The 229,583-nt window shown below is 68.9% G+C and carries 214 protein-coding genes and 1 tRNA gene (1 of these 215 running past the window's edge); 142 read left to right on the forward strand and 73 right to left on the reverse strand.

All coding sequences use genetic code 11. The features are described 5' to 3' along the window. A partial coding sequence (locus tag VF632_RS12470; RefSeq protein ID WP_331023225.1) for a condensation domain-containing protein occupies positions 1-459 on the forward strand: 459 nt, incomplete at its 5' end. Positions 460-614: 155 nt separating this feature from the next. Here the strand turns inward: VF632_RS12470 and VF632_RS12475 are convergent. Further along, positions 615-2,165 (reverse strand): GH36-type glycosyl hydrolase domain-containing protein, encoded by a 1,551-nt coding sequence (locus VF632_RS12475; protein ID WP_331023226.1) that lies wholly within the window; start codon positions 2,163-2,165, stop codon positions 615-617. A 588-nt stretch (positions 2,166-2,753) separates the two neighbouring features. Between VF632_RS12475 and VF632_RS12480 the strand changes: the two genes are divergently transcribed. Continuing rightward, positions 2,754-4,523, forward strand: coding sequence for an ATP-binding protein (locus tag VF632_RS12480; protein ID WP_331023227.1), 1,770 nt, complete (start codon positions 2,754-2,756; stop codon positions 4,521-4,523). Between the two features lie 26 nt (positions 4,524-4,549). Here VF632_RS12480 and VF632_RS12485 read toward each other — a convergent pair whose 3' ends face one another. Then, complete coding sequence (locus tag VF632_RS12485; RefSeq protein WP_331023228.1) at positions 4,550-5,722, reverse strand: hypothetical protein; 1,173 nt, start codon at positions 5,720-5,722, stop codon at positions 4,550-4,552. A 351-nt stretch (positions 5,723-6,073) separates the two neighbouring features. Here VF632_RS12485 and VF632_RS12490 point away from each other — a divergent pair, with 351 nt between their 5' ends. Beyond that, positions 6,074-7,018, forward strand: coding sequence for a peptidoglycan DD-metalloendopeptidase family protein (locus VF632_RS12490; RefSeq protein WP_331023229.1), 945 nt, complete (start codon positions 6,074-6,076; stop codon positions 7,016-7,018). 332 nt (positions 7,019-7,350) lie between these two features. Here the strand turns inward: VF632_RS12490 and VF632_RS12495 are convergent. Next, positions 7,351-7,424: transfer RNA gene (locus VF632_RS12495), tRNA-Pro, on the reverse strand. Positions 7,425-7,931: 507 nt separating this feature from the next. Here VF632_RS12495 and VF632_RS12500 point away from each other — a divergent pair. Beyond that, on the forward strand, positions 7,932-8,168 hold the full coding sequence (locus VF632_RS12500) for a hypothetical protein (RefSeq protein ID WP_331023230.1): 237 nt from the start codon (positions 7,932-7,934) through the stop codon (positions 8,166-8,168). 16 nt (positions 8,169-8,184) lie between these two features. Here VF632_RS12500 and VF632_RS12505 read toward each other — a convergent pair whose 3' ends face one another. The 3 genes from VF632_RS12505 to VF632_RS12515 are packed head-to-tail and all read right to left on the reverse strand — an operon-like array spanning position 8,185 to position 11,478. Continuing rightward, a complete protein-coding gene (locus tag VF632_RS12505; RefSeq protein ID WP_331023231.1) occupies positions 8,185-10,044 on the reverse strand; it encodes a M61 family metallopeptidase in 1,860 nt (619 codons plus the stop codon). 2 nt (positions 10,045-10,046) lie between these two features. Next, positions 10,047-11,075: a proline dehydrogenase family protein gene (locus VF632_RS12510; RefSeq protein WP_331023232.1), complete on the reverse strand. Its 1,029-nt coding sequence runs from the start codon at positions 11,073-11,075 to the stop codon at positions 10,047-10,049. A 40-nt stretch (positions 11,076-11,115) separates the two neighbouring features. Continuing rightward, positions 11,116-11,478, reverse strand: a complete 363-nt coding sequence (locus VF632_RS12515; protein WP_331023233.1) for a hypothetical protein — start codon at positions 11,476-11,478, stop codon at positions 11,116-11,118. Between the two features lie 125 nt (positions 11,479-11,603). Between VF632_RS12515 and VF632_RS12520 the strand changes: the two genes are divergently transcribed. Then, positions 11,604-12,638 carry a zinc-binding dehydrogenase gene (locus VF632_RS12520; RefSeq protein WP_331023234.1) on the forward strand — a complete coding sequence of 345 codons (1,035 nt, stop codon included), beginning with the start codon at positions 11,604-11,606 and terminating at the stop codon, positions 12,636-12,638. A gap of 789 nt (positions 12,639-13,427) precedes the next feature. Here the strand turns inward: VF632_RS12520 and VF632_RS12525 are convergent. Both VF632_RS12525 and VF632_RS12530 read right to left on the reverse strand, forming a co-directional pair. Continuing rightward, positions 13,428-13,646: a cold shock domain-containing protein gene (locus VF632_RS12525; protein ID WP_331023235.1), complete on the reverse strand. Its 219-nt coding sequence runs from the start codon at positions 13,644-13,646 to the stop codon at positions 13,428-13,430. A 118-nt stretch (positions 13,647-13,764) separates the two neighbouring features. Further along, entirely contained in the window at positions 13,765-14,631 is an 867-nt protein-coding gene (locus VF632_RS12530) for a metallophosphoesterase (protein WP_331023236.1), read from the reverse strand. Positions 14,632-14,902: 271 nt separating this feature from the next. Between VF632_RS12530 and VF632_RS12535 the strand changes: the two genes are divergently transcribed. Then, positions 14,903-15,304 carry a hypothetical protein gene (locus tag VF632_RS12535; protein ID WP_331023237.1) on the forward strand — a complete coding sequence of 134 codons (402 nt, stop codon included), beginning with the start codon at positions 14,903-14,905 and terminating at the stop codon, positions 15,302-15,304. An 82-nt stretch (positions 15,305-15,386) separates the two neighbouring features. On the opposite strand, the gene VF632_RS12540 is transcribed toward VF632_RS12535, so the two are convergent. From VF632_RS12540 to thyX, 8 genes are all read right to left on the reverse strand, one after another. Then, entirely contained in the window at positions 15,387-16,184 is a 798-nt protein-coding gene (locus VF632_RS12540; RefSeq protein ID WP_331023238.1) for a hypothetical protein, read from the reverse strand. Further along, positions 16,181-17,593 carry a hypothetical protein gene (locus VF632_RS12545; RefSeq protein WP_331023239.1) on the reverse strand — a complete coding sequence of 471 codons (1,413 nt, stop codon included), beginning with the start codon at positions 17,591-17,593 and terminating at the stop codon, positions 16,181-16,183. Before VF632_RS12545 ends, VF632_RS12540 begins: the two co-directional genes overlap by 4 nt. Continuing rightward, the gene (locus tag VF632_RS12550) at positions 17,590-18,681 is read right to left on the reverse strand and encodes a DUF3419 family protein (RefSeq protein WP_331023240.1); all 1,092 of its coding nucleotides are present in this window, start codon (positions 18,679-18,681) and stop codon (positions 17,590-17,592) included. The genes VF632_RS12545 and VF632_RS12550 overlap by 4 nt, the downstream gene beginning before the upstream one ends. After that, positions 18,682-21,381 carry a PEP/pyruvate-binding domain-containing protein gene (locus tag VF632_RS12555; protein WP_331023241.1) on the reverse strand — a complete coding sequence of 900 codons (2,700 nt, stop codon included), beginning with the start codon at positions 21,379-21,381 and terminating at the stop codon, positions 18,682-18,684. Beyond that, positions 21,378-22,313, reverse strand: a complete 936-nt coding sequence (locus tag VF632_RS12560) for a hypothetical protein (RefSeq protein WP_331023242.1) — start codon at positions 22,311-22,313, stop codon at positions 21,378-21,380. The genes VF632_RS12555 and VF632_RS12560 overlap by 4 nt, the downstream gene beginning before the upstream one ends. Continuing rightward, on the reverse strand, positions 22,310-23,596 hold the full coding sequence (locus VF632_RS12565) for a hydroxymethylglutaryl-CoA reductase (protein ID WP_331023243.1): 1,287 nt from the start codon (positions 23,594-23,596) through the stop codon (positions 22,310-22,312). Before VF632_RS12565 ends, VF632_RS12560 begins: the two co-directional genes overlap by 4 nt. A 121-nt stretch (positions 23,597-23,717) precedes the next feature. Beyond that, the gene (locus tag VF632_RS12570) at positions 23,718-23,921 is read right to left on the reverse strand and encodes a type II toxin-antitoxin system HicB family antitoxin (protein WP_331023244.1); all 204 of its coding nucleotides are present in this window, start codon (positions 23,919-23,921) and stop codon (positions 23,718-23,720) included. Positions 23,922-23,939: 18 nt separating this feature from the next. Then, entirely contained in the window at positions 23,940-24,722 is a 783-nt protein-coding gene (gene thyX / locus VF632_RS12575) for an FAD-dependent thymidylate synthase (RefSeq protein WP_331023245.1), read from the reverse strand. Positions 24,723-24,850: 128 nt separating this feature from the next. Between thyX and VF632_RS12580 the strand changes: the two genes are divergently transcribed. The 6 genes from VF632_RS12580 to VF632_RS12605 all read left to right on the forward strand — a co-directional run bounded on the left by VF632_RS12580 (position 24,851) and on the right by VF632_RS12605 (position 32,039). After that, positions 24,851-25,759 (forward strand): ABC transporter substrate-binding protein, encoded by a 909-nt coding sequence (locus VF632_RS12580; protein WP_331023246.1) that lies wholly within the window; start codon positions 24,851-24,853, stop codon positions 25,757-25,759. Positions 25,760-25,852: 93 nt separating this feature from the next. Then, the gene (locus VF632_RS12585; RefSeq protein ID WP_331023247.1) at positions 25,853-26,221 is read left to right on the forward strand and encodes an SPW repeat domain-containing protein; all 369 of its coding nucleotides are present in this window, start codon (positions 25,853-25,855) and stop codon (positions 26,219-26,221) included. Beyond that, positions 26,196-27,260, forward strand: a complete 1,065-nt coding sequence (corA, locus tag VF632_RS12590) for a magnesium/cobalt transporter CorA (protein WP_331023248.1) — start codon at positions 26,196-26,198, stop codon at positions 27,258-27,260. The genes VF632_RS12585 and corA overlap by 26 nt, the downstream gene beginning before the upstream one ends. Before the next feature lie 873 nt (positions 27,261-28,133). After that, positions 28,134-28,619 (forward strand): hypothetical protein, encoded by a 486-nt coding sequence (locus VF632_RS12595; protein WP_331023249.1) that lies wholly within the window; start codon positions 28,134-28,136, stop codon positions 28,617-28,619. Between the two features lie 71 nt (positions 28,620-28,690). Further along, positions 28,691-29,470 (forward strand): hypothetical protein, encoded by a 780-nt coding sequence (locus VF632_RS12600; protein WP_331023250.1) that lies wholly within the window; start codon positions 28,691-28,693, stop codon positions 29,468-29,470. A 1-nt stretch (position 29,471) separates the two neighbouring features. Beyond that, entirely contained in the window at positions 29,472-32,039 is a 2,568-nt protein-coding gene (locus VF632_RS12605) for a carboxypeptidase regulatory-like domain-containing protein (RefSeq protein WP_331023251.1), read from the forward strand. Positions 32,040-32,523: 484 nt separating this feature from the next. On the opposite strand, the gene VF632_RS12610 is transcribed toward VF632_RS12605, so the two are convergent. The 3 genes from VF632_RS12610 to VF632_RS12620 form a co-directional block, all read right to left on the reverse strand. Continuing rightward, the gene (locus VF632_RS12610) at positions 32,524-32,979 is read right to left on the reverse strand and encodes a hypothetical protein (RefSeq protein ID WP_331023252.1); all 456 of its coding nucleotides are present in this window, start codon (positions 32,977-32,979) and stop codon (positions 32,524-32,526) included. Positions 32,980-33,155: 176 nt separating this feature from the next. Next, positions 33,156-33,425: a hypothetical protein gene (locus VF632_RS12615; RefSeq protein WP_331023253.1), complete on the reverse strand. Its 270-nt coding sequence runs from the start codon at positions 33,423-33,425 to the stop codon at positions 33,156-33,158. Between the two features lie 164 nt (positions 33,426-33,589). Next, the gene (locus VF632_RS12620; RefSeq protein ID WP_331023254.1) at positions 33,590-33,919 is read right to left on the reverse strand and encodes a hypothetical protein; all 330 of its coding nucleotides are present in this window, start codon (positions 33,917-33,919) and stop codon (positions 33,590-33,592) included. 291 nt (positions 33,920-34,210) lie between these two features. On the opposite strand from VF632_RS12620, the gene infA reads away from it, so the two are divergent. Further along, the gene (gene infA, locus VF632_RS12625) at positions 34,211-34,429 is read left to right on the forward strand and encodes a translation initiation factor IF-1 (RefSeq protein WP_331023255.1); all 219 of its coding nucleotides are present in this window, start codon (positions 34,211-34,213) and stop codon (positions 34,427-34,429) included. 49 nt (positions 34,430-34,478) lie between these two features. Beyond that, the gene (locus VF632_RS12630; protein ID WP_331023256.1) at positions 34,479-34,739 is read left to right on the forward strand and encodes a hypothetical protein; all 261 of its coding nucleotides are present in this window, start codon (positions 34,479-34,481) and stop codon (positions 34,737-34,739) included. A 261-nt stretch (positions 34,740-35,000) separates the two neighbouring features. Here the strand turns inward: VF632_RS12630 and cspE are convergent, their stop codons facing one another. Beyond that, on the reverse strand, positions 35,001-35,210 hold the full coding sequence (gene cspE, locus VF632_RS12635) for a transcription antiterminator/RNA stability regulator CspE (RefSeq protein ID WP_331023257.1): 210 nt from the start codon (positions 35,208-35,210) through the stop codon (positions 35,001-35,003). A 341-nt stretch (positions 35,211-35,551) separates the two neighbouring features. Between cspE and VF632_RS12640 the strand changes: the two genes are divergently transcribed. From VF632_RS12640 to VF632_RS12655, 4 genes are all read left to right on the forward strand, one after another. After that, the gene (locus VF632_RS12640) at positions 35,552-37,699 is read left to right on the forward strand and encodes a cation:proton antiporter (protein ID WP_331023258.1); all 2,148 of its coding nucleotides are present in this window, start codon (positions 35,552-35,554) and stop codon (positions 37,697-37,699) included. 463 nt (positions 37,700-38,162) lie between these two features. Then, positions 38,163-39,275, forward strand: coding sequence for a DUF4331 family protein (locus VF632_RS12645; protein WP_331023259.1), 1,113 nt, complete (start codon positions 38,163-38,165; stop codon positions 39,273-39,275). Then, on the forward strand, positions 39,272-40,546 hold the full coding sequence (locus VF632_RS12650; RefSeq protein WP_331023260.1) for a hypothetical protein: 1,275 nt from the start codon (positions 39,272-39,274) through the stop codon (positions 40,544-40,546). Before VF632_RS12645 ends, VF632_RS12650 begins: the two co-directional genes overlap by 4 nt. Positions 40,547-40,645: 99 nt before the next feature. Continuing rightward, complete coding sequence (locus VF632_RS12655; protein ID WP_331023261.1) at positions 40,646-42,007, forward strand: cation:proton antiporter; 1,362 nt, start codon at positions 40,646-40,648, stop codon at positions 42,005-42,007. A 237-nt stretch (positions 42,008-42,244) separates the two neighbouring features. On the opposite strand, the gene VF632_RS12660 is transcribed toward VF632_RS12655, so the two are convergent. The 8 genes from VF632_RS12660 to treS form a co-directional block, all read right to left on the reverse strand. Next, positions 42,245-42,550, reverse strand: a complete 306-nt coding sequence (locus VF632_RS12660; protein WP_331023262.1) for a hypothetical protein — start codon at positions 42,548-42,550, stop codon at positions 42,245-42,247. A 111-nt stretch (positions 42,551-42,661) separates the two neighbouring features. Continuing rightward, a complete protein-coding gene (locus tag VF632_RS12665; RefSeq protein ID WP_331023263.1) occupies positions 42,662-43,216 on the reverse strand; it encodes a Panacea domain-containing protein in 555 nt (184 codons plus the stop codon). Between the two features lie 243 nt (positions 43,217-43,459). Next, positions 43,460-44,332 carry a phosphodiester glycosidase family protein gene (locus VF632_RS12670; protein WP_331023264.1) on the reverse strand — a complete coding sequence of 291 codons (873 nt, stop codon included), beginning with the start codon at positions 44,330-44,332 and terminating at the stop codon, positions 43,460-43,462. 115 nt (positions 44,333-44,447) lie between these two features. Continuing rightward, on the reverse strand, positions 44,448-45,002 hold the full coding sequence (locus VF632_RS12675) for a hypothetical protein (protein ID WP_331023265.1): 555 nt from the start codon (positions 45,000-45,002) through the stop codon (positions 44,448-44,450). Positions 45,003-45,089: 87 nt separating this feature from the next. After that, a complete protein-coding gene (locus VF632_RS12680) occupies positions 45,090-45,785 on the reverse strand; it encodes an SDR family oxidoreductase (protein WP_331023266.1) in 696 nt (231 codons plus the stop codon). Continuing rightward, on the reverse strand, positions 45,782-47,338 hold the full coding sequence (gene malQ / locus VF632_RS12685) for a 4-alpha-glucanotransferase (RefSeq protein ID WP_331023267.1): 1,557 nt from the start codon (positions 47,336-47,338) through the stop codon (positions 45,782-45,784). The genes VF632_RS12680 and malQ overlap by 4 nt, the downstream gene beginning before the upstream one ends. Further along, positions 47,331-48,860 carry a hypothetical protein gene (locus tag VF632_RS12690; protein ID WP_331023268.1) on the reverse strand — a complete coding sequence of 510 codons (1,530 nt, stop codon included), beginning with the start codon at positions 48,858-48,860 and terminating at the stop codon, positions 47,331-47,333. The genes malQ and VF632_RS12690 overlap by 8 nt, the downstream gene beginning before the upstream one ends. After that, entirely contained in the window at positions 48,857-52,135 is a 3,279-nt protein-coding gene (gene treS / locus VF632_RS12695; protein ID WP_331023269.1) for a maltose alpha-D-glucosyltransferase, read from the reverse strand. Before treS ends, VF632_RS12690 begins: the two co-directional genes overlap by 4 nt. A 288-nt stretch (positions 52,136-52,423) precedes the next feature. Between treS and VF632_RS12700 the strand changes: the two genes are divergently transcribed. Further along, positions 52,424-52,909, forward strand: coding sequence for a hypothetical protein (locus VF632_RS12700; RefSeq protein ID WP_331023270.1), 486 nt, complete (start codon positions 52,424-52,426; stop codon positions 52,907-52,909). A gap of 114 nt (positions 52,910-53,023) precedes the next feature. Here the strand turns inward: VF632_RS12700 and VF632_RS12705 are convergent, their stop codons facing one another. Then, a complete protein-coding gene (locus VF632_RS12705) occupies positions 53,024-54,073 on the reverse strand; it encodes a hypothetical protein (RefSeq protein ID WP_331023271.1) in 1,050 nt (349 codons plus the stop codon). A gap of 556 nt (positions 54,074-54,629) precedes the next feature. Between VF632_RS12705 and VF632_RS12710 the strand changes: the two genes are divergently transcribed. From VF632_RS12710 to VF632_RS12725, 4 genes are all read left to right on the forward strand, one after another. Beyond that, complete coding sequence (locus tag VF632_RS12710) at positions 54,630-55,658, forward strand: hypothetical protein (RefSeq protein ID WP_331023272.1); 1,029 nt, start codon at positions 54,630-54,632, stop codon at positions 55,656-55,658. Continuing rightward, on the forward strand, positions 55,646-56,326 hold the full coding sequence (locus tag VF632_RS12715) for a DapH/DapD/GlmU-related protein (protein WP_331023273.1): 681 nt from the start codon (positions 55,646-55,648) through the stop codon (positions 56,324-56,326). Before VF632_RS12710 ends, VF632_RS12715 begins: the two co-directional genes overlap by 13 nt. Then, positions 56,323-57,513, forward strand: a complete 1,191-nt coding sequence (locus VF632_RS12720) for a hypothetical protein (protein ID WP_331023274.1) — start codon at positions 56,323-56,325, stop codon at positions 57,511-57,513. Before VF632_RS12715 ends, VF632_RS12720 begins: the two co-directional genes overlap by 4 nt. Before the next feature lie 1,832 nt (positions 57,514-59,345). Next, a complete protein-coding gene (locus VF632_RS12725; RefSeq protein ID WP_331023275.1) occupies positions 59,346-59,558 on the forward strand; it encodes a DUF4287 domain-containing protein in 213 nt (70 codons plus the stop codon). Between the two features lie 804 nt (positions 59,559-60,362). On the opposite strand, the gene VF632_RS12730 is transcribed toward VF632_RS12725, so the two are convergent. Further along, entirely contained in the window at positions 60,363-61,679 is a 1,317-nt protein-coding gene (locus tag VF632_RS12730) for a hypothetical protein (RefSeq protein ID WP_331023276.1), read from the reverse strand. A 323-nt stretch (positions 61,680-62,002) separates the two neighbouring features. On the opposite strand from VF632_RS12730, the gene VF632_RS12735 reads away from it, so the two are divergent. The 11 genes from VF632_RS12735 (at position 62,003) to VF632_RS12785 (ending at position 69,318) form a co-directional block, all read left to right on the forward strand. Then, the gene (locus tag VF632_RS12735) at positions 62,003-62,215 is read left to right on the forward strand and encodes a DUF4287 domain-containing protein (RefSeq protein ID WP_331023277.1); all 213 of its coding nucleotides are present in this window, start codon (positions 62,003-62,005) and stop codon (positions 62,213-62,215) included. Between the two features lie 470 nt (positions 62,216-62,685). Further along, complete coding sequence (locus tag VF632_RS12740; protein WP_331023278.1) at positions 62,686-63,117, forward strand: hypothetical protein; 432 nt, start codon at positions 62,686-62,688, stop codon at positions 63,115-63,117. A gap of 149 nt (positions 63,118-63,266) precedes the next feature. Then, positions 63,267-63,626 carry a DUF4377 domain-containing protein gene (locus VF632_RS12745; protein ID WP_331023279.1) on the forward strand — a complete coding sequence of 120 codons (360 nt, stop codon included), beginning with the start codon at positions 63,267-63,269 and terminating at the stop codon, positions 63,624-63,626. Between the two features lie 156 nt (positions 63,627-63,782). Further along, on the forward strand, positions 63,783-65,003 hold the full coding sequence (locus VF632_RS12750) for an erythromycin esterase family protein (RefSeq protein ID WP_331023280.1): 1,221 nt from the start codon (positions 63,783-63,785) through the stop codon (positions 65,001-65,003). Positions 65,004-65,089: 86 nt separating this feature from the next. Then, positions 65,090-65,584, forward strand: a complete 495-nt coding sequence (locus tag VF632_RS12755; RefSeq protein WP_331023281.1) for a hypothetical protein — start codon at positions 65,090-65,092, stop codon at positions 65,582-65,584. A gap of 34 nt (positions 65,585-65,618) precedes the next feature. Then, the gene (locus tag VF632_RS12760) at positions 65,619-65,828 is read left to right on the forward strand and encodes a DUF4287 domain-containing protein (protein WP_331023282.1); all 210 of its coding nucleotides are present in this window, start codon (positions 65,619-65,621) and stop codon (positions 65,826-65,828) included. A 449-nt stretch (positions 65,829-66,277) separates the two neighbouring features. After that, the gene (locus tag VF632_RS12765) at positions 66,278-67,096 is read left to right on the forward strand and encodes an alpha/beta hydrolase family protein (RefSeq protein ID WP_331023283.1); all 819 of its coding nucleotides are present in this window, start codon (positions 66,278-66,280) and stop codon (positions 67,094-67,096) included. Positions 67,097-67,104: 8 nt separating this feature from the next. Then, positions 67,105-67,620: a DUF1697 domain-containing protein gene (locus tag VF632_RS12770; RefSeq protein ID WP_331023284.1), complete on the forward strand. Its 516-nt coding sequence runs from the start codon at positions 67,105-67,107 to the stop codon at positions 67,618-67,620. Positions 67,621-67,732: 112 nt separating this feature from the next. After that, a complete protein-coding gene (locus VF632_RS12775) occupies positions 67,733-68,065 on the forward strand; it encodes a barstar family protein (RefSeq protein WP_331023285.1) in 333 nt (110 codons plus the stop codon). A 91-nt stretch (positions 68,066-68,156) separates the two neighbouring features. Continuing rightward, a complete protein-coding gene (locus VF632_RS12780; protein WP_331023286.1) occupies positions 68,157-68,891 on the forward strand; it encodes a hypothetical protein in 735 nt (244 codons plus the stop codon). Between the two features lie 31 nt (positions 68,892-68,922). Next, on the forward strand, positions 68,923-69,318 hold the full coding sequence (locus VF632_RS12785; protein ID WP_331023287.1) for a DUF7668 domain-containing protein: 396 nt from the start codon (positions 68,923-68,925) through the stop codon (positions 69,316-69,318). A 41-nt stretch (positions 69,319-69,359) separates the two neighbouring features. Here the strand turns inward: VF632_RS12785 and VF632_RS12790 are convergent, their stop codons facing one another. From VF632_RS12790 to VF632_RS12800, 3 genes are read right to left on the reverse strand one after another with little or no spacing between them, the layout of a single operon-like run. Then, positions 69,360-70,505 (reverse strand): PQQ-binding-like beta-propeller repeat protein, encoded by a 1,146-nt coding sequence (locus VF632_RS12790; RefSeq protein ID WP_331023288.1) that lies wholly within the window; start codon positions 70,503-70,505, stop codon positions 69,360-69,362. Continuing rightward, on the reverse strand, positions 70,499-71,974 hold the full coding sequence (locus tag VF632_RS12795; protein WP_331023289.1) for an alpha/beta hydrolase: 1,476 nt from the start codon (positions 71,972-71,974) through the stop codon (positions 70,499-70,501). Before VF632_RS12795 ends, VF632_RS12790 begins: the two co-directional genes overlap by 7 nt. Then, on the reverse strand, positions 71,964-72,530 hold the full coding sequence (locus tag VF632_RS12800) for a hypothetical protein (protein ID WP_331023290.1): 567 nt from the start codon (positions 72,528-72,530) through the stop codon (positions 71,964-71,966). The genes VF632_RS12795 and VF632_RS12800 overlap by 11 nt, the downstream gene beginning before the upstream one ends. Before the next feature lie 370 nt (positions 72,531-72,900). On the opposite strand from VF632_RS12800, the gene VF632_RS12805 reads away from it, so the two are divergent. The 14 genes from VF632_RS12805 (at position 72,901) to VF632_RS12870 (ending at position 81,862) form a co-directional block, all read left to right on the forward strand. Then, positions 72,901-73,443, forward strand: coding sequence for a hypothetical protein (locus VF632_RS12805; protein ID WP_331023291.1), 543 nt, complete (start codon positions 72,901-72,903; stop codon positions 73,441-73,443). Between the two features lie 111 nt (positions 73,444-73,554). Further along, positions 73,555-74,151, forward strand: coding sequence for an AAA family ATPase (locus tag VF632_RS12810; protein ID WP_331023292.1), 597 nt, complete (start codon positions 73,555-73,557; stop codon positions 74,149-74,151). Between the two features lie 118 nt (positions 74,152-74,269). Beyond that, positions 74,270-75,088 (forward strand): hypothetical protein, encoded by an 819-nt coding sequence (locus VF632_RS12815; RefSeq protein WP_331023293.1) that lies wholly within the window; start codon positions 74,270-74,272, stop codon positions 75,086-75,088. A 70-nt stretch (positions 75,089-75,158) separates the two neighbouring features. Then, positions 75,159-75,806 (forward strand): class I SAM-dependent methyltransferase, encoded by a 648-nt coding sequence (locus VF632_RS12820; RefSeq protein WP_349263997.1) that lies wholly within the window; start codon positions 75,159-75,161, stop codon positions 75,804-75,806. An 8-nt stretch (positions 75,807-75,814) separates the two neighbouring features. Then, complete coding sequence (locus tag VF632_RS12825) at positions 75,815-76,381, forward strand: hypothetical protein (RefSeq protein WP_331023295.1); 567 nt, start codon at positions 75,815-75,817, stop codon at positions 76,379-76,381. Between the two features lie 13 nt (positions 76,382-76,394). Continuing rightward, the gene (locus tag VF632_RS12830; RefSeq protein WP_331023296.1) at positions 76,395-76,742 is read left to right on the forward strand and encodes a hypothetical protein; all 348 of its coding nucleotides are present in this window, start codon (positions 76,395-76,397) and stop codon (positions 76,740-76,742) included. A gap of 252 nt (positions 76,743-76,994) precedes the next feature. Then, positions 76,995-77,564, forward strand: a complete 570-nt coding sequence (locus tag VF632_RS12835; RefSeq protein WP_331023297.1) for a hypothetical protein — start codon at positions 76,995-76,997, stop codon at positions 77,562-77,564. Further along, positions 77,564-78,142 carry an NAD(P)H-dependent oxidoreductase gene (locus VF632_RS12840; protein WP_331023298.1) on the forward strand — a complete coding sequence of 193 codons (579 nt, stop codon included), beginning with the start codon at positions 77,564-77,566 and terminating at the stop codon, positions 78,140-78,142. Before VF632_RS12835 ends, VF632_RS12840 begins: the two co-directional genes overlap by 1 nt. Before the next feature lie 73 nt (positions 78,143-78,215). Continuing rightward, on the forward strand, positions 78,216-78,755 hold the full coding sequence (locus VF632_RS12845) for a DUF6155 family protein (RefSeq protein ID WP_331023299.1): 540 nt from the start codon (positions 78,216-78,218) through the stop codon (positions 78,753-78,755). 225 nt (positions 78,756-78,980) lie between these two features. Beyond that, positions 78,981-79,685, forward strand: coding sequence for a hypothetical protein (locus VF632_RS12850; protein WP_331023300.1), 705 nt, complete (start codon positions 78,981-78,983; stop codon positions 79,683-79,685). 23 nt (positions 79,686-79,708) lie between these two features. Further along, a complete protein-coding gene (locus tag VF632_RS12855; protein WP_331023301.1) occupies positions 79,709-80,197 on the forward strand; it encodes a cupin domain-containing protein in 489 nt (162 codons plus the stop codon). Between the two features lie 60 nt (positions 80,198-80,257). Continuing rightward, entirely contained in the window at positions 80,258-80,731 is a 474-nt protein-coding gene (locus tag VF632_RS12860) for an SAM-dependent methyltransferase (protein WP_331023302.1), read from the forward strand. A 9-nt stretch (positions 80,732-80,740) separates the two neighbouring features. Continuing rightward, positions 80,741-81,343: a YdcF family protein gene (locus VF632_RS12865; protein ID WP_331023303.1), complete on the forward strand. Its 603-nt coding sequence runs from the start codon at positions 80,741-80,743 to the stop codon at positions 81,341-81,343. A 66-nt stretch (positions 81,344-81,409) separates the two neighbouring features. Further along, positions 81,410-81,862: a DUF1569 domain-containing protein gene (locus tag VF632_RS12870; protein WP_331023304.1), complete on the forward strand. Its 453-nt coding sequence runs from the start codon at positions 81,410-81,412 to the stop codon at positions 81,860-81,862. Between the two features lie 80 nt (positions 81,863-81,942). On the opposite strand, the gene VF632_RS12875 is transcribed toward VF632_RS12870, so the two are convergent. The 3 genes from VF632_RS12875 to VF632_RS12885 form a co-directional block, all read right to left on the reverse strand. Further along, positions 81,943-82,776 (reverse strand): hypothetical protein, encoded by an 834-nt coding sequence (locus VF632_RS12875; RefSeq protein WP_331023305.1) that lies wholly within the window; start codon positions 82,774-82,776, stop codon positions 81,943-81,945. Positions 82,777-82,779: 3 nt separating this feature from the next. Continuing rightward, positions 82,780-83,070 carry a hypothetical protein gene (locus VF632_RS12880; RefSeq protein WP_331023306.1) on the reverse strand — a complete coding sequence of 97 codons (291 nt, stop codon included), beginning with the start codon at positions 83,068-83,070 and terminating at the stop codon, positions 82,780-82,782. Positions 83,071-83,224: 154 nt separating this feature from the next. Further along, positions 83,225-84,217, reverse strand: coding sequence for a hypothetical protein (locus VF632_RS12885; protein ID WP_331023307.1), 993 nt, complete (start codon positions 84,215-84,217; stop codon positions 83,225-83,227). Between the two features lie 295 nt (positions 84,218-84,512). Here VF632_RS12885 and VF632_RS12890 point away from each other — a divergent pair, with 295 nt between their 5' ends. The 17 genes from VF632_RS12890 (at position 84,513) to VF632_RS12970 (ending at position 97,128) form a co-directional block, all read left to right on the forward strand. Continuing rightward, positions 84,513-85,073 carry an alpha-ketoglutarate-dependent dioxygenase AlkB gene (locus tag VF632_RS12890; protein ID WP_331023308.1) on the forward strand — a complete coding sequence of 187 codons (561 nt, stop codon included), beginning with the start codon at positions 84,513-84,515 and terminating at the stop codon, positions 85,071-85,073. Between the two features lie 13 nt (positions 85,074-85,086). Continuing rightward, a complete protein-coding gene (locus tag VF632_RS12895; RefSeq protein WP_331023309.1) occupies positions 85,087-85,557 on the forward strand; it encodes a hypothetical protein in 471 nt (156 codons plus the stop codon). Further along, on the forward strand, positions 85,554-85,934 hold the full coding sequence (locus tag VF632_RS12900; protein WP_331023310.1) for a VOC family protein: 381 nt from the start codon (positions 85,554-85,556) through the stop codon (positions 85,932-85,934). Before VF632_RS12895 ends, VF632_RS12900 begins: the two co-directional genes overlap by 4 nt. Positions 85,935-85,985: 51 nt before the next feature. Then, a complete protein-coding gene (locus VF632_RS12905; protein WP_331023311.1) occupies positions 85,986-86,852 on the forward strand; it encodes a hypothetical protein in 867 nt (288 codons plus the stop codon). Positions 86,853-87,195: 343 nt separating this feature from the next. After that, positions 87,196-88,308 (forward strand): serine hydrolase domain-containing protein, encoded by a 1,113-nt coding sequence (locus tag VF632_RS12910; RefSeq protein ID WP_331023312.1) that lies wholly within the window; start codon positions 87,196-87,198, stop codon positions 88,306-88,308. A 114-nt stretch (positions 88,309-88,422) separates the two neighbouring features. Next, positions 88,423-89,127, forward strand: coding sequence for a hypothetical protein (locus VF632_RS12915; protein WP_331023313.1), 705 nt, complete (start codon positions 88,423-88,425; stop codon positions 89,125-89,127). Positions 89,128-89,197: 70 nt separating this feature from the next. After that, positions 89,198-89,668, forward strand: coding sequence for a heme-binding protein (locus VF632_RS12920; RefSeq protein ID WP_331023314.1), 471 nt, complete (start codon positions 89,198-89,200; stop codon positions 89,666-89,668). Between the two features lie 51 nt (positions 89,669-89,719). Continuing rightward, positions 89,720-90,214, forward strand: coding sequence for a DUF6886 family protein (locus VF632_RS12925; RefSeq protein WP_331023315.1), 495 nt, complete (start codon positions 89,720-89,722; stop codon positions 90,212-90,214). Between the two features lie 122 nt (positions 90,215-90,336). Beyond that, positions 90,337-90,705: a YciI family protein gene (locus VF632_RS12930; RefSeq protein ID WP_331023316.1), complete on the forward strand. Its 369-nt coding sequence runs from the start codon at positions 90,337-90,339 to the stop codon at positions 90,703-90,705. A 50-nt stretch (positions 90,706-90,755) separates the two neighbouring features. Then, positions 90,756-91,259, forward strand: a complete 504-nt coding sequence (locus tag VF632_RS12935) for a VOC family protein (protein ID WP_331023317.1) — start codon at positions 90,756-90,758, stop codon at positions 91,257-91,259. A gap of 345 nt (positions 91,260-91,604) precedes the next feature. After that, positions 91,605-91,994, forward strand: a complete 390-nt coding sequence (locus VF632_RS12940) for a GntR family transcriptional regulator (RefSeq protein ID WP_349263998.1) — start codon at positions 91,605-91,607, stop codon at positions 91,992-91,994. Positions 91,995-91,998: 4 nt separating this feature from the next. Then, the gene (locus VF632_RS12945; RefSeq protein ID WP_331023319.1) at positions 91,999-92,874 is read left to right on the forward strand and encodes an ABC transporter ATP-binding protein; all 876 of its coding nucleotides are present in this window, start codon (positions 91,999-92,001) and stop codon (positions 92,872-92,874) included. Then, positions 92,871-93,791, forward strand: coding sequence for a hypothetical protein (locus tag VF632_RS12950; protein WP_331023320.1), 921 nt, complete (start codon positions 92,871-92,873; stop codon positions 93,789-93,791). The genes VF632_RS12945 and VF632_RS12950 overlap by 4 nt, the downstream gene beginning before the upstream one ends. A gap of 465 nt (positions 93,792-94,256) precedes the next feature. Then, positions 94,257-95,504 (forward strand): vanadium-dependent haloperoxidase, encoded by a 1,248-nt coding sequence (locus tag VF632_RS12955; RefSeq protein WP_331023321.1) that lies wholly within the window; start codon positions 94,257-94,259, stop codon positions 95,502-95,504. Positions 95,505-95,549: 45 nt separating this feature from the next. After that, positions 95,550-96,290: a hypothetical protein gene (locus VF632_RS12960; RefSeq protein WP_331023322.1), complete on the forward strand. Its 741-nt coding sequence runs from the start codon at positions 95,550-95,552 to the stop codon at positions 96,288-96,290. Positions 96,291-96,412: 122 nt separating this feature from the next. Next, a complete protein-coding gene (locus VF632_RS12965) occupies positions 96,413-96,688 on the forward strand; it encodes a VF530 family protein (protein ID WP_331023323.1) in 276 nt (91 codons plus the stop codon). Next, a complete protein-coding gene (locus VF632_RS12970; RefSeq protein ID WP_331023324.1) occupies positions 96,685-97,128 on the forward strand; it encodes a GNAT family N-acetyltransferase in 444 nt (147 codons plus the stop codon). The genes VF632_RS12965 and VF632_RS12970 overlap by 4 nt, the downstream gene beginning before the upstream one ends. A 55-nt stretch (positions 97,129-97,183) precedes the next feature. Here the strand turns inward: VF632_RS12970 and VF632_RS12975 are convergent, their stop codons facing one another. Continuing rightward, positions 97,184-98,467, reverse strand: coding sequence for a M12 family metallo-peptidase (locus VF632_RS12975; RefSeq protein ID WP_331023325.1), 1,284 nt, complete (start codon positions 98,465-98,467; stop codon positions 97,184-97,186). Positions 98,468-98,963: 496 nt separating this feature from the next. Here VF632_RS12975 and VF632_RS12980 point away from each other — a divergent pair, with 496 nt between their 5' ends. The 3 genes from VF632_RS12980 (at position 98,964) to VF632_RS12990 (ending at position 100,632) form a co-directional block, all read left to right on the forward strand. Then, on the forward strand, positions 98,964-99,443 hold the full coding sequence (locus VF632_RS12980) for a hypothetical protein (RefSeq protein ID WP_331023326.1): 480 nt from the start codon (positions 98,964-98,966) through the stop codon (positions 99,441-99,443). Positions 99,444-99,570: 127 nt separating this feature from the next. After that, the gene (locus tag VF632_RS12985) at positions 99,571-100,131 is read left to right on the forward strand and encodes a hypothetical protein (protein WP_331023327.1); all 561 of its coding nucleotides are present in this window, start codon (positions 99,571-99,573) and stop codon (positions 100,129-100,131) included. Between the two features lie 90 nt (positions 100,132-100,221). Further along, positions 100,222-100,632, forward strand: a complete 411-nt coding sequence (locus tag VF632_RS12990; protein WP_331023328.1) for a carboxypeptidase-like regulatory domain-containing protein — start codon at positions 100,222-100,224, stop codon at positions 100,630-100,632. 426 nt (positions 100,633-101,058) lie between these two features. Here the strand turns inward: VF632_RS12990 and VF632_RS12995 are convergent, their stop codons facing one another. Then, positions 101,059-102,753 carry a glycosyl hydrolase family 8 gene (locus VF632_RS12995; RefSeq protein ID WP_331023329.1) on the reverse strand — a complete coding sequence of 565 codons (1,695 nt, stop codon included), beginning with the start codon at positions 102,751-102,753 and terminating at the stop codon, positions 101,059-101,061. Between the two features lie 531 nt (positions 102,754-103,284). On the opposite strand from VF632_RS12995, the gene VF632_RS13000 reads away from it, so the two are divergent. The 8 genes from VF632_RS13000 to thrS all read left to right on the forward strand — a co-directional run bounded on the left by VF632_RS13000 (position 103,285) and on the right by thrS (position 112,913). Further along, positions 103,285-103,716: a nuclear transport factor 2 family protein gene (locus VF632_RS13000; protein ID WP_331023330.1), complete on the forward strand. Its 432-nt coding sequence runs from the start codon at positions 103,285-103,287 to the stop codon at positions 103,714-103,716. Positions 103,717-104,598: 882 nt separating this feature from the next. After that, a complete protein-coding gene (locus VF632_RS13005) occupies positions 104,599-105,042 on the forward strand; it encodes a DoxX family protein (protein ID WP_331023331.1) in 444 nt (147 codons plus the stop codon). 56 nt (positions 105,043-105,098) lie between these two features. Then, complete coding sequence (locus tag VF632_RS13010; protein WP_331023332.1) at positions 105,099-106,040, forward strand: lipid A deacylase LpxR family protein; 942 nt, start codon at positions 105,099-105,101, stop codon at positions 106,038-106,040. Between the two features lie 237 nt (positions 106,041-106,277). After that, the gene (locus tag VF632_RS13015) at positions 106,278-106,715 is read left to right on the forward strand and encodes a hypothetical protein (RefSeq protein ID WP_331023333.1); all 438 of its coding nucleotides are present in this window, start codon (positions 106,278-106,280) and stop codon (positions 106,713-106,715) included. Between the two features lie 125 nt (positions 106,716-106,840). Next, a complete protein-coding gene (locus tag VF632_RS13020) occupies positions 106,841-107,443 on the forward strand; it encodes an outer membrane beta-barrel protein (protein ID WP_331023334.1) in 603 nt (200 codons plus the stop codon). A gap of 59 nt (positions 107,444-107,502) precedes the next feature. After that, on the forward strand, positions 107,503-109,662 hold the full coding sequence (locus tag VF632_RS13025) for a molybdopterin oxidoreductase family protein (protein WP_331023335.1): 2,160 nt from the start codon (positions 107,503-107,505) through the stop codon (positions 109,660-109,662). Positions 109,663-109,699: 37 nt separating this feature from the next. Then, entirely contained in the window at positions 109,700-110,881 is a 1,182-nt protein-coding gene (locus VF632_RS13030; protein ID WP_331023336.1) for a glycosyltransferase family 4 protein, read from the forward strand. 166 nt (positions 110,882-111,047) lie between these two features. Beyond that, positions 111,048-112,913, forward strand: coding sequence for a threonine--tRNA ligase (gene thrS / locus VF632_RS13035; protein ID WP_331023337.1), 1,866 nt, complete (start codon positions 111,048-111,050; stop codon positions 112,911-112,913). Between the two features lie 80 nt (positions 112,914-112,993). On the opposite strand, the gene VF632_RS13040 is transcribed toward thrS, so the two are convergent. Further along, complete coding sequence (locus VF632_RS13040; protein ID WP_331023338.1) at positions 112,994-113,170, reverse strand: hypothetical protein; 177 nt, start codon at positions 113,168-113,170, stop codon at positions 112,994-112,996. Positions 113,171-113,849: 679 nt separating this feature from the next. Here VF632_RS13040 and VF632_RS13045 point away from each other — a divergent pair. Further along, complete coding sequence (locus VF632_RS13045) at positions 113,850-114,947, forward strand: hypothetical protein (protein WP_331023339.1); 1,098 nt, start codon at positions 113,850-113,852, stop codon at positions 114,945-114,947. A 26-nt stretch (positions 114,948-114,973) separates the two neighbouring features. Here VF632_RS13045 and VF632_RS13050 read toward each other — a convergent pair whose 3' ends face one another. Further along, entirely contained in the window at positions 114,974-115,186 is a 213-nt protein-coding gene (locus tag VF632_RS13050) for a hypothetical protein (protein ID WP_331023340.1), read from the reverse strand. Positions 115,187-115,491: 305 nt separating this feature from the next. On the opposite strand from VF632_RS13050, the gene VF632_RS13055 reads away from it, so the two are divergent. Both VF632_RS13055 and VF632_RS13060 read left to right on the forward strand, forming a co-directional pair. Then, the gene (locus VF632_RS13055; RefSeq protein WP_331023341.1) at positions 115,492-115,986 is read left to right on the forward strand and encodes a hypothetical protein; all 495 of its coding nucleotides are present in this window, start codon (positions 115,492-115,494) and stop codon (positions 115,984-115,986) included. Positions 115,987-116,210: 224 nt separating this feature from the next. Next, complete coding sequence (locus VF632_RS13060) at positions 116,211-118,391, forward strand: TonB family protein (RefSeq protein ID WP_331023342.1); 2,181 nt, start codon at positions 116,211-116,213, stop codon at positions 118,389-118,391. Between the two features lie 63 nt (positions 118,392-118,454). Here VF632_RS13060 and VF632_RS13065 read toward each other — a convergent pair whose 3' ends face one another. The 4 genes from VF632_RS13065 to VF632_RS13080 all read right to left on the reverse strand — a co-directional run bounded on the left by VF632_RS13065 (position 118,455) and on the right by VF632_RS13080 (position 123,125). Continuing rightward, a complete protein-coding gene (locus VF632_RS13065; RefSeq protein ID WP_331023343.1) occupies positions 118,455-119,864 on the reverse strand; it encodes a hypothetical protein in 1,410 nt (469 codons plus the stop codon). Then, positions 119,861-120,574, reverse strand: coding sequence for an ABC transporter ATP-binding protein (locus VF632_RS13070; protein WP_331023344.1), 714 nt, complete (start codon positions 120,572-120,574; stop codon positions 119,861-119,863). Before VF632_RS13070 ends, VF632_RS13065 begins: the two co-directional genes overlap by 4 nt. Positions 120,575-121,143: 569 nt before the next feature. Next, entirely contained in the window at positions 121,144-122,322 is a 1,179-nt protein-coding gene (locus VF632_RS13075; protein ID WP_331023345.1) for an ABC transporter permease, read from the reverse strand. After that, a complete protein-coding gene (locus VF632_RS13080; RefSeq protein ID WP_331023461.1) occupies positions 122,319-123,125 on the reverse strand; it encodes an ABC transporter permease in 807 nt (268 codons plus the stop codon). Before VF632_RS13080 ends, VF632_RS13075 begins: the two co-directional genes overlap by 4 nt. Positions 123,126-123,302: 177 nt before the next feature. On the opposite strand from VF632_RS13080, the gene VF632_RS13085 reads away from it, so the two are divergent. Continuing rightward, a complete protein-coding gene (locus VF632_RS13085) occupies positions 123,303-124,085 on the forward strand; it encodes a phage Gp37/Gp68 family protein (RefSeq protein WP_331023346.1) in 783 nt (260 codons plus the stop codon). Positions 124,086-124,090: 5 nt separating this feature from the next. On the opposite strand, the gene tcmP is transcribed toward VF632_RS13085, so the two are convergent. After that, positions 124,091-124,939, reverse strand: a complete 849-nt coding sequence (tcmP, locus tag VF632_RS13090) for a three-Cys-motif partner protein TcmP (RefSeq protein WP_331023347.1) — start codon at positions 124,937-124,939, stop codon at positions 124,091-124,093. Between the two features lie 215 nt (positions 124,940-125,154). Next, a complete protein-coding gene (locus VF632_RS13095) occupies positions 125,155-126,006 on the reverse strand; it encodes a class I SAM-dependent methyltransferase (protein ID WP_331023348.1) in 852 nt (283 codons plus the stop codon). Between the two features lie 1,123 nt (positions 126,007-127,129). Here VF632_RS13095 and VF632_RS13100 point away from each other — a divergent pair. The 13 genes from VF632_RS13100 to VF632_RS13160 all read left to right on the forward strand — a co-directional run bounded on the left by VF632_RS13100 (position 127,130) and on the right by VF632_RS13160 (position 140,848). Next, positions 127,130-127,621 (forward strand): GbsR/MarR family transcriptional regulator, encoded by a 492-nt coding sequence (locus tag VF632_RS13100; RefSeq protein ID WP_331023349.1) that lies wholly within the window; start codon positions 127,130-127,132, stop codon positions 127,619-127,621. A 66-nt stretch (positions 127,622-127,687) separates the two neighbouring features. Then, positions 127,688-128,305, forward strand: a complete 618-nt coding sequence (locus VF632_RS13105; protein WP_331023350.1) for a TetR/AcrR family transcriptional regulator — start codon at positions 127,688-127,690, stop codon at positions 128,303-128,305. 42 nt (positions 128,306-128,347) lie between these two features. Further along, entirely contained in the window at positions 128,348-129,976 is a 1,629-nt protein-coding gene (locus tag VF632_RS13110) for a TolC family protein (RefSeq protein WP_331023351.1), read from the forward strand. Continuing rightward, a complete protein-coding gene (locus VF632_RS13115) occupies positions 129,976-131,109 on the forward strand; it encodes an efflux RND transporter periplasmic adaptor subunit (RefSeq protein WP_331023352.1) in 1,134 nt (377 codons plus the stop codon). The genes VF632_RS13110 and VF632_RS13115 overlap by 1 nt, the downstream gene beginning before the upstream one ends. Positions 131,110-131,121: 12 nt before the next feature. Next, positions 131,122-134,475 (forward strand): efflux RND transporter permease subunit, encoded by a 3,354-nt coding sequence (locus VF632_RS13120; protein WP_331023353.1) that lies wholly within the window; start codon positions 131,122-131,124, stop codon positions 134,473-134,475. A gap of 226 nt (positions 134,476-134,701) precedes the next feature. Beyond that, the gene (locus tag VF632_RS13125) at positions 134,702-135,568 is read left to right on the forward strand and encodes an ABC transporter permease (RefSeq protein WP_331023354.1); all 867 of its coding nucleotides are present in this window, start codon (positions 134,702-134,704) and stop codon (positions 135,566-135,568) included. Positions 135,569-135,579: 11 nt separating this feature from the next. Further along, positions 135,580-136,350: an ABC transporter ATP-binding protein gene (locus VF632_RS13130; RefSeq protein ID WP_331023355.1), complete on the forward strand. Its 771-nt coding sequence runs from the start codon at positions 135,580-135,582 to the stop codon at positions 136,348-136,350. Continuing rightward, positions 136,347-137,306, forward strand: coding sequence for an MlaD family protein (locus tag VF632_RS13135; protein WP_331023356.1), 960 nt, complete (start codon positions 136,347-136,349; stop codon positions 137,304-137,306). Before VF632_RS13130 ends, VF632_RS13135 begins: the two co-directional genes overlap by 4 nt. A 26-nt stretch (positions 137,307-137,332) precedes the next feature. Further along, positions 137,333-137,752: a SufE family protein gene (locus tag VF632_RS13140; RefSeq protein ID WP_331023357.1), complete on the forward strand. Its 420-nt coding sequence runs from the start codon at positions 137,333-137,335 to the stop codon at positions 137,750-137,752. A gap of 112 nt (positions 137,753-137,864) precedes the next feature. Then, positions 137,865-138,380 carry a c-type cytochrome gene (locus tag VF632_RS13145; RefSeq protein ID WP_331023358.1) on the forward strand — a complete coding sequence of 172 codons (516 nt, stop codon included), beginning with the start codon at positions 137,865-137,867 and terminating at the stop codon, positions 138,378-138,380. Next, positions 138,377-138,736, forward strand: coding sequence for a hypothetical protein (locus VF632_RS13150; RefSeq protein ID WP_331023359.1), 360 nt, complete (start codon positions 138,377-138,379; stop codon positions 138,734-138,736). Before VF632_RS13145 ends, VF632_RS13150 begins: the two co-directional genes overlap by 4 nt. Before the next feature lie 183 nt (positions 138,737-138,919). Further along, entirely contained in the window at positions 138,920-139,150 is a 231-nt protein-coding gene (locus tag VF632_RS13155; RefSeq protein WP_331023360.1) for a hypothetical protein, read from the forward strand. Positions 139,151-139,252: 102 nt separating this feature from the next. Next, positions 139,253-140,848, forward strand: coding sequence for an HD domain-containing phosphohydrolase (locus VF632_RS13160; RefSeq protein ID WP_331023361.1), 1,596 nt, complete (start codon positions 139,253-139,255; stop codon positions 140,846-140,848). A gap of 28 nt (positions 140,849-140,876) precedes the next feature. On the opposite strand, the gene VF632_RS13165 is transcribed toward VF632_RS13160, so the two are convergent. Beyond that, the gene (locus VF632_RS13165; RefSeq protein ID WP_331023362.1) at positions 140,877-142,142 is read right to left on the reverse strand and encodes a 4-hydroxy-3-methylbut-2-enyl diphosphate reductase; all 1,266 of its coding nucleotides are present in this window, start codon (positions 142,140-142,142) and stop codon (positions 140,877-140,879) included. A gap of 209 nt (positions 142,143-142,351) precedes the next feature. Here VF632_RS13165 and VF632_RS13170 point away from each other — a divergent pair, with 209 nt between their 5' ends. Next, on the forward strand, positions 142,352-143,218 hold the full coding sequence (locus VF632_RS13170) for a transglycosylase domain-containing protein (protein ID WP_331023363.1): 867 nt from the start codon (positions 142,352-142,354) through the stop codon (positions 143,216-143,218). Here VF632_RS13170 and VF632_RS13175 read toward each other — a convergent pair. Further along, positions 143,154-143,750 carry a nuclear transport factor 2 family protein gene (locus VF632_RS13175; protein WP_331023364.1) on the reverse strand — a complete coding sequence of 199 codons (597 nt, stop codon included), beginning with the start codon at positions 143,748-143,750 and terminating at the stop codon, positions 143,154-143,156. The two genes, VF632_RS13170 and VF632_RS13175, sit on opposite strands and share 65 nt — an antisense overlap. A 155-nt stretch (positions 143,751-143,905) precedes the next feature. On the opposite strand from VF632_RS13175, the gene VF632_RS13180 reads away from it, so the two are divergent. Beyond that, positions 143,906-144,616: a hypothetical protein gene (locus VF632_RS13180; protein ID WP_331023365.1), complete on the forward strand. Its 711-nt coding sequence runs from the start codon at positions 143,906-143,908 to the stop codon at positions 144,614-144,616. A 78-nt stretch (positions 144,617-144,694) separates the two neighbouring features. On the opposite strand, the gene VF632_RS13185 is transcribed toward VF632_RS13180, so the two are convergent. The 5 genes from VF632_RS13185 to gyrA form a co-directional block, all read right to left on the reverse strand. Beyond that, positions 144,695-145,195, reverse strand: a complete 501-nt coding sequence (locus tag VF632_RS13185; RefSeq protein ID WP_331023366.1) for a hypothetical protein — start codon at positions 145,193-145,195, stop codon at positions 144,695-144,697. Next, positions 145,192-145,830 (reverse strand): RNA polymerase sigma factor, encoded by a 639-nt coding sequence (locus tag VF632_RS13190; protein WP_331023367.1) that lies wholly within the window; start codon positions 145,828-145,830, stop codon positions 145,192-145,194. The genes VF632_RS13185 and VF632_RS13190 overlap by 4 nt, the downstream gene beginning before the upstream one ends. A gap of 217 nt (positions 145,831-146,047) precedes the next feature. Then, positions 146,048-147,526 carry an aspartate aminotransferase family protein gene (locus VF632_RS13195; protein WP_331023368.1) on the reverse strand — a complete coding sequence of 493 codons (1,479 nt, stop codon included), beginning with the start codon at positions 147,524-147,526 and terminating at the stop codon, positions 146,048-146,050. Positions 147,527-147,925: 399 nt separating this feature from the next. Beyond that, positions 147,926-148,414, reverse strand: a complete 489-nt coding sequence (locus VF632_RS13200) for a hypothetical protein (protein ID WP_331023369.1) — start codon at positions 148,412-148,414, stop codon at positions 147,926-147,928. Positions 148,415-148,519: 105 nt separating this feature from the next. Then, positions 148,520-151,717, reverse strand: coding sequence for a DNA gyrase subunit A (gyrA, locus tag VF632_RS13205; RefSeq protein ID WP_331023370.1), 3,198 nt, complete (start codon positions 151,715-151,717; stop codon positions 148,520-148,522). An 846-nt stretch (positions 151,718-152,563) separates the two neighbouring features. On the opposite strand from gyrA, the gene VF632_RS13210 reads away from it, so the two are divergent. The 7 genes from VF632_RS13210 to VF632_RS13240 all read left to right on the forward strand — a co-directional run bounded on the left by VF632_RS13210 (position 152,564) and on the right by VF632_RS13240 (position 161,063). Next, on the forward strand, positions 152,564-153,010 hold the full coding sequence (locus VF632_RS13210) for a CoA-binding protein (RefSeq protein ID WP_331023371.1): 447 nt from the start codon (positions 152,564-152,566) through the stop codon (positions 153,008-153,010). Positions 153,011-153,256: 246 nt separating this feature from the next. Continuing rightward, positions 153,257-153,943 carry a cytochrome c3 family protein gene (locus VF632_RS13215; protein ID WP_331023372.1) on the forward strand — a complete coding sequence of 229 codons (687 nt, stop codon included), beginning with the start codon at positions 153,257-153,259 and terminating at the stop codon, positions 153,941-153,943. A gap of 48 nt (positions 153,944-153,991) precedes the next feature. After that, a complete protein-coding gene (locus VF632_RS13220) occupies positions 153,992-157,102 on the forward strand; it encodes a molybdopterin dinucleotide binding domain-containing protein (protein WP_331023373.1) in 3,111 nt (1,036 codons plus the stop codon). Position 157,103: 1 nt separating this feature from the next. Then, positions 157,104-158,519, forward strand: a complete 1,416-nt coding sequence (gene nrfD / locus VF632_RS13225; protein WP_331023374.1) for an NrfD/PsrC family molybdoenzyme membrane anchor subunit — start codon at positions 157,104-157,106, stop codon at positions 158,517-158,519. Next, complete coding sequence (locus VF632_RS13230) at positions 158,516-159,034, forward strand: DUF3341 domain-containing protein (protein WP_331023375.1); 519 nt, start codon at positions 158,516-158,518, stop codon at positions 159,032-159,034. The genes nrfD and VF632_RS13230 overlap by 4 nt, the downstream gene beginning before the upstream one ends. Further along, the gene (locus tag VF632_RS13235; protein ID WP_331023376.1) at positions 159,021-159,728 is read left to right on the forward strand and encodes a cytochrome c; all 708 of its coding nucleotides are present in this window, start codon (positions 159,021-159,023) and stop codon (positions 159,726-159,728) included. The genes VF632_RS13230 and VF632_RS13235 overlap by 14 nt, the downstream gene beginning before the upstream one ends. 12 nt (positions 159,729-159,740) lie before the next feature. After that, entirely contained in the window at positions 159,741-161,063 is a 1,323-nt protein-coding gene (locus VF632_RS13240; protein ID WP_331023377.1) for a hypothetical protein, read from the forward strand. Positions 161,064-161,637: 574 nt separating this feature from the next. Here VF632_RS13240 and VF632_RS13245 read toward each other — a convergent pair. Both VF632_RS13245 and VF632_RS28240 read right to left on the reverse strand, forming a co-directional pair. After that, entirely contained in the window at positions 161,638-162,942 is a 1,305-nt protein-coding gene (locus tag VF632_RS13245) for a 3-deoxy-D-manno-octulosonic acid transferase (protein WP_331023378.1), read from the reverse strand. 100 nt (positions 162,943-163,042) lie between these two features. Then, positions 163,043-164,047, reverse strand: coding sequence for a type 1 glutamine amidotransferase domain-containing protein (locus VF632_RS28240; protein ID WP_331023379.1), 1,005 nt, complete (start codon positions 164,045-164,047; stop codon positions 163,043-163,045). Positions 164,048-164,759: 712 nt separating this feature from the next. On the opposite strand from VF632_RS28240, the gene VF632_RS13255 reads away from it, so the two are divergent. Next, entirely contained in the window at positions 164,760-165,662 is a 903-nt protein-coding gene (locus VF632_RS13255) for a pseudouridine-5'-phosphate glycosidase (protein ID WP_331023380.1), read from the forward strand. Beyond that, complete coding sequence (locus VF632_RS13260; RefSeq protein ID WP_331023381.1) at positions 165,659-166,222, forward strand: 5-formyltetrahydrofolate cyclo-ligase; 564 nt, start codon at positions 165,659-165,661, stop codon at positions 166,220-166,222. The genes VF632_RS13255 and VF632_RS13260 overlap by 4 nt, the downstream gene beginning before the upstream one ends. Positions 166,223-166,245: 23 nt before the next feature. Here the strand turns inward: VF632_RS13260 and VF632_RS13265 are convergent, their stop codons facing one another. Together VF632_RS13265 and VF632_RS13270 are read right to left on the reverse strand one after the other, a co-directional pair. Then, positions 166,246-167,910 (reverse strand): EAL domain-containing protein, encoded by a 1,665-nt coding sequence (locus VF632_RS13265; protein WP_331023382.1) that lies wholly within the window; start codon positions 167,908-167,910, stop codon positions 166,246-166,248. Next, positions 167,907-168,305 carry a response regulator gene (locus tag VF632_RS13270; RefSeq protein ID WP_331023383.1) on the reverse strand — a complete coding sequence of 133 codons (399 nt, stop codon included), beginning with the start codon at positions 168,303-168,305 and terminating at the stop codon, positions 167,907-167,909. The genes VF632_RS13265 and VF632_RS13270 overlap by 4 nt, the downstream gene beginning before the upstream one ends. Before the next feature lie 216 nt (positions 168,306-168,521). On the opposite strand from VF632_RS13270, the gene VF632_RS13275 reads away from it, so the two are divergent. Further along, positions 168,522-169,688, forward strand: a complete 1,167-nt coding sequence (locus VF632_RS13275; protein WP_331023384.1) for a glycoside hydrolase family 172 protein — start codon at positions 168,522-168,524, stop codon at positions 169,686-169,688. Between the two features lie 12 nt (positions 169,689-169,700). Here VF632_RS13275 and VF632_RS13280 read toward each other — a convergent pair whose 3' ends face one another. The 3 genes from VF632_RS13280 to VF632_RS13290 all read right to left on the reverse strand — a co-directional run bounded on the left by VF632_RS13280 (position 169,701) and on the right by VF632_RS13290 (position 173,094). Then, positions 169,701-170,105, reverse strand: a complete 405-nt coding sequence (locus VF632_RS13280; RefSeq protein ID WP_331023385.1) for a hypothetical protein — start codon at positions 170,103-170,105, stop codon at positions 169,701-169,703. A gap of 321 nt (positions 170,106-170,426) precedes the next feature. Beyond that, a complete protein-coding gene (locus VF632_RS13285; protein WP_331023386.1) occupies positions 170,427-172,607 on the reverse strand; it encodes a M3 family metallopeptidase in 2,181 nt (726 codons plus the stop codon). Between the two features lie 172 nt (positions 172,608-172,779). Further along, positions 172,780-173,094, reverse strand: a complete 315-nt coding sequence (locus tag VF632_RS13290; protein ID WP_331023387.1) for a hypothetical protein — start codon at positions 173,092-173,094, stop codon at positions 172,780-172,782. Between the two features lie 422 nt (positions 173,095-173,516). Between VF632_RS13290 and metK the strand changes: the two genes are divergently transcribed. From metK to VF632_RS13375, 17 genes are all read left to right on the forward strand, one after another. Further along, on the forward strand, positions 173,517-174,662 hold the full coding sequence (gene metK, locus VF632_RS13295; protein ID WP_331023388.1) for a methionine adenosyltransferase: 1,146 nt from the start codon (positions 173,517-173,519) through the stop codon (positions 174,660-174,662). Positions 174,663-175,201: 539 nt separating this feature from the next. Next, the gene (locus tag VF632_RS13300) at positions 175,202-176,515 is read left to right on the forward strand and encodes an O-acetylhomoserine aminocarboxypropyltransferase/cysteine synthase family protein (protein ID WP_331023389.1); all 1,314 of its coding nucleotides are present in this window, start codon (positions 175,202-175,204) and stop codon (positions 176,513-176,515) included. Continuing rightward, complete coding sequence (locus VF632_RS13305) at positions 176,512-177,285, forward strand: hypothetical protein (RefSeq protein WP_331023390.1); 774 nt, start codon at positions 176,512-176,514, stop codon at positions 177,283-177,285. The genes VF632_RS13300 and VF632_RS13305 overlap by 4 nt, the downstream gene beginning before the upstream one ends. Next, the gene (locus VF632_RS13310) at positions 177,282-178,271 is read left to right on the forward strand and encodes a homoserine O-acetyltransferase family protein (protein WP_331023391.1); all 990 of its coding nucleotides are present in this window, start codon (positions 177,282-177,284) and stop codon (positions 178,269-178,271) included. The genes VF632_RS13305 and VF632_RS13310 overlap by 4 nt, the downstream gene beginning before the upstream one ends. A gap of 2 nt (positions 178,272-178,273) precedes the next feature. After that, positions 178,274-179,554: a homoserine dehydrogenase gene (locus VF632_RS13315; RefSeq protein ID WP_331023392.1), complete on the forward strand. Its 1,281-nt coding sequence runs from the start codon at positions 178,274-178,276 to the stop codon at positions 179,552-179,554. A gap of 740 nt (positions 179,555-180,294) precedes the next feature. Further along, positions 180,295-181,419 (forward strand): lipoyl synthase, encoded by a 1,125-nt coding sequence (gene lipA, locus VF632_RS13320; protein ID WP_331023393.1) that lies wholly within the window; start codon positions 180,295-180,297, stop codon positions 181,417-181,419. A 78-nt stretch (positions 181,420-181,497) separates the two neighbouring features. Further along, positions 181,498-181,692 (forward strand): hypothetical protein, encoded by a 195-nt coding sequence (locus VF632_RS13325; protein ID WP_331023394.1) that lies wholly within the window; start codon positions 181,498-181,500, stop codon positions 181,690-181,692. Between the two features lie 70 nt (positions 181,693-181,762). Then, a complete protein-coding gene (locus VF632_RS13330) occupies positions 181,763-182,359 on the forward strand; it encodes a Uma2 family endonuclease (protein ID WP_331023395.1) in 597 nt (198 codons plus the stop codon). Then, positions 182,359-183,498, forward strand: a complete 1,140-nt coding sequence (pdhA, locus tag VF632_RS13335; RefSeq protein WP_331023396.1) for a pyruvate dehydrogenase (acetyl-transferring) E1 component subunit alpha — start codon at positions 182,359-182,361, stop codon at positions 183,496-183,498. The genes VF632_RS13330 and pdhA overlap by 1 nt, the downstream gene beginning before the upstream one ends. 68 nt (positions 183,499-183,566) lie before the next feature. Then, complete coding sequence (locus tag VF632_RS13340) at positions 183,567-183,899, forward strand: four helix bundle protein (protein ID WP_331023397.1); 333 nt, start codon at positions 183,567-183,569, stop codon at positions 183,897-183,899. Positions 183,900-183,963: 64 nt separating this feature from the next. Beyond that, positions 183,964-184,944: a pyruvate dehydrogenase complex E1 component subunit beta gene (locus tag VF632_RS13345; protein ID WP_331023398.1), complete on the forward strand. Its 981-nt coding sequence runs from the start codon at positions 183,964-183,966 to the stop codon at positions 184,942-184,944. 90 nt (positions 184,945-185,034) lie between these two features. Beyond that, positions 185,035-186,426, forward strand: a complete 1,392-nt coding sequence (locus tag VF632_RS13350; protein WP_331023399.1) for a pyruvate dehydrogenase complex dihydrolipoamide acetyltransferase — start codon at positions 185,035-185,037, stop codon at positions 186,424-186,426. A 163-nt stretch (positions 186,427-186,589) separates the two neighbouring features. Further along, positions 186,590-188,911, forward strand: a complete 2,322-nt coding sequence (locus VF632_RS13355; RefSeq protein WP_331023400.1) for a S9 family peptidase — start codon at positions 186,590-186,592, stop codon at positions 188,909-188,911. Between the two features lie 172 nt (positions 188,912-189,083). Then, positions 189,084-190,469, forward strand: coding sequence for an ABA4-like family protein (locus tag VF632_RS13360; RefSeq protein WP_331023401.1), 1,386 nt, complete (start codon positions 189,084-189,086; stop codon positions 190,467-190,469). A 770-nt stretch (positions 190,470-191,239) separates the two neighbouring features. Further along, on the forward strand, positions 191,240-192,424 hold the full coding sequence (locus VF632_RS13365) for a PPC domain-containing protein (protein ID WP_331023402.1): 1,185 nt from the start codon (positions 191,240-191,242) through the stop codon (positions 192,422-192,424). 163 nt (positions 192,425-192,587) lie between these two features. Beyond that, on the forward strand, positions 192,588-193,139 hold the full coding sequence (locus VF632_RS13370) for an RNA 2'-phosphotransferase (protein WP_331023403.1): 552 nt from the start codon (positions 192,588-192,590) through the stop codon (positions 193,137-193,139). 191 nt (positions 193,140-193,330) lie between these two features. Beyond that, positions 193,331-194,617: a DEAD/DEAH box helicase gene (locus tag VF632_RS13375; protein WP_331023404.1), complete on the forward strand. Its 1,287-nt coding sequence runs from the start codon at positions 193,331-193,333 to the stop codon at positions 194,615-194,617. Between the two features lie 963 nt (positions 194,618-195,580). Here the strand turns inward: VF632_RS13375 and VF632_RS13380 are convergent. Together VF632_RS13380 and VF632_RS13385 are read right to left on the reverse strand one after the other, a co-directional pair. Further along, positions 195,581-197,305, reverse strand: coding sequence for a HAMP domain-containing methyl-accepting chemotaxis protein (locus VF632_RS13380; RefSeq protein WP_331023405.1), 1,725 nt, complete (start codon positions 197,303-197,305; stop codon positions 195,581-195,583). After that, positions 197,302-197,658, reverse strand: coding sequence for a hypothetical protein (locus VF632_RS13385; protein WP_331023406.1), 357 nt, complete (start codon positions 197,656-197,658; stop codon positions 197,302-197,304). Before VF632_RS13385 ends, VF632_RS13380 begins: the two co-directional genes overlap by 4 nt. A 173-nt stretch (positions 197,659-197,831) precedes the next feature. Between VF632_RS13385 and VF632_RS13390 the strand changes: the two genes are divergently transcribed. Continuing rightward, positions 197,832-199,613: an ABC transporter ATP-binding protein gene (locus VF632_RS13390; RefSeq protein WP_331023407.1), complete on the forward strand. Its 1,782-nt coding sequence runs from the start codon at positions 197,832-197,834 to the stop codon at positions 199,611-199,613. 351 nt (positions 199,614-199,964) lie between these two features. Here the strand turns inward: VF632_RS13390 and VF632_RS13395 are convergent, their stop codons facing one another. The 4 genes from VF632_RS13395 to VF632_RS13410 all read right to left on the reverse strand — a co-directional run bounded on the left by VF632_RS13395 (position 199,965) and on the right by VF632_RS13410 (position 205,880). Further along, positions 199,965-202,550: an RAD55 family ATPase gene (locus VF632_RS13395; protein WP_331023408.1), complete on the reverse strand. Its 2,586-nt coding sequence runs from the start codon at positions 202,548-202,550 to the stop codon at positions 199,965-199,967. Next, a complete protein-coding gene (locus VF632_RS13400) occupies positions 202,547-203,557 on the reverse strand; it encodes a hypothetical protein (RefSeq protein WP_331023409.1) in 1,011 nt (336 codons plus the stop codon). Before VF632_RS13400 ends, VF632_RS13395 begins: the two co-directional genes overlap by 4 nt. A gap of 123 nt (positions 203,558-203,680) precedes the next feature. Then, on the reverse strand, positions 203,681-205,135 hold the full coding sequence (locus VF632_RS13405) for a hypothetical protein (RefSeq protein ID WP_331023410.1): 1,455 nt from the start codon (positions 205,133-205,135) through the stop codon (positions 203,681-203,683). 400 nt (positions 205,136-205,535) lie between these two features. Beyond that, positions 205,536-205,880, reverse strand: coding sequence for a hypothetical protein (locus VF632_RS13410; protein ID WP_331023411.1), 345 nt, complete (start codon positions 205,878-205,880; stop codon positions 205,536-205,538). Positions 205,881-205,968: 88 nt separating this feature from the next. Between VF632_RS13410 and VF632_RS13415 the strand changes: the two genes are divergently transcribed. Next, positions 205,969-206,142, forward strand: a complete 174-nt coding sequence (locus tag VF632_RS13415) for a hypothetical protein (protein WP_331023412.1) — start codon at positions 205,969-205,971, stop codon at positions 206,140-206,142. A gap of 301 nt (positions 206,143-206,443) precedes the next feature. On the opposite strand, the gene VF632_RS13420 is transcribed toward VF632_RS13415, so the two are convergent. The 3 genes from VF632_RS13420 to VF632_RS13430 form a co-directional block, all read right to left on the reverse strand. After that, positions 206,444-207,007 carry a hypothetical protein gene (locus VF632_RS13420; protein WP_331023413.1) on the reverse strand — a complete coding sequence of 188 codons (564 nt, stop codon included), beginning with the start codon at positions 207,005-207,007 and terminating at the stop codon, positions 206,444-206,446. A 349-nt stretch (positions 207,008-207,356) separates the two neighbouring features. Continuing rightward, entirely contained in the window at positions 207,357-207,695 is a 339-nt protein-coding gene (locus VF632_RS13425; RefSeq protein ID WP_331023414.1) for a hypothetical protein, read from the reverse strand. A 103-nt stretch (positions 207,696-207,798) separates the two neighbouring features. Then, entirely contained in the window at positions 207,799-210,282 is a 2,484-nt protein-coding gene (locus VF632_RS13430; protein ID WP_331023415.1) for a TonB-dependent receptor, read from the reverse strand. Between the two features lie 205 nt (positions 210,283-210,487). Here VF632_RS13430 and VF632_RS13435 point away from each other — a divergent pair, with 205 nt between their 5' ends. The 8 genes from VF632_RS13435 (at position 210,488) to VF632_RS13470 (ending at position 216,373) form a co-directional block, all read left to right on the forward strand. Continuing rightward, the gene (locus VF632_RS13435) at positions 210,488-210,811 is read left to right on the forward strand and encodes a hypothetical protein (protein ID WP_331023416.1); all 324 of its coding nucleotides are present in this window, start codon (positions 210,488-210,490) and stop codon (positions 210,809-210,811) included. Then, a complete protein-coding gene (gene pyrE / locus VF632_RS13440; RefSeq protein ID WP_331023417.1) occupies positions 210,808-211,362 on the forward strand; it encodes an orotate phosphoribosyltransferase in 555 nt (184 codons plus the stop codon). The genes VF632_RS13435 and pyrE overlap by 4 nt, the downstream gene beginning before the upstream one ends. A 1,301-nt stretch (positions 211,363-212,663) precedes the next feature. Next, positions 212,664-214,448, forward strand: coding sequence for a M1 family metallopeptidase (locus tag VF632_RS13445; RefSeq protein ID WP_331023418.1), 1,785 nt, complete (start codon positions 212,664-212,666; stop codon positions 214,446-214,448). Between the two features lies 1 nt (position 214,449). Next, positions 214,450-214,815 carry a fluoride efflux transporter CrcB gene (gene crcB / locus VF632_RS13450; protein ID WP_331023419.1) on the forward strand — a complete coding sequence of 122 codons (366 nt, stop codon included), beginning with the start codon at positions 214,450-214,452 and terminating at the stop codon, positions 214,813-214,815. Positions 214,816-214,882: 67 nt separating this feature from the next. Continuing rightward, positions 214,883-215,119, forward strand: coding sequence for a hypothetical protein (locus tag VF632_RS13455; protein ID WP_331023420.1), 237 nt, complete (start codon positions 214,883-214,885; stop codon positions 215,117-215,119). Beyond that, the gene (locus VF632_RS13460; RefSeq protein ID WP_331023421.1) at positions 215,116-215,418 is read left to right on the forward strand and encodes a type II toxin-antitoxin system RelE/ParE family toxin; all 303 of its coding nucleotides are present in this window, start codon (positions 215,116-215,118) and stop codon (positions 215,416-215,418) included. Before VF632_RS13455 ends, VF632_RS13460 begins: the two co-directional genes overlap by 4 nt. Before the next feature lie 23 nt (positions 215,419-215,441). Next, positions 215,442-215,744, forward strand: coding sequence for a hypothetical protein (locus tag VF632_RS13465; RefSeq protein ID WP_331023422.1), 303 nt, complete (start codon positions 215,442-215,444; stop codon positions 215,742-215,744). A 143-nt stretch (positions 215,745-215,887) separates the two neighbouring features. Continuing rightward, positions 215,888-216,373, forward strand: a complete 486-nt coding sequence (locus VF632_RS13470) for a hypothetical protein (protein ID WP_331023423.1) — start codon at positions 215,888-215,890, stop codon at positions 216,371-216,373. 159 nt (positions 216,374-216,532) lie between these two features. Here the strand turns inward: VF632_RS13470 and VF632_RS13475 are convergent, their stop codons facing one another. Together VF632_RS13475 and VF632_RS13480 are read right to left on the reverse strand one after the other, a co-directional pair. Continuing rightward, positions 216,533-217,129, reverse strand: coding sequence for a hypothetical protein (locus tag VF632_RS13475; RefSeq protein WP_331023424.1), 597 nt, complete (start codon positions 217,127-217,129; stop codon positions 216,533-216,535). 67 nt (positions 217,130-217,196) lie between these two features. Then, positions 217,197-217,466, reverse strand: coding sequence for a hypothetical protein (locus VF632_RS13480; protein WP_331023425.1), 270 nt, complete (start codon positions 217,464-217,466; stop codon positions 217,197-217,199). Positions 217,467-217,588: 122 nt separating this feature from the next. On the opposite strand from VF632_RS13480, the gene VF632_RS13485 reads away from it, so the two are divergent. Then, a complete protein-coding gene (locus tag VF632_RS13485) occupies positions 217,589-218,350 on the forward strand; it encodes a nuclear transport factor 2 family protein (protein WP_331023426.1) in 762 nt (253 codons plus the stop codon). Between the two features lie 21 nt (positions 218,351-218,371). On the opposite strand, the gene VF632_RS13490 is transcribed toward VF632_RS13485, so the two are convergent. Then, complete coding sequence (locus VF632_RS13490) at positions 218,372-218,830, reverse strand: GNAT family N-acetyltransferase (RefSeq protein WP_331023427.1); 459 nt, start codon at positions 218,828-218,830, stop codon at positions 218,372-218,374. Positions 218,831-219,035: 205 nt separating this feature from the next. Here VF632_RS13490 and VF632_RS13495 point away from each other — a divergent pair, with 205 nt between their 5' ends. From VF632_RS13495 to VF632_RS13535, 9 genes are all read left to right on the forward strand, one after another. Beyond that, positions 219,036-219,929, forward strand: a complete 894-nt coding sequence (locus VF632_RS13495) for an SDR family oxidoreductase (RefSeq protein WP_331023428.1) — start codon at positions 219,036-219,038, stop codon at positions 219,927-219,929. A 36-nt stretch (positions 219,930-219,965) separates the two neighbouring features. After that, on the forward strand, positions 219,966-220,610 hold the full coding sequence (locus VF632_RS13500) for a hypothetical protein (RefSeq protein ID WP_331023429.1): 645 nt from the start codon (positions 219,966-219,968) through the stop codon (positions 220,608-220,610). 152 nt (positions 220,611-220,762) lie between these two features. After that, positions 220,763-223,438 (forward strand): ATP-binding protein, encoded by a 2,676-nt coding sequence (locus VF632_RS13505; RefSeq protein ID WP_331023430.1) that lies wholly within the window; start codon positions 220,763-220,765, stop codon positions 223,436-223,438. A 66-nt stretch (positions 223,439-223,504) separates the two neighbouring features. Further along, a complete protein-coding gene (locus tag VF632_RS13510) occupies positions 223,505-225,340 on the forward strand; it encodes an alpha-amylase family glycosyl hydrolase (protein ID WP_331023431.1) in 1,836 nt (611 codons plus the stop codon). 258 nt (positions 225,341-225,598) lie between these two features. Next, entirely contained in the window at positions 225,599-225,898 is a 300-nt protein-coding gene (locus VF632_RS13515; RefSeq protein WP_331023432.1) for a hypothetical protein, read from the forward strand. Between the two features lie 6 nt (positions 225,899-225,904). Further along, positions 225,905-226,504 (forward strand): hypothetical protein, encoded by a 600-nt coding sequence (locus VF632_RS13520; RefSeq protein WP_331023433.1) that lies wholly within the window; start codon positions 225,905-225,907, stop codon positions 226,502-226,504. Between the two features lie 456 nt (positions 226,505-226,960). After that, complete coding sequence (locus VF632_RS13525) at positions 226,961-227,395, forward strand: hypothetical protein (RefSeq protein ID WP_331023434.1); 435 nt, start codon at positions 226,961-226,963, stop codon at positions 227,393-227,395. After that, entirely contained in the window at positions 227,385-228,446 is a 1,062-nt protein-coding gene (locus VF632_RS13530; RefSeq protein WP_331023435.1) for a glycoside hydrolase family 6 protein, read from the forward strand. The genes VF632_RS13525 and VF632_RS13530 overlap by 11 nt, the downstream gene beginning before the upstream one ends. 60 nt (positions 228,447-228,506) lie before the next feature. After that, complete coding sequence (locus tag VF632_RS13535) at positions 228,507-229,058, forward strand: hypothetical protein (RefSeq protein WP_331023436.1); 552 nt, start codon at positions 228,507-228,509, stop codon at positions 229,056-229,058. A gap of 114 nt (positions 229,059-229,172) precedes the next feature. On the opposite strand, the gene VF632_RS13540 is transcribed toward VF632_RS13535, so the two are convergent. Continuing rightward, positions 229,173-229,583, reverse strand: the 3' portion of a protein-coding gene (locus tag VF632_RS13540; protein WP_331023437.1) for a LytTR family DNA-binding domain-containing protein. It continues 369 nt past the right edge of the window; the window shows 411 of its 780 coding nt (coding positions 370-780); the start codon falls outside the window, past its right edge; the stop codon is at positions 229,173-229,175.

The raw sequence follows: 229,583 nt of genomic DNA on the forward strand, positions 1-229,583 counted from the left end.
GCGTACGCGCACCAGGACCTCCCCTTCGCCCGGCTGGTGAGCGCGCTGCGGCCGGACTGCGGCCCGGGAGAGATGCCGCTCTTCCAGGTGGTGTTCGAGCTGGAGCACGCCCGCGCCAGGCAGGAGACGCTGCGGCTGCCGGCCGTGGCGCCGAGCCCGCTCGGGCGCTCGCCGAAGGACCGCCAGACGCTCCGCAGCGAGCTGCGCCTGACCATGAGCGACGACGGCACGAACGTCGGCGGCTCCCTCGTGTACCGGACGGAGCTGTTCGATTCCGCCACGATCGAGCGGATGATCGGCGACTACCTGGCCCTGCTCGAGGGCGCCGTGGCCGATCCGGACCGGCCCGTGGCGGAGCTCTTCTCGTCCGGAACCCGCGATTCGACGCCGCTTCCCGGGCCGGAGCCGACGGCGGCCGCGCTGGGGAGCGGGCCGGGCTCCACGTACACCGCGCCGTAGGCCGGCCCATCCTCCGCCGGCCGCCGAACGATGAGTCGCCCCGCCGCGGCGCGGGGCTGGTACGGCATCCGCCGCAAGGCCACGGCACTACGAGTCGGACGAGCGCGTTCTCAACCGTGCGAGCGACGGGGCACAGCCCAGTAACGAACGCACCATCAGGGGCGAGATTCGGCAGGGTGCGGCTCCCCGCGCGGCCGGACGACCACCTCGTGGCGCGCGCCGTCGTCGCGCAGGGGGATGGACCCGTCGTCCAGCAGCCGCCCGTCCATCCGCACCTCCGCCCCCGCGCGGCGCACGTCCGCCGGGCGCAGGACGGTGATGGCGTACGTCGCGGTGCCGAAGCGGTACTCGATCCCGATTTCCGGCCACGACTCCGGAACGCAGGGGTCCATGCGGAGCGTGTCGCCGCGCCGGGTGAAGCCCAGGATGCTCTCCAGCCCCACGCGGTACATCCAGCTGGCCGAGCCCGTGTACCAGGTCCATCCGCCTCGCCCCACCTGCCCCGCGGCCGTGTAGACGTCCGCCGCCACCACGTACGGCTCCACCCGGTAGCGCTCCACCGCTTCCGGCGTGCGCGCGTGGGTGAGGGGGTTCAGCATCTGGTAGAGCTCGAAGGCGCGGTCGCCCTGGCCGCGCAGCGCGGTGGCCAGCACGGCCCAGAGCGCGGCGTGCGTGTACTGCGCGCCGTTTTCCCGCACGCCGGGAAGGTAGCCCTTGATGTAGCCGGGATCGTGCGGTGTCCGGTCGAACGGCGGCGTCAGCAGCACCAGCATCCGCTCGTCCTCGCGGACCAGGTGCTCCTCCATCGACGCCATCGCCCGCGCCTGCCGCCCGGGCGCGCCGGCGCCGGAGATGACGCTCCAGCTCTGCGCGATGGAGTCGATGCGGCACTCATCGCTTTCGCGCGAGCCCAGGGGCGTGCCGTCGTCGAAGAAGGCGCGGCGGTACCAGTCCCCGTCCCACCCGTGCGCCTCGGCCGCCTGGACGTACCCGTCGGCGTGCGCGCGCAGCTCCGCCGCCGCGGCCCGGTCTCCCCGGCCGGCGGCGTGGAGGGCGAAGGCGCGCAGGGTGGCGGCGAGGAACCAGGCCAGCCACACGCTCTCTCCCCGCCCCTCCACCCCCACCCGGCTCATCCCGTCGTTCCAGTCCCCGATGCCGATCAGCGGCAGGCCGTGCGCGCCCGTGGTGCACGCACGCCGCAGCGCGCGCAGGCAGTGCTCGTACACGGAGGCGTGCTCGTCCGTCACCGCGGGAAGGTCGTACACCTCGTGCTCGTGCGGCTCCAGCGCGCGGAGCGTGAGAAACGGGACGTACTCGTCCAGCACCGCCCCGTCACCCGTCACCTTCACGTAGCCGTCCACCACGTAGGGAAGCCACGCCAGGTCGTCGGAAAAGCGGGTGCGGACGCCGCGGCCGGACTGGGGGTGCCACCAGTGCTGCACGTCGCCCTCCACGAACTGCCGTGCAGCGGCGCGCAGCAGGTGCTCCCGCGCCACCGCGGGCTCCGCGTACACGAAGGCCAGGACGTCCTGCAGCTGGTCGCGAAAGCCGTACGCCCCGCTGCTCTGGTACAGCGCGGAGCGCGCCCACATGCGGCAGGCGAGGGCCTGGTACAGCATCCAGCGGTTGACCATGGCGTCGAACGCCGGGTCCGGCGTGCGCACCGTGATCACGGACAGCCGCTCCGCCCACGCGGCCGCGGCCACGCTGGCCCGTGCGGCCGCCGCGGCCGCGGCCGGGTCGCGGTAGCGGTAGCGGAGGACGGCCTGCCGCGCCGCCGCTTCGCCCTCCGCCGCGCCGAGAAGGACGGCGATCTCGCGCGTTTCTCCCGGCGCCAGCTCCAGCAGGCACTGCAGGGCCGCGCACGGGTCATGGGCCGGAAAGAAGCTCGTCCCGCCCCGGCCGCGCCGGGCGGGCGAAGAGGGAGCGAATGCGGAGCGCGTTTATCGTCGAGCCATCATCGGACAAGAGCTTCCTTTGTATCGAGCCGCAGCGGCCGGTGCGACCTCCCGCACCGCAACCGGGCGTGCCGCGCGATCGTTGTTGACCATCTGTGCAACGTAGGATAGCCAACATTTACCACGCGGTCAACAAGAAGCTCAAATCGTTGCGTAGCAAAACGTTCGTGGCGGCCATGGTGGGGCAGACGTGGTGCCGGGAGGGCCCGCGGGCAAGACGTTCCCCGCGGTGCCGGCCGCTCGTGACCGGTGCGATACGTGCATCGCCCCGCGGTACGAGAATGCGCCTTTCACGAGCGAACTCCGCACGGGCGCTCGGCTTTCGATGATCTTTGGATGACCTCACCCGACCACCCGCCGTCGCCCACCCGGGAGCGGGACCTCTCCTTCCTGGTAGAGGCGACCCGGCTCCTGGCCGATTCGCTGGACGTGGAGACGACGCTTGCGACGGTGGCGCGCCTCTCCCTCCCGCATCTCGGCTCGTGGTGCATGGTGGACCTGATGGAGGCCGGCCACATGCGGCGGCTCGCCATCATCCACCCGGACGCTGACAAGCAGGCACTGGCGGAGCAGCTCCTGGAGGGGTGGCCGCCCCTGCGCGACGATCCGCTGGGCGTTCCGTCGGCCATGCGGACCCGGCGGAGCCAGGTCGTGTTTCCCGTGACCGACGAAATGCTCGTCGCCGCGGCGCGGTCGGCGAAGAACCTGGCCCTGCTGCGCGCGCTCGAGATCGGGTCGTTCATGACGATTCCGCTCGTGGCGCGGGGCGACGTGCTCGGCGCCATCACCTACGTCAGCCCCAATCACGGCGACTCGTTCACGCCCCGGGACCTGGTGCTCGGCGAAGACCTCGCCGCACGCGTCGCGATCGCCATCGACAACTCGCGGCTGATGCGGCACGCCGAGCGCGCCCTCGCGGCCGCCGAGCTTTCGGAAGAACGCTTCTCGCGGATCATCGGCATCGCCGCCGAAGCCATCATCTCGGTAGACGAGGCCCAGCGGGTCATCCTCTTCAACGAAGGGGCGGAGCACATCTTCGGGTACCGTGAGGGCGAGATCATGGGCCAGTCCCTCGCCGTGCTCCTGCCCGAGCGCGCCCGTGCCGTGCACGAGCAGCACGTCCGCGCGTTCGGCGAGTCACCCGAGGTCGCGCGGCGGATGGGACACCGGCACGAAATTGCCGGCCGCCGCAAGAACGGGGAGGAGTTTCCGGCCGAGGCCTCCATTTCCAAGCTGGAGGTGGGAGGTGAGCGGGTCTATACGGTGGTGCTGCGAGACACGACCGAAGCGAGGAACGCCGTGCTCGCCCAGGAGAAGCTCCTGCTCGCCGTTACACAGGCCACGGTGGCGCGGACCCGCCTGCTCCGTGGGGTGACCCACGACGTCAAGAACCCGCTGGGCGCGGCGGATGGATTCGCGCAGCTCCTGGAGCTGGAGCTGCGCGGCACGCTCCTCCCCGAGCAGGCGAAGCTCGTGGCCGGCGTCCGGCGTGGTATTCGCAGCGCCCTGGCGATCATCACCGACCTCCTGGACCTGTCGCTCGCGGAAAGCGGCGGCCTGCCGGTGCACCGGGCGCCGGTGGACCTTGCGGCGGTGGCCGGGGAGGCGCTGGACGACCATCGGGGCGTGGCCGAGGCCGCGGGGCACGTGCTTGTCTGGGAGGGTGGCGCACCGGTGCCCGTCTACACGGACCCGGTCCGGGTGCGCGAAGTGCTCGGCAACCTCCTCACCAACGCGATCAAGTACACGCCGGCTCCCGGCCGCATCACCCTCTGGATCGGAACGGATGCGGGCGGCACCCCGCCGGGCCCGGGCAGGTGGGTCGCGGCTCACGTGCGCGACACCGGCCCCGGGATTCCGCCCGAAGCGCGAGAAAGCATCTTCGGCGAATTCCACCGGCTGCATTCCGCCGCGCAGGCGAGCGGACACGGCCTGGGCCTCGCGATCAGCCGGCTGATCGCCCGCCTTCTGGACGGTGACCTCACGGTGTCGGGCGAGCCGGGTGAGGGTGCGACCTTCTCGCTCTGGCTCCCCGCCGACAACGAAAAGGGGCAGGTGGCGGCGTTCCCCGAGCCGTTGCACCCCGCAGGGGCGCCGTCCGCGTAGAGCACTTCAGCGAACGCTGCTCCGTTTCAGCAACGACTACTTGGGTAACGGTGGGTCAGCTCGATGTGCCACTCCCCAGGTGCGGTACGGAGGACAGCGAAGCCGATGTTGTATTCGCCGCCTGGGGCAACCACCCTGATAGAATCGAGGCCAGGGGCGTTTTCGGGGCCGTGCTGACTATAGAAGGAGGTCTGGTCTTCGATGTAAAGGAACTGCAGGCAGTAGGTGGTCTCCGGCGCGAGGGAGAATTTTCTGATCAGCCGCTCCCCGTCCACAGCCAACCAGGTGCCGTTAAGGCAGACCACTGGAATCCCCTTCGTCCAGCCGTTCCGGCCAAAGTTCCCCACCGCCTGCGTTTCATGCTGGCAGGCGGCGGGCATGTAGCGCTCGTAGCGGTAATAGATCCACTGCCCATCCGTGCGTACCCAATCGGAAAGCGTGCGGATCGGTGATCCGGGCGCGGGCAGTTGCCCGGCGCGGATGGGCGGCATGCGCACCGGCAAGTGGGATGGCTGCTTTCCCCGGATGACCAGAACGCCCAAGACAACCAGCAGGGCCGTCGCGATACCGGCCCAGGTCAGCCCAAACGTATGGGAAGGCTGGCCTCCGGGTACACTTCTGGGACTCGCCGCAGGCTCCGCGGCGGCCGGAATCCCGGCGACCTGCTCCTCCGCGACTTCCGGAGTGGGCGGCACCGGGCGCATCGCGTGGGCGGCAGTTTCGCGCCAGCGCTCTCCACCGCTCCAGCCGGGGCTCTTCCTCAATCCTGTTTTTGCTACCTCCAGCACCCTCCGCCAATCTCCGTGGCCCGCGGCCCACTCACACTCCGCTTCGCACAGCTGCCGGAATGCCTCCTCCACCCTCCCCCTCGTCCGCTCCACCCATCGGATGAATCCATCGGCACTGCCCCGGGCGTTGAAGCTCTCTAGGAAGGGGCCGCGGTACAGGACGATGGCGTCCGCGCGCGACTCCGGATCCGTCGTCGCGGCCAGAACCCGGAGCGCATCCATCTCTACGAGCGCGGGGTCCAGCGCGATCGTGCGGGCGCGTGGAGGGATCACTTCCAGACCGAATGCAGCGCGTAGCTCCGACAGAGCGGTGTCGATAGAGCCGGATGAGACCGAACTCCAAACCAGCCGGGTGAGCTGCTCGCGCCGGTACTCACCCGGCTCCATGATCAGATAGGCGAGCAGAGCCAAGTGCTTGCTGTTCGTGAAGATATGGGGCTCTCCACTAATCGTGAGCGCCGCTGGCGAGCCTAGGGTCACGAGCACGCAGTGTGGCCTAATCGAAGCGTTGGGTGTCCATGAGGTTTCCATGAAGGACACATGAGATCGGGTGATGTAAGGTACCTTCGGGGCCGACAAATTTAGCCGCCTCGTCCACGCTGACAATGTGGAGACAGGCCCCGCGACCACGCCGACCGCTACTCGCGGCGGCACATCTCACCCGTGACCGGAGGGATTCTCATGCGCTTCACCCCCCTGTTGAGCCGCCCACTCGCCCAGACACCCGCACGCGGCGGCGGCGCGCTTCATCGAAGGAACTCCATGCTACTGGCGCTCGCGCTGGTGGCCGTGTCCGGGTGCCGGGACACCGGGAGCCCCGCTGGCCCCGCCTCTGCCGCGGGCGCGGTCCCGCGTGCCCTGACGGCACCCGCAAAGTGCGGCCAGATGCTGCCCGGCGAGGGACTGCGCCCCGATCAGTGGGTTCGCTCGTGCAACGGCGAGGCAATGCTGGTTCTGCAGACGGACGGGAACGTGGTGGAGTACGACGGAGTGGGCGCGCTGTGGGTGGCGCCCAACACCTTGGGCCGCGGCACGAGCATCTTTCAGATGCAGCACGACGGCAACCTGGTGGCATACAACGGCGCCCTTCAACCGTTGTGGGCATCCAACACCGCAGGGAACCCCAGTGCGTGGCTCGCCATTCAGGATGACTGCGCCCTGGTCATCTATCGAGGTCCCTACCCGTATGGGAACGGCATCCTCTGGGAGATGCCCAAGCGTTGCAGGCCACCCGCGGTTTCTCCGGTCGTGGGACCCTACAGCCTGCAGTGCTCCTGGGCGACGTTCCCCACCTGGGATTTTTGCCAGCACAAGACGGGCTACCACCGCGCGGGCGGCGGCGTGGCGGGCGCCGATGACACGTACGCCTGGGACGCCAACCAGGCAAACGGAGCCGATGCGGGGAAGCCGGTGTATGCCACCGCGCCCGGCCGGGTGGTGAACTACGGCGGCAGCGTCGCGCCGGGCGGCGGATCCGGGGCGGTCCTCATCGAACACAACTCCGGCGGACGGATCTGGTGGAGCGGGTATCTGCACCTGACCGGAATCCAGGTGACCGTGAACCAGTCGGTGACCGCGGGCACCCACATCGGCTACGTTGGCAGCGTGGGCGCCACGACACCGCACCTGCACTACGTGATGTACAACGGCTCGAACACGTATGGCGGACTACGTTCCTACAACGGCCAATTCACCACCAGGCATTGAGCGGGCGCACTAGCAGCTCAGGTGCCGCCAACTGGCCGTCGTGGTCGATCAGGATGATTACCAGCAGCGCAATCGCGCACGGATCCGCGCGAAATCCGCCGTGACGCGCCCGGGTGCGGTCAGCTGCGGTCGGGCATGGGGGCGGAGGGGGGTGCGCCGGAGTCGGCTGGCGGCGTGAACTGGACGGCACCTGATTCGGCTTCAGGTGGGTCTCCCGTACGTGCTCTAAAGCCTCTTAGTTACACCACTACTTACACCATCGCGCACTTGCGCGGTGCAACACGCGAAAAGGCCCTGCAACGAAACCGTTGCAGGGCCTTTACTTACGCTAGTCGGGACGGCCGGATTTGAACCGGCGACCCCCTGAACCCCATTCAGGTGCGCTACCGGGCTGCGCCACGTCCCGAACTCCCGGCCCCGGCAGACCAAAGCCCGCCAGAGAGCAACAATCCTAACGTTTCGCCTCGGCCCCGTCAACCCCAGGCCGCCGGCATGCCCGCTCTCACCCCCGCTGCCCCTACGCCGTTCCCTGGCGCCACGACACATCAGAAACGTCAGATCCGCACCGGGCCGCGATTTGCGTCACGCGTACGAGGCCCTTGAGCGCTGTTCGAGTGTAACCCGCGCTCGTGTAGCGCTCCACGCCCGCGCACCGCCACAGCGTCCCCCGACCGGCGCAGAGCGGAAATCCACCCGAACCCTGAGTAGAGGCTACCCAATGCGAATGCCCCTTGCTCTATGCCTCGCCGCCGCGCTTTCGCTGGCAAGCGCGCCTGTCGCCGCGCAGACCGCGATCCTCCCGTCCGCAGACGCTGCGGCGGCCCCATCCGTCCCACCGGCGCCGGCCGACGCGGCTCGCGCGGCAGCTCCCGCGCCTGCGCCGCTGGGCGTGCTCCTCCGCCCGAACCCTGACTTGGCGCGGCCCAATCGCTATGAGCTCACGCGCCCGAGCGACCCGGACCGCTTGGTCTCGTTCGCCCGCCACGCCGCTCTGGGAATGGCCATCGGCGGGGTGGTGGGGTTCGCGTACGGAATGACCGAGCGCGACAACGACGCGTTCGGCCTCAGCCCGGTGATCGAGACAATCATCGGGGTGGGGGTGGGCGGGTTCGCGGGCACGGGGCTGTTCCTGGTAAAGGACCTCCGCTAGCCACACCGGCGAGTCGTCAACCCCGGCCCGGCTCGGGCACCGGGCCGAAGTTCGCGCGCGGCCCGTCCGGGCGGGCGGGGGCGGGCTGGCCGGCGCCCACCGCGTCCATCCGCAGCCAGTCGAACAACACCCGCTTCTGCTCGGGGGTGGCGGTGGGCGACGGGCGCAGCAGCAGCTGCTGTGGGGGCCCGATCACCACCGGAAGGGACAGCGTCAGCAGCTCGTCGCGCCGAAAGACGGTCAGCGGCAGTCGGGTGCCCTCGGGCGCCTCCAGCAGCCGTGCGGTCAGCGCATCCGGCGCGGCGATGCGAAATCCGTCCAGCGCCACCAGCTCGTCGCCGGCGTTCACCCCCGCGGACCACCCCGCGCTCCCCGCCTGCACGTTCGAGACGACCGTGCGGCCGCCCTCGGCCTTCAGCTGCAGCCCGGTCCGCGGCTCCCGCGGCACGGGGGCGGCACCCGGCGCGTCGGGGTGGCCGCCGGGCGCAATGCCCCGCTCCCGCGCCTCCCGCGGGCTCATCAGCACCAGCCCGGCGGTGTTCAGCAAACCCGTGTAGTCCAGCTCCTGCGTGCTCCGCAGCCACACGTCGAACCGTTCCGACAGGTCCGCCCCAGCCACCTCGGCCGCGACGGCCTCCACCGTGCCCTCGGGAAACCCCACGTCGCGCGCGCCCCAGCGCTCCCACAGCAGGCGCAGCACGTCGTCCAGCGAGCGTGCGTTGCCGGTGCGCGCCCGGATCTCCATGTCCAGCAGCAGGGCCACCAGCGCGCCCTTCTGGTAGTAGGAGATGGTGGCATTGGGCGTGTTGGCGTCCGGCCGGTAGAACTTGATCCAGGTGTCGAACGACGAATCTTCCAGCGACTGCACCGCGCGCCCGGGAAGCTGCGCGAAGCGGGTGATCTGCTCCGCCAGCTTGTCCAGGTACCGCAGGGGCGGGATCAGCCCCGCGCGGCGTAGCACCAGGTCGGTGTAGTAGGTGGTGAACCCCTCCACCACCCACAGCTCGCGCGTGTACGCCTCGCGGGTGTAGTCGAACGGCCCCAGCACCGCCGGGCGCAGCCGCTTGCCGTTCCACGCGTGAAAGAGCTCGTGCGCCACCAGCCCCAGCACGCCCTCGTACGCCTGTCCGCGAAAGCTCCAGCGGTCCACCAGCAGCGAGGTGCTGTTGCGGTGCTCCAGCCCGCCGCCGCCGCTGGCCAGGTGAAGGATGAAGGTGAAGTGCGGATACGGCACTCCGCCGCCGAAGAGCTCGCGCTCGGCCAGCACGATGCGCGTGGTGTCGGCCGCCAGGCGCCGCGGGTCGGCGTTGCCGCGGCCCCACACCGCGTACCGGTGCGGCACCCCGTCCACGCCCCACTCCACCAGCGCGTGCGTGCCGATCTCCATCGGCGAATCCACCAGCTCGTTGTAGCCAGCCGCGCGGAACACGTTCTCGCCCGCCTCCTCCAGGGCCGTCGTCACCCGCCACCCCGCGGGCGGCTCCACGGCCACCTCGACGGGCTCGTCCTGGCGCCCCTCGACGTACAAGAAGACGCTGGCGCCGTTCACGTACGCGTGGGAGGCGTCGACGTGGCTGGTGCGCACCGTCAGCTCGTCGGCGTTCACCACCCAGCGGGCGCGCAGCACGCCGTCCGGGGGAGCGTCCACCAGCCAGGTGTTCTTGTCGGTCTTGCGGAAGGGCAGGGGCCGCCACGCGCCGTCGGCGGCCTCCATCTGCATGACGTTGCGCGGAAACTCGCGCATCAGGTAGCTGCCGGGGGTCCACGAGGGCATCACCAGCCGCGCCGGGCCGTGCACCCCCTCGGCCGTCATCTCCACGCCCAGCAGGTGCGTGTGGGGCTCCGGAATGCGGAGCTTGTACCGGATGGGGCCCACGGCTACCGCCGGCCGCGGCGCCAGGCCAGCACGGCCGCGATCCCCGCCACCACGCCGGCGCCCAGCGCCACGGGCTTGGCCAGGCTCTTCCCGCCGGCGCGCGCCTCCTTCACCACGCTCCCCGCCATGAACAGCACGTTGGCGGGGCGCTCGGCCAGGCGGCGCATCAGGTACGGATACCACGAGTCGCCGAAGGGTACGTACACGCGCACGTTGTACCCCTCTTCGCGCAGCTGCGTCTGCAGGTCGCGGCGCACGCCGTACAGCATCTGGAACTCGAACGATTCCTTGGCGATGCCGCGCTCCCAGACGAAGCGGCGGGTGGCGTCGATGATGGCGTCGTCGTGGGTGGCGATGGCCGGGTAGTGCCCCGCCTCCAGCAGGCGCTTCATCTCCTCGACGTACATGCGGTCGGTGTCGGCCTTGTCGGGAAAGGCCACCGAGTCCGGCTCCTGGTAGGCGCCCTTCACCAGCCTCACCCGCGAGCCCAGTCTGATCAGCCGCTCCACGTCGTCGGCCGTGCGGCGCAGCATGGACTGCAGCACCGTGCCCACGTTGCGGAACCCGTCAGCCCACAAGCCTTCTACCAGGGCGATGGTGCGCTCGGTGTAGGCGCTGCTCTCCATGTCCATCCGCACGAAGATCTCGCCCTCTCCGTTGCCCAGCTCGCGGGCGCGGGAAAGGACGCGCTCCACGTTGCGGCGGCAGAACGCTTCGTCGATGTCCAGCCCCAGCTGCGTGGGCTTGATGGAGAGGTTGGCGTTCAGCCCCTCGCGCGTGATGGACTCCAGGATGTGGACAGCCATGTCGGCGGCCTTCTCCGCCTCGGCGCGGTCGGCCACGGACTCGCCCAGGAAGTCCAGCGACACGCTCAGCCCGGCCTGGTTCAGGGCGCGGGCGGCGTCCAGCGCCTCCTGCAGCGTGTCGCCGGCCACGAAGCGCGCGGCGAAGCCGCGGGACAGGGGGGCGCGGGTGATGATGCGCTTGGCCGTGGGGCTCTCGCTAAGGCGCAGCAGGCTCGTCTTGAGCATCGAAAACTCGGGGTGATGCGGATCGGTGTGGCGCCGGCCGTCAGGCGTGGTCGTCGGCGCGCTTGCGTGCGATGGTCTCATCCAGCACGGCCCGGGCCTGCGCGAGCGGCAGGGCCTCCAGCAGGCTTCGGGCCTCGTCCGCGGTGGCGGCGTGCACCAGGTCGCCCGTCTCCAGGTGGCCCATGATGGCGGTGCCGGTCTGCGCCCAGCGGATGAACACCAGGTAGCCCGCGAACCCGCCGTCCGCCGGCTCCGTTTCCAGCCCGACGGTGTAGGGCTCGCCGTCCATCCCCTCGAACGCGGCGGAGCGCCCGTAGATGGCCATGTAGCCGCCGAGGGTGCTTTCGTCCGCGTCCTCCGGCGGCAGCGGGTTCAGGCGGTCTTCCGCGTTGGCGTACTTCATGGGGGCGCAAACTAAGCGGGGGACGGATGGCGCGACAGGGCGGGGCGCCGCCGTCCGTTGCCGCCCTCCCAACGTGCTCCTACCTTCCGCGCCCCATCCAAGCACTCGTCCCCCGTCCCCCCCTGATGATGCAGATGCGCGCGGCCATCTTTCACGACAACGGCGGCCCCGAGGTGGTCCGCATCGAGAAGGTCGATCGCCCGTCCCCCGGCCCCGGCCAGGTGCTGGTGGAGGTGCGCGCGGCGGCGCTGAACCACCTGGACCTGTGGGTGCGGCGCGGCATTCCCATCGAAACCACCATGCCGCACGTGGGCGGTTCCGACGTCGCCGGGGTGATCGTCGAGGCTGGCGACGGGGTGGATGCGGGGCGGATGGGCGAGCGGGTGGTGATCAATCCCTCGCTCTGGTGCGGCCAGTGCCGCGACTGCGCGCGCGGGGAGCACTCCATGTGCGAACGATACCGCATCTGGGGCGAGCACACGGACGGGGGATTCACGGAATTCGTCGCCGTGGATGCGGACCACGCGTACCGCATTCCCGACGACCTCTCCTTCGAGGCGGCCGCCGCGCTCCCCATCTCGTACCAGACGGCGTGGCGCGCCCTCGTCTCCCGCGCGCGCCTGAAGCCGGGCGAGGACGTGCTGGTGATCGGCGCATCCGGCGGCACCGCTATAGCCGCCGTACAGGTCGCGCGGATGATGGGGGCGCGCGTTTTCGCGGTGACGAGTGGGGTGGATAAGGTGTCGCGCCTCCGGGAACTAGGGGCGGACTTCGTCTACGACCGGCTGGAGGTGGACTGGGCGAAGGCGGTGTACAAGGACACGGCCAAGCGCGGCGTGGACGTCGTGGTCGAGAACGTCGGCGCGGCCACCTGGGCCGGGTCGGTGCGTTCCCTGGCGCGCGGCGGGCGGCTGGTGACGTACGGGGGCACGGCGGGTCCGAAGGTGGAGCTGGACGTGCGGTCGGTGTTCTGGAAGCAGATCGAGGTGATCGGGACCACGATGGCGTCGCGCTCGGAGTTCGAGGACATGCTGCGCGCGGTGTTCGCCGGACGCATTCGCCCGGTGATCGACAGTGTGATGCCGCTGGATCAGGCACGCGAGGCGCACGAGCGCCTAGAAGCCGGCGGCCAGTTCGGAAAGATCATCCTCGTCCCATAGCCGCGCCGGGTGATCGCGGACGGGCGACGTCAAGGAGGGGAGCCATCCGATGACTCCGCGGATGTCATCCTGAAGGAGCGGCCAAGCGCAACCTGACGCTGCGCAACAACTTGCAGCGACTGAAGGATCCGCCACACACCACGCGTGACGCTCCAGCTTCGCGGATGCACGCAGACTGTTTCTTCTGTCCGTGGAACGAGCCCGGAACTGCCCGGCAATTCGAAGAGAGAGAACGGCGGCTCCTGTCGCTTTCCGCGTTTCCAGCGGCGGGTTCACCCGCTCACGAAGTTGCGGCGCAGGCTCAAGTTCGCGTGCGCTTCGAGGACTGTGTGGCGGATCCCTCAGTCGCTGCAAAGTGTGGTGTTGCCGCGATTTGCGCGTGGCCGCTCCATCGGGATGACAACGATAGGCACGACGCGTTTAATGACGTGTGTCCACGCGCCGAAAGGTGAAGTGTACCCCCTCTCCCACGCTGTTTGTGGGAGAGGGTGGCGCGCGTTTCAGCGCGGCCGGGTGAGGGCCCCCGCGGAGCCGAGGCCTCGGCGACAGTGCCCGCTGCCGCGCCCGGGCTGAAAGGCATCCGCGGCAAGATCCTTCGGCCCGCGAGGGATGGTGTGGAGGGTGAGTACGGCGCGCCTGGGCCTCAGGATGACAAGCTGTTGCGCGTCAAGGGTTTATAGGAGCACTCAACTGAAGTGACGCGTGTCAGCGCCGCCCGGTGAGGGCCCAACGAAGAGCGGCGCCGTCCGGGTGGACGGCGCCGCTCCTTGGTACGCGGACGATGGAGGCTCAGCCTTCGGCCACGCGCGTCACGTTGTTGGCGCGCGGACCCTTCGGATCCTCCTGGATGTCGTACTCCACCCGGTCGCCCCGCTTCAGGGATTTGAACCCCTCCATCTGGATCGACGAGTGGTGGACGAACACGTCCTTTCCGCCATCGTCTGGACGAATGAAGCCGAACCCCTTGTCGTCCTTGAAGAACTCGACCACCCCAGTCTGTCGCGACATCAGTCCCCTCTCCGCTACGACGGAATCCGGTCCCACGCCGGGCACGCCGCCTTCCGTCGCGCGCCGCCCCCGGACTGATTTCGCCACCTCTCGTGCAAGAGGCGGGCCGTTCGTGGATTCAAACGTTTGCCGAATCTCGGGCTGGACGCGGGGCCGCCGTGAGCTCCAGCACGGCCACCTCGGGGCGGCAGAGAAAGCGCAATGTAAGGCCCACCGTGCCCACCCCGCGCGAGGTGTACACCTGCGTCCACGGGCGGCGCCGCAGGCCCTCTTCGTACAATTCGTCGAATTCCGCCGGGTTCCTCACCGCGCCCACGAACGGAAGCCGCACCTGGCCGCCGTGCGTGTGCCCGCTCACGATCAGGTCCACCGCGTCGTACGCGCGGCGGGCGTGCTCCGCCTGGTCGGGGTTGTGCGCCAGCAGCAGGGTGAAGTCGCGGTCCTCCGGCGGGGGGAGCGTCCGCAGCGAGGGCTGCCCCTCGCGATAGTCGTCCACCCCGGCCACGCACAGGGTGGCCGAGCCCACCCGCCGCAACTCCGAGGCGTTGGTCAGGTTGCGGATCACCGGGTGCCCCTCCAGCTCCGCGTGCCAGCGGTCGATCCCCACCGTGTGGTCGTGGTTTCCGGGCACCGCCCACACCCCGTGCGGGGCCGAAAGCCCGGACATCGCGTCCAGCACGGGCCGAAAGCTCTTGGCCTTGTCGTGCGCGAAGTCGCCCGTGAGCGCCACCAGGTGCGGGCGCTCGGCCATGGCCAGCCGGCACGCGCGGCGGATCAGCCACAGGGGCGTTCCGCCGCCGGCGTGCATGTCCGTCAACAGGGCGATGCGAAACCCCTCCAGGTCCGGGTGCAGCCCGCGCACGTGAATCCGGGGCCGCGTCACCTGCAGCCACAGCGGCTCCACCGCCACGGCGTACGCCCCAACCGCCGCCCCCGCGCCCACCGCCGCCCCCATCCACCGCGCCACCGTGTTCTTGCTCGTCATTCGGCGGCGGGGAGGCAAGCAGCGGACCAGCGGGGGCGCGGGCGGCGGTGGCAGGGTGCCCGAGCGGGTAGCTCATGGCAAGGATGGCCTGCTTCCCACGAAAGTCGATGGCGCGCCTCGGCTTATGCTTCACGACGCCGGGCGCGCGGAAACACCGCCGATCGCACGGATGACACTTCGGGATGGCGCGGGCCGAGGGATACGACCACGTTACTGCACCATGGCCGATTTCCGCAGACGCAGGATCCCTCTCACCCCCCGGAGCGACATCATGCGCATTCCCGCGACATGCGTTCTCACCCTGGCATTCTGTGCCGCCGCATGTGGCCCCCGCGACGCCGGGGGCGGCGCCGCACGCGCGGACTCGGCCGGCGCAGGGGTGGACTCGGCCGGCGCAGGGGCGGACTCGGCCGGCGCAGGAGCGGACTCGGCTGTCGTCGTCCGCGAGCTGACGCTGGGCGACCGTGGGTGCTACCTGCAGGTGGAGGCGGGCGGGGTGCGCCGAGAGGAGATCGGGGCAATGGAGCTGTGCGAGCGCGCCGACCTCGTGGGCCGAACGGTGCGCCTGGGCCGGGCCCCGGCGGCGGTGCTCGCCATGTCGTGCCAGGGCGACCCGGAATGCGCCGAGAGCGACACGGTGATGCTGGTGCACCGGGTGGAGGTCGTGCCCTGACGGGGCGGCCACGCGCGCTCGGCCTGGCTCGGGAGGGCGGCACCGAGCATGCCTGCAGGTCGGTCATCCGGCGCGCCCCTGGTCAGGGATGCGGGTGCGGCGAATCGGCCGTGGGCGGGATGGGCGGGACGTCCTGGCAGATGATGGGGATGCCCTCCGCCTGCAGCGGCGCGGCGCGGCGGTCCAGCGTGGCGGCTTCGCCGAGCGTGGACAGGTGCAGGTTCAGCATCAGCTGCGACACGCCGCCGGGCGAACGGAGGCCGCGCTCCCGGGCCTGCGCCTCGTAGATCGGCGCCTGGTTGCTGATGCGCAGCGCCGATTCCAGCAGGTGGCGCGTCATGCAGTGGAACGCGGGCATGGTCTGCAGCAGCCGGATCTCGCGTTCGATCACGGTCGACGCCGCCGGGAAGCCGCCCGACCGGTGCGCGTCGCCGATCGTCCGTCGGATGCGCCGCGGGTCGCTGGGCGTGAAAGACGAAAGCGGCGGCGGATCGGCGATGCGTTCACGGAAGGCCGGCGTGTGCGCCATCGGCACGAAGTCGTCGCAGGTAACGCGGATGCCCGCGCGGAGGAAGTTCCTCGCACGCCAGTCCACGTACCAGGCGACGGGAATGGCCAGGCGCTCCGTCCAGATCAGCCGCCGCGAGATGCCGCGCGACCGTCCACCGGTGAGCCCGGAGTACCGCGGCATCCGTTCGCGATTCAGGTGCGCCGCCTCGCGCAGGTGGATTTCCATGCAGCGGGACGACGGCGTGTCGGCGGTGGCGGAATCCGTCGGCCCGACGCGCGACGAATCCGCGGACTGCGTCCATCCGGGCGCGGGGACGCACAGCGCGGCCGCGAGCAGCGCAAGGGAGAGGCACGCGCGAGACGACATCATCCGAACGCGCGGATGTGCCACAGGTGCAAGGGCAGCACCAGCGCCATCGCCACGGCGGCGCTCAGCGTCTGCAGCCGCGCGTCCCACGGCTGCACCTTGGGCCACGCGGGAAGGCGGCGCACGGACAGGTACAGCGCCTGGCTGACCGTGCAGATCACGCCAGCGGCGAGCAGTCCCTCCACCGTCAACCCCGTCGCGCCGACCGCCAGCCCCACGGGAACGACGGCGACGAACCCCAGGATGGCGCCGCTGGTGGCCAGGCTCACGGCCGCGCGTCGCCGCCGCATCCCCACGTCGATCACGTGGGCCAGGATCACGATCATCAGCTGGGCCGCCACCACGCCCACGAAGGGCACGTACAGCGGGTCTGGCGACGCGGGACGGAGCCGTTCCGGGGCCAGCTTCTCCAGCCCGCTGTTCAGAAAGAAGAGGCTGACGGGCACCAGCGCCACGTAGAACAGGCCACGGATGTGGTACGTCTGCGGCGCGTCCGGCGCCACGCGGCGCGAGGCGGCGAAGAAGCCGGCGAACCACAGTACCGCCAGCCCCGGCGCGATGGTCCACTCGCTGCCCCCCATGGCGTAGGCGCCGTACACGCCCAGCGCCAGCCCCATGGCGCTGCTCATGGCGACGAACCGATAGCGCCACGCCAGGAGTCCCACCAGGACGGTGATCACCAGCAGCGCCGCCAGCTGCCGGGCCACGAACCCCGCCGTCTGCGGCGTCATGATCGAGAGCAGGAAGTACGTCGTCAGCGGCACCACCAGGTTGTCGCTGCCCTGTACGCTGATCCCCTCGAAGATGGTGACGGTCAGCGCGATCTGCGCCGCGATCAGCACGCTTGCGCCGCGGTCGATGTCGGTCAGCAGCAGCAGCGGCAGGTGCACGGCCAGAAAGGTCGTCAAAAAGAACGCGGCCGATCCCTCCAGGCTGCGCCGGTCCGTCTCCACCGCGTAGAACTGCCGTCCGTACTCCGTCCCCAACAGCGCGGCGAGGGTGTCCGACACCATCAGCACCAGCAGCGAGATCAGGTAGAAGACGGGCTCGTCCGCGGCCAGGAGAAAGACCAGGTAGATGGCGATGGGATAGTAGATGCCACCCTGCGAACGCCGCTCGACGCCGTGGATGCTGCCCAGCATCCCCATCCGCCGGCTGGCGAAGATGATCGTCGCGAAGGCGAAGCCCAGGACGAGCACCGTCCAGTGCCAGGCGAAGACCCAGGGAAACCCCGCCGCCACCACGCCCCCGCCAAAGTGCACCAGCTTGCGCGTCCACTCCGGAGGGGGATTCCCGAGCCGCTTCCACACCTCCGCCCCGGCGAACAGCAGCAGCAGCACGGCCGAGACGATTGCCGCGCGGGCCACCTCTCCCGCCACCGTGCCGAACGGCGGAAGCAGCGCGTCCATCACGCCGCCACCTCGTCCACGTGCAGGGCGCCGTAGAACCAGGCCAGGTCGCGCGCGTGGAGCGCGTCCGCCATCTCGCGCAGCGGCTTCACCTCGCCCGCGAGCGCATCGGGCCGGGCGCGCGGGGCCAGCAGGTTCCAGTAGACCAGCCGGGCGCCGGGCGCGGCGCGGTCCACCAGGGCGGCGTAGCACCGCTCGTGCTCCGCCGGGCTCATGTACTCGAAGATGTCGGAAAGGTTGTAGCCGTCGACGGGGCCGTCCGTGGCGGATTCGATCGGCCCGCGAACCAGGCGCACGCGGTCCAGCCGCGAGCGGATGGCGTCGAACCACTGCGGCCGCAGGTAGCGGGGCAGGGCCTCGGGCGGGTAGTGGCCCGTCATGATGCGGGCGGCGTAGGGATTGGTGTGCACGGGGAGCGCGGTCAGCGCATGGCGGGTGCGCGCCAGGATCCGCGAGCCCACGGAGCCTTCCACGTGCGAAAAGAACGCGGGGTCGCGCCCCATCCGCCCCATCACCGCGCGGCTGAAGAACAGGCGGAACATCAGCCGCCACCGCCAGGTGTTCCACTCGCGGTCGTAGAACTCCTCGCGCTCCACCCGCGAGCGGGGCGTCATCAGCCGGTCGATGCGGTGGCGGGAATGGACCAGCGGCAGCACGCGGTCGCGAAACGTCCGCAGGTAGCGCTCGAACTTTCCCGCGTGGATCACCCCGCCCGCCACCGCGTCCGGCTGCGCGTCCCAGAACTGGCGGCTGGAGGACGAGAGGTCCGTCCGCAGCCGCCCGTACGTCCGCGGCCGCTCGTCCGAGGGCGTCACGCCCAGGAACGCCAGCAGCTGCACGTGCTCCAGCCGCCGGAAGGCGGCGATCCTCAACTCCACGCACGCCAGCTGCACCGGGCTCAGGTCTGCGGCGACGACCTCCGCCGGGTCCAGCGTCAGCAACGCCAGCGCGTTGTCGCCTGCGGAGGCGATCGAGAGCAGCCGGCCTCCGTGCGCGACGGGCGCCAGCGCCTCGCACAGCACGTCCGCATCTTCCCAGACGCTGGCGTAGCGGATGAACGAGAACGAGGCGTGGCTGTCGATGCCGCCCATCTACCCCTCCACCCCGTCCAGCCGCCGCAGCGTACCCGCGGTGCCGTCCATCTCCACCATCTCGCCGTCGCGCAGCGTATCCATCAGCCCCGGGATGCCCACGATGCACGGCAGCGCCAGCTCCCGGGCCACGATGGCCGAGTGGCTGAGCAGCGACCCGCGCTGCACGAGCACCCCTTCCACGGCGGGAAAGATGAGCGTCCACCCCGGGTCCGTGCGCTCCGCGACCAGGATGTGGCCGGCCAGCTCGCCCGCGTGGTGCGGGTCGCGGACGATGCGCACCGGCGCGCGCACCACGCCCGGCGAGCACCCGGTGCCGCGCAGCTCGCCCGAAGGCGCCACCGCGGGGACGAGCGCCGCGACGTAGTCCGCCGCCGGGCCGCGGGTCTCGAAGCGGTCCGGCGGGGCGGGGGCGCGCTCGTAGGCGGCAAACTCCGCGCGGCGCAGCCTGGACAGGGAGCGCAGGTCCGCCGTGACGCCCGTGCCGTCCAGGTGCGCGAAGATTTCGTCCACGCGCAGGTACAGGACGTCCCGCGCATCGTCCAGCCGCCCCGTTTCCGCTAGCCGCGCGCCGATGCCCAGGAAGATGCGCCGCACCGCGCCGAACACGCGCGTCCGCTCGAACCGCAGGTTCTCCCGGTCGCGAATGCGCGTCCGCGCCTGGTTGAGGACGGCGAAGAACACGCGCCGGCGGACCCCGCCCAGCCGCTGGCGGACCGTGCCCTCCGCGGAGGCGCGCACCTCTGCTTCATGGTGGCCGCCGTCCTGTCGCGTGCCAGCCTGGGCATAGGTGCGGATCAGGCGGACGATGAACGACGGGTCGTCGCCATGGGTCAGCGTTTCGAGCTTCAGCTCGTTTGCGCAGCGGTCGCCGAACTGGTCCAGGTACGCGCGCACCTCACCATGGAAGGGGGCGAACGCCGGCTCCGTTCCCAGCCGCGACCAGAGCCGCCCGTCATCCGTGTTGGACGCGAACACAGCGGAGAGCGCGGGATCGGCCGCCACACGTTCCGCCATCGCCAGCACGCGCTTGGCCGGCTCGGTGCTGATGATGCCGCCCTCGCCGACGAGCAGGTCGTTCGCCAGCGTGGGCGGCGAGCCGGGGAGCCACTGCTCCACCAGGCGCACCAGCACGCCGAAGAAGATCATCGCGAAGAAGTCGTTCACCAGCGGCGCACGCCAGTGGCGCAGCAGCTTGCCTTCCAGGTCGCGGTAGATGACGGCCAGCTCGTCCGCCGGGCGGGTGGAAAGGTCCACGCCCGCCAGCGGCTTCAGCGCGGCGTCCACCCTGGCGTGAAAGGCTGGCACCTCGCGCTTCAGCGAGCGCTGCGCCGCGATCAGGCGCCACGCCATCTTCACGGTGCGCCCCGTGTCTTCCCACTTTCCCGCCACCGTTGCAACGGCGGGCGGATCGGAAAGCTTCTCGCGCACGCCCATCATCCGCTCCATGAACTCGCGGTTGACGGTGTAGCCCGGAAGCAGCGCCAGCACGCGGTACCAGTTGAGCAGGTTGTAGTACACGCGCCCGCCGATCAGCCCCAGCATGTTGGCGAACACGTGCCGGTGCTCGTCGAGCAGGTGCTCGCTCACGCCCAGCAGGCGGCAGAACTGCAGGTACACCTGCTCGTAGACGGAGCGCGCAAAGCTGAACGTCAGCGGCGTCGTAACGCCGCTGTAGCTCTCGACGATGTTGCTGTTGTCCCACAGCCGCACCTCGCCATCCGCCACGGGTGTAACGGTCCGCGGCGGCTCCGGCGCGGGCTCGCCCAGCGTGGTGATGGGGCGCGTCTGCAGGATGCAGAGTGGCCGCTCGCCGCCGTCGCCCTTCGCGGGGAGCGCCCACTCCACGTCCTGCGGTGCGCCGAAGTGGTCCGCCAAGCGGCGCGCCGCCGTGGCGATCCGCCGCGCCTCGTCGTCCGTGAGCGCGGGGCGCGCACGCAGATCCCAGGCGACCTCCACCATCCTGCTGCCGCCGTCGGGCTCAAGGCGTACCGCGCGGTCCTTTTCCGCCACCTGCGTCTGCACCGGCCCCGGCTCGTCGCCCGTGAAGCGGACGCGGTAGGTGTCCGCATCCAGGTCGCCGCTCACCAGCCCCTCGCCCAGGCCGTAGACGGCGCTGACGACGGCCGTGGCCGGGTCGCCGTGCACCGGGTCCGCCGAAAACGCCACGCCGGCGGCTTCCGCGTCCACCATCGCTTGGATCAGCACGGCCATGCGCGGAGGCACGCCCCCGTGCCGGTTTCGATACGCCACCGCATGCGCGCTGAACGCGGACGCCCACACGCGCCGGATCGCATCCCACAGCGCGCCGTCTCCATCCGCGCGGACGCCCAGGACGGTGTCGAACTGCCCGGCGAACGACGCTTCCGCCCCGTCCTCATCCACCGCGGACGACCGCACCGCCAGCAGCGACTGACTGAGTCCCGCGGCCGTCAGCGCGCCCGCCACCTCCGCACGGAAGTCCGCGGGCAACTCCATCGACTGGATTCGCGTGCGGACGATGTCGGGATCGGTCTCCGTCAACGCGGCCGAGACGAGACGGTCGAACGCGGCCGCGGTGATCACGATCCACGGCGGTACGCCGATCCCGGCATCTGCGAGCAGGGCCAGGTTGCGAGCCTTGCCACCGATTGCCGTGGCGGGCGCCGGCTCGCTGCCGGGGACGAGGACGAACGAGGGGAGCACGGCCGCGTCCGTCACGGCACCAGCAGCGGCACGATGCCCAGCAGGATGTACGAGGCCAGGGTCCAAAGCCCGCTCGCTACCTCTACCTGCTTTCCGCCGGCACTGGTCGGCGTGCGGAGGAAGCGCAGCGCGGGCGCAGCGAACGCGGCGAGGAAAATCGACAGCGCGATCCCCGTGAGAAGCGCCGTGCTCACGGGATACGACGCGAACCAGACGAGTACGCCAGCCGTCACCAGCCAAATGAGCCACACCGCCGGCGCCGCGCGCACGCCCCACGCGGAGGTGTACGTGTCCACGCCTTCACGCTCGTCCGCGGGCGCGCGGATCTTCCGGCCAACTTCCACAAGGATGCCGTTCGCGAACGCCAGGGCCAGAAAGAGCGGAAGCTCGCGCGGCGGCGCACTGCCCGAGGCCAGCCAGTCCAGCCCGGTGAGGTAGGCGAACAGCAGCGGCATCACCACCATGTGGCTGAGCAGGTAGGCCGCGGGGCGCGCGCGCAGCCAGTCGGGCGCAAAGAACTCGCGAGCCATCAGCGCCGCCCAAGCGATGGCGGGAACCAGCGCCCACAGCAGGGCGGGGGCGACCAGCGCGTTGGCCGCGAGGACGGTGAGCGCGACGAACGCGCCGACCTTCCGCAACTCGGCGAGGGAGACGAGGCCGCGCGGGACGGGAAGCTCGGGGCGAAACCGGCGGTCGGCGTCGGCGTCCTTGTGCTCGTCGGCCACGCGGAGAAGGAAGAAGAAGGCGAGCGCGGTCGCGCAGCCTACGAGGAGAACGCCGGCGTCGGGCAGCCCCGGACGGCCCCGCGCCGCCCGCGAGAATCCGGCGGCGGAAACCGCGGAGATGCCGATCAGCGGAACGTATGCGGCGATGGGAAAGCGCTCGCGCTGGTAGGCCCACATCCGCGCGGCGAGCCCCGCGGGCACCGCAGCCGCCGCGACGTTCATCGGGCTGGGGAGCCGCGGCCTAGCGCGGCGTGGGCCCGCGCGAAGTCTCCCGAGCAGAGCGCGCCCACGATGGAAAGCTCGCCCGCCAGCGTGAGCGCCGCGCAGATCTCCGCCAGCTTCGACGCTCGGTCGTCGCCCAGGCAGTCCATGATGCGCAGGCACTCCTGCGCCGTGGGCAGCCGCGTGCCGCCACCGACTGAACCGACGATCAGGTTGGGCAGGCTGAGCGCCGCGTACAGATCCCCCTGGTCCGTCACCTCCAGCCGGGTGACGCCCACGCTCGCCTCGCTTACGCACGCCACGTCCTGTCCGCACGCCAGGAACAGCGCCGCGATGCCGTTGGCCACGTGCCCGTTCACGCCGATGGACCCCGTGCGCACCCCCGCGACGAAGCTCACCCGCCAGTAGTCGGACATCCGCTCGGGCGTGGTGTGGAGCACCTCCTCCACCAGCGCGCGCGGGATGGACGCCTCGGCCGTCACGCTGCGGCCCCGCCCCTGGATGAAGGAAAGCGCCGTGGCCTTCTTGTCGCCCGACATGTTGCTTTCCAGGAACCAGTAGCGCGGCTGCACGGGCGTGCGCGCCAGGATTTCCTCGCACAGCGCGGCGGTGCAGAACGTCACCATGTTCTGCCCCGCGGCGTCGCCCGTGTGGAACGCGAACACCAGGTAGACGTGATTTCCCTCGATGTGGGTGCCCACGTCCGTGAGCCGTCCGTGGCGCGTGGTGCGCGACACGGCCGCCTTCAGCGCCTCGTACTCGCCTACGACCCACGCCGCGAAGTGCGCCGCCTGGCCCATGCGCTCGAAGACGAAGGCCGGCGCGCGCTGCACCTGCTCTGTCGTCGTCAGGCACACGGCGCCGCCCGCGGCGGTCAGCAGGTGCGCCCCGCGGTCGTGGCTGGCCACCAGCGCGCCCTCGGACGTCGCGAGGGGAACGTAGAAGTCGCCGCGCGCGTGCATGCCGTTCACCCGCAGCGGCCCCACCAGCCCCACCGGCACCTGCGCCATGCCGATGTAGTTCTCGATGCTCCCGCGCATGGCCGATGCGTCCTCGCGCGGCGCAGTTCCCGTCAGGTGCGGGATCTCCACGCCCAGCCCCTCGACGAACTCCACGCGCCGCACGTGCGCGTCGGCGCTCCACTCGCGCAGGCCGGGCACGCGGGGCGGAACGGGGCGCTCTTCCTCGGACGTATCCGTCAGCAGGCCGACGACCTCGTCCACGGGGCGCCCGCGTACGAGCCGGTCGGTGACGTTGCGAGCGTGGTGCTGGGAAATGGGCATGCTTTGCGACAACCTTGCGATGCAGCGTGTAAGGCCGGAATACGCTGCAAGTTACATCGGACCGGCGGGGAGGGGGAAGAGTGTAGCGGGTGAACCTGCTCGACGGGCGCGTGGAAAGTGGCTACGGTGCTGCGCGTGGCGTGGACAGCCGTCGGGCAATCTCCGTCGAGTGCGCGGTTTCCAGGAACAACTCCACGGCCTCGATAAGGTTGCTGTGCGCCTCCTCGACCGTGTCTCCCTGGCTCGCGATGTCCAGCTCGGGGCACAGGCTGACGAACCCATCACCTTCGCGCTCGATCAAGCAGGTCAGCCGACTCGACCTCATCTCAATCTCCTTGGAACGTCACACTTTGGCGTGAAGGCTCTCGACCATGTCCACACCATCCGGGCTCGGCACCAGATGCATGTCCCCGAAGATGTGGCGCGCCTCCTGGTGCATGGCCCTCAGCACGTGCCCGGAAAGGCGGCGGATCTCCATGTCTGCCGAGCCGCTGCCGCGCATCTCCATGAAGTGCCGCCACGCGCGAGCGTTGCCGGTGACCACGATCTTGGTCTCGGCCGCGTTGGGGAGGACTGAGCGCGCCGCCTGCCGTGCGCGCTTCTTCCGCATGGTGGCGGGTCCGGAGTCGCCGACCTGCTCCGCAAGCTCCTCAAGCAGTTCGCGGTAGCCTTCGAGCGTCTGCTCGCATGCTGCCGACCAGATTCCGAATGCGCGGGATTCCTCGCGGATCTCTGGGGGCAAGACGAACGCGATATCGGATTCGTCAACATACCGTTGGCTGACCTGGCTGAATCCGAATCCGGCTCTGTGCCGGATCAACTCGTGAGTCAACGAGCGGCTGACCCCCTCAATCAGCAGGGTCCAGACGGCATGCTCCAGCACGCTGCCGTGCTTCACCTGGAGGATGTTGGCCAGGTACGCCTCGTTGCTCGTTCGTCCAGGAATGCTCTTGTGCCCACCCTCCAGCCCGGCGTTCTCCCCGAAGCTCAGGTAGCAGAGCCGTCCGGCGAACTCGGCCACCACCTCCCCCGGCACGTCGCTGTCGCTTTCCCAGTTGATGTGCTCGGGATACACGAACTCCTGCCGGGCAATCACGGTAACGCGCGGCTCGCGGATGATCTGCATCGGGGGCCTTCGGGATGGTCGGGCGGGTGGACGGGTCAGCGGCGTAAGCTAGGCTCTCCGCACGCGCGCGGGCAAGTCAGCCGGGCGCCACGGTTGCCAGCGGCGGGGGACGGCTTAGGTTTGCGGGCATGCGCATCGCCTCGCTGCTTTCCAGCGCCACCGAAATCGTCTACGCCCTGGGCCTGCAGGAGCACCTCGTCGCCATCTCGCACGAGTGCGACTGGCCGCCCCAGGCGCTGCACCTGCCACGGCTCAGCCGCTCGCGCTTCGACCCCGCGGGGCTCACCAGCGGCCAGATCGACGCCGAGGTGCGCCGCTGCATGCTGGAATACGGCAGCGTCTACGAGATCGACGTCGCCGCCCTGCGCGACGCCCGCCCCGACGTGATCCTCACCCAGGCCGTGTGCGAGGTGTGCGCCGTCCCCACCGGCTCGGTGAACGACGCCGTCGCCGCGCTTCCGTTCGCGCCCCGCGTGGTGTCGCTGGACGCGCACACGATGGAGGGGATCTTCCAAACCATGCAGCAGGTGGCGGATGCCGTGGGCCAGCCTGAACGTGGGGACGAGGCGGTGGCGCGCCTGCGCGGACGCCTGCGGCGCGTGGAGGAGGCCATCGCCAGCCGGCCGCGTCCCCGCGTGCTGGCGCTGGAGTGGCTGGACCCGCCCTTCGCCCCCGGGCACTGGATCCCCGAGATGGTGACGCTGGCGGGCGGCGACAACCTGCTCGGCGATGCCGGCTCGCGCTCGGTGCAGATCCCGTGGGAGCAGGCGGACGGGCTCGATCCAGATCGCCTCCTCCTGCTCCCCTGCGGCTACGACCTGCAGGCCTCGCGCATCGACGCCGACCGTGCCCGCGACTCGCTGGCGCGCATCGCGCCGGAGGCCATCGCGGCGGGACGGGCCGCCATCGGCCACAGCGCGTACTTCAGCCGCTCGGGCCCGCGGGTGGTGGACGGCACGGAGGCGCTGGCCGCCTGGCTGCACCCGGACGCGGGCCTCGCCGCACCCGCCGAGCCCGTCGTGGACCCCTGGCCGTAAGGTTGTACACAGCTTGATCCGCGGAGCAGGGCGCGCGGCTTGCACGCCCCGCGCGCAGTTCAACGGAGCGACGCACCACACACCGGCGAGGCCATGCGAATTCCCACCCGTGTTCACGGCATGCTCGACTACGCCCTCGGCGCGCTGCTGATGGGCCTGCCCTGGCTGCTGGGCTTTGCGGACGGCGGCCCCGAAACCTGGGCGCCCGTGGCCCTGGGCGCGGGCGTCATCCTGTACAGCCTGCTCACCGACTACGAGCTGGGCGTCGTCCGCAAGCTGCCGATGCCCGCCCACCTGTGGATGGACGCGCTGGGCGCCGTTCTGCTGATGGTGTCGCCCTGGGTGCTGGGGTTCGACGAGAGGGTGTGGATGCCGCACGTGGCGGTCGGCGCCTTCGAGCTGCTGACGGCCGCCCTCACCGACACCGTTCCCGGATATGACCGCAGGCGCGCAGCTCGATAGCGAGAGCGTCCTCGGCCCGGAGTACGAGGACCCCTCGGCCGTCGAGCCGCGGGCGCGCATCAGCGCGTACGCCGAAACGGTCACCGGCGTGCACGCCATCGCCCTGACCGACGCCGTGGCGGCCATCAAGCGCGGCCGGCAGGGCAAGCAGCCAGAAGACCCGCCGCTGCTGTGGATCGACATTGCGGCCCCCGGGGGCACGGAGGGCGAGTTCCTGCGGCACCAGCTGGGCTTCCACCCGCTGGCCGTCGAAGACACCGTCCGCGGCCGCCAGCGCCCCAAGATCGACCGCTATCCCGGGTACTACTTCCTGGTGGTGTATTCGGCGCGCATCAACCGCAAGCGCGACCGGATGGCGCTCAACGAGCTGCACGCCTTCATCGGCGACAACTACGTCATCACGGTACACGACCACAAGATCGAGGAATTGAAGGAGGTGCTGGCCCGCTGGCGCGCGGTGCCGGCCCGCTATCGCAGCGCGGGAACGCTGGCGCACGCCGTTCTGGACATGGTGGTGGATGGCTACTTTCCCGTGCTGGACCACTTTTCGGAACGTGTGGGGCGGCTGGAGGAAGGAACGGACGGCAAGACCAGGCACGAGGCGCTGCAGGAGATGCTCTCCATGCGGCGCGAACTGGTGCTGTTCCGTCGGATGGTGGGACCGGAGCGCGAGCTGATCGGGTCGCTCCTGAAGCGCGACATCCCGTTCCTGGAGCCGGAGATGCTGCCGTACTTCCAGGACGTGCACGACCACGCCATCCGCGTGGCCGAGGAGATCGACACCCTGCGCGACCTGTTGACGGGGGCCATGGAGGGACAGCTTTCGCTCGCCTCCAACCAGCTGAACGAGACGATGCGGGTGATGGCGGCCTGGTCCATCATCCTGATGGCGATGGCGTGGATCGCCGGCATCTACGGCATGAACTTCGAGCGGATGCCGGAGCTTCACTGGCCGTGGGGCTACGCCTGGGCGTTGGGGCTGATGTTCGCCGTGGGAGCGCTGCTGTTCGGGTATTTCCGGAGGAAGCAGTGGGTGTAAGGGAAGGGCGTGAGTGCGGAAGTGCGTGAGTGCGAAAGTAACGGCGATTCGGTGAGATGATTCAGCCCCGGCGTGCGATGCGCGCCGGGGTTTTTGGCGCCCATCGTCCACCGAGGAGCGCTGCGACGGGAGAACCGCGGGATTGTCATCCCGATGGAGCGGCCCCGGCGAGCCTGCATCCACACCGCCGACCGCAGCGACTGAGGGATCCACCACACAGTGCTCTGACCGCTTCCACGACTGCTCACGACGGGCCTCAGGCTTTTCGGCGTTCAGCGTCGAGGAACGGACAATAGGATCTGTAATTCCGCGAGGGTGAAGCGACCCCGGAGTGTGTGGCGGATCCCTCAGTCGCTGCCATCGATGGTGCGCGGGCGGGCCGGTCGTGGCCGCTCCATCGGGATGACATCGGGTGACTTCGGCAGGTGCGGTGCGGGTGCAGGTGAAGCCCCGGACGGGACGCGACAGCGGCCCGAGCTGGGGCTTTTCGCTTCCCAGCGGCAGGTTCACCCGGTCCAGGTGAGCTGTGTTTCCGCAATCCATCAGTCGGACTCGCTCCGCGCGACCCGTGTTCCCGTCTCGGACCGACGGAGATGTGTCCGAATTTCGGGCATGCATGCCTGCTGCGCCCATGTGACGCCGTTCTCAGCGACGCGTGCGATCCCGAGTGGCCGATTATCGTACGTTTATGCTCGACGCCGCACGATTGGAGAGTGCGGCGCAAGCGGTTGGAAAACAGCGACTTGCGGCGTCTGGCGCGATGCGGCACGAGTCTGGACTAAAGGGATGCCGTCCGCCGCCCGACTGGGTGGCGATCCGCCGGGGCACTTTCCCTCCCCGAGCAGTACTCATCCCCCATCAGGAAACACCACAATGACCACCATCCGCTTCGCCTCCCTGTTCGCCGTCGCCGCCGCCGCCCTGTCGGCCACCGACGCCCAGGCCCAGACCGCCACGCAGTCCGTCAGCTACGAAGTGTCGGCCATCAACGAGATCAGCGTCTCGGGCTCGCCGTCGCTGGTGATCAACGACGCCACCCCCGGCAGCGGGCTGACCTCCGCCTCGGCCGCCGGCACGTACGCCATCACCAGCAACCAGACCAACCGCAAGATCACCGCACGGATCGACACCAACATGCCCGCCAACGTCACCCTCTCGGTGCAGCTCGCCGCCCCCAGCGGTGCGTCGAGCTCGGGGTCGGTGAACCTGACCAGCGTGGACCAGGACGTGGTGACCGGCATCAGCAACGTCGACCAGTCGGGGCTGTCCATCTCGTACGGCCTGAGCGCGACGGTCGCGGCGGGCGTGGTGGCGGCGGGCAACAAGACGGTGACGTACACCATCACCGCAGGCGCCTGAGCCTTTTCGCGACACGGCGGGCGCCGCCCGGCGCCCGCCGTCCTTCCTCGGTTCTCCTCCTCCGCAGGATCATGAAGCTCATCTCCGCCATCGCCGCCGCGCTGCTGCTTCCCGCGGCCGCCACCGCCCAGGTCAGCGTCGTCAGCAGCACGCTCGAGGAGCGCGCCGCCACGCCCGGCGAGCAGTACACGGGCACCATCCGCGTCCGCAACACCAGCAGCGCGCCGCAGCTGGCGCGGGTGTACCAGACGGACTACCGCTTCCTGGCGGACGGCCAGACGTTCTACGACCAGGCCGGCTCCTCTGCCCGCAGCAACGCGGGATGGGTGACGTTCAGCCCGTCGCGGCTTACGCTGGCCCCGGGCGAAGAGGCCACCGTCAGCTACACGGTGAAGGTGCCCCAGGCAGATCCGCGCGGCTCGTACTGGAGCGTGATGATGGTGGAGACGGTGGACGAGGGGCGCGCGGCGGCGGTACGGGCCGGGCGCGTGGGCATCGAGCCCACCATCCGCTACGCCGTGCAGCTGGCGACGCACGTGGGGCAGGCCCAGCGGCGGATCGCGCTGGAAGGCGCCCGGGTGTCGCGCGAGCAGGGCGCGCCCGCGCTGGCGGTGAACGTCGTCAACACGGGCGAGCAGGCCGATCGGCTGGAGCTGCGCGTGGAATTGTTCGACGCCGAGGGCGCCCCCGCGGGCCGCCTGACGAGCACGCGCGGCCTGGTCTACCCCGGCAGCTCCATCCACCAGCGCTTCGACCTGGGCCAGCTGGCACCCGGCACCTATCGCGCGCTGCTGGTGGTGGACACGGGCTCGGATGACGTGTTCGGCGCGGAATACACCATCCGCATCTGACGTGCGGGTTCGCGGCTGGGTGATCGCCGGGCTGGGCCTTTGCGCGTTCGCGGAACGCGCGGAGGCCCAGTCTGCGCGCGTGGACCGCCGCGGGCCGCTGGAGCTGCCGGCGCGGGCGGGCGAGGCGGTCACTGTGCCCTTCCGCGTCACCAACACCTCCGGCGCCCCGGCGACCATCGAGCCTTCCCTTGCGCTTCCTGCCGGGTGGCGCGCGACGGGTGGCACCGCGCGCGAGCTGGCTCCCGGGGAAGCCGAGCTGCGGCTGGTGGCGGTCCGCGTGCCCTCCGGCGCGGCGGCGGGGCGCCACGTGGTGCGCTACTCGGCGTCGTCGTCGGCGGATTCCGCCGTGCTCGTGGTCCCCGAACGGCGGGGGATCGCCGTAGAGCCGGTGGAAACCTCGGCCATGTCCATCGCCGGCGACGAGTACGCCATCCGCTTTCGCCTGTCCAACCGCGGCAACGTGGCGGAGCGGCTGGTCCTTCGCGCGGCGGACGACCAGGGCGCCCGGCTGCGCGCGGACTCGTCCTCCATTCTGCTGCCGCCCGCGTCGGAACGGGTGATCGCCGTGCGCGGGACGACGGAGCGCGGGGCGCCCGCCACGGTGCGGCACCAGGTGACGCTCCACGCCTCGTCCCTCAGCGATTCCGCGTCGGGACGGGTGCTGCTGACCGTCGTGGCGCGGGGCGGGGGCGGCACCCGGCGCCGGCGCCTTCCCGCGGAGCTGGCGGTGCGCGCGGCGGATTCGCTGTCGGCCGCCGGCTTCTCATTTTCCGCGCGTGGTGCGCTGGACCGCGCGCAACGGGTGCGGCTGGACGTCCTCGCGCGCACGGCCGATCCCGCGGGGACGCCCTTCGCGCGCCAGGACGAGTATCGGGTGCGCCTGGACGCGCCCGGCCTTTCGCTCCGTGCGGGGGATGACGTCTACTGGCTTTCGCGACTCACCGGGCCCGGACGCTACGGCTTTGGCGTGGGCGCGACGGCACGGCGGGGGGTGCTGAGCGCGGGAGGCATCGTTTCCCGCGACCGCCGCGGGGACGGGATCGGTGGGATGACCGGCGGCTTCGTGCGCGTGGGCGGCAGGCGCGCGCGCGTGGGGCTTACGATGCTCGCCCCGGACTCCGCGCCCGGCCGGTGGACGGTGGAAGGCGCCTCCACGCTGTCGCCCCTTCTGTCCATCGAGGTGGAGGCGGCACCGGGTGAGCCCAACCTGCCGCGCGCCCTCCGTGCATCCGGCCACACCCGCGTCCTGACGTACGACGTGCAGCACCTTCGCGGCGCGGATGCGGGCGGCTACATCGGCTCGGCGGACCAGGACTTCGCAACGGTGGTGCTGCGCCCGGCGGGTCAACTTACGCTTTCCGCTTCGGCGCGGCGCGGCGGCGACCTGCGCCGGCCGGGCGACACGATTCAGACGTTCTCGAATTCACGCTCGGCCTCCATCGGGTGGGGAAGCTGCTTGAACGTGGAGTACCGCGAGACCGGCGGCGACACGGCGTCGCGCGGCGATCTGCGGTCCGTCCGCGGGCGGCTCGGCATCCCGGTGTTCCGGCGCGCGTGGCTGCATCCCGCGTACGAGGCCGGCACCGTCGTTCCGCTTCCGGGCGCCGCCCCCGCGGCCTTTCGCGTCGCGTCGCTGCAATCCACCGTATCCACGCGCGGCGGCGCTTCGGCGTGGATGGTGGTGCAGCGGCGGGAGGGCGCGTCGGCGTCGTCGCTCGCGGCGCGGGAGTGGTCGGGCGCGGCGTCGGTGCAGGTGCCGGTGCTCGCCGGAACGTGGGTGCGGGTGGCCGCCCACGCGCGGCGGCCGGGCGGAGCGCCGATGGACGCGCGGGTGGACCTTTCGCTGGAGCGCACCCTGGGCGCCGGGCACCGGGTGACGCTGCGGGGGCTGGCGAACGCGGGGATCGCCGGCGGATGGGACCGGCGCGGGACGATGGAATACGCGCTTCCCGTAGCGATTCCGCTTCCCGGGCGCGGAGAGGGGCAGGCGACCGTGCGCGTGTTCGACCCCGTGACGGGGCGCGGCATCCCCGACGTGCTGGTGCGCCTGGCGGACCGCATCGCCATCACCGACCGCCGCGGGATCGCGGGCTTCGCGGGGCTGGCGGTGGGATCGTACACCGTGCGGGTGGACGGGGGCGCCGGACCGGAGCGCGTGGCGAACCGCGACCTGCCGGTGCCCGTGACGGTGGATGAGGACGGTGGCGGACGCGTGGAGATCGGGCTGGAGCTGGCGGCACGGATGACGGGCCTGGTGGAGCGCGTGCCTGCGGCGGCCGGGGCGGATTCGGCGGCGGCGCCACTGGCCGGCGTGGAGGTGGAGCTGTCGGGCTCCGGCGGCGTGCGCCGCGCCGTCACCGATGCCGAGGGGCGGTTCGAGGCGACGGGGCTGCGGCCGGGGTGGTGGCGGGTGACCGTGGTGGCGGCATCACTGCCGCGGCATCACGAGGCGCCCGAGCACCAGATGATCTTTCTGGCACCCGGTGGGGCGGAGCGGGTCTACCTGCGGGTGATGGAAAAAGTGAGGCCGGTGCAGATGATCCAGTCTACCGAACTGACGCTCCAGTAGGTTTGGCGCGCTCGAGGGCTGCCGCGCAGGCCCCGGTCAACCCCCTCTCCCCGGCTTCGCAGGGGAGAGGCAGAGTTCGATCACGCTTCGGCCGAGTCACGCGCGAAACCCAGAGGGCGCGGGCCGAAGGATCTAACCGCGGATGCCTTTCAGCTTGGGCGCGGCAGCGGGCACCGCAACATTGGACGCGGACCCATGGCTCGGGATGAGCCCCGACACGGGCGGTTGAAACCGCTGCAACAAACACACGAAGTCCGCCTTCGCGGACTGGCTGGCACGGATGTGTGTTGGAGTGTGTCGCGCGACCGCGTAGAGGTGCCGACGCGGCTTCGGATCGAGCAGCGGGGGCGAGGTGCCGATGCTGGTGAAGCCCCGGGGGGTTCAGGCTGCCTGACGACGGTGCGGTGAAATGCTCAGCCCCGGCGTGCGATGCGCGCCGGGGCTTTTCGGTGGAGCTGGGGGCGGCCTGCCGGCCCGAGGTCGCTCAGCGCGACCGCAGGAGGATGGCACCGGAGCCGTGGTCCACTCCGAACTGCTGGGTCGCCGCGCTCCCGTCCAGGTACTGGATCTCGCGGATTTCGCTGGTCTGGATCTGCCGCAGCGCAGCGACAGTGCCCACCTTGGCCCCGTCCCGATACACCCACACCAGCTCGGGCTTGTTGAACGACGAAGCGCCGCGCGTGCGCAGCCACGCCCCGCGCCCGCGCTGGAGGAACGTGTACAGGTCCACGGGGGTGCCCGCGGAAAGCTCTTCGAGCGTCACACGGTTCCGGTCGCGACGGGGTGCGCGGGGCGCCCGCTCTGCCGCGGCCGCGTTTCCGGCGGACGCCGTGGCGGCAGGCGCCGTGGCGGGAGCCGCCTCCTGCGCCGAAACGGCACCGGCGGTGCTGAGGGAAAGGACGGCGGCCAGGGCCACGCTGCGCAAGCTAAGATGAGACATGGTGTCAACCAGGAGAGAAGGGTGGATGGGGTCGGAGCGGGGCGGGGGCCTGCGCGCCGGCACTCTCCATAAGACGTATGCAACCTCGAAAAAGTTGCATCTCCGCCCCAATCAGTTGCGGATCGCGAGCGCGCCGTTCCGGCCGAAATCCCGCTACCGCCTTCTCTCCCAACGGGTTACGGCGCGGTGGGCGTGCCCTGGGCGGTGTCGGCGGCGCCGGCCGTGTCCACCCCCTGGCCGCCAGCCGCGGGCGGGTTGGTGCCCATGCCGGCGGTATCGACGGGCTGGCCCGTGCTCAACCCGGTGGACGTTCCCGTGGTGGTGCCCACCGCGCCCGCCGTGTCGGGGCTGCCCTGCACATCGGTCTTGCTGCCCTCGTCTCCACCGCCGCCGCACGCGGCCAGCAGCAGCGCGGCCAGGGGTACCATGATCGTGCTGCGCTTCATCGCTGTTTCTCCGGGCTCAGGTTGTGTTCAGTCCATGGGGATCCCGGGCCGCCGCCCTGCAACAACCGGACGCGCGGGTGCGGGCACAAAAAGCGGGGCCGGCCGCCGGCGGGAGCGTGTCCCGTCCGGCAGCCGGCCCGTCGAGTAAGCGCACGCGCGCCGGATCAGGGCGTGGTGGTGCCGCCGGTCGTCCCGCCGGTGGTGCCGGTCGCGCCCCCGGTTGTACCCGTGGTGCCGCCCGCGGGCGCGGCGCCCACACCCAGGCCGGTGGTGTCGCCGGGCATGGCCGTGCCGGTGCCGGTCGTGGCGCCCGTGCCCATGTTCGGATCCATGGTGCCGGTGCCGGTGGTGCCCGTGCCGGCGCCCATGTCGGTGCTGGTGGTCGCGGCGCCGTCGGTGGTGCCCGTCTCGCCGCCGGCCGCGCCTTCTTCACCGCCGCCGCCGCAGGCAGCCATCAGCGCAATCGCCGGAACCATGATGAGCAGCTTCTTCATCCGTACTCTCCCTTGCTGGATCGTCCCCGGCGCCACGAAAGGCGCCGCTCGCATGCCACCCGCGGCACGCGGCGCCTGGGAGGGTGCACCCCGGATACCGGGAATGTCGCAGATGCCGTCCGGATGCCGCCGGTGTGTTCGCGCGCGTGGGAACCGAACGTGCGTCCGATGGTACAAGGGAGTCTGACCGGGAGCTGGGTGGCTCCCGCCTGGGGTTACGCCCGCGGTTCAATGCGCCGCTGACGTCCGCCGCGGGCGTTGCCGTTTCATCAGTGTACGAAGAGAGCGCGCTTGGCCAAGGAAGAGGGAATCGTCGTTGAGGGGCAGGTGACCGAAGTGCTTCCGGACCGCAAGTACCGGGTCGTGCTGGAGAACGGGCACATCGTTCTGGCCTACGGGGCGGGGAAGATGACCAAGTTCAAGATCCGCGTGATGGTGGGGGACCGCGTCACGGTTTCGCTGTCCCCGTACGACCTGACCCGGGGCCGGATCACGTACCGCCACAAGTGAGCCCGCGGGCCACACGCCCGCACCATCGCACGAACACGGAGGAAGTGGAATGGCGATCGGCAACAGCATTCGGCGCATTCGCGAAGAGGATCTCTTCGTGAACCATGAAGCGCGGCCGGATTGGATTTCGGCGACGGACCGTACGCCCGCGGTGGGCGAACACGTATTCTGCACGGCGGGCCAGGGCGTGGTCACCGCGCTGCTGGGCAAGACGGGTGACGGCAGCCGCCTGCTGCAGATTCAGCTCGACGACCCCACCACCAAGCCGTTCTTCGCGGCCGCCTCGAACGTGCTGGTAGCGCCGCGGTAAGCGCCGCTCCACTTTCAGGGCCCACGCGGAAGCCCGGACGACTCCACGAGTCCTCCGGGCTTCGTGCATTCCCCCGGTTCCGCCGACAGAGGATCACGCAGAGCCGCGGGAGACGCCGGGACGAGATGGAGCTTCCCGTCCCTCTCTTTCTTCCTCTCTCTGCGGCTCTGCGCCTCTGCGTGAGGCCTTCCCGTTCTGCCGTGAACGAAAAAAGGGCCGCCCCGTTGCCGGGGCGGCCCTTTCTGTCAGTACCGCTGAGCCTTAGCCCACGCGGGTGACGTTCTCGGCAGCGGGGCCCTTCTGGCCCTGCACCACGTCGAACTCCACGCGCTCACCCTCGGCGAGCGTGCGGAACCCCTGGCCCTGAATGGCCGAGTGGTGGACGAAGCAATCCTTCGCGCCATCTTCGGGGGTGATGAAGCCGAAGCCCTTGCTGTCGTTGAACCACTTGACGGTCCCAGTCGTACGCATCCCGTAACTCCGTGTTTGTTGACCGACTCTCGAGGTTGCGGGACTTCCGAACCTGATCGCCTGTGCTGCGCGCGGGTGTCATGGCCGCCGCGCCGACCCGCGATAGAGAGCTCCAGGAAACGAAATAGACCCGGGAAGCGAGCGCGCCCCAGGTCTTCTCAGTCCTCTGGCCTCTCTGTCGCAGGACCAAATGTAGCACGTGCAGCCCCGCCTGTCAACAGCCCTGCATCGCTGTTACGCGGATGCGCATCACGGGGCCGGGTCTTTGCACCAGCGCCCCGGCAATTCCCGCTCGCCACGTGAGGCGCGGGCGTACGCCACTCAGCTCGCAAACGGTTTCAATGCAGGCGTTTACGGCCGCTCCGCATCACGACGTCCTCGTTCTGCTCATCCAGATCGCCCTGCTCCTGGCGTGTGCCAGGCTGCTGGGCGAGCTGGCCCAGCGGTTCGGGCAGCCCACCGTGGTGGGCGAGATCCTGGCGGGCATCGTCCTGGGCCCGTCGCTGCTCAGCGGCTTCTTTCCCGCCGTGGGGCACTGGATCGTGCCGCAGACGCCGGAGAGCGGCCACCTGCTGGAGGTGGTGAGCCTGTTCGGCGCCATGTTCCTGCTGCTGCTCACCGGGTTGGAAACCGACCTGCGGCTGATCCGGCGCCATTCCAGGACGGCGCTGGCGGCGTCGGCGGGGGGCATCATCGTGCCGTTCGCCACCGGGTTCATGCTGGGGCAGTACCTGCCCGGCGCGCTGCTGGCCGATAACGGCGAGCGCCTGGTGTTCGCGCTCTTCCTGGCGACCGCCATGAGCATCTCGGCCATTCCCGTGATCGCCAAGGTGCTGCTGGACCTGAACCTGATGCGCCGCGACATCGGCCAGACCATCATCGCCGCCGGCATGGCCGACGACGCGGTGGGGTGGATGCTGCTGTCCGTGGTGGTGGGGCTGGCGCGCAGCGGCGAGCTGGAGGCGGGGGCGGTGGCCTGGTCCGTCGGCAAGGTGGTGCTGTTCATGGTCGTCAGCTTCACGGCGGCCAAGTGGCTGGTGGCGCGTACCATCGCGGTGGTGCAGGACCGCATGGGCAGCCACTTCCGCATGCTGTCGGCCGTGGTGGTGCTCACCTTTGCGTGGGGCTCGGTGGCGCAGGCGCTGGGGCTCGAGGCCATGCTGGGCGCCTTCGTGATGGGCATCCTGCTGGGGCAGCTGCCGCGCCTTCCGCACCGCATCCGCGAGCACATCGAGCAGATGGCCATCGGCATCTTCGCCCCCATCTTCTTCGCGGTGGCGGGGCTCAAGGTGAACGCGCGCAGCCTGCTGGAGCCGCGGCTGATCCTCATCACGCTGCTGGTGATCCTGGTGGCCAGCTTCGGCAAGGTGGTGGGCGGCTACTTCGCCACCCGCTTCTTTGCCCGGTGCGACCATTGGACGGCGCTCAGCTTTGGCGTGGGGCTGAACGCCCGCGGCGCCATGGAGATCATCATCGCCAGCATCGGCCTGAGCCTGGGCATCCTTTCGCAGGAGATGTTCTCCATCATCGTGGTGATGGCCATCACCACCTCGGTCATGGCGCCTCCGCTGCTGCGATGGACGCTTTCGCACATCACCCCCGGCGAAAACGAGATGCGGCGCCTTAAACGCGAGGAGGCGGCGGAAACCAGCCTGCTGGGCGCGGTGCGGCGGGTGCTGCTTCCCGTGCGCTGCGTGGTGAACGAGCGCCGGTCGATCATGACGCTCGAGGCGCAGCTCGTCACGCAGATGCACTCGCACGAGCCGCTGGCGCTCACGCTGCTCACCGTTCCCGACGGGTGCACGCGTGACGAGGCGGCGGCGTACCTGGACCGCATCGCGGAGCTGTTTCCCGGGATCGAGACCACGCGCAAGATCGTGGAGGGCCGCGTGGGCGACGTAATCCTGGACGAGGCGCAGAAGGACTACGACCTGCTGCTGCTGGGCGCCTCGCACGTGGACCCGAGCTCGCGCGAGCTGTTCAACCCGCTGGTGGACTACGTGATGCGCGTGTCGCCCTGCCCCACGCTGGTGGTGAAGGGGCGGCTGAGCGACTACCACTGGCCGCCGCAGCGCGTGCTGATCCCCACCAACGGCTCCATCGCGTCGCGGAACGCCGCGGACGTGGGCTTTACGCTGTCGGATTCCTCGGCCGAGGCGGTGGTGCTCCACGTGGTGCGCGAGCCCGAGGGCACGCGGGCGCACAACCGCGAAACGATGCTGGAGGTGGAGATGCCGGCGGCGCGCGCCATCGTCGACGAGCTGGTGAAGCGCGGCGAGGTGCAGGAGGTGCGCACCACGGGCGAGGTGCTGTGCTCGCGCGAGTCGGACCAGACGATCCTTCGCTACGCCGAGGAAGAGGGCGTGGACCTGATCGTCTTGGGCACGGACCTGCGCCCCGGCTCCGACCGCCTGTTCCTTGGGCCGCGCGTGGAGCGCATCCTGATGAACGCGCACTGTCCCGTGGCGATCGTGAACGCTCCCCAGTAAAAGAGCGTTTCACGCAGAGGTCGCAGAGATGAAAGAGAGGACGCAGAGGAGCCACGTTTCGGCTCTCTGCGTCCTCTCGGCTCACCCATGAGCACGCGCCGCCAATTTGTCATCCTGAGGCCCAGGCGCGCCTTTCCGGCCCGCAGCACATTCGTCGCGGGCCGAAGGATCTAGCCTGGGGCACGAACGAGCCAGGGCGCGGCAGCGGTCACGAACGCAGAGGCCTCGGCTCCGCTGGGGCGAATGAATTCGCGGCAACCACGGCCCGAAGTCCGCCTTCGCGGACTGCATCCGCGGCTGTGGATCGCCGCCCCACCGAACGCGCTGCGTCCGCACCTCCGCGGCCTGTCCCGCGCCATGGCGGGGCACAAAGGTGGAACAAACCGTGCACAAGCCTGGCCCGCTTTCTCGCCGCGCCGGGTATCCCATCCGTCAGGCCTCCGCATCCGCCGAAAGGCCAGTCGTGAAATCTCTTCCCAGAATCAGCTCGCGCCTGCGCGTGGCTGCCGCAGCCACCGTCGTCCTTGCCGTCGCCGCGGGCGGGCTGCTGGCGTCGGACCACAAGGACGGGCCCATCACCACCGACAATCCTGCCATCGACATCGCCGACGTGTACGCGTTCGTCAGCCCCACCAATCGCGAAAACCTGGTGCTGGTGATGAACGTCCACGGCTTCATCCCGCCGGCCGAGGCCGGGGCGGTGTCGTTCGACTCGCGGCTCCTGTACGAGTTCAAGATCGATACGAACGGCGACGCGGTGGAGGACCGGGTGATCCAGGCCCACGTCACGGGCGCCGGTACGGGCCAGACGATCCACTTCCGCGGGCCGGCGGCGCCTGCAATGGCAGGCACCACGAGCGAGATGCTCTCCGGCGGCGGGATGGTGTCGGTGCCTTTCACCTCCACAGGTGAGGCGCGCACGGCCCGCGGCGGCGGCATGACGGCGTTCGCCGGGGTGCGCGACGATCCGTTCTTCTTCGACTTCGCGCGCTACCAGCAGATCGTGGGCGGCACCGCGGACGCCTTCCGCGAGCCGGGGATGGACACCTTCGCCGGCACCAACGTGCTGGTGATGGCGGTGGAGGTTCCCGTGGCGTCCATCGGCGGGGGGCCGCGGCTGGGCGTGTGGGGCACGATCAGCCGGCCGGGCGGGGCGCGGGTCAGCAAGGACGCGGGCGGCGGCGGCGCGCGGTACCACCAGGTAGACCGGCACGGCGTGCCCGGCAACGCGGTGGTGTTCATCCCCAAGCCGCAGGTGCCGGACTACAACCGCGCCGCGCCGTCGGGTGACCGCCGCGACTACCGCGACGAAGTGGTCGCCAGGCTGATGGAGTTCGGCCAGACGCGCGAGGGCGCCAACCGCATCGCCGACATGGTGCTGCCCGACCTGCTGACGATCGACACGTCGCGCCCCACGGCCTACCCCAATGGACGGGCGCCGGCGGACGACGTGATCACGGCCAACCTGATGACCGTCTTCGGCACGAACGACAAGCTGAACGACGACCACGTGGATGCCAACGACAAGGCCTTCACGGGGGCCTTCCCCTTCCTCGCGGCGCCCCACACCCGGTGAGGTGGCGGCTTCTGCTGGCTGGCGGCGGCGCGGCCGCCGCCGCGCTGGCGTTCGGCGCGCTCACGATGCGGCGGGCGGATGCGCGCCCGGCGGACGCGGGCGCCGAGGTGGCCACGCTGTCGCGCAGCATCGCCTTCTTCGAGCAGCGGCTGGCGGCGGACCCGGAGAACTTCCTGGCCGCCGGGCACCTGGCCGACCGCTACCTGCTGCGCTACCAGCTGGCGGCCGGTGAGGGAGACGTGCGGCGCGCGGAGCAGGTGGCCCACGCCGCCCTGCGCGTGGCGCCCAACCGCGCCGGCGCGTTGGCCCGGCTTTCCAGCATTCACCTGACGCAGCACCAGTTCGCCGAGGCGCTTTCCGCTGCGGAGCAGGGCGTGGCCGCCGACAGCACCGACGCCGCGGCGCTCGCCGCATTGTACGACGCGGCGATGGCCTCGGGGCGGTACGGCCGCGCCATGTGGGCCGCGGGACGGCTGCCGGCGGCGTCCCCGGCGCGGGAGATCCGCACCGCGGGGTGGCTGGCGGCCCAGGGCGAGGTGCAGGCGGCCCACGCGATGCTGGAGCGCACCTGCCAGGGCTTTCGCGACGAGTCGCTGCGCCCGCAGATGATCGCGTGGTGCCTGACGGAGCTCGCCGGCCTGCGCAACGAGGCCCGGGGCCCCGCCGCCGCCCGCACGCTGCTGAACGAGGCGCTGCGGGTGCAGCCCGGCTACCGCGGCGCCGTCGAGGGGCTGGCGGCGCTGGCGCACGCGGAGGGCGACTGGAAGGAGTCCGCCCGCCTGTACGGCTCCATCGCCAGCGACGCGCACCCCGACATCCACCTTCGCCTGGCCGAGGCGCACCGTGAGCTGGGCGACCCCGGCGCCGCGGCCCGCCACGAGCAGGCGTTTCTGCGCGTGGCGTCGCGGTCGGAAGCCGAGCCGCTGCACGCGCACCCGCTGGCCCTGTTCTACGCCGCCACCCCGGCTACCCGCGACGCCGCCCTGGCTGTTGCGCTGCGCGACGTGCGGCGCCGCCCGGTGGTGGAAAGCTGGGACGTGCTGAGCTGGGTGAGGTTCCAGCGAGGCGAGCTGGGCCAGGCCCTGGCCGCCTCCGATTCGGCCGCGGCGTGGGGTGCGCCCAGTCCGACGATGCAGTACCACCGCGCGCGCATCCTGCGGGCGCTTGGCCGCGAGGGGGAGGCCGCGCCCCTTCTGCGCGAGGCGCTGCGCCGGCCGGACCTGCTGGAGCCGGAGGCCCGGCGCGAAGTGGCCGCGTCGCGCCGGGGCTGAGCCGGGCGCAACCCTTGCTCAACCAGCGCCGGCCTCGTCACCCGCGATGAGGGCGCCGGCGGTGCGTCGGCCGCGGTGGAATCTCCTTTTGCCGAGCGTATGACTGGGGCCCTCTGGTTCGTGGTGGTGGGTGTTCTGCTGGTGGCCATCGCGCTGTCCCGCTCGGTGCTCATCCGCCTGCCGCTTTCCACGGCCATGCTGTACCTGGCGGCCGGGTTCTTTCTCGGACCGCACGGCGTGGGGCTCCTGCGGGTGGACATCTACACGCAGTCCGCCATGTGGGAGCGCATCACCGAGGTGGCCGTGCTCATCTCGCTCTTCGGGGCCGGGCTCAAGCTGCGCGCGCCCCTGACCGACGGGAGCTGGTTGACTCCCCTGCGCCTCGCCACCGTATCGATGACCGTGACGGTGGGGCTGGTGACGCTCGTCGGCGTGTTCGGGATGGGGCTTCCCGTCGGCGCGGCGGTCCTGCTGGGGGCGATCCTGGCGCCCACCGACCCCGTGCTCGCTTCCGACGTGCAGGTCACGCACCCGACGGACCGCGACCGCCTGCGCTTTGGCCTGACGGGCGAGGCCGGGCTGAACGACGGGACGGCGTTTCCGTTCGTGATGCTGGGACTGGGGCTGCTGGGGCTTCACGAGATCGGCGAGATGGGGTGGCGCTGGTTCGCGGTAGACCTGCTCTGGGCCGTGGCGGCGGGGCTGGGCGTGGGTGCCCTGCTGGGAACGCTGGTGGGACGCCTGGTCATCTACCTTCGCCAGGTTCATCGCGAGGCGGTGGGGCTGGACGACTTCCTGGCGCTGGGCTTGATCGCGCTGTCCTACGGCGTGGCCCTGCTGGTCCTGGGCTACGGGTTTCTCGCGGTGTTCGCGGCGGGTCTGGCGTTGCGGCGGATCGAGCGGCAGTCCACGGGCGGTGAGGCGCCGCCCGAAGACGTGGCGCTCGCCGGCTCCGCGGCCGAGGCCGACGAGGTGGCCACCGACCCGGACAAGGCGCCCGCGTACATGGCCCAGGCGGCGCTGGGATTCGTGGAGCAGCTGGAGCGGATCGGCGTCGTGGCGGTGGTGCTGCTGCTGGGCGGAATGATCTCGTGGAACTTCCTTCCTGGTGTGGCCCTGTGGTTCATCCCCCTGCTGTTCCTGGTGATCCGCCCCGTGTCGGTGTACGTGGGGCTGCTGGGCTCCAGCACCACGCACGTACAGCGCGGGATGATCGCGTGGTTCGGCATCCGGGGCATTGGCTCCGTGTACTACCTGACGTATGCCATGCAGCACGGGCTGCCGGAGGAGTTCAGCCGCGCGGTGGCCGCGCTGGTGCTGGCCACCGTCGCCGTGTCGGCGGTGGTCCACGGGATGTCCGTCACGCCGCTGATGGGGCTGTACACTCGCGGGCGGGAAAAGGAGGAGGGCGAGTCTGGGTCGAGCGCATCAGGCCAGCCGAAGCGCGAGCTGTCATCCTGAGTCTTTCACCGTCCTCCGGCCGACCCTGAGGGATGAAAAGGGCTCGCGGGCGCCGTTTATGATTTGGACGAACTGGACTTTTTCTATTCAGGCCCAAGCGCACCCCGCCGTCCCGTACGACGAGCCACGCGGGGCAGAAGGCTCTGACCGCGCCCGCGTACAAGCCAGGGCGCGCCAAAGAACGGATGGGGGGCAAGAAAGCAAGGGGGCGGCCCTGGTGGGCCGCCTCCTCCGTCATCAGGTTTCGGGCAACTCTTTTGGTCTGACGGCTCCGAACTGGGTTTCAGCCATCTGCACGTACGCGTGCTGCGTATGGGCGGACGCAAAGAAGCCGGCCCGTATGCGCTCCAGCACGGCGCCGCTCACGGGTTGCCGCTGCCGTGCGGTGCCGTCCGCAGCTAGTTTCGAAAGCCGTTCACCCGTCCATCGGATCACCTCCCGGTACGACACCGATGTGGGGTGGCGGATGAACGGGTGATCCCCCACATCAAGAATGCACGTACGATCCGAGTGCGAACGCAGAGATGTGAGCATCACGGCCAAGTATGCATCCGCAGCGCCCGCCGGGCCCCAGAGAATGACCCACAAGTGCGGAGACGGAACCCTGCCGCCGGTCAGAAGGAAGGTATCTCCCGCGGTCGTGGGCATACATCGTCAGGCAAACAGGGATGCGGCATACGCGGCATGGTCCCACTCCGCCTTCATCTCCGCGACATCTTCGGTGGAGTAACCCTCGCTCAACAGGATTTCGTCGGGACTGATGGGCAAGGATGAGCCCTCGGGATCAGTCCACTCTGGCAGGGTGTGCGTAAACTTCACCAACTCCCACCTGTCCATGTGTCCATAGCGCCGGAAGATTTCGTCGATCAGGGTTTCTTCGGCGGGAGAGAGCTGGTCGTTCGGAACGGCAGCCCCGGGATTCTTCAGCGCTACCTCGTAGTTGCGCTTGGGCCCGATGTACTTGTCCCAATATCCGTCTTCGTACATCTCGGGCTCGTTGATCCGGTTCAGCGTAGCGCTCAGCACCGGTCCATAGGGCATGGAGACGTAGGAATCGGAGGTGAGGGGAGCACCAAAGCGCACCAGGGCTTCCCGCTCCGTCAGGTAGAGCAGTTTGATGAGCTTCATGTAGCTCATCCTGCCTCCACGGAGCTGGAGCAGCCGAGCAGCGGCCTGGGTGGCCTTTTCTTCACGGTAGCGTCTACGCATCGTGTCTCTCCTCTTTCTTGCTCCGCTTCGAACACCGGAGACGCCGATTCCGTTCCCCCGAAGGCACTGCCGAGGGAACACCAAGACGTTGTGGCGCAGCCTGTTGTGGGAGCATCGAGAGCATCGAGGGGAGACCCCGCTCCTTGTGCTGGACAAGATGCTGCGATCCCGCGAGTCCGGCAAGCTCATTGCTACGATACCGAAGATTTGCCGAAGAGTCAACTCTTTCGTCCAGAGGAATCGTCAGGGTGAGCCGGCCGCGCTCCGGGGCCGGCCCCCCGCGACGACCGCGATGAATCCCACGAAGCGGCCGGTTTCCATGGCGATCCCCTCCGCGGGCGCCACCAGGGCCTGCACGGCGCCCCCATCCAGGAACAGCGCGTCCGTGCACCCCAGCCGGTCCCTGAACAATGCGGCGAGATCGTTGAGCGACACCGGATCACGCGACACGGCGATGAACACGCGACGGGGAGACGCGACGCAGATCGCCGTGCGCCGCAGCGGCGTGTTGGAGAACCGCGACACGGGCTGCCCGCTTTCCAGCAGCCGCGGCCCCGACTGCGTCGCCTCGCGCATCCGCGGAACCAGCGCCGCCGCCGCCCCGCGCCGTACGAGGCGCGCCGTGCCGTCGTTCATCACCGCGAAGACGCCGTTCGGCCGCGGGCGGAAGAAGTTGCCCGACGTGCTGTCCGTCGTGTTGAGCGGGACGAGCGTCCGGCCGCGCTCCACGTGCAGCCCCTTGGGCGCGTCCTGCGGCGTGTAGATGCCGGAGTTCACGACCGCGATGACCCGCTCGCCCGCGGCGGATAGCGAATCGGCGAGCACCGACGCGCGGCGGTACGGCTCGCCGTTGACATCCTCCCAGTGCATCTGGATGCGTGCCCGGTCCAGGTCCACCGGGACCACGTAGTAGCGGGCTCCCCGAAACGCCATCTCCTGGACGCCTCCCGAGTCCGTTTCGATGGGCGGAGCGGGCGCGGTCGACGGCTCGGCTGCGAACGACGGCGATGTGTCGGCTGGGGTGGCGGCCTCGGCGCGCTCCGGCGGACTCGCGCGGCAGCTCCCGAGCGCAAGCGTGAGGGCCAGGATGGAGATTCGCGTAGAACTGCGTGGCATGCGTTGGTCGGGGCGATGGTCCGCGATCATGACCTACATCCCTCGATGGATGCAAGACGCGCCGCCTTGCATCTGAGCAGGGCGGCGCGTCCGGTCAGCGGTGGTGGACAACCGCTTACATCGCCTGCGTCGTCCCGCCGCCAGCCTGGGCGGGGATCTGGGCGCAGGCCACCGGCGCCATCGGGTTGTCACCCGCGCCGGCGTGGAAGTTCACCACGTGCTGGCCGTTCATCACCGTCGCGATCGGCACCTCGACGGTGCTCGTGGACGTGCCGTTGCCGTTGGCGCGCTCCACGGTCTGCAGCGGCGCCACCACGGCGCCCAGGTTGTCGCACGTTCCGGAGTGGATGTGCCCCGGGTGCGATCCGCTTCCCGTCCCGGTGAGGGTGACGGTGACCATCGTCTGGTTGGCACCGTGCTCCATCAGCTGCGCCGTCCCGGTGATCCCCGAATTGCCGAGCGCGGCCATCTGGAGGGTGGGGTTCGACGCGCTGCTGTGCGATGTGTCACCCGGAACGGCCATGCCGGCGCTGTCGGCCCCCGGCATCGGCGCTACGGTGGTGGAGGAGACGGTGTCGCTCGATGCGGGCGCCTGCCCCTCGTCGCCATCGCCGCCGCACGCGGCCAGCGCCACCAGCACGAACGGAATCGCAATCAGGCCTGTTTTCATCTTCGTTTCTCCTGGAAATGGATGGGCCCGCGCGAGGTGGCGCGCGCCGCACGGCACCCACACGCATTCGCCGTGCTCAACCTTTGTTCAGCTTTGGCCGTAGACCGGAACGGCCGCCCCGTTGACCGGCGCAGACTCCGGAGACGCCAGGAACAGCACCACGCGGGCGATCTCGTCCGGCGGCGTCCACCGGCTGAAATCGGCCCCGGGCATGGCGGCGCGGTTCGCGGGCGTGTCGATGGTGCCCGGCAGCACGGCGTTGGCGCGCACGCCGCCGCGGTTCTCCTCCGCGATGGCCTCGGTCAGCGTCAGCAGCGCCGCCTTGGACACCGCGTACGCCCCGTGGCCCTTGCGCCCGCTCACCGCCGCGCGCGAGGCGACGAACACCAGCGCGCCGCCCTCGCCCATCCGCGGGATCGCCGCACGGGCGAGCAGGAACGAGCTGCGCAGGTTCACGGACATCATCCGGTCCCACACCTCCACCGGCGTCTCGTGGATGGTGTGCCCGCCCGCGTAGCCGCCCATCGTGTGCACCGCCGCGTCGATGCGCCCGGCCCAATCCACCGTTCGCGCCACCGACTGCTCGGCCCCGTCCTCCGCTGACAGGTCCGCCCCGAACCACGTGACGCGCCCCTCGTGGCGCGACGCCAGCTCGGTCAGCCCGTCCCCTGGGCCGCCGTGGACGGGGACGGCCACGCGCCAGCCCGCCTCCAGGAACGCGGCGGTGACCGCCAGCCCCAGGTTTCCCGCACCGCCGGTAACCAGCGCCACGCGTTCCGTCATTCCTCCTCCACCGTTTCGTCCGTAGCGATGCCCACCGGCGCGCGCGGGTCCGGCGCCCGGCCGGCGGCGCTGACGAGCTCCGCCAGGCGCTGCGCCAGCTCCGCGGTCAGCGCGCCGTGGCGAAAGCGCCAGGCCCAGTTGCCCTCCGGCACGCCCGGCGTGTTCATCCGCGCCTGTCCACCGAGCCCGAGAACGTCCTGCAGCGGCATCACGGCCCACCCCGCATCGGAGTTCAGCACCGTCTCGATCATCCGCCAGTGCATGTCATCGTCTCCACCCGCCATCTTCTGCACGGCCCTGCGCGCGTCGCCGTCCGCGTCGGCGTACCAGCCCAGCGCGGTGTCGTTGTCGTGCGTGCCGGTGTAGGCGACGGCGTTGTGGACGTAGTTGCCGGGCAGGTGCGGGTTCTCGGGATCGTCCCCACCGAAGCCGAACTGCAGCACACGCATCCCCGGCAGCGCCAGTTCGTCACGCAGCGCCTCCACCTCTTCGGTGATGATCCCCAGGTCTTCGGCGATCAGCGGCAGCGCGCCCAGCTCGCGGCGCGCGGCGTCGAACAGGTCGCGCCCGGGGCCGGGCATCCACTCGCCGTGGATGGCCGTTTCCTCGTCCGCCGGGACGGACCAGTAGCTCTCGAAGCCGCGGAAATGGTCCACGCGGACAACGTCCACCATCTGCAGCGTACGGCGGAAGCGCTCGATCCACCAGCGGTAGCCGTCCTGCTTCAGCACGTCCCAGCGATACAGGGGGTTCCCCCAGCGCTGCCCGGTTTCGCTGAAGTAGTCCGGCGGCACCCCCGACACCTCCGTGGGCATGCCGCGGTCGTCCAGGTTGAACAGGCGCTGGTGGGCCCACACGTCGGCGCTGTCGTGCGCCACGAAGATGGGCACGTCGCCCACGATCTGGATGCCGTGCGCGTTGGCGTAGCGGCGCACGGCGGACCACTGCAGGTCGAACAGGTACTGTGCGTAGGCGTGGCGCTCCACCTCGGCCGCCAGTTCGCGGCGCGCCTCGGCCAGCGCGGCGGGCTCGCGGCGGCGCAGGGCATCGGGCCAGGCGACCCAGCCCTTGCCGCCGTGCCGCTCGCGAAGGGCGCGGAAGAGTGCGTAGTCCGGCAGCCACTCCGCGTTTTCGGCCTGGTAGCGCGCGAACTCCGCCCGCAGCTCCTCGTCTTCCGACTCCACCAGCACGCGGTAGGCGCGGCGGACCACCTCGTCCTTCCACGCGGCGACGGCGCCGAAGTCCACGCAGTCGTCGTCCATCTCCTCCGGAGGCGCGACGGAGCCGGCGGGGAGCAGCCCGTGCAGGTGAAGCTCCGCGGGGCTGATGAGCAGCGGGTTGCCGGCGAAGGCGGAGAGCGCGTTGTACGGCGACCCTCCTTCGTTTACCGCCACCAGCGGCAGCAGCTGCCAGAGCGACTGCCCGGCCTCCACCAGCCAGTCGACGAACCGGAATGCGTGCTCGCCCAGGTCGCCGATGCCGGGGCCGGGCAGGGAAGTGGGATGGAGCAGAATGCCGCTGGCGCGCCCCGCGATCGTGGGCGAATCAGGCATCGGCAGCCTTCCCGGACTTCGCGGACTTCGACGCCTCAGCGGATCGCGCCGGCTCGATTGACTTGGCCGACTCTGCCGACTCCGGCGCCTCGACGGACCTCGCCGCCGGCTCCGCGGACTTCACCGGCTCGGCAGACTTGGTCGGCTCAGCCGATTTTGCGGGCTCTGCGGTCTTCACCGGGTCGGAGGACTTCGCCGGCTCCGCGGCCCTCCTCGGCTCAGCGGATTTCGCGGGCTCCGCGACCGGCAGCACGTAGACGACTTCCGCTGGGTTCAGCTCCAGCGTTTCCGGGATGGGCTCGCCGCCTTCAGGCATGTCGTCGCGGCAGACGCGGAACATCCGGTGCGACTTCACGGAGCCGGCCAGCGGGCCCAGCGACATCTCTCGCCCCTCTTCCCACACCTTGTTGATGATGATCCACCCGCGCTGCGACCCGTCGTCGCTGCGCCGCTGAAGGAGCAGCCGGTCGCTGTCCAGCCCGAACTCTGCGCGCAGGTGCCCCTCGCCCTGCAGCAGCGGATGCGAGAGCTTCAGCCGGTTGACGCGGGTGATGAACGGGCGCAGGTCCCAGTGCCGCCGCTCCCAATCGGACGGCGCCGTCTGCACCACGTTCACCTGCTTGCGAAAGCCGAACTCGTAGCCGATGGGCATCATCACCCCGGCCGAGAATGCCGCCGCGACCGCGTATCGCTGGCGCTGCACCTCCTGCCGCCCGCCGCTTTCCTCCGCCATCCGCGGCGTGTCGTGCGACTCGGGAAAGGCGATGGAGGGCGCGATTTTGCCGAACTCCTCGTGCTGCTTGAGCGCCCACGCTTGGCTGAGGTCCCACCACTTGGACGAGTTGAAGAAGTAATCGAACCCGGCGGACTTCAGCGCCACCACTTCCTCCACCGGCGCGCCCAGCGTCTCGGCGAAAAAGACGACGTCTGGGTTCACCTTGCGCGCCTCGGCGATCAGGAAGCGCCACAGCTCGGCCGGCACCTTGTATGCCGCGTCGCAGCGGAATCCGCGGAAGCCCAGGTCGACGGCCTCCACCACGATCCCCGCCCAGTACCGCCACAGCTGTTCGCGGCCCTGGTGCGTGTTGTTGTCGATCTCCGCCAGGTCGCCCCAGACCGTGACCTTGGACGGGTCGTCCGGATCGACCACGAACGGGCTGCGCACCTGGCCGTGCTCGTCGCGCTCGTACCACTCCGGGTGTTGCTCGATCAGCGGCGAGTCCTTGCTGGTGTGGTTCACCACCAGGTCCATCACCGGCTTCATTCCCATCGCGCTGACCTGCTTGAGCGCGTACCGCAGCGGCTCCAGGCTCATGGGCTCGGCGCCCGCGGGAAGGAACGCGGGATTCAGCCGGCGGAAGTCCTTGACTGCGTACAGGCTGCCGCTGAACCCGGGGTAGTGCCACGGGTTGATGTACAGCCACTCGAACTCCATCTCCCGCGCGCGCCGCGCATGCTCCGCCCAGCGCGTGGTCGGGCCGACCAGGCGCGGAAAGAGGTTGTACATCAGCGGCGGCTTCACGCGCGGCCTCCCAGGATGGAGCGGATGCCTTCCACCGGCACCCACAGCCAGTCGGGGCGGTTGTTCATCTCGTATCCCAGCTCGTACACGGCCTTTTCCAGCTCGAAGACGGCCAGCACGCGGTCCATCGTCTCCGGGTCCTGCGGAACGATGGAGGAGCCCGCGACGGTGCGGCGGTAGGCGCCCAGGTACAGCTCGCGCGCCTGCGCCTCCCATGCGTTTGCCCAGCGCTCGATGGCCAGCTTCAGGCGCAGGTCGTCGGTCTTGAACTCCTGCATGGCCACGCGCACGGCGTAGTTGAACGAGCGCAGCATTCCCGCCACGTCGCGCAGCACCGACTTCTTGGCGCGGCGGTCGGCCAGCGGGCGGGCGGGCTCGCCCTCGAAGTCCAGCACGTACCACTCGCTGCCGTTGGGCGCGTCGTGCTGCGCGCGCAGCACCTGGCCCAGGTGGTAGTCGCCGTGGTAGCGCGCCTTGACCGTGTTGCCGGTGAGCGCGCGCAGGTCTTCGCCGCGATGGCGAAGGTCGGGCGCGGCGCGCACCACCTCCTGGAGCGACGCCTGCACGCCGTGCTTGAACGAGCCGGGGATGGCTTCCAGCTGCCGGCCCAGCTCGCCCAGCACCGTGTCGACCTGCTTGCGGAAGCCTTCGATGGCCCGCTGCACGCCGTCGTCCGTCACCGGCTCGGGGGCGAACGCCGGGTCGTCGCTTACCGACGCCAGCGCCAGGTGCATTTGCGCCGTGGTCTCGCCCAGCCGCTCGATGGCGGGGAAGATGTCTCCCGCCATCCGCCGCACCGCCTCCTGACCCGAGACCGTGTCCGGGTCGGCCGCGCTGCGCGAGGCGGCGGAGAGGTAGCGGTGAAGCGCCTTGAGCGTCACGCTCCACGCGTCGCCCTGGTTGGGGACGAACTCGAAGAGGCCCGCCACCGAGTGCACGTCGCCGTGCTGGTTACGGTAGTCGATCCACCCCGCCAGCGCCGGCACCGAGCGGAAGCCCGCCTTCTGGGTGAGGAAGCGTGTGACCTCCAGGTCGGGGTTGATCCCCGGCTCCAGCTTGCGGAACACCTTCATCACCAGGTTCTCGCCGAACACCAGCGACGTGTTGCTCTGCTCGGTGCCCACGGGCCGCACGGGGCCGGTAGATTCCACCTTGTCCACCGCGCCGGTCAGGTGGCCGCTGAACTGGCCGATGCGCGTCTTCAACTGCCGCTCGAACGCCATCACCTCCAGCAGCGATCCCGCCACGCGCCGGTCCGCCAGCGCCTCGTACAGCCTCACCTCGCCCGCCTCGCCCAGGTGCGAGACGATGGGCTCGGCCGCGGGCGCGCCGGGCTCGCCCGTGGGGCGCAGGGTGAAGGGGAGCAGGTACAGCTCCGGCATCCCCTCGCTGTAGCAGACGCGGGCGACGCCCAGCAGCAGCGTGGGCGCGCGCTCCGGGTGCACGACGGCATCGTCGGCGTGCTCGATGCTGGTGATGTCGCGCGCCTTGCTGCGGAACCAGCGCTGGACGCGCACCCACTCCGTCGGCACGCCGCGCATCAGGCCCACGACCAGGTCGCTGCCCTCCAGCATCGTCGCGTCCTGCTGCGCCCACTCGCGCGCCAGCTCCGGGTCGATCTCGCCCTGGTCCGCCGCGCGCGGGGTCCGCAGCCCGAACCAGAAGAAGCCGTACGGGCTGAGGGTCAGCGCGTACGGCGTTTCGTCGATGGGCAGGAACGCCGTGTCGCCCAGCAGCTCCACGGGAATGCGCCCGGCGTACTTTGTAAGGTCCAGCCGCACCGCCTGCGCCGCGCCCGACAGGTTGTTGACGACCAGGATCACGTCTTCGCCGTACTCGCGGATGTAGGCGAGCACGTGCGGGTTTTCGGGCTCCAAAAAGGTGATGGATCCCCGGCCGAACGCGCGGTGCTGCTTGCGGACGCGCACCAGCCGCTTGGTCCAGTTGAGCAGGGAGAAGGGCGAGCGCTCCTGCGCCTCGACGTTCACCGACTGGTAGCCGTAGACGGCGTCGGAGATGGCGGGCAGGTACAGCCGCTCGGGCTCGGTGCGGCTGAAGCCGGCGTTGCGGTCGGGCGACCACTGCATAGGCGTGCGCACGCCGTCGCGGTCGCCCAGCCACACGTTGTCGCCCATGCCGATCTCGTCGCCGTAGTAGATGATGGGCGAGCCGGGCATGGTGAAGAGAATGCTGTTCAGCAGCTCGATCTTGCGCCGGTCGTTCTCCATCAGCGGCGCCAGCCGGCGGCGGATGCCCAGGTTGATGCGCATCCGCGGGTCGGCCGCGTACTCGCGGTACATGTAGTCGCGCTCCTCGTCGGTCACCATCTCCAGGGTGAGCTCGTCGTGGTTGCGCAGGAACATGCACCACTGCGTGTTCTCGGGGATGGCCGGCGTGCGCTCGATGATCTCCACGATCGGCTTCCGGATCCCCTGCCGCACCGCCATGAAGATCCGCGGCATCAGGGGAAAGTGGAACGCCATGTGGAACTCGTCGTCATCGCCGAAATACGGGCGGACGTCCTCGGGCCACTGGTTGGCCTCGGCCAGCAGGATGCGTCCGGGATAGTTCTTTTCCAGCCGGACGCGGAACTCCTTGAGGATGTCGTGCGTCTCGGGCAGGTTCTCGCAGATGGTGCCTTCGCGCTCGATCAGGTACGGCACGGCGTCGGCGCGGAACCCGTCGAGCCCGCGCTCCAGCCAGTACTCCATCACCCGGAACATCGCCTCCTTGACCTCGGGGTTGTCCCAGTTGAGGTCTGGCTGGTGGCTGAAGAAGCGATGCCAGTAGTACTGCTGCGCCACCGGGTCCCACGTCCAGTTGCTGGGCTCGGTGTCGGTGAAGATGATGCGCGCTTCCTTGTACAGCGTGTCGTCGTCGCTCCACACGTAGAAGTTGCGCTCGGGGCTGCCCTTGGGGGCGCGGCGCGCGCGCTGGAACCAGGGGTGGTCGCTGCTGGTGTGGTTCAGCACCAGGTCGGCGATCACCTTCAGGCCGCGCTTGTGGGCCTCGTCGAGAAAGCGCTGGACGTCGTCGAGGGTGCCGTAGCTGGGATGCACGCCGTAGTAGTCGGCGATGTCGTAGCCGTCGTCGCGCAACGGAGACGGGTAGAAGGGCAGCAGCCAGATGGCGTCGACGCCCAGCCCGGCCACGTAGTCCAGCCGCTGCACCAGCCCGCCGAAGTCGCCGACTCCGTCCTGCGACGAGTCCTGGAAGGCCTTGACGTGAAGCTCGTAGAAAACGGCATCCTTGTACCACAGCGTGTCGGCGCTCAACGCGGGGCTCCCTTGTTCTGGCTCTCGTGTGTGCTTGGTCCGCGCCCTGGGGCGGAGCTCTTCTGCGGGCGCTCGACTGCATGGCAGGACCGGCCCGGCGGACCGCGCGGCTGCAGGAAGTGCGCCGGGGGTGGGGGCAGAAGGGAAGTGCGAGAGTGCGGACCGGGACGGAGCCGTTGCAGCCGACGGGTTGTCGGATGATGTTGTTCACCGGTGCGATTGCGAGCCTGGGTTGGCTCAGCCTGGCTGCAGGCGTTCAGCCCGTTCCCGGAGCCCTGGAGAGAAAGCGTGCCGGAATCGTACTCGCTGGACCAGTGGATCTGGACGCACGCTGATTGGGAGCGGATGGGGTGGCACGACGCCACCGTCCACGCGATGGGCTACGCGTCAGCCAGCGAGTGGGAGTTCGCGTTTGACATTGACTACATCCTGGCGTGGGTGCAGCCGGCTCCGGGCCAGAAGCACTTCACCTTCTGGGTTGCGCCAGCGACGCTGATCTTCGAGCACGTATCGGATCTACGGATCGACATGGAGCCCCGGGGCGAGATCTCAGTGCAGGACCTTCGATGCGATGACGAGCAGCCGCTGCGCCCAGGGTTCGACGGTCCTGCCTCGGACTGGCGTTGGACGCTGGACTGCAACGAGGGAGAGATCTCGATGCGCGCCACCGGCTTTCGCCAGATCTTCCGCCGCCCCCCGGTCCATCGCGACCATCAGAAACTCGCGCTTGATGACCGCGGAGGCATTTCATTCAGCGAAACCCCTCCTGTTTGAGCGTGTCCTTGGATTGAATTGAAACCCTCGGTGTCCTTCTACCTTGGTGGGCGCATCCAGTGCGGGGTTCGGTCTCCTGCTTCCATTCCAGGTCTTGGGGCGCTGACATCTGAGTTAAGGACGCTCGAATGCTAGAAGTGGGTCAGGAAAGGTTCGCGGAACCACGGTTGCGGCCCAACGGAATAGTTCCAATGCTGAGCGCTGCACCTCCCACAGAGCGGCAGGGTCACTGATTTCAGGCAGATTTCGGATTACGCTCGCATTCCCGTGCGCGAGAGCATTTCGTACTTCCTGCAATCGTTGCAGCCCTGCGATCATTCCTGAATGAGCGACCGGCTGCCCGTAGATTCTCCGAGTGACCTTTTCCACGATCCCAAGTGGCTGGGAGGGGACAGCCTTTCGCGCGTCAAGCTCAGATAGGCGATGGTCCGCCTCCTCACGAAGGAGCGCCTCGCACGCAATCGCAGTATCCAGGATCGCACGCTCCCGTTCACCGAACGCGGAGAAATAGAAAGAGTCGAGCAATGCTGTCGCCGAAAGCGGCGAGTCGCCCCCAAGCGACAAGGCAGCCCAGACCAGTTGAAAGTGCTCGTTAGTAAGTTTCGCTTCCGAGTGCAGCCGTGGTCGAATAACTGCTTCATCTTGCGAATCTAGCGAAGCTGGTTCGCCGGAAGGGTGCACCTCGAAACTAATTCGCCGAGTGCCGAACACGCCGTCGTGCCCTCGATTTATCCACCACTGTCGGAGCCAGAGGCGGCACAATCTCAGAAATCTGTCAACCGTCGCGCTCGCGGCGTGGCGAAACGCCTCCGTCGATCCGGCGCCGTAGACGTCGACGCGCATGGCAGTGGCAATCACGAGGTCCGCCTCGTCTGGAATAACACGCTGCACGGCGAGGCGAATGATCGACTGCGTTGCGGCCCGTGCTTCTGGTGCGCTGGGGATTCGCTCATAATCGACTGCCTCATCGAAATTCGCGTCAGCACGGTTCACATGTGGCGGCCAAAGGCGACACGTTAGATCACCAACGCGCACCAGCATCGGTGGGATTTCTGATGCTGCCCGCTCGATCCCGAATGGGAAGACAAACACGAATGCGCGCCCCGCCGTTGTTGGCAGTGGGGGAATAGGCAGGGTCAACTGTTTTTCGGACGAACCACTCATGTGTTCCAATTTCTGTATAAGTGTGGTAGCCCGGCGCCGGACAACCTCGTAGGCGAAAGCTGAGGCGGGATTGCGTCTCTCCCAGTACCGAGTGCACGGGTAGATATTCCTACGAGTATGGGATACCCTGCGTGTCGGCGCTCAACGCGGGGCTCCCTTGCTCTGGCTCTCGTGTGTGCTTAGTCCGCGCCCTAGAGCGGAGCTCTTCTGCGGGCGCTCGACTGCATGGCAGGACCGGCCCGGCGGGGCGCGCGGCTGCAGGAAGTGCGCCGGGGGTGGGGGCAGGGGAAGACAGCGAGATCATGCGACCGCGTGAAGAGAGGCTGTGCCGCCTCGGTGCGATGTCCAAGCGGCATCGTAAGCGCGCGACTCCCGAGATCCGTTGGCTAGACCCTCGCCAGCGAGCTGCAAGCGTCTATTCATGGTCTGCGTCTACGGAAACATTTTTGTTCCGTCTCCCGCGCATTCGAATTCAGAGGTCGAAAGCTGATACCTTGCGACTTCATTCCTCCAACCCTATGATCTTGCGTTTCGGTTGCCTTCAGTACAGGCATGGGTGCAAAACATCGATCACAAAGCTCCGATGATCTGCGTCAGCGCGGCGGGCACTGATCTTCTCGTAATTTTCACCAAGGATCGTCCTGACCGGCTACGGCGGATTTTACCTGGACTAGCGTTTCCCACTGAAAATGTGATTCTACTCGATGATTCTCATAGGAACGAGAATAGATTGGAAAACATCCAGTTAGCAGAGATGTTCAATTTGAACTATCATGGAAAATATGAGCAGCAGTCCGTACTTGGCAGACTGCTCTTACCGGACCTCCAGAACTTTGTAGGGGCGCTCGGATCAGTTCCGTGGGGCCTCGGATTCAATCGAAATTACGCGCTGGTCCTCGCATCTCTTCAGAAGGCAACTAAACTGATCATGATGGATGACGATGTCGATTTGGAGGGTTCTCCAGTTGCAACTGACGTACTCCGTTTACTTGATGCGAACAGATTTGTAGGCGCCAAGATCGAACAGATGCCAGACGACTCAATCGTCGGCCATATACATCGGGGGGCACACGTTGTGCAAAAACGGTATGCGTCGGGGACTTTCCTTGGCCTGCAAATCGATCGCCCACCCGTTAACTTTTTTGTAAATCATTACAACGAAGATTGGATTTGGTTGTTCCTAGAAAACTACGGTCGGCCTGTGTTTTCTCCTGTATCCGTGAAACAACTCGTATTCAACCCGTTCGTGAATTGGAAAGATAAGGTATTGTTCCAGGAGTATGGTGAGATCTTATGGGAAGGTGTCACCGCGGCTTCAGAACGGGGGCAGTTCTCACTACTCGAGAATTGTGATCACTGGCGAATCGTGATTTCAGATCGCAGGCAAGATATCGATGCTATTGGCAGCATGGAGCTTCCTGGACATATCCTACCTATAGCACACGGGGTCCGTTCTCACCTCCTGAATTATCTGGATAAAGCAACATGTGAGCCCTTTGTTCGGTTCTGGAAAGAGTATCTGGAGTTGCTGCCTATCTGGCATCGGGTGATGGAACACCTCTGCAGCCAAGGATGGTCCGAGTGAGTTTCCATTCTACCAGTGTGATCTACCGTAACTGTTTCCTGGGAGAAGAAAGCGTAGTTGGCGAATACTCAGTAATAGGAAAAGCCTCTCGCGTGAGGCACTCGTCATATAAAGGCCCGGTCAGGTTGGAGTACACGGGAAAACTTCTCAATACCTTGATCGGCATTGGCTGCTACATCGGATCCCACGTGATCATCGAAGAAGGGGTGTCGATAGGGGACGGTGCTGTGATCGATGATGGCGCCGTCATAGAAAGTGGGGTGAGGGTCGGCGCCGGCGCGTTCATCGTGCATGGAGCGCGTATTTGCGAAGGTGCGCAAATCGGTTGTGAATGCGTGATCGGTGGCTTCATAGCCGATTACAGCAAAGTCGGTGATAGGACGCGAGTACTAGGACAACTGCTCCATCGCCAAGAAGATCCAACAATCCCATGGGATGTCGGAGTAGAAGCGCCGCCCGAACTAGGTGCAGACGTGTTTGTCGGAGCATCGGCCCGAATCATTGGTGGAGTCGTAATACCTCCGCGCGTTTACGTCTGTGCCGGCGCGATCATAACGCAACCGGTTGCGAGTGACCATGTGGCCTTTGGAATAAATGAGTCAGTCCCGATCCAGAATTGGACGGGTGCTCTCCGGTATTCAACCTTTTGGCAGGAGTTGCGCTCATGATCAATCCCATGCATCTCCAAGTTTTTGTTGGTTATCAGATAAACTCCGTTTATCACGCTACCGCTGACTTGAAAGCCATGGGGGACGCGTTGGCTGCACACATGCGGCAGCTTAACAGGCCAGCTACGTTGGAAATCGAATATGGCGAGTTTCCTCCGGGTGTAAATCTGTGGGATCAGATCTCACAGAAAATCAAAGCTGCCGACATCACAATCTTCGATATCTCTGAGAATAACCCGAATGTACTGCTTGAGGCTGGAATTGCTGTTGGATCAGGTCGACATGTCATTCTCTTGAAGAGTAAAAAATCATTTCCTCACTTCCCTACGCCGACAGACTTGAATGCGTTCATATACTACACATATGATTCGTCAGCAGATCTAGAAGGCGAAGCCTACCTGTCCATGGCTGCTGGATCAATCCACCATTTTTTATCCGAAGCGCATGATCCGTTCTATTACCACAGATCCATATGGTCCTTACGTCCCCTTAGCCGCACAATTGTCGTTCCTGGTCGACTGCCGGAGCAGTATACGGGCAACAGATTCGAAGATTACGTTCATATTCGTTCGTACGGGGATTTAGATGCTGTTTTTATGGTCGTAGAGACCCTCCACCGCCTATACCCGGGAATGGAAATCGACATTGTTTCCGCAAGGGCGATTCAGGACCTGCCCCCGCGCTGGAATGACGCCAACATGATTCTGATCGGTGGACCGGACTTCAATCCGCTTGTACACGAGTTCGACGAGATCTTGCCGTTAGAGTACATGTATGAGAAAAGAGAGGATGCTGACGGTATCGAGGGGAATGACATCTGGTTGCGCCACAAGAGAACCGGCCAGGAGTACCGGCCTCGCTTTTTCAAGCGCCATGGTAAAGAACGTGCCGTAGATTACGGCTTTTTCTTGAAGTGCTCTCGTCTGCGCGATGGACCTGCAAAACTGGTCGTGTTGGGGGGCGCTAGGACTTGGGGGGTGTATGGCGCCGCCATGCTGGTTGGGTGCACAAGTGGCGACAAGAACTCCGATGGATATCGGAATGCTCGGAGGCTCGTAGAGGCGTTCGGAACCGACCCTTCGCTGATCATTCCCGTGGAGGTTCAAGGGACAGCTGATGGAATCCACCCGCCTAAGTGGAGTATTGAAGATGTGGAGGCCCTACCTAACGCTGGTGCGGCACTTTAGATGGGATTCGTGCGTGGGGTCGTTGGGATGGGACCCGGGTTCCAGCGCGGCGTGCACTGTCCTGCGTCTGGACGGGGGCTCTACACTCTGCGGGGCCGCCCCGGATGGCAGCGGTCCCAGTGCGTTTGAGCGGCCGTCGCGCGGTCCCGCCATAGTCCAGCCGCTGGATGGATGAGCCTGTGGGCACCCAATGCCAGCCCCTTTGTTCTGGCTGCCGTTCTCGCTGGCGTTGGGGCGAAACTCTTCTCCGGGCGCTCGACTGCATGGCATGACCGACCCGGCGCGGCGCGCGGCTGCAGGAACTGCGCTGGTTGTCGGGGAGGGGGAGGGACGTGCTCGCTGAGGGTGCGTGGACCATTCGGGCGCGCGCAGCGACGGAACGCTGGTGAGGCGTTGAAGAGTGCTCCGTGGGTGCGACTTTGTGAACCACATAGGTGAGGTCGTCTCGCGCTATCCTTGTATTTTCAGCGATCCGGTATAATATGCTTTCGGTGTCGTTCCGATCCTCCACACTGACAGGAAACCCACAATGGTTTGTCGAACCGCATTTCTCGTTTTCTGCGCCATTGCCATTGTCCCTTGCAGAACCTCCGCCCAAGATTTGGAGATCGGTGCGACCTGCCGATTCAATGGCACCTTAGTCCCGTATTTGGTCGGTGCCGGAGACGTTATTACAACCCGCGGCCAGGCATCTACGCTCAATCCCTTAATCACCTATGTGGGTGAGTTTTCACAAGGGGCGTCAGCAGTTAGACATGTAAAATTCCATTTCGTGCCTTATACCGACGCCGCGCTCAATGCGTATTGGGTAGGGGGCGTAGGCACAAAGAAAACATTCAGCGTCCCATTCAGCGAGATTGCTGGTCGGTGTGCGCGTGCTTACGCGACGGGATTCAAGCACGGTGATTTTGCGATAGGTGCACTCGCGCTACCGGCAAAGCTCCGAGCTGACCCCTTTAATTTCTCGGGGACAATTAGCCTTGGCCCTTCGCTCGCATATAGGTGGCGAATGTCACCCACGCGAGACTATCATCTGGGCGCCATAGCTAGTGTGGGCACAACCAGCGTTCAGCTTACTCCTGCAAACACCGACTCAGCCGTTGTCGAAACCACGGACAGAGCGGCGTACTATTTTGCTGCTGGACTGATGGCAGAGTTGGGCACAACTCAAATTGGGCTCTTTCTAGGTAAGGACCTCATCAACACCCCCAACCAGGAAGACTGGATCTACAACAATAGGTACTGGTTTGCTCTTGGTATTGGGGCTGCGCTCTTTGGCGCAGACGGTGATCGCAGCGCTCCGACTAAGCAAGGGAATTAGGGCAACGCCAGCAGGCGTTGCGGCATTGTAGCGCGCTGTTGAACCCGGGCGGCCGGATCTTTTCACACGAAACCATCCAGAAACAGCCGGCCCCCGGATAGAAATTCTCAAGCCCATGCTGAATTGGGTCACGACCATCGATTTCGGCCGTGTGACGCACGAAGATGATTTCAAGGCGCAGATTCATGCCGCCGGTCTGGAACTATTCACCGCCTTGGCACACCGAGGAGGCGGGGCCTCGTACATTGCCGTGGCGAGGCCGGTTCACGCATAGTAACAACAGAAACAACCACGGCCGGGCACGCTAACAACACAGACAACCACGGCCGGGCGGTTCGGACCTGCAGAGTCGGAGCCGCTATTGTGGCGCCGACCTCCTCAGAACCGTGCGGCAGGTAGACTGCGCCCAACCGCGTCCGAAGCGGAGCCGGCGCTCTCCTACGGCTCGCTCAATGCCCAGGTTGCCGGCCCAGCCCAGCCGCCGTCACACGCACCCACAAACGAGCATCGCATGCCGACAAACGAGAAGCCAAGCGGACCAGCGTCCTACTTCCCTTCGATCGAGAAGAAGTACGGAAAACCCATCGAGCACTGGCTGGAACTCGCGCGGAACCAGCAGGGGATGAAGCACATGGACATGGTGAAGTGGCTGAAGGCGGAGCACGGCCTGGGCCATGGTCACGCCAATGCGATCGTCGCCTTCGTCCTCGCCGGGCCGAAGTAGTGCGCGAGGGTACCGGGCCTTGCGGTGCCACGGTTTGACCGTGGATGCAGCGCGCCATGGCCCTCGGCCGGACGAGCGTCTCACGCGCAGCCCGGCAGTCTTGCGCACCGCCACTGAACCGCCTCTCCATCCGGCGGTCACCGGGCATCTCGCACCTCAAACTCGTTCGAAATCCGAGAACCCGGGGGTAGGGGGACTGCTTCTCCGGCACCCGTGGGAGGCCAGGAAGAATAGGCCCGGTACACCAGGCGGAAGCGACCCGCCAGCTGTGCGACCGTGAAACGGGGGTAGCCCCCGGGGTAATGTCGAAATCGAAGCGTGTCCGTTCTGGTTTCCCCCGGTCCGATGGAAGGCAGTTCGTTCCTGCGAACAGCAGGGCATTGTGACTCGAAGGCATCGATCCACTGCCCATCCACCTGCTTCTGCAGATCTACCCATAGGTCATCATCCTCGCACTCGGCCAGGAAGATCCGGCCGCGCGTAGGATTGGAATACCGCGCGATGATCGTCAGTTCGCCCGCCTGTGGTGGTTGCGCCCGCAGAATCGCGTACCTTGGACTGGTCGTCTGGATAGGTGGACGATCCTGGGTGTTCTTTTCCAGGGGTTGCCCACTCCCGGTCGCCGCGTTCGGTGAACCCGGTGGGCGCGCCCCACAGGCTGCGAGGGCAACGACCAGGAAACTCGCGAGCACGAAGAGAGAGTGTCCATCTCGTCGTCCGCACGTCGGGTAGTCAGTCATGGACAGAAAGATCTGAAGGGTCACAGGGCACTCTCCGCACCCGTTGCCGGAGAGTGCCCCTAAATCAGCAGTTCGGATACAGCGGGTTGTCAGCGGTACAGTCGAACGTGTCGAGAGCGCCGAGGTCATCCTCGATGTTGATCATCGAACTCATCGCCCCGTTGCTGCCCCACCGCAGGCCTCGCAGGTAAACCCAACCCTCGTACCCGCTCGGCGAGAAGACTGGGCCGCCGCTGTCACCCCCGGCCGCGAGCAGGCTGGCGCCATCCTGGCAAAGGAGCTGCTTTCCCGCTTCTGGATAACTCGAGAAACAGGTCTCGTTCACATTGCCTTTCTTGAACCCTGTTGTCGATCCGAGGGCCCACACCTCTTCACCGTAGTCGACCCACGGGACTTCCCCAATGATCCGATACTCAGGGCGACTGGCATCCACCGTCAGCGATCCGACGCCGGTCGTTCGCGCGATTCGTCCGTAGCCCCATCGGCTCGCTTGCCAGAGTCCAGCCATTGCATCTGCATAGCGGCACTTGTGAGCAGAGCCGCAGCTTGTGCCCGGCATTTCGACGAAGGGCGGATCGAGGTGCTCGGTGCCGATGAAGTCGTTCGAATTGGTGACAGAAATCTGATACCACCTCAGGTCCTCATCCACACCCCTTCGGCCACAGTGCATCGCCGTGATGAACAGCGACTCCCAGGCAGAACCTGACCACCTCCAACCGTTGAAGCCCAGGGTGCAGCCAGCCCCGCTATGCTGAATCAGGTAGCCCCCTGCTACACTCGAGGCGCGTTGTTGGAGCGTCAGGGCGGGCGCTTGCCGCGGCCGACGCTCGACGATCACCGCTCCAGACGGAATGGACAGGCGATCGAGTACTCGTCTTACGTGGGTGATCCCCTCATCGGTTTCTACGCCCACGACTACACGATTCGTGCGTTCCTGTATGTCCACATGGGTGATCGAAGGAATCTCCGAGGCGCTGGCTTCAATTTGCTGGCGCCAGTTCAAGAGGGAGGGAAAATCGTATTGTCCCTGGAGCACCTGTATGTTCGCGATGTCAGGCCGGTTGCGACCTCCCACGGTGATGGTGCGATCCCGCAAGAACGGAATGAGCGCAGTTACTGCTGCTCCGCGTTGGGCAGGCTCGAGCAGGTAGACGTTTGGGCGCCCCTGCGCGTCGAAGAACCAACCTCCAAACCCGCCGGGAACGACTGATGCAACGTGTTTGAACTCCTCATCGATAGAGCGGAACTGTCGCCCGGGCGGCCCCTGAGGGCGGATCCGTTCCGGTCCGTGCCGGGGGCCTTGCGTGTCTTGCGCTACCGCTGAACCGAGCGAAGCGGCGAGCGCGATCGTTACGCCTGCCGATAGGATTACACTGTTCATTCTAGCCCCCGCGTATCAAGGTTACGAGCTGAAAGTGATTCGCGCCTTTTGCGCTATATTCCGCATGCATCGCGTATGCCAAACGGTGGATTTCATCGTAGGTTGTGGGAGCAACGTGGCGCTGGGGGTTGACCATGCGCATGAGCATCGACCAACGTGAAACGCAGGCAGGTGCCCGCCGCCCTCGTGGCGAGATCAGCCCGTGCGGTACGCGGGCTGCGCTCAGCCGCGTGGGAAGCGAGCCGGCGCTCCCCACGGCTTCTCACTTGCCCGTGCCGGCCCAGCCCGGTTCCCGTCACTCACGCCCCACAAACAAGGATCGCATGCCCACAGACGAGAAGCCGAGCGGACCAGCCTCCTACTTCCCCTCGATCGAGAAGAAGTACGGACAACCCATCGAACACTGGCTGGAACTCGCGCGGAACCAGCAGGGAATGAAGCACATGGACATGGTGAAGTGGCTGAAGACGGAGCACGGCCTCGGCCATGGTCACGCCAACGCGATCGTCGCGTTTGTGCTCGCCGGGGCGAAGTAGTACCCCGGCACCGACGCTGGAGAGGTGCCAATCTACTCATCGAAGCACGACCAACTGATCCACAGCCGCCATGAGTCCCTTCACACGCGTAGTTGCCCTCGCCTGCCTGGCGATCGTAGTCTACGACACTGCGATGTCGGCGGCCTCGCGTACCTTCGGCTTTCCGTATACCTCCGGGATCGCGGGTTCGTATCTCATCTACGCCGCGGCCGGGTTCTTCGGAGCACGAGCGGGTGGCGGTCTATCGATGGGAGTTCTGGCGGGGGCAGCGGCAGGCTTGACCGATGCGACTCTCGGGTGGTTCATCTCGTGGGTCATTGGGCCGGGGCGCCCGCCCGACGAGATGCGCACCGCAGGAGCGGTAGCAGGCGTCGTCATATTCGTCACGTTTCTCGCAGCCGCCGTGGGTTTCATCGGCGCCTTGATTGCTCGTCTATTCGGGTCGTCATCAGCCCCCCCGGCCTGACACCGTGAAGCCGAAACAGATCCGCGGCGTCCACCGCGAGCAACTCTGGCAGCGGCTCGCGGACACTTGGGCCGTAGGAGCCGGGTACTGGCACCCTCTCGCCGAAGTGCCGCGGCGGGACGTGCTGGCATTCCAGGCACCCGACTTCCACCAGGCCCTCGTGGCTGGGCAGAAGCTGCACGCGATCCTTGCGGGTCGCGGGGTCGAACGTGTCTTTGAGGTTCGAGAAGGCGGGAGCGCCTACCAGATCGAGCTATCTGACCTCGATCCAACGTACACGGGAGACGAGGGGTTCTGGTGCTCAGACGCGATGGACTGGTTGCTGTACGCATCGCACGAGAGCTCGCTTACCGTTGGAGGAAAATGGCTGATCTCGCGGGTGAAGGCCGCCTGGCCAGAATGGGAGCGACACGTGTGGACGACCCCGATGCTCTAGTCCCGATCGCCGCACCATGGCATTCACATCGTGGGGAAGCACGCCTTTATTTGGCCGGCCTGCTGTGCATGAAGTTGCTTCCGCGGCGTTCTAGTGACCGGCGGGGCTCGCTTCCCCGTGCCGCGGATGCTCTCAAACACCGGATCCCCATGCGATCGATTTTTGGCTGCCTGCTCCTGCTCGCCCTCGTCCTGCCCTATCTGAGCGGGTGCGGAATCCTGGAGCCGGACTCCACACGGCTTCTCACTCTCCATGTGGGCCCGCAGACGGCCGAGTGCGTGGGGATGGAAGTTCAGCAGTGCCTCGTCGTGAAGGAACGCCCCAATGATGAGTGGAACTTCTTCTTCGCCTCCATTCAGGGTTTCACCTTTGAACCCGGGTACCTGTACGTCCTGCAGGTCCGCCGCCGGAGCATCCGCAATCCCCCGGCGGATGGGTCCAGTTACGAGTATCACCTGCTCCGGGTGGTCTCCAAGGAGCCAGTTCCTGCCGATTGGCGGGAGCGATGACTGAGCACGTGGCCGACGTCGAGGGACATGCTTCCTGACATAACCCTCCAACGGGTCCGGGGCCTGGCCCCCGCATCACGAGTTGCCGGTGCCCTGCTGCTCAGCGGCTTGTCGCTCGGCTGCGCGGGGGGCGGAGCGCAGCGGGTGGAGCCTGCCGTGGGTGGCCCAGCGAGCAGCCTGGGTGTGCACTCGGCCACGGACAGCTTGGAGGAACAGGCGGCCGCGCGTGTCGCCGCCGCCGTGTGCGGCAAGCGCGTCGTTCTCCTCGGCGAGTTGCCCGACCACGGCCATGCCCGTGGATTCGGCGTCAAGGCGCGAGTCGTGGAGCGCCTGGTGGCGAACTGCGGCTTCCGCGCGGTGCTGTTCGAGGCGGGGAGCTACGACTTCTTCGGCCTGGAGCAGGCGATCGCTACTCCGCGGGGCCCGGTCAGCGCAGCGGCGGGCGCGCCGCATCCGTGGACGTGGGCCGGCCGGGCCGATTCGCTCCAGCTCGTGCTCGACCGCGCGATCGGCGGCTTCTGGTGGACGCGGGAACTCACGGAATGGCGGCGATGGCTCTTGCACGGGGCGGTGACCGGCCGCGTGGCCGTTGGTGGGCTGGACGATCAGCCGAGCGCGACGGCGGCCTACGCCCGGGCGACGATGCCCCGCCTGGTGGGCGCCGCGGTGCCGCCCGCACGCGCGGCTGAGTGCCGGGAGGCCGTCGCGCGCTACTTCAGGTGGGGCTACACCGAGACCCTGCCGTACGACAGCACGGAGCAGGCACGGCTGGCCGACTGCTCCCGGCTGGCGGCCGACCGCACGCCGGCCGCACCGACCTCCGTCCAAGGGCGGACGCTGGACGAGATCATGCTCGGCGACTTGGCCACCTACTTCGCGCGCGAGGCCCGAGTCGCCGGGGCACCCGACCGTGACCTGTCCATGGCCCAGCGCCTCGCGTGGTGGTCTGCCCGGCTTCCGCGAGACACCAAGATCGTCGTCTGGACGGCGACGGTGCACGCGGCGCGCGGGCCCGGCTCGCCCCCCGTGCTCACCCTCGGGGTGCCGCCCCTGGGCGCGCGGCTGGCCGAGACGTGGGGCGACCAGCTGGCGGTCATCGGCTTCACGGCGCTCCGCGGGGAGTGGTCCCGGGCCGGGGGGCCGACGCAGCCGCTCGATCCGCTGCCGCCGCACTCGTTGGAGGCCCGGGCGCTCGCGGCCGGGACGGCTGGCGACGCGGCGGGATGGGCCTTCCTGGACCAGGCGGCGCTCCGTTCGCTCGGCCCGGTGCCGTCGAGGCTCTTCGGCGGCGTCAAGACAACCGATTGGTCCGCTGCGTTCGACGGCGTCGTGGTGATCCGCGACGAGGCTGCCCCAACCTTCGAGCCGCGGCGGTAACACCCGCGGGCCTCCACCTCCACCCGCCCGCCGCTGGGTGACACCCCGTCGCGCGCGCCGCACGCCGATCCCGAACCTTTGCGCCCATGTCCAACGCCGAGGATCCGCGCGTTCCGTTCGTCCGCACGTTGATGCCGGTGTGGCTGGTTACGGCCGTATGGGACTTCATCTGTGCGACCGGGCTTCACGTGTTCGCCTACCACGGCACCCCGGCCAGGCTCTGGCAGGGCGTCGCCTTTACGGTGCTCGGGCCGCGAGCGCTCGTCGGCGGCGCGACCGCCGTGGCGGCCGGGCTCATCCTTCATCTGGCCGTCGCGCTCGTCTGGTCTGCCCTCCTCGTTGGGGCGCTCCGGGCGTGGCCGGCGCTTCGCCGGGCGATTCGGAATCCCGGTGGCGCCTTCATGGTGGCGGTGGCCTACGGGCCCCTGATCTGGCTCGTCATGTCGCTTGTGGTCATCCCGCTGGCGACCGGCCAGCCAGCGAAGTTCGGGCACCGATGGTGGGTGCAGCTCGGCGTACACGTACCCTTCGTCGCGCTCCCGCTCGTGTTCACGGCTCGTCGTGTGCTCCGGAACCGCTGAGAGTCGTCACTCGCACACCACAAACGAGCATCGCATGCCGACAGACGAGAAGCTAAGCGGACCAGCGTCCTACTTCCCCTCGATCGAGAAGAAGTACGGAAAGCCCATCGAACACTGGCTGGAGCTCGCGCGGAACCAGCAGGGAATGAAGCACATGGACATGGTGAAGTGGCTGAAGGCGGAGCACGGCCTGGGCCATGGTCACGCCAATGCGATCGTCGCCTTCGTCCTCGCCCGTTCGTGATGCCGGAACACCGAAAATCCAGCAGCCGGGAAAGATGTGCCTGAGGCGCTTGGGGCTGATCCATGCGCCGTTCGCCCAATCGCGTCTGCTTGGAACGCGTTCGGCGTCAGAATCAGCCGTCATTCCGCGATGCATGTGCAGCCCCTCTCGTCGTCAGTCCCCTGACCGGTACCCGCATGCCCACGTCGCGCCCTTCCTGGCTGTCCTGTCCCCGCCCCCTGGCCCGGGGCTGTTTTTTCTCCGTGCTGATGGCACCGCTCGGGCTTGCGCTTGCTCCACAGCATGCTGACGCACAGACAGCAGGGGATTCTCTGCCGTTCGTTCCGGCCTATGCGCCGCCCCCCGGAGCGCCGTATCGCGCGGTCGAAGTGCGGGTGCCTTCCGCGGCCGCGGCACTTGGGGCTACGCTCACGATTCCCTGCGGAGCAACCGATCGCCTGCCAGCCGCCGTGCTGATCGCCGGAACGGGGGTGCAGGATCGCGACGGCGGCGTGATGCCCAACGACCCGTACCGGCCGTTGCGGCAGATCGCCGATACCCTCTCCAGGCGCGGAATCGCCGTGCTGCGCCTGGACGATCGCGGTTTTGCGGAAGGGAATCACTGGTCACCGCCGACCGCCGCGGAAGTTGCGGAGGATGTGCGTAACGCGATTTCGCTGCTCCGGGGAAGGGCGGACATAGACGCCCAGCGTATCCTTGTGATTGGGCACAGCGAGGGCGGGATCGTCGCGCCCATGATTGCTGCCGGGGATTCCGGGCTTGCCGGCATCATTCTGCTCAGCGCCCCGGCGAAATCCTGGCGCCAGACTCGGCAGGAACTGGCGAGAGCCGCGGCGGAGCGGGACCCCCGCCTGCGAACGGCCGAGGAACGCGACTCCGTGGCGAGCGCGCAGCTCGCCAGTGAAGAGGTCATGATCACTCGCGTTCGTGCCTTTGGATTTCTCGCGGATCATGATCCGCTGCCGGCCGCCCGACGGGTAAGCCGCCCGAGCGTGCTGATCCTCCATGGCGCGACGGATCAGCAGGTGCCGCCGGCCCACGTCGAGCTGCTTGCGGCGGCATTCCGCGCCGGAGGCAACCGGGACGTGAGCGTACGGCTCTTCCCGGAAACCAACCACCTGATGGTGCACGATCCCAATGGCGACCCGTCGGGGTACGACGCGCTCCCGTCACGAACGGTGACGGCCGAGGTGCTCGGGGCGCTTGCGGAGTGGGCCTCCACCCGGCTTGGTGCTCGTTCGGACCCGCAACAGTCTACCTGCCGCTGACAGGTTCCATGCCTCGATACGTCGCTCTCCTTCGCGGGGTCAGCCCCTCGAACTGCAAGATGCCGCAGCTGAAGGAGTGCTTTCAGTCGGCGGGGTTCGACGACGTGCGCACGCTCCTGTCCAGCGGCAATGTCGCGTTCACCACGCGCGACTCGTCCTGGACCGCGCTCGAACAGCAGGCCGAGCAGGCCATGCTCGCATCGTTGGGCCATGCCTTTCCCACGATCATCCGGCCGGCTGAGTATCTCCAGGACCTCGTCGCGAGCCACCCGTTCGCCGAGTTCACCCTGCCACCCGCGGCCAAGCGCGTGGTCACCTTCCTGCGGCGCCCGGAGAACCCGGGTGTGGAACTGCCGCTGGAGCGTGACGGAGCAAGGATTCTCAAACTTGCAGGCAGCGAGGTTTTCACGGCGTATGAGCCCAGTCCCAAGGGGCCCGTCTTCATGACGCTGCTCGAGCGCACGTTTGGAAAGGACATCACCACGCGGACGTTCGACACGGTGAAGAAGTGCGCTGTCGCATAGCTGGATGCACGAGAGGCTGCCCAGTTTCCCGTCCAGCAGCGGTATGCCGATGAAGGCGAATTGCTCCTACACAGGCGTCCGCGATGAAGCAAACCGGGATGATTGAGCAAAGATGATCGTTCAACTCGACACTCGTCAGATCACCAACTGGGAAACGTTCCACGACGTCTTCGCGCGCCAGTTCGGGTTTCCGGGCTTCTACGGGCGCAACATGGACGCGTGGATCGACTGCATGACGTCGCTCGATGCGCCCGAGGATGGCATGACTTCCATCCATGTCCCGGAAGGCCACGCGCTTGCTCTCCAGCTCGACCACGTCGACGACTTCGCCCGCCGCTGTCCGGAGCAGTACGACGCGCTCATCGAGTGCGCCGCGTTCGTCAACTGGCGCCGCATCGAGCAGGGTTTCCCCGCGGTGCTGGCGTTGTCATTCTTCAAGCAGTAGCCAGCCGCTCGCCGGGCAGCAGCAAGGGGCTATTCGTGCCGGTGGCCTGAGTGCACCGAAAGCACCACCAAACCTCAATCCAGGCACCCCGATGATGTCTGATCCGAACGGCGCCTGCACGCCCGTTCCTCCCCTCGCGGCGAAAGGCAGCCAGCGATGGCTGCAGCTTGCCGTGAATCGTCGTCCAGAGCTTCTGGACGAGCCGCTGAGGGCGTCTATGCGCCTCCCCGCGAATGTGGAGGTTGAATGGCTTTCGCCGCTGGCCGGGGAGAACTACGTGGAATATCGCGACGGTGCCACGTACGACCGTCTGGGCCTTCAGCTACGTCGCCCTTCGCTGGATTTCTGGCCGGCGAGCGGGCCGATGTGGGACGGATTGGCCCGGCTTAGTACCGGAGACGTGCTGCTGATCGAAGCCAAAGCGCACATCCAGGAAATGGTGTCGACTGGAACGCGAGCATCCGAACCCGCACGGACCAGGATCGTCGAGAGCCTCCGGGCGGTGCAGCGCGTTCTGGCGCCACGGGCGGATGTCGATTGGGCCGGCACCTTCTACCAGTATGCCAACCGCCTGGCGCACCTTCACTTCCTCCGGGAAGACAACGGCGTGCCCGCGCACCTGGTGTTCATCTACTTCCTGAACGCAGAAGATGTGGGTGGCCCTTCGGAACGTGCTGAGTGGATCGGCGCCATCAAGGTCGTCGAAGGCTACCTCGGACTCGGCCGGCACCGGCTTGGGAGATACGTGCACAAGATATTCGTCGATGCCCGGGAGCTCTCGGGAGGGCACCCGGCAAGTGCTTCGCCCAGCCCAATCCATAGCTGATTCCCCCCAAGCCAGGCCAGGCTGACGACCCGTGAGTGACGCAGCCTCTGACGATCCCGCGGCGGTAAAGGACCCGGATGCCGCGCATCCGATCGCCGGGGCGTGGCGGCCGATGCTGCGCGAGGTGGTGCAGCGCTTCGTTGAGGGAGACTATCACCTCGCGCAGGCCATTCCTGGCGTCGAGCCGGTCTCTGCCGCTACGGCTGAACAGGTTCGCGACTACCTCGCCGACTACGGCGCTACGCTTGTCGAGTTGCCGGATGACACCTGGCGGACGTCCGTCGCGCAGTGGATGGAGACACACTGGGACATTCTGGTCGACCTTTGGACCTCCGAGGAAGGCCGGAGCGACCTGGTGCTCGAGGGTGGCGTCGTGGAGACCATGGGCGGGCCTCGCCTGACGATCCACATGGTTTGCGTTCCCTAGCGTCGAGCCGAGGCGCTGCCCGGTTCTGACCACCGCAGCGCTCAGTTGCAGCGGTACGCGTACGCAGCCCTGTTGCCCAGCATGAACACGCGGTCGCCGTCCGCCACCAAACCGGACGTAGGGTACTCCGTAGACTCCTCATCGGCCTGGTAAAGCACCCGTCCGGTATTGCGGTCCAGCACGGACAGTCCTGGCCAGCTCACGAAGATGCGGCTGCCGCACACGGCAAACCCGTAGTTGCTCGCCGGCGTGCGGGTTTTCCAGCGTACTTGGCCCGTATGAACGTCCACGGCGTAAACGAAGTTGTCGGCGGATGCTACGTATGCGGTTCCATCCTCCACGACGGGGGAGTATTCGGGCCCGAATTTCCCAGGTGCACCAATTACACGCCACACCTCGCGGCCGGTAAATCGGTCGACGGCAAAGAATGAGTTCCCCGTCGCGTCGCTCACGAGTAACAGCGCGCCGGCCACGGTCGGGCTGGAGGAAACCGTGCGCCAGTCTTTTCCTTCGCCGTTCTGGTAGCGCCAAAGGATTTCTCCCGTACCCCGGTCCATCGCGAAGATCCAGCCCGTGGAGATGTAGCCGTTCTGCGCGTAAAACTGTTCGGCGGTTACGTACAAGGTGTCGCCGCTGACGGCGGCCCCCTTTATGTGCCCAGGGTACTTCCAGTCCGGTCCCAGGTCACGGCTCCACAGAAGCGCGCCGGAGGCCTGGTCCAGCGCGTACACCCGGTGCGACGCGGTCCCGAAATAGAACGCCCGGTCATCCGCGGTGCTTTTACCGAACCCGCTATGCGAGTCCGGCGTAAACCGCCACAACTCCTGGCCGGTGGCCGCGTCCAAGGCAAACGCGATCCCTTCCGCGGCCATGACGCGGCCGTTCCGCACCGTTGCGTTCTTTGGGACAGTGAACGTCAGCTTATACGTCCAGACGATCGCGCCGGATCGCGCGTCGAACGTCACCATTCCGCCCGCGATCGCGTACACTCGCTCGCCATCCGTGGCGGGCAGTTCGTCGGAGGTGCTCATTTTCGCTTCCAGCGGTGTGCGCCAGAGCAGGGGGGGCGCACCGCCTCGGGCTCCTCCGAAGATGTCCTCGCAACCTGCAGCCGCCAACGGAAGCGCCGCCGCGAGCAGAACGACTGAGGCGCGGACACGCCATGGCCGTGTTGACTGGGCTACCATGTGTCTCTCCTCACCACGCCCATGCGATTGACGAGCGCTTTCCGCAGCTCGCGCCGGGTCAGGTCGCTCTTGGTCTCCCCCACGTGGGAATCCCCCCTCGGGATGTCGTAGTTCTGCATCGCGTTCGGGTAGATCTGCGAGCTGCCCGGAACGATCCCATCGGTCTTTCCCAGGCGGGCCGTCATGATGTTCCACACTCCGGTGGTGGCCAGCATTCCTGTCGCGCGGGTGGCGCACCGGCCAGCAGTGGCTCCGGCATTCATCAGCCATCCGAGCACCGCGCACGCCGTGTTGGTAATGAACGCTCCATTCGCCTGCCTCGCCCAGTACCGACCGCCATTGGGCCCCTCGGGGATGTCCACGTAGTCACCGACCAGCCGCCACTCCACGAACAGCTTCTTGGCATAGTGCTGAATGCCGACACGGGGAAACGGTTCGGCCGAGCCGTTGAGCGTCGCCTGCAAATTGCTGCCCGGCTTCAGATCCACCCTCACCGGCGAAGCGGCGTCACCGATGATCTTGCCGATAAGGGGGATACCGAAGGCGGCGAAGTGCGCCGGTTTCTTGCAGCCGATCACACTTGGTCCGTCTATGCAGCCATAGGTGGAGAGCGCATTCACGCCGATCAGGCCTGCCATCGCCGCCGCCAGCTCCGTTCGCATGATCGGAGCGCCGAGGTGGGGGGTTCCCACGGTTACGACCCCGCTCACGAGTTCGGGGTGGTAGCGCCCAACGTAACGCGAGACCAATCCGCCCTGGCTGTGGCCGATCAGGATGTACCCGGTATGCCCCGTTGCCTGGATCTTCCCGGTCAGATCGGCGGCCTGATCCGCGATGCGCGCCGATGAAGTCAGGTCAGGCGCAGGAGTGCATCCCAGGTAGAAGTCGGCCCTCATCCAGAACAACATCCGGTGCCATGTGCCTCCGCTGCTGTATATTCCATGCTGAAAGAGCACGTTGCGCGTGTTCGGGCCCACGGTGCCGCAGAGATTTCCGTCCGTGCCTCCCCCTCCTCCTCCCCCCGTGCTCCCCTCGTCGTTGGGCGGAGGCGGCTCGCCGCCACAGGTGAGAGCCTCGGGACCGCAGAGCTCCGTGTATCGTGAGGGATTCTGGGGAGCAGACGGAGCCATCCTCGCCTGCTCGCGCTGCACCCGCCGCCCGGCGTCCTTCTGCTTGTTGTGGTGCCACGTCACGTTGCGCAGGACCATGCTGCTGCGCGCGCGCATGTTTCCCTTCTCCGACGGGGCGTCGGTCTCCACGTCCACCTGCTCCAGCACGTACTTCTCGCCTCGCAGGGCATAGGTCCGCATGGTTCTCCCAACGGCCGCCGCCGCCGCGGGCGGCATGTCGTTGGTGACGCGGACGCGTCCGTTCGGCAGCCGTTCAACGCGGCCGCGTTCGTCGGATGCGGCGGCCGAGAGCCGCACCCCGCCCAGCGACTGCGTCGTGGCGGCATATTCAAATGTCATTACGGTCGACGATCACGCCGGCAGTCACCTGGGCCCCGTCCAGCGAGCCCAGTTCCGCGAGGGGTGCCTCGGACGACCCGGCGTCCGCCGCCGCCACGATGACGTCTCCGTCCCTGGTATAGCCGGTTACCTGGTCCCCAACCACTTGCACCCGGTAGGTATCGTCCACCGGCGTCTCGTACGGGTCCAGCCCGGGGTCCTGGCGATACTCGTTGACCCGGATGGTGCCGTACGCGTCGTATCCGGCTTCGGTGTGAACGGTTTGCGTAGGGGCCGTCAGCGTTACCTGGTTCAGCGGCTGCCCGGTGCCGGAATCGACGATTGGTTCCTGAGCGGTGAGGTAGGTGGTCTGGGTGCGCGTGGCGTCGTACGTAACCCAGGTATCGCTCTGGTCGATCTCGGAGTCCACCGGCTGCTGGTTTCCGGCCGGAAAGCCCGCATCGGGCAGGCGCAGCTGCGTCGACGATGTGGGCGGGCCGTCCTGGCAACCGGCGAGAACGGCCGTGGTCAACGCACACAGAAGCGCGGAGCGGGGGCGGAGAACGGGTCGGATCATGCGTGCCGTCCTTGGAAGGGTACAGCGGAAGATGGATGATGCGGTGTGGAAACAAATGAACACAACCTGCCCAATATCGTCAATAGGTAGGTGGAGAGGCGTGGCGAGCGGCTGACGCGGAAGAGCACCGTGCGCTCCATCCGCGGGACCATGGTGTTGGAGACAGAATCGAACTGATTGCAGGGGGGGAAGACCGCCGTCCGCAGGATCGTGGTGATCGTGGCCGGCGCTGGCGACAATTGGGCTTCGCAGGCGCTGAGGAGCGGGGGCGGCGCCCCAGCGTTCCAGTTCCGCTGTCACGATTGCGGCGGCCGACGCGTTCAGGCAGACAGGGGGCATCCTTGGTGATTCCAGGCCGGCGAGGTGAAACGTGGCGCTCCACAAATGCGTTCTGGTCGTTCTTACCGTGCTCTTCGCCGGTGCGTGTACCGGTTGGGCTGATCCGTTCGGCCCAGGCGCGGCGCTCCAACCCGGCGAGACCCTTCTGATCACGGATGCACCTGCCTATGAGATCCGCCAGGAGGGCGTTCTACATGCTGTGGACTTCGAGCTCACCTACCGGAACGGCCTCGATGCAGCGGTCGCGGTACCGGCATGCCACACCCCGGTGCGGCCAATGCTACAGAAGCTCGTAGGGGGGACGTGGGTTCATGCTTTCTCTTCACCCGAGCTGATGTGCATCACATCGCCGCTCGTGATCCCCGCGAAGAGAACACACCAGTTTCGCTATCGATTGCGCGCGGATGCCTATGATCTCGAGCACTGGTCGGAAGCGGTCGATGGTTCATTGGGGGGCACGTACCGGCTTCGGTGGTGGGTCGGGGTACACGATCGGCGGGCGGACACCGGAGTAGGTGCCCCGCTGCCCGAGGAATACGTCGTGTCGAACTCCTTCGAACTGGGAGTGCGGTAGTCGGTGTGACGGGCCGGTTCGCGGCGGGGTGCACGTGCCCTCCGACGGCTGCCACGTAGAAACCATGACGCTTCAGGCGCAGATGGAACCCGCACGCGATGGCGCATCCCCATGAGCGCTGCCGTCGATCCCCCGATGCTCGTCTTCCTGGTGGGTCCGCCGGCCGTTGGGAAGATGACGGTAGGCCACGAGCTCGCGGCCCTTACCGGCCTGCGGCTCTTCCACAACCATCACACGATCGAACTCGTTCTGCGGTTCTTTCCGTTCGGCTCTCCGCCGTTCCAGCGCCTGGTTGCAGAATTCCGCCGCCGCGTGTTCGAAGAAGTAGCCGAAAGCAACCTGCCCGGGTTGATCTTCACGTATGTGTGGGCGTTCGACGAGCCGAGCGACGAAGCCGCGGTGGATGGGTGGGCCGACATCTTCCGGAAGAGAGGTGGGCGTGTCGTTTTCGCGGAACTCGAGGCGTCCCAGGGGGAACGGCTGCGCCGGAACGAAACCGAGTTCCGCCTGGCCGAAAAGCCGTCGAAGCGCGATCTCGCCGCGTCACGCCAACGGCTGCTGCAGGCAGACGCCCGTTATCGACTGAACTCGCGCGGTGCCTGCGACGGGCGAGACGACTGGTTCCGCCTCGACACCACGGACCTGGCAGCGGCCGAGGCCGCGGAAAGGATCCTCGTTCATTTCGGACTCCCGCGGGTAACCTGCTGACCCTCGCGCTACGGGCGACGACCCAATCCCACGAGTATGGCATCGCGCCTCGTGCCCGGATCCCGCGGCGCGATTATGTTGTCCGAACGCGCTGCTGCCCTTCGTCCCGAGCAACCCCATGCCCAACCCCGTCTACCGTTCCGCCACGCGGCTCTCCACGGCCACCGCTGCGATCAGCCTGCTCGCCGCCTCCGGCTGCGCGCACCTCGGCCCACCCAGTGGTGCGCGCGCGGTGGAAGTCGCCCGGCGAAACGTTTGCGGAGCGCCCGGAAGCGAAACCGACCGCGGGTGTTCCGTCCAGGAGCACGAGCGCGTGCGGGGCGGATACCGCGTGGTGGTGGACCGGCGCCCGCCGGCCGGCAACGACCGCGTGGCCGTGACGCTGGGCGGCAACGGGCGCATCCAGGTGGAAACCCTCGACAGCGTCGCGCAGCCCCCGCGGCCCGGAGCAGCCAAAGAAGCTTCTGCCGCCATCGGCACAGCCATCTATACGGCGGCGCTCGCCCATCTCGGGTTCGGTCAGGGGGATCGCATGGTCCTGGTCGTCGACAGCACGAGCATACTGGGCGATTCCCCGCTTTCGACGTCAGTCCCGGACGACGTGCGGGCCGGCTTCAGGGCGGCGAACGAGCATCGTCGCGAGCTGCCGCGCGGCGCGTTCCCGGCGGAGCGTTACCGCCTGGTCCCGAACGACCACATGCCCGGACTTCCTCGCTCCGGTGCGGGTGCTTACTGGACCGCCTTCCGGGAGCGGTATCCCGGGTATTCGGGGGTGATCCGGCTTTCGAGCATCGGCCGATCTGCGGACGGATCTCGCGCGGCGGTCTACGTCACCTACGGCTGCGGCGGGTTGTGCGGAGCGGGGCGCCTCGTCACGCTCCGAAACGATGGCGGGTCCTGGCGGGTCGTCGAGGCCAGGACGCTGTGGGTGTCGTAGCCAAACCGGCCACGCGCAGGGCCCGAGGGCGACTTTACTCAATCCCAGATCCGGCTGTCGGTTTCGCATGATTCGCAGCTTCATCTACGACACCCTGATCCTGAGGCTCACCTCCCGGTGGTACGCGGAGGTGCTGCGGCGCGTCCCCGAGGGCGCCGCGTTGCTGGACGTGGGGATCGGCACGGCCGGCGCCCTGCTGGCGAACGACGATCTGGTGAAGCGAAAGCGCCTGCGCATCGTCGGCATCGACATCGACGCCGACTACGTTGCGCGGGCACGGCAACGGCTTGGGCATTCCTCGCTGAGCGGTCTTGCCGAGGTACGGCTCGAATCCGTCTACGACCACCACGGCGGGCCGTATGACGCGGTGTACTTCTCCGGAAGCTTCATGCTCCTTCCCGCGCCCGAGCAGGCGTTGCGGCATTGTTGCGCGCTGCTGAACCCGGGCGGACGCATCTTCTTCACGCAGACCATCCAGAAACAGCCGGCCCGGTGGATGGAGACTCTCAAGCCGATGCTGAAGCGGGTCACGAGCATCGATTTCGGCCGCGTGACCTACGAGGCCGATTTCAGGGCCCAGATCCACGCCGCCGGTCTGGAGCTGGAGGAATTCACCGCCCTGGCACAGCACGGAAGCCGGGCCTCGTACATTGCCGTGGCGCGACCTGCTCACACCCGCATCGTCGCACATCCCCGGCAGCCCTCTCCCTCTGCCTGAACGCACCGATGGCAATCTCCAAGGCGCGTGGCTGTGCCTACTTTGCGCTTGCCCTGTTCCTGGTGCTGGGGCTGTCCTGCTATGTGGTGATTGGAGAGATGACCACAGCGCGGGTTCAGGCATACAAGCCCGCGGAAGCAGTCGCCCGGGGAGATGGTGAGGAGCTGCGGCCTCGCTGCTCCCGTTTCGACGTCGGGCAGGCGTGGCTCTGCATGGAATGGCATACGTACGACAACGAAACCATCAACCAGCCTCCATACAAGCTGGCCATCGACGTAACCCCGAAAACGCCAGACGTCGAGCGGGTGTTCATCGATGAGATCGTCATCTCGTCCAATCGTGGGCGGCGGTATGCGTTCGCGGATTCCATTCGATGGCCAGTCGAGGTGCCGCTACGCCCGGCCGAGGGTGCGCGGAGGAAGATGGAGCCGGCATTTCACTTCGACTTCGGCGGCGGCGAGGAGATCCAAACCCGTGTGCGGCTGCGCTTCGTGCGTGCATCGGGCGCCACGACGGTGGTCGTGCGAACGCGGTGGCTGCCGGTGGTCGTAAAGCATTTCTCCCCGATCGTTTGATTGGCCACCTGACGTGATCCTGCTGATCATCTTCATTGGGTTCGTGCTCGCCTCCGGGTACGCGTACCACCGGTGGGGGGCGCGCGGTGCAGGATTGCTGTGCCTGGCAGTGCTCGCGGCGGATGTCGCACGAGGCACCTGGGAGTGGAGCCAGCCGCACGCGGACATCGGACGGCCCCGCCCGTGGGACTGGCCGTGCCACGCGACAGGGTCGATTTGGCCGCTCATGATCCTTGGCGCGGGTGTCGCCGGCGCGCTCTACATCACGCGGCGTCGCACGACGTCCCTCGGGGAACGTCTGATCACGTCCGCCACGGTTTGTCTGCTCCTGATCCTGCCCGTGATCGTCGTGCAGCTGTAGTGGGGCATCGCGGTGCTTGCGTGCGACACCATGTAGCTGGCGCTCGCGTCCGCCGGGCTGGATGCCCCCCATCGGGTGGGGCATGCACGCCAGAAAACGGAGCGGATCGGAATGCACGATGAGAACGGGCCGGACCCCAGGACCGCACCCTGACCACGCGGCAGATGATCGACGAGGAAAACACGGACTGGCTCTTCTTCGCGCGGAGCGCGCCGCGTTCGCCGGGCGCTCCTCCAGACGGTGCGGGGCCGGATGCCTGCTAGGCGCAGGGCCTATCTCGTCGCCGGGCTCCTGGCCACGGTGGTTCTCCTTGCGCTTGGGCTGATGCGGGTCTCCGTGCTGTTTTCGATGAGCATGTGCTGCGGACCCCAAGCCTACTCCGTTGCGGAGGCGCGGCGGATGGGGCTCCTGGTGACGGTTCCCGACGTGGCCTGCCCCGTCGTTGCCTGGCAGGGCGCGGAGCACCGGATCGCCGAGGCGTGGATCGCACACCGGGTGAAGGTAGAGAGCCGCGGGTACTTCGGAATGCGTACCGTCCCCAGCGGGCGCTACAGCCTGTTCGTGCGCTTCCACAGCCAGGACGGGCGCCCGCCCGATCTGCCGATGGGCATCGGCGGTGAACCCGTGTTCGTGCATGGCGACTCGCTGGACGCGTTCGGCTGGTACGGCGACCTTGCGACCGCGGGAATCGAGCCGCCGTTCCCCGACTCCATCTGCCCGCGCGTGGCCCCGTTCGACTCGGTGCAGGCGATGCGGATGCGAGATCCGGGGTACCGGGCACGAGTGGACAGTATCCTCCAAGCCAATCGAAAGAAGCGGTAATGGACGCCGCCCGCGCCTCGTGGCTTGCCGACGGTTCGCGTATGAACCTTGTCGCGGTCGTCGGGAGTGCCCGGCGGGACGGTGATTGCACCCGGCTCATCGACGCGGTGCTCGCGGGGCGGCCTGCACAGCGGTTCGACCTCGCGTCGCTGCACGTTCGCGATTACGAGTATGGCCGGGCCGTCGAGGGAGACGATTTCCTGGCCGTGGCGGAGGCGCTTGCGAATGCGGACGGCGTCCTCTTCGCCACGCCGGTCTATTGGTATGCTATGAGCGGCGTGCTGAAGCGCTTCTTCGATCGGCTGACGGATCTCATAACCGTACAGAAGCCGCTGGGGCGCCGCCTTGCTGGACGCTCCGTGTGGGTGGCCGCGTGCGGGACGGACCCCGCACTCCCGGAGGGCTTCGACGTCCCCTTTCGGAGAACGGCAGCATACTTCGACATGATCTACGACAGTACGCTCTACGTGAGCATCCGGAACGGCGAGGTGCTGTCGTCCGAGCAGGCGAGAGAGGCGGACGAGTTCGGGGCCCGAATATTCAGGGCAGCAGCTTCCCGGACGACGCAGCCAGAGTGAGTGCGCGCGACGTTGCCCCGGTAGATTCCGTAAACCATCCACTGCCCAGCACCAACCCTTTCCTGCTCTGTCCATGTCATCGGTCAAGCGCCGCGAACTGAAGGCGTTTCTGAACGGGCTCTCCAAGGAACAGCTCATCGAGCAGATCGCCGCACTCTGCGAGGCCGTTCCGCAGGCGGCGGACTTCTACCGGACCAAGCTTCGGGCCGGGGACGACGCTGCGGTCGCCCAGGAATACAAGGAGAAGATCCGCCGCGAGTTCGCCCGCTGGTCCACGGGCGGATTCAGGTTGAGCAGTGCGCGCAAACTGGTGACCGACTTCGACAAGATCGCGGGCTCCGCCGGAACGCCTGTGGACGTAATGCTCACGTACGTCGAGGAAGGCATCGACGCGGTCCTCTATGTCGGCGGGCTGGATGCGAGCTTCGCGAACAGCATGGTCAGCATGTATCGCAACGCCGTTCATCGCGTCGTCCAGCACGATCTGCAGGCGGAGTACGGCGCCCGGTGCGATGCGTTGCGAGCCAAAGGCGCCCCGCTAGGCTGGTACCTGGGGGACAGCCTCGACGAGATCTACATGGAATACCTGTACGATGATCCTGAGGATGCGTAGGATGACATCGTACCAGCGGAGTGCAAGCCATGTGAACGAGGCGTGCATGTTCGTGGCGCCCGTTCGTGTTCATCCGTAGATTTCGGGGATGACACGAGCCCTTTCATCCGGCCAGGCGTTCGCCACGGCAGATTCCCGTCTTCGGGATTTCCAGGCTCATGACCTCCACCCACATCCACGGCATCCGCACCCTGCTCGGCCGGCCCGAGTGGTGAGGCGGTCGTGATGAGCCCATCCAATCTCGAGATACTGGCGTACGAGGACAGCCCGCTGGGTCCGCTCTGCCTGCGGCGGCGGGAGCTGCTGTCGCGCCCCGGAACGGTGGTCACCGAAGTGACGCTGAACCACGCGTTCCTGATGAGCAGCTACAACACGGCGTCCGAGCGGGCACTCGCCTCGGTCGCCCTGCAGATGCACCCGGGGACCGATCTGCGGGTGCTCGTGGGCGGGCTGGGGCTGGGGTACACGGCGCATGCGGCCCTCGCCTCCCCGCGCGTGGCCCGGGTGGAGGTGGTGGAGTTCCTTCCCCAGGTGATCGACTGGATGGAGCAGGGCCTGTTTCCGCTGGCCGCCGCGCTCCAGGCGGACCCGCGATTCTCCACGGCCGCCGGCGACGTCTACGCCCGGCTGGCCGCCGAGCCGAGCGAGCGCTGGGACCTCATCCTGATCGACGTCGATCACGCCCCGGACGACCAGCTCAGCCGGACGAACGACGTGTTCTATCGCGCGGAGGGGCTGGAACGGGCGAACCGGCACCTGGCGCCCGGCGGCATCCTGGGCGTCTGGTCGTACGCCGAGAGCTCGCCGTTCGCCGACGCGCTCCGCGCGGTGTTTCAGGAGGTACGCATCGAGCCCGTGACCTTCTTCAACGAGCTCATCGACGAGGAAACCACGGACTGGCTGTTTTTCGCCCGGGGCGATCTCTCGTGAACCCGTCACCTGACCACGACGCCATGTCGCACGATCGCGCCGCGCAGCTGATCGCGACGCTCGGGCTGAAGCCGCACCCCGAAGGCGGGCACTACCGCGAGGTGTTCCGCTCGTCAGCATCCGTCCAGCCGGGCGACGGGCGGGGCGAGCGGTGCGGGCTGACGACGATCTACTTCCTGTTGAGCGCGGGCGAGCAGAGCCGGCTTCACCGCGTCACCTCGGACGAGGCGTGGCACTTTTACGAAGGTGATCCCCTGGACCTGCTCTGGACGGGTGCCGGGCCCGCGGGGCTGTACCAGGCGCGCCTCGGGCCGGTCGCGGCCTGCATGGCCCCCGTCGCCGTGGTGCCCGCCGGTGCCTGGCAGGCGGCGCGCTCGAGTGGCGTGTACACGCTGGTGGGGTGCAGCGTGGGGCCGGGCTTCGACTTTGCCGACTTCCAGATGCTCGGCGACCATCCGGAACTCGCCGAAGATCTGTGTGCGCGGCATCCTGGCTTGCGTCCGTACGTCTGAGATGCAACAGCACGTCCAGGCGGTCCTGCGGTCTGCCGCGCCGGCGCGGCGGTAGCCGCAATGCCGTTCCGATCCGCTGGCCTGTCACCGCGTCTCGCGGCGATCGTAGACGCCCTGCCGCTGCGCCCGGGAATGCGCGTGCTCGAGATCGGATGTGGGCCAGGTGCGGCGGCCCGGGCGGTCGCGCGCCGGATTGGCGATGGGCACGTGCTCGCCATCGATCGCTCCCAGAAAGCGGTAGAGCAGGCGAGGGCGGGATCGGGCGATGAGATCGCGGCCGGACGGCTGAGCGTGCGCCGGGCGGCCGTGGAGGAGTTCCAGCTGCAGGCTGGCGAAGCACCTTATGACATTGCGTTCGCCATCCGCGTCGGCGCGCTGGACGGGCGCCACCCCGAGACGGAGCAGCAAGCCCTGCGGCGGATCGCGGCGGCGCTCGTTCCCGGTGGACGCCTGTTCGTCGACCGGGGAGACCCGCTCCGTGAGATCCCCCTCGCCCCCGCCGCGGCTGAAGATGCGGTGCCCCGGCCGACGTAGCCCATCGTGGTGACGAAGAGGGCCAGGCGCATCGTGTGGGGTGCCGCGTGCGTCGTGATCCTGTGGAGCGTGTGCCTGGCGTGGCGGATCGCGGACTACGGCCAGCGCCACGACCCCGGCGCCGCCGACGTGGCGATCGTCCTGGGGGCCGCCGTGCGGGACACGGCGCCCTCGCCCGTGTTCGCGGCGCGGATCGATCACGCGATCGCGCTGTACCGCCGCGGCCGGGTGACGCGCATCGTGTTCACGGGCGGAGTGGGCAGCGGCAGCCGCCACGCGGAGGCGGAGGTCGCGCGGCGCCGGGCCATCGCGGCCGGCGTTCCGGCTGCCGCGATCGCCGTGGAAACAAGATCCACGATCACGTACGAGAACCTCGTCCAGGCAAAGGTGCTCCTGACGCCCGGGGCCGCCGTCCGCGTGCTCATCGTGAGCGATCCGCTGCACATGCGCCGCTCCATCACCATGGCCCGCGACCTGGGCCTGGATGCGCATCCCGCCCCCACGCCGACGAGCCGGTACCGCTCGTGGCGCACAAAGGCGGGTTTCCTGGCGCGCGAGGTCGTCTACTATTCCCTCTACCTCGTCCAGCGCCTGCCCGGCACGATCGGTTGACCTCAGCCGCGTGACCGCCGTGTCCTGCCCATCCCGACGCATCTCACCACGAACGACGGCATTCCCATGAAGAATCTCTACGAACCGGCCGCCGCAGCCGAAATCAAGGCGCGGCTGCAGACCCTGCGGCCCGACAGCCAGCGTCAGTGGGGCACGATGAAGGTGGCGCAGGCGGTCGCACACTGCGCCAACGCCATGGAGGGAGCGGTGGGGGACAGCCGACCCAAGCGGATGTTCATCGGGCGGATCATCGGCCCGCTCATCAAGCGGCTGGCGATCCGCAACGACGAGCCGATCCGCCGCAACTCGCCGACCGCGCCGGACCTGGTGATCGCTGACGAGCGGGAACTGGAGCGCGAACGCGAGCGCCTGTCGCGGTTGATCGACCGGTTCGTGGCCGCGGGCCCGGCGGGCTGCACCACGTACCCGCACGCCTTCTTCGGGCGGATGACACCGCAGGAGTGGGCGGTGCTGTCGTACAAGCACCTGGACCACCACCTGCGGCAGTTCGGGGCGTAGCCGTGGGGAGAGCCTTGTACTACGAACACTGAACGTCTCGGAGGACGAGATGTTCCGGATGATCGGCGATGCGAACTGCGCTACTCCATCAGCTCGGTCACTGCTTCCAGATACGCGTCGGGATCCAGGCCGTGCGCGGCGGCCAGGCGGAGGAGCGCACCTTCTCCGGGCACCGAGCCATGTTCAACCCGGCGGACATGCCGGGCAGTCAGCCCCGGGATGTCCGTCTGCTTGAGGAGATGTTTCTGGCGAAGTGTCCTGACGGCAGCACCGAACGCACGATCACTCGCGAGCCGCCGGGTAACGGCCTGCTCTCGGAGCCTGGGATTCGACGCAAGCAGCACATCGTCCATCGTCAAGTGGACGTCCGCCCCTGGCCAGTGCAGAAACAACCCGTCTGGGTCCAGCGTGAACATGGATCGTTGCGACAACGGGATTCGGGCCAGTGCGGGATAGGCGTCGAATCCGATCTCGAACGATTTCATCGCGCAATTGCGCACGGCCAGGCGATCCTCGAATGCGGTCGCCATCGCAACGACGTGATCCTCGATTCCACGCGCCCAGGCGGAGAGGAACCGCATGGGAATCTCGGGCCCGTGATGAACCAGGACGTTTCTCATGACCCGAAGCTTTGCGCGATCGAACATGTACAGGAGCCAGTCGGTATCCACGTCTGACTCGATCAGGAGCGCACGCAGCCGATTTGCCCGGTTGGCCACGGAGACGACGGTCGCAACTTCGCTGAGGTGCGTCGCGCGGACCAGCACGGCAAGCTTGTAGGAGCCGGTCCAGGATTGCGCCGTGTTCTCGTCCGGCATCGCGAAAAGGCGATCGCTGGATGCCACGATCCGGTGCATGTCCGCAACGGCGCTTTCATTGATCAGAACTGCCAGGCTGTCCTGAGTTTCTGCCATGATCTAGGGCCTCCGCTCGGGAGATACTTTCTGATTCCACTCGCGCAGCAAGCGGCGCTTGTGCCGCATCACCATCTGAAAGAGCACTTCTTCATCGACAGGAGACAATTCACCACCCAGTCGCAGCTTGTATTCCCAGTTCAGTCCACGCTTCTTGTTCGTCCGCAGGAAGAAAATTCTCACGACGTAGCCGCCCCGCCTCAGCACCTCGAAGTGCTGGGGATAGTGGTCGTTCGACGGGAAATAGCACTTCAGGCCGTCGATCTTGAACGCGTCGACCTCTCCCATCGGCATCCCGCCAAGCGGACATGTAATGGTAGCAAGCTCATACATTATTGTCCGCTTGCAGGTTCCACAAGCCTGTGATGCAGGTGACGGCAGGCAACGCAAAAAGGCCGGGGCGTCGCCGCCCCGGCCCTTCGATCGATCTCTGGCCCTCGTCCGGCCTTTACGGCTCGACGATGGACAGGTTCAGCCCGGCCTCGCGCGCCATTTCGATGGACCGCGCGACGGTGTTGCCCAGCACGAACCCGTGCTCCACCTTGGTCTTGATGCCGTTGAACTCCACCTCGCCCGTGCCGACGCCCAGGTGCGTGAGCACGCCGATGGCGCGGGTGCCGGAGAAGCTGAGGCCGTCGATCTCGCAGCCGATGATGCCGGAGCCGGAGTCGCCCGGGGCCGCCACGAAGTCGCCGTACCACGAGGCGCCGTCCGATCCACCGCCCACACCCACGCGGGCCTTGGTGACGAACGTTTCACCCGTGACGGTGCCGTTGCCGTAGTGACAGGCGGGCTCGCCGAAGGCCATCGCCTCCACGCCGCGGAAGTTACCCCAGATGGGCATGGAGGGGCGGATCAGGTGGTGCGCCGAGGCCGGAATCTCCACCACGCCGAAGTCGTTGCCCACGTCCGCAGTGCCAGTGGGGTCGGTCTGGCGGGCGTAGGCAACGCGCCCCAGCGTTACCACGGTGCCCACGAGCGTCATCGCGTCGAAGTTGCCCTCGCAGTTCTGCACGCATACGTCAACCGACACGCCCGTCGCGTCGAAGTCCGCGCCCGGGCCATGCGTGGCCTTATTGGCGGCCGAGACGAAGCAGTGGCCCGCGGCGCCCAGGAACAGCCTGTTGCCGTCGCGCCAGATGAAGTTGGCCGTGCAGCCGTACGTGCCGTCGTTGGGAATGGTCACCAGGATCGGCGAGCCGGGCCCGATGCCCACCGGGCCGGCGGGGATCAGCAGGTTGGGCGACTTGCGGATGGTCTTGTTCACCCACTTGGTGACGTCGATCTTGGGCTTCTTGAGCTCGATGTCGCCGTCGGTGTCCGTCAGGGAGATGAGGTTGCTCGGGCCCGCGTCCGGCGCCATGATCTCCGGCGACGTGTCGACGCAGGCGGCGAGGGTGGCGGCGAGGCCAAGGGCGGCGAGGGTGGACAGCAAACGCATGGGGTCCTCCAGGTGGCTCAGGATTGGGCAGACACTGCTGCGCGGACCTGCCGCGCCCGCCCCGACACAGGGCATCGGGCATGCCTCCTTTCCCGCCGCCGTTCGGAATGATATGTGTGGAGAGCGGCGGCAATGTCGAAACTGCCCTCCTGCAAGCATTTGCAAGCCGGACGCGTGGTGCCGCGAGTGAGCCCCGCTCAGGTGGATAGCCGGAGCGCGGGTTGCGCGCTTGCACAATTCTGGTGAAGGGACGGAAACGGCCCGCACGGTTTGTGGGCACCCACTCCGAGGCACGATGAAGAACACCAGTCAACCGGCGCCACCCGAAGGATTCCGCTACCAGGCGGATGTCCTGCCGCCCGACGCGGAGCAGGGTCTCGTCGTGCACATCCGCGAGCTGCCGCTGAAGGAGTTCGAGTTCCACGGCTACGTGGGCAAGCGCCGGGTGGTCTCGTACGGCTGGCACTACGACTTCGGCGAGCGCAGGCTGCACAAGGTCGACGAGATTCCCGACTTCCTCCTTCCGCTGCGCGACCGCGCCGCCGCGTTCGCGGACGTGGCGCCGGAGGAGCTCTCTCACGCGCTCGTCACCGAGTATGGCGCAGGCGCCGCGATCGGCTGGCACCGCGACAAGGGCGTCTTCGGAGACGTGATCGGCGTTTCGCTGCTTTCCTCGTGCGCATTCCGACTCCGGCGGAAGGCGGGGCCGAAGTGGGAGCGATATTCGCTGACGGCAGAGCCCCGGTCCGCGTACCTGCTGCGCGGCCCTTCGCGGACGGAGTGGGAGCAAAGCATTCCCGCCGTGGATGCTCTCCGCTACTCCGTCACCTTCCGAACGCTGCTGGCGAACCGCTGACCGTCACGGACGAATGATGTGCCGCCGATTGCTCCCTCTCCTCGTCGTCCTCCTCGCCGGGTGCTTCGAGCAGCCGTATCGCGAGTCCGCGAGCGGCGCCGAGGCAATCGCCGCAGGCGAGTTGCAGCGCGGATGGTGGCCGGCGTGGATGTCGGCATCCGCCTGGAACGTGCACCTGCAGGGCGACCTCGATTCGAACGAGTGGTGGCTGCGTGCGGAGCTGTCTCCGGCGAGCGCGGATTCCCTCCGTGCCCTGCTCACGCCGGTGGACGCCGGTTCCGTTCGCGTGCAGCGCCCTTGGAGAGGGGGCGGCTGGTGGTTCGAGGCGTTGATCCAGCAGGCGCCTTCGAACGACAACGCCTTGAATGCGCGCCTGTTTCGCGGCGCCCGGGCGCCTGTGCCCTACACGACCGTCGTGGCGTTCGACAACGGCTCGGAGACGGTGTTCGTGTGGACCCATGGAACGCGAGTGTACGGCCCATGAACCTCAACCAGGTGACGCTCCCGGCGGTGGACCTCGCGGCGTCCGTCGCGTTCTATCGCACGCTCGGCTTTCGGCTGATCGTCGACACGCCGCACTACGCCCGCTTCGAGTGCCCGGACGGCGGCGCCACGTTCTCGCTGCACGTGGTGGATGCCATGCCGGCGGATTCGGGCATTCTCGTGTACTTCGAGCACGAGGCGCTGGACGAGCTCGTCGCAGACCTCAAGGATAAGGGCGTGGTATTCACGCACGAGCCGGCGGACCAGCGCTGGCTGTGGCGGGAGGCGCGGCTTCGGGATCCCGCTGGCAACGCGCTGTGCCTGTACTGGGCGGGGGAGAACCGCCGCAACCCGCCGTGGAGAGTCGCGAACCCGTAGCGTCCGTCGTCGCCAGCATCTCCCGAATCTGTTCCACGCCCATCCATCCCGATGACCCACGAGACGCAGCCGCGCCCGCTGTCCCCGGTGTACCTCGCCGCGCCCGTCCCGGCACTCGGCGTCGGCGTGCTCACCATGCGCATGTCGGACGTGCCGCCGAGCCTGTGGGCGCAGAACGTCGCCGCGTGGGCGGTCGGCACGGTGCTGTGCGTAACCCTGGCGCGGCCCCGTACGTCGACCGCGCGGCCGAGGTGGGTGGACGGGGTGGCGGTGCTCACGCTGGCTGCATTGGCCGCGACCCTGCTCGCGCCGGGGGTGGATGGGGTGCACCGGTGGCTGCCGCTGGGCCCGGTGCGACTTCACGCCGCCGCGGTACTCCTCCCCGTGCTGATCGTCGCCCTGGACAGGCTTTCGCGGGCGAGGGGATGGTGGACGTCCGCCCTCGTCGCGGTCGCCGCAATGCTGGCGCTGTTCCTTCAGCCGGATGCCGCGCAGGCCACGGCGTTCGGCGTAGCGGCGGTGCTCCTGCTGTCGGTGAAGACGGAAATACGCGCGGCGCGGCTCGCCTGCCTCGGCATCGTCGCCGCGCTCGCCGCCCTCACCTGGACGCGGCGCGACCCGCTGGCGCCGGTGCCGTACGTGGAGGAGATCGTGGGATTGGCCGCGAGCCTCGGCACCGTCTGGGCAGTGGCGGCGGTGGCCTCGCTGCTCCTGCTGCCTGCGCCGTTCCTCATCGCCGGACGGGGCGCTGTGCGACATGCAGGCATTGCGCTCGGTGCCTACGTGGCGATCACCGCCGCCGCTCCGTTCTTCGGCAGCTTTCCCGTTCCGGTGATGGGGTACGGCATGTCGCCCATCATCGGATACCTGGCGGGCCTCGGCCTCTTCCTCCACGCCGGGTCTCCCAAGAGGGGGTGAACCCGCAGCTTAAAGAGCGGAAAGCCCGGCCTCGCCGCCGCTGTCGCGTCCCGCTCGGGGCGTTCACCTGCACGCCCTCCACGCCTGCCGAAGCGCACACGAATTCTCCCCCTCTCCCGCTTGCGGGAGAGGGGGCCGGGGGGAGAGGGCAGCCAGGGAATGCGCCGGCGTCAATCGAAACGCCCCTTCATTCGCCAGCCGCGACAAGGCCGAGGCCGACGCATCCGTGCCGCAGCCGCGCCGCGGACGGGCCCGCGCTGAAACCAATCGCCTCCCGCGCCCGTCGAATGCGCATCGGTGGGGCGTCGACGGCCCCGCTTTCACATCCGTCCGGGGCTCCCCCATGATCGCATATCGCCGCACGCTTCTCGTCCTGGCGTTCACCCTCGGGGCCTGTGCCCCGCATCGCCCGTCCGCCGTCGCTCCCTCGCGCGATCCGTCCGCCGCGCAGATCGCCGCGCTGGACGAGAAGGCGCCGCTCTGGCTGGCCGAGCACCACGTGCCCAGCATCGCCGTCGCGTACATCCGCGACGGTCGCGTGCAGTGGACGAAGGTGTATGGCGAGCAGTCCGAGGGGGTGCCCGCCACCCCGCAGACGCTGTACAACGTGGCGTCGCTCGCCAAGCCCATCTTCGCCGAGACGATGCTGCGGCTGGCGGCGGAGGGACGCCTGTCGCTGGACGAGCCGCTCGCCGGCCACTGGGTAGACCCGGACGTCGCGGCCGACCCGCGCCACCAGAAGCTGACGCCGCGCATTGCGCTCAGCCACCGTACCGGGTTTACCAACTGGCGCTACCAGACGGGCGGAAAGCTGGTGTTCGGGGGCGAGCCGGGCACCGCGTTCGGCTATTCCGGCGAGGGATTCGAGTACACCAGGCGCTTCGCCCAGAACAAGCTGGGGACGCCCTGGGAGGCGCTGGCCAGCCGGTACGTGTTCCAGCCGTTCGGGATGGCGAGCACGTCGAACTCGCGGCGCGACTGGTTCGCGGGTCGCGTCGCCCGGCCGTACGGGCGCGAGGGGCGCTACGGCGAGCCTACCATCCAGGATTCCGCACTGGCTTCCGACGACCTGTACACGACCGTGGGCGATTACGCGGCGTTCGTGGTGGGCGTGATGAACCGCGACGGGCTTCCGGCCGCGTTCGCCGCCCAGCGCGACTCGGCCCACGTGGCGAACGAGGCCGCCGCGGCGCGCTGCGACCGCACCCGCGTTACGCACTGTGCTCGCGTGGGCATGGGGCTGGGATGGGAGATCCTGGAGTATCCGGGCGAAACCGTGCGGCTTCACACCGGCGGCGACTGGGGAGAGAGCACCCTGGCGTTCTACATCGCGGAGCGACGCGAGGGCGCCGTGATGCTCACCAACGGCGCGGCGGGGATGATGGTGATGCTGCGCGCCGTGAACCTGCTGTTCCCCGACACCCGGCTGGCGGAAGAGGTCCGCAGCTATTACTAACGGCGGTGCACGCGGCGGGCGCGAAGCACTTGCGCCCGCCACCCTCGGGGGCTGAGCTTGATTCCGCCCGCCACGCAGCTCAAGCGCGCCCACCTGCCGCACCCGGTTTTACCGATGCACCTGCGCATCCCCGCCCTGCTCGCCGCGCTCGCCCTGCTTTCCGGGTGCACGCTTTCCACGGTTCGCTCCGCGGAGGTGTATCCCGGCCTCTCGGCGAACGTCCAGGTTTCGGCCATGTCACCTCCGGGCGATGATGCGTCCTGGTTCTGGGGCGCGGAGTGCAACGGCTGCAACGAGCCGGTCCCTGGATTGTACGCGGAGCTGACGCTCGGCAACGTGAGCGCCGACGGTGGGCGCGGCCACGAGTTCAGCGCCGGGCTCGACGGGTTCTCGCCGTTCGTGGGCGCGTACAGGCAGTTGGGAAAGAGCGAGCGGTCGGCGTACGGCGTCGGCGGGCGGCTGGGGCTTCCGCTCATTTCGTGGAGCTCGTCGCAGGTCTACGGCCGGTACGACCGCATTCTCCGCCCGGGGCAGCGCCTGCTGCTGAACCCCGCCGTCGTGCTGCAGTGGGGCAAATCTCCGAACGGCGAGAACCCCGCGTACTTCCTGGCGCTCGTGCAGGGCGTGGGCATGGAGCTGGAGGGAGATCACGTGTCGTTCATCCCCGCCGCCTCGGTCGTGCTGATGGGTGGAGAGCGCTCCAGCTACGCACAGGCAGGCGGTCCGTTCACCACCGCGTTCGCCACGGCCTCCGTCGCCGTCGTCTTCCATCGCAAGCGCACTCCCGCCCCCGCGGCCCCGGCTCCGGCCCAGCCATGATGGACGCGCCCCGGGTGAACGGCGCATGCTCGGCTTCCCTCGTCATCCAACGACTCCCCGCTCCGGTGCCATGATCAAGACCACGGTCGCATCCCTCGTCCTGCTCGCGCTGTTCGTCTCCTCGCCCGCGCGTGCGCAGCTGCTCCAGACGCAGACCCTCAGCCTGCAGGCCGCCCGGACCATGGCGGCGGCGGCCGAGGCGGAGGCGCGCGAGAACAACTGGAACGTGGCGATCGCCATCGTCGACGCCGCGGGAGAGCTCATCCTCTTTCACCGGCTGGACCAGACGCAGCCCGCCAGCCTGGACATCGCCATCGGAAAGGCGCGCACCGCGGCGCGGTTCCGGCGCCCCACCAAGGTGCTGGAAGACGCGGTTGCCGGCGGACGCACGGTGCTGTTGGCGCTGGACGGCGTGCCGCTGGAAGGCGGCCTGCCGATCATCGTGGACGGCCGCGTGATCGGCGCGGTGGGCGTCAGCGGCGTCACCTCGCAGCAGGATGCGCAGGTGGCGCAGGCGGCCATCGACGCCCTGGTGCGGTAGGTGCCGCAGCGCTGAGGAGTGGCGACCGAGCCAAGTCACGCCGCCGATGGCATGCTGTTTCACGTAAGCGAGGCGGAGATCGGCCGGTTCGACCCGCGGCCCACGGCGTTCACGGACGAGCCGGTGGTGTGGGCGATCGACGGCCGCCGGCTGCACAATTACCTGCTGCCGCGCGACTGTCCGCGCGTGACCTTCTACGCCGGCCCGGGGACGACCGCAGACGACGCCGAACGCTTCCTGGGAACGAGCCCGGCCGTCGTCGCGGTCGAGAGCGCCTGGCTGGAGCGCATCCGCGCGTGCGTGCTGTACTGCCATCACCTGCCGTCCCGGACCTTCGAGTGCCTGGATGACGGTGCCGGCTACTTCGTCAGCCGCGACGCCGTGGTGCCCGAGCAGGTGGAGGTGATTACGGACATTATCGCGGAGCTGCTGGCCCGCGGCGTGGAGTTGCGCTTTCTGCCCAGCCTCTGGCACCTGCACGATTCCGTCGCCGCATCCAGCCTGCGGTTCTCCATGATCCGGATGCGAAACGCCGCGCCGCGCTGAAGTCACTCAACCGGATCGTGTCGATTTCGCGTCGGCTCGTTCGACGTACAGTTGGAGCGGAGATTCCACGCGCGGCCGGGCAGGCCACCCCCGCTCTCCACCCGACACCGATGGAGACACCGATGCGATTCATGAACCTCGTAAAGAGCGCCGAGAACGCCGGCCCCATGCCCCAGTCGTTCATGGACGCCATGGCCGCGGCGAGCGAACAGTCCCGCCAGGCCGGCAAGCTGCTCGACACCGGCGGCCTGGCCTCGACCGCGCGGAGCACGCGGGTGCGCGTCTCGGGCGGAGAGCTCAGCGTGCTGGACGGCCCCTTTGCCGAGGGCAAGGAAGTGGTGGGCGGCTACGGCATCGTGGAGGCGGCGTCCAGGGAAGAGGCCGTGGAAGGCGCCGTCTGGCTGATGAACATGCACCGCGAACACTGGCCGGGGTGGGAGGGCGAGGTGGAAGTCCGCCAGATCATGGGGCCAGAAGATTTCGCCCAGTAGGCCCGGCGACCGCGCTGCATAAACCCATCGACGTCATCGAGAGGAACGCCATGTCCATCGCCTCACGCATCCGCCCGTGCCTCTGGTTCTCCGACCAGGCGGAGCAGGCCGCCGAGTTCTACACGCGCATCTTCCCCAACTCGCGCATCGTCACCATCACCCGCTTTCCCGCCGCGGGCGTGGAGATCCACGGGCGCCCCGCGGGCTCCGTGATGACGGTGGTGTTCGAGCTGGACGGCCATCAGTTCACCGCGCTGAACGGCGGCCCCGTGTTCACGTTCAACGAAGCCGTGTCGCTGGAGGTGCACTGCGGCACGCAGGAAGAGGTGGACCACTACTGGGAGCGGCTCGGGGAGGGCGGCGATCCCGCGGCGCAGCAGTGCGGCTGGCTCAAGGACCGCTACGGCCTCTCGTGGCAGATCGTGCCAGCGGGAATGGAGGAGATGCTGGCCGACCCCGAGTCGGCCCCCGCGGAGCGCGCAATGACCGCCATGCTGGGGATGAAGAAGCTGGACCTGGGCGAACTCAAGCGCGCGCACGCCGGCATCACCTGAGCGCCAGCGCGTCTGCCTGTCACTCGACCGTACCTCCACGACAGAACCGCATTTCACGCAGAGGACGCAGAGGATGGGAGAGAGGACGCAGAGAAAAGGCTTCGTCTTTCTCTGCGTCCTCTCCGTTCCCTCCGCGGCCTCTGCGTGAAACGGTGTTAGCGAGGCAGCCGCGATCCCGGGCAGGGCACCGCGCCCTGCCCGCGTTCTTGCGCGCCCGTGGTGGTATGGTTATGCATATCACCATAGCTGTGCAGGTCGCCCGCAAGCGTGTCGATGCGGCGCGGGGAAAGTCGCGGCGGCAATGCGCCCGCCCCGCCTGATCGCAGGGGTCATCGGGAAACCATGGTGGATCGCGAGTGGAACGACAGCCAGCCCATCTACCGACAGCTTCGCGACATGGTGGCCGCGATGATCCTGGACGGCGTGCTGAACGAGGGTGATCCGCTGCCTTCCGTTCGGCAGGTGGCGGCCGAGTACCGCGTCAACCACCTGACGGTGCTCAAGGGCTACCAGCAGCTGGTGGATGAGCGGCTCGTGGAGACGAAGCGCGGCCGCGGCATGTTCATCAATCCCGGCGCGCGCAACCTGCTGCTGCAGGGGGAGCGCGAGAAGTTCCTGACGGAGCAGTGGCCCCGGATCCAGGAAACCATCCAGCGGCTGGGCCTTACGCCCGAGGACCTGCTGGCCGCCGCCGCTGCCGGGGCATCCGCGTCCAATCCCCCGAAAGAGCGCTGAAGCCATGGCATGCATCCAAGCCCGCGGCCTGCGCAAGTCGTTCGGCAGCACGGTGGCGCTCGATGGTTTGGACCTGACGGTGGAGGAAGGCCGCATCGTGGGGCTGATCGGTCCCAACGGGGCGGGGAAGACCACGGCGCTCAACGCCATCCTGGGCCTCACGCGGTACGAGGGCGAGCTGAACGTGCTGGGCCACGACCCGTGGAGCGAGCGCGACCGGCTGGCGCGCGACGTCTCGTTCATCGCCGACATTGCAGTGCTGCCGCGCTGGCTGCGGGTTTCGCAGGCGCTGGACTACGTCGCCGGCGTGCATCCGCGGTTCGACCGCGCCAAGGCAGAGGGATTCCTGGCGAACACGGAGATCAGGCGCACGAGCAAAGTGGGCGAGCTGTCCAAGGGAATGGTGGCGCAACTGCACCTGGCGCTGGTGATGGCCATCGACGCGAAGCTGCTGGTGCTCGACGAGCCGACGCTGGGGCTGGACATCCTTTATCGCAAGCAGTTCTACGACTCGCTGCTGAACGATTTCTTCGACCGAACGCGCACCATCGTGGTGACCACGCACCAGGTGGAAGAGATCCAGGACGTGCTGACGGACCTGGTATTCATCGACCGCGGGCGCCTCGTCCTGGAGTGCAGTATGGAAGAGTTCGAGCAGCGCTACGTGGAGGTGATGGTTCGCCCCGGGCAGCTGGACGGGGCTCGCGCGCTGGGCCCCATCCACGAGCGCCACCTGTTCGGCCGCAGCATCCTGCTGTTCGACAACGCGGACCGCGACCAGGTGGCGGCGCTCGGTGAGCTGCGGACGCCCAGCATCGCGGACGTGTTCGTCGCCGTAATGGGCAGCCGGCCGGGCCAGGAACGCGGAGCCGGCCGATGAACGCCGCACCGCACGGCGCCGTGGACGCCACGGCCGACGCCCCAGCCCCGGCCCGCACGCGGCCGTTCTACTGGTCGGTGCGGCGGGAGCTGTGGGAGAACCGCTCCATCTACCTGGCTCCGCTGGGCGTCGCCGCGTTCGCCGTCGCCGGGCTGGTGATTCACGCCGTCACCATGCCCAGCCACATGCCCGGCATGCTGGCCGTGGACGACGCGGGCACGGGATCGGCCTCCGTCACCTACCGCGTCGCCGCGCTGCTGATGCTGGCGACCACGTTCGTCATCGCGGCGTTCTACTGCCTGGAGGCGCTGGCCGGCGAGCGCCGGGACCGGGCCATCCTCTTCTGGAAGTCGCTCCCCGTCTCGGACCTCACGACGGTGCTCGCCAAGGCCGGCGTTCCGCTGGTAATCCTGCCGCTGCTGGCCTTTGCGTCCATCGTCGCCATGCACGTGGTGATGCTGCTGCTGAGCGCCATCGCCCTGGCGATCAACGGCCACGGTATGGGCGTGCTCTGGGGCGAGCTGCGGCTGTTCACCATGTGGATGGCGCTGCTGTACTCGGTCGTGTGCATGGTGCTGTGGCACGCGCCCATCTACGGATTTCTGCTGCTGGTGTCCGGCTGGGCCCGGCGCACGGCCGTCCTGTGGGCGGTGCTGCCTCTGCTCGCTTTTGGCGTGCTGGAGAAGCTGACGTTCGACAGCATGAACGTCACCGCGTTCGTCCAGTACCGGCTGCTGGGCTGGCACCTCCACGCGTTCGACCCGCGGGGGCCCGCCATCACCATTCCGTTCCACCCGTCGACCCCGCTCACGCCGGGCCGTATCCTGGGCACGCCGGACCTTTGGATCGGGCTGGTGCTCGCGGCAGTGTTCATCGCTGCGGCGGTCCGCATGCGCCGGCACCGCGAGCCGATCTGATCCCGATCCACCCTCCCGGGCCAGGCGGAGCCGAGGCCGCGACCCTGCACGGGCGAATAAATTCGCTGCAACGAACACACGATGTCCGCCTGCGCGGACTGCATGCTTTCGTGTGGCTCGGGCGGTCGTGCGCGCCCATGCTGCGGTGCAAGCCCGGTTGCGCCCGCGCGTGCAGGTGAAGCCGCGGACGGGACGCGCCAGCGGCCCGGGCCGGGGCTTTCCGCTTTCCGAGCGGCGGGTTCACCCGCTCCCTACCGTCACTCTCCCGTAGCGCCGCACCACCCGTCCGTCCAACCCTCCCATGAAAAAATCCGGATGCGCGACGAAAGGCTTGCGCGATTTATGGTGTTATACTAGAGTATATCACCATAGCGCAGGTCGATCCTTCACCGGCGCATTCAAGTCCGCTCCAGCCGAACGGGGCGGACCGTTTCACCCGACCAGGCACACACGGGAGAAGACATCATGCGTATAGCAACTCTGGGGATGGCCGCCGCGGCGGCGCTGGTGTTCGCGCAGCCTGCGGCGGCAGACACCGTCTGCGACTGGTGGGAGTTCGCCACCCGCATCACCAATGCGCAGTCCGCCGCCGGGCGAACGCCCGAGACGGAGCGGACGATGTCGCGCGTGTCGCTCGCCATGTTCGAGGCGCTGAACGCCATCGACCGGCGCTACGAGAGCTACCTGGGTTTTCCGCTGGGCGACCCGTCCGCCTCGCAGGACGCCGCGGCGGCCACGGCCGCGTATCGCGTGCTGCTCTTTCAGCTGCCCGCGCAGAAGACGACGCTGGACGACACCTATGCGCTGACGATGGCCTCCATTCCCGACGAGCGTGCGCGAGAGGCGGGGCGGCTGATCGGCGAACAGGCGGCCGCGGCGGCGCAGGCGGCGGGGGGAATCGATTCCACGATCGCCCAGGTGCCCTACCGCCCGCGCACCACGCCGGGCGAGTGGATCGGGGCGGCGCTCCCCGTACTGCAGCCGTACTGGGCGGCCTTTCGCCCGTGGGCGGCGCCGAGCGCGGAGGGGCTGCGCCCGCCGCCGCCGCCCGCGCTGAACAGCGAGCGGTGGGCGCGCGACTACGAAGAGGTGCGGCGCCTGGGCGGGCGCACGAGCACGGAGCGCACGCCGCTGCAGACGCTGATCGCGCGCTACCGCGAGATGCCGGACCTGACGCCATCGCTGCGGATGATCGCCGACGCGCCCGGGCGCACGCCGGTGCAGAACGCGCGCATGTTCGCGCTGCTGCAGATGGCGACCGACGATGCCACGCAGGGCATGGCCGTGGCCAAGATGCACTACAACTTCTGGCGCCCCATCACCGCCATCCGCAACGGCGCGGATGACGGCAACGACGCTACGGCGCCGGACGCCGGCTGGGTGCCGCTGCTGGTGACGCCCAACTTTGCCGAGTATCCGTGCGGCCACTGCACCTACGCCGCGGCCGTTGCCGAGGTGATGAAGGCCGAGGTGGGGCCGCGGCCGGTGATGGGCGTGCGCGTCAGCTCGCAGTCCCTTCCGAACGCCGTCGTCCAGGTGCTGCCCACGTGGGACGAGTGGGTGCAGCAGGTGTCTGACTCGCGCATCTACGGCGGCGTGCACTACCGCTTCAGCAACGAAGCGGGAGAGTGGGCCGGCAGCCGCGCCGCCCGCATGGTGCTGGACAAGGTGATGAAGCCGCTTCCCGCGCGGGGCCGGGGCCGGGGCCGCTGAGCCGATCAGCCCGGAGACGTTCACACTTTCGCCTGGGATGGACCGATGCGAATGACGTTGATCCTCCACATCACCGCCGGAAGCCTGGCGCTGATCTCCGGCTACATTGCGCTCTACGCGGCCAAGGGGGCCCGGGTCCACCGGGGGAGCGGAACGGTGTTCGTCTACGCGATGCTGGCGATGTCAGTCTTCGGGATGGCGATCGCGGCCGGGCGAGGGGTGGCGCCGGCCATCAACATCCCCGCGGGGCTGCTGTGCTCGTACCTGGTCGTTACCGGGCTGACCACGTTCCGCTCCGTGGACGCGGCCACCCGCTGGCTGAACGCCGGCGCCCTGCTGGTGGCCATGGGCGTGAGCCTGAGCAGCCTCACGTTCGGGTTCCAGGCCGTCGCCAGCGGCGGCATGAGGAACGGCATGCCCGCGTTTCCGTTCTTCATGTTCGGCATCGTCGCGCTGCTGGGGTGGGCGGGCGACCTGCGGATGATCCGGTCGGGGGTTCCGCCGCGGGGATCGGCGCGCATCGCGCGGCACCTGTGGCGGATGTGCTTTGCGCTGTTCATCGCCGCGATGTCGTTCTTCATCGGCCAGGCAGACGAGTTCCCGGAACCGCTACGCATCCCCCTCCTGCTGGCCATTCCCGTGCTGGCGCCGGTGGTGTCGATGGCGTACTGGCTGTGGCGTGTCCGCTCCAGGCCGCCCGTCGGCGGGCGCGTTTTCGCCCGGCCACCCGCGGGCGCCGGAACCGCACAGGCCGACACGGCGCGCGCGGCGGAGGCGCTCGTGTAGCGCCTGCGGGTCTCGACGCGAATGGAAGCGCCCGCATCCACGTCGGATGCGGGCGCTTTCGTCCGATCGCATCGGGGCGTTATAGTGCGCCGACCGATGATCTGGCACGCGACGACCTGGCGATGACGGAACGAGAACAGCCCCACAACCCGCTGCACGGCGTAACGCTCGAGCGGGTGCTGACCGAGCTGGTGGACCACTTCGGGTGGGAGGCGATGGGGCAGCGCATCGCCATCCGCTGCTTCACCGCCGATCCCAGCATCGGCTCCAGCCTCAAGTTCCTGCGCAAGACGCCGTGGGCGCGCGAGAAAGTGGAGGGGATGTACCTGTACATGCTCCGCGAAAAGGCCCGGCAGGCGCGGCGGGGCTCCCCTCCTACCGCATCTGGAGAACGATGATCGAGCTTCGCCTCCTGGGCCCCGGCGACGCCGGCGTGCTCGCGCGCGTGGCCGACGACGTGTTCGACGACGCGGTGGATCCGCGCTGGACCGCGGAGTTCCTCGCCGACCGGCGGCACCACATGATCGTGGCGCTGGACGAGGGGGTGGTGGTGGGGATGATCTCGGCGGTGGACTACGTGCACCCCGACAAGGCGCCCCAGCTCTGGATCAACGAGGTGGGCGTCGCTCCCTCGCACCAGCGGCGCGGCATCGCCCGGCGCCTGATGGACGCAATGCTGCAGCACGGCCGCGCGATCGGCTGCACGGATGCGTGGCTCGGGACGGAAGAGACCAACGTGGCGGCGCGCGGGCTGTACGAGAGCGCGGGGTCGCGGCCGGAGCCGTTCATCCTCTACGCATTTCCGCTGCAGGAGCCGGACACCCCCAAGGGAGAATGACGGAGCGCCCCGCATCCGATCGGATGCGGGGCGCTTTTTCCTGGTGCGGATACGGCTAGCGGAAGGCCGCCACCGTGGCCGCGGTTTCGTTCAGCACCCGCGAGTTGTTCTCGTAGCTGGTGGTGCCCATCACCTCACCGGTGCCCGGGTAGGTCTTGGACGGGTTGGACCACCACTGGATGCGCGTGCAGTTGCTGCAGTTGTTGCCATAGGCCATGATCGTGCGCCAGCTCTTGGACGGCGGGATGTAGCCGTGGCCGTAGGCGTAGGGGCTGGTGCTGCCGTCCACGAAGCGATCGTGCCGGGCGCCCTGCAGGTGGCCGATCTCGTGGCCGAACGAGTAGTAGCCGGTGATGCAGGTGTAGTGGGCGGCCATGAACGCCGTGGTGGCGGTGGCCTTGATGGCCGCGGCCTGCCCGCACGCTTCACTGTCGTTCACCACCAGCGCAACCACGTCGGCGGCGTAGGTGTTCCGCAGCGTGTGCACGTTGTCCATCAGGCCGTCGGTGCTGCTCCGCAGCGCGGTGACGTGCTGCGAGAAGCTGCGGTTGGCCTCGTTGTACGTCACCTGCACGCTGTGCACGCGCACCATGTTGATGTTGATGCCGCTGTTCACGTACGACTGGTTGGTCTCGTCGACGGCCAGCTGGATCTTGCTGCCGATATTGCCGGCGGCCGTGGCGGCCGAGGCGGTGTACGCCACCAGCACGTTGATCTGCGTGAGCGCCGCGATGCCCACGTCGCCGCCGGAGCTGCGCGCCTCACGAATTCCGCTGATGGCGGCGTCGAGCGAGCTGTTCAGCGCGCCGCTGGGAACGTCGGGGGTGTGCTCCGAGGGAAAGCCGCTCTGGTCGATGCGCGAAACGGCGTGCAGCCCGTCGCCCAGCGACTCGATGCTGTACTGCGTGCGGCCCACGGTGACGGTGGCGGCCACGCCCCCGTCCATGAACACCATCTGCACCCAGCCGTGCTCGCCGCGCACGGGGCCGGCCCACGAGATGTCCTCGGCCGCGCGCTGCTGCACGCGCTCGCCCACGGCGACCACGTTCAGCCCCGGCGCCACCGCCAGACGAACCGCGGCGCCCTTCCCGAGCATGCGTCCCGGCGCCGCGGCAATGCGGGCCAGGTGCACCTCGGCGGTGCTGGCGCGGCCGCGGATGCTGGCCAGCTGGCTCTGCTGCGAGGCGCTGAGGGCGGCCCCGGGGGCCAGCGTAAGGAGGTTCTCCTGGGCCTCTGCGGCGCTCATGGACGAGGTGGCCGAGGGGTTGATTTCGTCGCCCTGGCAGGCGGCGAGGCCGGCGGATGCGGCAAGGACCAGCGCGAGGCGTGCTGCTTTCATCGTGCGTTCTCCGGTGGGGCAGGTTTGGATTGGTGCGTGAGTGTTTCCCGACAGGGGGCGTGCAGGTGGTCATGCTCCTGAGGCCGCGCGGGGCAGCCTCTTTTTGATTGCGGGAAGTGTGTCGCGGGATGCGCCCGGGGCGGGAGCATGGATGGCGCTCTGCACAGCGCCGTCCGTGCTTCCGTGGGCGGAAGCCGGGACGAGCATCAGCGGGGTTACTGATGGAATGCGACAAGATTGTGGGCGGGATGCCGGAAGTCAAGCATCTTCTCTCCACCCGTTTCGCTGCTGAGTTCCGGTTCGGGGTGGATTGCGCAAGATCACGAAAGGGGCGCTTTCGTCGATCCATCCCTTCGATGCTACTGAGATCTCCCGCGCCCTTTCCGACGTCCCGCGCACCCTCGCTGTGAGCACGCTTGCCGCGGAGCCGCCCGCGGCTGAAGTTGATGAACCTCCCCCAATCCGGAGCCCACCGCCCCTCGGCCGAAGCCACCCGATGCACCGAGCCCCGCCGATCGTCAGCACCCTCGCGCTGCTTGCGTGCGCCGCATGCGCTCCGGACCGGGCCCGTGCCCTCCCGGCGCTGATGGACGTCTCCGGAGACGACTGCACCGCATCTGCCCTGGTCTTCGCGGGACGTCATGCGAACGCCGATTCGGCCGTGGCTTTCATCAACGATGGATGCGCAGGCGACCGCATCTTCCTGGGGATCGCGGGTTCCCGCCGCGAGCTGAAGCGGTCGGCCAACGTTCCGCTGGGCACGGGCGGCGCCTACTCCGACGGCGAGTACCGTGTGCTCGTACAGCGCGGCCGACCCGTCTCACGGACGGTGGTGGCAAGCCCGCCGGATGCGTTCTGCCCCGAGCCGGACCAGCGGGAGTACGACGCCGCGTACGAGGCGACGGTTCGCATTTCGTCCAGCGCCGGTTCGTGGACCCGCGCCGGCACCCTTCGCCGCGACGAATGCGGGCCGTGATCGCTCCGTCACCGAGGGCCCTGCGCCGCGAAGCTTCCACTCGCCTCGCTTGACGGCCCCGGCGGCGCACCGTATCACGAGTGGTCCCGCGAGAAGTCCCATCCGCAGCTCGGTTCCCCAGGCGCGCGTGAGTCCCTTCGAGCACCTGTCCGTCCTCATCTCCATCATCATCGGCCTGGGGGTAACGCACCTGCTCGCCAGCCTTCACCGCCTGGTGCAGGCCCGCGACCGGGTGAAGCTCCACTGGCTTCCCCTGCTATGGGCGGTGCTGCTCTTCATCTCACAGGTGGAGTGGTGGTGGGCCAGCTTCGAATGGCGAAGCCGGGTGGAGTGGAACTTCTTCTACTTCCTCTTCATCCTTCAGAGCCCCGTCGCGCTGTACCTGGCCGCGGCGTTCGTGCTTCCGGACGTGGAAGCGGGTGAGTCGTACGACCTGAAGCAGTACTACTTCGCCACGCGCCGCTGGCTCTTTCTGGCCATCGCCATGAGTCCCGCCGTGGACGCGGTGCGCAGGGCGGAGCAGGCGGGCTCCATCACCGACTTCGGCGCGGTGAGCAACGCCGTATCGGCCGTGCTGGTGGGCTCGATGGCGTTCACGCAGAAGCTCTGGTACCATGCGCTCGTGACGCTGGCCGTGGGCGCCCTCTTCCTGGCCTTCATCGTCTCGTCCGCGCTGGAGCTGCGCTGATCCTCCGGCCTGGTGTCACGTTCGGCGGGCGCCGCGCGTTTGGTCCTGCGGAATGCTCATTCCCAAGGCCCCACCCACGAGATCCTGACCATGAAGCGCTTTCCCCTGTTCGTCGCCACCGGGCTGCTCGTTGCGTGCAGCGGCATCACCGACACCGCCTGCGCCTGCTCGCCTTTCGAAGGCCCGCTGGTGCTGATCACCGGCACCGTCAGGAGCCCTGCCCTGGCCCCCGTGCCGGGCGCCGCCGTACAGGTGCGGCTGATGAACCCCGTAACGTGTGAGGCCGTCGAACCGACAATCGTCCGCGTGGTGCAGACGGATGCGGCGGGCCGGTTCCGGCATGGGGAAAACGCGAGCAACAGAGGCATGTGCTATCGCGTGTGGGCCGAGCCGCCGCAGGGAAGCGCACTGGCGCGGTCCGACAGCCAGTTCGTCCGCGTGCAGTTTACGGAAACCCACGCCACTCCCGACAGCGTGGATCTCGCGTTCCAGCTGCGCTGACGGGCGGAGGGCAGTGGACCTCGGCCTCCGTCCGGGCGGTTGAAACCGCAGCTGGAAAGTCACGAAGTCCGCCTTCGCGGACTGCACGCGAAGTTGAGTGCGTCAAGCCAGGTGAAGCGCCATCTGTCATCCTGAGGCCCAGGCGCACCCTACCCGCCCGCAGCACATCCCTTGCGGGCCGAAGGATCTTGCTGGCGTCACTTCTCAGCTTGGGCGCGGCAGCGGCACGGATGTCCGCTCGCCTAACTTCACGGCCGCGCCTCGGGTTTGGTGCCCGCTGCCGCGCCCGGACTTCAAGGTATCCGCCGCTAGATCCTTCGGCGCGCGGGGCTCAGACGTGCGGGCGGGTGCGGTGCGCTTGCGCCTCTGGATGACACGTGCGGCTGGCGGCTGGATGGCGTGCAGTCGAGGGTGGTGCGAACCGCGTCAGGGGACGAGCACCAGCCCGTCCACGCCGAAGCTTCCGCGGCCCCATGGCTGAAAGCGGATGGCCCTCACGTTGGTGAGCGTCATGCCGTTGTTGATGGTGGCTGGCTGGTAGTCCCTGCGGCGCGGAAACGCGGTGGTGTTCAGCGGTACGCTGGCGAACCGCCATCCCGTGAAGTCGTCCACGAAACGGTGCACGAACAACTCGCCGTCGGCATCTTCCAGCTCCAGGTAGATGGGGTTGCCGGAGCCGGTGCCCTCCACCCAGAACTCCAGGGCGCGGTACGCGCTCCAGTTCTCGTTCAGCGTGACGCCGAAGCCCGCCCAGTTCATCACGCTGTACGTCACCCGCACGCCGTGCCCCACCGCCGCCGGCCAGACCATCGCCGTGGCGAGCGTGCTGCCGGCGCTGTCAGCGTAGGTCCACCAGCGGGTTGAATTCCCCGACTCGAAGTCGTCCACCGAGCGCCGTGGGTCGGCCAGGGGATCGTGCATGTTGCCGCTGGCCAGCATCAGCCCCAGCAGCCCCAGCTCGTGGCCGTACTTGGAAAAGTCCGTCATCCGCAGCGTCTCCATCCACATCCCCTGCCGGTACCCCTGGTTCGTGGACAGCATGGCCGCCGACGTGAGCGGGCCGTAGAACCACGGGCTGCGGTCCGGCCCTCCGTACAGGCTATCGTCCAGAAAGGCGCCGCTGGTGCGGTACACCGCGCCAATGCCGGTGGGGCCCCTGCCCGGGCCGCCGCCATGGAAGAACGAGTTCATCCGGTCCACGCGGCTGCTCGCCCGGCTCTCGCAGTTCCATGCGGCATCGGACGCCAGCCGCCACGGCGCGCGCGCGGCGTTCCACGAAAAGCGGTGGCTCTCCGGGTCGGCGTCCAGCGTGCCGTCGGGGCGGCTGCGGTCCGGCAGCAGCCCCGTCGCCGCGTTGGCGTAGCTGGGGTTCAGGTCGATGCTGGTCAGGTACTGGTACGACTTGTCGGCCACCTCCAACCAGAAGGTGTCGCCCGTGTGGGCGGCGAACGCCCGGTACCATGCCGGCGCCATGGAGCCGGGAAAGGTGACTTCCCAATACTGCAGGGGCATGTCGCCGGCCGTCAGCAGGTAGGCATGCGCCGATCCTTCCGGAACCACCATGTGCGTGCGGATGGTGCCCAGCAGCTCGTTCAGCGGCTCCGTGTACCCGCCCCAGCGCCGGTGCGCCACCAGCAGGGCGAACGCCATGTCCTGGTCGGCGTCGCTGGCCGCGCCGCTGTCCGCCACCACGCCGTCGGCGCGGATCACCCAGGGCGTGGCGCCTTTCGCGTTGCGGTGCGCGCGGCGATATGCCTCCAGCGCGTCGAACGTCTTGCGGTCGCCCATGTACGCGGCCAGCAGCATCCCGTAACCCTGGGCCTCGGAGATGGTACCCTGGGGCAGCTGCTGCTCGGTGCCGTCGTCGTCGAAGTAGGTGAAGTCGGCGTCGGCCTTTACGCGGGCGTGCGTGCCTTCGTACGACAGCCGCGACGCGCGCCACAGCTCGTACTTCTGCCGGAGCTGCTCGTTGGCGGCGGCCTGGTTCGCGGTGATACTCTGCGCGCACGGGTATCGGTACGGCGCCGCGCCGCCGGTCCGCGAAGTGGACTGGGCGAGGGCGCCGGACGAGACGAGCGCCGCCGCGAGGGCAAGGCCGGGCAGGATACTGCGTCGTCGCATGGAGCGTTTCACGAAGGTAGTGGCGTGGGGGCGCTTGCAAGTCGTTGTCGCGCCACACCTTGTCATTCTGGGGCCCAGGCGCGCCGCAGCTGCCCGCACACATCCACGCGGGCCGAAGGATCTAACCGCCCACACGGATCAACCCGGGAGCGGCAGCGGTCACCCATTCCGAGGCCGCGGCCCTGCCGGGGCGACTGAAGTCGCGGCAACAACGGCCCGAAGTCCGCCTTCGCGGACTGCACGCGTGGCCGACGCGCTCCGGCAGGTGTGATGCGCGGCCGTCGGAGAGCGACAGTGTCGGGCATCGGCAAGGTCGCGTGCCCCGCGGAGCGCAATCGGCGTGCGCGGAACCGCCGCGGGGCGCAAATCGTTACAGACCGTGTTCCGCGTCCCGCTTTCCGCGTCCGCTCCGCGACACCCGCCGTGCTCCGCAGTGTACTCTTGCGTTTCATCCCCCGAACACCTGAGCTTGCGGAGCACCGCCGCCCGGTGGACGCAACCCCGACACTCCCCTTCCCACGAGCCGATCCGATGAGAGCGCTCCTTCTCGCTTCCGCGGTGCTCCTGTCCGCCTGCGCGCCGTCCGCCGGTCCCACGCCGTCGGCCGGGGGCACACCCGCGGTCTCTGCCTCCCCCGCCGAGCAGGTGGTGCAGGTTCAGCTCGAGGCGTACAACCGGCGCGACCTGGAAGGATTCCTGGCGACGTATTCACCGGAGATCCGCATCTACTTGCACCCTGATCGCCTTCTGATGTCCGGCCTGGACCAGATGCGCAAGGAGTACGGCGAAGCGTTCTCCGCGAATCCCAACGGCCGCGCCGCGATCACCAGCCGCATGGTGCAGGGCAACTACGTCATCGACCACGAGCACGTGACCGGGCAGGCGGACGGAAGGGAAATCCGCGCGGTAGCCATCTACGAGGTGAGCGACGGAAAGATCCGGAACGTCTGGTTCATCGACTAACGGCGGGCGTCGAAGTTCCGTGGCGTTCCGGCGGGGCAATGAGTCACCGCCAGCTCATGCGGCGGATCATTCACTGTGAGCGCCGATCAGGAATGATAGACGAAACAACTATGATTCCTGACCGCCGCGTTAGAGGAATGAAAGGCTGCTTCAGCGCTGTCGATGGCGTACCTTTGAGTGTGCCGTAAAGCCCGCCGACTAGTCCGAACGTGAAGCCATCCTACTTCCAGATCGAATCTCCCCTCCGTCCGCAGGAGCTGCGGGCCGGGCTTTCGCAGCGTTGCCGGGAGTGGCGATGGCCGCCGACCCTCGCGTCCCGCGACGTGGGTGTCAAGCCGCCGCGGATCGCGGGCGGGCCGGAGCGGTTCCGCATCTGGGCCTGGCCGCGGCACCGGGGAACGGTCCCGGTCCTGGACTGTCGTACGACTCCGAGGCCGGGTGGCGGCTGCACGGTTCGCGTTCGGATGCGCAGGAGCCGCGTGGGCCAGCTCTCGGGAATTCCCCTCGCCGCATTTTTCGCCGGAGTGCCGTGGGCGGCCGCGTGGGGAGGCGCGGAGTTTACGGCCTTTGGGCTCCTCGCCGGGGCCGCGGTGAGCCTGTACGGGGTCTGCGGATCGTTTCAGACGGCAACAAAGCAGCGGATGCGCCTCCTCGTGGAAACCCTTCGCGACGCCGCCAACCCTGAGGCGACATCGCCCGCACGCCGGGGGAGCAAAAGGTCCGAGACCCGTGCTGTTGTTGGCCAACCCAACCCGTTCGGGCGGTCGGAAAAACCGCGTGTCGATTTCCCTGGTCGTGGTTCGTCGTGATGGGTAGAGGCGGTCGCGTACCCGGTCCATCCCACCGGGCGCCCCGCCCGAACCCGACACAGGAGGAGCACCGATGCAGACCATGGCCACGATCGATCAGGGACGTCCGGCGGCGGGATTTGCGCGCGCGGCGGCACCGGCTGCCCCAGGCAGGGGCCTGGCGTGGACCGGCCGCGTGATCAGCGGCTTCGTATCCGTCTTCCTGCTCTTCGACGGGGCGGCGCGGCTGGTGCACTTTGCGCCCTACGTGGAGGGCACGGTGAAGTTCGGGTATCCGGCGCACCTCGCGTCGCCCATCGGACTGGTGCTGCTCGCGGCGACGCTGCTATACGTGATCCCCCGCACGGCCGTGCTCGGCGCCATCCTGCTGACCGGCTACCTGGGTGGCGCCACGGCGTCGCACGTCCGCATGGAAGACCCCTTCTTTGCGTTCGCCGCTACGTTCGGCGTGCTGGTGTGGGTGGGGCTGTACCTGCGCGAGCCGCGGCTGCGCGCGCTGATCCCGCTGCGGGCGTAACCGCCGCGTCGCCGCTGGCGCGGAGCGCGGCCGGCGTTTTTCACAGGAGGCAATGGATGCGCGCTGCGACGCGACTTGCGATCATGGCGCGCACCGTCTTCGGTTTCGGGCTGGTCGTGGCCTGCGCCGCACCGCTCGCGGCGCAGGCGGTGATGGCGTTCAACGTACGGCTGGACAACGACATCCTCGCGCTCCGCGGCCGCGGGGCGCCACCCGACTACGACTACACCCACGGGCTGCACGTCTACGCGGAGCTGAGCCGCAATCCACGTCCGCTCGCCCTCCTGCAGACGTGCGCCGCGGACGGCGATGCGCTCCCGTGCCTGCGCATCCGGCTGCACGCGGGGCAGGAGATCTACACGCCGCGCCGCGACGCGCCCACGCCAGTGGAGGGGGAGCGGCCCTACGCTGCCTGGCTGTACGCCGGTGCGGAAGGCGTGGTGGAGGAGCGCGGGCGGCAGCGGTCGCTAGTGGTTCAACTGGGGATCGTTGGGCCGGCGGCGCTGGGCGAGCCGGTGCAGAACGGGGTTCACCGGCTGAACGGCTCCGAACCGCAGGTGGGGTGGGCGCACCAGCTCGGCACCGAGCCGGGGCTGCTGGTGCGGTACCGCGACGAGCGGGTGTTCGAGGTGGATTTCGGCCCGCTGGGCCCGGCCCAGCTTCGCCCGGGATGGACGGTCGTGCTGGGCAACGTGCGCACCGCCACGCAGGCGGGCGTCAGTGCGCGGCTGGGCTCGGCGGACGGGCGCGGGCCGTTCCTGCTGCTCGGTGGATCGAACGAGTGGGTGGTCCGCGACCTGTTCCTGGACGGCAACACGTTCCGGGGCAACTCCACTGCGCGCAAGCTGCCCTTCGTCGCCGCGGGAGAAGTCGGGGCGGGATACGGCTTCGGACGCTGGAGCGTGGAGTACCGGTTCGTCTCCCGCGGCCGGCAGTACCAAGCGCAGCCGCGTCCCCACGCGTACGGCTCGCTCGGCGTGCAGGTGAACCGGCGCTGACGGTTCTGTCTGGCGTCGCCAGCGTCCCGTTTCGCGGACAGCATCGTCCTTCCGGGATGTCGGGCGCGCTCCGGGCCGCTGAGAGCAAGTCGTTGCGCCCGTGATCGTTGCGCCGCACGTCTGCTTTCGTATGGTCTTTGCGCGACGGTGAGAGCGGTTCGCCCACCCCGGCCCGGTTCCCAGGAGAAACTGATGCGTCGCCTCTTGCTCTTGCCGTTCGTCCTCGGAGGGTGCCTGATGAATTCCTCCGGCGTCCCCGCGCCGGCCGGCGCGCTTTCCTGCGCGGAGCAGGCGGCGGCAGGCCTTGGATATTACGTCACGGCGCGCTCCGAGCAGACGTCGTTCAGGGCCGAAAAGCAGATGCCCGGCGACGGCATGTACCGGGTGATGGGAGAGATCTCCGCATCGTCCTGGAGCGACCCCGCCGGCAACTCGCGCCTGCGTGTGGACGGCGGCCGGTACGAGGACCGGGGCAGGGGCGGAGGGCCGGTGCCCGGCCCCGGGGTGCGCGGCCAGCCGGGAGCGGTGGGCACCGGCGGGGTCCCGGGCGGGCCGGGCGTGACCCGCGTGGGGAACGGCCGGCGCCGGATCTCTCCCGGCACGGCGGCGATCGACGCGCAAACCATCCAGGCGCAGTGCGCCGGTGACGGCCGGGGCAGGCTGGCCGTGGGCTAACTTCGGCCTCCGGCCCCAACTCAACCGATTCGCTCTGGCTCCCGCCGGGGCGAATGGATATTGTTTGATCTACGTTCCCCGCGCTCCCGCTCGCCCAGACTCTCTCCACCGGCTCGAAACACAGGATGAAAAAGACATCGGTTCTCTCGGCGCTGCTCGCATCGCTCATCGGGTGCAGCACCGGCGTTGCCCAGGACGCGCCCGCGCAGCAGCGGTTCACCACCCGGGGTTTCCAGTTCACCGTGGGATTGACGGGAGCGCAGTCCACCATCGAAGAGGGAGAAAGCGCCACCACCGGGATCGGCATAAGCCTGCACGCGGGGTACGGCATCACACGCCGGCTTTCACTCTTTGCGGGAGGCACCGGAACGACGATGGAATCCGGCAAATACGCCCTGGCCCACGTCGATCTCGGTGGCCGGTTCCTGCTCTCCGAAGCCCAGCTGCGGCCGTACGTGCAGGCGGGGGTAACGGGGCGGCTGGCGAGGGAGGAGATCCCCGAGCACTTCGACGACAAGGTCATCCAGATCCGCGGAGTCGGCCCGAGCGTGGGCGCCGGGGTGGAGTACGGGGTCTCTCCCGAAGCCGCGGTAGACGTGGGGCTGGTCTACACCGGTGGCGACTACACGGAGGGAAAGATCACGAAGGACCCCTGGACGGACCTGGGCAGCGACGCATTCGGCGCACGGAGCCTGCGGTTCACGGTGGGCGTCACGGCGCGCCTCTAGCGGCCTGACGCGCGACACGCGGCGGTGTGCGCGAATGGAACGCGGCATTATCTTCTCCCATGACCCCGACTACGCTTCCCCTGGTCCAGACCGGCGTCGTGCGCGGCGCCTGCCCGCACGACTGCCCCGACACGTGCGCCATGCTGGTGCACGTGCAGGACGGCCGCGCCGTGCGCGTGCAGGGCGATCCCGACCACCCGGTGACGCAGGGGTTCCTGTGCACCAAGGTGAACCGCTACGTCGAGCGCACCTACCACGCCGACCGGCTGGCGACGCCGCTGCGGCGCGTAGGCCCCAAGGGCGAGGGACGCTTCGAGCCGGCGTCGTGGGACGAGGCGCTGGACGACATCGCCCGGCGGCTGAACGAGATCCGCGCGGGCGAGCACGGGCCGCAGGCCATCCTCCCCTACTCGTATTCCGGCACGCTGGGCAAGGTGCAGGGCGAGTCGATGTCCAGCCGCTTCTTTCACCGCATCGGCGCCAGCCTGCTGGACCGTACCATCTGCGCCAGCGCGGGCAGCGTCGGGTGGGGCGTCACCTATGGCGACCGCCTTGGGCCCACGCCGGAGGAAGCGGAGCACGCGCGGTTCATTTTGCTGTGGGGCACCAACACGCTCACCAGCAACCCGCACCTGTGGCCGGCGCTGCGCCGCGCTCGCGAGGCCGGCGCCCGCCTGATGGCCATCGACCCCATCCGCACGCGCACCGCCGCCCAGTGCGACGAGCACCTGCCCATCCGCCCCGGGGCCGACGCCGCGCTGGCGCTGGGGCTGATGCACGTGATCTTTCGCGACGGGCTGGATGACGAACAGTACCTGCGTGACCACACCGTCGGCTGGGAGGCGCTGCGGGAGCGGGCGGGCGAGTGGACGCCGGAGCGCGCGGCGGGCATCACGGGTCTGGATGCGGCCCGCATCGAGCAGCTGGCGCACGAGTACGCCACCACGCGGCCGTCGTTCATCCGGCTGAACTACGGGCTGCAGCGGCACCGGGGCGGCGGCACGGCGGTGCGGACGATCTCGCTGCTCCCCGCGGTCACCGGTGCCTGGCGCGACCTGGGCGGCGGCGCCACGCTCTCCACCAGCGGCGCCTTCCAGCTGAATGGCGGCGGGCTGCAGCGGCCGGACTGGGTTCCGCCGGGCACGCGTACCATCAACATGATCCAGCTGGGCGAGGCGCTGACCAGTGCCGATGCGGGCGTCGGCGGGCCGCCGGTGCAGGCGCTGGTCGTCTACAACAGCAATCCCGCGGCGGTGGCGCCCGACCTGGGGAGCGTGCGGCAGGGGCTGCTTCGCGACGACCTGTTCACCGTGGTGATGGAGCACTTCGTCACCGACACGGCGCGCTACGCCGACTGGGTGCTCCCCGCGACCACGCAGCTGGAGCACTGGGACGTGCACACGGCGTACGGGCACCTGTACCTGACGCTCAACCGGCCGTCCATCGCCCCCGTCGGCGAGTCGCTGCCCAACACCGAGATCTTCCGGCGGCTGGCTGTGCGGATGGGGCTGGACGATCCGGAGTTCGCGGACGGCGACGTGGACCTGATCCGCCAGGCGCTGGAGTCGTCGCACCCCTGGATGCAGGGGATCACCTTCGAGCGGCTGCTGGACGAGGGCTGGATCCGTGTCGCCGCCCCGCGCGACTTTCGCCCGTACGCGGAGCCGAAGCCCAACACCCCCACGGGAAAGATCCAGATCCTCGCGCCGGAGCTGGAGTCGATCGGCATCGATCCCCTGCCCACGTACGTGCCCCCCGCCGAGAGCGCCGAGGCAGACCCGGAACGCGCCGCGCGCTATCCGCTGATGCTGCTGTCGCCGCCGGAGCATCCGCTGATGAACAGCACCTTCGCCAACGTCCCCCACCTGGAGCGCGCGGCGGGGCCCACGAAGCTGCTGCTGCACCCCAACGAGGCGGCGGTGCGCGGGGTGCGCGACGGCGACCGCCTGCGCTGCTGGAACGACCGCGGCCACTTCTATGGCCGGGCGGTGGTCACCGACGACGTGCGGCCGGGCGTCGCCGTCTCCTACGGCGTGCGCTGGGCGCAGCTCTCGGACGGAGGCCGCACGGTGAACGATACCACCTCGCAGGGCGTCACCGACATGGGCGGCGGCGCGGTGTTCTACGACAACGCGGTCGAGGTGGAGGGGGCACCGGGGGACGAGATTCTGGACAGGGTGCCCCGTTCGGGTGTATATTCAACCGTTCCACCGAGTTAGCCCCCGAAGGAACGCCCCGCCGCAGGAGCACTCCACGTTGCGAATCCTCTACGTTTCCCACTCGTTTCCGCTGCCCGGCGACCCGCTGAGCAACGTAGGCGGAATGCAGCGCGTGGCGCAGGGGCTGCACGCGGCCCTGGGCGAGCATCCGGGCGTGGATCTCCATTCGCGGCTGCTGGAAACGTCGTGGAAGCAGACGCCCCGCCGCATGCCGGGCTTCATGGCCGGGCTGCTGCGGGAGATTCCGCGCGTGGTGAAGCGCGAAAAGATCGACGTGGTGCTTCATTCGTCCATGGTCACCGCCTCCACCACGGCGGTGCTGGGCAACGCCATCCGCCGGGCGGGCGCCCTTTCGGCCGCCATTCCCGTGGGGCGCGACGTGACGCTGCCCACGCCGGGATACCAGTGGTTCGTCCCCAGGGTGCTCAAGGGGCTGGACCTGGTGTTTCCCATCAGCCGGGCCACGGGGCAGGAGTGCCTGGCGCGCGGCCTGTCGCCCGCCAAGATGCACGTGATTCCCTGCGGCGTTGACGTGGACCTGTTCGGCGCCCCACGCGACCGGCGCGCGGCGCGGCGCGAGCTGCTGAAGTCCATCGGCGAGTCGGCGGGCACCATTCCGGACGACGCGCTGATCCTGGTGAGCGTGGGGCGGCACCAGGAGCGCAAGGGCTTCACCTGGTTCACCGAGCAGGTGATGCCCACGATGCCCAGCAACGTGATCTACCTGATCACGGGCGAGGGGCCCATGACGCCGCAGATCCGTCAGGCCATCGACCGCCACGGCCTGCACGGGAACGTGCGGCTGGTGGGCAAGGTGTCGGAAGAGATGCTGCTGACGCTGTACCGCGGCGCCGACCTGTTCGTAATGCCCAACGTGCACGTGAAGGGCGACATCGAGGGCTTCGGCGTGGTGATGCTGGAGGCGGGGCTGTGCGGAATGCCGGTGATCGCGGCCGACCTGGAAGGGATCAGCGACGTGATACGTGAGGGAGAGAACGGGCACCTGGTGCCCAGCCAGGACGCCGAGGCGTTCCGGGCGCTGGTGCTGCGCTACCGCGCGGACCGCGCCCTGGTGGCGCAGGCGTCCAGCCGCGCGGCGGCCTACACGGCCAGCCACTTCTCGTGGTCGGCCATCGCAGACACGTTCGTGCGCATCCTCAGCCAGCACACCAAGACTACCGGCACCGTCCCGGCGGAGCTCGCCCGAGCGGCAGGGTGAGCATCCACGTTCCGCCATCACACGATCAGCCGCCCTCTTGAACGGGGCGGCTTTTTCATAGGCGGAGCGGTGGCGCGGGGCGGTGCGGGCCGTTACTCTGACGCCTTCTTGAGATTCGACAACGCGCGGCCCCGTGGCGGGCCCGATCAACGATATGGAGATACGGATGAGCAAGGACTGGGACGGCTGGCTGCGGGACAAGGACTGGCAGCCGGTGGCGCCCGACGAGTTCAAGGCGCTGCCCGCGGACGAAAAGCTGCGGCGCATCCGCCACTCGTCGGCCCACGTGATGGCGACGGCGCTGCGGCACGTACGGCCCGAGGCCACGTTCGCCATCGGGCCGGCGACGGAGCACGGCTTCTTCTACGACGTGCACGTGGACTCGCCGATCACGCCGGACGAGATCGCGGCGGTGCAGGAGGGGATGAAGGGCGTGTGCAAGGAGCGGCAGCGCTTCGAGGTGGCTGTCGTCCCCCACGCCGAGGCGGTGGAGTTCTTCACGGAAAAGGGCGAGCGCTACAAGCTCGACATCCTGGAAAAGCTGGTGGACCAGACGGTGACGTTCTACCGCAACGGCGACTTCGTGGACCTGTGCGCCGGGCCGCACGTGCCCGACACCAGCTTCTGCCAGAACGTCAAGCTGCTGACGGCCTCGCCCGCGCACTGGCGGGGCGAGCAGAACCCGTCGCTGCAGCGCATTACGGGAACGGCGTGGGACAGCCGCGACGCGCTGAAGAGCTACCTGGCGTTCGTGGAAGAGGCCAAGGCCCGCGACCACCGCGTGCTGGGGCAGGCGCTGGACCTGTTCAGCTTCCATCCCTGGGCGGCCGGCGCACTGTGGCACCCCCGCGGGCTCACGCTGCGCAACGAGCTGGGCCGCTTCTGGCGCGAGCTGCAGCCGGAATACGGGTACGTGGAGATCCTGAACCCCGTGCTGTACAAGCCCGACCTGTTCCAGCAGTCGGGGCACTGGGAGCACTACCACGAGGACATGTACATCGTGCGCGACGCCAGCGGCGAGCCCGACATGGCGCTCAAGCCGATGAACTGCCCCGACACGATGCTGTTCTACAAGACGCGCTCGCACAGCTACCGCGACCTGCCCCTGCGCGTGGCCGAAAGCCAGATCCTTCACCGCAACGAGGTGACGGGCGCGCTCCACGGGCTGATGCGCACGCGCAGCTTCGTGCAGGACGACGCGCACATCTTCCTTACGCCCGACCAGGTGCAGGAGGAGATCCGGCAGCTGCTGGGGCTGGTGGACCGCTTCTACTCGCTGTTCGGGCTGGAGTACTCCATGAAGCTTTCCACGCGCCCCGAGAAGTACATGGGCGAGCTGGAGCAGTGGAACGCCGCCGAGGAGGCGCTCAAGGCGTCGCTGGACGCATCGGGCCGGGGATACTGGATCGACGAGGGCGACGGCGCGTTCTACGGGCCCAAGATCGACATCAGCATCCAGGACAGCCTGGGCCGTAAGTGGCAGTGCGGCACCATCCAGCTGGACTTCCAGCTTCCCCAGCGCTTCGAGCTGGAGTACACGGCGGCGGATGGCACGCGGCAGACGCCCATCGTCGTCCACCGCGCCATTTTCGGGTCGATGGAGCGCTTCATCGGCGTGATCGTGGAGCACTTCGCGGGGGCGTTCCCGGTGTGGCTGGCCCCCGTGCAGGCGGTGGTGCTGCCCATCTCCGACGAAAAGCAGCTGGACTACGCGCACGAGGTCACGGCGCGCCTGCGGAAGGCCGGCATCCGCGCGGAGCTTCAGCAGTACGAGTCGCTGAACTACCGCATCCGGCAGGCGGAAAAGCAGAAGGTGCCGTACATCCTCGTCCTGGGCGAGCGCGAGCAGGAGCAGGGCAGCGCCGCCGTGCGCCGCCACAAGGTCAAGGAGCAGCGCGTGGTGCCGGTGGACGAGATCGTGGCGGAGATTGCTGCGAAGGTGAACAGCCGCGAGCTGGACGTGCACCTGGCCAAGATCCAGCCCAAGTTCCAGGAGCCGGGCGACACGAGCACCACCGACAACCCGTACTGATCGCGGGGGGGTGGATGAAACGGCGGGGCGGGCGAAGATGGATCTTCGCCCGCCCCGTTTTCCGTCCCCCGTACTGCCTCTCAACCGTCCAACAGCACGGGCCCGAACCGCCGATGGAACGCGGGCGCCAGGCGCCTGCAGAACTCTTCGGTGGTGCCGCCGCGGGCTTCGAAGCGCCGCATCAGCGCGCGCTGTAGCGCGAGATACGCTTCGAACCGCGTGGGCGAGGTTTCCAGGAACCGACGAACGATTTCCATAAGCCCCTCCTTTCGGCGCCGGCATGGCGCACGCGAGCCTATACAAAGCATTCGGCGTGCCGCCCGGCGCAATCGCCAAAACTGTTGTGGATTCAAGACTTCCGCGTGGGCGCCGCCCCGCCTGTTCCCACGCGCCGAGGCCGCTGTGGCCCGTGGGGGACACCCGTTGCGGCAATACGCGGACAGCCCGCCAGGAGTTGCAAGCTGACCGGCGTCGTGCGTTACGCAGGTGACGCCATCCGCGCGGTCATCTGATCCAATAGTTCTCGGGAAGGAAGGGGGGCCAACACAGTGGCACGCAACGTAAATCCCCACCGATCGCGTCAGCAACAGTAGTACGCACCGAAAGCGTCAGAATGGAGGGTCTAGACGACCCCCGCGTCACGGCGATGCGAGGTGCCCGCCTGGAGCCACGCCTCGGGGTTGGCGCGATAGGAACCAAAAACGGCCAATCTTGCGCCTATGTTTACTTTGAGACTACGTTTTCCGCTCGCGATGGTGCACCCAGTCCCGATGATCGATGCTGCTGTCACCCCGGCCGGAGCCCGCGGGGGCGCCGGCCCGGAAGGGGCGGCGTCCGATCCCACCGATCCCGGGACTTCCGCCACTCTGCGGACTCGTCTGCCTTGACGAGCTTCCCGGCATCCTTGGACTGACTCTGTTCCAGAGGGCCGCGGACGTGGCGCTCTGGTCCGAATGCGAGCCCTCGCAACGTCTGGGGCTGTTCCGGCCGGGCGAGCCGGAATCCGCTCATGATGCTCCGTCGTCGGTGATGCCGGCCCTTGCCGCACTGGCGCACGTCGTATCACAGCCGGAGGCCGCACGGCCCGCTTACGTGTCTCAGGCGTGCACGGCGATCAGCGACTGGGCGCAGGGTGCCGGCCACGCGAGCACCGCGCTCCTGTTCGCGGAACTGGCAGCCGTCGCAGAGCCGAACAACCCGGTGGCCGCCGTGGCGACCGGACGGGCGTTGCGGGACGCGGCGCGGTACGCTAGGGCACGTCGCTGGTTCGACCGGGCCGAGCGGGTGGCGCACCTTGCGGCCGATCACCAGACCAGAGCGGATGCGTTCCTCGCGCTGGGGGTGCTGGAAGAGCGCCGGGGCAAGCTGCGCCAAGCTATGCGAATGATGCGGCGCACCTTCCGGCTCGCCAAGCGGCACGGGCTAGCCGACATCGGCGGGCACGCACACCAGAACGCAGTTGCGATCTGTGGGCAGACACACCGGTTCGCTGAGGCTCAGGCGCACGCTGAGGCGGCCGTGACGCTGTACGGCCCGGGCCACTCGCATCTGCCCGCTCTCGCCCAAGACATTTCGCGACTGTGGTGCGAGCAGGGGTACTTCGATGCCGCCCTTCCGGTTCTCGAAGCCGCTCTGGCGGCCATGATCGATCCCGACCAGCGGTACATAGTGACTGCGAACCTCGCCCGTGCTGCTGCCGGTGTGGGCGATAGGGACCTGTTCCTGCGGGTCTGGCGTGAACTGGAACAGCTCGACGCCCCGGCCACCTGGCGGTTCGCAGCAGACGCCTTGGTGGGGCTGGGTGAGGGCGCGATGATGTTGGGGTTTGCCGTGGCTGCCCGCGATCTTGCCGTGAAGGGGCTCACGGTTGCGCGGGATCGTGGCGAGAGCGTGACGGCGGCCGAAGCCGAGGACTTGATTTTCCGGCTGCCCCAAGGTCAGCCCGTGGCACCGCGAAAGCCGCCCCCCGATCGAGAGTTACTGCTTGCAGCCCGGCTCGTGAGGATGCTGACCGAAGCCGCCGCCCCGCGCTGATGACGCGGGGCGGTTTTTTTTGCCCGTCAGCCCGCACCGATGTACCCGCCGCCCCTTTGCGTGCCCGTGGTGTCCGTCGCCGTCGTGCTGGTCGTTGTCGTATTCGATTCCAGCGAGTCCGGTTCCACCGCGTTGGATCGGGCCGCCGCGCCGGGTGCTTCCCGGTCCGGGGCCGTCGCGGTGTGCGAGCAGCCGGCCACGGCGAGCGCCGCCACCAAGGTGAGGGCTCTACGAAGCATCGTGTTTCTCCTGCCTTTTCCGGTGAATTGATGACCTTCCGGCTCCAAACTAAACCCGCCGCCCACATTACGCCACAGTAGAGAAACCCCAAACGACATGCTGTCACTGCGGCGCGTGGAGGCTGCGTTACACAGGCTCACGAACCCCCAATAGACCGCTCTTATCCGGAACCAAAAGCCGGCCAGGGCTGTGTTTTGGCGTGTAATTGTCGTGGCTCCGAACCTCGTCTATGGTTCATTCCGTCGGGGCGGAGCTACACAACAACCGCCATTCCAATCAAAGCCACCCACCACGGGAAAGTCGAATGTCCATCCGAGAACCAATCCCGGTCGGGTCCGAGTTCGGCGAATCCCCGCAGACGCTATGGGAACTGTTGGTCGATGTGGAGTTCGACCCGGCGCAGACAGCGGATGCGATGGCCGAGCAGCAGCGTGCGTTTTGGGACCACATCATCGAGGCTGTTGAAGCGGCTGGGACGGCGGGAGAAGTTCAGGTAGAGGTGGTAGAAGTCCGGGGACGCGGGAAGACGACACCGTTATTCCCCATGGTGGTAGGCAGCGCGCGCTACACGTCTGCGCTGGACATCATTGAGGTCGTAGAGCGTCTGTGTCAGGATCAGACGCAGCTGGGCTCCGTCGCATACGATGCGGCGGGCCGCGCTTACGAACTCGACGTTGAGATCTGCTTTCGACGCATCCCGGAGAATGACGGGCAACGCCGGGCAGAGTTGCCCCGTCCGAGCGAGGTTGGGGCAGTTGATCGCAGACGCGGAGGCCGGGGCTCTGTGCCCTTGCATTGACGGGTGGATGCTGAGCACCTCCCGCGCGCAATGTGCGTCCGCTTCCTGTCGCTACCGGGAACGCCGTCACAGTTGAGCGGCGGCGTTGACCGATCATCCCACCCGCACTACTTTGCGCATCCTTCCCCATTGCGCCGCACCCTCGTTCACGCCGCTGCAACGCGTCGTGGCCCGCGTCTGAATCGCGCGCGGCGCGCATCCCCGTCCCTTGTCCGGGCATCCCCATGTCCAGCTCCGCCGTCCTGTCTCCTGGCCTGGTCGTCGCCGGCCGCTACCGCATCGAAGAAACGCTTGCCGGCGAGGGGAGCGCCGCCCTGCTGCGCGCCACCGACACGCGCGCCGAGCGCGGGGTGGCGCTGCGCATGCTCCCGCTGGCCGGCGGGGACGATGGCGAGCGCTGCACACGGCAGGGCAAGCTGGCGGCGCGGCTGACGCACCCGAACCTGGCGCGCGTGCTGGATTTCGGGACGGACGAGGCGGCCGGGGTGCGGTATGTGGCGGCGGAGCTCGGCGCGGGGGGAACGCTGGCCGCCCTGCTGGCTCAGCGCGGCGCGCCGCCGCTGCCGCTCGGATTGCGGATGCTGCAGGAGGCCGCGGCCGGGCTGGCGGCGGCGCACGCCGCCGGGGCGGTGCACGGCGATCTGCACCCCGGGATGCTGTGGCTTTCGCGCGGGGGCGGGAAACTGCGCGTGGAGGTGCTGGGGCTGGGGATGGACCCCGCCGGGGCGCCGCCCGCGCGCGCGACCGCCCGCTACTGCTCGCCCGAGCGGCTGCGGCGCGCCCGCGACCTGGCCCCTGCGGCCGACGTGTTCAGCTTGGGCGCCATCGCCTACGAGGTGCTGGCCGGGCTGCCCGCCGATTGGATGAGCCTGCTGGTCTCCATGGCCAAGGGTCAGCCCGCCGTGGTGCCGTCGCTCCTGACGGTCAAGCCTGACCTGCCGCCGGAGCTGGCGGATGCCGTGCTGCGCGCCGTGTCGTCCACGCCGGCGGACCGCTGGTGCGACGCGGGCGAGTTCGCGGCCGCACTCGCCGTGCCTCTCGCCGTCACGGCCGCGCCCGCGCCGACGATCATCCCGCTCGCGATCAACGTCGTCCGGGAGCCCGCGCAGGAGGCCCGCGCCCAGGCTGAGCCCCCGCGATCCATCCCGCTCGCCGTACCCATCGTGGCGGCTCCGGCGGACGTGCTCCCCGCGCCCGCCGAGATCGCCACAGTCGCGGAGACTCTGCCGATCCTGGAGATCGCCCCGGAAACTGCTCCGCTGGAGATCATCCACGCGGAAGCTTCGGCACTTGCGGAGATCGCTCCGGCTGCGGAAATCGAACTGACCCTGATCGACGAAGAGGACGAGGTCCCGACGCTGCCGGCTATCGCGACGGTCGCGGAGCCTGCAGTCCCGTCCACCGGGCTGGAGGTGGTTGAGGAAGACGAGGCGTCGGCGCAGTCGGTTCCTTTCGGCCAGCTCGCCCTTGTTCCGGCGTCGGAGCCCATGGTGCCGGAGCGGGCGGACACGATGGCACCGCAGGCGACGTACGGTGCTACGCAGGGCGTGCCGGTGACCCCGATCGTGCGATACGGCCGTCGCAAGCCGAGCGCACAGCCGGCGGGGGGACACCGCGGGCTGATCGCTGCCGGGGTGGTGCTCGCGGTGCTGGTCGCGGGTGGCGGACTGGTGGCGAAGACGGCCATCGGCGGTTCGTCCACGGATGCCGCCGCGGCGCGTCTCGCCTCGCCCTCACTGGTGACTGCTTCGCCCGCCGCGTCCACGTCCGCTCCGTCCACGGAGGCTGCTGCGCCGGTGCCCGAGGAGCCGAGGACCACGGCGAAGCCCGCCACGGCGGCGGCCGACGAGGAGCGCCGCCGCGCGGAGGAAAAGCAGAAGCAGGACCAGCTTCGTCGCGACCAGCAGCGGCGAGCCGATTCCATCCGCGCCGCCCAGCTCGCGTCGGCACGGCAGCCCCCGGCGCAGGCGGCGCCTGCCCTGATTCAGCCGCCCAGCCCGGCGGAGAACCACCCGGCGCCGCAGGTGGCGGTGGCGCCTCCGCCCGCGGCAGCGGCCCCGGCGCCGGCCGCGCCCGCCCGTTCACGCGTGGACCCGTCGCGCGTGTACCGTGCGGGCGAGTTGGACGTGGCGCCGGCGCTCGCCAACCGCGCCGACTTCGGCCGCGTGGTCGCCCGCAACTACCCGTCGTCAGCATCGGGCGCGGGGAACGCGGTGGTGCAGTTCGTCGTGCTGCCGAACGGAACGGTGGACCGCTCGTCCATCCGCGTGCTCGAGGTGTCGGACCCGGTCTTCCGCCGTGCCGCTACCGCGGCTGCGGGTGCCGCCCGGTTTACCCCGGCCCGTGTGGATGGGCAGCCCGTCCGGGCCTCGGTGTCCATCCCGCTCACCTGGAATCAGAACTAAAGCGGCCACACGGACTCAGATCGAGAACGCCCCGGCCAGGTTACCGGCCAGGGCGTTCGCATATCAGTCGACGTAGGTTTCGAAGAACCCGGGCAATCGCCCCAGCGTCTCGCCGCGCACCTCCACCGTCGCCATCCCGCGCATCTGCACGAACCAGCGGCGGGACGGACGCGCCATATCGGTGACGTGCACCGCGCTGACGTCCACCATCACGCGCATCCCCTGCCGAGCATCGTCGAACGTGAACCGGCGGGGAACGCGGATGGCGCGCCCGCCAGCCTGGACGGTCTGCCACTCCGCTACCTGCATCTCGCCAGGGCGATAGACGCCGCGCACGCCCCGTCCGTCCACCAGGTACGCGAACAGCCCCCCTGGCGACGCGGAGCCGCCCCGGACCACGCCGTACAGCAGCGACAGGTCGGCGTTGGACGCAGAGCCCCACTCCCACGAAACGTCGCGCCACACCCCCCAGTTGTGGTCGTGGTACGCCTGCGCCCCGCGGACGGCGCGGCAGGTAGGAAGGCAGACGGTACCCTCGGCCGTGGCGTAGAGCGCGGGCGTCACGTAGCCGGACACCAGCTCCGCCCCGCCGATGTCCGTGGGCGGAAAGTAGCGGCGCGGGGCGGGGGAGACGCGCAGGTCCACGCGGACGCCTTCCGCATCCGCCACCACGTGGTATCCATCCTCCCCCAGCCGCACGAACGCGCGGTCGCCGAAGCGCAGGTCGGGCCCCGTGGTGTCGAAGCGCACCTGCTCGCCGGGCAAGTCGCGCGTCAGCGAGCGATGGGTGCCATCCGGCTCGCGCACGGTCAGCAAAATGCGCCCGCCCCAGCGGCCGGGCACGCCCACCTCGCCCGCCACCATCAGCGTCACGTACATCCACCGCGCATCGTCCAGCACCACGTTGAAGTAGTGCCATTCCGCCCAGGTGCTGTCGCGAACGGGAGGAACGTGAAAGCGGTCGATCTCCCGCAGCAGTTCGGTCTGTGTCGGGTTCAGCCAGCGGCGGTCGGCGTCGGAGTCTTCCCAGCGGCCGGAGAGCAGCGTGGGAGCCGCCCCGGCGGCCCTCACTCGCGAGGGGATCTCGCCGCCGGCGATGGCGGGGAGGCGCCGATCGCCCACGAACAGCTCCACCTGCTTTCCGTCCAGGACGGGGCTGGCGGCTGCCACGCCGAACTGCTCGCGCCCGCGGGGCGATTCGAACACGTTGCGGTGAAGGAAGCGCGCGTGGTCGATGCCCAGGAACAGGGATGAGACGCCGCCCGCCTTGAGCATCTCGGCGCTGATCCCCGCGGGCACGACCACGACGTCGCCGCCGCCCACCAGCTCGCGGTCGCGCGCCTGCTCCAGCATGGCCTCGCCCACGGCGAGGAGAACGACCATCACCGACACGCCCAGCGCGTAGCCGCCCAGCAGAAAGAGCGCGCGCCCGGGGCGGTTGCGAAGCTCCGCGAGCGCCAGGCGCAGGATCACGAGGGCTCACCTCCCGAAACGACCAGCCCGTCCGCCATCTCCACGCGCCTGCGCGCGCGGCCAGCGACGTGGGGGTCGTGCGTGACGATGACCAGCGTGGTGCCGTCGGCGTTAAGTCGCTCGAACAGGGCGATGATCTCGTCACCCGTCCGCCGGTCCAGCTCGCCCGTGGGCTCGTCGGCGAAGATCACCTCGGGGCGGTTGGCGAGTGCACGCGCGATGGCGACCCGCTGCTGCTCGCCGCCGGACAGGTGGGGCGGCCGGTGTCGGATCCGGTGCCCCAGTCCCACGAACTCCAGCAGCTCCCGCGCGCGGTCCCGCCGCTCGCGCCGGCCGATGCCTGCCTCCGCCATGGGGAGCTCCACGTTCTCGGCGGCGGTAAGCACGGACAGCAGGTGAAAGCGCTGGAAGATGAAGCCCACCTTGCGCAGCCGCAGCGCCGACCTCCGCCCTTCGTCCAGCGCGTAGACGCTCTCGCCCAGCAGCTCGACGGTGCCGCGGGTGGGCGCTTCGATGCCGGCGAGCACGTTGAGCAGCGTGCTCTTGCCGCACCCGGACGGCCCCACGACGGCCACGTGCTCGCCGCGCGACACGGCGAGGTCCACCCCGCGCAGCGCGTGCACGGCGTCGCCCTGGTAGGGGAATTCCTTGACGATCTGCCGCGCCGTGATGACGGGCGTCGGGTTGGCCGCGGACGATGGAGAATTCACGAAATCCTGGTTCGCGATACGGGTATGCTGCGGCGCTGGCGCCGGCGCTGTAGCCCGGCCACAGCCTGAATCAAGCCTTGGGCGCGGCGGCCCAAGGAGGCGAGGCCGCGGACCTGCACGGGCGAATGAATTCGCTGCAACAAACACACGATGTCCGCCTGCGCGGACTGCACGGTTTCATGTTGCTTCGGCGGTGGTGCGCGCCCTTGCTCCGGTGCTCGGTCTGCCCGGGATCGCGGCGTTTCGACCGGCGCCGGCGCATTCCTCCGCTGCCCTCTCCCCCGGCCCTCTCTCCCGCGAGCGGGAGAGAGGGAGAACTGCACCAGGACCGGGGCGCGCCGCCGGCTCGAACTCCCACCGCGGCAAGCCAGTCTGCGAAGGCAGACTTCGTGTGGTCGTTGCCGCGAATTCATTCGCCCCAGCAGCCCCAGCAGGCTTGGGCCTCACCGACTCGTCCGCACCGGCGCACCTGGCGCAGTGTGTGGCGGATCCCTCAGTCGCTGCCAGGTTTGGTGTGTCGGCAGGCTCGCAGTGGCCGCTCCCATCGGGATGACATCGGCCATCGCCGTTCACTCCGCCTCCTCCCGCAACGCCCTGCCCAGCGGCGTGCGGACGGCGTTCCACCCCGGCAGCAGCCCCGCGACCGCGCCGACGGCGATCACGATTCCCATCGCCAGCGCCACGCGCCCGGGCTCCCAGGCAAAGAACGTCATCTTCGCGGGGATGCCGGGAAAGGAAAGGAGAATGCGGTCCAGCCGCGCCGCCATCCACAGCCCCATCGGCAGGCCGGCCAGGCACCCCAGCCCGGACAGCACCAGCCCCTCCGTGACGATCGCACCCAGCAGCCGCCCGCGCCCCACGCCGATGGCGCGCAGCGTGGCGATCTCCCCGAACCGCTCCCGCACGCCGATGGTGATGATCGTCGATACCAGCAGTGCCGTCACCACGAGCGCCACGCTCCCCAGGATGGTGGCGAGCTGCTGGAAGTAGAGCAGCCGCCGGTCCATCTCGGCCATCAGCTCGCGCGTGGAGTAGGTCGACACCTCCGGCACGGCGGCGGTGATGCGGTCCGCCAGCGCGTCGCCGTCCACCCCCGGCTCCGTGGCCACGCCGAAGAGTGACACTTCACCGCTGCGCCCGGTGGCGCGCTGCACGTCGGCGATGGGCATGGCCAGCGAGCGCTGGCCAGCATAGTCGTACAGAAAGTCCGCCACGCCGCTGACCACGAACGTCCGCGTCTGCCGCGCGCCGCCCAGCGACGCGTCGGGGTCCGTCGCCAACCGCAGCGTGTCGCCCGGCGACAGCGTCTCGTCCCGCGCCAGCGGCTCGCTCACGATCACCTCGCCCGGGCGCGGCTCGCGCCCGTCCACCACCTGGTACAGGAACTGGGCGGCGGGATCCACGCCGCTGGTGAACAGCGGCTCGCCGGCGCTGTCGCCGCGGGCCAGGTAGAACTGCGCGCCCAGCACCGGCGCCACGGACTTTACCCCCGGCACCGCCGCGATCCGCCGCCCCACCGCGTCGCCGCCCACGATTCCCGCCTCGCTGTCGAACGGCAGGCTGCCGCGCGGCGTCACCCGCAGCGCATAGCCGCTCACGCCCAGCAGGTCGCCAAACGAGCCCGTCAGTCCCGAGGCCAGCATCGTCATGTCCAGCAGCAGCGCGGCTGAAACGGCGATGCCGGCCAGTGCCAGCGCCGTCCTTCCCCCGCGCCGGAACAGCGACCGCAGGAAGGCGGATACGATCACCGCTCCCCCAGCTTCTGCGGTGCCACGCGCACCAGCCGCCACGCCGCGAGCACCCCGGCGACCGTCCCCAGGGCCAGCCCCAGCAGCGCCGCGATCAGCACGATGCGGGGCGTCACCAGCGCAAAGCGGAGCGTGGTGTCGTACACCCGGGCGTAGTGCGCGTTGACGATCCGCGTCACCACCACGCCCAGCCCGGCGCCTGCAATGGAGCCCACCACCGCGATCCCGATCGCCTCCAGCACGACTGCGCGGAACACCGTCCCCCGGCTGACGCCGATCAGCCGCAGCGTTCCCATGTCGCGCTTCCGCTCGTCCACGCGAATGATCATCACGCAGAGCAGGAAGATGGCGCTCGCCAGGATCGTGACGATGCCGATGGCGTCGTGAAAGCGCGAGACGACACGAAAGGTGGCGCTCGTTTCCTCCGCCAGCGCGGCGCTCCCATACGCCCGCGTTCCGAAGGCGACGGACTCGATCCAGCGCGCGGCCGGGTCTGCCCGCGCGCCGGGGGCGAGCACGATGGCGAAGCGGTCCACCCGGTCGTGCGTGGGCAGCAGCGCCTCCAGGTCCGGCAGGTGCAGGCGCACCTCGTAGTCGTTCCGCGCAATGCGGTTGGGGTCGGCCTCGCGCTCGAACACGCCCGCCACCACGAACGGGCGCGGCTGGGCAGAACCCGCCAGCGCGCGGACGCGCACCGTATCGCCTACGGCCAGGGGAATCGCCTCCGCCAGCCGCCGCTCCACCAGCATTCCGGGCGCGGGTTGAACCACGGCAGCCTGCAGCGCCGCCGCGAACAGCATCATCGAAATCAAGCTCGCTCCTGTCGTCTCACCGAGCCACCAATCCTATGCAAAGCTGATGCGACGGCCTCGCGACCGCCGACACGCTCCAATCACGTTGTGTTCGGTGCGTTTTCGGTTACTATAACATCAGGTGTTAACCTGGTGTGTAACTTACTGACCCGTTCCCGGTGGCGTCTCATGGGCCAGAAGAGCAAAATCGAGTGGACGGACGCCACCTGGAATCCCACGACCGGGTGCACGAAGCTCACCGCGGGATGCGACAATTGCTACGCGCACACGCTGGCGCACGGCCGCCTTTTCGACATCTACAACCGCCGCCTGCCGGTGGTCGATACGCCCGAGACGCGAGCAGACCCGTTCGCGGTTCGGCTATGGGACAGCCGCCTGGACGAGCCCGCGAAGTGGCGCAGCCCGCGCATGGTGTTCGTGAATTCAATGTCGGACTTGTTCCACGTGGATGTGCCCGACGCATTCACGCGGAGGATCTTCGAGGTGATGCTGCGCGTGGATCGCCACACGTACCAGGTGCTTACGAAGCGGCCGGCGCGGATGGCGCGATTCGTCCGCATGAACGCCGACCTGTTCTCTGGGGGCGAGGTTCCCGCCCACATCTGGATGGGAACGAGCATCGAGGACGATCGCGTACTCTTCCGGGCGGATCACCTCCGCGACGTTCCCGCCGCGGTGCGCTTCCTCTCGTGCGAGCCGCTGCTGGGCTCGCTCGCGGGGCTGGCCCTGCACGGAATCCACTGGGTGATCGCGGGAGGCGAGAGCGGGCTCGGGTATCGCAGGATGGAGCCGAATTGGGTTCGTGGGCTCCGCGACCTGTGTGTGGGCGAGGGCGTCGCGTTCTTCTTCAAGCAGTGGGGCGGGCGAACGCCCAAGGCGGGGGGGCGCGAGCTGGATGGCGAAACGTGGGACCAACTGCCGTCGATCGCGGCCATTGTTTCAGGGTCGTAGGCGGACTACAGGCCCAGGGTGCCCTGAGTATCCGAGTATTTCATGGTCTGGCGCCAGAAGTGGTAGCCCCGCTCGCTCTTGCTGAAGAAGAGCAGATAGTACAGCGGCACCTGCCCTGATTCCGTCCTCACCCGGTACACGTCGGCGTCTTTCAGCCGCTGATAGCCGATCCGCTCCATCCCCGCGCGATACTGCTGCATCAGGAACTGCTGGAACCCGGCTCCGTTCCGCTTCGCCGCGCGCCACTTCTCCCGCCACTGTGGGTCGCCCAGTAGCCGCTCCACCTTGGTGCTCGCCGGATTGACGTAGTTCACCTCGTTCCGCTGCCCATCCATCTGTGCCGCGAGCAGGATCAGGAAATCCATCCGATTGCCCGCGGCGAGCCGCTCTACGATGCTGAAGTCGAACGAGAGGTCGTACGGATCGGCGAAGCAGAAGCTCAATACCGAGCCGTTGGTGGGGAGCGCCGCCAGAACGTGCGGAACGGCATCCGCGGCTGGCGCATGGATGATGGTGCAATCCGCCCAGCCGTAGTCCCGCGACACACGTGCCTTGAGCGCCACCACCCGTTCCGCGTCGTCGTCGCAGAAGATGTACTTCGTGAACGGATCGGGGACGGAAAGGGCCAGCAGCGGCGATCCGAGCACCCGTTCTCCCGTTTCGCGGATGATCGCCTTCCCCGCACCCGCGAACAGGTCGATGTACACGCGGTGCCGGTGCTGATTCTTCATCCCGCGCGCGAAGATGCTGGCGTACATCCATAGGCGCAGGTACTTCTGCCGGCCCCACTCACCGATCATGGGAGTGTGGAACTCGTCGGGGAGCGCGTCGGGGAGCTTGTCGAAGATGTCCATGGGCGCGGCGCGGGCTGTCGTAGAGGGAGCCCGAACCTGTGCCAGCGATACCCAGTCGTCAAGATTTGCATTTGCCGCCACGGACGAGTTTCCACCTTGCTGGAAAGCACGCTCGGAGAGGGGAGCACGTTCACGCTGGCCCTTCCTTCCGCCGTCGGCGGCTGAATCCGCGAGACGGGATTCGCCCGCAGGACTGCCGGCGGGGAGCTTCGGGTTCAGGCGATCGAGGCGCGGGACGCTGTCGCCGGCGTTGGGTTTTCGTGCGCGGCCACGTACGCCACCGCCCACCCGGAGTCGTACGGACCGCGGCCTTCGGGGGTGAAGCGGGCGAGAGTGAAGCCGGCCTCGGCCAGCTCGGAAACTAGCTCGGCCTCGTTGAAGCGGTGCACGAACATGGGGGCCAGGTCGTCGCCCAGCGCGGGAGGCTCGCGGCGCAGCACGCGGCGGAGCACGCGGGCGACGCGGAAGGCAAGCGCCAGGCGCGGCGCGTGGTCCGGCCGGGTGAAGAACGAGAGCAGGACCGGGGAGCCCTCCGTCAGCAAGGGGCGGAGATCGCGCAGGAAGCGGATGCGGCGCTCGCGTCCGGGGATCAGCATGTAGGCGCTCCATCCTAGGATGATGCCGTCGTACGGGCCCGCGCCGGCGGGGGCGGCGTCGCGCGCGATCAGCCGGACGGCGGCCTGGCAACCATGCCGCGGCAGGAGGTCGCCCGCGTACGCCACCAGACCGGGGTTGCACTCGAAGCCCTCGGCCTGGAACCCCTGCCGCGAAAGGGCGATCACCTCGCGCCCCGCGCCAGCCGCGATCACCCCGATCGTCCGGCGCCCGGCGAAGAAGTCGGCGACGGCCTGCGCTTCCCAGTCGAACAGGCCGCGGAGGTTGTGAGCCTCGTTGTTGTACGATCTGGCCGCAGAGAAGTGCGCTTCGTCCGCTTCATCCATGGTTTCGCGCGAAAGAACGCCCAGCCACACGCCGGTGTGGATGGCGTTCAGAATCCGCTGCAGCCGGCTCCACTGCCCCTGCTCCCACAGGAAGAAACGGACGAGCGCGCGCGGGCGTTTGGGCATGGGTGTGCGGCTGGGACGGACAGGGACGGGAAACAGAATGATCGGGCGGGGGCAGCCGCCCTGTCAAATACGTTACCGTGGAACCGGCAACAAACCTCCGAAGCGACCCAAAGCTTCGGCGTCCCCGTTCGCCCCCTGAGCGGGTGAACCCGCGACTGACAAGCGGAATGCTCCGCCCGGGCCAGTGGCGCATCCCGTCCGGGTCATGCCCTCCGCACCCACCGAAGCCACACGATGTCATTCCCGATGGAGCGGCCACGGCGTACCTGCCTCTGCTCCCAAGTCCGGCAGCGACTGAGGGATCCGCCACACACCGCGTAGCGCACCAGAGCATCGGGCGCCACCGTGGCCTCCCTGAGCGGATGAACCCGCCGCTGGAAAAACGGAAAGCGCGCCGGCGCAGCCGACTTTGCAGCGGAGCATGGGCGGGCCCGACCGCTGGAGCCGCACGAAAGTGTGCAGTCCGCGCAGGCGGACATCGTGTGTTTGTTGCAGCGAATTCATTCGCCCGTGCAGGGTCTCGGCCTCGGCTCGAACGGGCCCCGGCACAGCCACCGCAACGGCGCATCGGGCGAAGTGTATGGCGGATCCCTCAGTCGCTGCAGTCTGCGGTGCAGCGAAACGCTCAGCGTGGCCGCTCCATCGGGATGACATCCAGGCCGCAGTCCCGCCTTGTCCGGGGCTTCACCTGCACGCGCCGGCGCAGCCGACTTTGCAACGGAGCATGGGCGCGCCCGACCGCTGGAGCCGCACGAAAGCGTGCAGTCCGCGCAGGCGGACATCGTGTGTTTGTTGCAGCGAATTCATTCACCCGTGCAGGGTTGGGCTCCAAGGGACCGGGACAGCCGACGCAACGGTGCATCCGGCGAAGTGTGTGGCGGATCCCTCAGTCGCTGCGGTCCACGGTGCAGGGAAACGCTCACCTTGGCCGCTCCTTCGGGATGACATCCAGGCCCTGTCCACGGCCTCGTCTGACGCATATCCGCCGCTGCCACATGGAGGTGCGAGGGAACGGTTGTTTTCATAACGTTCAGTATTGACTGAACGTACCGAACGCATTAGCTTCTCGGTCCAACGGCGCCAGAGATGGACGCCGCCAGCCCCACAGCAGTAGAGACTCAGGATGCACGAGGCGGTTCAGCAGCTGGTGGAGCGGATGGCGCTCATCTGCGAAAAGGAAGGGATGCCACGGATCGGCGGGCGCATCCTGGGCTACCTGCTCGCCACCGACCAGACGGTATCCCTGGACGACCTCGCCGAGCGGCTGCAGGCCAGCAAGGCCTCCGTCAGCACCAACGCGCGGATGCTGGAGCAGTTCGGCATGATCCAGCGGGTGAGCGTGATGGGCGACCGCCGCGACTTCTACCGCGTGGAAGACGACCCCTGGGCCCGCATGCTCCGCGTGGCGCAGGGCCGCTGGCGCGACATGGTGCACGTGTTCGGCGAGGCCGCCGAGCGCCTTCCCGAGCCCGCCGGCCGCGCCCGGGTGGAATCCGCCCGCCGCTTCCACGAGCTGCTGATCGCCGAGTGCGACGCGCTGATCGACCGCTGGAACCGGCTGGACGGCGCCGTGGACGAAGCGTCCTCGACGCCTCGTCGCGCCTCGGGATCATAACGACATTCCATGCGTGCTGTAAGCAACCACTTGCATACACATTTGGCGGCGACTATCTTCGCCCCCATGGACGTACGAGAGAAGCTGCTGACGGCGGCACTGAAGGTGTTCGAGGAGGCCGGATCGCGCGGGGCCACCACGCGCCGCATCGCCTCCGAGGCGGGGGTGAACGAGATCACCCTGTTCCGCCACTTCGGAAGCAAGGCCGCGCTGATGAGCGAGGCGCTGGCCTGCGCCTCGGCCGCGCCGGTGGAAAGCCGCCTTCCCGCCGAGCCCGCCGACCCCGCGCGCGAGCTGCTGGCCTGGAGCCACGGGGGATACGCCCAGTTGCGGCGGAACGCGGCCATGATCCGCACCGCCATGGGCGAGATGGAGCAGGCGCCGGAGGCGGCGCGGTGCGTGGCCGCCAACCCGGCGCGGGTGCGCGAGCAGTTGAAGGCGTACCTGGCGCGGCTGCAGGAGCGGGGGCTGGCCTCCACCGACTGGGACCCGTACGCCGCCTCGTCCATGCTGATGGGCTCGCTGTTCAGCGACGCCATGGGGCGCGACATGATGCCGGAGGAGTACCCGTACTCCGAGGCCGAGGCTCCGGCGCGCTACGTATCGCTCTTCCTGCGGGCCATCGGCGTGGCCGCGCCCGCGGAGCACCACCCGGCGGAAGGCTCGCCGCTGCAGGACCCCTGAGCGCGGTTCCACCCATTCAACGCAGACGCGACCTGTAACCATATGCCCAACATTCCCTGGCCCGGCCGCTTGACGCGCCTCGCCGCCCTGGCGGCGGCGCTGGTGCTGGCGGGGCCCGCGCTGGCCCAGCAGCCCGTATCGGCGGAGGCGCGCCGGGCCCTGACCCTGGACGAGGCGCTTCGCCTGGCCGAGGACGCCAGCGAAACGGTGCAGGTGGCCCGCGCCGGCCTCACCCGCTCGCGGGGCGAAATGCTCCAGGCCCGCAGCGAGGGGCTTCCCCAGCTTTCGGGATCGCTCTCGTACAGCCGCGCCCTGGCCTCGGAGTTCCAGGGGATCGGCGGAGGCGGCGCCGAGCCCGACACGACCGGGCCGCCGCCCCCGCAGAACTGCGGGCGCTACACGCCCAACCCGGCGCTTCCCATCGGACAGCGGCTGGACTCGCTGGAGCACGCGGTGAACTGCGCCGCCAACGCCAACCCGTTCGCCGCCTTCGGCGACCTGCCGTTCGGCCGCGAGAACACCTGGCGCATCGGGCTGAACCTGTCGCAGTCCGTCTTCACCGGCGGACGCATCCAGGCGCAGAACCGCATCGCGCAGGCGGGGCGCACCCGCGCCGAGCTGGAATTGGCGACGCAAAGGGCGCAGCTGGCCATGGACGTCACCCAGGCCTACTACGACGCCGCGCTGGCCGACCGGCTGGTGGGCATCGCCGAGGCCACGCTGCAGCAGGTAGAAACCACGCTGGAGCAGACGCGGCTGGCGCGGCAGGTGGGCAACCAGCCGGAGTTCGAGCTGCTGCGCGCCCAGGTGACGCGCGACAACCAGCTTCCCGTGCTCATCCAGCGCCGCTCCGACCGCGACCTGGCGTACGCGCGGCTGATGCTACTGCTGGACCTGCCCACGGACGAGCCGGTGTCGCTCACCACCTCGCTCGACGAGACCGTCGCCGTTCCCGTGGCCCGCTTCGCCGCCAACGAGGCGCTGCTGGGCGACACCACCGCCGCCAACCGCGCGGCGGTGCAGCAGGCGCAGACGCTGGTCGACGTGCAGCAGTCGGCGCTTCGCATCGCGCGCTCGCAGCGGCTTCCCAACCTGAGCGTCAACTCGCAGTTCGGCCGCGTGGCCTATCCCGAGGGCGCGTTCCCCGGGTGGAACGACTTCCGGTCCAACTGGACGGTGGGCGCCACGCTGGCCATGCCCATCTTCACCGGCGGGCGCATCCGCGGCGACGAGATGGTGGCGCAGGCCAACCTGCTCGAGGCGCAGGCCCGCGTCCGCCAGGCGCACGACGCGGCACGGCTCGACACGCGGGTGGCCATCGAGCGGCTGGAGTCGGCCCGCGCGCAGTACCAGGCCAGCGCCGGAACGGTGCAGCAGGCGCAGCGGGCCTACCAGATCGCCGAAGTGCGCTTCCGCGAGGGGATCAGCACGCAGGTGGAGCTCTCGGACAGCCGCATCCTGCTTCAGCAGGCGCAGGCCAACCGGGCCGTGGCCGCGCGCGACCTGCAGATCGCGCAGGCCAGGGTGGCGCTCCTTCCCTTCCTTCCCTTCGGCAGTGCGGGGCAGGGGCAGTCGCAGTCGCAGCAGCAGAACCAGCAGCAGGCGCCGCGGCAGCAGCCGCGCCAGGCGCCGGCGGACCAGGGACAGGCGTTCACCTCCGGGGGCGAGTGATGGCTATGGGGATCAAGAAGGCGGGTGCGCTGGCGATGCTTGCGCTGGCGCTGGGTGCATGCGGCAGCCCGGGCGAGGCCGCCGAGGGCGAAAAGGCCAAGGCCGCGAACGATGCGGTGGTGCTGGGCCCCGAGGCCGTGTACGTGGTGCAGGCAGAGGAAATTTCCAGCGGCCCGGCCCTGTCGGGAACGCTGAAGGCCGACCGCGAGGCGCAGGTACGCGCCGAGGTGGGTGGCACCGTGCTTTCCGTGCACGCCGACCAGGGGCAGACGGTCGCCTCGGGGCAGGTGCTGGCCCGGGTGGACGCCGCCGCCCTGCGCGAGCAGTACGTCTCCGCGCAGTCCGCGGTGCGCTCGGCCGAGCAGACGGTGTCCGTCGCGGCCAGGAACGTGGAGCGCAGCCAGACGCTGAACGCGGCCGGGGCCCTGGCCGACCGCGACCTGGAGGCCGCGCGCAACCAGCTGGCCGGGGCGCAGTCGCAGCTGGCCGGCGCCCGCGCGCAGCAGGCGGCCGCCCAGCGGCAGCTTTCGCGCACCAGCGTGCGTTCGCCCATCGCGGGCGTCGTCGCCGCGCGGCCGGTGAACGCGGGCGACGTGATCGCCCCCGGCGCGCCGATGTTCACGGTGGTCGATCCCGGCAGCATGCGGCTGGAAGGCTCCGTCCCCGCGGCGGACCTGGGGCAGGTGCGGCAGGGCGCCACGGTGCGGTTCACCGTCACCGGCTACCCCGGGCAGACGTTCACGGGCACGGTGTCGCGCATCAACCCGTCCGCGGACGCGGTCACCCGCCAGGTGCCGGTGTACGTGACCATCCCCAACAGCGGCGGCACCCTGGTCAGCGGGCTCTTCGCCGAGGGCCGGGTGCTGGCGCAGGCGCGGCAGGGGATCGCCGTTCCCGCCTCGGCCGTGGACGAGCGCGGCGTGCAGCCCTCCGTGCTGCGCCTGGCCAACGGCAAGGCCGAGCGGGTGCCGGTCACGCTGGGCGCCCGCAACGCCGAGACGGACCGGGTAGAGATCACCTCCGGCATCAGCGCCGGCGACACGCTGCTGGTGGGCGCGGCGCTGGGCACCACGCCGGGCACGCGCGTGGAGGTCCGCGCCGCGGGCGCCGCCGCGGCACCCGCCGCCCGGTAAAGGAGACCGACCATGTTCATCTCCGATTTCGCCATCAAGCGGCCGGTCATCACCGTTGTGACCATGCTGTCGCTGGTGGTGTTCGGCATCTTCGCGCTGCTCAGCCTGGACACCGACGAGTTTCCGGAGGTCGAGGCGCCCTTCATCTTCGTCTCGGTGCCCTATCCCGGCGCCTCGCCCGACATCGTCGAGCGCGAGGTGGTGGAGCCCATCGAAGAGGCCGTGGCGGGCATCAGCGGCGTCGACGACATCCAGAGCCAGGCGCTGGACGGCTTCGGCTCCATCCAGGTGATCTTCGTCTACGGCAAGGACCCGCAGCAGGCCTCGCAGGACATCCGCGACGCCATCAGCCAGATCCGGGGCGACCTGCCCCAGGAGATGGAAGAGCCCATCCTGGCGCGGTTCGACCCCAACGACCAGCCCATCATCTCGCTGACGCTCTCGTCCGAGACGCTGTCGCCGGCCGAGCTCACGCGCATCGCCGACCCCGGCATCACCCGCGACCTGCGGGGCATCAACGGCGTGGCCGAGGTGCAGGTGGTGGGCGGGGTGGAGCGCGAGCTGACGGTGGAGGTAGACCCGGCCCGCCTGCAGGCCGCGGGCATCGCCATGCCGCAGGTGATCCAGGCGCTGCAGTCGCAGAACCTGGCCGTGCCCGTGGGCCGGCTGAACGAGCCGCTGGAAGAGCGCACCATCCGCCTTCGCGGGCGGCTGCAGACCCCCGCCGAGTTCGCCAACCTGGTGGTCGCCTCGCGCGGCGGCATTCCCGTCCGCCTCTCCGAGGTGGCGACCGTCCGCGACGGCACCGAGGAGCCCCGCTCGCTGGCGCTGTTCAACGGCAAGCCCGCCGTGGGCATCGACCTGGTGAAGTCGCAGGGGGCGTCGACAACGACGGTGGCGGACGCGGTGATCGGGCGCATCGAGACCCTTCAGAAGCAGCTTCCGCCCGGCGCCACGCTGAACGTGGTCCGCAACTCGGGCGAGCGGGTGGCCAGCTCCGTCGCCAACGTGCAGGAGGCGCTGATCGAAGGCGCCCTGCTGACGGTGCTGGTGGTGTTCCTGTTCCTGAACTCCTGGCGCTCCACGGTGATCACCGGCCTGGCGCTGCCGGTGTCGGTGCTCGCGAGCTTCGTGGCGGTGCTGGCGTTCGGCTTCACGCTGAACACCATGTCGCTGCTGGGGCTGTCGCTGGCCATCGGCATCCTGATCGACGACGCCATCGTGGTGCGCGAGAACATCGTGCGGCACGTGGAGATGGGGAAGGACCACTTCACCGCGGCGCGCGAGGGGACCGACGAGATCGGCGTGGCGGTGGCGGCAACCACGTTCTCCATCGTCTGCGTGTTCGTGCCCATCGCCTTCATGGGCGGCCTGGCGGAGCAGTGGTTCGCGCCCTTCGCGCTGACCATCGCCTGCTCGGTGCTGGTGTCGCTGTTCGTGTCGTTCTCGCTGGACCCCATGCTCAGCGCGTACTGGCCGGACCCGCACCGCGAAGAGCACGAGAAGTGGTTCATCACCCGCTGGCTCGACCGCTTCAACCGCTGGTTCGACCGCCAGGCCCACAACTACCGCAAGGTCATCGGCTGGGCGCTCGACCACCAGCTGGCGATGATCCTGATCGCCGTAGGCTCGTTCATCGGCGCGCTGGTGGTGCCGGCCAAGGGCATCTTCGCCTTCTTCGCGGTGATGATCGTGGTCACCGCCGCCGTGGTGGTCCTTTCGATGGTCCGCTTTCCCCGCGGGCTGACGGGCGGGGCGATGAAGGCAGTCGTCGGCGTCCTGTCGCTGGTGCTGATGTTCGTGGCCATCGGCGTGGCGCCCGAGGGGGGCAAGCTGGGCTTCGAGTTCTTCCCCGCCGACGACCAGTCGGAGTTCGAGGTGGACATCGACACGCCCCCCGGCGCCAGCCTGGAGTACACCCGGCTGAAGAGCGAAGAGGTGGCGGCGCTCGCCCGGCGCGAGCCCGAGGTGCGGTACACCTACACCACCATTGGCGGGCGCGGCGGGGCGGTGGACGAGGGCAAGGTGTACGTGCGCCTGGTGCCCAAGGCCGACCGCGGCCGCGGGCAGAAGGAGATCGCAAACGCGGTGCGCATCGCCGCCAAGCGCGTGGGCGGGGCCACGGCCGCGCTGGGAACGGGCAACTTCGGCGGCACCAAGCAGATCATGATCCAGCTGCAGGGCCCCGACATCGCCGTGCTCAACCGCCTGGCCGAGCAGATCGAGGCCGAGGTGCGGCAGGTGCCCGGCGCCGTGGACGTGGGGCTTTCCACCAAGGGGCAGAAGCCCGAATTGACGGTGGAATTGAACCGCGGGCTGGCGGGAAGCCTGGGGATCAGCGCCGCGCAGGTGGCGCAGGCGCTGCGCCCGGCCTTCGCCGGCGTGGACGCGGGCGACTGGGTGGACCCCAACGGCGAAACGCGCGACGTGTACGTGCGCTTTGCCCCCGAGGCGCGGGAGCGCACGGGCGACCTGGAGCGCGTGCCCCTGGTGATGGCCGGGCCGCAGGGGCCGGTGACCATGCCGCTCGGACAGGTGGCCAGCATCCGGCGCGAGCTGGGGCCGGCGCAGATCAACCACCTGGACCGCGAGCGGGTGATCAACGTCGAAGCCAACACCCAGGACCGCCCGCTTTCCGAGGTGGTGGCCGACATCACCACGCGCATCGAGAAGGTGCAGATGCCCAGCGGCTACGTGATGAGCTTCGGGGGCGAGACCGAGGACCAGAACGAGGTGTTCGGGCGCATCATGTTCGCGCTGGGCGTGGCGGTGATGCTGATGTACCTGATCCTGGTGGTGCAGTTCGGCAGCTTCCTGGACCCGCTGGCCATCCTCCTCTCCCTGCCGCTGTCGCTGATCGGCGTGGTGCTGGGGCTGAAGATCGCCGGAAGCACGCTGAACCTGATGAGCATGATCGGCATCATCATGCTGATGGGCATCGTCGCCAAGAACGCCATCCTGCTGATCGACTTCGCCAAGTGGTCCAAGGAAAGCGGGATGAGCACGCGCGACGCGCTGATCGAGGCGGGCGCCATCCGGCTGCGGCCCATCCTGATGACCACCTTCGCGCTGATCGCCGGCATGCTTCCCGTGGCCCTGGGCCGCGGCGAGGGCGCCCAGTTCCGCGCGCCGATGGGCATCGCCATCATCGGCGGCGTGCTGACCAGCACCCTGCTGACGCTGCTGGTGATCCCCACCGTGTGGGAACTGCTCGACGACCTGCGCGAGGCCGTGCTGGGCCGCTTCCGCCGCACCCCCTCCGCGGGGCACGGCGGCGGACACGGCGGCGGCGCGCACGGGGTTGACCGCACGATCCCGGTGGAGCCCCGGCTGGTGGGGCGCGAGCCCGCGCACCAGGGCGATTGACCCATGCATCCCGCGCCGCGCACCCGCATCATGGTGCACGGCGCGGGGCGCCCCCGGCGGCGCGGGTGAATCCGCCGGAACCGCTGCTCCCGTACCAGCGAGAGTGGCGGAGCAAAGGGCCAGCCGGTGAAACGGGCTGGACGCAGCGGTGTATGATGGCGTCCCCGCCGCACGGGGACGCGGCCGGCGCCGAAAGGCCCGGGCGCTTTCTTCTTTCCAGGGTTCCATGCAGACGTCGCGCGAGGAGCCGGCCCCCGGGGCCGGCACCGCGGTTCTCGAAAAAACACGGCAGCGGCGGGCGCCGCGCCCCCACAGCTGGCCCGAGCGGCGGCTGGCGTCGGCCGGGCGCAGCGCCGAGCGGCTGCTGGAGCACGCCGGGGGGATGGCGACGCTGGTGTGGCGCACCCTCGTGTACCTGTTCACGGGGCGCATTCCCTTCCGCGAGTTCGCCAACCAGGTGTACTGGATGGGCGTGGGCAGCATTCCCATCGTGATGGTGACGGGGAGCCTGGCCGGCGTGGTGACCTCGCAGCAGGGCGGCTACCAGTTCACCGGCAACATGCCGCTGGAGTACCTGGGCAGCGTGGTGGCCAGCAGCATCATCCTGGAGCTGGGCCCCGTGCTGACGGCGGTGGTGCTCATCGGCCGGGTGGGCGCGCGCATCACCGCCGAGCTGGGGACCATGCGGGTGTCGGAGCAGATCGACGCGCTGTACTCGCTGGGCCGCGACCCGGTGCGCACGCTGGTGGCCCCGCGCATCGTGGCCGGCATCATCTCGGTTCCCATCCTGGTGGCCATCGCCAATCTGGTGGGGCTGTACGCGGGAATGATGGCCGCGCAGTTCACGGTGGGGCTGGGGCGGCAGTCGTTCTTCTACGGCGCCAGCCTGTTCTGGCACGACTGGGACATGTTCTACTCGCTCTCCAAGGCGCTGGCGTTCGGCTTCGTGATCCCGCTGGTGGCCTGCCACATGGGGCTGGCCACACGCGGCGGCGCCGAGGGGGTGGGGCGCTACACCACGGCGGCCGTGGTGACCATGACGCTGGGCGTGCTGATCCTGGACGCCATGTTCCCGCCCCTCCTGCTCAACTGACGGAGGGCCGCGTGAACGACGTGATGGTGGACTACCGCGACCTGTACAAGTCGTTCGACCACCCGGTGCTGGCGGGGGTGGACCTGGCCGTGGGGCGGGGCGAGACGCTTTCCGTCGTCGGCCACTCGGGCACGGGGAAGAGCGTGCTGCTCAAGACCACCATCGGGCTGATCATGCCCGACGAGGGCGACGTGGTGGTCGACGGGCAGTCGGTCTGCGGCGCCACGCGTCAGCAGATGCAGGCCCTTCGCCGCAAGGTGGGCTACGTGTTCCAGAACGCCGCGCTGTTCGACAGCATGAGCGTGTTCGAGAACGTGGCCCAGGGCCTGAGCGACGAGGAGCAGCGCGGCCTGGGCGGCAAGGGGCTGATGGCCCGCGTGGTCGACGCCCTGGAGCACGTGAACCTGGAGCCCCGCAAGGTGCTGTCGAAGCTGCCCTCGCAGCTGTCGGGCGGCATGCGCAAGCGGGTGGGGATCGCGCGGGCCATCATCGGCCGCCCGCAGATCCTGCTGTACGACGAGCCGGTGACCGGGCTCGACCCGGTGAACGGAACGGTGGTGCACCGGCTGATCGCGCGGCTGGGCGCCGAGCTGGGCGTCACCTCCATCATCGTCACGCACGACATCGAGGGAACGCTCCCCATCAGCGACCGGGTGGCCATGCTGGACCACGGCTTCATTCGGTTCGTCGGCACGGCCGACGAGTTTCGCGACAGCGATGACCCGCTGGTGCGGGCCTTCCTGGAACGCGACGTACCCGACAACGACGAGCTACTGGTATGATCCAGCGCGCCGACGGCCGGGCGCCCACCGCGCCGGCCCCTAGACTTTCCAACGACGACCTGCGGGCGATGGCTCCCATGCGTGCTCCGCGACGCGAAATTCACGTCGGCCTGTTCGTGGTGATCGGCCTGCTGGCCGTGCTCACCGCCCTTTTCGCGCTCACCGACCCGGGCACCTTCCGCGGCCGCTACCACGCCTACACCGTGGTGAAGGACGCCGACGGCATCCGCAAGGGCGACCCGGTACGGCTGAAGGGGGTGAACATCGGCCGCATCCGCGACTTCCAGATCGGGCCCAACGGCGTGCGGGTGAGCATGGAGTTCGAAAAGGAGTACCACGTTCCCGCGGGCTCCAGCGTTTCCATCGTCTCGGGCGGCATCCTGCAGTCCATGGTCGCCGAGATCCAGCCGGGCACCTCCACGCAGCGGATCGCGGACGGTACGGTGCTGCCGTACGTGGAAGAGGCGGGCTTCGCGCAGCAGGCGGAGAAGGTGGTGGCCAACTCCGACAGCGTGCTCGTGGCCGCGCAGGCGCTGCTCAGCGAGCGCACGGTGTCGGCGGTGGGCAACAGCGCGGTGGAGATGGAGCAGCTGCTCCGCCAGTTGACGCTGCTGGCCACGGACCAGCGCCGGCAGCTCGCGCAGCTCACCACCAGCCTGAACGCTTCGGCGGCGGGGCTGCAGGGGGCGGTTTCGCAGCCGGAGCTGGCGCGGGCCATCGCGCGCACCGACTCCATGACCATCCGGCTGGACGCGGCCACGGGCTCGCTTCAGCAGGCGGGGCAGTCGCTGGCGGCGCTGACGGCGCGGGTAGAGGCGGGCGAGGGCACGCTGGGCAAGCTGACGACCGACGACCAGCTGTACCAGAACCTGAACGCGGCGGTCACCAGCCTCAACCAGCTGACGGCCGACATCCGCGCCAACCCGGGGCGGTACATCAACGTCCGCGTGTTCTGACGACGGTGGACGCGACCCCCGGACAGATGCCGCCCTCGATCGAAAAGATCCTGCGGCGCTTCGCCACCCTGACGCCCGACATGACGCGGCAGGCGCTGGTGCAGTACGCCAAGAAACTCCCCGAGCTGCCGGAGCGGTTCGCGGGGCTCGACGCGGCGCAGTTCCGGGTGCACGAGTGCCAGACGCCCGTGGCCATCTATCCCGAGGTGGTGGACGGCAGGATGTACTACCACGCCGACGTGCCCCGGGAGAGCGCCGCCATCCGGGCCCTGCTGGCCATGATCTTCGACGCGGTGAACGGCCAGCCGCCGGAAACGGTGCTGGCCATTCCGCCGGACTTCGTGCGCCAGGTGATGGGCAAGATCGGCCTTTCGGCCCGCGAGGCGGGGCTGGTGGCCATGGTCGAGCGGCTGAAGCGCGCCGCGAGGGAAGCGAAGCAGGCGTAGCGGGTGATCCCCGCGTGGGCCATCCTCTTGCGTGGAAGGCCCCCGGACGCTCTTTTACGCCGCCCGCGGCGACCGCCGCCGGACGAGAACAGGACGAGGGACCACGACGACGATGGCGTACGTTTTCCGGGGCCGGCCCGCGCCGGCCGCTCTGCTGCTGGCCGCCGCTCTGCTGGCCGGGTGCGAACCCGGCGCGCAGGGGGGCTACGCGAAGATCTCGTACCGCGGCGACCCGCAGGTGCCGTCGCACGCCTATCCCGAGCCGCCGACGGTGGTGCCCGGCACCAGCGTGGGCGCCGCGGCGGCCAAGGTGGTGCTCGCCAACCCGCCGGCCGGCGTCACGCAGGCCATGGTCGACGAGGGGCAGGCGTCGTTCGGCACCGTGTGCTCGGCGTGCCACGGGCAGAACGGCACCGGCAGCCAGGCCGGGCCGCCGCTCAACGACCGCCAGTGGCTCAACATCGGCGGGCAGTACCCCGAGATCGTCACCATCATCAACAACGGCGTCGCGAACCCCAAGCAGTTCCCGGGGATGATGCCGCCCAAGGGCGGCGGCGCCTTCGACGACGCGCAGGTGCGCAGCATCGCCGCGTACGTGTACGCCCTCAGCCAGCAGGGGGGAGCATGAGCCGCAGGGACAACGAGACGTTCCGCACCGTCGAGGGGCGCTACCAGTCCTTCGAAGAGGCCCACCCGAAGCAGCACTCGCGGTCGGCCATCGCCAACATCCGACTTCCCGTGCTGAGCGACGAGGCCGAAAAGGGCGTCGGCACCGCGCTGGGCTTCGGGCTGGGCGCGCTGCTGCTGCTGCTGTGCGCCGTGTGCGTCGCCGCCTCGCGCAGCTGGGCTGCGCTGGATCGCTCGGGCGCGCAGGTGGCGTACGCCATCGCCGCGTTCTTCCTGCTGCTGGCGGGGCTGGGCGGCATCATTGCCACGTACAACCACATCTTCCGGGTGATCCCCGGCGACGGCGGGCACCACTAGCCGCACGCGGGAGAAAAGGCGCCGGCCGGAACCCTCCGGCCGGCGTTTTTGCGGCGTGGAGCAAGGTAGGTGAACGCGAGGGCGTGAGGAGAGCGTTGACTTTTCGCAAGCAGTGACGTATTCTGTGACCCATCCCTGAAGTACTTCCGCGCTCGTGCGCTCACTGATTGTCGGAGAACCCTCATGTCCCGTATTCGTGCGACTCTGCTGGCCACGCTGGCCGGCATCCTGATCACCACCGGCGGCTGCGCCGACTCGGCCACCGCGCCCACCGCCGCCGCGGGGCCCTCGCTGGACCGTGCGCAGGGCGACTCCATCGCCAACTCGCATCGTCCGGCCGGCCAGGACGCCGACGGCGAGATTACGACGCAGTCCGGCGGGTTTATGGTCAGCGGCGGCCGCACGGCGTCCTGATTCGCATCCCGCGGTGTCCGCACGGGCGGAACGATCCCAACGCGAGGGCGGCGACTGACGCCGCCCTCTGCTTTTTGCGTGAACGATGAGTCTTTGCTTCCGTTGAACCCCGACACGAGCGCTCTCCTGGACCGCGCGGCGTCGTTCGAGCGTTCAGGCGCGTGGGGCGAGGCTGCCGTTGCGCTCCACACCGCGTATGCGGCGAGCGTGCAGCGGCAGGACCTGTCCGGCATCCTGGAGGCGGTCGTCCGGCTGGGGCACTGCATGCGCCTCGCCGGCGATCCCGACCTTTCGTCAGACGCTCTGGAGCTTGCCTGCACCCTCGGGGAACTGAACCGGCGGGACGACATCGCCGGCCGCGCGCTGAACGGGCTCGGGATGCTCGCTTTCGAGCGGGGCGCCTCGTCCGAGGCCACCCGACTGTACGCTGCGGCCAACGAGTTGGGCCGCCGTGCCGGCGACCAGGTGCTCGTAGCCGAAACCGAGCAGAACCTCGGCATCCTCGCCAACATTCGCGGCGACCTGGACGAGGCGCGTACGCGCTACGAAACAGCGCTCCGGCACCTGGACGTCGCTGGCCCGGCCCGTGGCCGCATCTCGGCCCTGAACAACTTGGGGATGCTCCACCTGTACCGCGGTGAACTGGCGGATGCGCTGGGCTATTTCGACCGGGCGCTCGCCGTCTCGCTGGAAACGGGTGACGTGGTGCGGACCGCGATGGTGCACGTGAACCGGGCCGAGTTGTTCCTTGCCCGCGGCGAACTTGCCCGGGCGCGCGAAGCCTGCGACGACGGCTTCGAGATCTTCAGCCGCCTCAACGACGAGTTCCACCAGGCGCAGGCGCTGAAGCTGTACGGGGTCATCTACCGGGAGAGCGGCAAGCTTCACCTTGCTACGATCCACCTGCAGCGCGCCATAGAGATCGCCCGCCCGCGCGACTCGCTCGTGGAGGCTCAGGCGCAGCGGGAAATGTCGCGCGTTCTTCGGCTCCAGGGAAGCAACCGCCAGGCGCTGGAGGCGCTCAATCGCTCACATACGCTGTTCACCAGTCTTCAGGCACGGCCGGACCTGGCCGACCTCGACAAGCGCGTCGCCGACCTGGAAGAAGAGTTCCTGGGCGTCGTGCGGGTCTGGGGCGAATCCATCGAGGCCAAGGACCGCTACACGCTGGGCCACTGCGCCCGCGTGGCCGACTACGCCTGCCGCATCGCCGAGCGGGCGGGGATGACGGACCGCGAGCTGACCTGGTTCCGAATGGGGGCCTTCCTTCACGACGTGGGGAAGACCGAGGTGCCCGAGGAGATTTTGAACAAGCCGGGCAGGCTGACCGACGAGGAGCGGGCTACGATGGAGCGCCACACCGTCATCGGCGACGAGATGCTGGCGCCGGTGGAGTTTCCGTGGGACATCCGCCCGATGGTACGGAGCCACCACGAGCGCTGGGACGGCCGGGGCTACCCCGACCAGCTGGTGGCGGAGGCCATCCCCCGGTCCGCCCGCATCCTGCGCCTGGCCGACGTGTTCGACGCGCTGACCACCGCCCGCAGCTACCGCGCGCCGCTCACCCCGGAGCGGGCCCTGGGCATCATGCGCGACGACCAGGGCTCGTTCGACCCGGAGCTGTTCCAGATCTTCCTGGACCTGTACGACGAGTTCGCCCCCACGGCCGCCGAGGCCGCCTCTTCCGTCTCCGCCTGACGCTCAGATTACGCCAGCACGCGAACGGTTAGGCGGCCGCGGGCTCCGGCACGTCGTCCACGGCCAGGCCGCGGGTGCGCAGCAGGCGCTCCACCGCCTCGCCGATCTTGTTGTTGGGGGTGGATGCGCCCGCGGTGAGACCCACGGTCAGCGGCCCGGGGGGGAGCCAGTCCTCGGCGACCACTTCCGGCGCGTCCAGCGGGGTGCCGGCCGGCTTGAAGCGGATGGTGCCCGCCTCGGGGTCGATGCACGAGGCGTCGGCCACGTGAAAGGTGACGGTGTGCTGGGCGCAGAGCACGGCCAGGTGGTGCGTGTTCGACGAGTTGTAGCCGCCGATGACCACCATCACGTCCGGGGGGCCGTCGGGCCCGTCCACCAGCTGGTGCACGGCGTCCTGCCGCTCCTGCGTGGCCGAGCAGATGGTGTCGAACGAGCGGAAGTATTGCGAAAGGTCGAACCCCGGCTCGCCGCCGTACCGCCTCGCCAGCGACCTGCCTACCTCGGCGGCGATGTCCAGCGACTCGCCCGAAAGCATGGTCGTCTGGTTGGCCACGCCGATGCGCCGCAGGTGAAGGTCGGGATCGAACCCGGCCGAGGCCTTGGGGGTGAAGTGCTCCAGGAACTCGCCGCGGGTCATGGCGCCCGGGGCCTGCTCGATGTAGTCCATCACCCGCCGCGCCTCGGGCATGTCGCGCACGATCAGGAACCGCCCCTCGGGGTACTTGAGCGCCTGGCTGGCCGTGGCGCGCGTTTCCTCGTGCAGGTACTTGCCGTGGATCAGCGCCGTGAAGCCGTCGCGGGCGTACTGCTCCACCCGCTTCCACACGTTCAGCACGCTGCCGCAGGTGGTGTCGACCAGAATGCAGCCCACGGCCTGCAGCCGCCGGAAGTCGGCCACGGTGGCGCCGAAGGCGGGGAGGATCACCACGTCGTCGGGGACCAGCCCGGCGAAGTCGAAGGCGCCCTGCTCGTCGGGATGCAGGAACACCACGCCCATCTCCGTCAGGCGGCGGTTCACGTGCGGGTTGTGGATGATCTCGCCCAGCAGGAAGATGCGGCGCCCGGGAAACTGGGCGCGCGTCTCGTAGGCGTACTCCACGGCCCGGTCCACGCCGTAGCAGAAGCCGAACTCCTCCGCTAGCCGCACGGTCACCTGCCGGCTTCCCTCGCCCCAGGTTTCGCGGTACCCGCGTGCGCGGATGCGCTCCACGAGGGTGCTGTGGTACTCGGAGCGAATGAGGGGGGCGACCTCTTTCTTGAGGCCGAACCCGCGGCGGAAGTAGGTTTGCTCCATCGGTCGGTGCGCGGTTCCGGGCGGCCGGGAGCGTCTGCTCCGGCAGCCTGAACGCTAACGGAACGGGGCCTGGGATGCAACCGCCCAAAGCCCTTGGCGCGCCGCCACTTGCCAGCGCTGGGAATGCTTCTTGCCCGCCCGCGGGCGCCGGCCGGCGCGTGGGGGCCGGACAATCGAGCGCACGTTTACTCCGTACTCCAAGTACTTCGGTGGCCAAGCCCGGAAAAGGACAGAAGCTCGGAGGCGCGCCGCGCACGGGCAGGTGGACCAAGCAGCCGGAGGAAAAGCGGCTGGGCGGGCGGTACCGCGACTCGCTGATCGGGCTGGCCGTGGTGGGGGTGCTGCTGATCGCCGGGCTGGGGGCCTACATGGTGTGGGCGCACATGCAGCTGGGCGCCGGCCTGCTACGGCAGGAAGCCCAAGCGCGGCGGCGTCCCGACTGGGTGCCGCTGTCGCAGCTTCCGCCGCAGGTGCGCGAGGCGTTCCTGACGGTGGTCGACACCACCTCCACGCTGCGCCAGCCCGGCTACCTGCGCCGCCAGCGCCCCTCGCTGGCGCGCGACCTGGTTCGGCAGGTGCACCAGCTGGAGCCCGGGGTGAAGGGCCAGGCCAGCGAGGTGGCCATGGCGCAGCTGCTGGAGGCCGAGCGCTCGCCCGGGCGGCGGCTGGAGTTGTACCTGAACCGGGTGTACCTGGGACGGACGGAAAGCTGGCCGCTGTTCGGGGTGCACCACGCGGCCATGGAATACTTCGGCAAGGACGTGCGGCGGCTGACGCTGGGCGAGGCGGCCACGCTGGCCGGCATTCTCCTTCCGCCGCGGGTGCTGGACCCCGAGGCGGCCCCGGGGCCGGTGGGCGCGCGCCGCAACGAGGTGCTGCGGCTGATGCACGGCGACAAGCGGATCACCGACGCGCAGCTCGCCGCCGCGCTGGCCGAGCCGCTGGGCTTTCAGCCGGGCGAGGACTACGCGCCCATGACCCGGCCGGTGGACTGGAGCCCGGAGGCCCCCGTCATCCGTCTTCCCGAGGCGCTGCGCCCGCGGCTGGACTCGCTGCCGGCGGCGCCGCAGCCGTAGTGTCGGCGGGAGGCGCCGGGGGGGCGGGCGGGGCCTCGGGACGCGACAGGTGCATCTCGATCAGCCGCCACGTACCCTCCTGCCGCGCGAACACCCCCGACACCCGCAGCCGCTCCACCTGGCCGCCCTGCGCCACGGGAAACAGCTCCAGGTGGGTGGCGAACCAGCCGGTGCCGTCCTGGGCATCGGCCTCCACGTGCAGGTCCGGGGTGCGCGCGACGGCCCCCCTGGGCAGCGCCAGGGCGTCGAGGGTGGCGCGCAGCCCATCGGGGCCCAGCAGGGCGCGCCCGTCGTTGGCCCGCGGCCCCATCACGTGCGCCGTACCCACCGGCGCCAGCGCATCGACGGCGCCGCCGCGGTCGCCGCGCAGCAGCGCCTCGCGAAAGGCCCCCACGCGCGCCGCGATCTCCTGCTCGGCGTCGCGCTGCTCCACGGCGCTGGGGTCGCGCGGGTTCAGTACCCGCGCCGGGGTCTGGTTGACCTCGCAGGCGGCCAGCGCCAGCAGCGCGGCGGGCAGGGCAAGTCGGTGCACGGCTGTGGTCCGGGTGCGGGTACGCGTTCGGTGAACCGACAAGATGGCTGGCGGGTACAGGGTGTCAAGCTCCCGCGCCGCGCCTTGACGCGCGCGGCCGGTTCCATCATCGTCACAGCAGTCCCGTCCCGCTCAACCGAAGTGGTCGATCTCCGATGATCTGGTTCGGCAAGCCGCTCAACGAAGTCCTGTTCACGCCCCCGTCCGGCGTAAACCCCATCGGCGACGAGAGCACGCGGATGGAGCACGCGCTGCGCTGGGTGGCGGCGCGCGACCCGCACCTGGAGGGCGAGGCGCTGGTGGACGCGCTCGCCGCCACGGGATGGGTCGACAGGCCCACCGCGGCGCGCCTGCTCCCCTGCTACCGCCACTTCGACGCCGACCGCTACTTCGGCGAGGCGCTGCGCAGCCTGTCGTTTCGCGGCCCCACCGCCGCCGGCGAGTTCCGCCAGCGCATCGGCCGGGTGATGGAAGACATGACGGGCGCCGCGGCGCTGGGCTCGCTGGGCCCCGAGGAGTGCGTCCGCTTCGGCCACGGCGAGCGGCAGGGCGTGGTGCTGGCCTATCCCCAGGTGCAGTTCACGCTGGGGGGCGACGCCGCCAGGGCCGTGGCCGCCGCGGTGGACGAGATGCCCGACGCGCTGGTGATCGTCGCCCGCAACTTCCAGGAGAACACCGCGGCCCAGCTGGCGTCCATGCTGGAGGGGACGGAGGTGCCGGGGACGCTGGTGACGGTGAACCTGCTGCTGGGCATGCGCGCCACCACGCTGCGCTACCAGCCGGGGGGCGAGCGGGTGATGGGGCTGCTGGGCAGCGGCCGCACCCTCCGCTCCCGCGACATCGCGGGGCTGGGAAACCGCAACTAGCGGCGGATTCACGTCCAGACGAGAGAGGGGCGGACCGGCTCACGCTGGTCCGCCCCTCTCGCCGTTCGGTCCCAGTGGTCAGGCCCGTCGCCCGTCGGATGTGTCGGAGGCGGCGTCCAGCTGGTGCTGAAGGTCTTCCATCCGGCGGCGCTGCTGCATGGCGTAGTACCCCAGCCCCAGCGCCAGCAGCGCGAAGAGCGCGGCGGCGAACCAGCCCGCCTCCAGCGGCTCGTGGAAGGCATGGTGCGTCAGCAGGGCGACCACGAGCGCGGCCGCAGCCATCCATCCTCCCGGATAGGCGGCCGCGTACCCGGGCCTCCGCTTGCGCGGCGCGGTGGACGGGCGAGCCGTCGCCACGAGCACCCGCCGGCGGACGTCCGCGGCGCGCGCGGGCTCCATCCGCACGGCGGGGGCTTGGGCGGCGAGCGCGCGGGCGGCGAAGTCGCGGAGGGCGGGGGCGCAGTCGGCGCACTCGTCCGCGTGCGCCAGCATCCCCTCCAGCTCGTCGTCCGACAGTGCCTTGGGCGCCCCTGCCTCCATCGCCGCGCGCCACCGGGCGTGATCGTTTTCCGTGATCATCCCGGCTCCCGCAGTCCCGAAAGCAGGGCGCGCAGCTTGGGAAAAGCCAGGCGCGTGCGCGTCTTTACCGTTCCCAGCGGAACGCCCAGCTCGTGCGCGATCTCCCGCTGCGTAAGGCCCTCGAAGAAGGTCATCCGCACCACCCGCTGCTGGTCGCCCGGAAGGCGGGACACGGCGCGGTCCACGATGTCGCGGCGTTCGCCCGCGGCGGCGCCCTGCAGCGGAGACTCGCCCTCGCCCGCGAGCTCGCCCGCGGCCCGCTCGTCCAGGCGCTCCTCGCGCTTCATCCGCGACTTGAGCAGCCGAAGCCGGTCCAGCGCGCGGCTGCGGGCCATCAGGATGATCCAGGCCTCCACCGAGCCCCGTCCGTCATGATAGCGGTCGGCCTCGGCCCATACCTGGCTGAACGTCTTTTCCACGACCTCTTCGGCGTCGTCGCGGTTGCCCACCAGGTGAAAGGCCACGGCGTACACCCGTTCCGACCAGCGGTCGTAGACCGCCGCGAATGCGGCCTCGTCGCGCTGGCGGATACGCTCCATGAGGCGCAGGTCCTCGCCGCCTTCGGAGGCGACGAGGTGCAGCGGGCGAGCGGGAGATTCGCTCTCCGGCCTGCGCGGGGGTTGGACTGTGCTCATGGGAGTGCGTGCTCGGGTACCGCGCCACCGGATAGGTCGCGGTTCCCTTCGCATGCCTCGCGCCACTACGTCCTGCCCGGCCATTGTTCCCTTGTGTGCGATACCCTGATGCTCAGGAGGAATACGCCGCGAGAGCCACGGGGGGATTCATTTTTCTTTGCGGTGCCAGGATTTTGCAACCACTCGGCCATCCGGGAAACAGCCGTCCCCCAACGGCTCACGTGCCCGCGAGCTCGCGGCCGATCTCCCGGAGCGCCTCCATCAGCCGGTCCAGGTGCTCGTCGCCGGTGCGCGGGTTCATGAGAGTGACACGCAGCACCCGGCGTTCGTTGAGCACCGTCGTGGTGATCCATCCCCGGCCCGAGGCGTTCAGGCGCGCGCGGAGCTCGGCCTGGAACGCGTCGACCTCGTCGTCCGTCCACCCACGGACGGATTCCGGCAGGTGGCGGAAGCACAGGATGTTGCTTTCCACCGCGTGCATGGGCTCGAAGTCCGAGGCGGCGGCCAGCTTGTCCTGCAGGGAGCGCGCGGTGGCGGTGGTGCGCTCCAGCAGGCCGGCGAAGTGGCCGGTGCCGTAGTGGCGCAGCGCCACCCACAGCTTCAGCGCGTCGAAGCGCCGCGTGCACTGCAGCGTCATCCGTCCCGCGTCGCGGCAGCGGTCCTCGCCCGGGCGGGTGTGGAACAGGTAGGGCGCCTTCTGGCGGAACGCCGCTTCCAGGTGCCTGCCGTCGCGCACCAGCACGGCCCCGGTGGACATGGGCATCCACAGCATCTTGTGGGGGTCCCAGGCCACGGAGTCTGCCCGCTCGATGCCGTGCACCAGGTGGCGGAGCGTGTCTGACATCACGAACGAGGCGCCGTGCGCGCCGTCCACGTGCATCCACACGCCCGCGCGCTGGCAGACGTCGGCGATCTGGTCCAGCGGGTCGAAGAGGCCCATCGCCGTGGCGCCCGCCGTGGCGGAAACGGCGAAAGGGATCCGCCCCTCGCCGCGCAGCTCGTCGATCGCCCGTTCCAGCTCCGTGGGGCACATCTTGCCGTCGCGCTCGCCCACGCCGACGACGGAGTGGCTGCCCAGCCCCATCAGCCCGGCCGTACGCTCCACCGAGTAGTGCGAGTGCTCGGAGACGAGCAGCACGGCGCGCTCCGCGTCCGGCGTGCGGGCCACGCCGTCCGTCCAGCAGCCGGGAAAGCGCGCCTCGCGGGCGGCGAGCAGGCCGGTGAGGTTGGCCACGCTGCCGCCCGACACCAGCGTTCCCGCGGCGGAGGCGGGAAATCCGAGCGCGTCGGCCAGCCAGCACACCACGCGCTCTTCCACCAGCGTGCCCGTGGGCGACATCTCCCACACGGCGAGCGACTGGTTGAGAAGGCTCGCCAGCGTGTCGGCCAGCACGGCGTGGGGGAGCGGCGGGGCGATCTGGTGGCCCATGTACATGGGATGGGCGAAGTGGATGGCGTTGCCCACCACGTCGCGCCACACCTCGTCCCACACCTCGCCGGCCGGCCGACCCTCGCGCGGAAGCGGCTCGTCGAAGCGGCGCTCCAGCTCGGCGGGGGAAAGCGGGGTGGATACCGGGCGCGACTCGATGCCGGCCAGGTAGTCGGCCATGCGGTCGATCAGGTCGTGCCCGGTGGAGCGCAGGGCCTCGGCATCGGCCGCAAGCTGCGCGGCGGCATCGGTTTCGGTCGTGAACATCTGGATCATTCGCGGGTGAGCGGGCAATGTACCATCGCCGGGGCGCAAGCGGCACCCGGGGCGTGGTGCACGTCGCGAATTGCGGGGGCGGGTGACCCGTGGCCCGATGGGGCTTCACCTGCATGCCCGCCACACCTGCCGACGCGCGATTGTCATCCCGACGGAGCGGCCACGGCGGACCTGGCCCCTACACCGTAGACGGCAGCGACTGAGGGATCCGCCACACAATGATCGAAGCGCTCGCGAGCCCCAGATTTCACCCAGGCACCTCGAGCGGGTGAACCCGCCGCTCGGAAAGCGGAAAGCCCCGACGAGGACCGCTGTCGCGTCCCACTCGGGGCTTCACCTGCACGCGCTCCGCAACTGCCGAAGCGCGATCGAATTCTCCCGGTAGGGTCGCTACGGACCCGCCCGCCCCGGAACCGGCACGGGCCGCCAGCGCCCCGCCCCGCGCGACCTGCTGCCGATCGCCAGACCCAGCATCACTCCCATTGTCCCACCGGCAGCGGCGCCTCCTGCCCTGGGGCAGTTCGCGTGCGGCGACCCGGATGCCGCGTGGCACACCGCATATCCCGCCACGGCTCCGGCAACCATCCACCGCAGCACGCTGGCGGTCATGGACGCGGGCCCGCGCACCTCCAGCCGATCGATGTCTCGCAGCGTTACCGTCCGCACCCCGCCCGGACCCCATGGCGCCAGCAGCATCGACGCCGAATCGATCTCGATGACGGTGCCAGCGATCAGGGTGTCAGCCAGGGAGGGCGCCAGGATGCGCACGCGTGTGCCGGGCGCGACCGATGTCTGTGCGTCCAGCGCGCCGGGTTCAGCGAGCAAAGCGGCGCAGATCAGAAGGGCGGCGCGGACCCGCCGGATGCGCGTGAGCAGCATGGGATCTCGCTGGTAAATGGTTGCGGACACCCCCTGACGGGAAGGCTAACACACCGTGCGGTGTTGCCGCGCCTTTTCAGTCGCCGGGGCCGAGGGCGTGCCGCATCATCCGAACAGGTCCAGTTCCGTCGGCTCGCCCTTTTTCCCCCGCTTTGCCTTCGCGGGAAGCTCCGGCTCCGCCTCGGGTGCGGCGGGGGAAGCCTCGGCCGCTTTCTTTACGCGGCGCGGTTTGGGGGCGCTCACTTCGGCCGCTTGCGGCGCGGGTGCGGGCTCCGGCGCCGGGGTAGCTGCGGGTTCCGGTGCGGACGCGCGCGCGGGCTTTCTCGTACGCTTCGCCACGGGCGCCGGCGCCGGCGTCGGCGCGGGTGCCGGTTCGGGCGCGGGCTCCGGCGCACGAGGCTCTTCGACGGCGGCCGGGGCTGCGGCGGCGGGCTCGCCGCGCGGTCCACGGGCGCGGCGAGGGCGCCGGGGCTCGATAATCGGATCTTCGATGATCATCTCGTCGGCGGCCATTGCGGGCTCGCCACCGTCCACGAACAGCTCGGCTTCGCTCACAGCTTCCACTTCGTCGGCCGGGGCGCTCACCGTGTCCGCGAGACCCACATCCGCAGATCGCCCGTCCTGCGTCGAGGGTGCGCCATCGTCGGATGACGCGCTGTCTTCCGCCAGCGACGGATCCACCCGCGGATCGTCGTTCTCCGATGCAGCGGCGTCAGCGAGGTCCGCGGCGACGGATGGATCGGCGTCATCGAGCGCAACGATGGCGGGCGAACCTGAGCCATCGTCAGACGGACCTGAGCCGCCATTGGACGGATCGCCGCCCTTCGTGTCGGGATCGGGCGGAACGTCGTCCCCGGCGTCCGGCGGGGTGGCGGTGTCGCGCTCCGCCAGGGGCGTCACCAGGACGATCCGCTCCGACTTGGCCAGCTCCAGCACCGGCTCCGGCGGGGCCTCGCGGGGCAGGGCGGGGATGCCGTCGCGGCGGATGCGCCGGCCCTCGCCCGAGGCCAGCAGGGCATTCAGGTCTCCCTGCAGCGCCAGCACCGCCACCAGCTCACCGAACTCCTTGCCGGTGGGAGACAGCACGGAGCCCTTGCCGTCGCGCTTCTGCAGCGGAAGGTCGTCCGCCAGGAAGCGCTTCCCTTGGCCGCGCGCGGTCACCGCGCACAGCTCGGCATCCGGCTTCACGGCCACCATGGATGCCAGCGTCTCGCGCGCGTCCAGCTTCATCCCGCGCACGCCCTGCGTGGCGCGGCCCACCAGCGGCACGTCGGCCTCGGCGAAGCGGATGGCGCGGCCGCCGGAGCCGGCAAGCACCACCTGCATCTCCCCGTCCGTCACCGCCACGAACTTCAGCCGGTCGCCCTGGCGCAGGGTGATGGCCTCCACCCCGCCCGCGCGGATGCGGCCGAACTGGTCCAGCGACGTGCGCTTGACCGTACCGCCCGCCGTGGCGAACAGCGCCGCGCGCTCGGACGAGAAATCCTTCACCCGCTGGACCGAGGCGATCTCCACGCCCTTGCCCAGCTCCAGCAGCTGGTGAAGCCGCTTGCCGCGCGCGCGCAGCTCGGGATCGGGAAGGTCGCGCACGTCCAGCGCGTACGCCCGCCCGTCGGTGGAAAAGACGAGAAGCGTGTCCTCGGTGCTGGCGACCAGCACCCGCTCCAGGTAGTCGGACTCGTACTCGGAGCCGATCAGCGCCCGCCCGGTTCCCGCCGCGCGCTGGTACACGGGCATGGGAATCTGCTTGACGAAGCCCTCGCGGGTGACGGTGACCACCACCTCTTCGGCGGCCAGCATGTCCTGCAGCGTGACCGTCTTTTCGCTTTCGAAGATGGTCGTGCGCCGCGCGTCGCCGTAGGTGACAGCCATCTCCTCCAGCTCGGCGCGGATGACGGCGATCTGCTGCTCGGGGCTGGCCAGCAGCGCCTCCAGCTCGCGGATGCGCGTCGCCAGCTCGGCCAGCCGCTCGCGCAGCTCGCGCGACTCCAGCTGCGTCAGGCGGGAAAGGCGCATGTTCAGGATGGCCTCGGACTGCCGCTCGCTGAGCTTCAGCGCCGCCTCCAGCTTTCGCGCCGCCGTTTCGCGGTTGCGCGAGCCCCGGATGATGGCGATCACCTCGTCGATCCGCTTCAGCGCGGCGATCAGCCCTTCCAGCACGTGCGCCTCGTCGCGCGCCTTGTCCAGCTCCCACCGCGAGCGCCGAACGACCACCTGCACGCGGTGGTCGCGAAAGCGCTCCAGCATCTCCTTGAGGGTGAACTCGCGCGGCACGCCCTTGTCCAGCGCCAGGGCGATCACGCCGAAGGTGGTCTGCAGCGCCGTCCACTTGTACAGCCCCGCCAGGATCTTCGCCCCGTCGGCGCCGCGCTTGAGCTCGATGACGATGCGGATGCCGTCGCGGTCGGACTCGTCGCGAAGGTCGCTGATGTCGGCCAGCTTGCCGCCGCGCGCCAGCTCGGCGATCTGCTCCAGGATGCGCGACTTGTTGGTGCCGTAGGGGATCTCAGTGACGACCAGCTGCTCCTTGCCGCTGCGGCGGGACTCCTTGTACACCCGCGCCCGCATCACCACGCGGCCGCGCCCCTTGGCGTACGCGTCGCGGATGCCCTGCGTGCCCACGATCAGGGCGCCGGTGGGAAAGTCCGGCCCGGGCAGGTGGCGCATCAGGTCGTCGACGTCGCACTCGGGATTGTCCAGCAGGTGCACCGCCGCGCGCACCACCTCGCCGATGTTGTGGGGCGGGATGTTGGTGCTCATTCCCACGGCGATGCCGCTGGAGCCGTTCACCAGCAGGTTGGGAACGCGCGAGGGGAGCACCCGCGGCTCGGTGAGGCGGTCGTCGTAGTTGGGGGCGAAATCGACGGTGTCGCGGTCGATGTCGGCCAGCAGCTCGCCGGCGATGGGGGAAAGGCGCGCCTCGGTGTAGCGGTAGGCCGCCGCCGCGTCGCCGTCGATCGACCCGAAGTTGCCCTGCCCGTCGATGAGCGGATAGCGCAGGGAAAAGTCCTGCACCATCCGCACGAGGGCGTCGTAGACGGAGGCGTCGCCGTGCGGATGGTACTTGCCCAGCACGTCGCCCACCACGGTCGCTGCCTTCTTGTACGGACGGGTGGGGGTGAGCCCCGCCTCGTGCATGGCGTACAGGATGCGGCGGTGCACCGGCTTCAGGCCGTCGCGCACGTCGGGAAGCGCGCGCTGCACAATGACGCTCATCGAGTAGTCGATGAACGACTCGCGCATCTCCTGCTCGATCAGCCGCGGGACTACGCGGTCGCGCTGTGTGGGGGTGAGGATCGCCATGGGCCGGTTGAGCCGCCGCGGGGGGCGGATGTCTTCGCGAGGGTCGGGACGCCGAAAGTGCGTGTCCGCGGCGGAAAGCGCCAGCCGCGCGGTTCAGGTGCGATGTGGCTGGCGGATACACCGAGCGGGGAGATTAGTTCGGAGTTTGTTCGGGTGACGGGTGGATGTGGGCGTGGCGGATCGGCGGGGCGCTCAGAAGGGATGAGCGTGTCGATCAGGTTTGGCGCATGCCTCGGGTGGGCCCCTCCCCCGGCCCCTCCCCGCATGCTGCGCATGCGGAGAGGGGAGAATTCGATTGCGCGTCGGCAGGTGCGTGGCTGCACCCTCTCACCACTCCTGAGTCGCGCACGATGTCATCCCGATGGAGCGGCCAGGACGGACCGGCCGATACGCCGTACTCCGCAGCGACTGAGGGATCCGCCACACACTCCGCCCGATGTGCCGCGGCCCGCATTCACCCGAGCCGATGCAGTTCGGCGGTTTGAGCGTCCGTTCGCGACCACAGGAAGAGATTGGGGTCGGGTGAGGCCTCCGCACGGGAGTTCGGGAGCGCGGTGTGTGGCGGATCCCTCAGTCGCTGCCGTTTTCGATGTGTGGGCTGGGTTCGCGGGGGCCGCTCCATCGGGATGACAGATGCGCTTCGGCAGGCCCTGCGCACTGGACCGTGCATGCAGTCCGCGAAGGCGGACTTCGGGCCGTGGTTGCCGCGAATTCATTCGCCCCAGCAGGGCCGAGGCCTCGGCGTCGATGACCGCTGCCGCGGCCTGGCTCTTCTCCCGGGTTGCCGTGCGGCGCCCTCTCGCCGTAACCTGTCCCCCTCGCGACCACCTCACCCGGGAGCCACACATGGAACAAGACTGGCGCCAGAACCTGGTCACCACCAGCGACGGCATTGCGCAGCTCCTACGCGACACCAAGCGCATCGCCGTGCTCGGCATCAAGACCGAGGCGCAGGCCGGCCAGCCCGCCTTCTACGTTCCCGAGTACCTGCACAACGCCGGGCTCGACGTGGTCCCCGTTCCCGTCTACTACCCCGACGCCACCCGCATCCTGGGCAAGCCCGTGTACCGCCGCGTGGCCGACGTGCCCGGCCCCGTGGACTTGGTGAACGTCTTCCGCCGGTCGGAAGACGTAGCACCGCACGTGGACGACATCCTCGCTGCCAAGCCGAAGGCCGTATGGATGCAGAGCGGCATCCGCCACGAGCAGGCGGCGCAGCGCTTCGCCGAGGCCGGCATCAAGGTGGTCCAGGACCGCTGCCTGATGGTGGAGCACCGCCGCGTCGCGCGCTGACGGGAGCGGCCGTTTTGCAAGTGGCTCCGCCGCAACGACATGCGCCAGTGTAGGGAAAACGACTACACGGCGTAGTCACCGGCCCGATATTGCCGGAGTGCGGGGTGGGTGTTATATGGGGTGGCTCGACAGAGCGGCCGGGCGCGGGCAGGGTCCGGAGGCAGGTGAAAAGCCGCGTGCAGGCGGGCGCATGACCGGGCGCCCGGGTGTACGCGGCCCAATGGTATTCTCCGTTCAGGCAGACGAATGACAAAGGTCCTTCGCATCGCGGCGATGGCGCTGCTCTCCATGGCGGCCGCGGCCTCGTGCCGCGACTACTCGCCGCCGGATGCGCCCAAGCAGCCCATCGCGTTCTACCACAACGTGCACGCGGGCGACAACAAGATCCCGTGCATGTACTGCCACTACACCGCCGACCGCTCGGTGGACGCGGGCATCCCCAGCGTGCAGCTGTGCGTAGGCTGCCACGTTCCGGCCAGCTCGGCGCCCACCTCGCTGCGCGGCCAGGCCCAGCTGGCGTTCCCCAAGGTCAAGGGCAACGACAGCACCTGGTACAACGAGGGGCAGAAGCTGGTGGACTACTGGCGCCGCGGCGAAGGGATTCCCTGGGTGCGCATCCACAAGATCCCCGAGCACGCCAAGTTCCCGCACTACTCGCACGTGAACGCCGGGCTGCAGTGCCAGACGTGCCACGGCAAGGTCGAGGAGATGAAGGAAGTCTTCCAGGCCTCGTCGCTGCGCATGGGCTGGTGCATCGACTGCCACCGGGGCGAAACGCCGCTGTCGGCGGCGGAAGAGGCGTCGGTGAAGGCCCGCTCGTCCTTCGTCCGCAAGGTCAACGCGATGCGGGAGTCGGGCGGCGACGTGCGCGGGCTGACGGCCACCTATCCCAACCAGCGCGCGTCCACGGACTGCGTGGTCTGCCACTACTGAGCGCCGGAATGCGAGAAGGATTGCTGAGGAGACGGCATGTCTGACGGAATGAAGAGACGCACCTTCCTGAAGGTGCTCGGCGCATCGGGAGCGGCGACGGCCACGGTGGGGTGCTCCACCGGCGAGGTCGAAAAGCTGATCCCGTACGTGGTGCCCCCCGAGGAGATCGTTCCCGGCGTGCCCACCTGGTACACCAGCACCTGCCGTGAATGCCCGGCCGGGTGCGGCGTGCACGTGGAAACGCACGAGGGGCGGGTCACCAAGCTCGAGGGCAACCCCGACCACCCCATCAGCCACGGCAACCTGTGCCCGCGCGGCCAGGCCGCGCCGCAGGGGCTCTATCATCCGGACCGCTTCCGCGGCCCGCAGATCATGGAGTTCGGCGAGGGCCAGCCGCGCGGCACCACCTGGGCGCAGGCCGAGCGCTCCGTGGCCGAGGCCATCCGCCGCGCCCCCCGGGGCAGCGTGGTGTACCTGACGCCCGGCTACCGCGGGACCATGGACCGCCTGGCGACCGACTTCGCCGCCGCCATCGGCGCGCGGCGGGTGGACTGGGCCCCGCTGGAAGACACCCCGCGCGGGCTGAGCTTCGCCGACGCTGACCTGCTGGTGTCGTTTGGCGCCGACTTCCTGGAAACCTGGGGGTCGCCCGTCGACTACGCCTTCCAGTTCGCCCAGCAGCACGGCTACCGCGACGGCCGCCGCGGCCGCTTCGTGTGGGTGGGCCCACACCGCCCGCTCACCGGCATCAACGCCGACCTGTGGATCGAGACCCGCCCCGGCACCGAGGCCCTGGTGGCCCAGGCGCTGGCGGGAGGCGCCAACCTGGCCCAGGTAGCGCAGCAGATCGGCCCGGAGAACGGCGGCGCCGAGACAGCCCAGCGCCGCGCCACGGCGCTGCAGACGCTGGCCACGTGGTGGGGCGAGGCCGGCCGCAAGGTGGCCTTCGGCCCCGGCTACGCGGTGCGCGGCCCCAACGGCGAGGCGCTGCGCCAAGCGGTAGACCGGCTGAACGGCGGCGGCGCGTCCACGCCCGCCGCGGCCGACGCCCGGCCCATCCTGCAGCTGATCCAGCAGATGAACGCCGGCCAGGTGCAGGTGATCCTGATCGACGGCAACGACCCGGCGTACACCCTGCCCGGCGGGCTCAAGTTCGCCGAGGCGCTGAAGAAGGTGCCCACGCGCGTCAGCTTCAGCCCGTTCCCGGACGAGACGTCGGCGTCGGCCACGCACTTCCTGCCCCAGAGCCATTTCCTGGAGCGCTGGGACGACTACACGCCCGAACCGGGGGTGTTCGAGCTGGTGCAGCCCGCCATGCGGCCCATCTTCAACACCCGCGCGGTCGGCGACATCCTGCTGAACATCTCCCGCGTGCTGGGCGTCACGCCCACCGCGGGCTTCGCCGGCCAGACCTGGCTGGACTACCTGCGCGCCGCCTGGGCGGGCCGCACGACCACGCAGGCGGCCTGGGAAGCGGCGCTCAAGCGCGGCGGCGTGTTCGCCGGCGGCGGCGACGCCTCGCAGGCGCTCGGCTTCACCGCCCAGCCCGCGGCCGGCGCGACCGCGGCAGCCGCCGCTCCGGTCCCGGTCGCCGCGGCGGCGCCCGCGCCCGCGCAGCCCGCCCCGGTGCAGGCCACGCCCGCGCCGGCCGCGGTCGCCTTCCAGGCCCCGCGCTACGAGGGGCCGGCCGACGGGCTTCACCTGGTGGTGTACCCGTCCATCCGCTTCTACGACGGCCGCACGGCCAACCGGCCCTGGCTGCTGGAGCTCCCGGACCCGGTCACCAAGGTGAGCTGGGAGTCGTGGGCCGAGCTGCACCCCGACACCGCCAAGCGGCTGGGGCTGGCCCAGGGCGACGAGGTAGACATCACCTCGCCGCACGGCACCATCACCACCCGCATTTACGTGTACCCCGGCGTCGTCCGCGACACCGTGGCCGTGCAGATGGGGCTGGGCCACAAGGGGTTCGGCCAGTACACCGAGGGCGTGGGTGCCAACCCCATGAAGCTGCTGGGCGCCAGCGTCGACCCGGCAACCGGCGCGCTGCTCTCCGCCGGGATGAAGGTGAGCCTGCGCGCCACGGGGCGCGGCAACGTCACCCGGCTGTTCCCGCGCGGCCTGGTGGAGCAGGGCGTGCGCGTGCAGCACGACCGCGCCATCTCGCAGGCGGTGGGGCTCACCCAGCTCGTGCAGATGGACCAGCAGGGGCCGGGGCACATCCCGGGCTCGGAAAAGAAGATCTTCCAGCTGAAGGGCGCCGGCGGCTTCGTTCCGGAAGAAACGACCACCGACCCGGCGGCCTATCCCCCGGCGGGCACGGAGTACGGCGAGTACATCGAGAACGAGACGCGCTGGGCCATGGTGGTAGACCTGGCCCGGTGCATCGGCTGCTCGGCGTGCGTGGTGGCCTGCTTCGCCGAGAACAACATCCCCATGGTGGGGCCCACGGAGATCCGGAAGGGGCGCGACCTTCACTGGCTGCGCATCGAGCGGTACTTCGGCACCAGCCGCCACGAGGAAGAGGCGTACCGCGACGACGCGACGGACGACGTGCGGTTCCTGCCCATGCTCTGCCAGCACTGCGGCCAGGCGCCCTGCGAGCCGGTGTGCCCGGTGTACGCGGCGTACCACACGCCCGACGGGCTGAACGGGCAGGTGTACAACCGCTGCGTGGGCACGCGCTACTGCGCCAACAACTGTCCGTGGAAGGTGCGCGTCTTCAACTGGTTCACCTACCAGTTCGCCGAGCCGCTGAACTGGCAGCTTAACCCGGACGTGACGGTGCGCGAAAAGGGCGTCATGGAAAAGTGCACCTTCTGCGTGCAGCGCATCCACGAGGCCGAGCGCACCGCCAGCTCCGAGGGGCGCGCCATGCGCGACGGCGAGGTGGTGCCGGCGTGCGTGCAGACCTGCCCCACGGAGGTGTACGTCTTCGGCAACATCGCCGATCCGAACAGCGCGGTGGCCAAGGCGGCCACCACCAACCGCGGCTACCGCGCGCTGGGCGAGCTGAACACGCACCCGGCCATCGTATACCTGCAGAAGGTGACCCTCCACACGCCGGTGAACGGCGGCCACTCGGCGCCGCCGGTGGCGCACGGCTCCACGGAGGGAGCGCCGCAGGAAGGCCACGAACCGGCCCAGCAGGGAGGCCACTGAAATGCAGACGGTGACGCGCTCCGTATTCCACCCGCACGTCGAGTCGTACGAGCAGGTAAACCGTGACTCCATGCGGCTGCTCACGAAGCCCGGCAAGGGCTACGTGGCGCTGCTGGCCATGGCGGTGTCGCTGGTGGGCCTGCTGGTGTTCGCCGAGCTTCACAACATCATCTACGGCCTGGGGATGGTGGGTGAGAACTGGGCCGTTCTCATCACCACCTTCGTGTTCTGGGTGGGCATCGGCCACGCGGGAACGCTGATCTCGGCCATCCTGTACCTGTTCCGGGCGCCCTGGCGGCAGGCCGTCTACCGCTTCGCCGAGGCGATGACGGTGTTCGCGGTGCTCACGGCGGCGCTGTTCCCGCTCCTGCACATCGGGCGGCCCTGGTTCTTCTACTGGCTGCTGCCGCTCCCCAGCCAGCGCGGCATCTGGCCGAACTTCCGGTCGCCGCTGCTCTGGGACGTGTTCGCGGTGACCACGTACCTCACGGTCAGCTCGGTGTTCTTCTACATCGGCCTGATCCCCGACATCGCGGCTGCGCGCGACGCCACGACCGACCCCATGCGCAAGCGCATCTACGGCGTGCTGGCGCTGGGATGGCGGGGGACGGACCGCGAGTGGCGCCACTTCACCCGGGCGTACCTGTTCCTGGCCGCGCTGGCCACGCCGCTGGTGCTTTCGGTGCACTCGGTGGTGTCGTGGGACTTCGCCGTGTCCATCGTGCCGGGGTGGCACACCACCATCTTCGCCCCGTACTTCGTGGCGGGCGCCATCCTTTCGGGTGTGGCCATGGTGGTGACGCTGATGGTGCCGGTGCACCGCATCTTCCGGCTGGGGGCGTACTTTACCCCGCTGCACTACGACCGCCTGGCCAAGCTGCTGCTGCTGACCTCCTGCATCGTGGGCTACGCCTACGCCATGGAGTACTTCATGGCGTACTACAGCGGCGAACTGTACGAGCGCGACGTGTTCTGGGACCGCGTGACGGGCGACTACTGGTGGGCGGGGTGGTCCATGATCACCTTCAACGCCATCCTGCCGCAGCTGCTGTGGATCAAGAAGATCCGGCAGAACCTGAACGCGTTCTTCATCATCACGATCTTCGTGAACATCGGGATGTGGTACGAGCGGTTCGTGATCATCGCGCCGTCGCTCTCCCACAGCTACGAGCCGTGGAAGTTCTGGAACATCCACATGACGTGGGTGGACGCGAGCCTGCTGCTGGGCAGCTTCGGCTGGTTCTTCATGTGGTTCCTGCTGTTCCTGCGCTTCCTGCCGGGGCTGTCGATCGCCGAGATCAAGGAGGTGCTGCCGCCGCCCATGCGTCACGCGGGGGCTCACCACCAGGCGCACGACGAGCACGAGATGACCACCGAGACGCTGCCCACCGGCTACCGGGAGCGGGAGGTTCGATGAGCAAGCTTACCACGGGTGTCCTGGGCGTGTTTCCGCACCTGGACACGACCACCGACGCCATCCGGCGCCTGCGCGCCGAGGGCTTCGAGCTGACGGTGTATTCGCCCACGCCGCGCCACGAGGTAGAAGAGGCGCTGGGCACCAAGGAAAGCCCGGTGCGCATCTTCACCCTGATGGGCGCCTTCACGGGAACGGCGGCCGGCACGGCGCTGGCCACCTGGGCCTCCATCGACTGGCCGCTGATCGTGGGCGGCAAGAGCATCGTGTCGCTGCCGGCGTTCAGCGTCATCATGTTCGAGCTCACCATCCTGCTGGGCGCGCTCAGCACGGTGGCGGGCCTGTTCATCCTGGGGCGCCTGCCGCACCTGGGGCCGGCCGAGGCGCCCATGTACCACCCGTCGTTCACGGCGGGCAACTTCGGCGTGTTCGCCCACGCTCCCCGCGACCGGTACAGCGACGTGCAGCGGATCATGAACGAGAGCGGTTCGGAGGAGGTGCTCGTTGACCACCGCTAAGCTCAGGCGCGGCGCGCACGCGGCCGGCCTGGCTGCGCTCGTGGCGGCGCTTCCCGCCTGCACCGACTGGGCGGGGCACGACCTGGACATGGCCGCGGGCAAGGTCCCCGCCTTTTCCACCATGCGCGACGACGTGGTTCCGGACCCGTACGAGATGGTGCGCGAGCCGGTGCCGGGCACCGTGCCCACGGTGCACCCGCTGGGCGACGTGCCCGGACGCTACTCGCAGACGCAGTTGGATTCCATCGCCCCGCTGCTGCGCAACCCGCTGCCGCGCAACCCGCAGGTGCTGGCGCGCGGCAAGGCCATGTACGAGCAGCACTGCACCGCCTGCCACGGCGCGCTGGGTGACGGCAAGGGGCCGGTGATCGGGGCCGACAAGTTCCCGTTCGCCCCCGCGCTGAACGCCGGGCCCACGCAGGGCCGCAGCGACGGCTACCTCTACGCCGTGATCGACGTGGGCCGCGGCCTGATGCCTCCGTACGGGGCCCGCGTGACGCACCTGGACCGCTGGGCGATCGTGTCGTACGTGCGCCAGCTGCAGGGCAGCCTGGAAACGCAGGCCCCGCCGCCCAACGTGTCGGGCGTGGGCGCGGCCGTCGATACGGCGCAGCCCACCGAGCCGGCGCCCTCGGCGGGCACGCAGCCGGCGTCGCCGCAGATGGCGGCACCCAGCACTCAAGAAGCCCCCTGACGAGCCGACGAGATGTCTTCGCATAGCGATTATCCGTCCCACATTCCGCTGCGCACGGCGGCGGCCCCCGGCACGGCCCTGATCCTGGGGCTGGTGCTGGCGGTGATCGGGGCAGCGGCGTTCTTCCTGTCGCCGGACGAGCGGGCGTGGAGCGCCTTCCACTTCAACTGGATGTTCTGGTCGTCGGTGGCCATGGGCATGGTGATGTTCGCCGTGGCGCTGCACCTGACCAACGCGCGCTGGGCCTGGTCCATCAAGCGGGTTCCGCTGGGTGGCATCGCCTTTCTGCCCGTGTCGTTCGTGCTGTTCATTCCCATGATGCTGGGGGGGAAGAACGTCTACTTCCACCACTGGCTGCCGCACGGCGGGCACGACCCGGTGGCGGCGGACCCCATCCTTCACGAGAAGGCGGCCTGGCTGAGCTTTCCGGGGATGATGATCCGCGACGTGGTCGCCCTGCTGGTGCTGTACGGGCTGGCGTTCGCCTTCGCGCGCCACCAGCTGCGTGCGGATGTGCACGGCATCGACCGGGCGGGCCGCCGCAGCTTCGCCTTCGGCTGGCTGAAGGGCCGCCCCGGGGCGTCGATCGAACAGATCGCCGAGGAGTCGCAGAACCGCGGGCTCTTCATCGGCGTGATCCTGGCGCTGGCGTTCGCCGTCTTCTGGGGGCTGATCGCCATCGACGTGGGCATGACCACGCTGCCGCACTTCTTCAGCACCATGTTCCCGGTGGCGTTCTTCATCAGCGCCTTCCACTCGGCGCTGGCGATGACGGCGCTGCTGGTGGTGCTGTACCGGAAGCCGCTGCGGCTGCAGGAGTACGTGACCGAGCGCCAGTTCCACGACTTGGGCAAGCTGGTGTTCGCGTTCTCGGTGTTCTGGATGTACATCAACTGGTCGCAGTACGTGGTGATCTGGTACGGCCTGCTTCCGCAGGAGCAGAACTACTTCGTGCTGAAGTTCCACCGGCCGTTCGCGCCGCTGGTGCTGGCGGCGGTGATGATGATCTTCGTGCTGCCGTTCTTCGGGCTGCTGGCGCGCTCGGTGAAGAAGGTGCCGGGGATCCTGGCCGGCTTCGCGGTGATCATTCTGCTGGGCCACTGGCTGGAGCGCTTCCTGATCGCGACGCCCAACTACTGGATGGCCGAGGAGTGGGGCACCATCGGGATCGGCCTGCCGGAGATCGGCGTGGCGCTCGGCTTCCTGGGGCTGTTCACCATCTGCTACACGTGGTACGCGGCTACCTTCCCGGCGCTTCCGTCGCCGGTGTCGCTGGCGGCGCAGGGGTCGCAGACGGTGGAGGTGGCTGGCAACCCCAAGATCGCGACGATCTGATCGGCTTCGCTGGTTGAAGGACCGAATCCCGCGGCTCGCATTGGTGAGCCGTGGGATTCTGTCATCCAGAGGCCCAGGCGCGGGACACTCGCCCGCAGCACGGACCACGCGGGCCGAAGGATCTAGCCTGAGGCACGTACAAGACTGGGCGCGGCAGCGGTTACGGTAGCCGAGGCCTCGGCTGCCGTGGGGCCCTCACCCGTCCTCGCTTAGGCTCGTCCACCCTCTCCCACAAACAGCGTGGGAGAGGGGGTACACACCAGGGCGGTGTGGCGTTTCGACAAGGGTCGGCGCATGCCTCGGCTGCCCCCCATGCCCAACCCTTCCCCCGCAAACAGCGCGGGGGAAGGGAGCCAGTCGAGTGCGCGAGGCCAGCCAGCGCGCAAACGCATTCTCCTCTCCCCCATGGGGTTTATGGGGGAGAGGCCGGGAGAGGGGGGCGGCCGCGGCATGCGCCAGTGTCGGCCGAAGCGCGTTTCAGGTCTCCCCCTCCCCTGCGAAGCGGGGGACGGGGGCCGGGGGGAGGGGGCTGTTTGGGCATGCACCGGCAGCCTTGGATCCGTCCCGCCGATCGTCAGCCGTGCGCGGGGCGGGGAAGGAGCCCGTCGATGATCGCCGCACCTCGTTCGGCGGCGCCGAGGTTTTGCTGGACGTACGCGCGCGCCGCCTGTCCCGCGCGGGTGCGGGCCTGTTCGTCTTCGATCAGGGGGCGCAGGGCGGCGGCCACCGTGTCGTCGCGCAGTGCCTGGGCTCCTCCGGCCATGATCAGCTCCGCTGCCTCTCGCGCGTTGGAGTGCCGCGGTCCGAAGAGAACCGGCGCGCCGAACGCGGCCGGCTCCAGCACCGAGTGCAGCCCCGCCGTCCCCCATCCTCCACCCACGTAGGCAACGTCGGCCAGCGCGTACAGGTCGCCCAGCACACCCACGCGGTCCACCAGCACGGTTTCTCCCGCAGCGGCTCCGGCTTCGTTCTCGGACAGGAGCCGGACGGAGGCGAAGCCGTGCTGACCCAGGAGATCGCGGGTGCGTGCCAGGTGCGCGGGCGTCGGCTCGTGCGGGACCAGAACCAGGCGCACGTTCCGGCCGGATCGGCGGATCGCCGCCGCCGCGGGGAGCAGTCTCTCCTCGTCCGCCGGCCAGGTGGAGCCCGCGACCAGCGTCACTCCGTCGAATCCGCGGAACGGGCGGAGCAGCGCCGAGTCCCGGTCCGCCGCCTGCGCGCGCGCCCACACCTGGTCGAAGCGCGCGTCGCCCATCACCCTCCGCCGCTCCGCGGGCACTCCTAGAAGGCCGAAACGGTCCGCGTCCGCTTGGGCGATGGCGGCGACCACGTCCAGCCGCGCGTACGCCGGGGCGAGCAGCGCCCGCGCGGGGCCACGCAGCCGGCTGGAGGTTTCCGGCAGTGTGCCGCTGAGCATCGCCAGACGAACGCCTCGCGCCTTCGCCTCACGGGTGAGGACGGGCCAGACATCCGTCTTGGAAAAGGCGAGTACGTCGGGCCGGAGCGCGTCCAGCGAGCTGACGACGTAGCGGCGCAGGTCCAGCGGCAGGTAGTCGGCGATGTCGGCGTCGACGGAGAGGGCGAACTGCTCGGCGGAGGCGGAAAAGAAGGTGTATGCCACCTGCGCGTCGGGGCGCAGCACACGGAACCGCTCGATGACGGCCCGTGCCTGCAACCCCTCCCCCACGCTGGGCGCGTGGAACCACGCGAGCGGGCGCGCCGGGTCGCGGTGCTCGCGGGCCCACGCCTGCATGCGCTCCAGCACGCCCGCGCGCCCCCGGATGCTGCGCGCCAGCTTGCCGCTCCCGCGCCCCGCGAGCGGAAGCAGGGGACGCGCGGCGTGGAGCGCAAGCGTGTAGAGGGATTCGGCGATCGGCATGCGCGTAAGCTACGCGCCTCGGTGGGCGTGGGGAACTGGACGGATGCGAAAGCGGGGGCGCCCATGCCGGCCGCCCCCGCTCGTCATCCCGCGATCCGCCTTAGAGCGACGGCGGGCGCAGGGTGGTGCCGGTTCCGCCGGTGCCGTGGCCCAAGCCATCGGCCGGCGCCGAATCCTCGCTGCCGCCGAGGTAGCCCAGGCCGGCGTCGCTCGTTCTGCTGCCACCGCCGGCCAACCCGACACTCCCGCCGGCTGCTCCCGCGGTCGCGCCACCCGCGCGCGGGGACGTATACTCGATTCCCTCGCGGTACGGCATGCCGCCCGCGAAGTCGCCCGCGCTCTCGTAGTCGTCGTCCTCGGGGTAGTAGCGGTCCTCGATGGTGGCGTCATCGTCAGGCGTCATGTCCACCACCTCCACGTACTCGACCGCGTGCTCCTCGTTGCGCTGGTTCAGGAACCAGGCGACACCCGCCACGGCGAGACCGCCCAGCAGCAGCCGCCCGACGGGGAGGCCGCCGCGCTCCTGGCGGTGCTCGGCCGGGTGCGGCGGCGCCACGGTGGCGCGCTCGGCGAACAGCTCCAGCATGGCGCGGTTGAACTGCGGCAGGTCGTGAGGCCCGCGGCTGGATACCCAGTTGCGGTCACGGACGACGGGCAGGTCGCTCCAGGCGCCGCCCGCGTTGCGCACGTCGTCGCGGATGCCCGGCCACGACGTCAGGTTGCGGCGCACCATCAGGCCGGCGGAGATCAGCAGCCACGGCGCATGGCAGATCATGGCGATGGGCTTGCCCGCCCGGTCGGCGGCGCGGATGAAGTCCAGCGCGCGCTCGTCCTGCCGAAGGGTGTCGGGGTTGGCAAGGCCGCCGGGGAGGAGGACCGCGTCGTAGTCCTGGGCGTCGGCGGTCTTCAGCGTGCGGTCCACCGACACCTTCCTGCCGGGATACATGTGGTTCATCCCGCGGATGCGGCCGCGGTGCACCGACACGATCTCCACCTCGGCGCCGTGCGCCTCCAGGGCCTCAACCGGGCTGGTGAGCTCTACCTGCTCGAAGCCGTCGGCGGCGAGCACCGCCACCCGCAGGCCGGTCAGATCTACGTGATTCATTGGCACTCTCCTCGGTTCAGGGCCAGTTGGAGCCGTGTACCGGTGCAAGACGTGGACCTTGTGCGAGGCTTGTAGACGTGGGGGGCGATAGGTGATGGCGCACGCCGCGGCTGGCCCCCCCCCCGGCCCCTCCCCCGGCAAACTGCGCCGGGAGAGGGGAGAACTTCGCGCCGGATAGGGCTGGGTCTCGCTCATCCGCGGCAGTCCCCTTTCCCGGCCTCTCTCCCGCAAACAGCGCGGGAGAGAGGAGAACTTCGATCGCGGTTCGACAGGGTGCGTCGCATGCCGCGAGAGCCCCCTCCCCCCGACCCCCATCCCCCGCTTCGCAGGGGAGGGGGAGACCTGAATCGCGCTCCGGCCGGCGTCGCGCACTCGGCTACGCGTGCAGTCCGCGCAGGCGGACTTTGTGACGTTCCAGCCGCGGTTTCAACCGCCCGGACCGAGTCGGGGCGTGATGCTCCCCGCCCCGCCCGCGCACGGAAATGACGAAGTGTGCCGAGGCCTCGGGGTTCGTGACCGCTGCCGCGCCGGTGTTCGGTCGTGCCCCAGGCTAGATCCTTCGGCCCGCGCCGTTCGGCGTGCGGGTGGGTGCGGTGCGCTTGGGCCTCTGGATGACAGATTCGCGCCTTTGGCTCGCTAGGCACCGGTCGCCGCGGCCGAGCCTGAGCGCTAATTTGCTCCCCTGATCCGCAATCCCCAGTACGAGCACGCGATGATCCGCACGTCCGACGAGGTGGCAGAGGCGCTTGGCGCCGGGCAGGCCGTGGTTGCGCTGGAAAGCACCGTGCTCGCCCACGGGCTGCCCCGGCCCCGCAACCTGCAGGTGGGGCTCGCGATGGAGCAGCGCGTCCGCGAAGGGGGTGCGGTTCCCGCCACTGTCGGCGTGCTGGGCGGCGTGCCGCGCGTGGGCCTTTCGCGCGACGAGGTGGAGCGGATGGCGATGGCGGACGGCGTGCTGAAGCTTTCCACGCGCGACCTGCCGGTGCCCGTCGCACGGGGGAGCGATGGCGCGACGACGGTGGCGGCTACGATGTGGCTGGCGCACCGGGCGGGCGTGCAGGTGTTCGCCACCGGCGGCATCGGCGGCGTGCACCGGGGCGAGGACCGCGACGTCTCCGCCGACATCACCGAGCTGGGCCGCACGCCCATGCTGGTGGTGTGCGCGGGGGCCAAGTCGGTGCTGGACCTGCCCGCCACCCGCGAGGCGCTGGAAACGGCGGGCGTCCTGCTCGTGGGATACGGGACGGATGAGCTTCCCGCGTTCTACTCGCCCCGCAGCGGCATTCCGGTCGACGTGCGCGTGGACGACGCGGCGCAGGGGGCCGCCCTCTGGCGCGCGCACCGCGATCTTGGCCTTCCCGGCGCCATGCTGCTGTGCGTCCCTCCGCCGGAAGCGCACGCGCTAGCTGCCGACGAGGTGGATGGTGCCATCGCCCACGCGCTGGAGGACGCGCGCGCGGCAGGGATCCGCGGCAAGGAGGTTACGCCTTTCCTGCTCCGCGCCGTGGCCGAGGCGACGGGCGGGCGCTCGTTGGAGGCGAACGTCGGGCTGCTGCTGAACAACGCGCAGGTGGCGGCTTCTGTCGCCGTTTCGCTGGCGCAGGGGGCGCGGTGACCAAGGACGACGTTCGGCGGGAGGTGCGTGCGCGTCTGCGGGCGCTCTCCGCGGAGGAGCGTGCGGTGGCGGAGGCGGAGATCGCGCGGCGCGTGTGGCAGGTGCCGCAGGTGGCCGACGCGCGCGTGCTGATGCTGTACGCGTCCATGCCCGGCGAGGTGGGGACGGATGCAATCGCGGGTGAGGCGGCGCGGCGCGGCATCACGCTCGTCTATCCCCGCTGCCTGGAGGACCGGCGGCTGTCACTGCACGTCGTCGACACGCTGGACCGCCTGCGCCCCGGGCGCTACGGCATCCGCGAGCCCGACGCGGACGCCTGCCCCGTGCACGAGGTGGCGGCCGTGGACGCCGCGCTGATCCCGGGGCTGGCGTGGGACCGCGCTGGAAATCGCCTGGGCCGCGGCGCCGGCTACTACGACCGGCTGCTGGCCGATCCGGAGTGGCGGGGCTTTCGCTGCGGCCTGTTCTTTTCCATCCAGGAGTTTCCTGCGATCCCGCACGATCCGTGGGATGCGCGCATGCAGGCCATCGTCACGGAAAGCGAAATCGTCTCACCCTGACGAACTTCGTCTCACGCGGACGGTTACGTGGTGGTCATCAGCGGAACGCCGCCGTGGCCGGCCGTGTGGAACAGGAAACCCTGCGTGAAGTGCACGCCCAGGCGCTTCACCGTCTCGTACTCTTCCTCGCGCTCCACCCCCTCGGCGATCACCTTGATGCCGTGGTCGTTGGCGAACGACACCATGGTCTCCACGAGGTTCTGCTTCATGAAGTTGGCGTCGATGCCGCTGATCAGCGAGATGTCGAGCTTGATGAAGTCCGGCTCCAGGTTGGCGATGCTCCCCAGCCCCGCGTAGCCGCTGCCCGCGTCGTCCACGGCGAACCGGAAGCCCCGGTCGCGGAACTCCTTCAGGTATCCCTGGAAGGTGGGATAGTCGGTGATGGCCGTGCGCTCCGTGATCTCCAGCACGATGCGCTCGGGGTGCTCCACGCCCAGCTCGTCCAGGTCCAGGTAGCGGAACGTGGGGTCGCGGAAGTCGTGCGGGTCGATGTTCAGGAACAGGAGCTGGTTCTCGTTCAGGTGCGCGTCCATCCCCTCGATGGCACGCCGGCGGCACAGGCGCGAAAGTTCCCAGATGAGGTTGGCTTCCTCGGCCACGCCGAACATCACCTCGGGCGAACGCAGCGCGCGGTGGGTGCCGCGAGCCAGCGCCTCGAAGCCGTACACCTCGCGCGTTTCGGTGACGACAATGGGATGGTAGACGATGTAGACGGCGCCCTCGCGGAGCGTGGTCTTCAGGTCCGTCACCTTGCGCGCCCGCTCGCGGCTTTCGACGCTGCGGGCCGCCTGCGCCGCCTCGCGGATGCCGCGGTAGATGATGCGCTCGGTGCGCAGCTTGGGGTTGCGGAAGATGGTCGTGGAGCCCACGTAGATCTCGAACAGCCCCGCCACGTCCTCGCCCTGCTCGGCGTCCAGCCGCGTGCGCACGTGCTCCTCGAGCGCGTGCGCCATCTCGTTGATGCGCCGCTCGGCGTCGTCCAGCGCCCCGGGGAGCTCGGAAAAGAAGATGAAGTCGTCGTCCGCCGCGTGCGACACCATCACCACGCCGTCGACGCCGTCGTACTGCTCGTAGAAGTCGCGCACGGCCGAGGCGGTGCTCTGCAGCACCTCGTCGAGCTTTTCCCAGCCGTAGATTTCCTCGAGCTTGGAGTAGCGGACGAACTCGATGTACAGGATGGTCAGCCGGCCGCCGCGCTCCAGCATCTCGCGGCCACGCTCGATCATCACCGGCAGGGTGGGAAAGCCGGTGAAGCGGTCGTACAGGAGCTCTTCGTAGCGCAGGTGCTCGGCGCGCTCGTGCGTGGCGCCGGGGCCGGCGCGCGTGCGCAGGCGCTCCAGCGCGCTCGACACCCGCGCGGCGACTTCCTCGGTGGTGGCGGGAAGGATCAGCCACTCGTCCACCCCCGCGCGCATGGCCAGCCGCGCCTCGGCGTCGTTGCGGCAGGCCGCCACCAGCGCGATGCCCCGCGTCTGCGATTCTTCGCGCGCACGGTCCAGCAGCGCCCGCCGGAACTGCACGACGGCCGCCTCCGGATGCGTGCGCAGGGCGTCGTAGAAGCGGTCGTCGCGCACGGACGAACCGCCCTCGGCGGGCGAGAGCAGCGTGAGCTCGGCTTCCAGTGCCCGCGCGGCGCCTTCTACCGCGGTGCGGAGCGCCTCGTCATCCGCAAATCCCAGGAGCCTCACGCCTTGCCGCCCCTGGCCGCCAGGTTGCGGTTCACCCTGTCCAGCAGGTCCTTGAAGTCCACCGGCTTCACCACGTAGTCGTCGGCGCCGGAGCGCAGCCCTTCGAACTTGTCCTCGAACGCGCCCTTGGCGGTCACCATGATCACCTTCATGCTTCCGTGGGTGGGGTGCGCCTTGATGACGCGGCACACTTCCCAGCCATCCATTCCCGGCATCATCACGTCCAGCAGCACCAGCGCGGGCCTCACCTCGTCGAGGCAGGCCAGCGCCGAGCGGCCGTCCCGCGCCTCCGCGACCGTGAACCCGCGCGACTCCAGGAAGGCGCGCAGGATTTCGACATTGTCGCGGTTGTCGTCCACCACCAGGATGGTTTCGTTCTGATCGGTCACCGACACGGCCGTTCTCCCCTGCGCTTGCTGCGGACGATCCTTGGTCGGGCCGCACGGGCGCAAGAAGCAGGCCCAAAGGGGGCAAAGCCTTGGTGGGCAGGCGTTTACATCCTGTCGAGTGGAATCGGCCGATCCGTGGTGGAGTGCGGCGGCGGCCGGCGCGCATTACCATCCCTCGTTCACCCGTCATCCCGCTCACCTGGTCACCCCCGAGAGACGCTGATGAAACCTCCCTTCTCCCGGCGCTGGCTCCTGGCCCCGCTCGCCGTCCTCCTCACCGCGCCCGCGGCCCGGGCCCAGGCGCTGTACGAAATGCAGGACGGCGTGGAAACACGGTGGACCAGCCCCGAGAACCCCACCGGTGCACGCGGCCGCGGCGGAATGGCGGCGGGCGGGCGGAAGGGGGCGCCCACCATCGCCATTCCCGCGGGGCAGAGCGTGGTGCTGGCGCAGGCGCAGGGCACCAGCGGCACCGTCCGCCGCATCTGGATGACGCTGTGGGACCGCAGCCCGCAGATGCTGCGCAGCCTGCGCATCGACATGTACTGGGACGGCGCCGCCACCCCGGCGGTCAGCGCGCCGCTGGGCGACTTCTTCGGAATCGGGCTGGGGCGGCAGACGCAGTTCGAGTCGGCGCTGTTCAGCAATCCGGAGGGGCGCAGCTTCAACTCCATCGTCCCCATGCCGTTCCGCACGGCAATGCGCATCGTGATGACCAACGAGAGCGGCACCGACGTGCCGGAGCTGTTCTACGACGTGAACTACACGGTGGGCGACCGGCATCCCGCGAACATGCTGTACTTTCACGCGCACTGGCGGCGTGAGAGCCCCACGCGCCTCAAGCAGGACTACGAGATCCTGCCGCGCGTTTCGGGGCGCGGGCGGTACCTGGGCACCAACGTGGGCGTGGCGGTGAACCGCGACGAGTACTTCAACACCTGGTGGGGCGAGGGCGAGATCAAGATCTACCTGGACGGCGACACGCAGCATCCCACGCTGGTGGGCACGGGGACGGAGGACTACGTGGGCACCGCGTGGGGGCAGGGGCGGTACGCGCAGCTGTACCAGGGCTCGCCCATCGCCGACGAGGAGCGGATGCAGTGGGCCTTCTACCGCTACCACGTGCCGGACCCGGTGTTCTTTCGCCGCGACGTGCGGGTTGCGATGCAGCAGATCGGCTACCTGGCCGACCACAGCCGCGGCGGGTTGATCCGCACGGGCAAGCGGATCTATCGCGCCGGGGAGGGGATGGTGGAGATGAACCTGGCGGAGAACGGCAAGTTCGAGCGCTCCGACGACTGGTCGAGCACGGCGTACTTCTACCTGGACCGCCCCGAGAACGGACTTCCCGCGCTGGCCCCGATCGCGGCGCGCACGGCCGGCCTCTGAACCACCGAAAGTTCACCGCTTGACGAAGCGGGCAATTCGGGGATCGTCGTCCGGGTTCCGCAGCCGCAGCTCGCCGCGGGAAAAGGTGCCCGACAGGATCGACACTCCCTCCTCGTCCCCGCTCACGATCAGGCGGAGCGTTTCCCCGTCCACCGTGTAGCGCCCGGTGACGGCGTGCGCGGCCCAGGGCGCGTCGGGGGCGCCGGTGGACGTAGCCATCGTAATGGTGAACTCCCCCGTTTCGTCCAGGGTGATGGTCGAGGCGTGCAGGAACACGCCGGGCTCCGATTCCACGGGTGGCGGCCTGCCGTCCAGGTCCACGAACCTGTACGTGCCCTCCGGCCCGCCGGAGCCTGGCTGCAGGCTGGCGCATGCGGAGGTGCAGAACAGAACGAGCAGCAGGACCAATGCGCGCATGGGAAAGTTCTCGAGGGAGGTGACAGCTTCGCTCACGATGCCGCCCCTGGCTGGTGATGCGCAAGGACCTCGTGGACCCGCGGCCGCGGCGCTCACGTCGGGCATCTAAAGCAGGGCCTCACGCAGAGCCGCAGAGACGCAGAAAGAGAAGAAAAGAGAAAAGAAGAAGATGAGCCACACTCTCGAACCCGCATCGTTATCTCCACTTCTCTTTCTCTCTTTGTTCCTCTCTCTCTCTCTCTGCGGCTCTGCGTCTCTGCGTGAGACAAAAAGAAGGCCGGCCACCTCGCGATGGCCGGCCATTCTCATCGCCCTGCGGCGTCAGTGGCTGCCGGCGGGCGGCGCGAAGCCGCGCTTGCGCATCAGCGCCTCCACGGCCGGGTCGCGCCCGCGGAAGCGTCGGTAGCCCTCCGCCGGGTCGATGGTGTTGCCGATGGAAAAGATGTTCTCGCGAAGCCGGCGCGCCACACCCGGATCGTACAGCCCGCCCGGCGCTTCCAGGAACGCCTCGGCCGCGTCGGCGGTGATCACGTCGGACCACAGGTAGCTGTAATAGCCCGCCGAGTAGCCGTCGCCCGCGAACACGTGCCCGAACTGCGGCGTGCGGTGCCGCATCACGATTTCGCGCGGCATTCCCAGCTGCGCCAGCGTCTCGCGCTCGAAGGCGCGCGGGTCGATGTCGGCGGTGCCGGCCAGGTGAAGCTTCATGTCGATCAGCGCGCTGGCCAGGTACTCCACCGTGGCGAAGCCCTGGTTGAACGTAGCCGCGCGCTTGATGCGGTCTACCAGCTGCTGCGGAATGGGCTCGCCCGTCTGGTAGTGCACCGCGAAGCGCTGAAGCACCTGCGGCGTGCTCAGCCAGTGCTCCAGCAGCTGCGAGGGGAACTCCACGTAGTCGCGCGCCACCGCCGTGCCCGAAAGCGACGGATAGTTCACGTTGGACGACAGCCCGTGCAGCGCGTGCCCGAACTCGTGGAAGAGCGTGGTGGCGTCGTCCCAGGAGATCAGGACGGGCTCGCCCGGCTGCCCCTTCACGAAGTTGGAGTTGTTGGAAACGATGGTGGTGATCTCGCCGGCGTACCGCTCCTGGTTGCGGTACGCGTTCATCCACGCGCCAGAGCGCTTGCCGGCGCGGGCGTACGGATCGAAGTACCAGAGGCCGATGTGGCGGCCGGAGGCGCGGTCCGTCACCTCGTAGACGCTCACGTCGGGGTGGTACACCGGCACGTTCTCTACCGGCCGGAAGGCGAACCCGAACAGCTCGCCCGCCACCCAGAACATCCCCTCGCGCAGCTTGTCGAGCTGCAGGTACGGCTTCACCTGGTTCTGGTCCAGGTCGTAGCGCTCCTTGCGCACCTTCTCGGCATAGAAGCGGTAGTCCCACGGCTCGATGGTGATGCCGGCGCGCTCGGCGTTGGCAACCGCCTGCATGTCGGCCACCTCCTGGCGCACGCGGGCAACGGCCGGCGTCCACACCGCCTCCATCAGCTGCATGGCGCGCTCGGGCGTCGCAGCCATGGCGTTCTCCAGCCGCCAGTGCGCGTGCGTGGGGTAGCCCAGCAGGTTGGCCCGCTCGGCGCGCAGCTTCAGGATCTCGCGGATGATCTCGTGGTTGGCCGTGGCGCCCTCTTCGCCGCGGTTCACGAACATCTTCCACGCCCGCTCGCGCAGGTCGCGGCGAGTGCTGTAGGTGAGGAGCGGGTCGATGGACGAGCGCGTGTTGTTGATCAGCCAGGCGCCCGGCATGTTGCGGGCGGTGGCCGCGGCCGCGGCGGCGTCGCGCAGCGACTGGGGAAGCCCCGCCAGCTCGGCCGTGTCGCGCAGGACGATGAACTGGTCGGTCTCGTCCTTCAGCACGTTCTGGCCGAAGTTCGTATACAGCCCGGCCAGACGCTGGTTGATCTGCGACAGGCGCGCCTTGGCGGTGCCGTCCAGCCGGGCGCCCGCGCGGACGAAGTTGGTGTAGTAGCGCCACGCCAGCCGCTGCTGCTCCGGCGTCCAGCTGGATTTCTGGGGCGAGTTGTACACGGCCTCGATGCGGCGGAACAGCGCCTCGTTCTGCGTGATCCGGTCGCTGAACGCGGCCAGGCGCGGGGCCATCGTGCGCTCCACCGACTGGAACTCCGGCCCGTTCATGGTGGAGCTCCACACGCCGTAGATGGTGCTCACCCGGTCCAGCGCAGACCCGGCGCTTTCCATCGCGGCCAGCGTATTCTCGAAGGTGGGCGCGGCGGGGTTGGCGGCGATGCGGTCGATCTCCGCCATCTGCTGCGCCATCGCCGCTTCCATCGCGGGTTCGAAGTCCCGCACCCGCACCTGGTGAAAGGGCGGGATTCCGCCGTACGGGCCCGTCCAGTCGGCCAGCAGCGGGTTGCCGGCGGCGCCGGGCATGGCCGCGGCGGGTTCGGGGGAGATGGTGTCGTTGGTCTGCACGGGGGCGCATCCGGCGGCGGCGGTCGCAAGCACCAGCGCGGCGGTGCGGGAAAACAGGGAATCGCGCATTGTGTCCCAGGGTTCGGGCAATCCAGCCCCGGCACGCGGTGCCGGGGTTCAAACAGACGGATACACTAACCGGAAACGTTTCGGCGGGGTAGGTACGCGGATGGGCCGCGCGCGTTCCGCTCCGCCGTGATCCGGCCGCGGGACGCCGGGAGAAAGCGATGGGGTGGCGGGATCAGGACGCCTCGCGCACCATCTGCACGCGGATCCCGCCGCTGGTCCCGTATCCGTACGACGCGTCGCTGAAGGGCACGCATCCGCGCACCGGGAGGACGAAGACCTCGGTGGCCCCCGCGCGCACCTTGCCCAGCGGGTACACGACGGTTTGCAGGCGGCAGCTCATCTCCACGTCCGCGCCCGAGCCGTTGTACACCCGCGCCGAGGCGAACCCGGCGTCGGGCGACGCGGTGCGCGGGGAGGCGGCGCCGCACGCGGAAAGCGGCGCCAGGGCCGCGCAGGCAAGGACGAGCATCAGGCGGGGATGGAGCATCGGGAACTCCCGGCGGGGGTAGAAGAGACAGGTGCCGCAACGACGATAGCGCGCGCGGCGCGCCCGCGAAAGCGCGCCGTTCGCCACGGCCACTTGCGCGATCGGCCTCTCGGCGCTATCATCCCGTCGCGCCTTCACGGGCGCCGCGGCGAGTTGTTGCGATTGCTCCGCGTTATAAATGTGCTAAAGCGCTCGGGGGGCCCCGGCGCATTCGCGTTCGGGGCCCCCTTTCGTTTTTGAGATGACTGGATTCCGGCCTGGCGCGGCAGCGCGCGGGCGGGGCGGGCGCTTTGAAGAGACAGCTTGGCGGGCCCGCCACGTAACGGAAGATCCGCCTAAAGCGTCGCGAGGGCCTGCCCGTCCGGCTGGACGCGCGGGCCCTTTGCGCAATCCCCCAACACTGCTCTACCGCAGGAGAGCCGATGAGCACCGTGGTTACCGAGACCGAAGCGCCCGCCGCCGTAAGCTATACCTTTACCTCCGAGTCGGTGTCCGAGGGGCACCCCGACAAGGTGTGCGACTTCATCGCCGACAGCATCCTGGATGCCCACCTGGCCCAGGACCCTGCCAGCCGCGTGGCGTGCGAGGTGCTGGTCAAGGAAGACAACGTGGTGCTCGCCGGCGAGATCACCTCGTCCGTGAAGGTGGACTACGAGCAGGTGGTGCGCGATGCCATCCGCGAGATCGGCTACGTCGACGCCGACCAGCCGTTCCACGCCGACACGGTGAAGATCATCTCCTTCCTTTCGGCGCAGGCGGCCGAGATCGCCCAGGGCGTCGACGAGGAGACCAGCGAGTCCGGCGAGCAGGGCGCCGGCGACCAGGGGATCATGTTCGGCTACGCGACAGCCGAGACGCCGGAGCTGATGCCGCTTCCCATCCTGCTTTCGCACCGGCTGGCCCGCTCGCTGGCCACGCACCGCAAGGCCGGGACGGTCGACTGGCTTCGTCCCGACAGCAAGACGCAGGTGTCCGTGGTCTACGAGGGCAACACCCCCGTGGCCGTCACCGACGTGCTGGTGAGCACGCAGCACGCGGCCGGCGTGTCGCGCGACGAGATCCGCCACCTGGTGGCCACCACCATCATCCCCGAGGCGCTGGGCCACTGGTACCACGACGACCTGCGGATCATGGTGAACCCCACGGGGAGCTTCGTGCAGGGCGGCCCCTCGGCCGACGCGGGCGTCACCGGGCGCAAGATCATCGTCGACACCTACGGAGGCATGGGACGCCACGGCGGCGGCGCGTTCAGCGGCAAGGACCCGTCGAAGGTGGACCGCAGCGGCGCGTACTTCTGCCGCTTCGTGGCGCGCGAGATCGTCAAGGCGGGGCTGGCCCAGCGCGCCGAGGTGCAGGTGGCGTACGCCATCGGCGTGGCGCAGCCGGTGTCGGTGAAGGTCGACACCTTCGGCACGGGCGACGCCCGCGCGGCCGCCGAGTACGTGCGCGAGAACTTCGACTTCCGGCCGGGCGCCATCATCCAGCGGCTGGACCTGCTGCAGCCCATCTACCGCAAGACCACCAACTACGGCCACTTCGGCAAGGCCGAGCTGCCCTGGGAGCGGTAAGGACTCACGATGGAAACGGGAGTGGACCCAACGCCGCTCCCGCGCATTGTCATTCTGAAGGAGGCCCCGGGCGGGCAGTAGCGGCCCGGTGCAGGTTCAGCCGGGCCGACTGAAGAATCCGCCACGAGGCTGGCCTGGTGCGCTCCGGCTGGTGTGTGGCGGATTCCTCAGTCGCTGCGAAGTACGACGCTGGGGTAGGCTGGGCGTGGCCGCTCCTTCGGAATGACAGACACGCTCGACCGGGGCCCCTTCGCGGGGTCCATGCTCTGACGGGCGGCACCGTGCCGCTCGGGACCTGAACGAAAGACATTGGGCAGACCGATGGCGATTCGCGCCGTAGCGATGATGTGCATGTGCATGTGTCAGTGCGTCCTCCCCCCGGGAGAGACGGACGGGCGCGCACGTGCACGCAGGTCGCACGGATAGCGCGAGGATCGCCGGGCACAGCCCGGAGACCGATTCCACCCGCCCGGCCCTCTCCACTCACGGAGAGGGCCGGGCTTTTTTGTACCCCCGGATCCGGAAGGGATCACACCAACATGAGCATCATCGCCGAAGCCGAACGCAAGCTGGGCCTGGGCACACGCACCGTGCAGTCCGGGCAGGAGAGCGCCGATTCCGCCACGAATGCGCGGGCAGTGCCCATCTACGCCACCACGTCGTACGTGTTCAACAGTCCCGACCACGCGGCCAGCCTGTTCGGGCTCAAGGAGTTCGGGAACATCTACACCCGCATCATGAACCCCACGTCGGACGTGTTCGAGCGGCGGATCGCCGAGCTGGAGGGCGGGGTGGCGGCTGTCGCGACCAGCAGCGGGCAGAGCGCGCAGACGCTGGCGCTGCTGAACCTGGCGCAGGCGGGAGAGAGCATCGTCGCGTCGTCCGCGCTGTACGGCGGCACCTTCACCCTGCTCAAGTACACGCTGGGCCGGCTGGGCATCACCACGCGCTTCGTGGACGGCAACGATCCCCAGGCGTTCGCCGCCGCCATCGACGAGACCACCAAGGCCGTGTACGTGGAAACCATCGGCAACCCCAAGCTGGAGGTGCCCGACTTCCGCGCCATCGCCGACGTGGCGCACGCGGCCGGGGTGCCGCTGGTGGTCGACAACACCTTCGGCACGCCGTTCCTCAGCCGCCCCATCGAGCACGGGGCCGATATCGTCGTCCACTCGGCCACCAAGTGGATCGGCGGGCACGGCACGGCCATCGGCGGCGTGGTCGTCGACGGGGGCACGTTCGACTGGGGCGCGTCGGAGCGCTTCCGCAACTTCTACGTCGATCCCGAGCCGGCGTACCACGGCCTGTCGTTCGCGCCCACCTTCGGCAACATCGCGTTCGCCATCCGTCTGCGGGTGCTGCTGCTGCGCGACATCGGCGCGGCGGTCTCGCCCTTCAACTCCTTCCTCTTCCTGCAGGGGCTGGAGACGCTTCACCTGCGCATTCAGCGGCACAGCGAGAACGCGCTGGCGGTCGCGCGCTTCCTGGAGGGCCACCCGGCCGTGAGCTGGGTGAGCTACCCGGGTCTGGAGAGCCACCCCACGCACCAGACGGCGAAGCGTTACCTGAGTGGCGGATTCGGTGGGGTGCTCACCTTCGGCGTACTGGGTGGGGAAGATGCCGCGAAGAAGGTGATCGAGGAGGTGAAGCTCTTTTCCCTGGTCGCCAACGTGGGCGATGCCAAGAGCCTGATCATCCACCCGTGGAGCACCACGCACGAGCAGCTGGAGCCGGCGGAGCGCGAGGCGGCCGGCGTTACGGCCGATCTCGTCCGCCTCTCCGTGGGCATCGAGGACGCGGTGGACCTGCTGGCGGACCTGGACGCGGCGTTGCGCGCCGCGGTCGGGCTGTGAGCAGCGGGATCGTGGTGCTGAAGTTCGGCGGAACGTCGCTCGGCTCGCCCGGGCGCGTTCGCCGGGCGGCGGCGCGGGTGCACGCGCACCTGCGCCGCGGGCGCCGCCCCGTGGTGGTCGTCAGCGCCATGGGCGGCGCCACGGACCGCATCGTCCGGCTGCTTGGCGCCGTCTCCCCGGGCGGACGGCCGGACGGGCGCGAGGCGGACCGCGCGCTCGCCACGGGGGAAGACCTGTCCGCGGCTCTTCTGGCCGCGGCGCTTCGCGGGCGGGGCGTGGGCGCCCGCAGCCTGCGCGGCGGCGAGGCCGGGGTGTGCGCGGCGGGCGCATTCTGCGGCGCGCGGATCGAGGATGTGGACCCGCGCCCGATCCTCTCCCTCGTCGACTCGGGCACCGTTCCCGTCATCAGCGGCTTTCAGGGCGCGCGGGACGACGGCGAGACGGTGACGCTGGGGCGCGGCGGATCGGATACTTCCGCCGTGGCGATCGCCGCGGCGCTGGGACCGGCCCCGTGCCACATCATCACCGACGTCGACGCCGTGTTCGACCGCGATCCCGCCGTGCACGCAAACGCGCGCCGGATCGGCGAGATCGACCCGCTCGCCCTGGTGGTCCTCGCCCAGTCCGGGGCCAGGGTCATCCATGCGGAGGCGGCGCGGCTGGCGCTGACGCACGGCGTCACGCTCCGCGTCTACGCGCACTGGGCGCCGCTCTCTGGGCGCGGCGGAACCGTCGTCCGTGCCGCGCGGGCGCTGTCGGAGGCCGCATGAGCCGCCGCGAGCTGCACGTTCAGCGCGTCCCCCGGTTCGCGGTGGAGTCGGGTGAGGTGCTGCACGACGTTCGGCAGGCGTACCACCTGGACGGCGCGCTGAACGAGGAGCGCGACAACGTCGTCCTCGTCTTCCACGCGCTCACCGGGTCCGCGGACGCGGCGGGCGGATGGTGGACGGAGGTGATCGGCCCCGGCAAGCCGATCGATACCAACCGCCACGCCGTGCTCTGCGCCAACCTGCTGGGTTCGTGCTACGGCACCGCGGGCCCGTGGGAGCCGGGGCGCGAGGACTTTCCCCTCGTCACCACGCGCGACCAGGCCCGCCTCGTCCAGCTCCTGGTGGACGAACTGGGCATCACGAACGTCGCGCTGGCCGTGGGTGGATCGCTGGGCGGAATGGTGGCGATGGAGTGGGCCGTCCAGAACCCAGGGCTGGCGGATGCCGTCGTCGTGCTCGCGGCCCCAGCGGCGCACACCGCATCCGCCACCGCGTGGAACCACATCCAGCGGCAGGCGATCGAGGCCGCGGGGGAGCGCGGGGTGGAGATCGCCCGGATGATCGGGATGATGACCTACCGCACGCCCGGCGAGCAGGCGTCGCGGTTCGGGCGGCGGCGGGAGGTGGATGGTGGCTGGTCCATCGCCTCGTATCTGGAGCACCACGGTCGCAAGCTGCGCGACCGCTTCGACCCGCGCAGCTACGTCGCACTAACCAGGGCGATGGACAGCCACGACGTGGGCCACGGCCGGGGTGGCGTCGCGGCCGCACTGAAGTCCATCCAGGGCCGGCTGATCGGCGTCGGCATTCCCGGTGACGTGCTGTACAGCGATGCGGACGTGCGGAGCTGGGTCGATGCGGCCGGGGCAGAGTACCGGGAGATCCGCTCTCTCCATGGCCACGACGCGTTTCTGCTGGAGCCCGAACAGACGGCCGCCATCCTGGCCGAAGCGCTGGAACACGCCGTCCATCTCGTGGAGAGGTGACGATGAGCACTGCACTGAAGATCGCGACCGCCGACGTCCGCATCCCCTCCGTCGCCCGCGGCCCGCGGGTGGTCCGCGTAGCGCTCGCGGGATGCGGAACCGTAGGCGGCGACCTCGTACGCCTGCTGAACCAGGGCGCCGCCGAGATCCGCGCGCGGCACGGCCTGCGCTTCGAACTCGTCCGCGTGCTCGTGGCGCACGGCGAGCGCCCGCGCCCCGGCGAGCTGGACCGCGCGCTGCTGACGACGGACGTGGATACCTTTCTCGCCACGGAAGCGGACCTCGTGGTGGAGGCCATCGGCGGCTCTGACCCGGCGCTCCGCATCGCGCGGGCGACGCTGGCGGCGGGGCGGCGGCTGGTGACGGCCAACAAGGCGCTGATCGCGGCGCACGGGCCGGAACTGGCTGAACTGGCGCGCACCCACCGCGGGCGGCTGGACTTCGAGAGCGCGGTGATGGGCGGCGTTCCCGTGATCCGCGTCCTGCGCGAGCCCCTGTCGCTGACGGGCATCCGGTCGATCCGCGGCATCCTGAACGGAACCACCAACTACATCCTCAGCCGGCTGGAGGATGGATGGACCTTTCCCGCCGCCCTCGCGGAGGCGCAGGCGCGCGGCTTCGCCGAGGCGGACCCGTCGCGCGACCTGAGTGGCGAGGATGCGGCCGACAAGGTGCGCATCCTGGCGTGGCTCGCCTTCGGCGCCGATCCCGCGCGGCTCGACGTGCGGCGACGCGGCTTGGGCGACGGCGCCGAGCGGCTGGCCCACGCCGCTCGCGCGCTGGGTGGCGTTGTGCGGCTGGTGGCGGAGACTGCGCGGCTTCCGGAGGGCGTGGTGGCGAGCGTGGAGCCGGTGCTCGTCGGCACCGCCTCAGAGCTGGGCCGCACGCGCGACGAGGAGAACGCGGTGGTGATCGAGAGCGAGTGGAACGGGCGGGTGCGGCTCTCCGGCCTCGGCGCGGGCGGCGCGCCGACCGCGTCGGCACTGCTGGGCGACATGGTGCGCGCCACGGTCCGCCACCGCGCGCCCGCGGACGGGGGAACGCCGTCCATCCCCGACCGCCGTCCGCACGCCTGGGTCATCGCGGTGGAGCGAGGCCAACTCCCCGAAGCCGCGCTCCGGGCGACGCTGGACCGCGTGGAGGTAGAGGTGGACCGCATCGTCCGCGGCAAGGGCGTGAGCGTCATGGGGACGCATCCCACGCCGTGGCCGCGCATCGGGCTGGCGGTGCGGGCGCTGGAGGGGCAGGGGCTGGCCCCGGCGGTGCTGCGGGTCGCGGAGTAGGGGCTCCCACGTACTGATGCGGGCACGGCCTCCTGTGGTGAATGCCGCGGCGCCCCCTATCCCCAACCCTTCCCCCGCAAACTGCGCGGGGGAAGGGAGCCAGCATTGTGAATCAGGGGAGTGCCGGTGGTGAGCTGAGCCTGTACCCGGCGCTGGGAGCGGTCGGAAATCGGCCGTGCAGTTCCCGGCTGCCCTCTCCCCCCGGCCCCCTCTCCCGCAAGCGGGCGAGGGGGAGAATTCGAGTACGCTTCGGCAGGTGCGGCGTGCGTGCGGTTGAGCCCCGAACGCGGACGCGCGAGCGGCCCGAGTCGGGGCTTTCCGCTGTCCCAGTTGCGGATTCACCCGCTTTGGAAACGGCCTCTTGGAACTGCACGGGTGCTGCGCGAGGGTGGGTTTCGGTGCGCTACGGACGGTGTGTGGCGGATCCATCAGTCGCCGCGATGTTTGGTGTGCGGGCGAGTATGCCGGGGTCGCTCCATCGGGATGACAACCGCGTGCACCGACCGCTCTCGGCCCACCGGGGTACAGAATCCCGTATACTTCGGGTGGTGGCGGGTCGCGGAACGTTGCACCGTCGCGGACCGCGCCCTAGTTTGCCCTACTCGCAGTAACCCCGGCCCGGCCCGCTGCTTGCGGGCCGCTCGCCGGGCCGTGATCCTGAGGCGGGGCCGCGAGAACGCGCGCTCCGCCTCGCCGCACCCGTCGGCAAACGGTGGGGCCCGGCCCCACGGAGCAGTGATATGAGCGCCACCACCACGCCCGACGTTCCTGCCCGCGGCTACGCGCCCCAGGGCAAGGACAACGGCATCGTAAAGAGCAAGGGCACCGTCAACCTGCCGGCCCCCACGGGCGGCGAGGCGGTGCCGCACCGCGCCCGCAAGCCCGAGTGGCTGAAGGTGCGCGCGCCCGGCAGCCCCAACTACCTGCGCCTCAAGGACCTGATGCGCTCGCAGGGGCTGCACACGGTGTGCGAGGAGGCGCACTGCCCCAACATCGGCGAGTGCTGGGAAAGCGGCACCGCCACGTTCATGATCCTGGGCGACGTGTGCACCCGCGCCTGCAAGTACTGCGCGGTCGCCCACGGCCTGCCCACGGAGCTGGACTGGGACGAGCCGCGCCGCGTGGCGGATTCGGTGGTGACCATGGGGCTGGAGCACGCGGTGATCACCTCCGTCAACCGCGACGAGCTCAAAGACGGCGGCGCCGCCATCTACGCCGAGTGCATCCGGCAGATCCACGAGCGCGTTCCCGGCTGCTCGGTCGAGGTGCTGATCCCCGACCTCAAGGGCAACGAGGACGCGCTGCGGGTGGTGGTCGAGGCGCGCCCGGAGATCCTGGCGCACAACATCGACACCGTCGAGCGGCTGGCGAAGGCGCTTCGCCCCGGCGCGCGCTACTGGCGCAGCATCTCGTTCCTGGGCGCCGTCAAGCGGATGAACCCGGCGCAGCTCACCAAGAGCGCCATCATCCTGGGGATGGGCGAGACGGAAGACGAGATCTACCAGTCGATGAAGGACCTGCGCGAGGCCTCGGTCGACATCCTTACGCTGGGCCAGTACCTGCGCCCGTCGGAGCACCACGTGCCGCTGGACCGCTGGGTGCATCCCGACGAGTTCCGCCGCTGGAAGGAGATCGGCGAGCGCGAGCTGGGCTTCGGCCACGTAGAAAGCGGGCCGCTGGTGCGCTCGTCGTACCACGCCAAGGAGCAGGCGCGCACCATCGACGCGGGCGGCCCGGGAAGCATCACGCAGATCGTTGACGCCGACGTGGACTCCGACGTGCAGATCGACGCGTCCGAAGCCGCCCTGCGCGCCGCGATGGTCCGGCCCCCCGCGCCGCGCCTGGTGCAGATCGGCGGACTGTAGTTCGCGTGGCGGAACAGCGCCTGCGGGCGTACGTGGACACCTCTGTATTTGGAGGTACGCCGAAGGAGGTCGGTGCTAATGACTGAACCACAGATCGACTGCGTGGCGCTGATGCGGGACATCCGCGACAGGTTGAACGACGAGGTCGCGGGGCTGACACCCGAGCAGCGCCGGGAATACATCCGGCGCTCCGCGGAGAGGGTGCGGCGGGAGCTGCCGCTGCCGGACTATCCGGCCGGGGTCGAAGGCCGACTGAAGCGGGCGGCCCTTTGACGCTCCCCCCACTACCCGCCATGGTCCGGCCCCCCGCGCCGCGCCTGGTGCAGATCGGCGGATTGGGCTGATGCCGGCGCTCTCGTCCGACGTGCGCGTCACCATCGACGAGTACCTGGACGGGATCGAACTCGCGATGGAGTTCCGCGAGTACGTGGATGGATGCATACGGACTGTCGCTCCCACCACCCTCGAGCACGCGCTCCTGGTGACCAGCATTGGGACCGTCCTGAACGGCGCGGCGAGGCGGGAAGGATGCCAGATCCTTCGTCGCGGGATGTTGATCGGAGCGGCCGGCGGGGACGTATTCTCCCCTGACGTGATGGCGTACTGCGGGGAACCTCGAGTGGCGCGTCATGATGGTGGCACCGATCTGCTCCTGAACCCGGTTCTGCTGGTCGAGATCGTTTCGCCGGAGAGCGAAGGGTACGAGCGCGGCAGGAAGTGGCAGGGCTATCGCAGCATCCCGTCGCTGCAGGAGTACCTGCTGGTGGCAGAGGAGGAGCCGCGGGTGGAGCGCTTCACGCGCCACGGAGAGCATTTCTGGCTGTATGGCGAGACGACGGGCCTGGACGGCGAGATCCAGCTGGAATCGTTGAACGTTACGCTGAAGCTGGCCGACATCTACGACGGCGTGCTTCCGGCAGATTCGGGAAGAGAAGAGTGATGGCAGACGAAAACACGCAGGTAATCGCGCAGGCCGAAGACCAGGCGCCCGAGGCGGCGGTGCAGGAAGCCGCCCCCGACCGCGAGGCGATGACGGCCGAAAAGCCGGCGCTGAGCGACGAGGAGCGGCTGCAGGGGCTGGAGCCCGAGAAGCTGCGCAAGATGATGTACGACATGCTGCTGGCGCGCCGCTTCGAGGAGAAGGTTGCCGAGGCGTACGCGCTGGGCAAGATCGGCGGCTTCTGCCACCTGTACATCGGCCAGGAAGCCGTCGCGGTCGGCGCCATCCACGCGCAGACGCCCGAAGACTACGTGATGACGGCCTATCGCGAGCACGTGCACGCGCTGCAGTGCGGCGTTACCCCCGGCGCCGTGATGGCCGAGCTGTACGGCCGCGCCGACGGCTGCAGCAAGGGCAAGGGCGGCAGCATGCACATGTTCGACGCCGAAAAGAACTACCTGGGCGGCCACGGCATCGTGGGCGGCCAGATTCCGCTGGCGCTGGGCGTGGCGTGGAAGATCAAGTACCGCCAGGAAGAGCGGGTCATCCAGGTGTACTGCGGCGAGGCGGCGGTGAACCAGGGCGCGTTCCACGAGTCGCTGAACATGGCGGCGCTGTGGAAGGTGCCCATGATCCTGATCGTCGAGAACAACCGCTTCGGCATGGGGACGGCCTGGGAGCGCGCGTCGTCGCTGTACGACATCTACCAGAAGGCCACAGCCTACGCGATGCCGTCGGCCGTGGCGGACGGCATGGACGTGCTCGACATGTACCGCGTCACCAAGGAGGCCGTGGACCGCGCCCGCGCCGGCGGCGGCCCCACGCTGATCGAGGCGCGCACCTACCGCTTCGTGGGCCACTCCATGTCCGACCCCGTCTCCGGCGTGTACCGGACGAAGGAGGACGTGGAGAAGGAAAAGGGGAACGACCCCATCCGCATCTTCGCCGACCTGCTGGCGCGCCAGAACATCCTGAGCCAGGAAGAGCTGGAGCAGATGGACGAAGAGGTGAAGCGCGTCTCGGAAGAGTCCGCCGACTTCGCCGAAAAGTCGCCGGAGCCCGCCGTGGACGAGCTCTACACCGAGATCTACGCAACCGAGGACGTCAACGGACGCCTCTACTTCGACGGGAGGCGGTAAGGGCAGTGCCAAGTACCCAGTCCCAAGTACCAAGTGGACGGAAGCCGATCTCGCGCTTTGAGGATCTCGTGGTCTGGCAGAAGGCGAAGGGCCTGTCCGTGCACGTGTATCGAGTGACGGCCAGCGGCCCGTTCGCCAGGGACTTGGGGTTGCGTACTCAGATTCAGCGCGCGGCCGTGTCGGTGATGTCGAACATCGCCGAGGGCTTCGACCGGAATAGCAGGGCGGAGTTCGCCCGGTTCCTCGCCATTGCGCGCGGATCTGCAGGAGAGGTCCGCAGCCAGGTTTATCTGGCCAGCGAGTTGGGCTACATCGACGAAGCAACCTCCCGCGCACTGCTGCGGGAGTGCATCGAGATCACCAGAATGCTGGTGGGGCTTCGGAAGCGGCTGGGAGCCTAATCCATGATGGCACTTGGTACTTGGCACTCGGCACCTACTGCACTCAACCTGGGGTAAAGGTCGGATGGCTGTTATTACGTATCGTGAGGCCCTGAACCAGGCTCTCGCCGAGGAGATGGCGCGCGATCCGGACGTGTTCCTGATGGGCGAGGAAGTGGGCGTGTACAACGGCGCCTACAAGGTTTCCAAGGGGCTGCTGGAAAAGTTCGGCGAGATGCGCGTGGTCGACACGCCCATCACCGAGCTGGGCTTCGCGGGGCTGGGCGTGGGCGCGGCCATGACGGGCGTGCGCCCCGTGATCGAGTTCATGACCTGGAACTTCGCCATCCTGGCGTTCGACCAGATCTTCAACTCGGCCGCCAAGATGCGCTCCATGAGCGGCGGCCAGTTCAAGATGCCCATCACCTTCCGCGGCCCCACCGGCGCCGCGCTCCAGCTGGCCGCGCAGCACTCGCAGGCGCTGGAGAGCCAGGTGGCGCATTACCCGGGTGTGAAGGTGGTCGTCCCCGGCACCCCGGCCGATGCCAAGGGGCTGCTGAAGGCCGCCATCCGCGACGACGACCCGGTGTGCGTCTTCGAGGGCGAAATGCTGTACAACCTCAAGGGCGAGGTGCCCGAGGACGACGACTTCATCATCCCGCTGGGCGTGGCCGACCTGAAGCGCCAGGGGAGCGACGTGTCGATCATCACGCACGGCAAGATGATCCACGTGGCGCTGCAGGCGGCCGCGCAGCTGGAAAAGAACGGCATCGACGCCGAGGTGCTGGACCTGCGCAGCCTTCGCCCGCTGGACACCGACGCCATCCTGGCCACCGTCGCCAAGACCAACCGCGTGGTGCTGCTGGAAGAGGGCTGGGCCTTCGGCGGCATCACGGCCACCATCGCCGCGCTGATCCAGGAAGAGGCGTTCGACCACCTGGACGCCCCGGTGCTGCGCGTCACGCAGGCCGACGTGCCCATGCCGTACGCCAAGGCCATGGAACGCGCCGCCAAGCCCAGCGTCGAGATGGTGATCCAGAAGGTGAACCAGGTTCTCTACAGATAAGTGCGTGAGTGCGTGAGTGCGTGAGTGCGGAAGTCCCTTCCCCTCGCGCACTGACGCACCAACGCACTCACGCACTTCTCCGAGACGACGATGGCGACGAAAGTCTACATGGAGGCGCTCTCCCCCACGATGGAAGAGGGGCGCCTGATCAGCTGGCTGAAGAACGAGGGCGACGACGTCAAGGAAGGCGACGTCCTGGCCGAGGTCGAGACCGACAAGGCCACCATGGAGCTGGTGGCCCGAGGCTCGGGCGTGCTTCGCAAGCGCCTGATCGGCGACGGCGAAACCTCGCCGGTCGGCACCATGATCGCCGTGATCGCCGGGGCCGACGAGGACGTCTCCAGCCTCACGGGCGGGGCCGACGCCAAGCCGTCGCCGGCTCCGGCGGCCGCCACAGGCGAGGCCAGCCCTCCGGCTGCGTCCCAAGCGGGCTCGGCGGCGCAGGATGAGGCCGGAGCACCGCAGGCCGATGCGTCGCCCACCCCCACGTCCGACGCCAAGCCACAGGCAACGTCCGCCGAGGCGCAGCCCTCCACCGTCTCCGCCGAGGGCGGGGCGGACGGCGGGCGGGTAAAGGCCTCGCCTCTGGCCCGCAAGTTGGCCGCAGAGGCGGGGATGCAGATTGGCGCCGTGCAGGGCAGCGGGCCGGGCGGGCGCATCGTCAAGCGCGACATCGAGGAGGCCGTCGCCCGCGGCGGCACCCCGGCGGCGGCCGCCGCGCCAGCTGCCCCGGCCGAAGCCGCGCAGCCGCAGGTCCCTGCGCCCGCGCCCGTGCCGGTGTCGACGGACGCGCGCTTCCGTGCGCACCCGCTCACGCAGATGCGCAAGACCATCGCGCGTCGCCTGGCGCAGTCCATCGGCCCCGTTCCCACCTTCTACCTCACCATCGAGGTGGACATGGGCCAAGCGATGTCCCTGCGGGGCCGCATCAACGAGCGCTTTGCCAAGGAGGGCGTCAAGACCAGCCCCAACGACCTGGTGATCAAGGCCGTCGCCGTCGCGTTGCGCAGGCACCCGTTCGTGAACGCGGCGTGGACGGGCGACGCCATCCACCTCTTCGAGCAGGTGCACATCGGCGTGGCCGTGGCCATCGACGAGGGGCTGATCACGCCGGTGATCCGCGACGCCGACCTCAAGGGCATCTCCGACATCTCGCGCGAGGTCAAGGAGCTGGCTGGCCGGGCGCGGGAAAAGAAGCTGAAGCCCGAGGAGTTCACGGGAAGCACCTTCAGCATCAGCAACCTGGGGATGTTCGGCATCGAGGAGTTCACCGCGATCATCAACCCGCCCGAGGCGGCGATCCTGGCCGTGGGCGCCATCACCCCCAAGGTGGTGGTGGACGACGACGGGAACATGGCCATCCGCCAGCGGATGCGCGTCACCCTCTCCTGTGACCACCGGGTGATCGACGGTGCAACGGGTGCGGCGTTCCTGCAGACGCTGAAGCAGTACCTGGAAGACCCGATGCTGATGATCGCCTGACGACGATCCGTCTCCATCGATTCGACGGGCCCGGCCGGGATTCTCTCGGCCGGGCCTTTTTCCGCGCGGGGGCTGGCGCGGCGCGGCGTTCTCCGCAATGATACGCAGGCTGATCGCTCCGACGCGGGTTCCGCGTTCCGCTCACGTACCGCAAACGAGTTCCATGCGCATTTACGCCCTTGCCCTGCTGCTGCTCGCCGCGCCCGCCGCCGCGCAGCAGCCGCGCCAGCTAACCGCCCAGGACTACGCCCGTGCCGAGCGGTTCCTGGGCGCCAACACCGCGCCGCTGGTCAGCGGCATCGCCGCCCGCCCCACGTGGCTGGAGGACGGGCGGTTCTGGTACCGCGCTACCACCCCGGGGGGCAGCGCCTTCTTCGTGGTAGACCCGGCGCGGCGCACCCGCGAGGCGCTGTTCGACCCCACGCGCCTTGCGTCGGCGCTGGCCGCCGTCTCCGGCCGCCCCGTGCAGGCAGGCCAGATCCCCCCGTTCGAGCTGGCGAAGGACAGCCGCTCCATCACGGTGCGCGCGCAGAACCGCCAGTGGAGCTGCGACCTGCAGGCGTACACCTGCGCCCCGGCCGACTCGTCGGCGGCGGCGCCCGGCGCGCCGGAGAACTCCAGCGTTTCGCCCGACGGGCGCTGGGCGGTGTTCATCCGCGATTTCAACCTGTGGGCGAAGGAGCTGTCCACCGGCGCCGAGACGCAGCTGACCCGCGACGGCACCCGGGAGTTCGGCTACGCCACCAACAACGCCGGCTGGACGCACGGCGACGACCCGGTGCTCACCTGGTCGCCCGACTCGCGGCAGATCGCCACCTTCCAGCACGACGCCCGCGGCACCTCCGACATGTACCTGGTGTCGACCAACGTGGGCGAGCCGCGGCTGGAAGCATGGAAGTACCCGCTTCCGGGCGACAGCGTGATCTTCCGCATCCATCGCGTGATCATCGGCAGGGGGGCGGACGGGCGGCCGCAGGTGGTGCGGCTGAACATGCCGGCCGATGCGCACCGCTCCACCGTGTCGGACCACGTGCAGTGCGGCGGCGGCACCCTCTGCGACGTGCAGTGGTATCCCGACGGCTCGCACGTGGCCTTCGTTTCCAGCTCGCGCGACCACAAGACGGCCTGGTTCCGCGTGGCCAACGCGCGCACGGGCGAGGTGCGCACCCTGTTCGAGGAGCGCAGCAACACGCAGGTGGGCGACGCGGCGTTCACGGAGAACCTGTGGCGCGTGCTCCCCGGCTCCAACGAGCTGATCTGGTGGTCGCAGCGCGACAACTGGACGCATCTCTATCTCTACGACCTGGCGACCGGGCGGCTGAAGAACCGCATCACCACCGGCGAGGGGAACGTCGTCGACATCGTGCGGGTGGATGAGCGGACGCGCACCATCTACTTCATGGGCCAGGGCAGGGAGCAGGGGCGCGACCCGTACTTCCAGCACCTGTACCGCGTGGGCTTCGACGGCCGCGGGCTGCGGCTGCTGACGCCGGAGAACGCCAACCACACCGTCTCCCTCTCGCCGGACGGCCGGTACGTCGTCGACACCTACTCCACCCCCGACACGCCGCCGGTCACCGTGCTGCGCGACATGACGGGACGGGTGCTGCAGACGCTGGAACGCGCCGACATCTCGCGCCTGCTGGCGACGGGGTGGCGTCCGCCCACGCCCATCCGCATGAAGGGGCGCGACGGCACCACGGACATCTACGGGCTGATGTACACGCCGTCCAATCTGGATTCCACGCGGACGTACCCCATCGTCAACCACATCTACCCGGGTCCGCAGTCGGGAAGCGTGGGCAGCCGCAGCTTCTCGCCCGCCCGCGGCGACAGCCACGCGCTGGCCGAGCTGGGGTTCATCGTCGTGCAGATCGACGGCATGGGCACGCCGGGCCGCTCCAAGGCGTTCGCCGACGCGTACTACGGCCGCATGGGCGACAACACGCTGCCGGACCAGATCGCCGGGATGCGTGAGCTGGCGCGGCGCCATCGCTTCATCGACATCGACCGGGTGGGCATCTGGGGCCACTCGGGCGGCGGGTTCGCCACGGCGGCGGCCATGTTCCGGCACCCCGACTTCTTCGACGTGGGCGTGTCGCAGTCGGGCAATCACGACAACCGCAACTACGAGGACGACTGGGGCGAGCGGTACCACGCGATGCTGGTGAAGAACGGCGAGACGGACAACTACGCCCAGGAGGCCAACCAGACGCACGCCGCCAACCTGCGCGGCAGGCTGCTGCTGGCCCACGGCGGCATGGACGACAACGTGCCGCCCTACAACACCCTGCTGGTGGCCGACGCGCTGATCAAGGCGGGCAAGGACTTCGACCTGCTGGTCTTCCCCAACGCGCGCCACGGCTACGGCGCCGACAACAACTACATGATGCGGCGCCGCTGGGACTACTTCGTCCGGCACCTGATGGGCGCCGAGCCGCCCCGCGACTACCAGATCGGCCGGCCGCGCCCCGCGTCCGACTAGTCTCGGAACATCCACCGGCGCGCGTCCAACCCCTCGCGCGCCGCTCGAGAAGGCCCGGCCGAAACCCGGCCGGGCCTTCGTCCGTTCCATCTCTCTGGATGGGCGGTGGGGGCCGCCCTATCTTCGCTGTACCTCCATCCCCCCGCCGGTCCCCTCGCCCGGAGCCCCTGGCATGTACCTGTTCCTCTACAACGTGGCCGGCATCGCCATGCTCGGCTGGCTGCTGCTGATCGTGCTTCCCTCGTGGCGGGTGACGCGGTGGATCGCGGAGCGGTCCATCTTTCCCGTCTTCCTGTCCGTGCTGTACCTGGCGGGAATCCTTCCCCTGGTGGCGCAGCTGGGCCCCGGCATCATGCGGGATTTCGGCAGCGCGGAGGGTGTCATCCGGCTGCTGGCCAACCCCGACGTGGCGCTGGTCGCGTGGATCCACATCCTGGCCTTCGACCAGGCGGTGGCGCTGATGATCTACCGCGACAACATGGCCGACCGACAGCTGCCGTTGCCCGTGCAGTCGATCGTGCTGGTGTTCACGCTGATGTTCGGCCCCCTGGGCTACGTGGGCTACCTGGCGCTTCGCCGGCTAAGCCGCGGCCGTCGCGAGGCCCTGGCCCAGCCGGCGGAAACGGAGCTGGCCGTGGGAATCGTCTCCGCGGAGCGCGGGCTGGCGGCCGCGGGGCGGGAGGCGTTCGGCCGGGTGATGGCCGTCTACCGGCGCGAGCGGGTGCTGAGCGCGCTGGGCGTGCTGGGAATCGTCCTGGGGCTGGGGTGCGCGGCGGCCATCGGTATTCGCGGGGGCGAGTTCGTGGCGCCGGAGGGTCACCTGCAAAAGGCGATGACGTTCGACATCGCCGTCGGCATCTACCTGCTCACCCTGGTGCTGTGCCTGCCGCTGGCCCGCTTTTCCCCGCGCGGGCTGGCCACCTGGCGCGGGTTCAGCGTGGTGCTGACGCTGTACGCATACCTCGTCGAAACCGTGCAGATCGCCCGTGGGCTGGACCCGCGCTTCAGCAAGGTGGCTCCGGTGCGGGACCAGATCCTGGGCGGCGTGTTCTTTCTCACCGCGCTGGGGATGATCGTGCTGTTCGCGGTGCTGGCGTGGAAGATCCTGCGGCGGCGGATGGACGGCGCCGACGCGCCGCTGCTGCTGGCCCTTCGCTACGGCGCCGCGTCCACCTTCGCCGCGTTCGCCGCCGGGCTGTGGATGAGCGCCGTCCAGGGATCGCGCGCCGGGTCCGGGGCCAGCATCCTGCCGCTGCACGCGGCGGGCTTCCACGGCCTGCAGGCGCTGCCGCTGGTCGCCATCCTGCTCACCTGGGCCGCCGTGGGCGCGGCGCGGGCGCGTCCGTGGATCCACGCGGCGGGGATCGCCTGGCTCGCGGCCGTGGCCGCCATCGCCTGGCAGACGGTGCAGGGCCGTGCCATCCTGGACGCCTCGCCCGCCATGGCGCTGGCCGCCGGATCGCTGCTGGCCTGGGTGTTAGTCGCCGCGCTCGCCGCGCGCACCTGGCTGCACGCGGGCTCGCGGCAGGCGCGTGCCATGCGTCCCGCGGCGGCCTGAGCGCGGACGAAGGAGACGTGGGATCCGCTCCGACCGGGTGTAGAACGCAAATCTGGACGGAGGCGTGGGGCGTGCTTAGATTGGAAGATGCGTCGTACGAGCACGTCTCTGCGGCTCACACGGGGACGAAACCATGAAGGGCCTCGGTATGCGAGAGTACACGAAGCACCTCGTCCGTGGCTTTGGACGGGTGATCGACATTCGCGGCGGCACCGCCCGGTACAGCCGGCGCTGGGCGCGTCTGCCTTCGGACAGCGCGGCGCTCGCATCGGATTGGAACGCCGTCTGGAGCGATCTTGGGCGTGCGTTTCAACAGGTGAGACAGCGGGAAGATGGCCGATAGCCGGAAGAAAGGCCGGGGGAGCGAGGCACGGCACCCGATCCCACAGGAGCAGGAACGAAACGTAGAGGGGCGCGGCAACGAGTCGCGCCCCTCTTCAGTGACGATGAGCACTCAGGGGCTTGTGAGCAGGGGCACGCGAACCGGTCCGAACCCCCCGCCACAGCCGGTAGTCCACGAATGTGGACTTCGTGTGGTCGTTGCCGCGAATTCATTCGCCCCAGCGGTGTCGGCGTTCATCCTGGGCCGGTCGAAGGCCGATCAGCAGCAGTAAGGGCCGGGTGCGAGTCTTCGGCCCGGGCGCGGCTGAGCGCGAAAGTCGACGAACTCCTTTCGCACAGGCCGTAGCGCCGTAGATTCACGCTCGTGCCGCAGGTCCACGCCCGGGCTGCCGGTCCGGCGATCCATCCCCCAGACTTCCAACCATCCGATGATCATGATGCAGCGTGGGGCAGCCGGTATCGCGGCGGCGTGCCTGATGGCGGCCTGTGCCCCCCCGTCCGCCGGCGGCCTGCAGATGCAGCCCGGGACGGCGCCCCCCATCCGCGTGGGCCAGACGGTGCAGGGCAGCCTGGCCGATACCAATCCCGCCGGGCTGGAGCGCGGACGGTTCGATGCGTACCGGTTCGACGCCACAGCCGGGCAGCAGCTGGTGGCCACCATGGAGTCCGACACCTTCGACACGTACCTCACCCTGGGCCGGCTGTACGGCCCGGTGATGGACGTGGTGGACTCCGACGATGATGGGGGCAGCGGCGGTGACGGCACCAACTCCCGTATGCGCTTTACCGTTCCCGCCACCGGCGCGTACGTGCTGATCGCCCAGTCGTTCACCGAGGAGGGCCGCGGGGCATACACGCTGTCGCTGGCCCAGGCGCCCGTGCCGACCACCGGGGCGTCGCAGGCCATCACCCCGGGGCAGCCCGTCACGGGCCAGATTGCCGCCACCGACAACGTCTCGGACGAGGACGACGCTTTCTACGACGCCTACACCTTCACCGGGCGCGCCGGGCAGCGCATCGCCATCACCCTGGAGTCCGGCGACTTCGACACCTTCCTGCGGGTGGGGCGCATGGAGGGGGCGAACTTCGAGGAGCTGGAAAGCGACGACGACGGGGCGGGCGGCGAGGGCACCAACTCCATGCTGCGCATGACGCTGGAGGAAGATGGCCAGTACGTGATCCGCGTCAGCCCCCTGGGCGAGGGCACCGGCGCGTACACGCTTCGGCTGGAGGAGCGGGCCGCGGTCCGCGGTCCGCAGCCCGCGCAGCCGCTGCAGGCCGGGGTTCGCGCACAGGGCGTGCTGGACGAAGACGACGCCGTGCTGGAGGCCGACAACTCGTACTACGACCTGTGGTCGTACCAGGGTCGCGAAGGCGAGGCGCTGAAGATCCAGATGATGTCGGACGACTTCGACACCTACGTGGCGATCGGCCGGATGGTGAACGGCACGTGGGAGGAGGTCGCTTCGATGGACGACGGCGGCGAAGGCACCAACACGCTGCTGGAGGTGACGCTTCCCGCCACGGGCGAGTACGTGATCCGCGCCAACTCCTTCGGCGCCGAGGAAACGGGCGACTACACGCTGCTGGTCGAGACCTCCCGCAGCCGCTGATCGACAAAAAGCAGCCTCACGCAGAGACGCAGGGAAAAGAAGAGAAAGAGGAGGAGAGCCGGGGTCGTGGTCTCCTCCTCTTTCTCTCGCTTCCTTTCTCTCTCTGCGGCTCGGCGTCTCTGCGTGCGGCCCTTCTTTCGGATACTTTCACTCCCGACCCGCCATGGACCGCTCACTCGTTCGCGCCAGCAAGTTCCTGAGCCTGGTGCTGCGCCACCGGCCGGAGGAGGTAGGGATCGACCTGGACGAAGCGGGGTGGGTGGACGTCGACGTGCTCCTGGACGCGTGCGCCCGAGCCGGCGTGACCCTGGATCGGCCCATGCTGGACCGCGTGGTGGCGGAGAACGACAAGCAGCGGTTCGCGTTCAGCGACGACGGCCAGCGGATCCGCGCCAGCCAGGGCCACTCCGTTCGCGTAGAGCTGGGGCTGCAGCCGCAAACGCCGCCCGAGGTGCTGTACCACGGCACCGCGTCGAAATCGGTGGAAGCGATCCGCCGCGAGGGGCTGCGGCCCGGGCGCCGCACGCACGTGCACCTGTCGCTGGACGAGCGGACGGCGGAGGCGGTCGGCGGGAGGCACGGCAGGCCGGTGGTGCTGCGGGTGAAGGCGGGGCGCATGCACGCGGCGGGGCACGCCTTCTACCAATCGGAGAACGGCGTCTGGCTGGCTGATGCGGTGCCGCCGGAGTTCATCGCGTTTCCCGGCGACGCGTAGGGCGAACGTTTTCAGCCACGGACGGACCGCGGGGTGGCGTGGAACCCGCAAATGCCTTATATTCAGGGGTTTGCGAGAAGAAACGAAATTCACCTTGCGGTCCGCCGACGCGAAACTGTGCGGGCCGCACGCAATCTGACCCGGAAGTGACGAGCCCGGGCACGCTGCGGAAATACGGAACAGGAAAAAGAATGCGATTCGACGAGTTGGACCTTGCGCCGGAGCTTCTCCGGAACGTGAGGGAATTGGGCTATGAAATCCCCACCCCCATTCAGCAGCAGGCCATTCCCTTCGCCCTGGAGGGCCGTGACGTGCTGGGCCGCGCGCCCACCGGCACGGGCAAGACCGCTGCCTTCATGCTCCCCACCCTGAACCGGCTTCGCGGCAAGGAAGGGCTGCGCGCGCTGGTGCTGTGCCCCACCCGGGAACTGGCCATCCAGGTGGCCGACAACGCCCGGATGTATTCGCGCGGCACCGAGCTGTTCGTGGGCATCGTGTACGGCGGCACGCCGCTGGACAAGGACCTCCGCGACCTGCGCGCCGGCATCGAGGTGCTGGTGGCCACGCCCGGCCGCCTGAACGACCACCTGGAGCGCGGCAACGTAGACCTGAGCAACGTCGAGGTGCTGATCCTGGACGAAGCCGACCGCATGCTCGACATGGGCTTCAAGCCGCAGATCGACCAGATCATGCGGCGCTGCCGGCGGACGGGGCGCCAGACGCTGCTGTTCTCGGCCACCATGCCCAACTCGGTGAAGTCGCTCGCCTACGAGCTGCTGAACGACCCTATCACCGTCGAGGCGGCGCCCAAGGTGACCACGGCCGAGGGGGTGGAGCAGTTCGTCTACCCGGTGGAAACGAGCAAGAAGACCGAGCTGCTGCTGCACATCCTCAAGCAGGAGGAGGTTCGGACGGCGCTGGTGTTCAGCCGCACCAAGTTCGGCGCCGACCGCATCGCCGGCCAGCTGACGCGCGCCGGGCTGACGGTGGAGGTGATGCACAGCGACCGCAACATGGCGCAGCGGGTGCGGGCGCTGGAGGCGTTCCGCAGCGGCGACGTGAAGGTGCTGATCGCGACGGACGTGGCCCAGCGGGGCATCGACGTCGAGGGCATCAGCCACGTGATCAACTACGACGCCCCGCGCGATCCCGAGGGCTACGTGCACCGCGTGGGACGTACGGCGCGCGCCGGCGAGACGGGCGTGGCCATCACGTTCATGTCGGGCGGCGAGATCGGCGACGTGGCGGCGGTGGAGCACCTGCTGGGTTCGCGCATCATGCGGGTGAACGTGCCCGGGTTCAGCGTGTTCGCCGAGGAGAGCATCGACGGCGCGCCGCAGGTGACCACGGTTACCATGCCCCCCGAGACCAAGAAGGAGGCGCGGGCCTCGCGTGGCCGCAAGATGGGCAAGCACGCGGGCAAGGAGCTGTCGCCCGAGGAGCTTCAGAAGCTTCTGGGCGTCGGCAGCGCGGCCTGACAGGCGGCGGTCGGACGGACGAAGGGCGGCTCCCGGCAAGGGGGCCGCCCTTTTCATGCTCCCAAGCGAGGGAGCGCGAGCTGTCATCCAGTAGCCGCGGTGCGCGTCAGCGGGTCAGGGAAGCGTTGACCTCGGCCTCGCGGGGGCCCTCACCCGGCCGCGCTGACACGCGTGCCACCCTCTCCCGCAAGCGGGAGAGGGTGTACACACCAGGCTGGGGCGTGCTCCGGCAGCAGAATGGCGAACGAAAGCCTGTCATCCTGAGCCCCAGGCGCACCGTAGTCTCCCGTACGACGAGCCATGCGGGGCGAAGGATCTAGCATGGGGCACGTACCAGCCAGGGCGCGGCAGCGGTCACTGTAGCCGAGACCTCGGCTGCCGTGGGGCCCTCACCCGGCCGCGCTGACACGCGTGCCACCCTCTCCCGCAAGCGGGAGAGGGTTGTACACACCAGAGTCGCGCGCACGGGGCGAGCCGAAGCGCGGTCGAATTCTCCCCTCTTCCGCTTGCGGGAGAGGGGTCGGGGGAGAGGGCAGCCCGGGGACTGCGCCGGAGCAGCCAACGCGCATCGAGCCCCGCGGGGGGCCCCGGATCGCGCACGCCTTCAGCCGAAACGCACGCGAATTCTCCCTTTCCCCTGCGCAGCGGGGGAGAGGGCCGGGGAGAGGGGGCTCCCAGGGGAATGCGCCGGCACCCGTCGATTCGCACCGTTTGCCAGCCCGCGGGACGCGCCCAAGCTGTAGTGCCCGCTTGCCGCACCCCGGCATCGAGGCGGCCTCAGCAAGATCCTTCGGCCCGCATGGCACGGCTTGCGGGCCGGTTCGGTGCGCTTGGGCCTCTGGATGACAAGCCGTGGCGAACGGCAACGCATGTTGATACCGATTGACTGCGGATGATCCACACGGAAAAGCCCGCCCCCCGGAACCGGGAGGCGGGCTTCTCGTGTTCATCGAGCCACCGCGATCAGGTCTTGAAGCCGCTGACCAGCTCGCGCATGCGCTCGGCGGCGTGCAGCAGCTCGGCGCTCGACGCCGACATCTCCTGCGTGGCGGCCGACTGCTCTTCGGCGGCGGCCGAGACCTCCTCGGCGGCGGCGGCGTGCGTCTCGGAGGTGGTGGACACGTCCGTCAGCGCCGACTCCACTCCGCCCATCGCCTGCGAATTGCGCACGGCGGCTTCCTCTACCTGGTTGGCGGCCAGGCGAACCCCGTCCACCGCCGCCAGGATCTGCTCCAGCGCGCTGTCGGCGCCGCGCGACACCTCTTCGACGTCGGCCACCTTTTCGGTGCTGCGCCCCATGGTGCCCACCACCTCGGCGATGCGCCCGCGGATGGCCTGCACGTTCTGCGCGACCTCGTTGGCCGCGCGGGCCGAGCCCTCGGCCAGCTTCCGCACCTCTTCGGCGACCACCGCGAAGCCGCGGCCGTGCTCGCCCGCGCGCGCCGCCTCGATGGCCGCGTTCAGCGCCAGCAGGTTGGTCTGCCGCGCGATGGCGGTGATCGTCTCCACGAAGCGGTCGATCTGCGCCGAGGTCTGCGCCAGCTCGTTCACCTGGCTGGCCGACTCGGTCACCACCTCGCGGATCTCCAGCAGCCGCTGCAGCGCCCCCGACACCTCGGTGCGGCTTTGCGCGGCCACCACGTAGATCTGCTCGGAAAGCGACGTCACCATCTGCGATGCGTGGGCGATCTCCTCGGAGCGCTGCCCCATCTCTTCGAGCGCGTCCCGGGTGGCCTGCAGCCCCTGCGACTGCGTTTCGGCGCCGCCGGCGATGCCCACCATGGCCGTGGCCACCTCGCCGCTGGAGGCGGCCACCTCTTCGCTGATGCTGGACAGGTCCGAGGCGAAGTTGCTGATGCGCTGCGCGGTTCCCGCGGTTTCGCCCACGATGTTGCGCAGCTGCCCGGCCATCTGCTCGAAGGCGCCGGCCAGCGTGGCGAACTCGCGCGTCATCCCCGCCGTCTGGCCGTTGAAGCTCACGCGAAGGTCGCCCTCGCCCAGCTGCGTGGCGGCCAGTTCCAGCGTGCGCAGCGGCGTCTGGATCTGCCGCAGCACCAGGTAGATGAGCCCGGCGGTGAACAGGCCCGCCAGCAGCCCCAGGGCGCCCAGCAGCAGCTGCCAGCGGCTCACCTCGCCGCGCAGTTCGCGGGCGGCGTCGGTCACCTTCTGTGTCTGCGCGGCGCTGATGGCGCGGATGGACTGCTCCAGCTCCCGCGTCTGCGGGCGGACCACCGCGACGCGGCGCAGCGCCGCGTCGCGCTCGCCCACGTCTACCTGTGCGTGCGCCAGGGCGTACTCCACCTCGATGCGCTGGTGTGCCTGCTCGATGGCCGCGATCTGCTGGCTCTCGGCGGTGGACAGGTTTTCCAGGTCGCGGTAGCGGCGCCGCGACTCGTGCGCCTGCCTTCCGTACTGCGAGAACGCCTGCGCGAACTGCGGGTCGGGGCTCACCAGGTAGCGCTCGCCCGCGGCGATCTGGTTGAGGATCAGCGACTCCAGCGAGGTGCCGATCTCGGAGCTGATGCGCAGCTGCGACATGCGGCTTTCCATGTCGCGCGACAGCTTCTGCAGCACCATCACCGAGGTGACGGCGCCGATCATCGACACGGCTACGATGACGGCGCCGCCCAGGTACAGCCAGCGCTTGAGGGTGCCGCGCCCCCGGCCCATCTGCCACGCCGCGCTCATCGGGCCCCCCGGGGCAGCACGATGCGTCCGCCCTGAATCACTCCCAGCGTGAACTGCTTGTTCACCGGATCTCCGTTGCTATCGAATGCCACTCTTCCGGCCACGCCCTCGAAGGCGGGCGGACCGACGTCCTGCCCCACGTGCTCCAGGTAGCCGCGGATGACTTCGGGGGTCTGCCGCCCCGGCTCGTGATCGCCCCTGTCGTCGACCTCGGTCAGCGGCACCGCGAGCCCCAGCAGCAGGGGCTCGCCGCCCTGCCGGCCGCATGCGGCGAGCGCCAGGAACGCGGCGGCACAGATCGCCAGCGCGGAGGCGCGGAGCGTCGCGGCACCGGGGGAACGGGCCAGTGACATGCGGGTGTGTGGCGTAATGGAGCGTGTGGCCCCGTGAGTTGCCGGGAGGGAGGTAAGCGCAAGCTATTCGGGCGTTACAGCGTTGTCAACGATGGCCCGCGCGCGTTGCCCGCCCGCCCCGCCGCCGATACCTTCCGCCTCATGTCATCGGTCATTTTCCCCCGGGTGCGCGCGTGAGCGACGACGCCTTGGAGCCCGACGCCCGGGCCTACGACGCGCGGCTCCTGCGCCGCATGATCGGCTACCTGCGCCCCTACAAGTGGCGCGTGGCGCTGGCGCTGCTACTGCTCTTTGCCGGGGCCGCGCTGGAGCTGGCGGGGCCGTACCTGACCAAGGTGGCGCTGGACCGGGCCATCCCCGAGCGCGACGCAGCCCTGCTGACGCGGCTGGTGGCGTTCTACGTGGGTGCGCTGGTGCTGGCGTTCGCCACCGAGTACCTGCACACCCTGCTGACCACCTGGCTGGGGCAGCGGGTGATGTTCGACCTGCGCACGGAGGTGTTTGCGCACCTTCAGCGGCTGTCGCTGCGCTACTTCGACCGCAACCCCGTCGGCCGGCTGATGACGCGGGTGACCAACGACGTCGAGCAGCTGAACGAAGCCTTTTCGTCCGGTCTGGTCACCGTGTTCGGCGACGTGTTCACCGTGCTCTTCATCCTGGGGCTGATGCTTCAGCTGAACTGGCGGCTGGCGCTGGTGACCTTTACCGTGCTGCCGCTGGTGGCGGTGACCACGTTCACCTTCCGCGGGCTGATCCGCACGGCGTACCGCGACATCCGGGTGCGGCTGGCGCGCATCAACGCCTTTACGCAGGAGCACGTTTCCGGCTTGCGCGTGGTGCAGCTCTTCGGGCGCGAGCGGCCGGTGATGGAGAGCTTCAAGCAGGTGAACGCCGACCACCTGGAGGCGCACCTGCGCTCCATCACCTACTACGCCCTGTTCTTTCCCGTCATCGAGGTGCTAACGGCCGTGGCCCTGGCGCTGATCCTGTGGTACGGGGGCGGCGAGACCATCCAGGGGGCCATGACGGTGGGCGTGGTGGCGGCCTTCCTCCAGTACACGCGCCGCTTCTTCCGTCCCATCCAGGACCTGTCGGAAAAGTACAACATCCTGCAGGGCGCCATGGCGGCGTCGGAGCGCATCTTCGAGCTGCTGGACACCGAGCCCGAGGTGCGCGACGCGGCCGAGCCCCTTCGGCTGCCGGAGCCGGGGCGGGGCGAAATCGAGTTCCGCGACGTCTGGTTCCGCTACGACGACGAGGGCGAGTGGGTGCTGCGTGGGGTGAGCTTCGTGGCGCGGCCGGGGGAGCGCGTGGCCATCGTGGGCGCCACCGGGGCGGGGAAGAGCACCATCATCTCGCTGCTGATGAGGTTCTACGAGCCCAGCCGCGGCGAGGTGCGCTTCGACGGGGTGCCCATCCACCGCGTGGCCGTGGCTGAGCTGCGCGGGCGCATTTCGCTGGTGCTCCAGGACGTGTTCCTGTTCAGCGAGGACGTGGCGTCAAACATTCGGCTGGGCGACGAGGGGATCAGCGACGAGGCGGTGCGCCAGGCGGCGGTTCGCGTGGGGGCCGACCGGTTCGTGCAGCGGCTGCCCGGCGGATACGCGCAGCCGCTGGGGGAGCGCGGGCTTTCGTTGAGCGTGGGCGAGCGGCAGCTGGTGTCGTTCGCGCGGGCCCTGGCGTTCGAGCCGCTGGTGCTGGTGCTGGACGAGGCCACCAGCTCGGTGGATTCGGAGCTGGAGGCACAGATCGACGAGGCCTTGGCGGAGCTGATGCGCGGGCGCACCTCGCTGGTGATCGCGCATCGCCTGTCCACCGTCCAGAGCGCGGACCAAATCCTTGTGCTTCACCACGGCGAGCTTCGCGAGCGCGGCACGCATGGCGAGCTGCTGCGGCAGGGCGGGCTGTACTCGAGGCTCCACGAGCTGCAGTTCGTGCGGTCCAGCGGCGGGTAAACCCGCAGTTCAGGGTCCCGCGCATCGGTGTCATCCCGAGGAAGCGGCCACGCGAAACCGGCCCGCGCTCCGCAGTCCGCAGCGACCGAGGGATCCGCCACACACTCCCGGGTGCGCCCGGAATCCCGCCGGGCACCGCAGTCAGGAGCGGGTCTAGGGGCGCGTCCGATCCAGGGGCGGGTGGAGTTGCGCGACCCGAATGACGAACTGGTGTGCCTCACGGTACATCGGAAGCGCGAGCGGGAAGTGGTGCGGCGGCTCGCCACCTGAGCGGATCAGCGATGAAACACACGGCAGCCGCGGGAGGGATCACCTGCGGCTGCCGCGATGTTTGCCCAGGTTCCTCGTCACCTACCTGATCAGGTCGGCGTCCCTCTCGGCGAGCGCCACTCCACCAGTCCGAAAGCCGGAGAGCTTTGGGATTCGTCGTGTCTCAACGTACACTGCCGGCGCCTTGGTAGAGTCCGTTATGACTGCTGCACTCTCGACCGGCGACTCATCCCCCCCCGCGTGCGGGTCGGAAGGACGACGTTCGGTGATCCTGAACGAGTAATCGGCCTCTGCTTCGAGCGTTTGGCTTGCGGATGACATATGCGCGTCAAGTTCATTCACCACGAACATAGAGGTGATTGCCTCAGTGTTGAGGAACTGGATTATGGTGGGCCAGAACAGCTTTTCCGCGGCAAGAGTGGGAAGGAGCCGATCGATCATCTCCACCTCGTAGAAGAGCACGCGCTCGATCGGATGTCCGTATCGACGCCCGCGGAGGATGTATTGGCGCAGTTCGGCCAATACCTGGTCGGCTGTTAGGCTGCCACCAGGGGAGTACCAACGCAATTGCGGCTGGCCTTGGAAACTCATCTTCACCCACCGGCTGTGCAGAGCGCGGTTCCGGCGGAGGATCTGGTTGAACCGCACCTCTGATGTGTTGAAGGTCACAATCAACGCGTTTCGTACTCGCCCGCTTGTCCCTAAACGGTTGAGCAAAGGACGACGCTCATCGTTAGAGGGCTCTGTAAAGAGTTGAAGGCTAAACTGAAGAACGGTTGATACCGGTGCCCCGGCTATGAGCACCGAGCTCTTCTCCTGTAGGTACGGTACGCCCAGTGAGTTACCCAACTCCGCCGGGAGGGGAATGTGCCGGTGCTGGCTGAGCGTGGCCGTAACCCGGCGTCGAATGGTGTCCCTTACCGAGCCTAGCGAAGGAAAGACAACGATGCCTTTTCGCTCAGCAAGGTGAAACGGGTGGGGACCGCGGTGGTAATCCTGAGTGCGCGATTTCCGCACCTCCAACCGTCGCATCTGCCCGCGCTCGCTCGGTGTGAGTTCTAGTACGGTGTCAGCAAGGTACGCCACAACCCCCAGCCGCGGGTCGTCCGCTTCACTAAGGAAGAACCCGAAGAACCGATGATCCTCCACCTCTCTTACGATGCTGTATAAGGAAGTTCGTATCCGATCCTGCTGAATATTTTCCTCAAACGTGAGCGCATTCAAAGAATCAAGTACGAGAGCACGAACGTTGTACGCAGTGTCTCTCGTTAGCTCTTCGACGATTTCGCTAATACGGGCCGGCTCCCCGTGCGGAAGCTGGTATAGGAGCAATGTCCCACACGGATGCTCCTCGGCCGTAGCGCGCTCACTGCGCAGGAGTTCAAGCGGCTCATCCTTCCCGAGCAAAACGCGGAAGCTCGGACGAATGAGGTCGAATGTTACGAGGCGCTCTAAAATGCTATCGTAGTCTTCTTCTAGCGAGCAGTAGACGCCGAGGCCTCCTTTGGCAGCGATGTCGCAGAGCAGTTGGAGTGCGAAAAGCGTTTTTCCGCTACCCGGAGGGCCACTGATGACAAACGTACGCCCCGTCGCGACACGCGGTAGGAGCCCACCGCGTAGGACGAAATTCAGCCCCTGGATACCAATCTGTATGCCGAATATAGCCGTCTGCAGGAATGTGTACTCAAGAGGCCGAAGCATGCTAACGCACTGGCGACGATGCGCGGCGCGGCCCACTACGCGCTCGCGGGCAGAATCGGAGGACGACCCCGCGGGTGCCGAAGGATCTGAGAGCGGTACTTCGAGTAGCTGATAGCGGAAGCGTAGTAGTCTCCGCTTGCGCAAGAACAGAAAGACGCCCAACGCATATGAAAGCGACTCCTTCCCCACGCCGTCCAGCAAGCGTGCGATCGTTTGAACCAGCAGGCTAGTGCCGAGGGTAGCGCCCCGCGCAGCGAGGGACCGGTGCGCAGGGTGACTCACGCCATGGAAGATTTCGTTAACCGCGTCACAAACTTTCGCGAGGGTGAAGCGAAACTCCTGAGTGTGCGGAATGCGGAACGTTGTGACGATCCAGTTCTGAAGGTAGTGCCCGACCTCAACTTCCCGCACATCGTGTACGCGGGTGAGGTACATTCGAAGCGCTGCGATCGGGTCTAGAAACTCGTCATAGAGACGCACCGGCAGGTGCTTGGCAACGTCCTCCACCTCCTCGCCTAGGCCGGCGAAAAGGCGGCCGCCGGAGGAGAAGCTTAACTGGTCATCGATGCGGTAGATGTGCAGGTCCTGAAACAACACCTCCTCTCCCGGCGGCGGCGGATAATGGCGTTCCGAGGGCAGGGTCCATGCGCCGCGGGGATCCTGCGGCCCAGCCCGGAACTCAACCCTCTCTGTATGCGCGATGCACTCTAACAAACGAGCAAGGACCGACAGGTTTACCACGGGGCAGATGCCGCACCTCAGAAACAGGGACCGAATCTCGGACACTGGTAGCCAATTGGATACGTCCGTGGCGAGACGGTCGAACGTTCGGCGAACCACCTCGTGAGTGGAGGATGCTTGTCCCTTCCACTGTCGGTGAGCAAAGTTGACGTTCAGCTGGTCCACCGCGAGGAAGACTAGGCTCATCTCCTCGTAGAGCGCCGAAGTTCGCGTGGCGGTGGTCATGGTACACCCGCAAGTTCCCGGTCGAATACACTGTTTAGCGCGCTGAACGCCACGTCGCCACCAGGTGCGGTGGCGCCGACCGGTTCCGAGAGCGCCAATGTCTCGGCGTAGCTTCCAATCGCGTTTCCCGCGCCTTCCTCCCTTGACACAAGCGCACGGCTGTCCTCCGCGCGAGCATACGATTCAGCCGTGAGGGAGTTAGTATGCTTTCCGATCGGGATTACCTCGGGCATCAGCTTAGCCGAATGTTGTCCTATGGTTGGGGGGGGTAACGTTTTTCGGTCACTTAGCCGGGCGCCTAAGAAAGTCGGGTTCGTCACTGGTTCGCCTGCCCCCGTCGGAGCCGGTGCTCCAGCACCCCTCACCTCATCGCCCGGCACCTCAGCAATGGGATCTCCCGAACGCGCAGTGCTCAGGAAAGCCGCAACCTGCTCGCCGGACCACGTGAGCGCATAGGCAGCCCCAGGTCCGTGGGCCCAGCGCCATACAAGACCCTCCTTGGCGAGTTGCCTGAGTGTGTAGTCTGCGGTGTTCGCTTGTTCCAGCAACTCCATTTCGACCAAGTCCCCCGCCCGCACTGGCCGTCGAACAGTAAACATTGCTACCAGCGTACGACGCCACGAACGTCGGCGCTGGCCCGACACCAAGCCTAACAGCTTTGCTAAGTTATCAGTTCGCAGGTACGTCGAGATCACGACAGTCAGCCCGCGCAGGTGCATTCCCAGCCATTCGCCTTCAGTAAGGTCGCGGTTAGCAGGGTGATTCGGTCCCAACGCCACCAATTGCGTTGTGATTTTGGCATGGAGAGTCCGCAGGGCCTCCTCATCCGAGCGGGCCATCCAGTTGATCGTGAATCGGACGACCTCACGGTAGTAGGATTCGAGCGTATCCCTCTTGGCGGGTTCGTCGTCGTCCCCCTCTCCCAATTCGACGAACACGTCGCGCAGAGTGTCCCCTATAAGCTCGGCGTTAGGACGCAACCGTAGCATCACCTCTCCCAACCTCATCGTATACTCCTTGTCCATTAAGAATTCACTGTTGCCTCACTGGTCCTTCACTGGAACGAATAATGTAGGAGATGCAGGACTCGTGCAAGCTCGGCTTCGTTGGTGGTTCGTTGGATGCGCTTGCTAAGTATCGAGAAGAGTCTGCGGAATAGGGACTTCGATCAAAACTCGCATGTTCGGTGGCACACAGTGGATCTCTGCAGGTCGCTCCGGATGGCGCGTGCCAGACGGAGGCGGAGGTTGCCCGGCCGCGCGCGCGATCGCAGTTCCCAGCACGTTATAGCGGTAGAGCCTGTTTCGAAGTCCGGTGTGCTGGGGGAAGTAAGTGAAGACCAGGTCAGCCCCTTCGTCGGTCTTCGGAATGCCTTGGGCGGAGTTGACGTAAACCATCGAGGCGCCGTGGCGCCGGACGATACTTTCTCCCCCCTGCGCCCAGAACACGGAAGTGCCCCGAGGATTCATCGAGAGGACCAGCAGATGGTCCACCGCATTTCCATAGCCTTCAATCAGAGTATGGTTGGTTGCATCTTTACAGATTGCAATGCCAAAGTGCCCAACCGGAGTTTCGATCACCGTCAAGCCAGTTCCCGGCCGGATATCTTCCTTGCACTCTACGCAGTCTTCCGGAATGTCTTGAAAAAGTTCGGCAAATTCCGCCGCGCCACTGTTGAACGGATCGGTTTTGTCGAAGCCCCCCTCTCCGCTGAGGCCTGTTTCGCCAAGCAACCACGCAGGTGCGCGGTTAACGCGCTCCGGGCCATCAGAGGCGATCTGGTGGAAACTCCCAGGCACCACGAGCGCGATGGTTCCCGGATCTTTTTCGAGTTCGCGTGCGAGCACCTCGCGTCCAGCCATGTCGACGGCGAGTTCCGGAAAGCAGAGAACGTGTACCCGCGCCTCACGCGCCCACTTTAAGCACGCGATCAACTCCGAAGCCACGCTCTCGCCGGCTGGGCCGTGCCACGCTACCTCCGTTCCGCGGAAGCCGTAGACGCCGTGACGCCGATCCATAGCCGGCTCAAGCGAGAACGCGGCTTGGGCGTCGCAACCGAGGACGCACAGGCCGATCCGTAGCGTCGGGTCGTTTTCCTTGACGAGAGCACCTCTGAGATGCTTGCGGAAGGCGGCGTCCTTTAGCCTGTTCGGATGGGCAGGGAGCCACCGAATGTTCGCAAACGGCCGCGATGTGACCGAGGTTCGTGCACCAGCCCGGAGGCGTTTCCGTGCGTTCGCTTGGTGAAGGTAGCAGTGCCACCAAGGTCGCCCGACAGCGAGCTCGCCTCCTGGTTCCTTGAACCGGACTGCTCCCACGGCCTCGAGCACCCGATCAACGGCCGACAGTAGGCAGTGGAGCCGAAGGATACGATCTGAGCCGGCATATCGATCATGGTTCGCGTTCCACCACTTCACGGCGTCATCCAGAGCAGCAATGCCATCCGCGAGCGCCGGGATCTCATCCAAGACTGCCCTCGGAATGCGATCTGGTGCGGCGACCATTAGCTGCAGGTTATCGTCCAACGGAAGGGCGTTGATGTACTCACCATATAGTCGCACGAATGAGGCAATCACGAACTCCATGGCATCAAGTCTGAGAGAAGGAATTAAGTGCCGAACGGTGGGTCGCGAAGAGGCGCACCCCGAAACTCAGACTTTGGTCTGAGTCGTATAGAATGCAGTCGCCAGTAGTTTCGGTCAAGAATTTTGTCCACCGGCGACAGGCAGTGATGTTACAACATTAAGGGGGTGAGCAACAGTGCTGCGCGTCCGCCCCGCACCCCGGCCCCTTGATGTTAGGCCGCTGGCCATCGCGGCAGCCGCAAGAGAAGCCTACCGTGACTGAAGCGCTCGGGGGTCAGTTCCGCGCGGTTAAGGTACGCCCGCGCGGCCGACGCAAGCTCACCGGGGACGCCAACGGGGAAGGGGTTCACATGCAAGGCCCCGCCCCTGCAGCTGATTGTTAGGCCGCATCAGCGCCGAGTCAAGCGTTCGGTGAACGGGAAAGTGCTTCAAGTTCCTCTCGAAGCTTCAGCAACTCTTTAGCGCGTTCGCCAGCCAATCGTGCCAGCACGGGTGCCCACCCTCGGGGGGCCGGGCGATAATTCCGCGTGGCCGGATCAGCGCGTGTCCGGCGGATCGTATTGGTGGAAACGCCGGTTGCCGCCGCGATCTCGTCGTCGGTCACAGCACGCTTGAGGCGCTCCATGGCTTCCAGGAAATCCATGCAGTTGGGTATTGTTGGAGTTGACAAGCGACGACGGTCAACTATATTAATACCCAGCAGGGACAAACGAAAGGCTGGCCGCTCCTCCGCCAGGAAGAACACGGCCAGTCTAACAACGAAACGACCCGAAGGCCGCCCGCTCACCAAAGCTGCCCTGCTGGACGGCCGGGTCAAGAGGATGGAGTCGACGATGCCACAGGAGCCGAAGGATCCCGTGCCCGCTGCCGCCGCGAAGCCGGACTACACCATCGTCAAGCAGACGAAGAGCCGCTGGTGGGAGGTCCGCGATCCGGACAACGAACTGGTCTGCCTCACCGTGTACCGGAAGGGCGCACGTGAGGTGGTACGGCGGCTCGCATCCTGAGACGGACCAACGATCCAACACACGGCAGCCGCGGGAGAGAGCCACCTGCGGCTGCCGCGATGTTTGCCCAGCGGCCTAACGGACACAAGGGTCAGGGGTGCGGGGCCGGGTCGCCAGACTTTCCTCCCCCCTCATCCTCAGTTGGCGGCGCAACCATACTGGATGGGATTACTCCGCGGAGGATGATACCCAATCCCAGAATTGGATTCCGAGCGACCGGACGACAATCTTTCCTGCCCCTCGCGCCTTGTCGCGCGAGTTGCGGAACTCACTCACATCAAGCAGCCCGACTGCTTCTAATCTAAGCAGTAGGTCTCCGTCCCGCTCTGGAGAAGAACGTTCTATCGACGGTTACATTGCGGTAGGCTCCCCACAAACCATCATAACTCTGGGTCGCAGGAAGCTGCATGATTCCTTGGAACAGTGCCACATGAGGGTATTCCAAGGCGTCGAGGAGCAGACCCATCGTCCGCGCCTCCTCACGTGCGACACCAGTCGGTTTCTCAGCTGCGTGGCTCAGCAACGATGCGAAGTGCCTCCGCTTTTCTTCACTTCTGGTCCGGGCTACAAACGGTGCAAGATTCAATACCAATTCCACATACTCCTCGTCGATGTAGGTAGTGCCGCCGGACCGGTCAAGTGCGGTAAGTCGCCCATCGACCTCTCGCAGGACCTCCGCGAGACGTTCAAATGCTGCTCTCTGATGCCGCTGCGAAAGATAAGTGCTGATCGGCCCCCCAATCGTTGGCAACGCACCAAGCAGCACTGCGACCGCGTCACTCCAGTGGGGGCGGGTCAAAGGAGCGAGCTGTTCGGCCACGCGCTCTGCGGATGAGGGCACGGGAGGCGTGATATCGTCCGACATTCGTCAGTCCTCAACGTAGGGCACTTGATTGCACATTGAGCCGCCTAACTTGTCGCTCAGCGGACGGAATTCCGGCCAACACCCCGTCTGGTCGCGCATCGCCGAATCCCGCTCCTCCAGATAACGCGCACCCACTTACCCGTCAAGCGACGAAACATCTCACGCGCGCAAGCGGATGCGTCGCGGGCTGCAGCCGCCGAAATGGACATGCACGCGCGTTGGCGTCGCCTGCGTTGCGTTACCCGGAATCAACGTGTGACGGAACCCATGATCTCGACACGCGGCTCGCAATAAGCCGTTTGTACAGCCAACGTGCGCCGTGTCTGTCCACTCTCGTGGCCCCACCACGCTACAACAGGTTCGCCGTCAACGTCGAACTGGGGATTCGGGCAAGATGGAGATGCTGCCGGACCAGCATGGTCAACTCCTCAAGGCCTACGTCGGTCCATTCGCCAGCTTGTGTGTAGGGCAGCGGGTTCGCCTCACCGGGTGGTAGCTCCAGTGACACATCGTACCGCCCCTGCCGAGTGCCGAACGTAGACAGATAAACAAGCCGATCGGGGTCGTTCGATGACGTGATCCCCGTAGCGAAAAGGTTAGCCGCCCAGCGGTCACGGACTGCGAAGGCGTCTGGCCCCAGGCGCAGGCGCAGCTCATCGAGGGCACGAAGTATCGATTCGTCCTTCACGGACAGCTCCGCAGGTTAACGAAGGCAGCGCGATCCAGAAGGATACCATCACGCCGGCCGAGCGTGAAGCGGATCGGAAACCGATGGTGGGAGCGGCCGCCGGTCAGAAGCTCGCCTCGACCCCGATGGACGGCAGGATCGGGAACATGCTGATGCCGGAGCGCGTGGGCGGGCTGTTGTCGTAGTTGTAGAAGTAGAACAGCACGTTGCGCTTGTTGTAGGCGTTCAGCACCTGCAGGTACAGCGTGAAGGTGCCCCAGCGGCGCGTGTAGGGGCGGCGGACGGTGACGTCCAGGCGGTGGTACGCCGGGTATCGCTCGCGGTTGCGGTCCGCCAGCACCACGTAGTAGTTCGGATCCTCCTCGTCGTCCCCGGCCCGCGGGTGCGGAAAGCGGTATCCGCCCTCCGCGATGTCGGTCTCGAACGACAGCACCTGCGCCACGGGCCGCGTGAACGGCGTTCCCGATCCGTAGTTCCAGCGCAGCCCCGCGTCCATGCCGCCCGGCAGCTCGTACTGCATCACCACGTCTACGTCCACGCGCCGGTCGAAGATGGGCGCGAAGGTCACCGTCTGCGGCACGCCCTCGATTCCGTTCGCCGCCGGATCGGGAAAGGTGCGCGACGCCTTCAGCAGGCTCACGGTCGTCCAGCCCGTCAGGCGCCCCGTGCTGCGGCGCACCAGCAGGTCCAGTCCGTAGCTGTTGCCGTCACCCAGCAGCAGGTCGTCGCCGGGATTGTTGGGGTCGTCGGCGGGGTTGAAGTCCGTCACCCCGCCGTAGTTCCGGTAGTAGCCCTCTACCGAGGCGTACCACTGCTCGCCCCAGAACTTTTCCAGCCCCAGCTGCACCTGGTCCGACACCACGGGCGGCACGTTGGCGTCGGCCAGCACCCAGGTGTCGTTGCTCAGCGGAAGCTGCTCGTCGCGCAGGGAGTGGAGGAACTGCACGTAGCGCCCGGCCGCCACCTTCAGCGCCGCGCTGCGGCCCGCCCCCAGGAACCGCTTGACAGCCAGCCGCGGCGAGGGGATCACGCACGAGCGGTTGGGCCGGATGACCATGTCCTCGGGGTCATCCGGAAACAGGTCGGCGGGCGGACCCGATGAGCAGGCGCCGGCGTTGCTCCGCCCGAAATCCAGCCGCAGCCCCGGCTCTACGATCCACGCGGGCGAGGGCTGCCAGCGCGCCTGCCCGTACGCCGCGCCGAAGAGCCCGGCGCGCCCCCCCTGGGCGAAGACGGTGCCCCCCGCTTCGGCGCGGTTTTCGTAGCGCATGCGGTTCAGCTCGCCGCCCGCCTGTACCGTAAGCCCGGGGCTGATCTGCCCCGTGAGGTCGCTGCGCAACGCGGTTTCCTGCACGCTGCTGCCGAAGCGCGCGTCGGCGAAATCGGGAAAGCGCAGGAGCTCGGCATAGCGCGAAAAGCCCAGTCGCGTCTCGGCCACCCAGCGGCTGCCCACGGGCTGCGTCCAGCGCACGCCCGCCACGTCGTTCCCCCAGTTCCACGTTACGCGCAGCACGCTGCTGGCGTCCTCCTCCTCGCCCGGGGGATCGAAGTCCGACAGGTCCAGCACGTCCTCGCCGAAGTAACCCGTCAACTGCACCCGTCCGCCGCCGCCCGTCTCCACCGTGGCGCCAGCCTGGAGGTCCGTCAGGTGATAGGGAAAGTCGGTGATGGGCCGCAGCAGCGCGTCGACGTACGAGCGCCGCGCCGACAAGAACCAGCTGGCGTTCTCGCCGCCCAGCGACCGGGCGACGCGTTTCGGCAGGCTGGAGTGCACGGCCACGCGCGACGACACCACCGACACGCCCGTCTCCACGGCCAGCGGCCCGTCGCCCGGCTCGGTTTCCACCGTCAGGACGGATGACACGCGCCCGCCGTACTGCGCGCCAAAGCCGCCGGACAGCAGCTCGGCGCGGGCGATGACGTCGGAGTTGAAGACGCTGAACAGGCCGCCCAGGTGAAACGGGTTGAAGATGGTGAAGCCGTCCAGCAGGATCAGGTTCTGGTCCGACGATCCGCCGCGCACGTTGAAGGCGCTGGAAAAGTCGGAGGTGCTGACGACGCCGGGAAGCACCTCCACGGCCCGCAGCACGTCGGCCTCGCCCAGGCCGGGGAGCATCTTGATCTCGTTCCCCGTGATGACGCGCGTGGTGATGCCGGCCTCCGTCTCGAAACGCACCCGCTCGCGCTGCGTTCCGCGCGGGCTGACCACCTCCACCCCCTCCAGCACGTAGGGCCGCTCGCCCAGCCGAAGCTGCACCGTGTGCCGCGCCCCGGCGCCCAGCGACACGGCCTGCCGCACATCGCCGAAGCCCACGCGCGAGGCGCGCAGCGTCCAGCGGCCAGGACGCAGTCCGTCAATGCGGAACGCGCCGTCGTCTCCGCTGGTCGTGCGGCGGACGGCACCAGACTCCGGCGTGGCCTCGATGGCCGCGCCCGCGACGCCCTCGCCTTCGGGGCCGATCACGCGGCCCGTGATCGACGCCGGCTCCTGCGCCGCGGCGGGAGCGGCCCACGCAGCGAGCGCAATTGCAACAAACCCGCAGATTCGCCGGAACTGGCGGCGAATCGGTGCATCCGGTGTCGGCATCTATCCCCTGCGAAAACCGCGTCCGTTCGATGGCTGCCCTGGAAGAAACGCCGCGCAACGCGGCGGCGCAACCGGGTCTACGCCGACCGGGCGCGAAAGGTCCGTTCAAGGTACGGCCACTTGACGCGCGGGGCGGCGGGGGGGAGTTTGACCGGCCCGGGGCAGCGCACGCCCGGTCATCCTGAACCGACCGACAGAGGACACGATGGAGTTGACCCGCCGGCGGCTGGTGAGCATTCGCCGCTACGTGCCGATGGACAGCATCCGCGACTACGCGGAATTGTGGATTGCCCTGCACGCCGCCGCCACGTCCAAGGGCGCGCACGCCTGGCACTTTGCCTCGGCCGACCAGCCGAACGTGTACGTGGAGTTCCTGGAGTTCGGCGGAGACAGCGACATCCGCAGCGACACCGAGACGCTGGCGGCCATCAAGGCGCTGCACGAGCGCTTCGGCGAGCCGTATCCCACGCCGCTGACGCTGGAGGAGTGGGTGGAGCTTCCCCCGCCTCCGGCCATCACCCCGGCATGAGCGACCGCGCGCGGCTGCTGGCGCTGCTGCTGGAGCGCTCGTTCCGCACGGGCGACTTCGTGCTCGCTTCGGGGGCGCGCAGCAGCTACTACATCGACTGCCGCACCACCACCACCCATGCGGAGGGCCAGGCGCTGGTGGGCCGCCTTGGGCTGGCGCTGCTGGCCGGGGCGGGGCTGCGACCGTCCTCCGTGGGCGGGCTGACGATGGGTGCAGACCCGGTGTCGTACGCCATCGCGCACGCGTCGTGGCTGGCGGGCGAGCCCGTGCACTCCTTTTCCGTGCGCAAGCAGCCGAAGGAGCACGGCACGGGGAAGCGGGTGGAGGGGTGCTTTGCGCCCGGGGACCGCGTGGTGGTGGTGGAAGACGTGATCACCAGCGGAAAGAGCGCCCTGCAGGCCTGCGACGCGGTAGAGGCCGAGGGCGGAACCGTGCTGGGGGTGCTGGCGCTGGTGGATCGTGAGGCGGGAGGATGTGAGGCCGTCGAAGCGCGTGGCTATCCCGTGCACGTGCTCTTCCGGGTGGGCGAGCTGCTAGAAGCGGCCGCGTAGGGGCCCAGCTCACAGCGGAGACGGATTAGGTGCGTCTCGACTCATCCCGGCGCATGCCCCTGGCCGCCCCATCCCCAACCCTTCCCCCGCAAACTGCGCGGGGGAAGGGAGCCAGTGCCGTGCGCTTCGGCTGCCTCGCATTGCGCGGAAGGCACTCGCCCCCTGCCCGCACGCCCAGCCCTGTCATCCTGAGGCTCAGGCGCACCGCACCAGCCCGCAAACCGTCCTTCGCGGGCCGAAGGATCTAGCCGCGGACACGTACAAGCCGGGGCGCGGCAGCGGTCGCGGTTCCCGTGGAACTCGGACGCGGCGGAGGATGAGTCGGGCACTGACCCCCTGCACGGGACACCGGGGGTGAAGGAATGGCGCCGACTCCGGCACGGGCACCGGGCACCATGAACTGGCGCCGATCCCGGCACGGGCGACTGAAGTCGCTGCAACAACCACACGAAGTCCGCCTGCGCGGACTGGCTTGCTCTCGTGTGATGGAGGCCAGGGTGGCGCGTCCCGAATTCGCACGGCAGGTCTGGCGTGCGGGCTGGCTGACATGGGCCGCTTCGTCGAACTGGCAGGTGGCGCCTCGGCAGGAGGCGTGCGCGTGCAGGTGAAGCCCCGAGCGGGACGCGACAGCGGCCCGCGTCGGGGCTTTCCGCTTTTCCAGCCGCGGGTTCACCAGCCCCTGGCGCTGTGGCTGGCTCGGCGCTCGGCTGACGGCGAGGCGCGGTGGGGTGCGCTTCAACTGTTCCCAGCGCATGCCGCGGGTGGCCCCTCCCCCGGCCCTCCCCGCACGCTGCGCATGCGGAGAGGGGAGAATTCGACTACGCTTCGGCTGGCCCGGCGCACTCGACGGGCTCCCTTCCCCGCGCTGTTTGCGGGGGAAGGGCTGGGGATGGGGGGCACTTGGCCACGCACCGGGCCTGCCTGTCGGCACCTCAATCCTGGTGTGTACGGGATACGAGCATAAGCGAGGACGGGTGAGGGCCCCAGCAGAGCCGCGGCCTCTGCTCCGGTATCGCTGCCGCGCCCCGGCTCGTTCGTGCCCCAAGCTAGATCCTTCGGCCCGCGGAGATCGTCGCGAGGGCAGGTTCAGTGCGCCTGGGCCTCAGGATGACAGGCCTCGTTGCCGCGTCGGTACCTGGATCAGCACGCCCGAGTCTGGGGTGTACCCCCTTTCCAACGCGGTTTGTGGGAGAGGTTGGACGCGTGTCAGCCGGACGGGTGAGGCCCGCCGTTGCTGTTCCCGCACGGGTCCTGCATGTTGGCCGCAGCCCTTCCCCGACCCACGACACCAGGACACGCGGATGATCAGGATCGTTCCGGCACTCGCTCTTCTGCTCCTGGCCGCCCCTATGGCGGCGCAGGAGCGCGCGTACTTTCAGCAGGGCGTCGACTACCGCATCGAGGCGGCGCTGGACGAGGAAAGCGACGTGCTGCACGGCCGCGCGCGGCTGCGCTACACCAACCGCTCCCGGTCAACGCTTGATACGCTGTTCATCCACCAGCACCTGAACGCCTTTCGCCCCAACAGCGCCTGGGCCCGGCGCGAGCTGGAATACGGCGAGCGGCGCTTCACCAACCTGGGCCCCCAGGACCACGCGTTCGAGCGCTTCACCTCGGTGACGGTGGACGGCGCCGCCGTGCGCCCCGCCTACCCGGGCGCCCCCGACTCCACCGTGGCCGCGCTCGCGTTGCCGCGCCCGCTGGCCCCGGGCGCGTCGGTGACGGTGGTGATGGACTGGGATGCCCGGCTCAGCACCCTTCCGCGGCGGCAGGGCAGGCGGGGGCGCCACTTCGACTTCGCCCAGTGGTACCCGCGCATCGCCGTGTACGACCGCACGGGATGGGCGTACCAGGCGCTGCTGCCGCAGGGCGAGTTCTACGGCGAGTTCGGCCGCTACGACGTGACGCTGGACGTGGCCGCCGACCAGGTGATCGGCTCCACGGGCATCGCCGTGGAGGGGAACCCGGGCTACCAGAACGCCACGCTGGGCCTTTCCGTGCGGCCGGGCCCGGCGGACGGGCTGGGGCTGCTGGCGGGGGAGCCGGCGGCGGGCCGCAAGCGCGTGCGCTTCGTGGCGGACAGCGTGCACCACTTCGGTTGGAGCGCCGACCCGGCGTACATGCACGAGTTCGTGGAGCGCTCGGTGCTCGACGAGGCGAGGGGGATGCACGGTGTGGCGGGAATCCACGTGCTGTACCTGCCCGGCGACACCGCGTGGGACGAGAACGCCGCCACCCGGCGCACCTACGACGCCCTCACCTGGCTGGAAGGGGTGTTCGGCCCCTACCCCTGGCCGCAGCTCACCAACCTTCACCGGCTGGAAAGCGGCGGCACCGAGTTTCCCATGCTGGTGATGAACGGCTCGGCCAGCGAAGGGCTGATCGTGCACGAGGTGACGCACCAGTACCTGCACGGCATCCTGGCCAACAACGAGTGGCGCGAGGGATGGCTGGACGAAGGCTTCACCTCGTTCATGGTCAATTGGCGGCGCGAGCTGCAGGGCGACACCGCCGTGTGGCGCGCAACCATGGCCGGGCTGGAGCGGCTGGAGCGGACGGATTCCATCGAGGCCATCGGCCTGCCGGGCGCGGCCTTCTCGTCGCCCCGCATCTACAGCGCGATGACGTACACCCGTGCCTCGGCCGTCTTCCGCATGCTGCGCGAACTGGTGGGCGAGCAGACGTTCCGCCGGATCCTGCGTACCTTCTACGCGCGCCACCGGCTTCAGCACGTGACGGGCGAAGACTTCCAGCGCGTGGCCGAGGAGGTGAGCCGGCGCGACCTGGACTGGTTCTTCGGGCAGTGGATCGCGCGGACCGACCGGCTGGACTACGGCATCGCCCGGGCGAGCACCGCGCCCACCGGCGACGGCCGCTGGCGCACGCGCGTGGAGGTGCTGCGCATGGGCCAGGCGTGGATGCCCGTGGTGCTGCGCGTGGGCGACACGACGCGCACGCTGGATTCACGCGCCCGCCGGCAGACGGTGGAGGTCGTCACCCGCGCCCGCCCGGCGGAGGCCGTGCTGGACCCCGAGTGGGTGCTGCTGGACATGGAGCGCGCCAACAACCGCGCGGAGCTTCGCTGACGTGAACTGGCTGCTGGTGGCGCTCGGCGGGGCGGCGGGCGCCGTCGCGCGCTACGGCGCCGGGCGGTGGGTGGGCGTGCCCGCCGGGGCCGGGTTCCCGTGGGCGACGTTTGGGGTGAACGTGGCGGGCTCGCTGCTGCTGGGAATCGTGGTGGCCCTCGTTCCGCCGGACGATCCGCGGCGCGCGCTGCTGGCCGTGGGCTTCTGCGGCGGACTGACCACGTTCAGCACCTTTGGATACGAGACGATGGTGCTCTGGCAGCACCGCGCGTACGGCGTGGCGGCGGCCTACGTAGGGCTCAGCCTGGTGTCCGGTTTGCTCGGTGTCGTGCTCGGAATGTGGGGCGCTACAAGGCTGGCGCCATGAGCGCGCATGTATTTTTTCCTGGCTTCCGCGCTGCTCACAGTGTATCTTTTCGGGAGGATGATGGACCATGAGCAAGAGGAAGAAGATGCTCACCGCCGAAGAGATTGAGATTGCCGCGCTCCGGCTCCCGGAAGACGAGCTGGTCCCCCTGGTTGACCGTCTGCTCGCGCAGTTGGCTGCCGTCCGGGCCATCAGCCCCGCTGTGCTCGACGACGCCGAGCGCCGCCTGGACGCGATTTACGCCGGCCATGCGCCCACCATCGGCTTCGACGATCTGCTCGCGGAACTGGAACGGGATCTTTGAACGTCCGGTTCTCCATCGAGGCCCGCGCGCAGATTCTCGAGGCCAAGGCGTACTTCCTGAAACAGAAGCGCGAGCGCGCCGCCGGGTTCGTGCGTGAAGTGCGTCGCGTCGGCACGCTGCTAGGCGAATTCCCAGATTTGGGCGTGAGCCGGGGCCGCTTACGTCTTGCCTTGCTGCAGGGGTTCCCGTACGCCCTTCTGTACGAGGTCAGGACGGATACGATCTACGTCACCAATCTGATCCACCAGGGAAGCGAGCGGTACGCCCAACTTGCCGATCGCGACGGAGATGAACCGTGAGCCGGAGAAAACGCCCCCTCACCATGGAACGGATCAAGGCCGCTGCGCTGGAACTGCCGGAGCAGCAGCTGGATGACCTGGTCGACGCTTTGGCTGCAACGCGGCCCGTTCGCCGCGGCGCTGGGGAGGCGTGGATTCAGGAGGCCGAACGGCGTATCGAACTCTATCATGAAGGCAAGCTGGAGACGTTCGACGCCGCCGACGTTCTGGAGGACGATGAATGGGCCGCCGAAGTCGAGCGGCGAATTGTCGAGGTCGACTCGGGCGAGGTAACGCCGATCCCGATCAAGGAGGCGAGGGCGCAATGGCGAGCATTGCTCCGCTGAGCCCTGTTGTGCGCCGATCTGGTTTGGGTCGTCGCCGGCCGGTTGGATTTTCGCACTGCGTCCGCCCGCTCCGCGTTCCGATCCCGAACCTTGCGGGTCACATGCAGTCTACGAATGGGCGCGATCGGATGCTGGCGCGATGGATGTTGCGCCTTGCCGCCGCCATCCTGCTGTCCCTGGTCTGTGGCCAGGTGCAGGCGCAGCCGTCGCGGGACCGGCAGGCGGGCGTTCTGCTGCGGGTGGAAACGCCGGAGGGGCGGTTCGCGGGCACCCTCGTCACGGCCTTGCCAGACACAGTCGTCCTGCGGTCGCCCGCGACGGCGGTGCTGTTCCGCATTCCCGTGCGGGACATCCTTCGCGTTGAGGAAGGCTTGGGGCGGCCTCCGCTCACCAAACTGGTGATCGAGCGCGGACTGCAGGGCGCCGCGATCGGCGCCGTGGCCGGAGCGGTGTTCGGGCTGTACCTGCAGTCTGAGTCCGGCGCGAACATGGTGTGGTTCTCTACGCTCGTCGCCGCGGAGGTGGGTGCGATCACCGGCGGGGTCTCGGCGCTCACGGAACGGCGCCGGGAGCGCTGGCGCGTGATCCAGCTTCCCATCGGCGGGCCTCACGATCACCAGCGTCCGTGAGTCCCGCAGGGACTGAGCGGCGAAGTGGTCCCTCGGGCGAATAAATTCGCTGCAACGACTACACGATGTCCACCTTCGTGGACTGCCTGCTGTGGCGCGGGTTCAGCCGGGTGGCGCGCCTTGTGTTCGGGGTGACCGTCATTCCCGTTTCCCTCTTCCCTATTCCCTCTCGTCATCGTCGGAGTGGCCCCACGGCGCGGGGGGCGGTGCGACGGGGCGGGTGAGGTCGAACTCCACGCGGAAGCGGCGGTCGGTGCCTTCGCGGCGCAGGGCGTAGGCGAAGCGTGCGCCCGGCATTACCTCCACCGTCCAGACGTTGGTGACGGCTGCGGGGATCAGGGTGGCGGTGTGGGCATCGGCATGGAATTCCTGCGTGGACGCCGTCCCGGGGCCGCGCGTGTCGCCGCCGTACTGCGTGATGCGGTCTTCGCTGCCGTCGGCGTGGCGGTGGTCGTGCTTCAGCCGCAGCCCGGTGGCGGTACGGGTGATGATCCACGTCCGCGAGTGGTCGTCGCCCACGTGAAAGGGAACCTGCACCTCGGTTTCCGAGCACCGGCGCACGTGCATCACCATCGGCTTGCCCGCGAACGCCGTGTCGCCGGGCGCGGAGCCCACCGCCATCCTTCCGCCGTATGCGCGCCCGCACAGCCCCTGGAGCGTCGCCCAGAACGTGTCTTGCTGGCTGGCGGGCGCGGGCGCCGTGGCCCGGCATCCCACGAGCGCGGCACAGCACAGCACGATCATCGCTCGGCGCATCGATTCTCCAGGTGGGGGATGTGCAGGGAAGGCGGAAGCGCCGGGCAGGCGGCGCTTCCGCGGTGCATCAGGTGAAGTTGACGATGTCGGTGTACCAGAGGGCGAACAGCGACAGGAGCACCAGCAGGAGCAGGAAGGCAACCATCCACCCGGTCTTGCCACCGCGCCGTCGGACCGGGGCGTGCTCGCGGGGGTCGTGCACGGGGCCGGCGTGCGCGCGGTCGTGCCCCTGGCGGCCGGCGACGGCACCGGCCGGTTCACGGATTCCGCAGTGGGGGCACAACGCCGCCTCGCTGCTGACGCTTCCGCCGCACTCGCGGCATGGAACCATTGCCATCACCACCTCTACCCGTCTCGGGGAACCCGCGTACTTCGATGGGCTCCGAAGCGGCAAGAGGTGGGCCGCCTGTCCGCTTCCGTGCCGCGGAACGCCTTGCATCTTACGCCCAACCCAGATCCGTGACGACACGCTTTGCGGTGAGCCTGGTGTGCCTCTCGCTCGCGAGTTCACAAGCGGCCTGCGCCAGCACCGCGCCCGCCGCGCGGCCAGGGAGCACGGCGGCGGACACCACCGGAGCGCTCGCCGCGCAACGTGACTGGTGGCGCGCGTTCGCCACCGCCGACACGGCGTACCTGCAGGCCCACACGGCGCAGGACTTCTCACTGACGCTGAGCAGTGGGCGGGCGTTCGACGGGGCAGCCATGCTCGCGCAGGCAGCGAGCCACGTCAACGGCGGGCGCCTGGCGATGCAGTGGGCGGAGGAGTCGGTGGGCGTGGCGGCGCCTCCGCTGGCGGTCGCCACCCTGCGCGTGACGGAGACAGACGGGCCCACCTCCGCCAGCTACCGCTATCTGACCGTGCTGGAGCGCGGCGGCGGAATTTGGCGCGTCGCTGCGGCCCAGAGCACGCGCGAGCTGGTGTTCACGCCCCGGGTACCCGTTGAGCGATCCGGTCTGCTGGGCGACTTCGCGGGGGGATACAGAACGCCGCGCGGCCTGGTTCTTCGCGTGGAGGTGCGCGGCGCGGCATTGGCGATGGTGGAGCCGTCCGGCGCCGAGATTCCCCTGGAGCCCATCGGCCCGGGAATCTTCGAGTTCCGCCAGCTGTCACCGTCCAACGGAATGGTGCGCATGGTGTTCACCCGCGACGCCACCGGCCGCATCGCCGGCATGACGCGGCTGATCAACGGTGAGGCTACGACGTTTCCGCGCATCCCCTGATCTCGCTCGCCGCGGCCGGCGTCAGTCCGCGGCCGGGCTTTCCGTGCCGTCCGCCGGCTCGCGCGGAAGCAGCTCCATGCGGATGGCGTAGTCGCGAAAGCCCTGCGACTGCCAGAACCCGTGGCCGGTGTGGTTGCTGGCCAGCACGTCAAGCGTGACGCGGGCGTACGCCGGAATCACTTTCGAGAGCAGCACCTGGATGGCGCGCCGCCCCACGCCCTTGCCGCGGTGCTCCTTGAGCACGAAGAAGTGGCGGATGTACGCCGAGTCTTCGTCCACGCTCACCATGGAATAGGCCACGGTAGCGCCCTCTTCCAAAAAGAGGACGGCCGTGTAGTCGTCTTCGCGGATCCAGCGGAGCATGCGCTCCTCCAGCCGCTGCAGCGACATCCCTCCGCCGTCCCACTCGTCCTCGATCAGCTGGCGGTTGATCTCGGCCAGGAAAGCCGCGTCCGATTCCTCCGCGTACCGAAATTCCATCGTTCGTCCCAAAGATGTGTCGAGTCGTTTCGCATCCGCCGGGCGGCGATGGCGACGGCGGTTTTCGTGCCGCCCGCGCCCCAGCCGCGCCGGAAGATACGCCCGGTGGCAGGAGGCTGGACAGCGGCCCGCCCGCGTACGACCTTGCGCTCCAGTGCTCGTTTCTGCGACACCATCTGCCACACAAGGGGCTCGGATGAACGGGATGATCTTGGTCGCCGGGGGAACCGGTACGCTCGGAAGTCACTTGGTGCCCCTGCTGCGGGGCCGGGGCGCCCCGGTACGCGTGCTGACGCGCGACCCGGCCAAGGCGCGGCACCTGTTGCGCGACGGCGTGGAGGTGGTCGCGGGCGACGTGCGCGATCCCGGTTCGCTGGCGCGCGCCATCGACGGCGTGAGCACCGTGGTCTCGGCGGTCCACGGGTTCGTGGATTCCAGGAAGACGAGCCCGGAGGCGGTGGACTGGCTGGGGAACCGCAACCTGGTGCAGGCCGCGAAGAATGCCGGTGCCGGGCACGTCGTCATGCTCTCGGCCCTGGGCGCGGCGCCGGACCATCCCATGAGCCTGTACCGGATGAAGCATCGCGCGGAGGAGGAGCTGAAGGCCAGCGGCCTCGCGTGGACCATCATCCGGGCCAGCGCGTTCATGGAGATGTGGGCGAAGATGGTCGCCGAGCCGCTGCTGAAAACCGGGAAGACCACCATCTTCGGACGCGGCCGCAATCCCATCAACTTCGTCTCGATCCACGACGTCGCGCGGTTCGTGGACCTGGCCATCGCCGATCCCTCCCTTCGCGGGCAGACGGTGGACGTGGGCGGGCCGGAGAACCTGACCTTCCGGCAGGTCGTGGAGATCGCCCAGCGGGAGACGGGCGCGCGCGGCACCGTGCGCCACGTTCCCCTGCCGATGATGCGCGCGCTCTCGGTGCTGATGAAGCCCGTCAACCCCGGGTTCGCCCGGCAGGTGCAGGCCGGCGTGGTGATGGACACGCACGACATGTCGTTCGATGGCGCCGCGCGAGGCCGCCGCTTCCCGTCGATCCCCCTGACGACCTACGCCGAGGTCGTCCGCCGCGACTTCCCCCGCCGGTCCCGCTGATGCCCTTCGTGGGATGGCGCTGCCTCTGCTGATGCGATGAATCCGCCGTCTCCGCCGACCCCCGCCGACTCCTTCGCCGGGATCCCCGACGGGCCGTGGAGCCGCATCGCCGAAGAGGCGCGCGCCCGCGTGGCTGCCGCGGTGCCCGGCTACCGGCGCACCGCCCTGGTGGCCGCGCTCGCCGCGCTGGTGGCGCTCCCCTTTTCGCCGCCCATCGCGGTGGCCCTGGCCCTCCTGGCGGGGCTGTTCTACACAGTCGTCGTTCGCCCCGCCGCCACGGCGAGCCCGCAGGTGTTCATTGGCCGCGTGGTGGGGCGGCGGATGTGGCGAAAGGTGTGGGACGCCAACGAGGGAAGCCCCCACGCCGGCAACCGCGTGGAGATCGCCCACTTCGCCAAGTGGATGCTGGTCGTGGGCGTGGATGCGCGAGTGGAGCTCGCCCCAGCCGCCGCAACGGTCCAGGGCCAGGAGGTGCGTGAGATGGACTTCGCCGTGCCGCGCGAGCTGTTCACGAGCCTGGGCGACGGCGAGCGCATCGGGATGATCGTCACCCCCGCCAACGACCTCCTGGGATACGTGGCGTCACACGGCCGGCCGGTCTGGTTCGACGAGCCGGTGGACCAGTCGTGGAAGCGCGGCGGATACAAGGTCTTGGACGACCCCGAGGCCTGGCCCGAGTAGCGGATGGATCCGGACGCGGGGCTTCTCCTGTAACGGCGGCCCGGATTCCGGGCGCTCGCCACGCCGCAAGCATTGAAGTTGAGAGTACCTCCGCGCTATCGTAGTGCAGCCACACTGGCTCACGCACGCGACGCGACGCACCGGAGATCCCGTTGGCCGATTCCCACCACTCCACCCCGGGCACCGAAGCGGACGCCGCCGAGCCCCTGTCGGTGCCTTTTCGCGCGGTGGACGACGAGCGGCTGACGGAGATCTTTGCCAACGCCCCGGCGCTGATCGTCGTGGTCCGCGGGCCGGACCACGTGTTCGAGCTCGCCAATCCGCCCTACCTGCGCCTGCTGGGCCATCGCGACATCGTGGGCCGGCCCGTGCGCGATGCCGTTCCCGAGGTGGCGGAGGCGGGCTTTCTCGCCGTGCTGGACGAGGTGTACCACAGCGGCGAGCCCTTCGTGGGCATCGAGCTGCCCATGCAGATTCGCATCACGCCAGACGGCCCGGTCGAGGAGCGGTTCTTCAACTTCGTCTACCAGCCGCTGCGCGACGGGGACGGGCGCGTGGACGGCATCCTGGGGCACGGCGTCGACATCACCGACCTGGTCGTCGCCCGCCGCATCGCCGAAGAGCAGGCGGCGGAGCTGGAAGTCTCGGCCGACGAGCTGAAGACGGCGGGTGTGCGCCTGGCGCAGGAGGCCCAGGAGCGCGAGCGCACGCTGGACCAGGCGCGCCGGCTGCAGCGGCTGACGGCGCTTCTGAACCAGGCGGTGAGCCCCGAGGCCGTGGCCGACGTGATCCTGGAGGGCGGGCTGGCCGCCACCGGCGCCGACGCCGCGTCGCTGGCCATGCTGCGCGCCGAGGCCCGGCAGTTCGAGATCGTGAGGACCGCCGGGTACGGCAAGGAGCTGGCGGAGCGCTACCGGACCTTTCCGCTGGAGCCGGGGCGCCCGGTGTCGGAGGCGGTGCTGCGGCGCGAAATCGTTTTGGTCGACTCGCCCGAGGCGTGGCGGAAGGGCTTTCCCACGGCCAGCGAAGACCTGGTGAAGCTGGGATACCAGGCGTTCGGGGCCGTCCCCGTGGCCAGCGGCGAGCGCACCATCGCCGTGCTGTCGTTCAGCTTTCGCGCGCCGCAGGAATTCGACGAGGCCACGCGCACCTTTCTGGCGACGCTGGGAGAGCAGTGCGGCCTGGCGCTGGAGCGCGCGCGACTTCACACGGCGGAGCTTCACAACGCCGAGCGGCTGGCGGCGCTGCTGGAAACCATCCAGGACCCGTTCGCGGCCTTCGACCGCGAGCTGCGCTTCACCTACGTGAACCCGCAGGCCGAGCAGCTGCTGGGCAAGCCCGCCGCGGAGCTGATGGGGCGCCGGATGGACGAGATGTTCGCCGACGCGCACCAGTCGCCCATGTACGCGGGCATCCACCAGACCGTCCGCACGGGCGAGCCGACCCAGGTGGAGGGGTTCAGCCCGGTGATCGGGCGGTGGGTGGAGGCGCGCATCTACCCCGCGCCCGACGGCGTGTCGCTGGTGTTCCAGGACGTCACCGACCGCAGGCGCCGGGAAGATGCCGCGTCGCTGCTGGCCGAGGCCAGCCGCGCGCTCTCGGCGTCGCTGGACTACGCGACCACCCTGCGCGCCGTCGCCCAGGCCGCGGTGCCGGCGCTGGGAGACTGGTGCGCGGTGGACATCCTGGCCAACCCGGGCGCCGAGGGGCCGCCGGAGATGGAGCGCGTCGCCATCTTCCACCGCGATGCCACCAAGCTGGCGCTGGCCGAGGAGTTCACCTCGCTGTACCCCACCGACTGGTCGGGCGAGCAGGGGAGCGCGGGGGTGCTCAAGACCGGCACGCCCATGATGGTGCCCCGCATTTCCGACGAGATGCTGGTGGCCGGGGCCCGCGACGCGGAGCACCTGGCCATGATGCGGCTGCTGCAGTTCTGCGCCGTCATCACCGTGCCGCTGGTGGCGCGGGGCCGCACCGTGGGCGTGCTCACCCTGTGCATGACCGAATCTGGCCGCGGCTACGACGAGGCGGACCTGCGCGTGGCCGAAGACCTGGCGCACCGGGCGGCCATCGCCGTCGACAACGCGCGCCTCTTTCGCGACGCCGAGCGCGCCCGCGCCGAGGCCGAGGCGGCCAACCTGGCCAAGAGCGAGTTCCTGGCCGTAATGAGCCACGAGCTGCGCACTCCGCTGAACGCCATCGGGGGCTACACCGAGCTGCTGGCGATGGGCATCCGCGGGGCGGTGACGCCGGAGCAGGCGACGGACCTGGAGCGCATCCGTCGCAGCCAGCAGCACCTGCTGGGCTTGATCAACGAGGTGCTCAACTACGCCAAGCTGGAAACGGGCATCGTCCGCTTCGACATCGGCGACGTGGACGTGCCCGGCGCCGTGGGCGAGGTGGAGTCGCTCGTCCTGCCGCAGGCCCAGGCCAGGCGCCATTCGCTGGTGTCGGACTGCGACGCGGGCGTCGTCGTGCGTGCCGACCCCGAAAAGCTGCGGCAGATCCTGCTGAACGTGGTTTCCAACGCGGTGCGCTTCACGCCCGAGGGCGGGCGGATCACCATCGGCGCACGCACCCGCGGCGATTCCGTCGCGGAGATCACCGTCACCGACACGGGCATCGGCATTCCGGAAGACAAGCTGGAGGCCATCTTCGAGCCCTTCGTGCAGGTGGGGCGCGGCCTGAACACCCCCGGCGAGGGGACGGGGCTGGGCTTGGCCATCAGCCGCGACCTGGCGCGCGGCATGGGCGGCGACCTGGTGGCCCGGAGCACGCCGGGGGAGGGAAGCGTGTTCACCCTCACCCTTCCCTCCGGCGGCGCCTGACGCGGCCGCCCGGCCGTCCCCGGATTCATCTCACCGGATCACCTTTTGAGCGAAGGGCGCCCTACAATGGAACTGCAGGAACGCATCGGCGCCTGGCCCGTTCCGGACGGCTGCTTCTTCCGCGTGTGGGCGCCCCATGCGCAGGGCGTGCGCGTGCTGGTGCAGGAGGGGCCGTCGACGTGGACGGACGGGCAGACGGTGATGGAGCAGGACCTGGAGCAGGCGGACGGCTACTGGAGCGGCACGGTGCCGGGGGTGCAGCCGGGGCAGCTGTACCGCTACCGCATCGTCGGTCCCGGGGGCAAGGTGATGGAGCACCTGGACCCCGCGGCGCGCGACGTGATCAGCTCGCAGCTGACGAGGGACGATCCCACGGTTCCGAACGCCTCCATCGTCGTGGACAATACGCCGTATCCATGGGCAGAGTTTTCCCCGCCGCGCTTCGAGAACTTCATCATCTACCAGCTGCACGTGGGCACCTTCGCAGGTCGCGGCGACGGTCTGAACACGGATCGGCCCGGGTTCGAGGAGCTGGAAAGCAAGCTGCCGTACATCCGCGAGCTGGGCTTCAGCTGCATCCAGCCGCTGCCGATCCAGGAGTTCCAGGCAGACCGGTCGTGGGGCTACAACCCGGCCTCGTTCTTTGCGCCCGAGTCGTCGTACGGGCATCCCGCGGCGCTGAAGCACTTCGTGGACGCCGCGCACCAGCAGGGGCTGGCCGTGATCTTCGACGTCGTCTACAACCACGCCGGCCCGGGCGACAGCGTGCTCTGGCAGTACGACGGCTACGCCAACGTCGAGGTGGTGGACGGCAAGGAGGTGCCGGGGGGCGGCATCTACTTCGAGGGCGGTATGGAGACGCACTGGGGGCGCGGGCCCGCGTGGCACAAGCCGGAGGTGCGGGACTACTTCTACCAGAACGCCCGGATGTACCTGGAGGAGTACGCGGCCGACGGGCTGCGCTTCGACGTGACCACGCAGATCGACGGCAACCACCTGAGGGTCGTGATCGACCGGCTTCGCGCCGACTTCCCGGACCGCTACTTCATCGCCGAGCACCTTCCCGACCACCCGTGGATCGTGGACACGGGCCGCTTCTGCGCCACGTGGGACGCGGATGCGCACCACGAGTGCCAGCGGGCGCTGGTGGGGCAGGACCCGGTGAACAAGGTGAAGGGGTTCCTGGGGTGGAACGGCTACCAGGAAAGCTGGAACCTGGTGAAGTACACCATGGGTTCGCACGACGACATCGGCGACGACCGCAACGGCAACGCCAAGGACGGACTGACGAACTGGGACGGCCGCCACCGCTACCTGGTGGACCAGCTGGGCGGGCGCGGCGACTGGACGGCGCGCGCCAAGTGCCGCCTGGCGTGGGCGCTGAACGTGGCGATGGCCGGCACGCCGATGATGTTCATGGGCTCCGAGTGCATGCAGGGCGCGCCCAACGTGGCCTGGGGATACTGGCACGATGGCAGCGACGCCAACGGCGACCATCGCTTCAACTGGAGCATCGCCGGCGACGACATCGCCATGGAGATGCGCCGGCTGGTGGCGGAGTGCAACGGGGTGCGCTGGCAGAACCCCGCGCTGCGGGCGGGATCGCTGGCCGTTCCGCACGAGGACCACACCAACCAGGTGCTCGGCTTCGTCCGCCAGCTCGACGATGGCGTGGTGCTGACGGTGGTGAACCTGGGCGAGCAGAACTTCGGCGGCCACGGCTACGGCGTGCACACCGGCGGGCACCACGGCCAGTGGACGCAGATCATGTGTACTCAGGACGCGCGGTTCGGCGGATGGGATGGCGCGGGCAACGCCTGGTACGAGCCCTGGACCCAAGGGGACGGGCGCGTCTACATCAGCCTCCCCAAGTGGAGCGTGGTGATGCTGCGCCGGAAGTGACGAACGGCGAGCGCAGGGTGTCATCCCGATGGAGCGGCCACGGTGAACCTGCCCGCACACCGAAGATAGCAGCGACTGAGGGATCCGCCACACACCTGCGTACCTGCTCGCCAGCAGCGGAAACACCGATTCGAGATCGCTTGGGTGATGCAGTGAGATTGGCTGCCCAGGGCGGCTCCTGGCTGACTTACGACGGGGCTGGCGTAGCGCTCGCCCCTTGAATTCGTACGCCTCTAGGCGTACATTCGGGAGGCGGAGATGAGCTTGGAAGCATACCGGAGCCTGCTCGTGGAGAAGCTGGCTTCCGGCGAGTTCTCGCATGAGCCTCGCGAGGCGATGGAAGAGAAGAACCTGCTCGCGGTGGGTGATGTCAGCGCAGCGATCGTGGTGAAACTTCTTCGGAGGTGTACGCCCCAGCAGTATGCGACGGGGCAGCATCACAAGCTGCCGAGGGTGGTTGTCCACGTTTTCCGGCCGGTAGATGTTGACGGCGCCGGGTGGTACATCAAGGCTTATTTCCTCAGGGGTGGCGCCACGTTCATTTCAGTGCACAGGTAGTGCGTCATGCGAATCCTGAAGAGCGGCGATCTCCTGGAGGCGATCTGCGAACGGTGCGAGGAACTGGTGGAGGGAACCTACCAGTACCGGCCGTTCCCCCTGGAAAAATTAGGGGTCGTGGTCCCGAACGTCCTCGTCGGAGTCTGTGGAACATGTGGCGAGATCGTGTCGCTCCCCGCACAGTCCACCCCTCGCCTGAAGGAAGCCAGGGAGCGGCAGATGGAAAAGGTGCCGCTCCGGTTTTCCCGGGAGCTGGAGGACGTGCTGGGGCTGGTGTCCGCGTCGCTGGCCGCCCCGATGACGGCAGTTACGGGAATGCTGGTGCGCTACTATCTGGAGATTGCCCGCCGTGATCCCGGGCTGCGAAGGCGGATCGTCAGGGCCCTTGAGAATCCCATTCTGAAGCAACCCCGGGATGCGCGCGCCGCGGTGAGCGTAAACGCGGATTCACTGGGCGTCGTCGAGCAGCAGATGGCTGAAGCGGGGGTGCTTAACCGCTCGGATCTCTTTCGGGGGATGCTAATGGTGGCGGGGGAAGACGTCCTGGACAATCGGGCGCCCAAGCGGCGCGAGACTCTGATGGAGTTGGCGGCTGTAACGGCGTAGTGCCTGCCGCCTACCGTCTCCATCATCTCACCCGTGCCCCTGACCCGATCACCGAGGCGCGTCCGTGCCAGTTTTCGTCCACCTGACCCCGCATCGCAACGTGACGGCCATCCGCCGCGGCTGCGGTGCGTCTCGCGGGCTGTGTGGCGGATCCCTCAGTCGCTGCGGCCTTTCGTGCAGACGTCAGGGTTCCGGGGGCCGCTCCATCGGGATGACAGTCGTGCTTCGGCACGTGAGGCTGGAAGGCCTGCTTTGCGCGCCTTCGCGAGCGGCGGAACGGGGAACGCTGACTGTTCGCTCCTTCGGTTCGCGGTTTGCATCATGGGATAGTGGGCGCGCCGCGCACTACTGCCAGGCGAGGGCACGGCCGTTGGCGCCATCCCCGCACGGCCTGCCTCGACCGGGCAGACCGGAGCGGGTGCAGGCGGACATCACTTGACATAACGGCAAGGAACGATGCAGCACTCCGAGGACGAAGGACGCGAGACAGACGGCGGCAAGCGGCGGCCGATGCTCGCGGGGGTGGAGGTGCGCGAGGAGGACCTCGAGCCCATCAAGGGTCTCGAGGTGGCTACCCTGGTGGTGCGGGTGGCATCCATGGTGGTGCTGCTGCTGGCGCTCTTCCAGTTCGGATACTGGTGGTTCGACCGGCCGCCGGGCGGGGTGGGCATGGGGCTGATCATCGGCGACACCATCCGCCTGATCGTGTTCGCCGCGCTGCTGTGGGCGGGCGCCGACCTGGCCGGGGTGATGATCAAGACCCACTACGACATCCGTGCCTCGCGCATCCTGATGGCGCGGCAGACGTACATGATGAAGCAGATGGGCGTTGCCAAGGGCGCGCTTCCCCCCGAAGAGGCGGGCCATCGCCGCGCCGACGATGCGGACTAGCGGTACCCTGCCTTCCCCGCCGGACTCCGCTCCGGCGGTACCCGCGCCCGCCTTCGCCCCGGCCCTCCGGCGCGCGCCGGGATGGCGCGTGCTGCCGCTCCTGGTGCTGGTGGCGGGGCTGGTGCTGTGGGCGTCGTCCAGCACGGGGCAGGCGGCCAACCCCTTCCGCGGACAGCGGCTGTACGTCGATCCGGCCTCGCTCGCGCGGCGGCAGGCGGCTGCCTGGCAGCGCTCGCGCCCGGCAGACGCCGCGCACATGATGCGCATCGCCAACCAGCCGCAGGCCATCTGGGTGGGCGACTGGGTACCCAACATCCGCGCCGAGGTGGACCGCCTGGTCACGCAGATCAGCGCGGCCGGGGCGCTGCCGGTGCTGGTGGCGTACAACATCCCCAACCGCGACTGCGGGCTGCACTCCAGGGGCGGCGCGCGCAGCGGCGACGGCTATCGCCGCTGGGCCCAGGACTTTGCGCGGGGGCTGCGCGGCCGGCGCGCGGTGGTGATCCTGGAGCCGGATGCGCTCCCCTCGATGGACTGCCTGCCCGTGCGGTTGAAGGACGAGCGCATGGCGCTGATGCGCGAGGCGGTGCAGACGATGACGGCCGGCGGCGCGGCCGTGTACATCGACGCGGGCAACGCCAACTGGCGGCAGCCCGGCGACATGGCCGCGCTGCTGCGGGGCGCGGGCATCGACCGGGCGCAGGGGTTCGCGCTGAACGTTTCCAACTTCCACAACGTGCAGGTGAACCTGACGTACGGCGAGCGGCTGAGCCGGCTTGTGGGCGGCAAGCACTTCATCATCGACACCAGCCGCAACGGCCGCGGCACGCCCGTGGTGCCCGAGTGGTGCAACGCGCGCAACCAGGCGCTGGGCCGCGCGCCCACCACCAACACCGGCCACCCCCTGGCCGACGCGTTTCTGTGGGTGAAGATGCCCGGCCAGTCCGACGGCAACTGCAACGGCGGCCCGCGGGCCGGCGCCTGGTGGCCGGACTACGCGCTGGAACTGAGCCGCGCCGCCGAGGCGCTGGGAAGCATGCTGCCGCGCTGATCCGGAGCTCGACGCCGGGACGCAGTCCCTGGTGTGCGCCCACCCTCGATTCGAGCTACGATGCGCCTGACGTTCGCCATCTTCCTCACGGCTTTCGCGCTGACGGGCCCTGCTTCGGCTCAGGCGCAGCTCCGTGATTCAGCCCTCATCGTTACGCGGATCCAACCGGCCGACCTGCCCTCGCTGGCCGCTTCGGCGCGCGAAGTCGGGATCCGGGTCTCGGCGGACCAGGCGCGGGAGGGCCGGGTTTCCGGCGCGTGGCTGGCCGCTGGCGGCGTGGTGGGCGCCGGGGCGGGCCTGTTCACGGGAATGCTGGCCGGCGCGCTCCTGGACGGCCGCCCGGACCCGGGCTGCCGCGACTTCTGCTTCGGCTCGGGGCTGGTATTCGGGGCGCTGCTGGGCGAGGCGGCCGGGCTGGCGCTCGGGGTGCACGTGGTGAACGGCGGCAAGGGCTCGTACGCCCTGGACGCCCTGACCTCGGTCGGCCTCCTGGCGGCGACCTTGTACCTGGGGCAGGACGCCTTTGGCGGCCCGGAGATCCTGATCGTCATCCCCGCGGCGCAGATCGTCGGCACCATCATCACCGAGCGTCGGACCTCGCGCCGGCGGTAGCGCGGCTCGTCGCAGAGGCCCTGCTGGATTCTCACCACTCCAGTCACGTAGGCACGGCAGCCGCGCCGACCAGACAGGGCTTCATTCCTGGCTCTTCGGCGAAGTGCCAGCCGGTCAGCCGGAGAAGAAGACCTTCTCCCGCAGCTGGTTGCGGTAGCCGCGGCTGCACGTCACGCGGTCTCCGTTGTCCAGGATGACGGTGTACTCCGCCCTCGACAGCGGCTCCACCGCCACGATCCGCGCAAGGCTTACGATGGCCGACCGGTGGATGCGGATGAACTTCGCCGGGTCCAGCAGCATCTCTTCCAGGTCGCCGATGGACTGCCGCATCAGGCGGTCGCCCTCCACCAGGTGCAGCCGCACGTAGCTGCCCTCCGCCTCGATCCACCGGATGTCGGCCACGCGCACCACCTGGTAGCGCTCTCCCACGCGAATGGCGAAGACCTCCGGGTAGGTTCCTCCCCTGGTTTCCGCGAGATACTCCTGGAGCGCCTGCAGCCGCCCGTCGTCCTTCTGGCCGGCGGC

Origin of the sequence: Longimicrobium sp. (assembly GCF_036388275.1) — a bacterium.
Classification (GTDB): Bacteria; Gemmatimonadota; Gemmatimonadetes; order Longimicrobiales; family Longimicrobiaceae; genus Longimicrobium.

Coding starts and splice junctions, on each gene's coding strand:
- VF632_RS12480 (WP_331023227.1), top strand. CDS start 2,754: ATGACCTCACCCGACCACCCGCCGTCGCCCACCCGGGAGCGGGACCTC.
- VF632_RS12490 (WP_331023229.1), top strand. CDS start 6,074: ATGCTACTGGCGCTCGCGCTGGTGGCCGTGTCCGGGTGCCGGGACACC.
- VF632_RS12510 (WP_331023232.1), bottom strand. CDS start 11,075: ATGCTCAAGACGAGCCTGCTGCGCCTTAGCGAGAGCCCCACGGCCAAG.
- VF632_RS12515 (WP_331023233.1), bottom strand. CDS start 11,478: ATGAAGTACGCCAACGCGGAAGACCGCCTGAACCCGCTGCCGCCGGAG.
- VF632_RS12520 (WP_331023234.1), top strand. CDS start 11,604: ATGATGCAGATGCGCGCGGCCATCTTTCACGACAACGGCGGCCCCGAG.
- VF632_RS12525 (WP_331023235.1), bottom strand. CDS start 13,646: ATGTCGCGACAGACTGGGGTGGTCGAGTTCTTCAAGGACGACAAGGGG.
- VF632_RS12530 (WP_331023236.1), bottom strand. CDS start 14,631: ATGACGAGCAAGAACACGGTGGCGCGGTGGATGGGGGCGGCGGTGGGC.
- VF632_RS12535 (WP_331023237.1), top strand. CDS start 14,903: ATGCGCATTCCCGCGACATGCGTTCTCACCCTGGCATTCTGTGCCGCC.
- VF632_RS12540 (WP_331023238.1), bottom strand. CDS start 16,184: ATGATGTCGTCTCGCGCGTGCCTCTCCCTTGCGCTGCTCGCGGCCGCG.
- VF632_RS12550 (WP_331023240.1), bottom strand. CDS start 18,681: ATGGGCGGCATCGACAGCCACGCCTCGTTCTCGTTCATCCGCTACGCC.
- VF632_RS12560 (WP_331023242.1), bottom strand. CDS start 22,313: ATGAACGTCGCGGCGGCTGCGGTGCCCGCGGGGCTCGCCGCGCGGATG.
- VF632_RS12565 (WP_331023243.1), bottom strand. CDS start 23,596: ATGCCCATTTCCCAGCACCACGCTCGCAACGTCACCGACCGGCTCGTA.
- VF632_RS12570 (WP_331023244.1), bottom strand. CDS start 23,921: ATGAGGTCGAGTCGGCTGACCTGCTTGATCGAGCGCGAAGGTGATGGG.
- thyX (WP_331023245.1), bottom strand. CDS start 24,722: ATGCAGATCATCCGCGAGCCGCGCGTTACCGTGATTGCCCGGCAGGAG.
- VF632_RS12580 (WP_331023246.1), top strand. CDS start 24,851: ATGCGCATCGCCTCGCTGCTTTCCAGCGCCACCGAAATCGTCTACGCC.
- VF632_RS12585 (WP_331023247.1), top strand. CDS start 25,853: ATGCGAATTCCCACCCGTGTTCACGGCATGCTCGACTACGCCCTCGGC.
- corA (WP_331023248.1), top strand. CDS start 26,196: ATGACCGCAGGCGCGCAGCTCGATAGCGAGAGCGTCCTCGGCCCGGAG.
- VF632_RS12595 (WP_331023249.1), top strand. CDS start 28,134: ATGACCACCATCCGCTTCGCCTCCCTGTTCGCCGTCGCCGCCGCCGCC.
- VF632_RS12600 (WP_331023250.1), top strand. CDS start 28,691: ATGAAGCTCATCTCCGCCATCGCCGCCGCGCTGCTGCTTCCCGCGGCC.
- VF632_RS12610 (WP_331023252.1), bottom strand. CDS start 32,979: ATGTCTCATCTTAGCTTGCGCAGCGTGGCCCTGGCCGCCGTCCTTTCC.
- VF632_RS12615 (WP_331023253.1), bottom strand. CDS start 33,425: ATGAAGCGCAGCACGATCATGGTACCCCTGGCCGCGCTGCTGCTGGCC.
- VF632_RS12620 (WP_331023254.1), bottom strand. CDS start 33,919: ATGAAGAAGCTGCTCATCATGGTTCCGGCGATTGCGCTGATGGCTGCC.
- VF632_RS12630 (WP_331023256.1), top strand. CDS start 34,479: ATGGCGATCGGCAACAGCATTCGGCGCATTCGCGAAGAGGATCTCTTC.
- cspE (WP_331023257.1), bottom strand. CDS start 35,210: ATGCGTACGACTGGGACCGTCAAGTGGTTCAACGACAGCAAGGGCTTC.
- VF632_RS12640 (WP_331023258.1), top strand. CDS start 35,552: ATGCAGGCGTTTACGGCCGCTCCGCATCACGACGTCCTCGTTCTGCTC.
- VF632_RS12655 (WP_331023261.1), top strand. CDS start 40,646: ATGACTGGGGCCCTCTGGTTCGTGGTGGTGGGTGTTCTGCTGGTGGCC.
- VF632_RS12665 (WP_331023263.1), bottom strand. CDS start 43,216: ATGCGTAGACGCTACCGTGAAGAAAAGGCCACCCAGGCCGCTGCTCGG.
- VF632_RS12670 (WP_331023264.1), bottom strand. CDS start 44,332: ATGCCACGCAGTTCTACGCGAATCTCCATCCTGGCCCTCACGCTTGCG.
- VF632_RS12675 (WP_331023265.1), bottom strand. CDS start 45,002: ATGAAAACAGGCCTGATTGCGATTCCGTTCGTGCTGGTGGCGCTGGCC.
- VF632_RS12680 (WP_331023266.1), bottom strand. CDS start 45,785: ATGACGGAACGCGTGGCGCTGGTTACCGGCGGTGCGGGAAACCTGGGG.
- malQ (WP_331023267.1), bottom strand. CDS start 47,338: ATGCCTGATTCGCCCACGATCGCGGGGCGCGCCAGCGGCATTCTGCTC.
- VF632_RS12705 (WP_331023271.1), bottom strand. CDS start 54,073: ATGAGTGGTTCGTCCGAAAAACAGTTGACCCTGCCTATTCCCCCACTG.
- VF632_RS12715 (WP_331023273.1), top strand. CDS start 55,646: ATGGTCCGAGTGAGTTTCCATTCTACCAGTGTGATCTACCGTAACTGT.
- VF632_RS12720 (WP_331023274.1), top strand. CDS start 56,323: ATGATCAATCCCATGCATCTCCAAGTTTTTGTTGGTTATCAGATAAAC.
- VF632_RS12725 (WP_331023275.1), top strand. CDS start 59,346: ATGCCGACAAACGAGAAGCCAAGCGGACCAGCGTCCTACTTCCCTTCG.
- VF632_RS12730 (WP_331023276.1), bottom strand. CDS start 61,679: ATGAACAGTGTAATCCTATCGGCAGGCGTAACGATCGCGCTCGCCGCT.
- VF632_RS12735 (WP_331023277.1), top strand. CDS start 62,003: ATGCCCACAGACGAGAAGCCGAGCGGACCAGCCTCCTACTTCCCCTCG.
- VF632_RS12745 (WP_331023279.1), top strand. CDS start 63,267: ATGCGATCGATTTTTGGCTGCCTGCTCCTGCTCGCCCTCGTCCTGCCC.
- VF632_RS12755 (WP_331023281.1), top strand. CDS start 65,090: ATGTCCAACGCCGAGGATCCGCGCGTTCCGTTCGTCCGCACGTTGATG.
- VF632_RS12760 (WP_331023282.1), top strand. CDS start 65,619: ATGCCGACAGACGAGAAGCTAAGCGGACCAGCGTCCTACTTCCCCTCG.
- VF632_RS12770 (WP_331023284.1), top strand. CDS start 67,105: ATGCCTCGATACGTCGCTCTCCTTCGCGGGGTCAGCCCCTCGAACTGC.
- VF632_RS12775 (WP_331023285.1), top strand. CDS start 67,733: ATGATCGTTCAACTCGACACTCGTCAGATCACCAACTGGGAAACGTTC.
- VF632_RS12780 (WP_331023286.1), top strand. CDS start 68,157: ATGATGTCTGATCCGAACGGCGCCTGCACGCCCGTTCCTCCCCTCGCG.
- VF632_RS12790 (WP_331023288.1), bottom strand. CDS start 70,505: ATGGTAGCCCAGTCAACACGGCCATGGCGTGTCCGCGCCTCAGTCGTT.
- VF632_RS12795 (WP_331023289.1), bottom strand. CDS start 71,974: ATGACATTTGAATATGCCGCCACGACGCAGTCGCTGGGCGGGGTGCGG.
- VF632_RS12800 (WP_331023290.1), bottom strand. CDS start 72,530: ATGATCCGACCCGTTCTCCGCCCCCGCTCCGCGCTTCTGTGTGCGTTG.
- VF632_RS12810 (WP_331023292.1), top strand. CDS start 73,555: ATGAGCGCTGCCGTCGATCCCCCGATGCTCGTCTTCCTGGTGGGTCCG.
- VF632_RS12815 (WP_331023293.1), top strand. CDS start 74,270: ATGCCCAACCCCGTCTACCGTTCCGCCACGCGGCTCTCCACGGCCACC.
- VF632_RS12825 (WP_331023295.1), top strand. CDS start 75,815: ATGGCAATCTCCAAGGCGCGTGGCTGTGCCTACTTTGCGCTTGCCCTG.
- VF632_RS12835 (WP_331023297.1), top strand. CDS start 76,995: ATGCCTGCTAGGCGCAGGGCCTATCTCGTCGCCGGGCTCCTGGCCACG.
- VF632_RS12840 (WP_331023298.1), top strand. CDS start 77,564: ATGGACGCCGCCCGCGCCTCGTGGCTTGCCGACGGTTCGCGTATGAAC.
- VF632_RS12845 (WP_331023299.1), top strand. CDS start 78,216: ATGTCATCGGTCAAGCGCCGCGAACTGAAGGCGTTTCTGAACGGGCTC.
- VF632_RS12850 (WP_331023300.1), top strand. CDS start 78,981: ATGAGCCCATCCAATCTCGAGATACTGGCGTACGAGGACAGCCCGCTG.
- VF632_RS12855 (WP_331023301.1), top strand. CDS start 79,709: ATGTCGCACGATCGCGCCGCGCAGCTGATCGCGACGCTCGGGCTGAAG.
- VF632_RS12860 (WP_331023302.1), top strand. CDS start 80,258: ATGCCGTTCCGATCCGCTGGCCTGTCACCGCGTCTCGCGGCGATCGTA.
- VF632_RS12870 (WP_331023304.1), top strand. CDS start 81,410: ATGAAGAATCTCTACGAACCGGCCGCCGCAGCCGAAATCAAGGCGCGG.
- VF632_RS12875 (WP_331023305.1), bottom strand. CDS start 82,776: ATGGCAGAAACTCAGGACAGCCTGGCAGTTCTGATCAATGAAAGCGCC.
- VF632_RS12880 (WP_331023306.1), bottom strand. CDS start 83,070: ATGCCGATGGGAGAGGTCGACGCGTTCAAGATCGACGGCCTGAAGTGC.
- VF632_RS12885 (WP_331023307.1), bottom strand. CDS start 84,217: ATGCGTTTGCTGTCCACCCTCGCCGCCCTTGGCCTCGCCGCCACCCTC.
- VF632_RS12890 (WP_331023308.1), top strand. CDS start 84,513: ATGAAGAACACCAGTCAACCGGCGCCACCCGAAGGATTCCGCTACCAG.
- VF632_RS12895 (WP_331023309.1), top strand. CDS start 85,087: ATGATGTGCCGCCGATTGCTCCCTCTCCTCGTCGTCCTCCTCGCCGGG.
- VF632_RS12900 (WP_331023310.1), top strand. CDS start 85,554: ATGAACCTCAACCAGGTGACGCTCCCGGCGGTGGACCTCGCGGCGTCC.
- VF632_RS12905 (WP_331023311.1), top strand. CDS start 85,986: ATGACCCACGAGACGCAGCCGCGCCCGCTGTCCCCGGTGTACCTCGCC.
- VF632_RS12910 (WP_331023312.1), top strand. CDS start 87,196: ATGATCGCATATCGCCGCACGCTTCTCGTCCTGGCGTTCACCCTCGGG.
- VF632_RS12915 (WP_331023313.1), top strand. CDS start 88,423: ATGCACCTGCGCATCCCCGCCCTGCTCGCCGCGCTCGCCCTGCTTTCC.
- VF632_RS12920 (WP_331023314.1), top strand. CDS start 89,198: ATGATCAAGACCACGGTCGCATCCCTCGTCCTGCTCGCGCTGTTCGTC.
- VF632_RS12925 (WP_331023315.1), top strand. CDS start 89,720: ATGCTGTTTCACGTAAGCGAGGCGGAGATCGGCCGGTTCGACCCGCGG.
- VF632_RS12930 (WP_331023316.1), top strand. CDS start 90,337: ATGCGATTCATGAACCTCGTAAAGAGCGCCGAGAACGCCGGCCCCATG.
- VF632_RS12935 (WP_331023317.1), top strand. CDS start 90,756: ATGTCCATCGCCTCACGCATCCGCCCGTGCCTCTGGTTCTCCGACCAG.
- VF632_RS12945 (WP_331023319.1), top strand. CDS start 91,999: ATGGCATGCATCCAAGCCCGCGGCCTGCGCAAGTCGTTCGGCAGCACG.
- VF632_RS12950 (WP_331023320.1), top strand. CDS start 92,871: ATGAACGCCGCACCGCACGGCGCCGTGGACGCCACGGCCGACGCCCCA.
- VF632_RS12955 (WP_331023321.1), top strand. CDS start 94,257: ATGCGTATAGCAACTCTGGGGATGGCCGCCGCGGCGGCGCTGGTGTTC.
- VF632_RS12960 (WP_331023322.1), top strand. CDS start 95,550: ATGCGAATGACGTTGATCCTCCACATCACCGCCGGAAGCCTGGCGCTG.
- VF632_RS12965 (WP_331023323.1), top strand. CDS start 96,413: ATGACGGAACGAGAACAGCCCCACAACCCGCTGCACGGCGTAACGCTC.
- VF632_RS12970 (WP_331023324.1), top strand. CDS start 96,685: ATGATCGAGCTTCGCCTCCTGGGCCCCGGCGACGCCGGCGTGCTCGCG.
- VF632_RS12975 (WP_331023325.1), bottom strand. CDS start 98,467: ATGAAAGCAGCACGCCTCGCGCTGGTCCTTGCCGCATCCGCCGGCCTC.
- VF632_RS12980 (WP_331023326.1), top strand. CDS start 98,964: ATGCACCGAGCCCCGCCGATCGTCAGCACCCTCGCGCTGCTTGCGTGC.
- VF632_RS12990 (WP_331023328.1), top strand. CDS start 100,222: ATGAAGCGCTTTCCCCTGTTCGTCGCCACCGGGCTGCTCGTTGCGTGC.
- VF632_RS12995 (WP_331023329.1), bottom strand. CDS start 102,753: ATGCGACGACGCAGTATCCTGCCCGGCCTTGCCCTCGCGGCGGCGCTC.
- VF632_RS13000 (WP_331023330.1), top strand. CDS start 103,285: ATGAGAGCGCTCCTTCTCGCTTCCGCGGTGCTCCTGTCCGCCTGCGCG.
- VF632_RS13005 (WP_331023331.1), top strand. CDS start 104,599: ATGCAGACCATGGCCACGATCGATCAGGGACGTCCGGCGGCGGGATTT.
- VF632_RS13010 (WP_331023332.1), top strand. CDS start 105,099: ATGCGCGCTGCGACGCGACTTGCGATCATGGCGCGCACCGTCTTCGGT.
- VF632_RS13015 (WP_331023333.1), top strand. CDS start 106,278: ATGAATTCCTCCGGCGTCCCCGCGCCGGCCGGCGCGCTTTCCTGCGCG.
- VF632_RS13020 (WP_331023334.1), top strand. CDS start 106,841: ATGAAAAAGACATCGGTTCTCTCGGCGCTGCTCGCATCGCTCATCGGG.
- VF632_RS13025 (WP_331023335.1), top strand. CDS start 107,503: ATGACCCCGACTACGCTTCCCCTGGTCCAGACCGGCGTCGTGCGCGGC.
- thrS (WP_331023337.1), top strand. CDS start 111,048: ATGAGCAAGGACTGGGACGGCTGGCTGCGGGACAAGGACTGGCAGCCG.
- VF632_RS13040 (WP_331023338.1), bottom strand. CDS start 113,170: ATGGAAATCGTTCGTCGGTTCCTGGAAACCTCGCCCACGCGGTTCGAA.
- VF632_RS13050 (WP_331023340.1), bottom strand. CDS start 115,186: ATGCTTCGTAGAGCCCTCACCTTGGTGGCGGCGCTCGCCGTGGCCGGC.
- VF632_RS13055 (WP_331023341.1), top strand. CDS start 115,492: ATGTCCATCCGAGAACCAATCCCGGTCGGGTCCGAGTTCGGCGAATCC.
- VF632_RS13060 (WP_331023342.1), top strand. CDS start 116,211: ATGTCCAGCTCCGCCGTCCTGTCTCCTGGCCTGGTCGTCGCCGGCCGC.
- VF632_RS13080 (WP_331023461.1), bottom strand. CDS start 123,125: ATGATGCTGTTCGCGGCGGCGCTGCAGGCTGCCGTGGTTCAACCCGCG.
- VF632_RS13085 (WP_331023346.1), top strand. CDS start 123,303: ATGGGCCAGAAGAGCAAAATCGAGTGGACGGACGCCACCTGGAATCCC.
- tcmP (WP_331023347.1), bottom strand. CDS start 124,939: ATGGACATCTTCGACAAGCTCCCCGACGCGCTCCCCGACGAGTTCCAC.
- VF632_RS13095 (WP_331023348.1), bottom strand. CDS start 126,006: ATGCCCAAACGCCCGCGCGCGCTCGTCCGTTTCTTCCTGTGGGAGCAG.
- VF632_RS13100 (WP_331023349.1), top strand. CDS start 127,130: ATGCACGAGGCGGTTCAGCAGCTGGTGGAGCGGATGGCGCTCATCTGC.
- VF632_RS13105 (WP_331023350.1), top strand. CDS start 127,688: ATGGACGTACGAGAGAAGCTGCTGACGGCGGCACTGAAGGTGTTCGAG.
- VF632_RS13110 (WP_331023351.1), top strand. CDS start 128,348: ATGCCCAACATTCCCTGGCCCGGCCGCTTGACGCGCCTCGCCGCCCTG.
- VF632_RS13115 (WP_331023352.1), top strand. CDS start 129,976: ATGGCTATGGGGATCAAGAAGGCGGGTGCGCTGGCGATGCTTGCGCTG.
- VF632_RS13120 (WP_331023353.1), top strand. CDS start 131,122: ATGTTCATCTCCGATTTCGCCATCAAGCGGCCGGTCATCACCGTTGTG.
- VF632_RS13125 (WP_331023354.1), top strand. CDS start 134,702: ATGCAGACGTCGCGCGAGGAGCCGGCCCCCGGGGCCGGCACCGCGGTT.
- VF632_RS13135 (WP_331023356.1), top strand. CDS start 136,347: ATGATCCAGCGCGCCGACGGCCGGGCGCCCACCGCGCCGGCCCCTAGA.
- VF632_RS13140 (WP_331023357.1), top strand. CDS start 137,333: ATGCCGCCCTCGATCGAAAAGATCCTGCGGCGCTTCGCCACCCTGACG.
- VF632_RS13145 (WP_331023358.1), top strand. CDS start 137,865: ATGGCGTACGTTTTCCGGGGCCGGCCCGCGCCGGCCGCTCTGCTGCTG.
- VF632_RS13150 (WP_331023359.1), top strand. CDS start 138,377: ATGAGCCGCAGGGACAACGAGACGTTCCGCACCGTCGAGGGGCGCTAC.
- VF632_RS13155 (WP_331023360.1), top strand. CDS start 138,920: ATGTCCCGTATTCGTGCGACTCTGCTGGCCACGCTGGCCGGCATCCTG.
- VF632_RS13165 (WP_331023362.1), bottom strand. CDS start 142,142: ATGGAGCAAACCTACTTCCGCCGCGGGTTCGGCCTCAAGAAAGAGGTC.
- VF632_RS13180 (WP_331023365.1), top strand. CDS start 143,906: ATGATCTGGTTCGGCAAGCCGCTCAACGAAGTCCTGTTCACGCCCCCG.
- VF632_RS13185 (WP_331023366.1), bottom strand. CDS start 145,195: ATGATCACGGAAAACGATCACGCCCGGTGGCGCGCGGCGATGGAGGCA.
- VF632_RS13190 (WP_331023367.1), bottom strand. CDS start 145,830: ATGAGCACAGTCCAACCCCCGCGCAGGCCGGAGAGCGAATCTCCCGCT.
- VF632_RS13195 (WP_331023368.1), bottom strand. CDS start 147,526: ATGTTCACGACCGAAACCGATGCCGCCGCGCAGCTTGCGGCCGATGCC.
- VF632_RS13200 (WP_331023369.1), bottom strand. CDS start 148,414: ATGCTGCTCACGCGCATCCGGCGGGTCCGCGCCGCCCTTCTGATCTGC.
- gyrA (WP_331023370.1), bottom strand. CDS start 151,717: ATGGCGATCCTCACCCCCACACAGCGCGACCGCGTAGTCCCGCGGCTG.
- VF632_RS13210 (WP_331023371.1), top strand. CDS start 152,564: ATGGAACAAGACTGGCGCCAGAACCTGGTCACCACCAGCGACGGCATT.
- VF632_RS13215 (WP_331023372.1), top strand. CDS start 153,257: ATGACAAAGGTCCTTCGCATCGCGGCGATGGCGCTGCTCTCCATGGCG.
- VF632_RS13220 (WP_331023373.1), top strand. CDS start 153,992: ATGAAGAGACGCACCTTCCTGAAGGTGCTCGGCGCATCGGGAGCGGCG.
- nrfD (WP_331023374.1), top strand. CDS start 157,104: ATGCAGACGGTGACGCGCTCCGTATTCCACCCGCACGTCGAGTCGTAC.
- VF632_RS13230 (WP_331023375.1), top strand. CDS start 158,516: ATGAGCAAGCTTACCACGGGTGTCCTGGGCGTGTTTCCGCACCTGGAC.
- VF632_RS13240 (WP_331023377.1), top strand. CDS start 159,741: ATGTCTTCGCATAGCGATTATCCGTCCCACATTCCGCTGCGCACGGCG.
- VF632_RS13245 (WP_331023378.1), bottom strand. CDS start 162,942: ATGCCGATCGCCGAATCCCTCTACACGCTTGCGCTCCACGCCGCGCGT.
- VF632_RS28240 (WP_331023379.1), bottom strand. CDS start 164,047: ATGAATCACGTAGATCTGACCGGCCTGCGGGTGGCGGTGCTCGCCGCC.
- VF632_RS13255 (WP_331023380.1), top strand. CDS start 164,760: ATGATCCGCACGTCCGACGAGGTGGCAGAGGCGCTTGGCGCCGGGCAG.
- VF632_RS13275 (WP_331023384.1), top strand. CDS start 168,522: ATGAAACCTCCCTTCTCCCGGCGCTGGCTCCTGGCCCCGCTCGCCGTC.
- VF632_RS13280 (WP_331023385.1), bottom strand. CDS start 170,105: ATGCGCGCATTGGTCCTGCTGCTCGTTCTGTTCTGCACCTCCGCATGC.
- VF632_RS13285 (WP_331023386.1), bottom strand. CDS start 172,607: ATGCGCGATTCCCTGTTTTCCCGCACCGCCGCGCTGGTGCTTGCGACC.
- VF632_RS13290 (WP_331023387.1), bottom strand. CDS start 173,094: ATGCTCCATCCCCGCCTGATGCTCGTCCTTGCCTGCGCGGCCCTGGCG.
- metK (WP_331023388.1), top strand. CDS start 173,517: ATGAGCACCGTGGTTACCGAGACCGAAGCGCCCGCCGCCGTAAGCTAT.
- VF632_RS13300 (WP_331023389.1), top strand. CDS start 175,202: ATGAGCATCATCGCCGAAGCCGAACGCAAGCTGGGCCTGGGCACACGC.
- VF632_RS13310 (WP_331023391.1), top strand. CDS start 177,282: ATGAGCCGCCGCGAGCTGCACGTTCAGCGCGTCCCCCGGTTCGCGGTG.
- VF632_RS13315 (WP_331023392.1), top strand. CDS start 178,274: ATGAGCACTGCACTGAAGATCGCGACCGCCGACGTCCGCATCCCCTCC.
- lipA (WP_331023393.1), top strand. CDS start 180,295: ATGAGCGCCACCACCACGCCCGACGTTCCTGCCCGCGGCTACGCGCCC.
- VF632_RS13325 (WP_331023394.1), top strand. CDS start 181,498: ATGACTGAACCACAGATCGACTGCGTGGCGCTGATGCGGGACATCCGC.
- VF632_RS13330 (WP_331023395.1), top strand. CDS start 181,763: ATGCCGGCGCTCTCGTCCGACGTGCGCGTCACCATCGACGAGTACCTG.
- pdhA (WP_331023396.1), top strand. CDS start 182,359: ATGGCAGACGAAAACACGCAGGTAATCGCGCAGGCCGAAGACCAGGCG.
- VF632_RS13345 (WP_331023398.1), top strand. CDS start 183,964: ATGGCTGTTATTACGTATCGTGAGGCCCTGAACCAGGCTCTCGCCGAG.
- VF632_RS13350 (WP_331023399.1), top strand. CDS start 185,035: ATGGCGACGAAAGTCTACATGGAGGCGCTCTCCCCCACGATGGAAGAG.
- VF632_RS13355 (WP_331023400.1), top strand. CDS start 186,590: ATGCGCATTTACGCCCTTGCCCTGCTGCTGCTCGCCGCGCCCGCCGCC.
- VF632_RS13360 (WP_331023401.1), top strand. CDS start 189,084: ATGTACCTGTTCCTCTACAACGTGGCCGGCATCGCCATGCTCGGCTGG.
- VF632_RS13365 (WP_331023402.1), top strand. CDS start 191,240: ATGATCATGATGCAGCGTGGGGCAGCCGGTATCGCGGCGGCGTGCCTG.
- VF632_RS13370 (WP_331023403.1), top strand. CDS start 192,588: ATGGACCGCTCACTCGTTCGCGCCAGCAAGTTCCTGAGCCTGGTGCTG.
- VF632_RS13375 (WP_331023404.1), top strand. CDS start 193,331: ATGCGATTCGACGAGTTGGACCTTGCGCCGGAGCTTCTCCGGAACGTG.
- VF632_RS13380 (WP_331023405.1), bottom strand. CDS start 197,305: ATGAGCGCGGCGTGGCAGATGGGCCGGGGGCGCGGCACCCTCAAGCGC.
- VF632_RS13385 (WP_331023406.1), bottom strand. CDS start 197,658: ATGTCACTGGCCCGTTCCCCCGGTGCCGCGACGCTCCGCGCCTCCGCG.
- VF632_RS13395 (WP_331023408.1), bottom strand. CDS start 202,550: ATGACCACCGCCACGCGAACTTCGGCGCTCTACGAGGAGATGAGCCTA.
- VF632_RS13400 (WP_331023409.1), bottom strand. CDS start 203,557: ATGAGGTTGGGAGAGGTGATGCTACGGTTGCGTCCTAACGCCGAGCTT.
- VF632_RS13405 (WP_331023410.1), bottom strand. CDS start 205,135: ATGGAGTTCGTGATTGCCTCATTCGTGCGACTATATGGTGAGTACATC.
- VF632_RS13415 (WP_331023412.1), top strand. CDS start 205,969: ATGCCACAGGAGCCGAAGGATCCCGTGCCCGCTGCCGCCGCGAAGCCG.
- VF632_RS13420 (WP_331023413.1), bottom strand. CDS start 207,007: ATGTCGGACGATATCACGCCTCCCGTGCCCTCATCCGCAGAGCGCGTG.
- VF632_RS13430 (WP_331023415.1), bottom strand. CDS start 210,282: ATGCCGACACCGGATGCACCGATTCGCCGCCAGTTCCGGCGAATCTGC.
- VF632_RS13435 (WP_331023416.1), top strand. CDS start 210,488: ATGGAGTTGACCCGCCGGCGGCTGGTGAGCATTCGCCGCTACGTGCCG.
- pyrE (WP_331023417.1), top strand. CDS start 210,808: ATGAGCGACCGCGCGCGGCTGCTGGCGCTGCTGCTGGAGCGCTCGTTC.
- VF632_RS13445 (WP_331023418.1), top strand. CDS start 212,664: ATGATCAGGATCGTTCCGGCACTCGCTCTTCTGCTCCTGGCCGCCCCT.
- VF632_RS13455 (WP_331023420.1), top strand. CDS start 214,883: ATGAGCAAGAGGAAGAAGATGCTCACCGCCGAAGAGATTGAGATTGCC.
- VF632_RS13465 (WP_331023422.1), top strand. CDS start 215,442: ATGGAACGGATCAAGGCCGCTGCGCTGGAACTGCCGGAGCAGCAGCTG.
- VF632_RS13470 (WP_331023423.1), top strand. CDS start 215,888: ATGTTGCGCCTTGCCGCCGCCATCCTGCTGTCCCTGGTCTGTGGCCAG.
- VF632_RS13475 (WP_331023424.1), bottom strand. CDS start 217,129: ATGCGCCGAGCGATGATCGTGCTGTGCTGTGCCGCGCTCGTGGGATGC.
- VF632_RS13480 (WP_331023425.1), bottom strand. CDS start 217,466: ATGGCAATGGTTCCATGCCGCGAGTGCGGCGGAAGCGTCAGCAGCGAG.
- VF632_RS13490 (WP_331023427.1), bottom strand. CDS start 218,830: ATGGAATTTCGGTACGCGGAGGAATCGGACGCGGCTTTCCTGGCCGAG.
- VF632_RS13495 (WP_331023428.1), top strand. CDS start 219,036: ATGATCTTGGTCGCCGGGGGAACCGGTACGCTCGGAAGTCACTTGGTG.
- VF632_RS13500 (WP_331023429.1), top strand. CDS start 219,966: ATGAATCCGCCGTCTCCGCCGACCCCCGCCGACTCCTTCGCCGGGATC.
- VF632_RS13510 (WP_331023431.1), top strand. CDS start 223,505: ATGGAACTGCAGGAACGCATCGGCGCCTGGCCCGTTCCGGACGGCTGC.
- VF632_RS13515 (WP_331023432.1), top strand. CDS start 225,599: ATGAGCTTGGAAGCATACCGGAGCCTGCTCGTGGAGAAGCTGGCTTCC.
- VF632_RS13520 (WP_331023433.1), top strand. CDS start 225,905: ATGCGAATCCTGAAGAGCGGCGATCTCCTGGAGGCGATCTGCGAACGG.
- VF632_RS13525 (WP_331023434.1), top strand. CDS start 226,961: ATGCAGCACTCCGAGGACGAAGGACGCGAGACAGACGGCGGCAAGCGG.
- VF632_RS13530 (WP_331023435.1), top strand. CDS start 227,385: ATGCGGACTAGCGGTACCCTGCCTTCCCCGCCGGACTCCGCTCCGGCG.
- VF632_RS13535 (WP_331023436.1), top strand. CDS start 228,507: ATGCGCCTGACGTTCGCCATCTTCCTCACGGCTTTCGCGCTGACGGGC.